217 protein-coding genes and 1 other annotated feature (1 of these 218 cut by a window edge) are annotated in these 230,686 nt (G+C 44.8%); of the genes, 127 read left to right on the top strand and 90 right to left on the bottom strand.

Annotated features, from left to right (window positions below; translation table 11 throughout):
* A protein-coding gene (gene nhaB, locus VIC_RS08505; RefSeq protein ID WP_006959088.1) for a Na(+)/H(+) antiporter NhaB crosses the window boundary here: on the bottom strand, window positions 1–1,274 show its 5' portion. 316 nt of this gene lie to the left of the window's left edge; only the first 1,274 of its 1,590 coding nucleotides appear in the window; its start codon is at window positions 1,272–1,274; its stop codon lies beyond the left edge, outside the window.
* Window positions 1,275–1,968: 694 nt separating this feature from the next.
* Between nhaB and fadR the strand changes: the two genes are divergently transcribed.
* Window positions 1,969–2,808 carry a fatty acid metabolism transcriptional regulator FadR gene (gene fadR, locus VIC_RS08500; protein ID WP_006959086.1) on the top strand — a complete coding sequence of 280 codons (840 nt, stop codon included), beginning with the start codon at window positions 1,969–1,971 and terminating at the stop codon, window positions 2,806–2,808.
* Window positions 2,809–2,875: 67 nt separating this feature from the next.
* Here the strand turns inward: fadR and VIC_RS08495 are convergent, their stop codons facing one another.
* A complete protein-coding gene (locus tag VIC_RS08495; RefSeq protein ID WP_006959084.1) occupies window positions 2,876–4,045 on the bottom strand; it encodes a DUF1887 family protein in 1,170 nt (389 codons plus the stop codon).
* 147 nt (window positions 4,046–4,192) lie between these two features.
* Window positions 4,193–6,184 carry a methyl-accepting chemotaxis protein gene (locus VIC_RS08490; RefSeq protein ID WP_006959082.1) on the bottom strand — a complete coding sequence of 664 codons (1,992 nt, stop codon included), beginning with the start codon at window positions 6,182–6,184 and terminating at the stop codon, window positions 4,193–4,195.
* Window positions 6,185–6,411: 227 nt separating this feature from the next.
* Between VIC_RS08490 and hinT the strand changes: the two genes are divergently transcribed.
* The 8 genes from hinT to tnpA all read left to right on the top strand — a co-directional run bounded on the left by hinT (window position 6,412) and on the right by tnpA (window position 13,139).
* Entirely contained in the window at window positions 6,412–6,762 is a 351-nt protein-coding gene (gene hinT, locus VIC_RS08485) for a purine nucleoside phosphoramidase (RefSeq protein ID WP_006959079.1), read from the top strand.
* A gap of 106 nt (window positions 6,763–6,868) precedes the next feature.
* Window positions 6,869–8,263 carry a COG3014 family protein gene (locus tag VIC_RS08480; RefSeq protein ID WP_006959076.1) on the top strand — a complete coding sequence of 465 codons (1,395 nt, stop codon included), beginning with the start codon at window positions 6,869–6,871 and terminating at the stop codon, window positions 8,261–8,263.
* Window positions 8,260–8,649 (top strand): YcfL family protein, encoded by a 390-nt coding sequence (locus VIC_RS08475; RefSeq protein WP_006959074.1) that lies wholly within the window; start codon window positions 8,260–8,262, stop codon window positions 8,647–8,649. The genes VIC_RS08480 and VIC_RS08475 overlap by 4 nt, the downstream gene beginning before the upstream one ends.
* A gap of 73 nt (window positions 8,650–8,722) precedes the next feature.
* Entirely contained in the window at window positions 8,723–9,313 is a 591-nt protein-coding gene (gene lpoB / locus VIC_RS08470; protein WP_006959073.1) for a penicillin-binding protein activator LpoB, read from the top strand.
* An 18-nt stretch (window positions 9,314–9,331) separates the two neighbouring features.
* Window positions 9,332–10,186, top strand: coding sequence for a phosphotransferase (locus VIC_RS08465; protein WP_006959072.1), 855 nt, complete (start codon window positions 9,332–9,334; stop codon window positions 10,184–10,186).
* Window positions 10,187–10,285: 99 nt separating this feature from the next.
* Window positions 10,286–10,828: an alpha/beta hydrolase YcfP gene (gene ycfP / locus VIC_RS08460; RefSeq protein ID WP_021455149.1), complete on the top strand. Its 543-nt coding sequence runs from the start codon at window positions 10,286–10,288 to the stop codon at window positions 10,826–10,828.
* A gap of 411 nt (window positions 10,829–11,239) precedes the next feature.
* Window positions 11,240–12,529, top strand: a complete 1,290-nt coding sequence (locus tag VIC_RS08455; protein WP_006959069.1) for an NAD(P)/FAD-dependent oxidoreductase — start codon at window positions 11,240–11,242, stop codon at window positions 12,527–12,529.
* Between the two features lie 163 nt (window positions 12,530–12,692).
* The gene (tnpA, locus tag VIC_RS08450) at window positions 12,693–13,139 is read left to right on the top strand and encodes an IS200/IS605 family transposase (RefSeq protein ID WP_039951144.1); all 447 of its coding nucleotides are present in this window, start codon (window positions 12,693–12,695) and stop codon (window positions 13,137–13,139) included.
* A 93-nt stretch (window positions 13,140–13,232) separates the two neighbouring features.
* Here the strand turns inward: tnpA and VIC_RS08445 are convergent, their stop codons facing one another.
* The 5 genes from VIC_RS08445 to VIC_RS08425 form a co-directional block, all read right to left on the bottom strand.
* The gene (locus VIC_RS08445) at window positions 13,233–13,550 is read right to left on the bottom strand and encodes a hypothetical protein (protein ID WP_006959068.1); all 318 of its coding nucleotides are present in this window, start codon (window positions 13,548–13,550) and stop codon (window positions 13,233–13,235) included.
* Between the two features lie 126 nt (window positions 13,551–13,676).
* The gene (locus VIC_RS08440) at window positions 13,677–14,225 is read right to left on the bottom strand and encodes a GNAT family N-acetyltransferase (protein WP_006959067.1); all 549 of its coding nucleotides are present in this window, start codon (window positions 14,223–14,225) and stop codon (window positions 13,677–13,679) included.
* 59 nt (window positions 14,226–14,284) lie between these two features.
* Entirely contained in the window at window positions 14,285–15,058 is a 774-nt protein-coding gene (locus tag VIC_RS08435; protein WP_006959066.1) for a peptidoglycan binding protein CsiV, read from the bottom strand.
* A gap of 54 nt (window positions 15,059–15,112) precedes the next feature.
* Window positions 15,113–18,574 (bottom strand): transcription-repair coupling factor, encoded by a 3,462-nt coding sequence (mfd, locus tag VIC_RS08430; RefSeq protein ID WP_006959065.1) that lies wholly within the window; start codon window positions 18,572–18,574, stop codon window positions 15,113–15,115.
* Between the two features lie 7 nt (window positions 18,575–18,581).
* A complete protein-coding gene (locus tag VIC_RS08425; protein WP_006959064.1) occupies window positions 18,582–19,151 on the bottom strand; it encodes a hypothetical protein in 570 nt (189 codons plus the stop codon).
* 165 nt (window positions 19,152–19,316) lie between these two features.
* Between VIC_RS08425 and lolC the strand changes: the two genes are divergently transcribed.
* From lolC to lolE, 3 genes are read left to right on the top strand one after another with little or no spacing between them, the layout of a single operon-like run.
* Window positions 19,317–20,522 carry a lipoprotein-releasing ABC transporter permease subunit LolC gene (gene lolC / locus VIC_RS08420; RefSeq protein WP_006959063.1) on the top strand — a complete coding sequence of 402 codons (1,206 nt, stop codon included), beginning with the start codon at window positions 19,317–19,319 and terminating at the stop codon, window positions 20,520–20,522.
* Complete coding sequence (gene lolD, locus VIC_RS08415) at window positions 20,515–21,201, top strand: lipoprotein-releasing ABC transporter ATP-binding protein LolD (RefSeq protein ID WP_006959062.1); 687 nt, start codon at window positions 20,515–20,517, stop codon at window positions 21,199–21,201. The genes lolC and lolD overlap by 8 nt, the downstream gene beginning before the upstream one ends.
* 1 nt (window position 21,202) lies before the next feature.
* Window positions 21,203–22,447, top strand: a complete 1,245-nt coding sequence (gene lolE, locus VIC_RS08410; protein ID WP_006959061.1) for a lipoprotein-releasing ABC transporter permease subunit LolE — start codon at window positions 21,203–21,205, stop codon at window positions 22,445–22,447.
* A 109-nt stretch (window positions 22,448–22,556) separates the two neighbouring features.
* Here the strand turns inward: lolE and VIC_RS08405 are convergent, their stop codons facing one another.
* Window positions 22,557–23,087 (bottom strand): DUF2062 domain-containing protein, encoded by a 531-nt coding sequence (locus tag VIC_RS08405; protein WP_006959060.1) that lies wholly within the window; start codon window positions 23,085–23,087, stop codon window positions 22,557–22,559.
* A gap of 8 nt (window positions 23,088–23,095) precedes the next feature.
* Here VIC_RS08405 and VIC_RS08400 point away from each other — a divergent pair, with 8 nt between their 5' ends.
* The 5 genes from VIC_RS08400 to kdsB are packed head-to-tail and all read left to right on the top strand — an operon-like array spanning window position 23,096 to window position 29,036.
* On the top strand, window positions 23,096–25,333 hold the full coding sequence (locus VIC_RS08400) for a DNA internalization-related competence protein ComEC/Rec2 (protein ID WP_006959059.1): 2,238 nt from the start codon (window positions 23,096–23,098) through the stop codon (window positions 25,331–25,333).
* A gap of 31 nt (window positions 25,334–25,364) precedes the next feature.
* Window positions 25,365–27,113, top strand: a complete 1,749-nt coding sequence (msbA, locus tag VIC_RS08395) for a lipid A ABC transporter ATP-binding protein/permease MsbA (protein ID WP_006959058.1) — start codon at window positions 25,365–25,367, stop codon at window positions 27,111–27,113.
* 3 nt (window positions 27,114–27,116) lie between these two features.
* Window positions 27,117–28,124, top strand: coding sequence for a tetraacyldisaccharide 4'-kinase (lpxK, locus tag VIC_RS08390; protein ID WP_006959057.1), 1,008 nt, complete (start codon window positions 27,117–27,119; stop codon window positions 28,122–28,124).
* Window positions 28,105–28,284, top strand: coding sequence for a Trm112 family protein (locus tag VIC_RS08385; RefSeq protein WP_006075338.1), 180 nt, complete (start codon window positions 28,105–28,107; stop codon window positions 28,282–28,284). Before lpxK ends, VIC_RS08385 begins: the two co-directional genes overlap by 20 nt.
* Entirely contained in the window at window positions 28,284–29,036 is a 753-nt protein-coding gene (gene kdsB, locus VIC_RS08380) for a 3-deoxy-manno-octulosonate cytidylyltransferase (RefSeq protein WP_006959056.1), read from the top strand. Before VIC_RS08385 ends, kdsB begins: the two co-directional genes overlap by 1 nt.
* 30 nt (window positions 29,037–29,066) lie before the next feature.
* Here kdsB and VIC_RS08375 read toward each other — a convergent pair whose 3' ends face one another.
* The 3 genes from VIC_RS08375 to VIC_RS08365 form a co-directional block, all read right to left on the bottom strand.
* Window positions 29,067–30,605, bottom strand: coding sequence for a SpoVR family protein (locus VIC_RS08375; protein ID WP_006959055.1), 1,539 nt, complete (start codon window positions 30,603–30,605; stop codon window positions 29,067–29,069).
* Window positions 30,606–30,615: 10 nt separating this feature from the next.
* The gene (locus VIC_RS08370) at window positions 30,616–31,887 is read right to left on the bottom strand and encodes a YeaH/YhbH family protein (RefSeq protein WP_006959054.1); all 1,272 of its coding nucleotides are present in this window, start codon (window positions 31,885–31,887) and stop codon (window positions 30,616–30,618) included.
* Window positions 31,888–32,023: 136 nt separating this feature from the next.
* A complete protein-coding gene (locus tag VIC_RS08365; protein ID WP_006959053.1) occupies window positions 32,024–33,958 on the bottom strand; it encodes a PrkA family serine protein kinase in 1,935 nt (644 codons plus the stop codon).
* Window positions 33,959–34,296: 338 nt separating this feature from the next.
* On the opposite strand from VIC_RS08365, the gene VIC_RS08360 reads away from it, so the two are divergent.
* Complete coding sequence (locus tag VIC_RS08360; protein ID WP_006959052.1) at window positions 34,297–35,064, top strand: MipA/OmpV family protein; 768 nt, start codon at window positions 34,297–34,299, stop codon at window positions 35,062–35,064.
* A gap of 64 nt (window positions 35,065–35,128) precedes the next feature.
* On the opposite strand, the gene VIC_RS08355 is transcribed toward VIC_RS08360, so the two are convergent.
* The 3 genes from VIC_RS08355 to pflA all read right to left on the bottom strand — a co-directional run bounded on the left by VIC_RS08355 (window position 35,129) and on the right by pflA (window position 37,230).
* The gene (locus VIC_RS08355; protein WP_006959051.1) at window positions 35,129–35,629 is read right to left on the bottom strand and encodes a YfbU family protein; all 501 of its coding nucleotides are present in this window, start codon (window positions 35,627–35,629) and stop codon (window positions 35,129–35,131) included.
* Window positions 35,630–35,754: 125 nt separating this feature from the next.
* Window positions 35,755–36,420 (bottom strand): energy-coupling factor ABC transporter permease, encoded by a 666-nt coding sequence (locus VIC_RS08350; protein WP_039951644.1) that lies wholly within the window; start codon window positions 36,418–36,420, stop codon window positions 35,755–35,757.
* A gap of 69 nt (window positions 36,421–36,489) precedes the next feature.
* On the bottom strand, window positions 36,490–37,230 hold the full coding sequence (pflA, locus tag VIC_RS08345; protein ID WP_029236135.1) for a pyruvate formate lyase 1-activating protein: 741 nt from the start codon (window positions 37,228–37,230) through the stop codon (window positions 36,490–36,492).
* 226 nt (window positions 37,231–37,456) lie between these two features.
* Between pflA and VIC_RS08340 the strand changes: the two genes are divergently transcribed.
* A complete protein-coding gene (locus VIC_RS08340; RefSeq protein WP_006959048.1) occupies window positions 37,457–39,337 on the top strand; it encodes a methyl-accepting chemotaxis protein in 1,881 nt (626 codons plus the stop codon).
* Here VIC_RS08340 and VIC_RS08335 read toward each other — a convergent pair.
* The 3 genes from VIC_RS08335 to VIC_RS08325 all read right to left on the bottom strand — a co-directional run bounded on the left by VIC_RS08335 (window position 39,334) and on the right by VIC_RS08325 (window position 44,629).
* On the bottom strand, window positions 39,334–40,335 hold the full coding sequence (locus tag VIC_RS08335) for a lipid A deacylase LpxR family protein (RefSeq protein ID WP_039951642.1): 1,002 nt from the start codon (window positions 40,333–40,335) through the stop codon (window positions 39,334–39,336). The two genes, VIC_RS08340 and VIC_RS08335, sit on opposite strands and share 4 nt — an antisense overlap.
* Before the next feature lie 170 nt (window positions 40,336–40,505).
* Complete coding sequence (gene pflB, locus VIC_RS08330; protein ID WP_006959046.1) at window positions 40,506–42,782, bottom strand: formate C-acetyltransferase; 2,277 nt, start codon at window positions 42,780–42,782, stop codon at window positions 40,506–40,508.
* Between the two features lie 299 nt (window positions 42,783–43,081).
* Entirely contained in the window at window positions 43,082–44,629 is a 1,548-nt protein-coding gene (locus VIC_RS08325; protein ID WP_006959045.1) for a DUF3360 family protein, read from the bottom strand.
* A 675-nt stretch (window positions 44,630–45,304) separates the two neighbouring features.
* Here VIC_RS08325 and VIC_RS08320 point away from each other — a divergent pair.
* From VIC_RS08320 to VIC_RS08305, 4 genes are all read left to right on the top strand, one after another.
* Complete coding sequence (locus tag VIC_RS08320; protein ID WP_006959044.1) at window positions 45,305–46,075, top strand: ABC transporter ATP-binding protein; 771 nt, start codon at window positions 45,305–45,307, stop codon at window positions 46,073–46,075.
* A 69-nt stretch (window positions 46,076–46,144) separates the two neighbouring features.
* Window positions 46,145–46,915, top strand: a complete 771-nt coding sequence (locus VIC_RS08315; protein WP_006959043.1) for an ABC transporter substrate-binding protein — start codon at window positions 46,145–46,147, stop codon at window positions 46,913–46,915.
* Between the two features lie 124 nt (window positions 46,916–47,039).
* Window positions 47,040–47,780, top strand: a complete 741-nt coding sequence (locus VIC_RS08310; RefSeq protein ID WP_006959042.1) for an ABC transporter permease — start codon at window positions 47,040–47,042, stop codon at window positions 47,778–47,780.
* A 3-nt stretch (window positions 47,781–47,783) separates the two neighbouring features.
* On the top strand, window positions 47,784–48,461 hold the full coding sequence (locus VIC_RS08305; protein WP_006959041.1) for an ABC transporter permease: 678 nt from the start codon (window positions 47,784–47,786) through the stop codon (window positions 48,459–48,461).
* 59 nt (window positions 48,462–48,520) lie between these two features.
* Here the strand turns inward: VIC_RS08305 and VIC_RS08300 are convergent, their stop codons facing one another.
* Together VIC_RS08300 and VIC_RS08295 are read right to left on the bottom strand one after the other, a co-directional pair.
* Window positions 48,521–50,203: an aspartate:alanine antiporter gene (locus VIC_RS08300; RefSeq protein WP_006959040.1), complete on the bottom strand. Its 1,683-nt coding sequence runs from the start codon at window positions 50,201–50,203 to the stop codon at window positions 48,521–48,523.
* Window positions 50,204–50,392: 189 nt separating this feature from the next.
* The gene (locus VIC_RS08295) at window positions 50,393–50,659 is read right to left on the bottom strand and encodes a GrxA family glutaredoxin (RefSeq protein WP_006959039.1); all 267 of its coding nucleotides are present in this window, start codon (window positions 50,657–50,659) and stop codon (window positions 50,393–50,395) included.
* Window positions 50,660–50,937: 278 nt separating this feature from the next.
* On the opposite strand from VIC_RS08295, the gene VIC_RS08290 reads away from it, so the two are divergent.
* On the top strand, window positions 50,938–52,185 hold the full coding sequence (locus tag VIC_RS08290) for an iron-containing alcohol dehydrogenase (RefSeq protein WP_006959038.1): 1,248 nt from the start codon (window positions 50,938–50,940) through the stop codon (window positions 52,183–52,185).
* Window positions 52,186–52,221: 36 nt separating this feature from the next.
* Here the strand turns inward: VIC_RS08290 and VIC_RS08285 are convergent, their stop codons facing one another.
* The 5 genes from VIC_RS08285 to VIC_RS08265 form a co-directional block, all read right to left on the bottom strand.
* Window positions 52,222–53,076: a MurR/RpiR family transcriptional regulator gene (locus VIC_RS08285; protein ID WP_019276064.1), complete on the bottom strand. Its 855-nt coding sequence runs from the start codon at window positions 53,074–53,076 to the stop codon at window positions 52,222–52,224.
* Between the two features lie 278 nt (window positions 53,077–53,354).
* Window positions 53,355–55,001, bottom strand: a complete 1,647-nt coding sequence (gene panP, locus VIC_RS08280) for a pyridoxal-dependent aspartate 1-decarboxylase PanP (protein WP_006959036.1) — start codon at window positions 54,999–55,001, stop codon at window positions 53,355–53,357.
* Between the two features lie 141 nt (window positions 55,002–55,142).
* Window positions 55,143–55,658, bottom strand: a complete 516-nt coding sequence (locus VIC_RS08275) for a hypothetical protein (RefSeq protein WP_006959035.1) — start codon at window positions 55,656–55,658, stop codon at window positions 55,143–55,145.
* A 111-nt stretch (window positions 55,659–55,769) separates the two neighbouring features.
* The gene (locus VIC_RS08270) at window positions 55,770–56,675 is read right to left on the bottom strand and encodes a LysO family transporter (protein WP_006959034.1); all 906 of its coding nucleotides are present in this window, start codon (window positions 56,673–56,675) and stop codon (window positions 55,770–55,772) included.
* A gap of 30 nt (window positions 56,676–56,705) precedes the next feature.
* Window positions 56,706–57,626 (bottom strand): HDOD domain-containing protein, encoded by a 921-nt coding sequence (locus tag VIC_RS08265; RefSeq protein WP_006959033.1) that lies wholly within the window; start codon window positions 57,624–57,626, stop codon window positions 56,706–56,708.
* Window positions 57,627–57,972: 346 nt separating this feature from the next.
* Between VIC_RS08265 and VIC_RS08260 the strand changes: the two genes are divergently transcribed.
* Window positions 57,973–58,560 carry a TfoX/Sxy family DNA transformation protein gene (locus VIC_RS08260; protein ID WP_029236136.1) on the top strand — a complete coding sequence of 196 codons (588 nt, stop codon included), beginning with the start codon at window positions 57,973–57,975 and terminating at the stop codon, window positions 58,558–58,560.
* A gap of 87 nt (window positions 58,561–58,647) precedes the next feature.
* Here the strand turns inward: VIC_RS08260 and VIC_RS08255 are convergent, their stop codons facing one another.
* The 3 genes from VIC_RS08255 to VIC_RS08245 form a co-directional block, all read right to left on the bottom strand.
* Window positions 58,648–59,202, bottom strand: coding sequence for a hypothetical protein (locus VIC_RS08255; RefSeq protein WP_006959030.1), 555 nt, complete (start codon window positions 59,200–59,202; stop codon window positions 58,648–58,650).
* A gap of 171 nt (window positions 59,203–59,373) precedes the next feature.
* On the bottom strand, window positions 59,374–59,871 hold the full coding sequence (locus tag VIC_RS08250) for a response regulator (RefSeq protein ID WP_006959028.1): 498 nt from the start codon (window positions 59,869–59,871) through the stop codon (window positions 59,374–59,376).
* Window positions 59,872–59,880: 9 nt separating this feature from the next.
* Window positions 59,881–61,821, bottom strand: a complete 1,941-nt coding sequence (locus VIC_RS08245) for an ATP-binding protein (protein ID WP_006959023.1) — start codon at window positions 61,819–61,821, stop codon at window positions 59,881–59,883.
* Window positions 61,822–61,999: 178 nt separating this feature from the next.
* On the opposite strand from VIC_RS08245, the gene VIC_RS08240 reads away from it, so the two are divergent.
* Complete coding sequence (locus VIC_RS08240) at window positions 62,000–63,268, top strand: DUF945 family protein (protein ID WP_006959021.1); 1,269 nt, start codon at window positions 62,000–62,002, stop codon at window positions 63,266–63,268.
* Window positions 63,269–63,393: 125 nt separating this feature from the next.
* Window positions 63,394–64,476, top strand: a complete 1,083-nt coding sequence (gene serC, locus VIC_RS08235) for a 3-phosphoserine/phosphohydroxythreonine transaminase (protein WP_006959019.1) — start codon at window positions 63,394–63,396, stop codon at window positions 64,474–64,476.
* Window positions 64,477–64,529: 53 nt separating this feature from the next.
* Here the strand turns inward: serC and VIC_RS08230 are convergent, their stop codons facing one another.
* Together VIC_RS08230 and VIC_RS08225 are read right to left on the bottom strand one after the other, a co-directional pair.
* Window positions 64,530–66,542 carry a methyl-accepting chemotaxis protein gene (locus tag VIC_RS08230; RefSeq protein WP_039951637.1) on the bottom strand — a complete coding sequence of 671 codons (2,013 nt, stop codon included), beginning with the start codon at window positions 66,540–66,542 and terminating at the stop codon, window positions 64,530–64,532.
* Window positions 66,543–66,710: 168 nt separating this feature from the next.
* Window positions 66,711–68,990 (bottom strand): YgiQ family radical SAM protein, encoded by a 2,280-nt coding sequence (locus tag VIC_RS08225; RefSeq protein WP_006959015.1) that lies wholly within the window; start codon window positions 68,988–68,990, stop codon window positions 66,711–66,713.
* A 212-nt stretch (window positions 68,991–69,202) separates the two neighbouring features.
* On the opposite strand from VIC_RS08225, the gene VIC_RS08220 reads away from it, so the two are divergent.
* The 3 genes from VIC_RS08220 to VIC_RS08210 all read left to right on the top strand — a co-directional run bounded on the left by VIC_RS08220 (window position 69,203) and on the right by VIC_RS08210 (window position 72,783).
* The gene (locus VIC_RS08220; protein WP_006959013.1) at window positions 69,203–71,692 is read left to right on the top strand and encodes an EAL domain-containing protein; all 2,490 of its coding nucleotides are present in this window, start codon (window positions 69,203–69,205) and stop codon (window positions 71,690–71,692) included.
* Window positions 71,693–71,831: 139 nt separating this feature from the next.
* Window positions 71,832–72,512, top strand: a complete 681-nt coding sequence (locus VIC_RS08215) for a hypothetical protein (protein ID WP_039951635.1) — start codon at window positions 71,832–71,834, stop codon at window positions 72,510–72,512.
* Between the two features lie 70 nt (window positions 72,513–72,582).
* Entirely contained in the window at window positions 72,583–72,783 is a 201-nt protein-coding gene (locus VIC_RS08210) for a DUF4250 domain-containing protein (RefSeq protein WP_006959008.1), read from the top strand.
* Window positions 72,784–72,814: 31 nt separating this feature from the next.
* On the opposite strand, the gene metR is transcribed toward VIC_RS08210, so the two are convergent.
* Window positions 72,815–73,726, bottom strand: a complete 912-nt coding sequence (gene metR, locus VIC_RS08205) for an HTH-type transcriptional regulator MetR (protein WP_006959006.1) — start codon at window positions 73,724–73,726, stop codon at window positions 72,815–72,817.
* A 276-nt stretch (window positions 73,727–74,002) separates the two neighbouring features.
* Here metR and metE point away from each other — a divergent pair, with 276 nt between their 5' ends.
* Window positions 74,003–76,282 (top strand): 5-methyltetrahydropteroyltriglutamate--homocysteine S-methyltransferase, encoded by a 2,280-nt coding sequence (metE, locus tag VIC_RS08200; RefSeq protein ID WP_006959004.1) that lies wholly within the window; start codon window positions 74,003–74,005, stop codon window positions 76,280–76,282.
* Window positions 76,283–76,346: 64 nt separating this feature from the next.
* On the opposite strand, the gene ohr is transcribed toward metE, so the two are convergent.
* Complete coding sequence (ohr, locus tag VIC_RS08195) at window positions 76,347–76,769, bottom strand: organic hydroperoxide reductase Ohr (RefSeq protein WP_006959002.1); 423 nt, start codon at window positions 76,767–76,769, stop codon at window positions 76,347–76,349.
* Between the two features lie 119 nt (window positions 76,770–76,888).
* Between ohr and ohrR the strand changes: the two genes are divergently transcribed.
* On the top strand, window positions 76,889–77,347 hold the full coding sequence (gene ohrR, locus VIC_RS08190; protein ID WP_006959001.1) for a transcriptional regulator OhrR: 459 nt from the start codon (window positions 76,889–76,891) through the stop codon (window positions 77,345–77,347).
* Between the two features lies 1 nt (window position 77,348).
* On the opposite strand, the gene VIC_RS08185 is transcribed toward ohrR, so the two are convergent.
* Together VIC_RS08185 and VIC_RS08180 are read right to left on the bottom strand one after the other, a co-directional pair.
* The gene (locus VIC_RS08185; protein WP_006958999.1) at window positions 77,349–78,035 is read right to left on the bottom strand and encodes a DNA-3-methyladenine glycosylase I; all 687 of its coding nucleotides are present in this window, start codon (window positions 78,033–78,035) and stop codon (window positions 77,349–77,351) included.
* Between the two features lie 46 nt (window positions 78,036–78,081).
* Window positions 78,082–78,972, bottom strand: a complete 891-nt coding sequence (locus tag VIC_RS08180; RefSeq protein WP_039951634.1) for a LysR family transcriptional regulator — start codon at window positions 78,970–78,972, stop codon at window positions 78,082–78,084.
* Window positions 78,973–79,071: 99 nt separating this feature from the next.
* Between VIC_RS08180 and VIC_RS08175 the strand changes: the two genes are divergently transcribed.
* Complete coding sequence (locus tag VIC_RS08175) at window positions 79,072–79,371, top strand: putative quinol monooxygenase (RefSeq protein ID WP_006958993.1); 300 nt, start codon at window positions 79,072–79,074, stop codon at window positions 79,369–79,371.
* On the top strand, window positions 79,368–80,345 hold the full coding sequence (locus tag VIC_RS08170; protein ID WP_006958991.1) for a Gfo/Idh/MocA family protein: 978 nt from the start codon (window positions 79,368–79,370) through the stop codon (window positions 80,343–80,345). The genes VIC_RS08175 and VIC_RS08170 overlap by 4 nt, the downstream gene beginning before the upstream one ends.
* A gap of 34 nt (window positions 80,346–80,379) precedes the next feature.
* Here VIC_RS08170 and VIC_RS08165 read toward each other — a convergent pair whose 3' ends face one another.
* Window positions 80,380–80,979, bottom strand: coding sequence for a thiol:disulfide interchange protein DsbA/DsbL (locus VIC_RS08165; RefSeq protein ID WP_038512417.1), 600 nt, complete (start codon window positions 80,977–80,979; stop codon window positions 80,380–80,382).
* Window positions 80,980–81,047: 68 nt separating this feature from the next.
* On the bottom strand, window positions 81,048–81,404 hold the full coding sequence (locus tag VIC_RS08160; RefSeq protein ID WP_006958988.1) for a hypothetical protein: 357 nt from the start codon (window positions 81,402–81,404) through the stop codon (window positions 81,048–81,050).
* Window positions 81,405–81,541: 137 nt separating this feature from the next.
* Between VIC_RS08160 and VIC_RS08155 the strand changes: the two genes are divergently transcribed.
* Entirely contained in the window at window positions 81,542–82,741 is a 1,200-nt protein-coding gene (locus VIC_RS08155) for a hypothetical protein (RefSeq protein ID WP_006958986.1), read from the top strand.
* Window positions 82,742–82,802: 61 nt separating this feature from the next.
* Here VIC_RS08155 and VIC_RS08150 read toward each other — a convergent pair whose 3' ends face one another.
* Both VIC_RS08150 and VIC_RS08145 read right to left on the bottom strand, forming a co-directional pair.
* Window positions 82,803–83,534 carry a substrate-binding periplasmic protein gene (locus VIC_RS08150; RefSeq protein ID WP_006958984.1) on the bottom strand — a complete coding sequence of 244 codons (732 nt, stop codon included), beginning with the start codon at window positions 83,532–83,534 and terminating at the stop codon, window positions 82,803–82,805.
* A 139-nt stretch (window positions 83,535–83,673) separates the two neighbouring features.
* Window positions 83,674–85,314, bottom strand: coding sequence for a methyl-accepting chemotaxis protein (locus VIC_RS08145; RefSeq protein WP_006958982.1), 1,641 nt, complete (start codon window positions 85,312–85,314; stop codon window positions 83,674–83,676).
* A gap of 275 nt (window positions 85,315–85,589) precedes the next feature.
* Between VIC_RS08145 and VIC_RS08140 the strand changes: the two genes are divergently transcribed.
* Both VIC_RS08140 and VIC_RS08135 read left to right on the top strand, forming a co-directional pair.
* Window positions 85,590–86,051, top strand: a complete 462-nt coding sequence (locus VIC_RS08140) for a carboxymuconolactone decarboxylase family protein (protein ID WP_006958977.1) — start codon at window positions 85,590–85,592, stop codon at window positions 86,049–86,051.
* 22 nt (window positions 86,052–86,073) lie between these two features.
* Window positions 86,074–86,820, top strand: a complete 747-nt coding sequence (locus VIC_RS08135) for a helix-turn-helix domain-containing protein (RefSeq protein ID WP_006958975.1) — start codon at window positions 86,074–86,076, stop codon at window positions 86,818–86,820.
* Window positions 86,821–86,834: 14 nt separating this feature from the next.
* Here the strand turns inward: VIC_RS08135 and VIC_RS08130 are convergent, their stop codons facing one another.
* Window positions 86,835–87,869 carry a helix-turn-helix domain-containing protein gene (locus VIC_RS08130; RefSeq protein WP_006958973.1) on the bottom strand — a complete coding sequence of 345 codons (1,035 nt, stop codon included), beginning with the start codon at window positions 87,867–87,869 and terminating at the stop codon, window positions 86,835–86,837.
* 187 nt (window positions 87,870–88,056) lie between these two features.
* Here VIC_RS08130 and VIC_RS08125 point away from each other — a divergent pair, with 187 nt between their 5' ends.
* Together VIC_RS08125 and VIC_RS08120 are read left to right on the top strand one after the other, a co-directional pair.
* Window positions 88,057–88,392 (top strand): DUF805 domain-containing protein, encoded by a 336-nt coding sequence (locus VIC_RS08125; RefSeq protein WP_039951631.1) that lies wholly within the window; start codon window positions 88,057–88,059, stop codon window positions 88,390–88,392.
* 11 nt (window positions 88,393–88,403) lie between these two features.
* Window positions 88,404–88,868, top strand: coding sequence for a hypothetical protein (locus VIC_RS08120; protein ID WP_006958971.1), 465 nt, complete (start codon window positions 88,404–88,406; stop codon window positions 88,866–88,868).
* 38 nt (window positions 88,869–88,906) lie between these two features.
* Here VIC_RS08120 and VIC_RS08115 read toward each other — a convergent pair whose 3' ends face one another.
* Window positions 88,907–89,755, bottom strand: a complete 849-nt coding sequence (locus tag VIC_RS08115; RefSeq protein ID WP_006958969.1) for a sterol desaturase family protein — start codon at window positions 89,753–89,755, stop codon at window positions 88,907–88,909.
* Between the two features lie 17 nt (window positions 89,756–89,772).
* Window positions 89,773–90,786, bottom strand: a complete 1,014-nt coding sequence (locus VIC_RS08110; RefSeq protein ID WP_039951768.1) for a DUF2804 domain-containing protein — start codon at window positions 90,784–90,786, stop codon at window positions 89,773–89,775.
* Between the two features lie 149 nt (window positions 90,787–90,935).
* On the opposite strand from VIC_RS08110, the gene VIC_RS08105 reads away from it, so the two are divergent.
* The 3 genes from VIC_RS08105 to VIC_RS08095 all read left to right on the top strand — a co-directional run bounded on the left by VIC_RS08105 (window position 90,936) and on the right by VIC_RS08095 (window position 93,213).
* Window positions 90,936–91,964: an AraC family transcriptional regulator gene (locus VIC_RS08105; protein ID WP_006958964.1), complete on the top strand. Its 1,029-nt coding sequence runs from the start codon at window positions 90,936–90,938 to the stop codon at window positions 91,962–91,964.
* Between the two features lie 92 nt (window positions 91,965–92,056).
* Entirely contained in the window at window positions 92,057–92,827 is a 771-nt protein-coding gene (locus VIC_RS08100) for a substrate-binding periplasmic protein (RefSeq protein WP_006958962.1), read from the top strand.
* Between the two features lie 77 nt (window positions 92,828–92,904).
* A complete protein-coding gene (locus tag VIC_RS08095; protein ID WP_038162375.1) occupies window positions 92,905–93,213 on the top strand; it encodes a hypothetical protein in 309 nt (102 codons plus the stop codon).
* 6 nt (window positions 93,214–93,219) lie between these two features.
* Here VIC_RS08095 and VIC_RS08090 read toward each other — a convergent pair whose 3' ends face one another.
* The 8 genes from VIC_RS08090 to VIC_RS08055 form a co-directional block, all read right to left on the bottom strand.
* A complete protein-coding gene (locus VIC_RS08090; RefSeq protein WP_006958961.1) occupies window positions 93,220–93,564 on the bottom strand; it encodes a hypothetical protein in 345 nt (114 codons plus the stop codon).
* A gap of 20 nt (window positions 93,565–93,584) precedes the next feature.
* The gene (locus tag VIC_RS08085; protein ID WP_039951628.1) at window positions 93,585–94,574 is read right to left on the bottom strand and encodes a hypothetical protein; all 990 of its coding nucleotides are present in this window, start codon (window positions 94,572–94,574) and stop codon (window positions 93,585–93,587) included.
* A 234-nt stretch (window positions 94,575–94,808) separates the two neighbouring features.
* Window positions 94,809–95,795, bottom strand: a complete 987-nt coding sequence (locus VIC_RS08080) for a cytochrome-c peroxidase (RefSeq protein WP_006958959.1) — start codon at window positions 95,793–95,795, stop codon at window positions 94,809–94,811.
* Window positions 95,796–96,151: 356 nt separating this feature from the next.
* A complete protein-coding gene (locus VIC_RS08075) occupies window positions 96,152–97,396 on the bottom strand; it encodes a styrene monooxygenase/indole monooxygenase family protein (protein WP_006958958.1) in 1,245 nt (414 codons plus the stop codon).
* A 259-nt stretch (window positions 97,397–97,655) separates the two neighbouring features.
* Window positions 97,656–98,204: a hypothetical protein gene (locus VIC_RS08070; RefSeq protein ID WP_039951626.1), complete on the bottom strand. Its 549-nt coding sequence runs from the start codon at window positions 98,202–98,204 to the stop codon at window positions 97,656–97,658.
* A 124-nt stretch (window positions 98,205–98,328) separates the two neighbouring features.
* Window positions 98,329–101,136 (bottom strand): Hsp70 family protein, encoded by a 2,808-nt coding sequence (locus VIC_RS08065; RefSeq protein ID WP_006958957.1) that lies wholly within the window; start codon window positions 101,134–101,136, stop codon window positions 98,329–98,331.
* A 55-nt stretch (window positions 101,137–101,191) separates the two neighbouring features.
* Window positions 101,192–103,111, bottom strand: a complete 1,920-nt coding sequence (locus VIC_RS08060; protein ID WP_006958956.1) for an Hsp70 family protein — start codon at window positions 103,109–103,111, stop codon at window positions 101,192–101,194.
* Entirely contained in the window at window positions 103,111–103,743 is a 633-nt protein-coding gene (locus tag VIC_RS08055) for a DUF2760 domain-containing protein (protein WP_006958955.1), read from the bottom strand. Before VIC_RS08055 ends, VIC_RS08060 begins: the two co-directional genes overlap by 1 nt.
* Before the next feature lie 309 nt (window positions 103,744–104,052).
* On the opposite strand from VIC_RS08055, the gene VIC_RS08050 reads away from it, so the two are divergent.
* Window positions 104,053–104,583, top strand: coding sequence for a 3'-5' exonuclease (locus VIC_RS08050; protein ID WP_006958954.1), 531 nt, complete (start codon window positions 104,053–104,055; stop codon window positions 104,581–104,583).
* A gap of 244 nt (window positions 104,584–104,827) precedes the next feature.
* Here the strand turns inward: VIC_RS08050 and VIC_RS08045 are convergent, their stop codons facing one another.
* The 3 genes from VIC_RS08045 to VIC_RS08035 form a co-directional block, all read right to left on the bottom strand.
* Complete coding sequence (locus VIC_RS08045; RefSeq protein WP_006958953.1) at window positions 104,828–105,283, bottom strand: tellurite resistance TerB family protein; 456 nt, start codon at window positions 105,281–105,283, stop codon at window positions 104,828–104,830.
* Between the two features lie 78 nt (window positions 105,284–105,361).
* On the bottom strand, window positions 105,362–107,269 hold the full coding sequence (locus tag VIC_RS08040) for a metallophosphoesterase family protein (RefSeq protein WP_006958952.1): 1,908 nt from the start codon (window positions 107,267–107,269) through the stop codon (window positions 105,362–105,364).
* Entirely contained in the window at window positions 107,266–107,637 is a 372-nt protein-coding gene (locus tag VIC_RS08035) for a VC1380 family protein (protein WP_006958951.1), read from the bottom strand. The genes VIC_RS08040 and VIC_RS08035 overlap by 4 nt, the downstream gene beginning before the upstream one ends.
* Window positions 107,638–107,788: 151 nt before the next feature.
* On the opposite strand from VIC_RS08035, the gene VIC_RS08030 reads away from it, so the two are divergent.
* A complete protein-coding gene (locus VIC_RS08030; protein ID WP_006958950.1) occupies window positions 107,789–109,081 on the top strand; it encodes a MipA/OmpV family protein in 1,293 nt (430 codons plus the stop codon).
* A gap of 54 nt (window positions 109,082–109,135) precedes the next feature.
* Here the strand turns inward: VIC_RS08030 and VIC_RS08025 are convergent, their stop codons facing one another.
* Window positions 109,136–109,615 (bottom strand): porin, encoded by a 480-nt coding sequence (locus VIC_RS08025; protein ID WP_006958949.1) that lies wholly within the window; start codon window positions 109,613–109,615, stop codon window positions 109,136–109,138.
* Window positions 109,616–109,662: 47 nt separating this feature from the next.
* Window positions 109,663–109,839 (bottom strand): hypothetical protein, encoded by a 177-nt coding sequence (locus tag VIC_RS26725; RefSeq protein WP_006958948.1) that lies wholly within the window; start codon window positions 109,837–109,839, stop codon window positions 109,663–109,665.
* Between the two features lie 361 nt (window positions 109,840–110,200).
* Here VIC_RS26725 and hrpA point away from each other — a divergent pair, with 361 nt between their 5' ends.
* Both hrpA and VIC_RS08015 read left to right on the top strand, forming a co-directional pair.
* Window positions 110,201–114,154, top strand: a complete 3,954-nt coding sequence (gene hrpA / locus VIC_RS08020; protein WP_006958946.1) for an ATP-dependent RNA helicase HrpA — start codon at window positions 110,201–110,203, stop codon at window positions 114,152–114,154.
* Window positions 114,155–114,231: 77 nt separating this feature from the next.
* The gene (locus tag VIC_RS08015) at window positions 114,232–114,726 is read left to right on the top strand and encodes an outer membrane beta-barrel protein (RefSeq protein ID WP_006958945.1); all 495 of its coding nucleotides are present in this window, start codon (window positions 114,232–114,234) and stop codon (window positions 114,724–114,726) included.
* A 65-nt stretch (window positions 114,727–114,791) separates the two neighbouring features.
* Here the strand turns inward: VIC_RS08015 and VIC_RS08010 are convergent, their stop codons facing one another.
* The 8 genes from VIC_RS08010 to VIC_RS07975 form a co-directional block, all read right to left on the bottom strand.
* The gene (locus VIC_RS08010) at window positions 114,792–116,051 is read right to left on the bottom strand and encodes a dicarboxylate/amino acid:cation symporter (protein WP_006958944.1); all 1,260 of its coding nucleotides are present in this window, start codon (window positions 116,049–116,051) and stop codon (window positions 114,792–114,794) included.
* Window positions 116,052–116,389: 338 nt separating this feature from the next.
* Complete coding sequence (trpA, locus tag VIC_RS08005; RefSeq protein WP_006958943.1) at window positions 116,390–117,196, bottom strand: tryptophan synthase subunit alpha; 807 nt, start codon at window positions 117,194–117,196, stop codon at window positions 116,390–116,392.
* Window positions 117,196–118,386, bottom strand: coding sequence for a tryptophan synthase subunit beta (gene trpB, locus VIC_RS08000; protein WP_006958942.1), 1,191 nt, complete (start codon window positions 118,384–118,386; stop codon window positions 117,196–117,198). The genes trpA and trpB overlap by 1 nt, the downstream gene beginning before the upstream one ends.
* Window positions 118,387–118,476: 90 nt before the next feature.
* Window positions 118,477–119,904 carry a bifunctional indole-3-glycerol-phosphate synthase TrpC/phosphoribosylanthranilate isomerase TrpF gene (gene trpCF / locus VIC_RS07995; RefSeq protein WP_006958941.1) on the bottom strand — a complete coding sequence of 476 codons (1,428 nt, stop codon included), beginning with the start codon at window positions 119,902–119,904 and terminating at the stop codon, window positions 118,477–118,479.
* A 23-nt stretch (window positions 119,905–119,927) separates the two neighbouring features.
* Window positions 119,928–120,926, bottom strand: a complete 999-nt coding sequence (gene trpD / locus VIC_RS07990) for an anthranilate phosphoribosyltransferase (protein ID WP_006958940.1) — start codon at window positions 120,924–120,926, stop codon at window positions 119,928–119,930.
* Between the two features lie 13 nt (window positions 120,927–120,939).
* Window positions 120,940–121,545: an aminodeoxychorismate/anthranilate synthase component II gene (locus VIC_RS07985; RefSeq protein ID WP_006958939.1), complete on the bottom strand. Its 606-nt coding sequence runs from the start codon at window positions 121,543–121,545 to the stop codon at window positions 120,940–120,942.
* Between the two features lie 2 nt (window positions 121,546–121,547).
* A complete protein-coding gene (locus tag VIC_RS07980) occupies window positions 121,548–123,113 on the bottom strand; it encodes an anthranilate synthase component 1 (RefSeq protein ID WP_006958938.1) in 1,566 nt (521 codons plus the stop codon).
* A gap of 131 nt (window positions 123,114–123,244) precedes the next feature.
* Window positions 123,245–123,347: a sequence feature (Trp leader region), on the bottom strand.
* Window positions 123,294–123,419: a tryptophan operon leader peptide gene (locus tag VIC_RS07975; RefSeq protein ID WP_039951621.1), complete on the bottom strand. Its 126-nt coding sequence runs from the start codon at window positions 123,417–123,419 to the stop codon at window positions 123,294–123,296. Its footprint overlaps the feature before it by 54 nt.
* Before the next feature lie 82 nt (window positions 123,420–123,501).
* On the opposite strand from VIC_RS07975, the gene rnm reads away from it, so the two are divergent.
* From rnm to rluB, 5 genes are all read left to right on the top strand, one after another.
* Window positions 123,502–124,353, top strand: a complete 852-nt coding sequence (gene rnm / locus VIC_RS07970) for an RNase RNM (RefSeq protein ID WP_006958937.1) — start codon at window positions 123,502–123,504, stop codon at window positions 124,351–124,353.
* Between the two features lie 90 nt (window positions 124,354–124,443).
* The gene (locus VIC_RS07965) at window positions 124,444–125,064 is read left to right on the top strand and encodes an L-threonylcarbamoyladenylate synthase (protein ID WP_006958936.1); all 621 of its coding nucleotides are present in this window, start codon (window positions 124,444–124,446) and stop codon (window positions 125,062–125,064) included.
* 127 nt (window positions 125,065–125,191) lie between these two features.
* A complete protein-coding gene (locus VIC_RS07960) occupies window positions 125,192–125,833 on the top strand; it encodes a cupredoxin domain-containing protein (protein WP_006958935.1) in 642 nt (213 codons plus the stop codon).
* The gene (locus tag VIC_RS07955; protein WP_006958934.1) at window positions 125,830–128,196 is read left to right on the top strand and encodes a putative bifunctional diguanylate cyclase/phosphodiesterase; all 2,367 of its coding nucleotides are present in this window, start codon (window positions 125,830–125,832) and stop codon (window positions 128,194–128,196) included. The genes VIC_RS07960 and VIC_RS07955 overlap by 4 nt, the downstream gene beginning before the upstream one ends.
* A 187-nt stretch (window positions 128,197–128,383) precedes the next feature.
* Window positions 128,384–129,328, top strand: a complete 945-nt coding sequence (rluB, locus tag VIC_RS07950; RefSeq protein ID WP_006958933.1) for a 23S rRNA pseudouridine(2605) synthase RluB — start codon at window positions 128,384–128,386, stop codon at window positions 129,326–129,328.
* A 49-nt stretch (window positions 129,329–129,377) separates the two neighbouring features.
* Here the strand turns inward: rluB and VIC_RS07945 are convergent, their stop codons facing one another.
* The 6 genes from VIC_RS07945 to trxB all read right to left on the bottom strand — a co-directional run bounded on the left by VIC_RS07945 (window position 129,378) and on the right by trxB (window position 137,067).
* Entirely contained in the window at window positions 129,378–130,178 is an 801-nt protein-coding gene (locus VIC_RS07945; RefSeq protein WP_039951618.1) for a PhzF family phenazine biosynthesis protein, read from the bottom strand.
* Window positions 130,179–130,197: 19 nt separating this feature from the next.
* Complete coding sequence (yidZ, locus tag VIC_RS07940; protein WP_039951616.1) at window positions 130,198–131,160, bottom strand: HTH-type transcriptional regulator YidZ; 963 nt, start codon at window positions 131,158–131,160, stop codon at window positions 130,198–130,200.
* Entirely contained in the window at window positions 131,135–132,328 is a 1,194-nt protein-coding gene (locus VIC_RS07935) for an MFS transporter (protein WP_006958930.1), read from the bottom strand. The genes yidZ and VIC_RS07935 overlap by 26 nt, the downstream gene beginning before the upstream one ends.
* Window positions 132,329–132,490: 162 nt before the next feature.
* Window positions 132,491–134,212, bottom strand: coding sequence for a heme ABC transporter ATP-binding protein/permease CydC (gene cydC / locus VIC_RS07930; protein ID WP_006958929.1), 1,722 nt, complete (start codon window positions 134,210–134,212; stop codon window positions 132,491–132,493).
* On the bottom strand, window positions 134,205–135,992 hold the full coding sequence (cydD, locus tag VIC_RS07925; RefSeq protein WP_006958928.1) for a heme ABC transporter permease/ATP-binding protein CydD: 1,788 nt from the start codon (window positions 135,990–135,992) through the stop codon (window positions 134,205–134,207). The genes cydC and cydD overlap by 8 nt, the downstream gene beginning before the upstream one ends.
* A 112-nt stretch (window positions 135,993–136,104) precedes the next feature.
* The gene (trxB, locus tag VIC_RS07920; RefSeq protein ID WP_006958927.1) at window positions 136,105–137,067 is read right to left on the bottom strand and encodes a thioredoxin-disulfide reductase; all 963 of its coding nucleotides are present in this window, start codon (window positions 137,065–137,067) and stop codon (window positions 136,105–136,107) included.
* Window positions 137,068–137,464: 397 nt separating this feature from the next.
* Between trxB and VIC_RS07915 the strand changes: the two genes are divergently transcribed.
* The 3 genes from VIC_RS07915 (at window position 137,465) to VIC_RS07905 (ending at window position 140,311) form a co-directional block, all read left to right on the top strand.
* A complete protein-coding gene (locus VIC_RS07915; RefSeq protein WP_031343163.1) occupies window positions 137,465–138,124 on the top strand; it encodes a 2OG-Fe dioxygenase family protein in 660 nt (219 codons plus the stop codon).
* Entirely contained in the window at window positions 138,108–139,343 is a 1,236-nt protein-coding gene (locus VIC_RS07910; RefSeq protein WP_006958925.1) for a cysteine desulfurase-like protein, read from the top strand. Before VIC_RS07915 ends, VIC_RS07910 begins: the two co-directional genes overlap by 17 nt.
* 134 nt (window positions 139,344–139,477) lie before the next feature.
* Window positions 139,478–140,311 carry a TauD/TfdA family dioxygenase gene (locus VIC_RS07905; RefSeq protein ID WP_006958924.1) on the top strand — a complete coding sequence of 278 codons (834 nt, stop codon included), beginning with the start codon at window positions 139,478–139,480 and terminating at the stop codon, window positions 140,309–140,311.
* Between the two features lie 22 nt (window positions 140,312–140,333).
* Here the strand turns inward: VIC_RS07905 and VIC_RS07900 are convergent, their stop codons facing one another.
* Window positions 140,334–141,359, bottom strand: coding sequence for a hypothetical protein (locus tag VIC_RS07900; RefSeq protein WP_006958923.1), 1,026 nt, complete (start codon window positions 141,357–141,359; stop codon window positions 140,334–140,336).
* A 66-nt stretch (window positions 141,360–141,425) separates the two neighbouring features.
* A complete protein-coding gene (locus VIC_RS07895; RefSeq protein WP_006958922.1) occupies window positions 141,426–142,169 on the bottom strand; it encodes an SGNH/GDSL hydrolase family protein in 744 nt (247 codons plus the stop codon).
* A gap of 285 nt (window positions 142,170–142,454) precedes the next feature.
* On the opposite strand from VIC_RS07895, the gene VIC_RS07890 reads away from it, so the two are divergent.
* Window positions 142,455–145,202 (top strand): M16 family metallopeptidase, encoded by a 2,748-nt coding sequence (locus tag VIC_RS07890; RefSeq protein WP_006958921.1) that lies wholly within the window; start codon window positions 142,455–142,457, stop codon window positions 145,200–145,202.
* 72 nt (window positions 145,203–145,274) lie between these two features.
* Here VIC_RS07890 and VIC_RS07885 read toward each other — a convergent pair whose 3' ends face one another.
* The 4 genes from VIC_RS07885 to VIC_RS07870 form a co-directional block, all read right to left on the bottom strand.
* Window positions 145,275–146,099: a DUF2797 domain-containing protein gene (locus tag VIC_RS07885; protein WP_006958920.1), complete on the bottom strand. Its 825-nt coding sequence runs from the start codon at window positions 146,097–146,099 to the stop codon at window positions 145,275–145,277.
* 325 nt (window positions 146,100–146,424) lie between these two features.
* Window positions 146,425–147,171: a SanA/YdcF family protein gene (locus tag VIC_RS07880; RefSeq protein ID WP_019276088.1), complete on the bottom strand. Its 747-nt coding sequence runs from the start codon at window positions 147,169–147,171 to the stop codon at window positions 146,425–146,427.
* A complete protein-coding gene (locus VIC_RS07875; RefSeq protein ID WP_019276089.1) occupies window positions 147,171–147,500 on the bottom strand; it encodes a DUF3392 domain-containing protein in 330 nt (109 codons plus the stop codon). The genes VIC_RS07880 and VIC_RS07875 overlap by 1 nt, the downstream gene beginning before the upstream one ends.
* Before the next feature lie 44 nt (window positions 147,501–147,544).
* Complete coding sequence (locus VIC_RS07870) at window positions 147,545–149,233, bottom strand: NAD-dependent malic enzyme (protein ID WP_006958916.1); 1,689 nt, start codon at window positions 149,231–149,233, stop codon at window positions 147,545–147,547.
* 144 nt (window positions 149,234–149,377) lie between these two features.
* Here VIC_RS07870 and VIC_RS07865 point away from each other — a divergent pair, with 144 nt between their 5' ends.
* From VIC_RS07865 to VIC_RS07855, 3 genes are all read left to right on the top strand, one after another.
* Window positions 149,378–151,726 (top strand): helicase-related protein, encoded by a 2,349-nt coding sequence (locus tag VIC_RS07865; RefSeq protein ID WP_039951766.1) that lies wholly within the window; start codon window positions 149,378–149,380, stop codon window positions 151,724–151,726.
* Window positions 151,727–151,950: 224 nt separating this feature from the next.
* Window positions 151,951–152,328 carry a hypothetical protein gene (locus VIC_RS07860; protein WP_006958914.1) on the top strand — a complete coding sequence of 126 codons (378 nt, stop codon included), beginning with the start codon at window positions 151,951–151,953 and terminating at the stop codon, window positions 152,326–152,328.
* A gap of 165 nt (window positions 152,329–152,493) precedes the next feature.
* Window positions 152,494–153,123 (top strand): hypothetical protein, encoded by a 630-nt coding sequence (locus VIC_RS07855; protein WP_006958913.1) that lies wholly within the window; start codon window positions 152,494–152,496, stop codon window positions 153,121–153,123.
* A 60-nt stretch (window positions 153,124–153,183) separates the two neighbouring features.
* On the opposite strand, the gene VIC_RS07850 is transcribed toward VIC_RS07855, so the two are convergent.
* From VIC_RS07850 to VIC_RS07840, 3 genes are all read right to left on the bottom strand, one after another.
* Window positions 153,184–154,374 (bottom strand): amino acid aminotransferase, encoded by a 1,191-nt coding sequence (locus tag VIC_RS07850; RefSeq protein ID WP_006958912.1) that lies wholly within the window; start codon window positions 154,372–154,374, stop codon window positions 153,184–153,186.
* Window positions 154,375–154,583: 209 nt separating this feature from the next.
* Entirely contained in the window at window positions 154,584–156,089 is a 1,506-nt protein-coding gene (locus VIC_RS07845) for an HD domain-containing phosphohydrolase (protein WP_006958911.1), read from the bottom strand.
* A 246-nt stretch (window positions 156,090–156,335) separates the two neighbouring features.
* Window positions 156,336–156,581, bottom strand: coding sequence for a hypothetical protein (locus VIC_RS07840; protein WP_006958910.1), 246 nt, complete (start codon window positions 156,579–156,581; stop codon window positions 156,336–156,338).
* A 195-nt stretch (window positions 156,582–156,776) separates the two neighbouring features.
* On the opposite strand from VIC_RS07840, the gene VIC_RS07835 reads away from it, so the two are divergent.
* Both VIC_RS07835 and VIC_RS07830 read left to right on the top strand, forming a co-directional pair.
* Window positions 156,777–158,168 (top strand): aminotransferase-like domain-containing protein, encoded by a 1,392-nt coding sequence (locus VIC_RS07835; protein WP_006958909.1) that lies wholly within the window; start codon window positions 156,777–156,779, stop codon window positions 158,166–158,168.
* 96 nt (window positions 158,169–158,264) lie between these two features.
* Window positions 158,265–158,474: a hypothetical protein gene (locus tag VIC_RS07830; protein ID WP_006958908.1), complete on the top strand. Its 210-nt coding sequence runs from the start codon at window positions 158,265–158,267 to the stop codon at window positions 158,472–158,474.
* Window positions 158,475–158,517: 43 nt separating this feature from the next.
* Here the strand turns inward: VIC_RS07830 and VIC_RS26720 are convergent, their stop codons facing one another.
* From VIC_RS26720 to VIC_RS07820, 3 genes are all read right to left on the bottom strand, one after another.
* Window positions 158,518–158,700, bottom strand: a complete 183-nt coding sequence (locus VIC_RS26720; RefSeq protein WP_152472135.1) for a hypothetical protein — start codon at window positions 158,698–158,700, stop codon at window positions 158,518–158,520.
* 116 nt (window positions 158,701–158,816) lie between these two features.
* Window positions 158,817–160,217 carry an asparagine--tRNA ligase gene (asnS, locus tag VIC_RS07825; protein WP_029236143.1) on the bottom strand — a complete coding sequence of 467 codons (1,401 nt, stop codon included), beginning with the start codon at window positions 160,215–160,217 and terminating at the stop codon, window positions 158,817–158,819.
* A 182-nt stretch (window positions 160,218–160,399) separates the two neighbouring features.
* Window positions 160,400–162,013, bottom strand: a complete 1,614-nt coding sequence (locus VIC_RS07820; protein ID WP_006958905.1) for a methyl-accepting chemotaxis protein — start codon at window positions 162,011–162,013, stop codon at window positions 160,400–160,402.
* 415 nt (window positions 162,014–162,428) lie between these two features.
* Between VIC_RS07820 and VIC_RS07815 the strand changes: the two genes are divergently transcribed.
* Window positions 162,429–163,070 (top strand): hypothetical protein, encoded by a 642-nt coding sequence (locus VIC_RS07815; RefSeq protein ID WP_006958904.1) that lies wholly within the window; start codon window positions 162,429–162,431, stop codon window positions 163,068–163,070.
* 405 nt (window positions 163,071–163,475) lie between these two features.
* A complete protein-coding gene (locus tag VIC_RS07810) occupies window positions 163,476–164,630 on the top strand; it encodes an amino acid permease (RefSeq protein ID WP_006958903.1) in 1,155 nt (384 codons plus the stop codon).
* A gap of 32 nt (window positions 164,631–164,662) precedes the next feature.
* On the opposite strand, the gene tpdA is transcribed toward VIC_RS07810, so the two are convergent.
* The 4 genes from tpdA to VIC_RS07790 form a co-directional block, all read right to left on the bottom strand.
* Complete coding sequence (gene tpdA / locus VIC_RS07805) at window positions 164,663–166,375, bottom strand: cyclic di-GMP phosphodiesterase TpdA (RefSeq protein ID WP_006958901.1); 1,713 nt, start codon at window positions 166,373–166,375, stop codon at window positions 164,663–164,665.
* Between the two features lie 238 nt (window positions 166,376–166,613).
* A complete protein-coding gene (locus VIC_RS07800; RefSeq protein ID WP_006958899.1) occupies window positions 166,614–167,975 on the bottom strand; it encodes an L-serine ammonia-lyase in 1,362 nt (453 codons plus the stop codon).
* Between the two features lie 99 nt (window positions 167,976–168,074).
* On the bottom strand, window positions 168,075–169,328 hold the full coding sequence (locus VIC_RS07795) for an aromatic amino acid transport family protein (protein WP_006958896.1): 1,254 nt from the start codon (window positions 169,326–169,328) through the stop codon (window positions 168,075–168,077).
* Between the two features lie 290 nt (window positions 169,329–169,618).
* On the bottom strand, window positions 169,619–170,227 hold the full coding sequence (locus tag VIC_RS07790; RefSeq protein WP_006958894.1) for a CoA pyrophosphatase: 609 nt from the start codon (window positions 170,225–170,227) through the stop codon (window positions 169,619–169,621).
* A gap of 83 nt (window positions 170,228–170,310) precedes the next feature.
* Here VIC_RS07790 and VIC_RS07785 point away from each other — a divergent pair, with 83 nt between their 5' ends.
* Both VIC_RS07785 and VIC_RS07780 read left to right on the top strand, forming a co-directional pair.
* The gene (locus tag VIC_RS07785) at window positions 170,311–170,853 is read left to right on the top strand and encodes a heme NO-binding domain-containing protein (RefSeq protein ID WP_006958892.1); all 543 of its coding nucleotides are present in this window, start codon (window positions 170,311–170,313) and stop codon (window positions 170,851–170,853) included.
* Window positions 170,854–170,858: 5 nt separating this feature from the next.
* Window positions 170,859–172,550: an ATP-binding protein gene (locus tag VIC_RS07780; RefSeq protein ID WP_006958891.1), complete on the top strand. Its 1,692-nt coding sequence runs from the start codon at window positions 170,859–170,861 to the stop codon at window positions 172,548–172,550.
* Here VIC_RS07780 and pabB read toward each other — a convergent pair.
* Window positions 172,547–173,932, bottom strand: a complete 1,386-nt coding sequence (gene pabB, locus VIC_RS07775) for an aminodeoxychorismate synthase component 1 (RefSeq protein ID WP_006958889.1) — start codon at window positions 173,930–173,932, stop codon at window positions 172,547–172,549. The genes VIC_RS07780 and pabB overlap by 4 nt on opposite strands.
* A 173-nt stretch (window positions 173,933–174,105) precedes the next feature.
* On the opposite strand from pabB, the gene VIC_RS07770 reads away from it, so the two are divergent.
* The 8 genes from VIC_RS07770 to VIC_RS07735 all read left to right on the top strand — a co-directional run bounded on the left by VIC_RS07770 (window position 174,106) and on the right by VIC_RS07735 (window position 181,790).
* On the top strand, window positions 174,106–175,629 hold the full coding sequence (locus tag VIC_RS07770) for a fumarate hydratase (protein ID WP_006958887.1): 1,524 nt from the start codon (window positions 174,106–174,108) through the stop codon (window positions 175,627–175,629).
* A gap of 110 nt (window positions 175,630–175,739) precedes the next feature.
* Window positions 175,740–175,925: a hypothetical protein gene (locus tag VIC_RS07765; protein ID WP_006958884.1), complete on the top strand. Its 186-nt coding sequence runs from the start codon at window positions 175,740–175,742 to the stop codon at window positions 175,923–175,925.
* Between the two features lie 129 nt (window positions 175,926–176,054).
* Window positions 176,055–177,431: a YcjX family GTP-binding protein gene (locus VIC_RS07760; RefSeq protein ID WP_006958882.1), complete on the top strand. Its 1,377-nt coding sequence runs from the start codon at window positions 176,055–176,057 to the stop codon at window positions 177,429–177,431.
* Window positions 177,428–178,477, top strand: coding sequence for a YcjF family protein (locus VIC_RS07755; RefSeq protein WP_006958881.1), 1,050 nt, complete (start codon window positions 177,428–177,430; stop codon window positions 178,475–178,477). Before VIC_RS07760 ends, VIC_RS07755 begins: the two co-directional genes overlap by 4 nt.
* 102 nt (window positions 178,478–178,579) lie before the next feature.
* Window positions 178,580–180,124, top strand: coding sequence for a transcriptional regulator TyrR (tyrR, locus tag VIC_RS07750; protein WP_006958879.1), 1,545 nt, complete (start codon window positions 178,580–178,582; stop codon window positions 180,122–180,124).
* Entirely contained in the window at window positions 180,125–180,703 is a 579-nt protein-coding gene (gene rimJ / locus VIC_RS07745; protein ID WP_006958877.1) for a ribosomal protein S5-alanine N-acetyltransferase, read from the top strand. It begins immediately after the preceding gene.
* Between the two features lie 2 nt (window positions 180,704–180,705).
* Window positions 180,706–181,293 (top strand): HD domain-containing protein, encoded by a 588-nt coding sequence (locus tag VIC_RS07740; RefSeq protein ID WP_006958875.1) that lies wholly within the window; start codon window positions 180,706–180,708, stop codon window positions 181,291–181,293.
* A 23-nt stretch (window positions 181,294–181,316) separates the two neighbouring features.
* The gene (locus VIC_RS07735) at window positions 181,317–181,790 is read left to right on the top strand and encodes a DUF2947 domain-containing protein (RefSeq protein ID WP_006958872.1); all 474 of its coding nucleotides are present in this window, start codon (window positions 181,317–181,319) and stop codon (window positions 181,788–181,790) included.
* 40 nt (window positions 181,791–181,830) lie between these two features.
* On the opposite strand, the gene VIC_RS07730 is transcribed toward VIC_RS07735, so the two are convergent.
* Window positions 181,831–182,250 carry a BLUF domain-containing protein gene (locus VIC_RS07730; protein ID WP_006958871.1) on the bottom strand — a complete coding sequence of 140 codons (420 nt, stop codon included), beginning with the start codon at window positions 182,248–182,250 and terminating at the stop codon, window positions 181,831–181,833.
* 122 nt (window positions 182,251–182,372) lie between these two features.
* On the opposite strand from VIC_RS07730, the gene VIC_RS07725 reads away from it, so the two are divergent.
* The 10 genes from VIC_RS07725 (at window position 182,373) to VIC_RS07680 (ending at window position 192,678) form a co-directional block, all read left to right on the top strand.
* Entirely contained in the window at window positions 182,373–183,344 is a 972-nt protein-coding gene (locus VIC_RS07725; RefSeq protein WP_006958869.1) for a GGDEF domain-containing protein, read from the top strand.
* A 184-nt stretch (window positions 183,345–183,528) separates the two neighbouring features.
* On the top strand, window positions 183,529–183,705 hold the full coding sequence (locus VIC_RS26850; RefSeq protein WP_006958866.1) for a hypothetical protein: 177 nt from the start codon (window positions 183,529–183,531) through the stop codon (window positions 183,703–183,705).
* 161 nt (window positions 183,706–183,866) lie between these two features.
* On the top strand, window positions 183,867–184,505 hold the full coding sequence (locus VIC_RS07715; RefSeq protein WP_006958865.1) for a GTP cyclohydrolase II: 639 nt from the start codon (window positions 183,867–183,869) through the stop codon (window positions 184,503–184,505).
* Window positions 184,506–184,671: 166 nt separating this feature from the next.
* The gene (locus VIC_RS07710; RefSeq protein WP_006958864.1) at window positions 184,672–185,934 is read left to right on the top strand and encodes an imelysin family protein; all 1,263 of its coding nucleotides are present in this window, start codon (window positions 184,672–184,674) and stop codon (window positions 185,932–185,934) included.
* Between the two features lie 115 nt (window positions 185,935–186,049).
* Complete coding sequence (locus VIC_RS07705; RefSeq protein WP_006958863.1) at window positions 186,050–187,438, top strand: di-heme oxidoreductase family protein; 1,389 nt, start codon at window positions 186,050–186,052, stop codon at window positions 187,436–187,438.
* A gap of 9 nt (window positions 187,439–187,447) precedes the next feature.
* Complete coding sequence (locus tag VIC_RS07700; protein ID WP_006958862.1) at window positions 187,448–188,479, top strand: imelysin family protein; 1,032 nt, start codon at window positions 187,448–187,450, stop codon at window positions 188,477–188,479.
* Window positions 188,469–189,551 (top strand): DUF1513 domain-containing protein, encoded by a 1,083-nt coding sequence (locus VIC_RS07695; protein WP_039951610.1) that lies wholly within the window; start codon window positions 188,469–188,471, stop codon window positions 189,549–189,551. Before VIC_RS07700 ends, VIC_RS07695 begins: the two co-directional genes overlap by 11 nt.
* A gap of 109 nt (window positions 189,552–189,660) precedes the next feature.
* Window positions 189,661–191,214 (top strand): L,D-transpeptidase family protein, encoded by a 1,554-nt coding sequence (locus VIC_RS07690; protein WP_006958860.1) that lies wholly within the window; start codon window positions 189,661–189,663, stop codon window positions 191,212–191,214.
* A 184-nt stretch (window positions 191,215–191,398) separates the two neighbouring features.
* Window positions 191,399–191,938 carry a YcbK family protein gene (locus VIC_RS07685; protein ID WP_006958859.1) on the top strand — a complete coding sequence of 180 codons (540 nt, stop codon included), beginning with the start codon at window positions 191,399–191,401 and terminating at the stop codon, window positions 191,936–191,938.
* 83 nt (window positions 191,939–192,021) lie between these two features.
* Window positions 192,022–192,678, top strand: a complete 657-nt coding sequence (locus VIC_RS07680; RefSeq protein ID WP_006958858.1) for an MBL fold metallo-hydrolase — start codon at window positions 192,022–192,024, stop codon at window positions 192,676–192,678.
* A 53-nt stretch (window positions 192,679–192,731) separates the two neighbouring features.
* Here the strand turns inward: VIC_RS07680 and VIC_RS07675 are convergent, their stop codons facing one another.
* Window positions 192,732–193,409: a DUF2982 domain-containing protein gene (locus VIC_RS07675; protein WP_006958857.1), complete on the bottom strand. Its 678-nt coding sequence runs from the start codon at window positions 193,407–193,409 to the stop codon at window positions 192,732–192,734.
* A 221-nt stretch (window positions 193,410–193,630) separates the two neighbouring features.
* On the opposite strand from VIC_RS07675, the gene VIC_RS07670 reads away from it, so the two are divergent.
* The 8 genes from VIC_RS07670 to VIC_RS07635 all read left to right on the top strand — a co-directional run bounded on the left by VIC_RS07670 (window position 193,631) and on the right by VIC_RS07635 (window position 202,168).
* Window positions 193,631–194,002: a hypothetical protein gene (locus VIC_RS07670; protein ID WP_006958856.1), complete on the top strand. Its 372-nt coding sequence runs from the start codon at window positions 193,631–193,633 to the stop codon at window positions 194,000–194,002.
* A 433-nt stretch (window positions 194,003–194,435) separates the two neighbouring features.
* Window positions 194,436–195,527: a TRAP transporter substrate-binding protein gene (locus VIC_RS07665; protein ID WP_006958855.1), complete on the top strand. Its 1,092-nt coding sequence runs from the start codon at window positions 194,436–194,438 to the stop codon at window positions 195,525–195,527.
* 138 nt (window positions 195,528–195,665) lie between these two features.
* On the top strand, window positions 195,666–196,205 hold the full coding sequence (locus VIC_RS07660) for a TRAP transporter small permease subunit (protein ID WP_006958854.1): 540 nt from the start codon (window positions 195,666–195,668) through the stop codon (window positions 196,203–196,205).
* A gap of 10 nt (window positions 196,206–196,215) precedes the next feature.
* Window positions 196,216–197,499, top strand: a complete 1,284-nt coding sequence (locus VIC_RS07655) for a TRAP transporter large permease (protein WP_006958853.1) — start codon at window positions 196,216–196,218, stop codon at window positions 197,497–197,499.
* A gap of 79 nt (window positions 197,500–197,578) precedes the next feature.
* Window positions 197,579–198,934: a cache domain-containing protein gene (locus VIC_RS07650; protein WP_006958852.1), complete on the top strand. Its 1,356-nt coding sequence runs from the start codon at window positions 197,579–197,581 to the stop codon at window positions 198,932–198,934.
* The gene (locus VIC_RS07645) at window positions 198,927–199,565 is read left to right on the top strand and encodes a response regulator (RefSeq protein ID WP_006958851.1); all 639 of its coding nucleotides are present in this window, start codon (window positions 198,927–198,929) and stop codon (window positions 199,563–199,565) included. Before VIC_RS07650 ends, VIC_RS07645 begins: the two co-directional genes overlap by 8 nt.
* A gap of 88 nt (window positions 199,566–199,653) precedes the next feature.
* The gene (locus VIC_RS07640) at window positions 199,654–199,992 is read left to right on the top strand and encodes a DOPA 4,5-dioxygenase family protein (protein WP_006958850.1); all 339 of its coding nucleotides are present in this window, start codon (window positions 199,654–199,656) and stop codon (window positions 199,990–199,992) included.
* Between the two features lie 301 nt (window positions 199,993–200,293).
* Window positions 200,294–202,168 carry a methyl-accepting chemotaxis protein gene (locus VIC_RS07635; RefSeq protein WP_006958849.1) on the top strand — a complete coding sequence of 625 codons (1,875 nt, stop codon included), beginning with the start codon at window positions 200,294–200,296 and terminating at the stop codon, window positions 202,166–202,168.
* 30 nt (window positions 202,169–202,198) lie between these two features.
* Here VIC_RS07635 and VIC_RS07630 read toward each other — a convergent pair whose 3' ends face one another.
* Window positions 202,199–203,065, bottom strand: a complete 867-nt coding sequence (locus VIC_RS07630; RefSeq protein ID WP_039951609.1) for a patatin-like phospholipase family protein — start codon at window positions 203,063–203,065, stop codon at window positions 202,199–202,201.
* 217 nt (window positions 203,066–203,282) lie between these two features.
* Here VIC_RS07630 and VIC_RS07625 point away from each other — a divergent pair, with 217 nt between their 5' ends.
* The 3 genes from VIC_RS07625 to VIC_RS07615 all read left to right on the top strand — a co-directional run bounded on the left by VIC_RS07625 (window position 203,283) and on the right by VIC_RS07615 (window position 205,831).
* On the top strand, window positions 203,283–203,759 hold the full coding sequence (locus VIC_RS07625) for a Dps family protein (protein WP_006958847.1): 477 nt from the start codon (window positions 203,283–203,285) through the stop codon (window positions 203,757–203,759).
* An 87-nt stretch (window positions 203,760–203,846) separates the two neighbouring features.
* Window positions 203,847–204,071 carry a hypothetical protein gene (locus tag VIC_RS07620; RefSeq protein WP_006958846.1) on the top strand — a complete coding sequence of 75 codons (225 nt, stop codon included), beginning with the start codon at window positions 203,847–203,849 and terminating at the stop codon, window positions 204,069–204,071.
* A gap of 341 nt (window positions 204,072–204,412) precedes the next feature.
* Complete coding sequence (locus VIC_RS07615) at window positions 204,413–205,831, top strand: basic amino acid/polyamine antiporter (protein ID WP_006958845.1); 1,419 nt, start codon at window positions 204,413–204,415, stop codon at window positions 205,829–205,831.
* Between the two features lie 25 nt (window positions 205,832–205,856).
* Here the strand turns inward: VIC_RS07615 and rarD are convergent, their stop codons facing one another.
* Window positions 205,857–206,747 (bottom strand): EamA family transporter RarD, encoded by an 891-nt coding sequence (rarD, locus tag VIC_RS07610; RefSeq protein WP_006958844.1) that lies wholly within the window; start codon window positions 206,745–206,747, stop codon window positions 205,857–205,859.
* Between the two features lie 300 nt (window positions 206,748–207,047).
* On the opposite strand from rarD, the gene VIC_RS07605 reads away from it, so the two are divergent.
* The 32 genes from VIC_RS07605 (at window position 207,048) to VIC_RS07440 (ending at window position 228,551) form a co-directional block, all read left to right on the top strand.
* Window positions 207,048–207,404, top strand: a complete 357-nt coding sequence (locus tag VIC_RS07605; protein WP_006958843.1) for a PilZ domain-containing protein — start codon at window positions 207,048–207,050, stop codon at window positions 207,402–207,404.
* An 896-nt stretch (window positions 207,405–208,300) separates the two neighbouring features.
* A complete protein-coding gene (locus VIC_RS07595) occupies window positions 208,301–208,858 on the top strand; it encodes a hypothetical protein (protein WP_039951606.1) in 558 nt (185 codons plus the stop codon).
* 136 nt (window positions 208,859–208,994) lie between these two features.
* Window positions 208,995–209,345, top strand: coding sequence for a hypothetical protein (locus VIC_RS07590; protein WP_039951605.1), 351 nt, complete (start codon window positions 208,995–208,997; stop codon window positions 209,343–209,345).
* Between the two features lie 625 nt (window positions 209,346–209,970).
* The gene (locus VIC_RS07585) at window positions 209,971–210,303 is read left to right on the top strand and encodes a hypothetical protein (RefSeq protein ID WP_006958841.1); all 333 of its coding nucleotides are present in this window, start codon (window positions 209,971–209,973) and stop codon (window positions 210,301–210,303) included.
* A gap of 701 nt (window positions 210,304–211,004) precedes the next feature.
* Window positions 211,005–211,163 (top strand): hypothetical protein, encoded by a 159-nt coding sequence (locus VIC_RS26715; RefSeq protein ID WP_006958839.1) that lies wholly within the window; start codon window positions 211,005–211,007, stop codon window positions 211,161–211,163.
* A gap of 222 nt (window positions 211,164–211,385) precedes the next feature.
* Window positions 211,386–211,799 (top strand): hypothetical protein, encoded by a 414-nt coding sequence (locus tag VIC_RS07580; protein ID WP_039951603.1) that lies wholly within the window; start codon window positions 211,386–211,388, stop codon window positions 211,797–211,799.
* Window positions 211,777–212,460: an AbiU2 domain-containing protein gene (locus tag VIC_RS07575; protein ID WP_006958838.1), complete on the top strand. Its 684-nt coding sequence runs from the start codon at window positions 211,777–211,779 to the stop codon at window positions 212,458–212,460. Before VIC_RS07580 ends, VIC_RS07575 begins: the two co-directional genes overlap by 23 nt.
* 153 nt (window positions 212,461–212,613) lie before the next feature.
* The gene (locus tag VIC_RS07570; RefSeq protein ID WP_006958837.1) at window positions 212,614–213,096 is read left to right on the top strand and encodes a YbaK/EbsC family protein; all 483 of its coding nucleotides are present in this window, start codon (window positions 212,614–212,616) and stop codon (window positions 213,094–213,096) included.
* A 162-nt stretch (window positions 213,097–213,258) separates the two neighbouring features.
* Window positions 213,259–213,933, top strand: coding sequence for a hypothetical protein (locus VIC_RS07565; RefSeq protein ID WP_006958836.1), 675 nt, complete (start codon window positions 213,259–213,261; stop codon window positions 213,931–213,933).
* Window positions 213,934–214,076: 143 nt separating this feature from the next.
* A complete protein-coding gene (locus tag VIC_RS07560) occupies window positions 214,077–214,502 on the top strand; it encodes a hypothetical protein (protein WP_006958835.1) in 426 nt (141 codons plus the stop codon).
* Window positions 214,503–214,641: 139 nt separating this feature from the next.
* On the top strand, window positions 214,642–214,992 hold the full coding sequence (locus VIC_RS07555) for a hypothetical protein (RefSeq protein ID WP_039951601.1): 351 nt from the start codon (window positions 214,642–214,644) through the stop codon (window positions 214,990–214,992).
* A gap of 144 nt (window positions 214,993–215,136) precedes the next feature.
* Entirely contained in the window at window positions 215,137–215,745 is a 609-nt protein-coding gene (locus tag VIC_RS07550) for a hypothetical protein (RefSeq protein ID WP_006958834.1), read from the top strand.
* Between the two features lie 128 nt (window positions 215,746–215,873).
* A complete protein-coding gene (locus VIC_RS07545) occupies window positions 215,874–216,233 on the top strand; it encodes a hypothetical protein (protein ID WP_039951600.1) in 360 nt (119 codons plus the stop codon).
* A gap of 143 nt (window positions 216,234–216,376) precedes the next feature.
* Window positions 216,377–216,769 carry a hypothetical protein gene (locus tag VIC_RS07540; RefSeq protein WP_039951599.1) on the top strand — a complete coding sequence of 131 codons (393 nt, stop codon included), beginning with the start codon at window positions 216,377–216,379 and terminating at the stop codon, window positions 216,767–216,769.
* A 675-nt stretch (window positions 216,770–217,444) separates the two neighbouring features.
* The gene (locus VIC_RS26575) at window positions 217,445–217,984 is read left to right on the top strand and encodes a lysozyme inhibitor LprI family protein (RefSeq protein WP_236612169.1); all 540 of its coding nucleotides are present in this window, start codon (window positions 217,445–217,447) and stop codon (window positions 217,982–217,984) included.
* 153 nt (window positions 217,985–218,137) lie between these two features.
* Window positions 218,138–218,599, top strand: coding sequence for a hypothetical protein (locus VIC_RS07525; RefSeq protein WP_157622134.1), 462 nt, complete (start codon window positions 218,138–218,140; stop codon window positions 218,597–218,599).
* Window positions 218,600–218,743: 144 nt separating this feature from the next.
* On the top strand, window positions 218,744–219,163 hold the full coding sequence (locus VIC_RS07520; protein WP_039951594.1) for an Imm50 family immunity protein: 420 nt from the start codon (window positions 218,744–218,746) through the stop codon (window positions 219,161–219,163).
* Between the two features lie 177 nt (window positions 219,164–219,340).
* Window positions 219,341–219,772 (top strand): hypothetical protein, encoded by a 432-nt coding sequence (locus tag VIC_RS07515; RefSeq protein ID WP_039951593.1) that lies wholly within the window; start codon window positions 219,341–219,343, stop codon window positions 219,770–219,772.
* 130 nt (window positions 219,773–219,902) lie between these two features.
* On the top strand, window positions 219,903–220,310 hold the full coding sequence (locus tag VIC_RS07510; RefSeq protein ID WP_039951591.1) for a hypothetical protein: 408 nt from the start codon (window positions 219,903–219,905) through the stop codon (window positions 220,308–220,310).
* A gap of 142 nt (window positions 220,311–220,452) precedes the next feature.
* Window positions 220,453–220,881, top strand: a complete 429-nt coding sequence (locus tag VIC_RS07505; protein WP_039951589.1) for a hypothetical protein — start codon at window positions 220,453–220,455, stop codon at window positions 220,879–220,881.
* Window positions 220,882–221,026: 145 nt separating this feature from the next.
* Window positions 221,027–221,431, top strand: a complete 405-nt coding sequence (locus tag VIC_RS07500; RefSeq protein ID WP_006958829.1) for a hypothetical protein — start codon at window positions 221,027–221,029, stop codon at window positions 221,429–221,431.
* Window positions 221,432–221,433: 2 nt separating this feature from the next.
* Window positions 221,434–221,667: a hypothetical protein gene (locus tag VIC_RS07495; protein WP_006958828.1), complete on the top strand. Its 234-nt coding sequence runs from the start codon at window positions 221,434–221,436 to the stop codon at window positions 221,665–221,667.
* Between the two features lie 130 nt (window positions 221,668–221,797).
* Window positions 221,798–222,118: a YrhB domain-containing protein gene (locus VIC_RS07490; protein ID WP_039951587.1), complete on the top strand. Its 321-nt coding sequence runs from the start codon at window positions 221,798–221,800 to the stop codon at window positions 222,116–222,118.
* A 670-nt stretch (window positions 222,119–222,788) separates the two neighbouring features.
* Entirely contained in the window at window positions 222,789–223,484 is a 696-nt protein-coding gene (locus VIC_RS07480; protein WP_006958826.1) for a hypothetical protein, read from the top strand.
* A gap of 146 nt (window positions 223,485–223,630) precedes the next feature.
* Window positions 223,631–224,437, top strand: coding sequence for a hypothetical protein (locus tag VIC_RS07475; RefSeq protein ID WP_006958825.1), 807 nt, complete (start codon window positions 223,631–223,633; stop codon window positions 224,435–224,437).
* Window positions 224,438–224,582: 145 nt separating this feature from the next.
* On the top strand, window positions 224,583–224,897 hold the full coding sequence (locus VIC_RS07470; protein WP_039951583.1) for a hypothetical protein: 315 nt from the start codon (window positions 224,583–224,585) through the stop codon (window positions 224,895–224,897).
* Window positions 224,898–225,060: 163 nt separating this feature from the next.
* The gene (locus VIC_RS07465) at window positions 225,061–225,522 is read left to right on the top strand and encodes a hypothetical protein (RefSeq protein WP_157622134.1); all 462 of its coding nucleotides are present in this window, start codon (window positions 225,061–225,063) and stop codon (window positions 225,520–225,522) included.
* Window positions 225,523–225,666: 144 nt separating this feature from the next.
* Window positions 225,667–226,065, top strand: a complete 399-nt coding sequence (gene fos / locus VIC_RS07460) for a FosG/FosC2-related fosfomycin resistance glutathione transferase (protein WP_006958824.1) — start codon at window positions 225,667–225,669, stop codon at window positions 226,063–226,065.
* Between the two features lie 148 nt (window positions 226,066–226,213).
* Window positions 226,214–226,837, top strand: coding sequence for a hypothetical protein (locus tag VIC_RS07455; RefSeq protein WP_006958823.1), 624 nt, complete (start codon window positions 226,214–226,216; stop codon window positions 226,835–226,837).
* A gap of 147 nt (window positions 226,838–226,984) precedes the next feature.
* Window positions 226,985–227,410, top strand: coding sequence for an SMI1/KNR4 family protein (locus VIC_RS07450; protein WP_080555921.1), 426 nt, complete (start codon window positions 226,985–226,987; stop codon window positions 227,408–227,410).
* 149 nt (window positions 227,411–227,559) lie between these two features.
* Window positions 227,560–227,985, top strand: a complete 426-nt coding sequence (locus tag VIC_RS07445; RefSeq protein ID WP_039951580.1) for a hypothetical protein — start codon at window positions 227,560–227,562, stop codon at window positions 227,983–227,985.
* A 134-nt stretch (window positions 227,986–228,119) separates the two neighbouring features.
* Window positions 228,120–228,551, top strand: coding sequence for a hypothetical protein (locus tag VIC_RS07440; protein WP_006958821.1), 432 nt, complete (start codon window positions 228,120–228,122; stop codon window positions 228,549–228,551).
* Between the two features lie 206 nt (window positions 228,552–228,757).
* Here VIC_RS07440 and VIC_RS27025 read toward each other — a convergent pair whose 3' ends face one another.
* Window positions 228,758–229,060: a hypothetical protein gene (locus VIC_RS27025; RefSeq protein ID WP_039951577.1), complete on the bottom strand. Its 303-nt coding sequence runs from the start codon at window positions 229,058–229,060 to the stop codon at window positions 228,758–228,760.
* A 263-nt stretch (window positions 229,061–229,323) separates the two neighbouring features.
* Here VIC_RS27025 and VIC_RS07430 point away from each other — a divergent pair, with 263 nt between their 5' ends.
* Window positions 229,324–229,671 carry a DUF5992 family protein gene (locus tag VIC_RS07430; RefSeq protein ID WP_050778615.1) on the top strand — a complete coding sequence of 116 codons (348 nt, stop codon included), beginning with the start codon at window positions 229,324–229,326 and terminating at the stop codon, window positions 229,669–229,671.
* A 138-nt stretch (window positions 229,672–229,809) separates the two neighbouring features.
* The gene (locus tag VIC_RS07425) at window positions 229,810–230,571 is read left to right on the top strand and encodes a hypothetical protein (protein ID WP_006958819.1); all 762 of its coding nucleotides are present in this window, start codon (window positions 229,810–229,812) and stop codon (window positions 230,569–230,571) included.
* Window positions 230,572–230,686 lie beyond the last annotated feature (115 nt).

Here is a 230,686-nt window from a genome sequence, read left to right as displayed (position 1 = left end):
ATCAGTGCAGTTTTCACCTCGTTGATGTAAACCGTACCGACGAATACGTTATCTGACACCATCGAAAGTATGCCGTTAGCAATATAGAAGAGTGCCAACTGAGCCCCTTTATCTTCGACGTGTAACACCGCATCGATAACAGGCTTAAATAGCTGTTGGTCGATGATCACTGCAACAACGGCAAAGAAGACGGCAAGTAAGGCAGTAAACGGCAACGCTTCTTCAAACGCTTTGCCCATTGAATGTTCTTCGATGACACCAGTAAATGCGGTAGCAAGAATGATGACAGACAGGCCAATCAAGCCAACAGCCGCAAGGTGAAGTGCTAGTCCGACGATAAGCCAGATAGCAATTGCACCTTGAATCCACAGCTTCGCGACATCTTGCTTAGTACGTGTTTTACGTTCTGCATTGTCAAAGTCGACTAGGATTTGACGAACGTTATCAGGTAAACGAGCACCGTATCCACAGATTTTAAGCTTTTCAACAAGTACACAAGTAATTAAGCCGCAGACAAAAACGGGTGCCGTAACCGGTAGCATACGAATAATAAATTCGCCGAACTGCCAGCCGGCCTGATCAGCAATGATCAAGTTTTGCGGCTCACCAACCATAGTCATTACACCACCCAGTGCCGTACCGACACCTGCATGCATCAATAAAGAACGCAAAAAGGCACGATAGTTTTCTAAATCATCGCGCGTTAGCTCTGAAAGATGGTCGTCTTGAGTATGGTCGTGTGACGCTGTTGAGCCTTTACCTGAAGCGACTTTGTGGTAGATCGCGTAGAAACCGACCGCCACGCTAATGACAACTGCAATAACGGTTAGTGCGTCAAGGAAAGCGGATAGAAAAGCTGCAGCAAAACAAAAGGCTACAGAGAGCAAGCTTTTTGAGCGAATGCCAAGTAGTATCTTTGTAAAGATAAACAGCAGTAGCTGTTTCATGAAGTAGATGCCCGCTACCATGAAGATCAGGAGCAATAACACTTCGATGTTGGCGACTAGCTCATGTTTGACTTGCTCTGGGCTGGTCATTCCAATCGCAATAGCCTCAATGGCTAATAAGCCTCCCGGCTGAAGAGGGTAACACTTGAGGGCCATCGCGAGAGTAAAAATAAACTCTGCGACCAGAAGCCAACCCGCTACGAATGGGTCGATAAGGAAAAAGACAATCGGGTTGATGATAAGAAATGAAATGATGGCAACTTTATACCAATCTGGGGCCTTTCCTAAGAAATTCTTAATGAAAGCATTCCCGAGTGACATCGGCATGATACTAATACTCTTAAATGTTGTTATGAATAGACACTGCGTGTGCTTGCATCTATATATCTGTGTCATTGTGGGCTTAGCTCATCACCAAATTAATCGTGGCGAATGACAAGAAAAAACGCTGAAACAGACCTGATTCAACAGTGACTTAGAAAAACAACATAAAGCAAAATGATATGTGGCCTTGCCAAGTCACTCCCTGAGAAAGACAAGCACTCCTTACTTTGGTCGCAACTGTACTCCTCAAGTTAATTTAGTCAATAATAAAGTTTATCTTGATAAATCGCTCAGTGGACTTTTGTTTAAAAACGCGATCAAAGTGGCGTTAAGGCGGGATGAGAGTTGTGAAAAAAAACAATTCATGGCAGCTCGGCCTCGAAAAGGTCGAATAAGATAGATTATGTCATTATATTGAATGGAAATGACAGTTTAATATTGCAAAATTAAAAACTTATGTTTTGCAAACTAAGTCAATACCCATAAGGGCTAGCAAGTGTGAAGTTTTTATTAAATTTATAATAAATTAGCTTTGACTCAAAGACATAATAACGCAATCCCTCAGTATAAATTAGAGCTACAACTCTATTGGTGTTTTGCGTCAAGTTTACTTTCGGTTTGTTTCCGATAACTAAGAACTAGTGGTATGATGAGTTCTATTCGACCCTATAAATAAAAATATTGGATAGTTAAATTAATGGTCATCAAGGCAAAGAGCCCTGCAGGTTTCGCAGAAAAATACATCATTGAGAGTATTTGGAAAGGGCGCTTCCCTCCAGGTTCTATTCTTCCCGCTGAACGCGAGCTCTCTGAATTAATAGGGGTTACCCGAACGACACTGCGTGAAGTGCTACAGCGCTTGGCGCGTGACGGCTGGTTAACCATCCAACACGGCAAACCGACCAAGGTTAACCAGTTCATGGAAACATCGGGGTTACATATCCTCGACACGCTAATGACCTTGGATGCGGATAACGCAACTTCGATTGTTGAAGATTTGCTTGCGGCACGAACAAACATCAGCCCTATTTTTATGCGCTACGCGTTTAAAGCGAATAAAGAAAGTGCAGAACGTACCATTAGTGGTGTTATAGAATCTTGTGAGAGCCTGCTTGCTGCAGACTCTTGGGATACGTTTATGGAGTCTTCGCCTTATGCGGAGAAAATCCAACAACATATCAAAGACGACGGTGAGAAGGACGAAGCTAAGCGTCAGGCAACTTTGATTGCTAAAACCTTTAACTTCTATGACTACATGCTGTTCCAACGTCTGGCGTTCCATTCAGGCAACCAGATTTACGGATTGATTTTCAACGGTCTTAAAAAGCTGTACGACCGCGTAGGAAGTTACTACTTCTCAAGCCCGGAAGCACGTAATCTAGCACTGCAATTTTACCGCGATCTACTGGAAGTTTGCGAAACAGGTGATCGTGACCGAATCATCGTTGTTGTTCGTCACTATGGTATTGAAAGTGGGCAGATTTGGAACGAGATGAAAACCTCGCTGCCAACAAGCTTCACTGAAGATGACAGCTAAGAATGGTAATCGAATAAAAGAAAACCCGCCGATTGGCGGGTTTCTTGTCTTTTAGATCCGAGTTTATCTAGCAGACATCGCAGTCGTCGTATCCGCCCGCCTCTTTAAACCAGTTAGTTAGGTGCGTTTTCAGGTCTTTTAATTCATCTGGACCAATTAGCGCTAATCCGAGATCTTCAGCTCGTGTAATATCGTTGTAGCGCAATGGTCGGAAGCTGACGAGCATGGCTCGCGCTTGAAGGCCACCCAACAGATCGCGCAAAGACTCGAGCTTGTATAAGGTGTCATCACCGTCATCGCGCATACCTTTAGTTTTACACTCAATGATATGAAGTTTGTTATTGGCGACCGAGGCAACATCAAGCTCATTACGCACTTCACGATCACCAAGCTGACGATAAACCTGCACATTGAGTGAATGATCCTGAATGGTTGGCATATCTTTTTGGATCTGACGCACTGTGCTGTGAACTAACGTCTCTAACCATTCACCATTTGAGAAGCGACGGGCGTCTTCATCTGCGAAGGTGAGAACACCATGCTCATAAGTTGCAATTTCGGCTTCGACCAAGTCACTGAGCAGCATATTGAGCTCGCGGTAACCTTGTTGTTTCTCGGATAGTGCGACATCGAGCTTTTGCTCTTTACGGCACGTAGTAGCGAGATAGTTAAGTGTCGCAAGACCAGGACCAAGTTCAAGTGCATTGCTTGCCCATCGTTCTCCAAGCTCATACAGTTTCTGATCAAGCTGTGGAGGAAGCTGTTGGTCATTAAACTCGCCCCTAGCGCCAAATACTGTTAGGTAGTCGTCAATCGTAATTCGATCTTCTACTTGAGTATCTTCTTTACCGTCTGGGTATAGCCAGCAAAGGCGGTCACTATTTGGTTCTACGACAAAAATCGGCCAATGAAAAGTACGAAACACCTCGTAAACAGACAGCAGACGATGACGCAGTCCACAACTGGCGTTTAACTTAACGTCTTCTCCACGTGCACTAAGGTCGTCAGCCAGAATGCCGACAGCACGTTTGATTCGTGAAGTATTCGCGACATTCGGAATCTCAAAAAACTCTGATGTAATGTCTCTTTTTGCCAGAACGCTATGTAATCGATGATACATATCTTTCTGGCTCTTAACGCCAATAAAAACAATGTGATCACTGACGGTCCGGTTATCCAATAATGGAGTGACTAATCGGATTGGGTCCTGATCAATGATGCCAACATGAACTGCCATAAACCTTCCTCATGCTTGGCTTGCGAAAAATGTGAAGTTAGAAGTGGGCAAGCCTTAATAACCATATAACGACAGCGCAAATAAAAAACAAGGGCGATTAATGAAATTAACCGCCCTTAGTGAATAATTTGCATTGTCTTTACAAAACTAGAGTTTAAAGCGATGCACCAGTTCACCTTGTTGGTTGGCCAGCTGGGTCAGATCCGTACTAGTTTGTGCGATTTGAGCCATGGCTTGGTAGCTGGTGTCGGCAATCTGATTGATTTCATCAATGTTGCGAGCAATTTCCCCTGTGGTTTCACTTTGTTCGGCAGCTGCTTGGGAGATGTGTCCACTCATTTGGCTTATTTCAATAATCAATGCCTGAATTTCCTCCATTGCGCTATTGGCATTGGAAGCTTGAGCAACTGACTGATCCATATCATCCATACAGCTTTGAATCACTTTATTGGCCGATGTAGAGCTGTTCTGTAGGTTACTTATCATGTTTTCAATTTCTGACGTTGATTCCGTCGTTCGTTGAGCCAACACCCTAACTTCATCTGCTACAACGGCAAACCCGCGTCCTTGTTCACCTGCTCGTGCAGCTTCAATTGCAGCATTGAGCGCTAGTAGGTTCGTTTGTTCTGCGATATTGCGGATCACATCCAAAATCGAGCCAATCTGACTGCTCATACTCTGGAGGTCTTTAACGGCGTCAACTGACTGGGTGAGGCGACTCTCAAGTTGGTTAATGGTGGTGATGTTGTCATTCATGATCTGACGACCTGATTCTGAGGCCGATTCAACCTGTTCAACCATCTGCTGCGAGCTTTGTGCACTTTGCGCGACTTCTTGAACCGAATGCGCCATTTCTGTCATAGCGGTTGCAACGTTAGCAGTTTGCTCACGCTGCTGGCTGAGCTGCGATTGCGCTTTGGAGGAAGTTTGCTGGTTAATGTTAGCGGTATCAGTAAGATTATCGGATGCGCTGTTGAGCTTCTTCAAAATGTCGTGAAGATTGTCTGCTAGCGAATTGATATGGCTACTTACACGGCTGAACTCGTTGTTGTGGCGATTTTCTATGCGCTGGGTCATGTCGCCTTGTGTCAGGCTTTCAAGTGTTGAAAGGATACGAGTGAGTGGCGTGCGCACACTATGGGCGATGTGGTAGCCAATACCGAGTGCTAAGGCAATGACAAGAATGCCCAATGTGATTGAATTGATTACCCCTTGGTCATAGACTTCACTCGCCTCTGCTAGGGAAGCGTGTAGGCCTTGTTGCGCGGCTTCACTAAAGGAGGTGAGCACCGCCATCGTGTTATCGACTTCCAGAGTAAGGTTAGCAATATTGGCATACAATGCAGCTTTGGCTTGTAAGTACGAAGCGTGCTGATCGAGTACGCCGCCTTTTTTACCAATATCTGTGGTGAACTGCTGTACTGACTCATCAAACACCTTTTTAATTTCAGGCATTTGTGTGGTTAGGCCGCGGTATGCGTAATTAAGGTGTGTGACGGCTTTTTTGTTTTTAGCGACCGCTTTATTTACCAGCTCTAAATCGCTGCTTGCGAGAGCGTCGGACGTAATCACCTCTGCGTCCTTCAGTTTAATAAAGTAGCTTTTAGCCATTACTTTGACGGAAATACTGCTCTGGTCATCCACATACTCTTTCATTCCAACTCCGAGCTCAGAATGAAGACGCTGGAAGCGGCGTGATGATTTCTGAACATCAGCTTGAGCTGCAAACATGTTGCGATAATTATTCATAGCTGCATCGGCTTCGGTAAAATAACGCAGCTCCATTTCTTTTAGCTGTTCGATGCTTGCCTGGAGTTCCGAGTTGCCGGTACTGGCCTTAGCCAAATCTTTCAGAGCTTGGTCGTAGCGACTTTTAGCGTCTTCGAACTGACCGCGAATTTCGTCCATTCGATCAGAGCTCTGCGTTGTTAAAAAGTCTTTAAAAAGTTTGTCGGCAGAGAGTAAGTAAACACTGGTTTGGTTAGACTGCGATACCAAAGGTAAAGCGGTGTTAGATACACTGCCAAAATTGGAGTGAATTTGTTGCATCCCTCGCATTGTCATAATGGTTGAAATAACAAACATTATGATGATCAATGCAAACCCAGCGTACATACGCTTGATCACTGAGCCCTTCATAGATCTCTCCCTAAATAATACGTAATGTCTTAAAAAATTAACAAAAAGAGAGTCATTGTATTGATAGCGAGACACGCATTTTATGACGCATAATACAAATTTAGCCATCTGCTACTATCAGTACGGTGTATATGTTAAGTGAACACTGTTTTTTATTGTGATTTGAGCGAGCTTAGCGCATACTCCTTTGCAACGTTCAACGAAAACAACACTTAATGGAGTGCTTCATGGCCGAAGAAACCATTTTCAGTAAAATTATTCGCAAAGAAATCCCTGCCGACGTGGTTTATCAAGATGATCTGGTCACGGCATTTCGTGATATTAATCCACGTGCTCCAAGTCACATTTTGATCATTCCTAATAAGTTGATTCCAACAACAAACGACATTGAAGAAGCAGACGAACTGACAATGGGGCGCATGTTTACTGTTGCTCGCAAGTTGGCGAAAGAAGAAGGGATCGATGAGGATGGATACCGATTGATTGTTAACTGCAACTCTCATGGTGGCCAAGAGGTATATCACATCCACATGCATTTGGTCGGTGGACGACCACTTGGCCCAATGTTGATGAGCTAAGGTTACACATTTTTATGAGGACGGCGGTATTCATGCAAACTTTTTATCAATACCGTTGTCCAACCGCGACGATGATGAAATTCTAATAAATAATTCGGAGTACGAAGTGCGTAAACACGTTCGACTCGCATTCGTGATATTCAGCTCTGCTGCTCTTTCTGCATGTGCCAATCTATCGGCTGGAAACTTATTTAGCCACTACAGCGCTCAAAACAACGAAGTCTATCAGGCGGTCAAAACAGGTCAGTATCAAAAGGCGGAAGAAGCCTTACCTGAAGAGGTGGCTGGTGACATTCTTGATAACTTCGAAAAAGGGCGAGTGTATCTGCTTAACCAGCAGTATGATGACAGTAAGTCAGCATTTGAAGCTAGCGATACCGCAGTTCGAGTTCAACAAGACAAAGCTACGATATCTGTGACAGAAACGGCGGCCAGTGTTGGTGCTTTAGCTGTTAACGACAATTTAGATATCTATAAACCTGCCGATTATGAGCTGGGCTTCTTACATCTCTATCTAGGGTTGAACTACCTTAAGAAAAACAGCCTCGAAGGTGCCTTGATTGAAATGCGCAGGGCTAATCAAGTTCAAGAACAAGCGCGTAAAGACCGCGAAAGAGAACTTGAGTCGGCACAAAATGACATGCAGGCGCAGGGGTTAAGTCCTAACCTGGGTAGTGTGCTGTCTAATTATCCTGATGCAGGTAAAACCTTGCAGGCGGTGCAAAATGGTTATCTTCTTTATTTATCAGCGCTTTTGTACGAAGCCGATAATGCACTGAATGATGCCTATGTTGACTATCGACGCGCGTTAGCTGTGATGCCTGATAATGCACAAGTGATTGATGGTGCGAAACGTGTCGCTAAACGCCTTGGTATGAACGAAGACCTGGTTCAGCTAGAGAAACGTTATGGTAAAGCAAGTTTCCTTAATAGCGACAAAGCAAGAGTCATAGTTTTAGAAGAGCAGGGCGTAGTAGATGCTTTGCAAGGTTGGAGGCAAACTCTGCCACTTTATGACAGTCGTGGGAACGGCGCTTTGTATACCATCGCGCTTCCTTATTACCCTAAACAAGTAAGCCAATCATTTTCGCCTATGCAGCTTAATGGTCAAAAGCTTCAAAGCGACTTACTGACGGATGTTAACTTAATGGCACAGCGCGACTTGTCAGAGCGAATGCCAACCATAATCATCCGTCAGGCGCTGCGTGTTTGGGCTAAAGACGAATTACGCAAAGGTGCCGCGAAAGATGATGAATTAGGCAATGCAATATTGAACATCTGGAACACATTGACCGAGCAACCAGATACGCGCAGTTGGTTAACATTACCGGGTGAAATTCGCAGCAGCAGTGCTGTAGTTGAGCCGGGTACTCAAACCATCGTTGTTGGTGAACAGCAACATCAATTTGACGTTGAGGCGGGACGAACCGCTATCGTTTGGATCTCTCGTCAGGGAGGCAATGCTACAATTTGGCATAAACAGTTAGGAAAAATTCGATGAAAAAATGGCTTATTGCAGCAGTGGCTGCGTTAATAATGGTGGGTTGTTCTAGCAACACCGCTGGATTACGTATCGATGGTGAGTCGCAAACCGTTTTGTTTGGAGACAACGTGTTAGCGGGTCGTCTACAAATTGAAGATATCTCTACTACTCAGGTTGATGGTCGTGCTCGAGGTATTGTTCGACTCGCTAGTCAATACAAAGGTGACCAGCATATTCAGTACAGATTTTACTGGTACGACGACAATGGTCTAGAAGTGAACAACAAGCTAGGTCCATGGCGTCAGGCGATCATTCGAGGTATGGAAACGATCGCTATTTCTGAAGTTTCAGTGAATCCGAATGGCACGCAGTTCCGCGTTCAGATTCGCGAAAATGATAACTAAATCGAACTAAAGTCCACTAACTTTAGTCATACACTCATAACACAAGATTCTATAAAGATTTGAGGAACCAAGAATGAAAAAAAGTGTTATCGCATTACTTGGCTTGGCTGTCATCCTGGGCGGTTGTTCGAACAAAGTCAGCTACGGTGATGCACAGGCGGTTGAGACGACAACGATTGATTTTGGCTCAACAGACCTGCAGAAAATTGCGGGCGAAATGGTTGACAGCATGATGATGTCAGGATCAGTGTCAGCCATTACACGTGACTCTCGTCCGATTGTTTTTGTTGAACGTATCAAGAATAAGACAAGTGAGCATATTGATACTGAGTCGATTACCGATACCATCAGTACTAAGATGTTGAACTCTGGTAAGTTCCGTTTTGTTGATATGGACCGCGTTGAATCAGTTCGCGAGCAACTTAACTTCCAAAACAATGATGAGCTTGTAAACCAAAGCACTGCGATTCAGTTTGGTAAAATGGTTGGTGCGCAGTACATGCTATACGGCAACCTATCGAGCATTGCTAAAGCTGGTGGTAGTGACAAAGACGTATACTACAAGATGACAATGCGTCTGATGGATTTGGAAACAGGCCTGATTGAATGGGCAGATGAAACTGAAATCCGCAAACAAGAGTCTAAGAGCTTCTTAGGTCTTTAATCTATAGAGGAGTGATTTATGGCAAGGATGTCGTGGCATGAGGCATGTCAGCTAGACGGTTCATTGAAGTCATTAGATCACTTCTTTTCTATCTCTCCGGATTATGCTCAGACGCTGACCGGAGGCCTGACTAATCGCTGCTGGAAGGTTGTTACCCAAAGCGGCGATTGCTTTGTCTGGCGTCCCAATACTTCGATAACCAAAGCCTTTTCTATTTCACGCTTTCAGGAATATCAAATCCTGACAGCGATAGAAGATTCCCACCTAGCACCTAAAGCTATTCACATCAACGAACAAGGGTTGTTGGTGGAATGGATTGAAGGTGAATCATTAACTGATGGATTGCCTTTTGATTCTCTGCTTAAAACAATGATCAAAATTCATAGTTTAGAGACGGCTCGAATCCCTGTGGCTCCATTTAACTTTACCGCTCGTGTCGATCATTATTGGATGTTGCTGCGAGAGGAGCTGAGGTCTGATGATTACCTGAGCATTTACCAGCAGTGGCGAAGTGCTCCGAGCCTAGCTGACATTGGTAGCACTTTATGTCACTTTGATTTGGCTGGTTATAATATGGTCAAGCAGTCGAAAGGCAATATGGTAATAGATTGGGAGTATGCCTCGATGGCTGACCCAAGGTTGGATCTTACTTTGAGTATTGGGGTGGTGGGGGAAAAGCCGCTTGAGTCGGTTTATCGATATTGCCAACTTAGGGAAATTGAGGGTGTTGATGACTGGGTTGAAGGTGTGATGGCTTGGCAACCTAGAGCAACTATGATGGCCATGTTGTGGTATTTACTTGCCTATCAGCTTTGGGGGGATGAGCAGTACCTTGTCCAAGCGCAAGCTTTGCGTGACACATTTTGTAGTTAAGATCACTGTTTGAATGCCTCATAGATATAATTCTATGTGCTGACTTTAAAACCTTAGTATTCGTGGTAGATTAAACCGATAGGAATTGAGGGTGATAGAATGATTATTTACTTACATGGTTTTGACTCCACCAGTCCGGGAAACCACGAAAAAGTGCTCCAGTTGCAGTTCATTGATGAAGACGTCCGTTTCATTAACTACAGCACTTTGCATCCCAAGCATGATATGCAGCATTTGTTAAAAGAAGTGCATAAAGCGATAGAACAATCTGGTGATCGTAACGCCATTATTTGTGGAGTTGGCTTAGGTGGTTATTGGTCTGAGCGAATCGGCTTCTTATGCGGTATTAAGCAGGTGATTTTTAACCCTAACTTGCACCCGGAAAATAACATGCAAGGACGCATAGATCGTCCTGAAGAGTATGAAGATATCGCCACAAAATGTGTTGAAGAATTTCGTAGTAAAAACAAAGACCAGTGTTTGGTGATCCTATCTAAAGATGATGAGGTTCATGACAACCGCCAAACGGCTCAGGCACTCGAGAAACATTACCAAATTATCTGGGATGAAAATGAGACTCATAAGTTTAAGAAAATCTCTCAACATCTGCAGACCATTAAAGCGTTTAAAGCAGACAGCTAAACGTCATTTCTAACCAAATTTCTTCAAAAGCGACGTCAATTGAGCACGTCGCTTTTTTCTTACTCATTCAAATTTAAATTAAGGAAAAATTAAGTGTGATTGACGTAATCTTTTGTTGCGCGGCACACTTTGCCCTATATAATGAATCCACCATAAAATTTTTGATAAATATCAAAAAAAATTGAGAGCAAACCAATAAGTTTGCCCACTATGAGCTAATGCCTGAGCACATTAGCCTTGAGTCTTCAGACTGTTATTCCAATTATCGCGTTGTATTTGACGAAAAAACCTCTAATGGCCCTTTGATCGTAAGACTGAAACTGATTCTGCAGATTGGCCAACATTACACAATTTCATCGGGGCGAATTCTTCGACTCGAAACATAGTTTTTATCTTTAGAGGAAAGTTGCTGTGACTCGAATTATCGTAGTAGGTGGCGGTGCAGGCGGATTGGAGCTTGTTACCAAACTAGGTCGTACATTAGGTCGAAAAAGACGGGCAAAAGTGACCCTAGTGGATCGCAAAGCCAGTCATTTATGGAAACCACTTTTACACGAAGTGGCAACAGGTTCTTTGGATGAGGGTGTTGATGCGTTAAGCTATCGCGCCCATGCGAAAAACCACCACTTTGATTTCCAGATGGGTAGCCTTGAGGACATCGACAGAGAGCGCAAAGTTATCACGCTGGGCGAGCTAAGAGATGAACATGATGAGCTTTTGATGCCAGGCCGTGAGCTTGAATATGACATCCTTATCATGGCGTTGGGCTCCACTTCTAATGACTTCAATACTCCAGGCGTAAGAGAGCACTGTATTTTCCTTGATAGTACAGAGCAAGCTTATAAATTCAGAACTGAGATGAACAATGAGTTCCTCAAATTACACGCCAAGCATGGTCATGGCACTGTTGATATTGCAATTGTAGGTGCGGGCGCAACAGGCGTTGAATTATCAGCAGAACTTCATAATGCCGTGAAAGAGCTTCGAACCTATGGCTTTGGTGATCTCGATTCCAGCAAGCTAAACGTCAATCTGATCGAAGCTGGTGAGCGTATCCTACCTGCATTGCCAGCCAGAATTTCCAGCGCTGCACACCACGAGTTAACTAAGCTAGGTGTTAATGTGCGCACAACAACCATGGTGACGGAAGCGAGTGCAGATGGCCTCACTACTAAAGATGGGGAAAAGATTCCTGCCCAGATTATGGTTTGGGCTGCAGGGATTAAAGCTCCTGACTTTGTGAAAAATATTGGTGGATTGGAAACTAACCGAATCAATCAACTCATAGTGAAAGACACACTACAAACGACTCTCGATGATGATATTTTCGTAATTGGTGATTTGGCTCAGTGCACTCAAGCTGATGGATCATTTGTACCACCTAGAGCTCAAGCGGCGCACCAAATGGCGAGCTGCGCATTTTCTAATATTGTTGCTAAGCTCAATGGACGCGAACTGAAAGCTTATGTTTATAAAGACAAAGGCTCTTTGGTTTCTTTGAGCCAGTTTTCTACCGTGGGGAGCTTAATGGGTAACTTAACCAAAGGTTCTATGATGGTAGAAGGTCGTATTGCTCGAGTGGTGTACATTTCCTTGTATCGCTTGCATCAGATGGCTTTACATGGCTTGTTCAAAACAGCTCTGATCATTTTGATGGGGCGGATAAACCGAGTACTTCGCCCTAATCTTAAACTGCACTAATCATATCCAAAAGAAAGAGCACCATAGGGTGCTCTTTTTTTCGTTTTCTGGCCCTAAACCACCTTCTTTAGAAGGTGGTGATCGTTCTTTTGGGCTTTGCCCGAAGAACGCTCATGTTCAAGATGTCCTCGTTTGCAACCAACAAATGAAGGAAATAACGAACATGAGCAGATATGAATCCGCTTCACACGTTTATCATCGGTGCCAATATCATATTGTTTGGACACCTAAATATCGACTAAAGATTCTGAAAGGAAATTTAGGCAAAGAGCTGTATCGAAGTATCTACGTTTACAGCAATATGAAGAAATGCAAGGTTGTCGAGCTTAACGTCCAAATTGATCATGTCCATTTAGTCGTGAGGCTTCCGCCGAGCATGAGTATCTCAAATTACATGGGGTTTGTTAAAGGTCGTACAGCGATTAGGTTGTTTAACAAATTTCCGTATTTGAGAAAGAAAAAGCTCTGGGGTAATAAGTTCTGGCAACGAGGTTACTTTGTTGATTCGGTAGGGATGAACGAGGAAATTATACGTAGATATGTCAGGCACCAAGATCGTGTGGGGAAAGAAGAAGAGGAGCGACAAATGCTTCTAGGGTTAGATAAATAGCAGTGAGCCCCCTTATAGGGGGCCAACCAAAGCCACCTGCTATGCAGGTGGATTTTTACTTTACTCATTCTAAGGCAGTGAATTAACGAATATTTAAAAATGGAACTCCGCTACATGTGCGATCGGGCTCTCCTCTTTATTTTTTGTATTGAGAGACAGATTCCCGACAATCTGGTACTCATTACCTAGGCGTTTGACCTTTAGTGATAGTCCGCCAATAAAGTGGAGTTGGTAACTGGTAACGATACTTTGCATACAGCCGTTTACGTCAAACAAATCGGTGACTTCATCAAAACAAGCCAATTTGTGGTTCTCCGAACCATCATTGAAGTAGTAGCTTTTTGATACTTTGGTATCGTCTAAGAGTAGTTTGAGCAGTGAGCCTACTGAGTCTGAGTTGAAGATGATCATATTGTTTTTCTTAGTTTTCTTTTAATTGGACGATCATACTATCTGACATCTTTGAAGAGCGGAGAGTTAAATAACTTTACTAAACGTTAAAATCTCTAAAGTTATTGTTATTCACTTTTTTTGAGATTATTTGTTGTTAGTTGGGATGATGGAATACACGAGCCCTTGCTTGGGCTGTCCATTGAATAGATAGCGGTTTGCGGCGCTTACTTCAAATACTGCACCACATGATTCGGCTAGTTTTTGGCTTGGAATATTGTCGGGATCGCAAACGACCTCAATACGCGTGATTTTAAGTTGCGCGAAGCAAAACTCGACTAATGCATTTAAGGCTTCTTTCGCATAGCCTTGTTTATGATACGAGTCGTTGAGCCAATAGCCTAAACTGGCCATATTAAAGGTGTGGTAAAGCTCATTGATTGCGACCATGCCAATCAGCGCACTATCACTGCGACGATAAAGACCAAAACCGTAGGCTTCTGATTTCACCCAGTTCAGTCGAGTGGCAAGAACAAAGCGTTCTGCCTCTTTAATCGTGAACTTATCATGGCACCAATCTATCCAGCGGTGAAGGCTGGGAGATTGAACGACACACTGAGCCAGCTTTTCAGCATCTTCTTGAGGAATCAGTTTCAAAACTAATCTGGGTGTGATGATGTGGTAATCCGGCCCCATAATGCTCCTTTATAGAAAAACAGCCCTTGAAAGGGCTGTGAAACGCTATTTAATTCAGGTTATTGTGCGACACGGCGGACCTGAATAATCATCCCTAGCAAAGGGTGATCTAAGAAGTGGGTTTCGGTGCTTCGCATACGGCGTTTTTGGTCCATGCGGTAGCTCTTTAGAAACTCTTCGGTATGCACTGTTGGCGTCACATCTTCCATCAAGCCGACTTGAACCGTGTCTTCGGCAACCATGTCGTCTGTGGGTGTGAACTCAAGAGGTTTTGCTTCGAATGTCACATCACGCACGCTTGGTGCTTTCAAGTCCAGTTTAACGTCCGCATAAAGGTAGTGCTCGACGTAAACTTGCAACTTGCCGTCCAACTCATAAAGTGGCTTTGCAATACTTTCTTCGGTGACTCCGTCAATGACCTCTGTACCAATATCTGAACCTTTCTGCGAACCGTCAGCATTGAATTGGCCAGAAAAATCTCGACCGGCCTGAATATGGAAGGTTGGCGCGACATAGCGGTTGCCGTCGCCTTGTCTCCATGCAGTATGCAAGAGCACCTTAAAGCCGGCGTGATTTTTTAGCTTCTGAGCTTGAGGGTTCAACTCATAGGATGAAGCGGGTAGCATTTCAACGCCTTTTTGCTGGCGGTAGCTAGCGTCATTGAAATTGCCGACTCGTTTCATTGAAATTTCAGGTACAGAGTTTGGCCAGGACTCAGCGGTTTGTTCTGGGTTTACCGCACGCTTAAAAATGATCACTTCTATATCAAATTGGCGCTGGGCCCATGAAGGCATCGCGACAACAAGAAGTAGTAGCGGGATCAGCTTTTTCATTACAACTCCATCATAAGGTGAGCGCACCTTGGAAAATAGTTAAGCCTGATCTAATCAGGCTTGTGGTAAAAGGTTCTGCTGGAACTCGCCCAACATATCACCAACAAATTGAATTCTCTTACGTCTGTCGACCAATGGTACCGTAAACTTGAACTTAGTTGGGCCTTCCATCGCGAATTTTTGTGGCTGAGATTGCAATAGTTTAACCAAATACATTGGATTAATGTCAGCGTCCGGATAGAACTCGATGAATCCACCTTTGTCGTGGGCTTCGATTTTCTTCACTTTTAGAGAACCAGCTTCAAGTTTCATTTCTGATACAGAAAGGAGATTCTTGGTTGCATCTGGCAATAGTCCAAAGCGGTCAATCAGTTCAATCTTAAGGTCGTCCAGTTCGGCTTTGTCTGATACGCTCGCAATCTGCTTATACATAGATAAGCGCGTGTTGATATCTGGAATATAGTCATCTGGCAGAAGGGCAGGTAGACGCATTTCTACCTCAGTCTGTTCTCTGAGTAACTCGTCTAAAGAAGGTTCTTTCCCTTCTTTCAGCGCTTCAACAGCCTGCTCCAGCATCTCCATATACAGCGTAAAACCGACAGATTGAATTTGCCCGCTTTGTTCATCCCCCAACAGCTCACCTGCACCACGGATTTCGAGATCGTGAGTGGCGAGTGTAAAACCTGCACCTAAATCTTCCAGTGATGCAATCGCATCTAGACGCTTAATGGCATCCTTAGTCATGGCTTTAGGGTGAGGTGTGAGTAAGTAGGCGTATGCCTGGTGGTGTGAACGACCAACGCGACCACGTAACTGGTGCAGCTGTGCCAGACCGAGGTTATCGGCTCTATCCATAATGATGGTGTTGGCAGTCGGGACGTCGATGCCAGTTTCAATGATGGTCGTACACACCAACAGATTAAATCGCTGATGGTAGAAGTCATTCATGATGCGCTCAAGCTCACGTTCGCGCATCTGACCGTGAGCCACGGTAATGCGCGCTTCAGGAATGAGCTTCTCTAAATCAGCAGCGACTTTTTCGATGGTTTCAACTTGGTTATGCAAGAAGTATATCTGCCCACCACGCATGATTTCACGCAGCACGGCTTCTCTTACAACGGCATCATCGCGTTGACGAACAAAAGTTTTAATCGCCAGTCGCCTTGCTGGTGGTGTTGCGATGATCGATAAATCGCGCATCCCACTCATAGCCATATTCAGCGTTCTTGGAATAGGCGTTGCTGTTAACGTCAGAATATCAACGTCTGCGCGCATCGCTTTCATTTTCTCTTTTTGTCGTACACCAAAGCGGTGTTCTTCGTCGACAATCAACAAGCCAAGGTCTTTGAATTTGATGTCGTTAGAAAGCAGCTTATGTGTACCAACCACCAAATCGACTTTGCCGTCTTCAATATCTTGCAGTACTTGCTTTTGCTCCTTCGCTGTTTTGAAACGTGACAGTACTTCGACTCGAATCGGCAAGTTAGCAAAGCGGTCTCTGAAGTTTTCAAAGTGTTGCTGGGCAAGCAGTGTGGTAGGAACTAAGACAGCCACTTGCTTACCGTTGTCCGTAGCAAGAAAGGCAGCACGCATCGCCACTTCGGTTTTACCAAAGCCTACATCACCGCATACTAGACGATCCATCGCTTTGGCTTGGCACATATCAGACATAACCGCGTTGATCGCCATGGACTGATCATCGGTTTCTTCGAAAGGGAACCCGGCTTTGAAAGTGGCGTACTGGTCACGGTCAAGGGCAAACTTATAACCCGGCTTAAGCTCTCGTTTCGCGTAAACATCAAGTAGCTCTGCTGCCACATCACGCACTTTTTCAGCGGCTCTGCGACGCGCTTTCGCCCAAGCTTCGCCACCCAGTTTATGCAGTGGAGCGGACTCTTCTGCGCCACCGGAGTAACGACTGATCAAGTTTAATGCCGCAACCGGTACGTAGAGCTTGGCGTCATTTTGGTATTCCAGTGTGACGTATTCGGTTGTCATTCCACCTGCTTCCAGCGTTTGCAGCCCGATGTAGCGGCCGATACCGTGGTCGATGTGAACGACAGGCTGACCGGGCTTAAGCTCGGCAAGGTTGCGTATGACGGCATCACTGTTTGTAGTTTTGCGATCTTTACGGCGACGCTGGATAACTCGGTCACCGAGTAAGTCACTTTCACATATCAAAGCAACCTGATTCTCTCCAAACAGGAATCCATGTTCAGAGGCGCCTAGTACTAAAGTGAATTTATCGTTGCTTTCTGTCGCGGCAGAGAAACTTTCGTGTTCGACCGGGCGAAGCTTTATGCGTTGCAACAGTTCAAGGAGTGCCTCGCGGCGGCCTTCAGATTCGACGGAGAAAACGATTTTACCAGTGAAGTTTTCACTAAACTGGCGTAGCGCCGACATCGGTTCCTTGTTTTGGTGCTGAACAGCCAATTCTGGTAATGGTTGAATAGTTGGGTTAGTACGCCCTTGTTTTTCCACAACCGCATCGGCAGAAAGTTGTATTTGAGGCAGCGTTTTAAAGCGACTAAAGAGCTCATCTTTCTTCAGCCACAACTCTTCTGGCGGCAACAGAGGTCTCAGTGGATCCACTTTGCGTTGGTCGTATCGGTAGTCGACATCACTGAGGAAGTGGTCGATGGCTGCTTCTAAATCACCGACCGTGATTAATTGGCTGTCATCGGCAATGTAGTCAAACAAGGTTTCGGTGTGCCCAAAAAACAGCGGTTGCCAGTACTCAATACCCGCAGGCCAAGTTCCTTTAGACACCTGCATGTAAACGGACTCGGGCTCACGTCTGGCTTCGAATCTCTGACGCCAGCGGATCCTGAAGTCTTCAATCGCACTCTCTGAAGTCGGGAATTCATGAGCTGGCAGCAGCCTGATCTCCTTTACATCGTTAATTGAACGTTGGTTTTCTGGGTCAAAAGTACGAATCGTATCAATTTCATCATCGAAGAAATCGATGCGGAATGGGTCACTGGCCCCCATAGGAAAGAGGTCTAAGATGGAACCGCGGCTGGCATATTCTCCAGGTCCAAAGACTTGATCTACGTGTCGGTATCCAGATTTCTCTAGCTGAATACGCAGTTTTTCCAGCGAGTAGAGGTCGCCAACTTTGACCATCAAGGTATGCTGCATTAGGAAGTCTCTAGGAGACTGTCTTTGGAGCAATGTGTTGATGGGAACGATGGTAATCCCACTGTTTTGTGTCGGGAGCTGGTACAAACGTGCGATACGATCCGAAATGATCTCCTGGTGAGGAGAAAAGTTATCGTACGGCAAGGTTTCCCAGTCAGGGAAAAGGGAAACTTCCTGCTGAGTAAACTGCTCGATTTCTTGCAACAGTTTTAAGGCTGTCTGTGGGTCAGCAACAGCGAGCAGAGTATGGCTAGAATGTTGATTAGCAAGTTCAGCAATCGCAAGGGCTAAACTTGCCCCTTGTAAATTGCCAACCTGTTTTTTGTCTCCGGCTCCGGATGGGTTAGCCAGATTAAAAAGCGATGTATTAGACATAATGGAATTATTGTTTGTCGCGATTTAGTGAACGCTGACGAAGTAATTTTTGTTGCTGGTAGAGAGCGGCTTTGATCAGGAGGTCTTCATCCTGATCGCGCAATAAATCGTATTTAACCGTAATAATGTATTGAGCATCTTGTTGTTCGCAGCTTTCAACATGGCCATAGCAATAAATAGCGGCTGATGGGTGCTCCATAAACATTTTGACTCGTGTTTTGGTATCGACTGCCAGTGCACTGTCAGCGGTATAGCTGAACTTGCTGGCACCAAATGACTGAGTGAGGTGTCGATACTGCTCATCATCTTGTTGAGACAGCATAAACGTCAGCAACAAGTTCAGCTTGGCATTTTGAGTATCAAGCAGTTCGATAACATGTCTGAAGTCGTTGTTTTTCAACTCAGTACGTGCATTGTCATTAAGAAGATCAAGATGGCTAAACTCGCTGGCCACCAAAAACGGTGCTGGAATTTCCCCTTCAAACTGATCAAAGCTTGGAAATGCCTGATCTTGAGTGAGAGGCTCAACATTCACGGTCATTTTGTGGTGTACAGTAAAGTATTCTTGATCAGACATGCGGAAATTCCTTTAAGTTATCCTTTGATTATCGCTATAAGAAGCAACTAATCAAGGTATGTCATTGTTTATCACACATTTTGACGCCTAATTAGCAATTAGGGGCTACAACCGCCTGCTATAAATCGTTACAGTAACGCCTATCAAACGTTATTGGTTTTATATATGTTCCATCCGGTTTCCACCTTTATCGGTCTGCGTTACTTGCGCGGGCGTTCCGGTGACAGGTTTAGTCGTTTTGTTTCCTATATGTCGACCGCAGGTATCACAATTGGTGTGATGTCTCTGGTGACGGTTCTTTCAGTGATGAACGGTTTTGAAGCTCAGCTCAAAGGTCGCATTTTGGGCGTACTGCCTCAGGCTATTGTGTCTGAAGCGGATAGCAAAACGCCTTATACCGCAATCCCTGACTTTGCCAAACAATTGTCTACTGCGGCGCATCCTGAGCCTATTGTTCAAAGTGAAGCGGTGATTCAAAGCTCAGACAACCTTTCTGCGGGTCTACTTATTGGCATCAAGCCTAGTGATCATGACCCGATTGAATCCCATTTAATTGCAGGCCGGTTGTCTTCTCTTCAGGCTGGCAAGTATCAGGTGTTCATTGGTCACACCCTCGCAAGAGCGATGGACGTGTCGCTTGGTGATAAAGTGCGTCTGATGGTGACCAGTGCGAGTCAGTTTACACCGCTGGGGCGTATTCCTAGTCAGCGTATCTTTACTGTGGCAGGCATTTACAACACAGGCTCAGATGTTGATGGTCAACTCATGCTAACTCATATTGATGACGCCGCGCGCTTATTGCGTTTCAAGAAGGACACCATCACTGGGTGGCGCTTGTTTTTCGATGACCCATTTGTGGTGGGCGAACTGAGTAAGCAGCCATTGCCCGAAGGTTGGCAATGGCAAGACTGGAGGGATCAGCGAGGCGAACTGTTTCAAGCCGTCCGTATGGAAAAAAATATGATGGGCTTAATGCTAGGTTTGATTGTGGGTGTTGCTGCATTCAACATTATTTCAGCTCTGATTATGGTCGTGATGGAAAAGCAGTCTGAAGTCGCGATTTTGAAAACGCAGGGAATGACAGATAGACAAGTTTTAGCGATTTTTATGGTTCAAGGTGCAAGCAGTGGAGTCATTGGTGCCATATTTGGTGGCACTTTAGGCGTGCTGCTAGCCAGTAATATTAATGCGCTACTTGAGAGCGCGGGCATTGCTTTGTTTGCCGTAGGAGGCGAACTACCGATTGTGATCAACCCTACTCAAATCAGTATCGTAGTTGCTTTGGCTATTGCACTAAGCCTATTAGCAACACTTTTCCCTTCTTACCGTGCATCTTCCGTTAAACCAGCTGAGGCTTTGAGATATGAGTAACCTGCTTCAATGTCACAATATATGTAAAACATACCGCGAGGGCTCTCTTGATACTCAAGTGCTAAAAGGCGTGAGCTTTGATTTAAAGAAGGGGGAGCTGGTGTCGATCATTGGCTCGTCGGGTTCAGGAAAAAGTACATTACTGCACATCTTGGGTGCCTTGGATGATACTACTCAGGGTGAAGTTACTTTTCTTGGCCAAAACCTTGCCCAGTTGAATTCGAATAAGCAAGCTAAGCTTCGCAACCAGCATCTTGGCTTTGTTTATCAGTTTCATCATCTCTTGGCGGACTTTAGTGCGCTGGAAAATGTTGCCATGCCACTGCTTATTGGCGGAACTAAAACAGCTAAGGCGAAAGAGGCGGCAAAAGCACTGCTGGATAAAGTCGGCTTGAGTCATCGCATGGATCACCGCCCGTCTGAGCTGTCTGGTGGTGAACGTCAACGTGTTGCTATCGCACGCGCATTGGTTAACAGCCCAGATTTGGTATTGGCCGATGAGCCGACCGGTAATTTGGATCATAAGACCGCGTTGGCAATCTACGATTTGATGCGTGAGCTTAATGAACAATCCGGGACCGCATTTTTAGTCGTCACACATGATGGAGAACTGGCGAGCAAGATGGATCGCCAACTGCATATGCAAGATGGCCTGTTGCTAAATGTTGAGGAGGCGTAATTTGTTCTCTTCACTTTCACTGTTTATTGGCGGCCGTTTTAGTCGTGCTAAGCAGCGTAATAAAATGGTGTCCTTCATCTCACTGTCTTCAACGATTGGTATCGCGGTGGGTGTAGCGGTGATCATCATCGGTTTGTCTGCGATGAATGGTTTTGAACGTGAACTCAAAGACCGAGTATTGTCCGTCATTGCTCATGGAGAGTTTGAGGGGGTTCGTGGCCCGATCGAGGAATGGCAGTCGGTTATTGAGCAAGCAGAGAAGCACCCTAAAGTTGAAGCCGCAGCACCTTACGTTAAGATCACTGCATTGGCTGAGAAAGGCCAACAACTTAAAGCGCTTGAAGTTCGAGGGATAGATCCAGATAAAGAATCTGCCGTTTCGAATATGAGCCAGTATATCGATAAAGCGGTCTGGTCTCAGTTTAAAGCGGGCGATAAGCAAGTGATACTAGGGCAAGGTGTGGCTGACTTGCTTGGGGTGTCGCGAGGTGACTACATCACCTTGATGATCCCAACTTCGGGTTCAGCAACTAAAGTTCAGGCTCCCAAGAGGGTGCGTGTGAGAGTCGCTGGGTTGCTAAAACTCAATGGTCAGATTGACCATAACCTCGCTTTAGTTCCTCTGCAAGATGCTCAGCAATACGCCAAATTGGGTGAGGCTGTTACAGGTGTGTCGTTGAAAGTGTCTGACGTTTTGAATGCGACGCAAATTGTGCGAGAGGCCGGAAACACGCTGAATGTGTATGTCTACTTACGCAGTTGGCAGCAAAACTATGGCTTCTTATATCGAGATATACAGCTCGTCAGAACAATTATGTATTTGGTGATGGTTCTGGTGATTGGTGTTGCTAGCTTCAATATTGTGTCGACGTTGATGATGGCGGTGAAAGATCGCGCCTCAGAGATTGCGATATTGAGGACCATGGGCGGTACCGATGGGCTAATTAAGCGGATCTTTGTTTGGCAAGGTGTGTTTTCTGGTGTTTTAGGCAGCGTTGTAGGTAGTATTCTTGGCGTAGCGGTTGCCATGAATCTAACCAAGCTGATTAAAGGGCTAGAAAGTTTAATTGGTCACCAGTTCTTGTCAGGTGATATTTACTTTGTCGACTTTCTTCCTTCTCAAGTCAACATATCAGACGTCTGCTTAGTGTCGGGGACGGCGATAGTGCTAAGTTTGCTTGCTACTTGGTACCCCGCATCGCGTGCTAGCAAACTCAATCCGGCGAGCGTGCTTAGTGCGAAATAACACTTCCGCTAAAAACAAAAAAAGGACCTTTATGGTCCTTTTTCATTTTTAAATAACATCACTATTGCAATTGTTTGATTGCCCCGTCGAACGCTAAACAATTCGATTTTTACTTTTTAAGTAGTCCACCTAATCTGATCTTTCTTTGCTGCCAGCTTCGAACAACGGAATAGCGCCACAGAGCTTTGATACCGAAGTAGCCTGCAATAGCCGATACGATACCGCAAATCATGCAACCAAGTAGGAAAGGAGGTCCAATGGTACTCATTTGGTGCATGATGAACTCCCAAGAAAGCTCAAAGTGAAATGGCTGAGGTGGGATATGCATCACCCAAGCGCCAACTTTATAAGCAAAGTAAAACAGTACAGGCATGGTAATGGGGTTGCTCACCCATACTAAGGCGACGGAGAGCGGAAGGTTTACGCCACAAAGAATGGCTAAACCCGCAGACATAATCATCTGGCTGGGTAGAGGAACGAAAGCCATGAACAGGCCTACGGCAAATGCCCCAGAAGCCGAACGGCGATTGAGACACCAAAGATTTGGGTTGTACAGCACGTTGCCAAAAATTTTGAGTGCTTTCTGACGCTTTATTACTTCGTGGTCAGGCATAAAGCGTTTGATGAATTTTCTTGGCATAGGGAAATATGACTCTCTACTTAAATTACTGGACGCTTATATCGTTCTCTTTCCTTATATCAACCGCTCAGTTCTGGTGGTATATGCCAGCATGGGAGTGGTTGTTTCCCTGTATCTTGACCCTGATACTCAGTATAAGGTCAAAATCGCTAAGGTGGTGTGTTGGTCCTGTGTTCGCATGCCTGATACTAGTGATACACAGTAACCTTTTACGCCATCAGCAAGCAATGCTTTTCCAAGCAGGTCAGGATATTACCATAAATGCGGAGGTTGACAGCTTTTTTAAGCAAATAAGTCACGGCTTTCAAGGGGAAGTAGTGGTGAGATCAATTAATGGTGAAGAATTAAACACGTTTGCTCAGCCGCGAATAAGGCTTGCTTCTCCAATGATGCTTTCTCCCGGTGATGAGATTGGGGCCAGAGTCAGGCTTAAGCCTATTGTAGGTCTACTCAATGATGTTGGCTTTGATGCAGAAAAATATGCATTACAGCAGCGAGTAGTGGGTAGAGCGAGTGTTGTAATCAAAACGCCTTACTGGACTCGTCATGCTGATTCTACGCGTTATGAACTGTATCAACAAGTGTTGAACTCGGTAGAGTTTCTGCCAAGTAAAGGTTTGATTTTAGCACTGACGTTTGGCGTACGAGAGAGTTTGTCTTTCGAGCTGAAAGAGCAGCTAAAAGCGAGCGGACTGAGTCACCTTATCGCGATATCCGGTTTGCATATTGGCATTGTGTTTTACCTTGGCTGGTGCTTTGGCAAATTACTCCTTAGGCTTTTTCCCACAGCATTAGCTGCTCCGTTTGTTATAGCATTAGTGTGTGCTTATTTTTATGCTTGGTTAGCTGGATTCTCTATCCCCACCCAACGAGCATTGTGGACGTGTTGTCTGGCAGTGTTGTTGCTCCGCTCATTTAAGCGCCTCCCAGCAAGTTATAAATGGCTAATTATCCTATCTTGGCTTTTACTGACTGACCCGTTTGCAGCGGCATCATCAGGTCTTTGGCTGTCTATGTGGGCAGTCGCGATAATTTTGGTGTTTGTTTCGTTGCAGAATAGATTGTGGTCACCTTGGGTAAATGCGCTCGTGCTGCAACTGACTTTGGTTATTGGAATGACACCAATAGTGGCAATATCGTTTCAAGGCCTGAGCTTAGCCAGTTTCGCATACAACCTTATCTTCGTCCCTTGGTTCAGCTTCGTTGTCGTGCCGCTAAGTCTCTTGGCACTACTGGCTGAAACCGTTTTTAATGTATCAGTGTTCTGGCAATGGGTTGATATCACTATTGAGCCCGTATTCTATGCACTTTCTTTCGCTGACAGCAGTTGGGTTCCATTAAGCCACTTTCTGACGGTTTTGTTCGTCGGGGCGCTGTTGCTGCTGTTGTTCTCTACTTTTCTTAGCATCCAAGGGAAAGCGCTATTTATATTGTGTGCGTTGGTTTGGGTTATCGACTGGAAAGAGAAGCCGGTATGGCAAGTCTTCGTTTTGGATGTTGGTCATGGCTTGGCTATTGTAGTGAAGCAAGGTTCACGAGCCATAGCCTACGATACCGGAATTGCTTGGGAGAGGAGCAGCATTGCTGCGCAGGTGATTACGCCTTTCCTTCATTATCACGGTGTCAGTAAACTGGATATGTTAATTATATCTCATACCGATGGTGACCATGCAGGTGGCCTAGAGGTGTTGCTACGCGACTGGCAGCCGGAACTTCTAATGGCTAGCCAGCAACTTACCCGAGCTCAAATGTGCCTAAAGGGGAATATACTCGCATGGGGCGAGTTAACATTGGAGTTTTTGTGGCCGGTTGAATCAGTGCAACGTGCCTATAATCCTCATTCGTGCGTGGTGAGAGTGTCCCACCCAGAATACAAACAATCAACTCTGTTGCCCGGAGACATCGACGCGATTGTCGAATGGCTTCTTGTCAGACAACCTGATGCGCTTCGTAGCGATGTTTTGGTTGTCCCACATCATGGCAGTAAAACGTCTTCCATACCGCGGTTTATTGAAGCGGTTAGCCCCAAGGTGGCCATCGCTTCATCTGCGTTGTATGGAAAGTGGCGACTCCCAGCTCCTAATGTGGTCAAACGTTATACAGACAGAGACGTACAATGGTTTGATACGGGGTCTTACGGTCAAGTTAGTGTCAATTTCTATTCAAACCATTGGAAAATTGACGCGATAAGAGAGTGGAAAGGGCTGGCTTGGTATAGGCAGATGCTACGTAAGGGAGTAGAATAGACCGAATATTGTAAGAAAAATAAGCAGTTCTATGTCTCTTAATCAAGATGAAACGACCCTGCAAACTTTTAAGCGTTTATGGACTTACATTCGCTTGTACAAAGCAGGTTTGGCTGTAGCGGTCGTTGCTCTCATTATCAATGCGGTAGCCGACACATATATGGTGTCACTCCTAAAACCTTTGTTAGATGAAGGTTTTGGCGATACCGAATCTAATTTTCTTCGCACTTTGCCTTTCATTGTCTTCGGTATGATGGTTATTAGAGGGCTGAGTGGTTTCGTCTCTTCTTATTGTTTGAGCTGGGTTTCAGGTAATGTTGTGATGTTGATGCGTCGACGAATTTTCAGCCAGTTCATGCACATGCCAGTGTCTTATTTCGATAAAGAATCGACTGGTGGATTGCTATCTCGCATTACCTATGACTCAGAGCAAGTTGCAGGGGCGACTAGCCGAGCTTTAGTGAGTATTGTACGTGAAGGCGCGAGTATCATAGGCTTACTGGTTCTAATGTTCTGGAACAGTTGGCAGCTTTCATTAGTGCTCTTCATTGTGGCGCCTGTCGTCGCTTGGGCTATTGGTATCGTGTCAAAACGTTTCCGTAAGATCTCTAAGAGTATGCAGGATACGATGGGGCATGTGACGGCCTCCGCTGAGCAAATGCTTAAAGGGCACAAAGTGGTGCTTAGCTATGGTGGACAGAACGTTGAACGCGAGCGCTTTGATACCGTGAGTAACCAGATGCGTCAGCAATCGATGAAGCTGGTCGCGGCTCAGGCGATTGCAAATCCGGTGATTCAGATAATCGCATCGATTGCTCTTGTTGTTGTTTTGTTTCTAGCGAGTGTTGATTCAATCAAAGAGCAACTGACTCCTGGTACGTTTACTGTGGTTTTCTCTGCGATGTTCGGTCTACTGCGCCCACTTAAAGCACTAACCAATGTTACGTCGGAGTTTCAGCGTGGTATGGCTGCAAGCCAGACCTTATTTGCGTTGATGGATCTGGAAACAGAGCAAGATAACGGTAAGTACGAAGCTAAGGCCGTGCGTGGTGAAGTTGCAGTTAAAAATGTCACATTTACCTACCAAGGCAAAGAAGCACCAGCGCTGCGTAATGTCAGCTTTGACATACCGAAAGGAAAAACGGTCGCACTTGTTGGTCGTTCAGGTTCCGGTAAGAGTACCATTGCGAATCTCTTTACTCGATTCTATGACGTAGATTCAGGCAACATTGAGCTCGACGGACATGACGTACGTGATTACAAACTGACTAACCTACGCAGCCATTTCGCTCTAGTGTCGCAAAATGTCCACTTATTCAACGATACCATTGCCAACAACATCGCTTATGCCGCGACGGATGAATACAGCCGAGAGCAGATTGAAGAAGCTGCTCGCTTAGCTTATGCAATGGACTTTATCGACAATATGGACGATGGGCTTGATACCGTTATTGGTGAAAATGGTACTAGTCTCTCAGGTGGCCAGCGCCAACGAATCGCTATCGCGCGTGCCTTGTTACGTGACGCGCCAGTTTTGATCTTGGATGAAGCAACCTCTGCACTTGATACTGAATCTGAAAAAGCGATTCAATCTGCGTTGGATGAGTTGCAGAAAAATAAAACGGTACTTGTTATCGCACACAGGCTGTCAACGATTGAAAGCGCTGACGAGATTTTGGTAGTTGATGAAGGTGAAATCGTTGAGCGCGGTGACCATAGCACTTTGATCGAAAAAGATGGCGCCTACGCACAGCTTCATCGGATACAGTTTGGTGCTTAAACCGTGATTGAAAAAATCTGGTTTGAAAACCATCCTTTACGCTATGTTTTGTGGCCATTGTTATGGCCACTCAGTTTAGTATTTGGAGTTATCAGTCGTTCGAGGCGCCAGGCATTTGTATCTGGGAGTAAATCCAGTTACAAAGCACCAGTTCCTGTTGTTGTGGTCGGTAATATTACCGCTGGTGGCAATGGCAAGACTCCTGTCGTTATTTGGCTGGTGGAGCAATTACAATCCATGGGTTACAACCCCGGGGTGGTGTCTCGTGGATATGGTGCTAAAGCGCCGAGCTATCCACTCATTGTTGAAGAACAAACACCGACCAAGCACTGTGGTGATGAGCCCAAGTTAATTTTCAAACGAACGGCAGCTCCTGTAGCGGTATCTCCGGTACGAAGTGATGCAGTCAAAGCTTTATTGCCTCTTGGCGTTGATATTGTCATTACAGATGACGGCTTACAGCACTATGCGTTACAAAGAGACATTGAAATCGCAGTGGTAGACGGTAATCGTCGCTTTGGCAGTGAGCAACTGATACCACTTGGGCCCTTACGTGAGACAACGAAACGGTTGAGCGAAGTCGATTTCATCATTACTAATGGTGGAAAAGCTCACGAGAACGAAGCCGCCATGGCTCTGACACCGAGTTTGGCAGTGAACTTAAAAACCCGAGAGAAAGCCCCTGTCAGTCAACTTGAACAGCTGGTGGCTATGGCCGGCATTGGTCATCCACCGAGGTTTTTTAACACATTAGAAAGTCTCGGTGCGAGCCCAGTCGTCACTCAAGGCTTTTCCGATCATAAAAATTTTGAACCATCAGAGTTGCAAACCTTGGCTAGCCGCGGACAACATCTGATCATGACAGAAAAAGATGCAGTAAAATGTGCCAGTTACGCAGAAGAAAACTGGTGGTATCTTCCAGTGACTGCTAGCTTTAGTCCCCAAGATGAGACGCGCATTTTAAGTAAGATTAAAGAGGTTAAAGAAAAGTATGGACCATCGACTGCTTGAGATTGTAGCTTGCCCTGTATGCAAAGGTAAGCTTACGTTCGACAAAGACAAACAAGAGCTGATCTGCAAGTTGGACCGCCTTGCTTACCCGATTAAAGAAGGTATCCCGGTCCTACTGGAGCCTGAAGCGCGCCAAATGAGCATGGAAGAGGGGCGATAATGTCATTTACCGTCGTTATACCTGCACGTTATGAATCAACACGTTTACCAGGTAAGCCATTAGCTGACATTGGTGGTAAACCAATGATTCAGTGGGTCTACGAGCAATCACTGCAGGCTGGTGCTGAGAAAGTTGTCGTTGCGACTGACGATGCGCGAGTGGAGAGTGCGGTACAAGCATTCGGTGGTGTGGTTTGCATGACATCCTCTGAACATGAATCGGGAACTGAGCGTTTAGCTGAAGTTGTGAAAGTCATGAACATTCCGGACGATCATGTGATCGTGAATGTACAGGGCGATGAGCCACTGATTCCGCCAGCAATTATCACGCAAGTTGCGAGTAATCTAGCGAGCAGCCAAGCTCCTATGGCAACGTTAGCAGTTGAAATTTCCCATGAAGACGAAGTCTTTAACCCGAATGCAGTGAAAGTTTTGACAGATAAAGATGGTTATGCGATGTACTTTAGTCGTGCGACTATCCCGTGGGATCGAGATAACTTTGCCAATGGTGGCAAGGTGATTGCTCAACCTCTGATGCGTCACATCGGTATCTATGCTTATCGCGCGGGGTTCATCAATACCTATATCAACTGGGAACCAACTGCTCTAGAGAAAATTGAGAGTTTAGAGCAGCTTCGAGTATTGTGGTATGGTGAGAAAATTCATGTCGAGGTGGCTAAGCAAGCGCCACCTGCTGGCGTTGATACTCCAGAAGATTTAGAAGTAGTGAGGAAGCTCATTGCTCATCAATAAAGAAAAGGCCCGTTAGGGCCTTTTTAGTTGCTATATCTTTCCATCATAGTCGTTACGTTTTGGGCATGTACCCAGAATTTCACGTCGCCCTGACTCTTTAACTTCTTCTAGTATGACGTCAAACCCCCATAGCCGATACATGTGCTTTAATACTTCGTCGTAGCTATCATCGAGTGGAATACGATCATGTGGGACATATTGAAGTGTCAGTGAGCGATCACCTCGTACATCAACGTTAAAGACCTGAATATTCGGTTCTAAACTGCTGAGGTTGTACTGGCCTGCCAGCTTCTCTCTGATTTCTCGGTAACCCAGATCATTGTGAATCGCGGTGACTTCGATGTAGTTCTTTCTGTCATCATCAGTAATAGCGAAGAGTTTAAAGTCGCGCATTAGCTTAGGAGATAGGTACTGGCTGATGAAGCTTTCATCTTTAAAGTTTTTCATTGCAAAATGAACTGCTTCTAACCAATCGGTCCCCGCCAGTTCTGGGAACCACTCTTTGTCCTCATCCGTAGGCTCTTCACAAATTCTACGAATATCACGGAACATCGCGAACCCAAGAGCATAAGGGTTGATACCGCTGAAATAAGGACTGTTGTACGCAGGTTGCGCGACAACACTCGTGTGGCTATGTAGGAACTCAAGAATGAAGCGTTCTGTCACCAATCCTTCATCGTACATATGGTTAAGAATGGTGTAATGCCAGAATGTAGCCCAACCCTCGTTCATTACCTGAGTTTGTTTCTGAGGGTAGAAGTATTGGCTGATTTTGCGAACGATACGTACGATCTCTCGTTGCCATGATTCTAGCAGCGGTGCGTGTTTTTCAATGAAGTATAAGATGTTTTCCTGAGGTTCAGAAGGGAAGCGAATCTTGGACTCTTCCTGTTCGACTTTACCTTTAGGGACGGTTCTCCATAGATCGTTCACTTGGGATTGAAGATACGCTTCGCGCTCCTCCTGACGCATTTTTTCTTCCGCAATAGAGATTTTCTCTGGGCGTTTATATCGGTCTACGCCGAAATTCATTAAGGCATGACAGGAATCTAAAAGCTCTTCTACTTCTTTTACGCCGTATTTTTGCTCACAATCCGCAATGTACTTTTTGGCGAACAATAGATAGTCGATGATAGAGCTAGCATCTGTCCAAGTTTGGAATAGGTAATTGCCTTTGAAAAATGAATTGTGTCCGTAACAAGCATGCGCCATCACCAAAGCTTGCATGGTGACGGTATTTTCTTCCATCAGATATGCGATACAAGGATCGGAATTGATCACGATCTCGTAGGCTAGGCCCATTTGGCCATGCTTATAACCCTGCTCGGTTTGGATAAATTTCTTGCCAAATGACCAGTGATTGTAATTGATTGGCATACCAATGCTTGAATAGGCATCCATCATCTGCTCAGAAGTAATGACTTCGATCTGATTAGGATAAGTATCTAATCGATAATGCTCTGCAACACGCTTTATCTCAACGTGATAGCGTTCGAGGAGATCAAATGTCCAATCTGGGCCATCTGGCAGTGTCTTTTTCTTGGTTGGCTTTTTGGTTTTTGTTGTCATAGTGGCCTCCCTAAGCAGTTTCTTTTCTGAAGAGCTCTCGGAATACTGGGAATATGTCTTCAACGCTGCGAATATTCTTCATTGCAAAGTTGTCGAAGGCACCTTCCAGTTTCTCGTACTCATGCCACAAGGTCTGGTGAGAGCGTCGTGTGATTTCGATGTAGGAGTAGTACTGACAATTTGGTAATAGATTTTTGGTAAGCAACTCACGACAACGTGGAGAGTCGTCGGCCCAGTTGTCGCCGTCAGATGCTTGTGCCGCATAAATGTTCCACTCACCGACAGGATAACGATCTTCAACGATTTCCTTCATCAGTTTTAGGGCGCTGGATACTATTGTGCCACCCGTTTCTTGAGAGTAGAAAAACTCATGCTCATCGACTTCTTTTGCTTGAGTGTGGTGGCGAATGAATACGACATCAACGTTTTCATAAGTACGGGTCAAGAATAAGTAGAGCAATACGTAGAAACGCTTGGCGATATCTTTGGTTGCTTGGTCCATTGAGCCTGATACATCCATCAGACAAAACATTACAGCTTGGCTGGATGGAATTGGGCGTCGTTCGTAGTTTTTAAATCTTAAGTCAAAGGTATCAATGAAAGGGACGGTGTCGATTTTTCGTCTGAGATCTTTAATTTCCTTCTTGAGTCTTTTTTCTTCCAGTAGTTGAGCAGGTTCGCTCATTTTCACTTGATCGAGTTCTTCTTCCAGCTCTCTCAACATACGCTTTTTACCCGCGGTCATTGCCGTCCGACGCGCAAGAGATTGCTGTAAGGATTTTACAATCGCGATGTTGGCTGGCACACCCGCGGTTTGATAACCCGCACGGTGAGTCTTCCACTCTGTAATCTTGTTGATTTGGTTTTTCTCTAGATTTGGCAGCTCCAAATCTTCGAACAGGATATCCAGATACTCATCTTTTGAAATCTGGAAAACGAATTCATCCTGACCTTCGCCATCTGGGCTGGCGTCGCCTTCACCGGAGCCACCGCCCTGACCGCCACCTTTAGGGCGTTCGATTTTATCGCCAGTAATGAACTGATCGTTACCAGGGTGGACACGTTCTTTTACACCACCTTTGCCTTGGTGAAAGATTGGTTCTTTGATGTCTTTGTGAGGAATCGCGACATCCTCGCCTGTCTCGGTATTCGTGATTGAACGGCGATTGACTGCGTCTGCGACAGATTCTTTGATTTGTTCTTTATGACGACGTAAGAAACGCTGGCGGTTTACCGCGCTCTTATTTTTTCCGTTCAGTCGTCGGTCAATAAATTGCGCCATGAGTCACCCCTCTTTTGGTACATGCACTTATCAAGCGCATGCATCTTGTTCGCATCCAATAACCTGCCAGAGAATATGCTCCGGCAGGTACTTCATTGGCTCTCCTCTCTCGTTCAGAGGAAGGTTGTCTCAGCTATTAAGATGATTTACGTACGCGTAAATACCATTCCGATAGCAAGCGGACTTGTTTCTCGGTATAGCCTTTCTCCATCATACGAGCGACAAAGTCGTCGTGTTTCTTCTGGTCTTCAGAAGAGGTTTTCGCATTGAAGGAGATAACGGGTAATAGTTCTTCCGTATTTGAGAACATTTTCTTCTCAATGACAGTGCGAAGTTTCTCATAGCTAGTCCAAACTGGGTTTTGTCCATTGTTGTTAGCACGAGCACGAAGAACAAAGTTCACAATCTCATTACGGAAATCTTTAGGGTTACTAATGCCTGCTGTTTTTTCGATTTTCTCAAGTTCGTTATTTAACGCAGAACGGTCGAATAGTTGGCCTGTTTCTGGGTCACGATATTCCTGATCTTGAATCCAGAAATCGGCATAAGTGACGTAACGGTCAAAGATGTTTTGTCCGTATTCAGAGTAAGACTCGAGGTAAGCGGTTTGAATTTCTTTTCCGATGAACTCGACGTAGCGCGGAACCAGATAGCCTTTCAAGAATTCCAAATATTTCTCAGCGGTTTCTTGAGGGAACTGCTCACGTTCGATTTGCTGCTCAATAACGTAGAACAGATGAACTGGGTTCGCTGCGACTTCGGTTTGATCGAAGTTGAAGACTCGAGACAGGATCTTAAACGCGAAACGTGTTGATAGGCCTGACATACCTTCATCGACACCAGCGAAATCTCGATACTCTTGGTAACTCTTCGCTTTAGGGTCAGTATCTTTCAGGGTTTCACCATCGTAAACACGCATCTTGGAGAAGATAGATGAGTTTTCAGGCTCTTTTAGTCGAGAAAGAATACTGAACTGCGACAACAACTCTAGCGTACTAGGTGAACACGGAGCTTTTGCTAGTTCAGAGTGATCCAACAGTTTCTGGTAGATCTTAACTTCTTCCGCAACACGCAGACAGTAAGGCACTTTGACGATGTAAACACGGTCAAGGAATGCTTCGTTGTTCTTGTTATTGCGGAAAGTTTGCCACTCAGATTCGTTTGAGTGGGCTAATATCATGCCATCGAAAGGCAAGGCTGATAGGCCTTCGGTACCATTGTAGTTACCTTCCTGAGTCGCAGTTAGTAGAGGGTGAAGCACTTTGATCGGTGCTTTGAACATCTCTACGAATTCCATCAAGCCTTGGTTTGCACGACACAGAGCACCTGAGTAGCTGTATGCATCTGGGTCATCCTGAGAATAATGCTCAAGCTGACGAATATCGACTTTACCGACTAGTGATGAAATATCTTGGTTGTTTTCATCACCCGGCTCTGTTTTCGCCACAGCGACCTGATCCAAAATAGAAGGACGCACTTTCACTACTTTAAACTTAGTGATATCGCCGCCAAATTCGTGGAGACGTTTTGCCGCCCATGGCGACATAATTGAACGCAAATAGCGTTTTTCGATGCCATACTCGCGTTTGAGCAGTTCGCCATCTTCACCGACGTCGAATAAGCAGAACGGATGGTCGTTTACTGGGCTTCGTTCGCCGTCTGCTGAAAGCACATAAATAGGCACTTGTTGCATCAGCGCTTTGAGCTTCTCTGCAAGGGAGGATTTACCGCCACCTACAGGGCCGAGCAAATAAAGAATCTGTTTACGTTCTTCTAAGCCTTGTGCGGCATGTTTTAGGTAAGAAACGATTTGTTCAATCGCTTCTTCCATGCCATAGAAGTCTTTGAAGGTTTCATATCGGGAAATGACCCGATTTGAAAAAATTCGGCTTAAGCATGGATCTTGCGCAGTATCGATTAGCTCTGGTTCGCCGATAGCCATCAGTAGACGCTCTGCGGCATTAGCGTAAGCACTTTTATCATCTTTACATAGCGTCAAGAATTCCTGTAAAGATAATTCTTCATCCTTGGCAGCTTCGTAGCGCGCTTGGTAATGGTCGAAAATACTCATAATGAATTCCCCTCTGAACCTGTCTTTATAGACAATCAACCCGCATAGAAAAAACAAATCCTTTCCTATTAAAGACTAGTTGGTTTTTAGAATTTTGCTTAAAAAATATGTGTTTATTTGCAAATTGTGATGTTTGACCACTTGTTGACGATAAGCGGAATTTGAGCCCTGTTAAATGCAAATAAGTTGATATCCTTGGTGTGAATGTATTTTCTTATTGGTATAGTTTTTGCTCATTAAAACAGGTGATTAATCACTCAAGAGGGTGTTGTTTTGGTGTATGCCGTTTCGTATAATGCCACCCAGATGTCCAATCCCATCATAAATTAGGTATTAAATTGAAAACTTCCTGGCTTAAACTAGCGACGGTCACTGCTCTTACGATCGCTCCGCTTGCCCATGCAAAAATTTCTCAATGGTCTTTAGGTGTTGCGGCTTCTTATTCCCCTGCGGTGTACAAAGACACGCCGTCCAATGAAACCGTGATCCCTCTAGTGGGTTATGAAGGTGAGCACTTATTCTTACGTGGGTTTAGTGCTGGTTATCGTCTTTTTCCTGCTGGTTCGCCTCAAAACATCATCTTTCGCGCAGCTTACGATCCACGAACGTTAAAACCGAGTGATTCTGATAATCGCGCTATCCAACAAATGGATGAACGTAAAGCGACTGTTTTAGGTGGAATTAGTTACCAGTTAATCACTTTGGCAGGTGTACTGGAGGCTACAGCTGGGACGGATTTAGGTGGTACTCATAATGGATTATACGCTGAAGCTGCTTGGCGGTTGCCGTTTCGCCAAAAAGGGTGGGGAATTACTCCATCAATCGGATATGCGTATAACAGTGACAAGATCAATGACCATTTATACGGTGTAAGCGCAGCAGAAGCGGCAAGAGCACAGGCATACGACCCAACTTTTAGTGCATTTGAAGCAGATTGGGATGGTCAGTATTTTATTAGTGCTTCTGCCTATTTGCATATTACGCCGAGTGTACGAGTAACAGGTGGGGTTCGTTATACCAACTTAGAAGGGTCGATTGAGAGCAGTCCTCTTATTGAAAGTGGAGTGACAACATCAGCCAACATTGGCATCGCTTACGTATTTTAGTGAGTTAATATGTGAATAATAAAAAGGGTTGCTCAAGAGCAACCCTTTTTTGTATGCGCTCTGATTAAGCATTGAATATCTGTTTTAACTCGTTGTTGCACAGATGGTATTGACGAGGGCAGTTACGCCAAGTGGTTAGCATGCGGCGGTACTTCTCCAGCATCGGCATCTGGGCATTAAAATGGTGGTCGCCTTTATCAAATTGTGAATATAGACCTTCAGAATCGACAAGAAATCGTACGTAATTTACATGCTGGGCTTCTGTTGCAATGTCAAAACCTAAGAACATTAGGCGGCGTTGATCTACGTCGGCTTGCTCCACCTCGGATAGCATCTTTGTAGATTCTTGCATTGCGTGGAACATCTCCATGATATCAATGATTTCGCGACATTCTGCCTCTTTCAGACAGCCAAATTCTTTGTCCAGTTCACGCATCTGAAGCCCGTAACCACGCTCAACGATGGTTTGTAAACGACTGTATTTTGCCGCGTTTTCTGGGTCCATTTGAGACATCAAGTAGTACTGGTTAGATAGGATCAAGCGCTGTGCGTTGGTCATTTCCATGGTGGCCTCACTAAAATAATCTAATACATCTTTAATGTGCTTAGGTTATCTTTTCATTACGCACTGAAACATGATCTCAACACATGTTTATTATGAAAAATGTAAAGAAATTTCAGTTTAAATGGTTACTTCTTGTGGTAGTGGTTGTAGATGTAATCGCGGTCGGAGAAAACACGTAACCACTCTGGTTTGAATACCGCAAACATTGCCATCGTCATTCCATTGAGTAGACCTTCTGGGAACGCTAGAAGAGGAACAAAAACCATATAATTGTCGAATATGGTTTCCCAGTCGTGAGTGCCTTGAACGACATGATAGACAGAGTTGATAATAAGGTGAGCACTACCTGTGAAGGCTCCATTGAAAAATCCAGCAACGAAGATGAACACAAAGATGTTTCTCGGTAAGTATTGATAACTTACCAGAAAAACTAAGTAGCTGATTGATATTGGGAGTAAGCAAGAAAGTAAGATGTATTCAGGTAACTCGCTAAATGCTAATTGTCCAAAGACGGCCAGCAGCAGCGCAACGACGATTGAGATGGCGTAAGCGCTTCGCCAACCATACATTAACGTTAAAGATGTCAGTGCCAGAAAATGGATTGATAAACCTTCCTTCACCCCTGCTTGTGCTGACCACAAAGCGAACAGTGCAAAGATTACGGCAAATGTCAGGTGCTGAAATCCTCTTTCAGCCGAGAGTTTCGGAAGTAATACGCGAAATACATCCTTCCAGATAAAATTCACTGAGAGCAGTATGAAAAACAATGCAAAGAGTTCGGGAAGTAGCAAAATGGCCTCTTAAAAAAATACCAACCGCGATCTGGTTGGTATTTTTTATGAAATGTTTAGTAGATGGTATCAATATTTTACGTTTGAGTGATACTGCTCAAGGATTGAAACGATATTGTCCATGGTTTCTTTGGACGGCGGGTTAACGCCTTCTAGTGGATAATCCAACCCTAGTGCTTCCCATTTGTGGGCTCCTAACTTGTGGTATGGCAAAAGTTCGAGCTTTTCAATGTTGTCCATGTCTTTGATGAACTCACCAAGCATATGTGCGGCTTCTTCATCATCGGTATAACCAGGTACTACGACGTAGCGAATCCATGTTTTTTGGCCGATACGGTGCAAGTAGCGGGCAAAGTCTAAGGTGCGTCGATTAGAAACGCCAATAAAGTCATGGTGCACTTCGTCTTTCATGTGCTTTAGATCCAGCATGACTAGATCTGTGGCTTCAAGTACTTCATCTATGACTTCAGTATGCTTACGAATATAGCCATTGGTATCGAGACAGGTGTGGATTCCTTCTGCTTTGGCGGAACGGAAAAAGTCGCGGACAAATTCAGGCTGTAACATCGCTTCACCACCTGAGCAAGTAACACCACCACCAGATGCATTCATAAAGTGACGATAGCTTTTCGCTTCGTTAATGATCTCTTCAACCGTGACTTCCTTACCACCATGAGTGTCCCATGTATCGCGATTGTGGCAATACATGCATCGCATTAAACATCCCTGCATAAAGACAATAAAACGAATTCCTGGGCCATCAACTGTTCCACAGGACTCGAAAGAATGGATACGACCGGTTGCTGACATGTGCTCATCTCTAATTAGTGATTTGTTCGTTATTTTATTACAAAAAGTAGGGTTTAAATAGCATTTCAGGTTTTTATCATCAAGATTTTACTGACTAATAAAAAAAGCGCACATAGACTAAAATGTATGTTATAAAAATGTTGCCAAATATGGTTTTTATAATAATTAATAAACAAACAGGCTAGGCAAGTTTTAATTGCATCCGATTGATGTTTAAGGATTTCTTATGGATATGCTTGCGCTATCGCAAAAACAGAAAGTCACACTGTTTTTAATTGTACTGACAATAGGATTTGTCATACTCGCAGTGTTTACCTCCTCTAGGCTTACTCAAATGAGTGAGCAGTATCATTCCAGTGGTGATATTTCTTCTGGCTCCATTTCAATCTATCAGACCCAAAGTAAAATTCTTACCTTAAGTAGTGAGCTGGATAATCTAGAGGGCGCTCAGGTCGCGAAAGCAAAACAAGATATTAGCGATATTGTTGAAGCCGTTAACAATGATGTCGCTTTCCTCAATGTACTGAACCTAAAGAGCTATGCCAACGAACTGGAACAAAGTATAGGAGACTTCCAAGCTGCAGCTAATCCTTGGTTAGAGCTCAAGCAAGAACTCGGTTTTAATATCGATGAAGGCAAGCTAGGGGAATTGAAAAAGCTTGCCAATATTATCGAGCAGAAAATTGCTGAAACTGGGATGGTAACGCTCAACTCAGATTTCCAAGCGATGGTTAAGTCACAACAAAACTACTTACTACAACCGAACGAAGAAAACCTAAAGCTGTTCAATCGTGCCATGGGTGCATTCGAAAGCATGTCCAATGTTTACGCCATGTTGGATTTGTATGAGAAAGAGATAGAGCAATACAAAGCGACATTCGTCCGAGTGAGTGAGCTTTCCAAACAATTAGGCAGTGTCGAGCAGCAGCTAATTTCAACCAAGATGCAATTGACTCAACTGATTGCAGCCGTCACAAGTGAATTAGGTGGTATCAGTTCACAGTACCAACTGTCTGCAGAAAAGTCTTCTGAGCAAACGTTATGGTCCATCTTAGTCGCTTGTATCATTCTTGCCGTCTTCACTATAGCTATTTTCATCATGCAGAGCACTTCCTTATCTCGATCTCTGACCAAGACTCGTGAGATTTTGCACAATGTCTCGGCAGGTGATTTGTCGAAACGGATGGCTTTGACTAAGAACCCCAATGATGAGTTTAACCAACTGGCAATCAGTATAAATGAAAGCTGTGAAAACTTGGGTGAGCTGGTCTCTGGTGTGCAATCCAGCGGGCAGGCGTTGTCTGGCAATGCAGTTGAACTTAACCAAGGCCTAGATATGCTGGCTCATCACCAGTCTGAAGTACTGGGGCAGACTCAGTTATTGGCATCTGCTACAGAAGAAGTAAGTGTGACGACACAAGAGGTGTCTAATTCACTGGAATTTGTATCAGAAATCAGTCGTTCTTCTACTGACTCAGCCGAGAAAGGGGCACAAATCATTGGAGCCGCGATTGGCTCGCTTGAAGAAGTTGGTTCGATACTTACATCCGCGGCTGGACATATTCAGCAGTTGGAAGAAGCGTCTTCCAAAGTCGATTCGGTCATGGACATTATCAACGGCATTGCAGAGCAAACCAACCTTCTGGCTTTGAATGCGGCAATAGAAGCGGCGCGAGCAGGTGAGCAGGGACGTGGGTTTGCCGTCGTGGCAGATGAAGTTCGTAGTTTGGCGGTAAGAACCGTTGATGCGGTTGCCGAAATTTCTGAAACCATAGACACGATGAAAAAAGAAAGTGCTGAAGTTATCCAGTACATTGGTCAATCTGAAACGTCGATGCGAACAGGGCAGGAAAAAGGCCATGAGGCGATGCAAGCACTGCGCACCATTACAGAAAAAGCCGATGAAGCTTCGCACCAGACAGACGTCATCTTTGCGTCCATTAAAGAATTAGCAACGACCAGTCAATCTATGGCAGACAGTATGACTCAGATTTCCAGTGCAATGAAAGAGTTAGAAGAAAACAATGAACAACTGCGCTCTGTCAGTCAGGTAGTGGAGCAGAGAGCTGGCAGCCTTAATAGTGACTGCCAGAGGTTTACGATTTAAAAGAAAGCATATAATGCGAGGCCACCTGTGCCGTACATTGAATCTTTTGCTTCTTTGTAGTCAGGAGTTTTCGCTGTAGCCGTAACGGTTGCACCAAAATGCTCGTTATACCAAGCAAAGCCAGCCACCGCGCTGGCTTGTTTCTCTTCTAGAGTTACATCATAGATACTTGGGTTATCACCGTTGCGATTAGCGTAGTCGACCACACCCGAGCGGTCGCCTTCAATTGTGATGTCGTTAAAGCGGTAGCGAGCTTCAATACCACCAAATATAAACCAACCACCTTGTGAAGCGCCTAGCATACCTGCGCGGAATGGGTTTTCATTATCAATGTTTGCCGCTCCCATGCTTCCCGCTAAGTCCGTTCCCCAACGGAACATGAAGCCTGTTGATACATCACTGCGGAAATTACCAGCGTTCACTTCGGAAACGTTTGAAATCTCCCAGTCTGTATTTGCGATGGCGCGTTCACGCCAAAGATTGAAGTGGCTAAGGTAACCAAGGCTACCAACAAACTCGTCATCAACCTGATATGCCCAACCGCGAGGTTCATCAGATCCTGTAATGCCGTGAACGATATCTTGTGCTTGATCCGCGAGTGAGCTTTCACCTGTCGTACCTAGTGTAAGATTGAAACGTTGCGCTTGCTGAGGATGAAGGCTGATGTAGTTAAATTCAGCATGGAGATAACCAGCATAAGGTCGGTCATTTACCATTGGTGTGGTGGCATTAATGTCTGACGGTGTATACATTTTGTGGCCAAGTGTAAATTCGTACTTGTCCAGAGAGGCGCCGCCCCAGAATGATAAGCTCATGGGGTTAGTCAACCAATTGGGTGTAACAGCGCCCGAGGTATAGGTGAGAAACAGTCCGTTGGTATAATCCTGATCGACACCAAATACGCCATCATTATCAATTGAAAACGATACGGTTGAGCGCTCGGAAGCTACAGCACTTGAGGCTAACAGTATCAAAGGAAGAGTGCGTAATAGGTTCATTTCAATACATCATTTCTGAATGGAGCCTAGATATTACTCCATATCGTATTCATCAGAGAGGAAAGAAAGAAAATTGAAATATAAATGTGGCTTGAGTCTAACTTTTGATTTGCTTCGCAATAAAAAAGCCCCGCTTAATTAAGCGGGGCTTTAAAGTCAATCAACCAAACTTATAGTGATTCGGTGAAAGTACGCGCGATAACGTCTTGTTGCTGTTCTGCAGTCAGAGAGTTAAAGCGTACAGCGTAACCAGAAACACGAATAGTTAGCTGTGGGTATTTTTCAGGGTGCTTAACAGCGTCTTCTAGAGTATCGCGGTTAAGTACGTTCACGTTTAGGTGCTGACCACCTTCGATACCTGCTTCGTGGTGGAAGTAACCGTCCATCAGGCCAGCAAGGTTAGCACGCTGTGACGTCTCTTCTTTACCCAGTGCGTTTGGCACGATAGAGAAGGTGTAAGAAATACCATCTTTCGCGTGAGCAAACGGCAGTTTACCAACAGACGTCAGAGAGGCTACCGCACCTTTTTCATCACGGCCATGCATTGGGTTTGCACCTGGAGCAAACGGAGCACCTGCGCGACGACCGTCTGGCGTGTTACCTGTTTTCTTACCGTATACAACGTTAGATGTAATAGTAAGGATAGACTGAGTAGGAACAGCATCGCGGTAAGTCTTAAGCTTACGGATCTTGTTCATGAACACTTCTACCAGTTCACAAGCAATGTCATCTACGCGAGCATCGTTGTTACCAAATTTAGGGTAATCGCCCTCGATTTCGAAGTCGACTGCAACACCATCTTCGTCACGGATTGGCTTCACTTTCGCATGTTTAATTGCAGATAGTGAGTCTGCTGCGATAGATAGACCTGCAATACCACAAGCCATAGTGCGGTAAACGTCGCGATCGTGTAGAGCCATAAGCGCAGACTCGTAAGAGTACTTGTCGTGCATGAAGTGGATGCTGTTTAGGGCAGCAACATACTGCTTCGCTAGCCAATCCATGAAGTGGTCTAGGTTGTTCCACACTTCGTCGAAGTCTAGTACTTCTGAAGTGATCTTAGGCATTTCTGGACCAACTTGCATCTTCAGCTTCTCATCAACACCACCGTTGATTGCATAAAGCATAGTTTTCGCAAGGTTAGCACGAGCACCGAAGAACTGCATTTGCTTACCAACAACCATTGGAGATACACAACAAGCGATTGCGTAGTCGTCTGACTCCATGTCTGGGCGCATTAGATCGTCATTTTCGTACTGGATTGAAGAAGTATCGATAGATACTTTCGCACAGAACTTCTTGAAGCCTTCAGGTAGTTGCTCAGACCATAGAACAGTGATGTTCGGCTCTGGAGAAGGACCCATAGTGTATAGAGAGTTTAGGAAACGGAAGTTAGTACGAGTAACTAGCGTACGACCGTCAAGACCCATACCACCCATAGATTCTGTTGCCCAAATTGGATCGCCAGAGAATAGGTCATCGTACTCAGGAGTACGTAGGAAACGAACCATACGTAGTTTCATTACGAAGTGGTCGATCATTTCCTGAGCTTGTTCTTCAGTGATCTTACCTGCAGCAATATCACGCTCGATGAAGATATCTAGGAACGTAGAAGTACGACCTAGAGACATAGCCGCGCCGTTTTGAGACTTAACAGCCGCTAGGTAGCCAAAGTAAGTCCACTGGATAGCTTCTTGTGCAGTTTCAGCTGGACGAGAGATGTCACAACCGTATTTCTCAGCCATCACTTTCATTTGGCCAAGTGCACGGTGCTGCTCTGCGATTTCTTCGCGAAGCTGCATAGTCATTTGAAGATCTTCGCCATTCTCAAATTTCTCTTGTAGAGAAGCGAATTGAGCTAGCTTGTCTTTAATTAGGAAGTCGATACCGTACAGAGCTACACGACGGTAGTCACCAATGATACGACCACGACCGTATGCATCTGGAAGACCAGTCAGAACACCAGATTTACGACATTTTAGGATGTCTGGAGTGTAGATATCGAAAACACCCGCGTTGTGTGTTTTACGGTAATCTGTGTAGATTTCTTTGATCTTAGGATCAAGCTCACGACCGTAAACCTTACAAGAACCTTCCACCATACGAATACCACCGTTAGGGATGATAGCGCGTTTTAGTGGGGCGTCAGTTTGAAGACCAACGATCGTTTCCAGATCTTTGTTGATGTAGCCTGCATCGTGAGCAGTGATGGTAGAGATAACTGAAGTATCAAAATCAACAGGTGCGTGAGTCGCGTTTTCCTGTTTAATACCTTCCATTACCTTTTCCCAAAGCTTATTTGTTGCTTCAGTACCTTCAGAAACAAGGAAAGATTCGTCGCCTTCATAAGGTGCATAGTTCTTTTGAATGAAATCACGAACGTTTACTTCGTTTTGCCAGTCACCTTCAGCAAAACCTTCCCAAGCTTTAGCAAATTGCTCTGCCATGACATACCTACCTTTTTAGTAGAAAAAACACGTACCTTTCTAACCATTGAGCTAGTTAGTTTTCCTTTACAGGAGCGGTACACTCTTTATGAATAACAATATGTATAGTCTCTAAAATCGATCATTGTGTGCGTTTTAAACTATAAATATTGTCACTAACTTTTACATGGTTTCTTATTAACTTGGTTTCAAGGTTAAACTAAAAAAAAATTGCAAACCTTAAACTAAATCAATAAATCCTCAAAAAAGTCGATAAAAAGAGGGTGGCATAGCTTGCCACCCACAAATTTTTTGAATTTCTATAGCCAGGCTTTAATGCCGTATTGGCCTTCAAGCATACCGACTGCCAGCATCGCAATCAGACAGATTACAAGCACGCCCACTGGAATGACGATTTTATCGACGAAAGACAAGCGAGCTGCACGTTCTTTATCACCAATCAAGCCATTGTTATCCAGAAGCATAGTCAATGCCCAAGCCAATACTGGGTTAACGACAGCAGAACCAAAGATACAGATACCTGCGGCTTGGGAGTCTTTCGAGTCTTTAACCATCTGCATACCTGCTTCAAGTAGAGGCAGCGATACACCAACAAGCAATGCTACACGCATCACAGGTGGCCATACAGCGATGTCCATCGGGAAGCCAAGAATTGCAATGATCATCACTAATAGGCCAAGAAGGATTGCACCGCCTGGGATAGGACGTTTCGCAATCGCAGCTGGGATCATGTAAGTGCCCCAAGATGACGTAATATTACCGCCACCCACGGCTGTACCAACCATCTGACGAACAGAACACATGGTCATAGTGTCGTCTACATCCATCAGTACTTTTTCTGTCTTTTTAGGGTAGTTCAGTTCTTGGAAGATACGATGACCTAAGAAATCAGGAGACCACATAGCGACAGCCAGAATGGCGAAAGGTAGTGACGCAATGAAGTGCTCCATGTTTGGTAGCCCAAGCATCCAACCTTCTTCGGTACTGCCCCACCAGTAAACTGGGTTTAGGTTCGGTAAGCCAGTTTCTGTGACGAACTTGATGTCAAAGCCTGCGCCAAGCACGAGTGCAATCGCTAAGCCTGTAAATGCACAAACGGGAATAGCAAGCCAACGTTTGTTTACTTTTGCCAAAAACGCATATAGAGCGATGGTTACGGCCAAGACAATCAGACCAACATAGCCCATGCTACCTGCGGCTACTGTGTCCGATTGAAGACCTACAGCCCAAGCTTGGATAGAGTTTATCTGGCTCATAGTGCCGGTGAGGCCTAGGAATATCAGTAATCCACCTGCAGTACCTTCTGACGTGAGGTTTACTAATTTGGAGCCGCCTTTCAGGAAGCTCAGCAGTAAACCGAAAACACCGATCAGGATAGCCAATGCAAGAGGGTGTGCGCCAGCTAAAGCGATGGTGCCGATAAGAGGGATCATTGGCCCGTGGTTACCTGCGAGGTTTGCTTTCGGGTTGATGAAACCAGACGCCAATACACAGAATAGAAGGGCAGGGATGAGCATTTCTACTCGTGCCACCTCAATAGCGAAGTCCTTGCCTAGGTTGATGTGATCCCAAGCAGCGGTCAGGCCTTCAGCCCAAGACATCATTACCGCTGAGTACATCGCGATAATACCGATAGTGCCGGCTAGCGCGGGTACTAAGTCTTCGAGCTCGAAACGGAAGTCACGACCAGGTAAGTTTAAACCGAAGCGACGAGGCTTCATGATCTGAAGTTCATGATCTAGATAATCTGAACGGCTCTCAAATTCGGAAGCTGGGCGGTGCAGCTCACGATAGCTCTTGTTTTCGATATCCGAATCAGAGTGCGGTTTATTGACTGCGTCTGACATAGATTCCTCATATTCTAAAAAGTTAATGATTCTTCAAAGAGTCGCCCGTAATTATTGTGGGTGGGCGATCTTATAAAAACCTGACTTAGCGTCCTGCATTTGGGTCCTTGAGCTATCGTCTGTGGAGCGCATTTTACGTGCTTAAGCATAGACGATAGAAAAGACAAAAATTCGCTTATTGAGGCTTTTATCTTTGACGCGAGTGTAACGCGCTACCCCTAAGGAGTGATTGATTTAGATCACTTTATGAAAGAATGTGAAAGAAAACTACACAGCTAAGGCCGTATAAGCGAGTCGTTGAATTGTAAAGTGAAAATTATTTTCACATTGTGAGTTTTATGACTTTCGATTGGAGGAAAAACAGCACTTCAATTTCCATTATTGAGAGAATTGTTGAGATAGATCTGGTTTTTATAAAAATGTTAATTTATCACTTCGGTAGATAATATGTTTATTAAAATGATTTATGCGTATTATGGAGCGAATTACTCTATAAAATGAATGTTTACTCATATAAAGTGGCTATATATCCCTAAAATGAAGGTTAATAATTTGTTGCATGTTGGTCTGGGGAGTGCTAGTTTGTAGCGAAATGTGGGTGGAACCCAGCAATTAGCCGGCGGAAAAGCCGTTTATCGAGTCGGCAATTATAATAAAGACAGGGAGTATTAGCGCATGAATGATGTACCAGCGCTGGACATAAAGGAACTGCACAAAACATTCGGGCAAAATGAAGTCCTTAAAGGTATCTCGCTTGAGGCACACAAAGGGGACGTTATCTCCATTATTGGTTCATCAGGTTCAGGTAAAAGTACCTTCCTAAGATGTATCAACCTTCTTGAAACGCCTACTGAAGGTGAAATTTGGGTTAACGGTGAGTTGATTCAAATGAAAAATAATCGCCAAGGTGAGGCTGTTCCTGCCAATGAAAAACAAGTACAGCGTATCCGTTCCAGACTTGCCATGGTATTCCAAGGTTTTAATCTCTGGTCACATATGACGGTGCTTGAAAATGTCATAGAAGCACCCGTGCATGTGCTAGGCGTACCAAAAGCTCAGGCTTTGGAAAATGCTGAACTTCTGCTCAAGAAAGTAGGTCTTTACGAGCGTAAAGATTACTACCCAGGCCATTTATCTGGCGGCCAGCAACAACGTGCAGCGATTGCGCGTGCATTGGCTGTCGATCCTGAAGTCATGCTATTCGACGAACCTACCTCAGCACTTGACCCAGAATTAGTCGGTGAGGTGCTAGGTGTAATGCGAGATCTGGCTGAAGAAGGTCGAACCATGCTGGTTGTAACGCACGAAATGGCGTTTGCACGCGATGTTTCTAACCATGTCATGTTCTTGCACCAAGGTCTAGTGGAAGAGCAGGGAGACCCTGCTAAGCTCTTCACTAACCCAGACTCAGAACGTCTACAGCAGTTCATCTCATCAATTTACTAAGCTTGCTCTTATAGCAGGCGAAAGACAGACACAATACAAGATAAAAATCACAATCACAGGAGTATGGAAATGAAAAAGTGGTTAGTAGTTGCAGCTTTGGCTGCTACGGCAGCAACAGGTGTAGCTCAAGCGAAAGATTGGAAGACAGTTCGTTTTGGTATTGAAGGTGCGTATCCTCCATTTAGCTGGACGGAGGCTGATGGTTCTCTTAAAGGCTTCGACGTAGACATGGCAAATGCTCTATGTAAGGAAATGCAGGTTAAATGTAAGATTGTTGCACAAGACTGGGATGGCATTATTCCTTCTCTATTAGCGCGTAAATACGACGCCATCATCGCAGCAATGTCTATCACTGAAGAGCGTAAGAAGAAAGTTGATTTCACGGGCAAATACGCTCTGATCCCTAACAAATTCATCGCGAAAAAAGGCGCCGGTCTAGATTTTGACAACCTAGATGGTCAAAAAATCGCGGTTCAACGTGCAACAACTCACGATAAGTACCTAACTGATAACTACGGTGACAAAGTTGAGATCGTACGTTACGGTTCTTTCGACGAAGCATACCTTGACCTAGCAAACGGTCGTGTTGCCGCTGTTCTTGGCGATGCATCTGCACTTGAAGAAGGCGTACTAAATAAAGCTGGTGGTGAAGCTTACGAATTTGTTGGCCCGTCACTAACGGATCCAAAATGGTTCGGTGAAGGTTTTGGTATCGCAGTACGTAAGCAAGATAAAGATCTTACTAAGAAGCTAGATGCTGCAATCCTGTCTCTACGTGAGAAAGGTGTTTACCAAGAGATTGCTGCTAAGTACTTCAACTACGACGTTTACGGTCAGTAATCATCGGAAAGCGACCGCTGGTTCTAGTTCCTAGAAGTAGCCAGCGGTCGAATTATATCTATGGCTTGTTGATTGCTCTTAAGTCAGTAAGCAAGCTTTGAGTCTAGGGATCAGGAACTCACCTATGCTGGATTTACAAGGATACGAAGCCTCTATATTTAAAGGGGCCATAGTGACCATAGAAGTAGCGCTGCTCTCGCTGCTACTTGCGATGGTTTTAGGCATGCTGGGCGCATTGGCAAAAATGGCGCCGTACCGCTGGGCACGCGCAATTGCAACGCTTTACACCACAGTGATTCGTGGTATTCCCGATTTAGTTTTAATGATGCTGATTTTCTTCGGCGGACAAATTCTTCTCAACAACGGCTTGTATGCCATTAATGAATCTTTGAATGAGTGGTTTGCTTCAAGCGACCCAAATCATGAATGGACGTCTTATCTACCAGATTACATTGATGTGAGCCCATTCGTTGCTGGTGTTTTGACCATTGGCTTCATTTTCGGTGCGTACATGGCGGAAACGTTCCGCGGTGCGATTATGGCAGTAGACAAGGGCGAGCTAGAAGCAGCGAAAGCTTATGGCATGAGTCCAGTACTGGCATTCCGACGCATTTTATTGCCGCAGATGATTCGCCACGCGCTGCCGGGTTTTGGTAACAACTGGTTGGTACTGCTTAAGACAACCGCACTGGTTTCCATTATCGGGCTGGAAGATATGGTGCGTATGAGTTCGCTTGCCGCAGGCTCAACGAAAATGCCATTCACTTTCTACATGGCTGTTGCAATCATTTTCCTTTTCTTCACCAGTGTCTCAACGGGCTTACTCAAGCTAGTCGAACGCAAATTCAGTATTCATGCGAGGTAAGAAATGGACTTTTCACTGATTATCGAAAGTTTGCCAATTTATCTTGATGGGTTATGGACGACGGCATGGCTGGTGGGCTTAGCTCTGATTATTGGCCTTTGCGTCGCGATTCCTCTTGGTGTGGCGCGTAATAGCACAAATTACTTAATTAATGGACCGAGCTGGGCATTTATCTACTTTTTCCGTGGTACACCGTTGCTGGTTCAGCTCTACCTGATCTACTACGGTATGGATCAGTTCTTCCCAGTTAAAGATACTTTGTGGGAGAACGCATGGTTCTGTGCGCTTGTGGCGTTTGTGCTTAACACATCAGCGTATACAGCAGAAATCATTCGAGGATCGATAAACGGCTTACCGAAAGGTGAGGTCGAAGCCGCTAAAGCGTATGGTATGGGAACATTTATGACTTACCGCCGTATCATTTTGCCGAGTGCATTACGCCGTGCATTACCAGCTTACAGTAATGAAGTCATTTTCATGCTTCACGGTAGTGCCGTTGCAGGTATTGTCACGATTGTTGACCTTACCGGTGCAGCACGCTTGGTAAACTCTCGCTATTATGCGCCGTTCGAATCTTTCCTCACTGCAGGACTGTTCTACATGGCACTGACGTTTATGATTCTCTGGTGCTTCAAGTTAGCTGAGAAGCGATTCCTAGCGTACTTGAGACCGCTGAGCTAATCGTGGTTCAAAACCTAAAAAGGCTTCCGATTGGAAGCCTTTTTTGTATCTGGAACTCATCAACTGAGGATAATCAACACTGTTCCCGCGAGTGTCATCAGAATATTTGCGATAGCGTAAGTTCCTGCATAACCCAGTGCTGGAATGGTCGATTTAGCATAATCGTTAACGATATCCATCGCTGGTGCGCAGGTTCTAGCACCGATAATGGCACCAAACAGCAGTGCTCGGTTCATTTTCAAAATATAAGCACCCACAAGGTAAGCAAGTGCGACAGGAACCACACTCACAAGGAATGATAGACCGATGACCTGTGGGCCAACCTGCGCTAAGTGCTCAAACATCTTACCGCCAGCACTTAGGCCAATACCGACCATAAAGAACATCAAGCCGAGATCTTTGACCATATTCAGCGCGCCCTGAGGAACATAGCCGAACGTAGGGTGGTTAGCTCTTAAGAAGCCTAGCGTAATACCAGAGAGTAGAAGGCCAACCGCGTTACCTAAGCCAAACGAAACTTGACCAAAGGTCATGGTGATAAGGCCAAACATGATACCAAGGATGAAGAAGCTGCAGAAAGCCAACAGATCTGCCATCTGACTGTGAATCGAGATGAAGCCGATTTTTTCTGCTAAGCCGTGAACGCGGCTCTTCTCGCCACTCACTTGCAGCACATCACCTTTAGCTAGGACGATGTCTAAATCCATCGGCATTTCTATCTGCGCGCGTACTACCCGGTTAAGAAAACAGCCATATTCGGACAGGTTCAGGTCTGACAGGCGTTTGCCCGCGATGGAATCACTTTTTACGACGATCTCTTCTTCGACAATCCGCAAATCCAGTAGATTACGGTCGAACACCTCTTTGCCGTTTCTAAAACTAGGGTCTAGTCGCGCATGACTATCTGGGAAGCCAACCAGTGCAATCTCATCACCTTCTTGGAGAATGGCGTCCCCATCTGGGTGGGCGAGAATGCCGTTTCGACGAATACGCTCAATATAACAGCCAGTTTGTCGGTAAATACCGAGCTCTCGTAGGTTCTTACCGTCAATCCAGTCGATCAATTCCTGACCGACGCGGTAAGCTCTAATGATTGGTAAGTAAACCTTTCGTTGCCCAGTACTGCCTAAACCACGCTCTTGAGCAATTTGCTGAGCAGAATCGGATAGATTTTGCTTTTGAAGTTTTGGTAGCAGCTTGGCGAATGTGATCATACTGATCAAGCCAATCAGATACGCCATAGCGTAACCAACGGACAAGTTTTCAATAACTTGTGAAAAATCCATACCACGCGGAGTGGTGGCTAAACCGGAGTTGAGCGCATCTTGCGCACCTACTAATACAGGGGTCGCTGTTAGCGCGCCTGCCATCATCCCTGCTGACAAGCCAAAATCTAATCCCATGCTGTGGCTAGCGAAATAAGTGATACATAACGCGGTCGTTAGCACCACCATGCTTAGGATGAAGTAGTGTTTACCATCCCTGAAGAAAATACCGAAGAAGTTTGGCCCTGCCTCGATACCGACACAGTAAATGAAGAGCATAAACCCAATGGTTAAAGCATCGGCATTAAACGTAAAGCCAAGGTGTCCCATGATGAGAGAGGTAAGTAAAACACCTATTGAGTTGCCAAGCTGCAGATTTCCAAAACGAATTTTTCCGATAGCTAAGCCAGTGGCGAGTACTACAAAGATGAGGAGGATGGGGTTTTGCTCAAGCAAATTTACAACGTCGATGTTCACGGGGCAGCTCTTATGTCAGTGCCAGAGGATAAGTTAAGTGTGCGAATTGTATCTGAATATTGCAAAATGATAAGTGAAAAATTTTATAATTTACTATTAGCTGACTTGGGCTACGAATTCACAACATTGATTTAATTTAAAGTAAAAAAAAGCCGCTTATTACAGCGGCTTTCTTTCAATTTGGAACGATTACTCGTCGAAAAGACCTAGGTGCTCTTTCGCATAAGCTTCGAAGTCATCGCAGCCACCGATGTGCTCTTGATCTACGAAGATTTGAGGAACAGTTTCAACTGGCTTACCTACTGTTTTTTCAAGGTCAGCTTTTGAGATACCTTCTGCGTGGATATCAACGTAACGGTAGTTGAAGTCGTCACGCTTTGCTTTTAGTGTTTCTGCGTGCTCTTTTGCGCGTACACAGTATGGGCAAGCTGGGCGACCAAAGATAACTACGAACATATTGTCTTTCTCCTTTATTTTGTTACGTGCAACTATGCCCGAATCAAAGTCGGAAATAAAGTCGCAATTACCTCTTGGTTTGATAGGTAAAATCTATTGATTGATTTTTGCCTGTAATCTATACAATTTTACCAAATAAGCGACATAATTAACTCGTGGAGTTGCTCGCGAAAGTCTGATTTTTTATGAGGTTAATCATCACAAATTGCACTGTGTCAATTTAATTCTTCCCGCTTCAAGGCACTCTATTGAAAGTCATTAGCAAGGAGTGTTCGGCTATGTTCCAGTTCATGACCTCCACCCGTATTGTCTTTGGTGAAGGTGCCTTACAGTCATCTCTTTCTATTCTTAATCAATATGGTTACAGCGTGTTGCTTGTCTCAGGCCAAAGTCTAGATAGAGTCGAGATGGTTGTCGACTACATCAAGTCGCAGGGGATGCGCTATCAGCACGTTTCCGTTTCTGGTGAACCTAACATCGTAATGATTGAAGAAACTGCTTTAGTGGGGCGGAAATTCAAACCAGATATGGTTGTTGCCATGGGAGGCGGAAGTGTTTTAGACATGGGGAAAGCCTTAGCGGCGATCATTCCCAACCAAGGCGACGTTTATGACTATGTGGAAGTCGTCGGGCGTAATGTGCCGTTAAAGGCTAAACCTATCCCTTTTATCGCTATCCCAACGACAGCAAGTACGGGCTCTGAGGTAACCCGTAATGCAGTGCTACGTTCAGGACAGGACAAAGTCAAAGTGAGTTTACGTAGTCCGGAGATGCTGGCGGATGTGGCCATCGTTGACCCGACATTGACCTATGGGACCGATTCTTACAAATCGGGCCGTGGAGCAATGGAGACTTTTACTCGCTTAATGGAAGCCTATGTTTGTGGTGACCCAAACCCACTAACCGATATGATATGTGAAGAAGGACTTCGCAGGCTGAGTACTTCGATTCTGTCCGGGTGCCTTGAAGACAAACCGCAAGCTCGCTCTGACCTCTCTTTTGTTGCTATGCTGGGGGGAATGGCTAGCACTAATGCCAAACTTGGCGCAGCGCATGGGCTGGCTTCCGCCTTGGGTGGCAAGCTCGAAGCACCTCATAGCGTGATTGCGGCGAGGCTTGCACCCCATGTGATGACGGAAAACATAAAAGCAGCACAGGATGCAGAAAGGCACGACGTTTTAGCTCGTTACAAGAAGATGGCGATTTTGCTGACGGGTAGAGTGAATGCTAAACGGGAAGATGGGGTACTATGGGCCAACATGATGCTTGATAAACTTTCCTTACCCACGTTGAGTCAGTTTGGCGTGTGTAGTACGTCTTTTGATGCTGTTGCGGAAGATGCACTTAAGTCTGTGGCGATCAAAGGAAATCCATTGCCACTTACTAAGCAGAGATTAACTTATATTCTTCAACAGGTATGCAATTGTAATGATGATTGTCTTTTAGCAGAGTCGAGTGAGCAGTCAAGCGCTCAGATTGTGAAGAGTGGCTTGGCTGACGTAGAAGTTCGATTACAGAACTCTTAAACATTGAAACAAAAAGGAGCGCTAATGCGCTCCTTTTTAAAATTGGGACAGCTTATCGTACCGAGAGTCTTTCAACGCATCTTTGACGCGTTTGAGGTTTTCTCTAAAGCCAGAGCCTCGGCGAAGGGTAAAGCCGGTTGCCAACACGTCAATCACAGTCATTTGTACAACACGACTCGCCATCGGCATGTAAACGTCTGTGTCTTCAGGTACGTCAAGTGAAATCGACAATGAGCTCGCTTTGTCCAAAGGTGAATCTTTTGCTGTGATCGCAATGACCGTTGCACCATTTTCGCGTGCTAAGTTGGCAATTTCGACCTGGCTTTTAGTTCGGCCAGTGTGAGAAATCAGTACAATCACGTCATTATCTGTACAGTTAATACAGCTCATGCGTTGCATGACAATATCTTCAAAACAGGTAATCGGGATATTAAAACGAATAAACTTGTTTTGCGCATCACGAGCAACGGCAGAAGAAGCACCAAGGCCAAAAAACGAAATGCGTTTTGCTTGAGTTAGCAGGTCAACGGCACGGTTGATTTGCATTGAATCGAGGCTATTCTTGGCTACATCGAGACAAGCCATGGTTGATTCGAAAATCTTATGTGTGTAGGCGTCTGGGCCATCATCTTCCTCAACGTTGCGGTTCACATAAGGTGTACCATTTGCGAGGCTCTGTGCCAGATGAAGTTTAAAGTCGGGGAAACCTTTGGTATCCAAACGGCGGCAAAAACGGTTAACAGTTGGCTCACTCACATCAGCCATTTTAGCCAGTGTAGCGATACTAGAGTGAATCGCAGTCTGAGGAGATGCCATGATGACTTCGGCAACCTTACGTTCAGACTTGCTGAAATTCTCTAGGTTTTTCTGAATTTTTTCTAATGTATTCATAGTGTTCACGAGGGTATAGAGAACAACTCACTGGATATGCCTGTTGGTAAAAGAGGTCACAAGTCGTCACCTAAAGGCAATAACTATCCAGCGCCATGCGTCCAGTATAAACCTAAGCAAAAGGTTTACAGTAATTTTTATACGGTTCAATTAGTGAGAATATGACAAGCCTCAAACTAAATTTTGCCAAAACTACATAAATGCGTGTTATATGCAAAGGTTTTCGCGGTTTGAGGCTGTCGATGTTCGGCAAGTTACAGCTTTTTCGAAAGAAATTTTCAGTTTTCTTTGATTTTTTGAGCGGCGGATTGGATCCTCGCCATCAATTTTGGTGCTTGTTTTGCAATCTCTCGCTGCTCTTCGAGAACCATGCTCAGGATGTCTCGTCCAGTAAGAGGATTAGCTAGTACAACTCGGAATACAATGGTATTCATTCTGTCCCATTGCTCGGGGTTGAGGCGAGTTCGAGAAACAAAAGACTTACCTGTTTCGCGTTGTCGTTTCTGAATGAACTTTGTCAGCTCATTGAGCAACTCATTTATTTCCGACTTCTGCTTAGGACCGGCTTTTTCAAGAGCACTGCGGATCTCAGCTGGAATGTATCGATAGGTCAGTAGACACAGTTCCGGCTCTGAGACGAGTTCGAAATCGATCTGCTGTTTGATCAACTCGGCGAAGTACTTGGCTTTTTCAATACTTTGATCGATCAGTAGCTCGTAACCAGGGCGACTGATGATATGCATCGCGGCATAAACCAGCATGGCCATACCAGAACGAGAGCCTTCTAGCGTGTGACTGCCTAGGTCTTTCGAGCCTTTACGCAAGATATATTGTGCGTGGTGCTCGATAGATTTCATGGCTTCTGGATCTTTAAACAGCACCATGCCCGCACCCATAGGAATGTAGAGCTGTTTGTGAGCATCAATGGTTATCGAGTCTGCTAACTCTACGCCGTCCAAGAGGTGACGATAGTTGTTAGACATCAGGGTCGCACCGCCCCATGCTGCATCAATATGGAAATGGCAACTTTCACGCTGACAAATAGCCGCGATATCGGCGATTGGGTCAATCGAGCCAGTCTCTGTTGTACCGGCAACACCAATCACTGCAAAGGGCTTAATGTTTTGCTGTTTTAGCTGAGTTATTTTTTCCTGCAGCGCTTGAGGACAAATACGGTTATTAGTATCTGTTTTAATGGCAACCAAACCTTCTTGTCCAATACCAAGAACGTCTGCCGCTTTTTTCAATGAATAGTGCCCGCGCTCAGAAACTAATACAGCAAGACCTTCATAGCCATAATGTTTCATGGCTTTGAATAGCCCTTCTTTTTCTACACCTTTGAAATCACCTGTAGCTTTTAAGGCGTTGTTTCTCGCAACCCAAAGTGCCGTAATGTTGGCGATAGTTCCACCAGAACAAAAAGCACCCAGAGAATGATTAGCACTGTGCATCCATTTAGCGTAAAACTCATCGTTCTGGTTGTATACCAGTCGGTGAAGCATACCAAGTACTTGGCGCTCTAAAGGTGTAAAAGCTTTGGATGTTTCGATTTTGACCAAGTTTTGATTGAGCGCGATCATGATCTTAGACAGTGGCATCAAAAAGTAGGGCAGTGCCGAAGTCATGTGGCCGATAAAGCTCGGTGCAGAAGTATGAACTGAATGTGATACTAAGGTATCAAGCAAATGTTGAGTATGCTCGGAAACGAATTCGGGTTGCTCTGGAAGTGACGCATTGGAGAAGTCTTTTTCGATTTCTCTAAGTGGCTTTTCTTCCGCGACGATATGTTCGCGCAAAAACTGGTTCAGGTTTTGCGATAACTTTTCTTCGATTTTTGTCAGTGTTGAGTCTGGCCCTTCAGGGACGGTAAAGATTCGGAGTAAACTCTCGAAACTCGCGTCAGCCGTTTTATGTTCCGATACCATACAGCTACATTGCTCTTATCTTTTTTGTTGCAGCGGGACAATCTAAACGAAAACGGGCGCAAAGTCCCGTCTTAATTGTTTGATCTTAGATACTGTGATTTGAACGTTGCCGCTGAAGAAAAGGTCCAGCGGCAATATCCATTATGTATCACATGAAATGGTTTCTAGGTCTTTAATCGCTTCATTGTAGCGCTTTAACGCATCATCAATTTTTGTTGGATGGCTCAACAAATCTGCGAAAGCCGAGCGAAGATCGTAGTTCTTCTCATGCGGCTTTGATTGACGATCACTGAAGGTGACCTGCGCCAGTCGACCGAGTTCATCGCTACGCGAGGACAAGGTTTTAATGTCCTTCTGCTCCAGCTGAAGCCAAGCTTCAACGGGCTGACTGGTAGCAATCTTAGATGGGTCGTTTTCAAGGTAGTAGTGAACAGCAGCGCGGTTCAACTCAAAATGGTTTTTTCGACCTTCCAGAAACCACTCACTGACTTCTTTTAAGTCAGGGTATTGTTCAGAAGTTAGCTTTGCGAGATCTTCGTACCAGTGTAGAGAAGCATCAACATAGGCGTCGTATTTCTTGGACAAACATGCATTGTCAGCTGCGGCAACCATAGTAGAGGTCGCGCCCAGCAGCAAAGCAATAAGTAGACGTGTCATAATGATTCCTTTTGAAGAATAGTTATTATAAACCCACTAAATTAGCAAGCGCTAAATTATAACGTGTGGTTGAGCCCTAATATAGTGAATCTGAACATAAAATCATGCGATCTAGCCTGCAAGAGAGACAAAGAAAAGCATCAATACGGGCACTAATAGGCTTAATATAAATCCACTCACTATCGCAATTGGTACACAACGTACCCCACCAGTGGTCTGTATAACGGGTAACGTAAAGTCCATCGCCGTTGCACCAGCATAGCCAATCGCTGTACAGGGCTTAGTGCGTATAGCGAGGGGAATCAATACTAAGGCAACCAGTTCTCGGAGGAGTTCAATCATAAATGAGGCTCCACCGTAGACAGGGCCAAAAGCATCACCCATCAGAATGCCAGCTAAAGAATACCAGCCAAATCCAGATGCCATTGCCAAGCCACGGTAAAGATCGATGTCTAAAATCATGGCTGCAATCGCACCGCCTATCATCGACGTGGCAATGATCACTAGGGCGATGATCATGCCATGCTTGTTTAGCAGTATTTGGCGAAGAGTCAGGCCACTGTTGCGCAACTGAATGCCAATGAAAAAGAGTAGGACAAACAAAATCCATTCGCTGGCAGTATCGACCCAACTCAAATCGATAGGAAGCATTAAGCCTGCGACTAACCCACCACCAACAACAACGATCAGCTTGGCCGATTCCATAGCCATACCGGACAAAGGGAGTTTGGTTTGCTTGGCATCTGTTTCAATTGGGAGAAGTTTGTCGATAAAGGGGAGTGCAGCTAAGTTACTCAAACTCAGGCAAACGAAGAAGACTGCTACATATTGAAGGATCAGTTGTAGATTTTGACCCAAATTATCGAGCGCCGCGAGGCTCAGCCCCATTAATGCCAAAATGACATAGATGAGGTTGGAGGTCGTGGCGTTGATTTTATCGAGAATTGATGGTTTGGAAATCGATATCAGATACCCCACAACGAGTGGGGCAAAGATGAATATCATCCCTGAAAACATGTGGCTTCCTGTGTACTGGTACGTTTAGCGCTAGAGTCCGCTAGCGCTAATTAACTCATTGATTTGTGTATTGAACTCAATATCACTTAAATTACTGAGTTTGTACAGTATATCTGCACCAGTCAGGTCAAATTCAACGGTGTGTTCATCGATCTTGTCATCTTGGCGACGAAACATCAGGATATGATTGGCGATACGGGCGATGTCTAGGTAACTGACATCCACACTTTGCCTTTGCGTGGTTTGATTGGTGGCGACTTCGAGGAAATCGCTATCAAAACCCCAATGTTCTAGAACAAGGCGACTTGCATTGGAGCACTGGTTATTAAATATCTGGAACGCAATGTCTTCTGCGAGGTAATTACCTTGTTCCAAGTACATATGGTATTCGTTCACGATGCAAAATAAGCCAATATCAGCTAATAAACCTGTCAATAAAGCCTTATCTGTTTCCAGATTGCTATATCTTGGGTCGTTTGACTCTTTGAAACCTTTCACCACCATCACCATGGTAGCTGCCAATTCTCTAGAGTTATGAGCACTGTTAATCAGAACTTCATTGCAGCTACGGCTTAAATTCACGGAGTGCTTAAGCTGTTCGATGGCTTGTGCGGTCACAATATCACGCACTCGTAAAATGCCGAGACGTGATACCGCCGTGACCAAGTCGGTACACGTAATATTGCGGCGGTTGAAGATGACCGAATTAGCGACTCGGATAACAATGGCCGCAAGGCCTGGGTCTTCGAGCAAGCTATCCGCAACGTCCAATACTGTAGTTGCGTCTTGGGTACATAATTTTTGTATTTTTAAAACAACATCTGATATCGGTGGCAGGGTAATCTTGCCCGAGTTGATGGCGTGTTCAACTAATGTTGAAAATTCAGACTCGATGCCTTTAACCAGAAGTTCATTGTTTTCAGGAAGCCAATAAAAAGATAGGTGGTTCATGCTTGATCAGCTAAAGATTCTACTAGTTACAGTTTAACTTCCCGGACCATTATTATGCAAATTATTGATAAGTTAATTGAGAGTTTTTGTCCGATGTATTTTTTGCAGTGAAGTATGGAAACGACACTAGTGTGATGTCAGTCCCGAATTTATATGAATTTAGTTTTATTGGTGTGAGCTGTGCACAGACTTATTTTGTAACGTTAACTATCATTTATAGTACTTGCAGTCGGTATGCTAATAAAAACATAAACCATAGCTTCGCTGGCTGATTTACATTTTTCGCTTAAAGCTGCTGCTATCTGGTGATCATAAATAATCGGGGTTTTCTAGATTAGAAGGATCAATGGATATGACAGAGCAACAATTTATTAATTACGTTAACAAGTTTGGTAGTTTCCAAAAACGTTCAATGTTTGGTGGAACGGGTTTATTCAAACAAGACGCAATGTTTGCCCTAATGAGTGCTGACAAAGTGTTTATTCGAGGTGGTGACTATTTAGATGACAAATTGACGGATTTGGGCTGTATCAAGTACCGTCATGTTAAAAAACAAACGACTGCGACGGTGAATTATTACGATATTACTCATCTATTTAATAATAAAAATGAGCTTTTAGATGAGATTGTTGAGAATTCGATTAAGTTTTCGGTGTCTCAGCGTCACTATAAGAAGTCGTCAGCAAGTCGTCGTTTAAGAGATTTGCCGAACATGCAGCTCACACTAGAGCGCATGGTGAAAAAAGCGGGTGTTGTTGATGTTGACACCTTCTTGGAGCTCGGTGCACCTGAAGTGTTCTCTAAAGTGAAAGCGACATACGGCAATGATGTCGATGTTAAGCTACTTTGGAAATTTGCTGGTGCCATTGATGGTGTACATTGGAAGCTTATCCAAGAACCGCGTAAACGTCAGCTTCTAGCGAGTTGTGCGTAATACACTTGCTGAGTAACAGACATAAAAAAGCCGAGGTCAATGACCTCGGCTTTTTAGTATTTGGTTATCTCATTCTGAAATGTGTTATCAGAACTTGAATCGCGTTGTGAACATTAGCTGGTCACCATAGAAATCATTGATGCGCGCTTCAGCACCAATTGAGAAAAGCTCTGTTGAGTGGAAGCGTACGTACGCTGAACCAATCCAGTCATCGTTATCTTCGATGGAGACGTAGCCTGCTTTACCGCCTACTTCTAGTTGCGGACCTAGCCATTGACGAACCCCTAGGTTCAATTCCATACCCGTGTCAGTGCCTTTACCTTCTTTGCCACCAAAATCGACAAGGCGGAATAGCATTTCACCAGTAAAATCAGCCCAGTTGTTGATTGGTGCGTGGAAGCCAAAGCCTGCTGCCGCGTCATAATCACCTTCAAACTCTGAATCAACACGGCCAATCACATGAGCGTTTGGGTGGATAGATTTACTTGCAGCCGCGCCGAACGTTACAGGACTTGCGCCAATGCGAGCTTCCAGGTAATCGTAGCTGAAGTTACTCATTACGGTTGGGCTGTTTGGGTCGGTCTCTGCAAAAGCTTGACCAGATGCTAGCACAAGGGCTGCAGCTAAGATTGTTTTACGCATACGAAAGAAAAACCTATTCTTGTTAATTTCCTTGGTTTGGTGCGACGGAGCGCTGCCATATCGAGACATCATAATGCATTGTTGTAGTCCTACACTACAAAAATGTCATTGTTTTGTCGTTATTTACATGTTGAAGCAATCAATATGCCAAAATACGCACAATTTGGTGATCTATTCTCCAAAATTGATTCGGTTTTTTGCGACAGCATCTAATATCTGTTCTGTATCGAGAATGGCAGCCCAAGGCATCAAGTCAGCATTGTTCTCTATCATATATTGGGTAAGTTGTTTTTTGATGACATCGCGTAAGTTGTCCCCTCGCCAAGGTTTGGCAATGTAAAAATGCAGGCTGGAGTGATTCACAGCTTCTACTGTGTCTTCCAATCCGGCTTGACCAGTTAGCAATACTTTGCGTGCCGTTTGAGTGGATGCATTGTCATTAAGTTCAATGAGAAAGCTAATGCCAGTTTGCTCAGGCATTATGTGGTCGCAAAGAATGAGCGCTAGCTTCCCTCCCTCCTGCTCAGTTTCTTCTATGATAGATTTCGCTTCCGCGACAGATTCTGCAGCTTCAAGGTCGAAGTGCTCTTCAAAGCAGTCGAGATCCTGAATCACACTGTCTAGCACTTCGCGCTCATCATCGACACATAAGATTAGGTATTTAGTCATGTTGAGTCCTCACATTGTGTCGTGTGTCTGCAAGGGGAGCCACACTGACATTTTGGTGAATCGATTAGGTTCAGACTGAACTTCAATCCGCCCCCCATGTTGATGCACAATTTGCTGGCAAACTGATAGGCCAATGCCTAATCCAAAGTTGCCTTCCTTTTTAGTGGTAAAGTTGAGGGCAAAAATTTGACGCTGTAGCTTTTTGGAAATACCACAACCATTGTCTTCAATTGAAATAACAGCCCATTGTTGGTCGTTATAGCTGCGAGTCTCAGATTGAATCAAAAGTGTCCCTCTTTCAGGAAGAGCGTCAATGGCGTTGGATATGAGGTTAGTCCAGACTTGCTGCAAAGCCATTGGCATACACTGCATTAGTGGTAAATCACCGTACACTTTTTCTACGCCGTGCATCTTGAGTTTATTTTCAAAGATGACCAGCGTATCTTCAATTCCTTCATGAATGTCAGATAATCGAAACGTCTCATCGTCTGGGCGAGCGTAGCCTTTAAGGCTCTTGACCATGTCGGCGATACGTTGAGCACAAACATTGATGGATCGTAAAGTTGCTCCTGTAATGTGATAACTCTCAAGAAGGTCGAGCTCATGCGCTACTTCAGCTTGGTTGCTTTGAGTACGCTTCAACCATTCTTGATTGTCTTCTAACCCGAGTTTGACCAGCTTTTTAGCGATTCGACGTTCACCCACCTGAGATTCTATATTTTTGGCTAGTTGCCGTTCATCAGAAGTTGACCTCGGTTTGGAATCGAGAGATTTAGCCAGAATATCCGCTCCTAGAGTTTTGAGTCTGGATTGACCATTATCATCACTGACTAATTTATGAATGTTAGCCGTTAGCGTTTCCGTACTGCGAAGAATTGCCGCTACAGGATTGTTTAGCTCATGGGCAACGCCCGCGACCAATTGGCCTAGCATTGCCATCTTTTCACGCTCAATGAGTTGTTGATGGGCAGACTCTAGGGATTCAAGCGTCTTTTGCAGTTCGAGCTTAGTATTAATACTGCGCTGCAGGCGACGATTGAAATGACGCAGAAGTAGGTTAGTAAACAAAGGAAGCAGGGTGGTGTTGGAATGCATGACTTTAGCGAAAATGTCTCGGTCGAGTTTTATTACCTCAGTTTGTTTTAAAGTCAGTGCTGTCGAGAATGAGGGCTCACCCGTGACAAACGACATCCCTCCGACAATATTACCTTTGTTGTGTCTGACCACCTCGCGCTGTATTCCTAGTTCGTCTTTTTTATATAGCGCAACTTCTCCTTTGGTAATGAACCAGAGAAATTGATTTTCTTCTCCTTCAATGGTGAGCAGATGTTCAGATGAATAGGTTCGGCAAGCGCGAGTGTCGTCCTGATCTGAGAAGAACTCATGCAAAGCTGAGATAACTTGCTCAGCGAGCTCTTGATCGGAGAGCGTGTGATGATCAGTGATAAAACCCTCGCGATAGCTGCGCATTTTGAGTTCGATGTGTGCTCTAAGAAGACGCTGTTGATCGAGTATTTGACTATATGCGAGAAGGTTTTCTTCGTCGTGCTTTAGAATGAAAGTCGTGAGTTCTTTTTTGACCGTTTTGTATACCAAGTTGTCCTGCAACGGTTTAGTCAGACAATGATCCAGTCTACCTTCATTGACGGCAGACAGTATCGCTTGTATGTCTTGTCCGCAGCTGATCAAAATCTTACGTGCGCTTTGTGTATGGTGGCTTTTGTCTAACTGAATCAGAAATTCAGCGCCATTAAAGTTTTCATGATGGCTAGCCAGTACCAGCGCGACAGGTTGCTGATTTTCCTGACAGTAAGCCAGCGAAGCGTGTGCGTCTTCGATTGTATCAGCCGTATGTATGTCGAACCTTGCCGCGAATTGACCCAGCTCTCGTCGCAGTTGCTCTACACTAATAGGATTGTTGTCTAAGCACAGTAAGGCATACTGATTCACTGTTGTCGCCTGTCTCTAATGAACTCCCTGATCTGAAATTACTCTAACAAGGATTACTCAGAGTGACTGAGACACAGGTTTTAGATTCGTCTTCGATTTGTGAAGAAAGCCAATACTCTGATTTAACTCAATGTTTTTTGGTGTAAACTGCAAGAAATACCTAAGTGAAGATAATTACATGCATCAGTTGAAAAAATACGGCGCTATTGGTGGCGCAATCGCTTTGGCTTTATGTTGGCCTCTGGCGGTAGGACAAATTGGACAAAATGTTATCCATGATGGCATTACGCATCTAAGCAATGATTCAGTGAAAGCTGAAGTTGTTTCCTACAACCGCGGCTACCTCTCTTCTGAAGTACAAACTCGTTACACGGTTGCGGATCCTGAGCTTGCCAGCCAACTGGAAATTGATGGCTTGCCGACGGAATTCGTCGTGAATAGCCATGTCACTCACGGTTTGTTTAGTTTGAAAGCAGAGTCCACGTTGGAAAATGCGGAGCAGTTTCCTTTAACGATGACAACGGTGACTCAACTTAACGGCAATACGGACTACTCGTTGGAGCTGGGTAACTGGCATCAAACAACCGAAGGTGACGGGGGCGCTATGGTATCAGTGACACCTTCGTCTCTGAAAGGCCATGTTACGGTGTTGGGAGAAGTCAGCTACGACCTTAACATTCCTTCCGTTGAAGTCGATTTCGATACAGGTGAAAAGATGCTGCTGTCGAACATCACAGGCTCGGGCCTTGGCAGAAAGCAAAACAGTTTTTGGCTGGGCGACCAGAAAATCAACATTGCGGAAGTGTCGGTTCTCGATTCCACACAAGCCCCTTTGTTCTCTCTGAAAAGTGGTCAGTATCAGTTTGCTTCTTCACTTGATGATGCCTCTCAACGTGTAAATAGCAAACATGTTGTGAGCGTTGATAAATTACTTATGTCTGAAGACGAGGTGGACAACTTGGTGCTGGATTTAGAATTCGGCGATTTAGACAGCAGCTCATTTGAGCATTTGGTTAGTATGTATCAGAATAATCCGGTGCTGACGGCTGACGATATCCAAGATGCGATTCCTTACGTGGAAACCCTATTTTCTAAAGGTTTCTACCTATCTATGAATAAGATGGCTCTGACCTTAGGTGACAATGGCGAGTTCGAAAGTACATGGAAAATTACCGTTCCAGAAGGAACCACCAATGTCACTCAAAACCCTGCCAACATTCTTCCTTCTTTAACGGGGAACTTAGACACGTTTTTCTCCAATGGCTTGGTTGAACAGTATCCTTTCATTAAACAGGGTGTCGATGAAGCGATGGTGATGGAGTTTGTTAGTCAGAACGATAAGGGCTACCAGATTCAGGCTGAGCTAAAAGATGGCAATCTTGTATTCGAAAACGGGCAGCAAATACCTTTGATGGCGATACTATTGCCAGCAATGATGCAGCCATAAGTTAGGATTTTTATCACTTACATGAAAAAGAGGTCTAAAGACCTCTTTTCTTGCTTTTTATACGTGAGAAAACGTGCTATTAATCCTGTCATTACTTATTGAAAGCATGAGCAAGGAATCTCGAAATGGACAATGTTTATAACTTTAGTGCCGGACCAGCGGGGCTGCCTAGAGCTGTAATGGAAAAAGCACAATCCGAATTCGTTGAGTGGAACGGATTGGGCACATCTGTGATGGAAATTAGCCACCGAAGCAAAGAGTTTATTAAGGTTGCTGAGGATGCAGAACAAGATCTTCGTGACCTACTGAATGTTCCTGACAACTACAAAGTCTTGTTCTGTCAGGGTGGTGCTCGTGCACAGTTTGCTGCTGTCCCATTAAACCTATTAGGTAGTGCTAAGAAAGCGACCTACGTTGATGCAGGATACTGGGCAGAAAGTGCAATCAAAGAAGCAGAAAAATACTGCGAAGTGGATGTATTTAATGCCAAAACCACAAAAGAAGGTAAATTGGCGGTCACTGATGCATCAGAATGGAAGATTGACCCTCAATCCGCTTATGTACATTTTTGTCCAAATGAGACTATCGATGGTATCGAGATTTCAGAACTGCCTAAGACGGATAAACCCATCGTTGCGGATATGTCATCCAACATACTTTCAAGAGAGATCGACGTCTCTCAATACGGGGTTATTTACGCTGGTGCTCAAAAGAATATTGGCCCTGCGGGGATCTGTATTGCCATCGTCCGTGATGACTTGCTGGATCTTGCTCATGAACTTTTACCGAGCTTCATCAGCTACAAGATGTTGGCAGAGAAAGACTCAATGTTTAATACGCCACCGACTTTCGCTTGGTACTTGTCTGGCTTGGTGTTTAAGTGGTTGAAAGAGCAGGGTGGTGTCGCGGCTATGGAGCAGATTAACCGCGAGAAAGCAGCGATTCTTTATGAATGTATTGATAGCTCTGATTTCTATAAAAACGAAGTTTGCGCTCAGAATCGTTCACGAATGAACGTACCCTTCCAGCTTGCTAAACCTGAACTGGATGGCCTATTCCTAGAACAGGCTGCAGCGAAAGGCCTTGTTTCGTTGAAGGGCCATCGTGCTGTCGGTGGTATGCGTGCTTCAATTTACAATGCAATGCCTGTAGAAGGTGTAAAAGCTCTGGTTGAATTCATGAAGGAATTTGAAGCAGCAAACGCGTAATCCGGAGAGATAAAGTAAAGGCTTAGCCATTGAGGCTAAGCCTTTTTTATTGATTAAAGTTTAAAACGAGCGACAACTTGTTCCAGTTCCTCGACTTTTCGGTAAAGCTGGCTGACCGCTTGAGCGCCATCTTGAGTGGTGCGAACCGAGTTGTCGGCAATTTGGCTGATGGTATTGATGTCACGCGACATCTCTTGTGCTGCTGTAGCTTGCTCATTTCCGGCAGTTGCGATCATATCGATCATTTGGTTCACATCCTGAGCACGGGACACGATCTGTGTTAGGGCATCCCCGGCAGAATTAGAGAGGGTTACACCTTCTGCAACTAAATGAGTCCCTTCGCTCATCCGCTCTACGGCCTGACGTGTTTCGTTCTGAATCGAGCTTATCAAACCGCCTACCTCTTCTGTCGCTTTTGAGGTTCTTTCAGCCAGACTTCGTACTTCGTCAGCGACCACGGCAAACCCTCGACCAAGTTCACCAGCTCGTGCGGCTTCAATGGCTGCATTGAGCGCGAGCAAGTTGGTTTGTTCGGCGATATCGTTAATGACTTTGATGACGTTACCGATCTCTTCTCCGCGTTTACCTAAACTGTCGACAGTTTCTGCGGTTTCATTGACGACTTCGGAGATCCGATTCATGCCATTGACGGTTTCTTGCATCAATTTACCGCCATTGGTTGCTTCCTCACCAGCCTGACGTGAACTTGCTGCAGCGTCAGTGCTTTGATCTGCAACCTGATTGACGGTAACAGTCATCTCTTCGACAGCACTGGCGATTAGTGTAGCTTTGTCTGCTTGTTCCTCAATACCAGAAGCAACCAATTTAGTTGTGTCCTCGACCATTTGCGTGTTGCTAGCAACTTCAGAAGCAACACTTGTGATATTGGATAACACACTTCTGAGAGACTGTTGCATTGCATCAATTGCACGAGCGAGTTCACCCAGTTCATCTTTGTTGGTTTCATTGATCGGCGGTTCTGACAAATCACCGTCAGCAATGGACTTGGCTTTTGCTGCAATCACATCTAGTCTCTGACGGATGATGTTTAGTAGGCCCCAAGCGACAGCAATGCCGACAACCAACACCACAATAACATTTATGGTCAGCCAGAAAATAATGGTCGACATATTGTTGTTGAGTTCTGCTAAGGCTTGGATAGAGTCGTTGGTTTCTTCTGTGGCCGAGTTATTGAGGATTTCTTCCAGCGGAAGAATAATAGATTGCTTCAATTCACCGACCAGCATGTTTGCTGATCTCTTACCCGAAGGGTCGTAGCCTTCAAAGACCTCCTGAGCAATACGAATAATGTCGTAGTAATACTGTTCAACCTCGTCGATTTGGCTTGAAGCTTGCGGATCTGGTTCTAGAGGACGGAGTTTATCGAGATATCCTGCAAAGGCGCCGGCATCATTGTTAAAGGTGTCTCGTGCTGCTGGGTCACCCATAATGTAGGCATTGAGCGTTGCAATCATATCGCCGGCTTCGTCGACCAACTCAAGATAATAACGAATACTCGGTAAGTCTTGATTCAAAGTCCTATCGAGCTCGGTGCTTTTATAGGCTTCGGTAAAACGCTTTTCTGCGAGTTGATCGAGTAAATCCTCCAACGGTGCCCCAATGTTTTTGGTCAGCTGATTGATTTTATCGATAGCTTGCTGTTCATCGGCGGGGTTGAATTTGGTGAAGATGCCTTGGTTAATGCGTTCAATGTATTGGTTCGCTAGGCTAATGATGCGATCCATTTTCTCGACGTCGGAGGCTTTAGCCGACTCTAGCGCACGTAATCGCAAGTATTGCTGCTGGAATTCATTGGCATTCTCTTCAAAAGCATTGCGTTGCCCTGCATCGCCATTGAGATATTCGAGGGCGTTAGTTTGTAGGCTTCCAATTGCATCCAATACGTTGAAGTAGGCCAACACTCCGGGTACATCATCAGACTCTATTTCCTGTGAAATGGTGGCAGATTTGTTGACGAGAGACCAGACGATGAAAGCTAAAATCAGGGTGGTAATTATTATTATTGAAAAGCCCATATAGAGGGCATGGGACAGACGAACGTTCATCTCTATCTCTCCATCGGGAGTTGGATTCCAATGAACTAAGTATGGAACCTATGAACCAAGGCGCAAATAATTAATAAATTTATCCGTAGTAGGCGAGTTAGAAGGGATTGATGACAATAAAAAATCGCAGCCTAAGCTGCGATTTTAAAATGTGTCAGAGTGGGTTGCTTATCGACGTTTAGGCTTGCGACCTGCCGAAGGTTTTCCGCCCGCTGGTGGCTTACTGTTACTATGACCGCCCGGCTTACCATTTCGACCACCTGTTGGTTTACCACCGTTACCTGAGTTGCGGCTATTGTTTGGTTTTTTCTGACCAGAGCCGTTCATCTTTTCAAACCCTGGCTGACTTTTTGTATGTTTAGTCGCGAAACGGTTTGAGCCATGACGACCAGATTTTCTTCGCTGTGCGGGAGTCAGGGCTCCATTGTCTTCTGCTGGTACCAGACAGCTCTGTTTGTCACCAATTAAGTGCTTTTTGCCCATGCTAATAAGCGCTTCGCGAATTAGCGGCCAGTTAGCCGGATCATGGTAACGCAGTAGGGCTTTGTGCAAGCGGCGCTGGCGCTCTCCTTTCGCTACTGGCACTTCTTCGCGTTGTTTGTACTTAACACGCTTAAGTGGATTGGTTTCCGAGTAGTACATCGATGTGGCGTTACACATCGGTGATGGATAGAAGTTTTGTACCTGATCACACTCGAAGTCGTTCTTCTTAAGCCACAGCGCTAAGTTCAGCATGTCTTCATCTTCGGTGCCCGGGTGCGCAGAGATGAAGTAAGGGATCAGATACTGCTTCTTGCCTGCTTCTGCACTGTACTTCTCAAACATTTCTTTGAAACGATCGTAAGTTCCCATGCCAGGCTTCATCATTAGGTTCAGTGGACCTTTTTCTGTGTGCTCAGGTGCGATCTTCAGATAACCGCCAACATGGTGAGTAACTAACTCTTTAACGTATTCAGGTGACTCGATGGCCAAATCGTAACGAACGCCAGAAGCTATCATCACTTTTTTGACACCTTCCACTTTACGTGCTGCGCGATACAGATCGATAGTGTGCTTGTGGTCGGTATTCAGCTTGTTACAGATCCCAGGGAAAACACACGATGGACGGCGACAGTTTGCTTCAGCTTTCGGATCGCTACAGCCGAGTCGATACATGTTTGCCGTTGGACCACCAAGGTCGGAAATGGTACCAGTGAAGCCTGGTACTTTGTCTCGGATTTCTTCAAGCTCGTTTATGATCGACTCTTGAGAACGGTTTTGGATGATACGACCTTCGTGCTCAGTAATAGAACAGAAAGAACAGCCACCAAAACAGCCACGCATGATGTTCACGGAGGTTTTGATCATGTCGTAGGCAGGAATCTTTGCTTTACCATATTTCGGGTGCGGTACACGTGCGTAAGGCAGGCCGAAAACGTAATCCATCTCCTCCGTTGAAAGAGGAATCGGAGCTTGGTTAACCCAAAGTTCACGATCACCGTGACGTTGAATTAATGCGCGACCAGAATATGGGTTAGTCTCAAGGTGCATAATACGGCTGGCATGAGCGTAGAGAATTCGGTCATTATTCAGCTTTTCAAAATGCGGGATACGTACCGCAGTTGTTGCTGCATCGTGACGAGAAGGACGAATAGCGATAGGCTTCGCTTCAGGCTCTTCAGTTTTCGCTTTGGTGTCACACTGTTCTTCTACCGTATATGGGTTCGGTGGGATGAAAGCTTCTTTACGCGGTTTTTCAATACGTGAAGAGTCAATGATCTTATAGCCTTCTGGCTCCGCTGGCAGGCTGACAACCGTACCGCGAATATTAGTCATCGTGCCAATCTCTTCACCATCAGCCAATCGGTGAGCAACTTCAACCAGTGCGCGCTCTGCGTTACCAAATAGTAAGATATCTGCTTTTGCGTCAAACAAAATGGAGCGACGAACTTTATCGGACCAGTAATCGTAGTGGGCTAAACGACGTAAGCTGGCTTCGATTCCCCCAAGAACAAGCGGCACACCTTTGTAAGCTTCACGACAGCGCTGAGAGTATACTAATGTCGCGCGATCAGGGCGTTTACCGCCTTCGTTGTTTGGTGTATAGGCGTCATCATGGCGTAGCTTACGGTCAGCTGTATAACGGTTGATCATTGAGTCCATGTTGCCAGCAGTGATGCCGAAGAACAGATTTGGTCGACCCAATTGAGTGAAAGCATCTTTATTGTGCCATTCAGGCTGTGCAATGATACCGACACGAAACCCTTGAGCTTCAAGCAGGCGACCGATAATTGCCATACCAAAGCTTGGGTGATCCACGTAAGCGTCGCCAGTCACGATTATAATGTCACAGCTGTCCCATCCTAGGGCATCCATTTCCTTACGACTTGTCGGTAGGAAAGGGGCATTACCGAAGCACTCTGCCCAGTATTTTTTGTGCTCATGAATAGGGGTGATATTGCTGTACATATTTTGTTCTCTGTTCCAGGGAGCGCGAATTATAGCGGCTTGAGAGACTACTATCTACCTCAACATGTCCCTAGATTCTTCATGCCTAATGCACGTCCTATTAGTTATGCATCAGGTTGTTGTTAGTTGTGTTAGCTATATAACGGATTACGCCTTCATATGGGACTAATATTATAGGGTGGTGATGAATATAAAATTTGAGGTGTGTGCTTATGCATGGCGTAGATTCCGAGATAGCTGTGGAAGAGAAAGCAGCCCCCCATCGTCAGCGCAAATACCAAACGTACACCTGGCAGCTAGATCTTGTTACTCAGGAGTTTAGTTGCGAGCCCGAGGCGATGAAACGGCTCTTTGGCTGTCATAAACCCACCATTTCAGCCAAGGAGCTACTCAAGCTGCTGCCGACGACTCAGCGTCGTATGGCTCGTACTATGTTTAAGTCCGCATTAGCTTCCGACAAAACTCATTCATTCCATTGCTGCTTACTTACACCCAATAGCTTGTTCACTTACGTAGAGTTCATCATCCAAGCGGAAAGTGAGTTTGTGCTAAAAGGCGTGGTTGCTCCGTGTTTGGTTATTCCATCGAGAATGGTCGCAGCGGATATTTTTTACTCTGTATTTGAGAACAGACACCATGGTGTCTTAGTGACGGACTCAGAAACCCGAATCCTTGCGTGTAACCGCCATTTTGAGCGAATTACAGGCCATCAGCTCGAAGATATTCTGGGCTTAAAAACGAATATTCTGAACGCAGAAAAACTTAGCGCAGATTATTACCGTGACCTGTGGCACAGCATCGAACGGCATGGTCACTGGAGTGGTCCTATGCTGACTAAAAAAGCGGACAACTCCGTCCTACCCCAAGAATTAACTATTCATAAGATTGAGCCGGGAAACGGTGAATCTTACTTTTTGGGGTTGTGTGCAGATTTATCTAATCAGCTTCACCGAATTGACGACCGAGAAACTGGCGGTGTTGATTTACTGACTCAATTACCGTCTCCAGAGCGGTTTTTAGAGCAGCTGGACAAAGAGTATGGTGATAACCAAGGTGAAGAGTTGCTGATAATGCTGGCGTTACAACCGCAGTTTCCGTTGGCGAATGAGCAAGAGGTTAAACGTCAGTTTGCTAGCTACATTGCTGAAAACTCCTTGGTTCCGTATGCAAGCTATATTGGTGATGGTCGGTTTGCGGTGACATTGAGTGTAGAAAACTCCCAGGGGACTGAAAATGTTCGCGCTATTAGGAAGATGATTAAAGCCTTTTTCCACAGCTTCAAGCATGCTCAGGGCACTGTCGCTCAATCGCTCAAGTTTGGTCTAACAGGGGTTTCCGTAATGCACTCAGATGCCAAGTCGCCCAGGCAGCTGTTGTCTCATGCATTGCAGTCTCTGCTTGAACTCCATTCTGGCGAAAGTAAGAGGATTGCGTTTTATGATCGCGAGATCCATGAACAAGTGGAGCGTAAAAAGCAGCTAGAGAGTTGGGTCGAGCAAGCCATCTTGGCGGAGACAATCGACGTTTTTTTCCAGCCAATTATCGATATTAAGAAGGGTAGAATCGACAAATTTGAGGCCCTATGTCGTTTTCCTGTCAACGAAACGACGAGTGCATCAACGCAGGAGCTTATCAATATTGTCGAAGACCTTGATTTAATTGTCAGTTTGGATGACGTCGTTAACCGAAAAGCTATGTCTGTGCTACCGGAGCTGCAGCAACTGTTTGGCGACCATGTTGGGCTATCTGTCAATCGTTCATTCAATACCAAGCAAGACATCGCGGAGATCCTTCGCCACAGCGCCCAGCTCATCGATCAAAGTGGCATCAAACCGGATATGTTGACGATTGAGTTTACGGAAAGTGCGTATTTTGATGGCGACAGTTACCAAGAGCAGTTGCTTGCAGCGATTCGAAAAGCTGGCGTATCCATTGCTGTTGACGATTTTGGTACAGGATGTGCGTCTTTCGATTATCTCAATAAGAGCTACTTTGATGTTTTGAAAATTGATCGAAGCTTTGTCCAAGGCATTCGCTTTGCTAGTCGGCAATATCATGTCGTCAATACCATTATTCAGTTGGCTCAGAAATTAAAACTTAAGGTCGTGGCTGAGGGCGTTGAAACAAGAGATGAATACCTAACGTTGCGTAGCTTGGGCGTGGATTGCATCCAGGGCTATTTTTTTTCCAAGCCATTGCCAATTGAAGCATTGAGAGTTGCTAAGAACTATTGTGAATTACCAACGAACAATGAGATGGAGAAAGGTCATGCAGGGACTATCGCAGAACTGATGACGGCGCAGCTTCCTCATATTGACCCAGGAGAGCCGCTATCCTTGATACACACTTATTTTAGCAATGTGGAAATTAATATTGTACCAGTGATCGAATCGCAACATTGTGTCGGTATCATTGATAGAGCTGCGCTGAATCTTCATATGACACCAAGTATGGGAACAGACCATGAGACCAGTAAAGAGCATACGATGTGGCACAAATCAGCACACCGCATGATGTCCGCACCAAAAACACTATTGGACTGGCACATATCGTTGAGTGAGGTTAAGGCGCTTATTGAGCGAGCACCTTTTCCATGGGTGTTGGTGGATGAAGAATCGAGATTCAAAGGTATTGTCGAGCAAGAAAGAATTGTTCAGTATCTTTTAAGCGGCCAGCCTGTGCATGAAGTACATGCTTTGTAGCTATAACGTTGGACAAATACCATTTGTACTTCAGCGATTACTCATTGTATCGATAGGGGTAAGGTAACGCTGGTGGCACTTATCTAAGCAAGTCTGCTATTATCCGCTTCCATTAAAAACAATAGTAATAGCTCACATCATGGTTCAACAATTGTTAGCAGTGTTTCCTCCTATGCTTTTAGGCGCTCAGTTAATTTTGACGCTTATTTTAGTCAAAGGAGATATTTGCCCAGGCCAGCGAGGTCGTATTCATAAAGTTCTCCCTGTTCTCGCCATTATGTGGCTAGCCGTCGCGTCGTTGAAAATCGAAGCCATGATGGTGGTGTTTGCGATTGCTTACTTTTACTCGCAGGTTCAGACCAAAAAAACTCGGGTACAAGGCCCATTGTGGGTGATGTATCTTGCCAATGGCCTGGCGCTGGCGTATGTCGCGATTGGTATTGGTGAGCAACCTGATTTAGCGGCTGGCCTAAACGTATTCGTTCAGATCATTCTTCTAGGCGCTCTGTTTGCTCACTTACTTCTTACTGTAGCCCGCACTAGGCTTCAGGCTTTTCATCGTATTTTACCAGTAACGGGTGTTATCTCGGCAATGCTGATGAGCCTAGCAATTCTTTTAAAAGCTTTTGGTCTAGAAGAAGCTGTCCTTACTCAGGCGACTCAGCCTTTGTTGATAGGTTTTGCTCTTCTTATTACGTCCGTCCTCACCTGGTGCTGGCACATCATTGTGTCGAAAACCGTCAACAAAATTCAGTTGGCAGTAGCATTGTTGACGTTGGTTTCGGCCACGACGTTTAATCAAGGCTTGTTCGTTCTTTAGAAGCGGCTCACTTTAAATTTGAGGATTTGAAGCTACGCTTGAGATAGGCGATCAGCACAGGAGTGTGGCTATGGATCTGAGTAACGTTGGAAGGTTAGATAGCATCATCTTGCTTGGTATCGTTAATGAAAAGCTGAGACTCGAATGTAACAGCTTTGAAGAGCTTGTGACCATGTATGAAATGGATGTCGAAACTGTGATTGGTAAGCTCGATGTCCTCGGCTATCAGTATGATCCTCTCACCAATCAGTTCAAATCTTATGACAGATAACACTTAAAAAGGAGGCTGATTGCCTCCTTTTTTATACCGTTTTTATCCCTTCCAAATGACTCTTCGATTGCTGTCTTGCAGTATTAAAAAACGCCTGAAGGTAACGTTTATCTTTGTCTGAATTGCGAGTCGCGGCGAAAAGGCGTCGCCATAAACCATCACCAAGCGAAATACTGGTTATCAACCCCTGACGAGAGAATTCGCTGATGGCCCAGTTTGGTAACGCGGCGACTCCCAAGCCTGCTGAGACCATTTGGACTAACATCAGAGTGTTATCAGCCTGTTTCCATTTTGCTGGTTCAATGCCTGCTGGGTGGAGAAAATGTTTCACCACATCCAGTCGGTTTTTTTGTACCGGATAAGACAACATGGTTTCGTTTTCCAAATCACTTGGTTCGACAGATGTGTTTGCCGCAAGCGGGTGATTGGTCGCGGTGACAAGGCGCATTTCAAAATCAAACAAGGGTTCATAATGGACTTCTGACCTAGGCTGGATATCCGAGGTAATGACTAAATCCAACTCGCCACTCATCAACGCAGGCAGAGGCTCGAAACCAAATCCCGATGAGAAGTCCAGAGTCACGCTTGGCCAAGCAACTTGGTACTCCCTCAAAGCTGGCATTAACCATTGGAAGCAAGAGTGACATTCAATTGCCATGTGCAGGCGTCCATTGACGTCTTCTTTCAGGCTGGCAAGTTCATTCTCTGCTCGGGCTAATCGTGGCAGCACTTGATCCGCCAAATTCAGAAGAATCTCGCCTTCAGATGTAAACCTTACCGGGCGTGTTTTTCGCAGAAATAACTGACCGCCAATTCTGGCTTCGAGATCTTTTATTTGATGAGACAAGGCTGACTGAGTGAGATGTAACGTCGTTGCGGTGGCGGTTAACGACCCCGTATCTCGCAACGTTGCTAATGTTTTCAGATGCTTAAGCTCAATCATGAAATCCCTTCAACCGTAATCACTGATGATGAATATAACTAACTTACCTGCATTTTTTAGGAGTGTAAACATCTAGACGTCTAAAAAGTCATATGACTTTGAATATGGAGATTTCACATGTAAGGCATAAGTAACATGAAATAATCTAATAAACAGGTTGAATAATTGGAACTTGTTCCGCCACTAGGTTGGCGAGATAGTTTAGCCATCCAGACGCCTTCTATGCCGTCTGAACAGAACATACATCTACGATTACAAACCAGAAGGATTAGGGCTATGACAACAACTCACATTTTGGGATACCCAAGAATTGGTGAAAAGCGTGAACTTAAGTTTGCGTTGGAGAAATACTGGCGTGGTGAAATTGAACAGGCTGAGTTAAAGGCCGTTGGCGCCGAGCTACGTAACAAGAACTGGCAGACGCAATCTGATGCAGATCTGAGTTTCGTTACTGCCGGTGATTTTGCTTGGTATGACCATGTACTTACCACGACTTTATTGTTGGGCCATGTGCCTAAACGCCATCGTGATGGCTTCCCGGATCTGGATACTTTGTTTAAAGTGGGGCGTGGGCAGTCGCAGGTGAATTGCGATTGTAATGGCTCTGCGGCATCAGACATGACCAAATGGTTTAACACCAATTACCATTATATTGTGCCAGAGTTCAGTGAAGACGATAGTTTTGACGTCAGTTGGCCGCAACTGTTTGAAGAGGTGAGTGAAGCAACGAAAGCTGGTCACAACGTGAAACCTGTTCTACTGGGGCCGATCAGCTATCTTTATCTTGGCAAAGAGGTGAATGAAGGGTTCGACCGCCTAACCTTGTTACCGCGTCTTCTTACGGCTTATCAGAACATCTTGTCAAAGCTGTCTAAGCAAGGGGTCGAATGGGTACAGATAGATGAACCCGTATTGTCGCTAGAACTCGAAAAACCTTGGTTAACTTCATTCAAACTCGCGTATCAGGTGATTCGCAGCGACATAAAAGTGCTGCTGACAACATATTTTGATTCCGTTGATGACACATTAGATAAGATTGTTGAACTCGATGTTGATGGTTTGCATATTGACCTAGCAGCCGCACCTCAGCAACTGAGCACCGTAGTATCTCGTTTGCCCAAAGAGTGGATACTGTCCGCAGGCGTGGTTAATGGACGCAACGTTTGGCGCGCTGATCTCAGCACACAGCTTGAGCTTTTGCAGCCTGTTAAGCAGCAATTAGGTGATAGGTTATGGGTCGCGAGTTCATGTTCATTACTGCATAGCCCAGTTGATTTAGAGCTTGAACCTGCGTTGTCGGAAGAAGTTCGCAGTTGGTTCGCCTTTGCCAAACAGAAGGTGCATGAAGTTGCTTTGTTAGGCAAAGCACTGGACGGCAACCAGCAAGCCATTCAAGAATGTGTTGTCTATAGTGCTCCAATTGAGGCTCGAAAAACAGCAACACACGTTAACAAACCTCAGGTGCAGGAGCGATTAAATCAAATCACCAAATCGCTGGCAGAGCGCAGCGCACCCTATGAGGAACGCGCAGAGTATCAAAGTGCTGTGCTAGGTTTACCGCTTTTCCCAACAACGACTATTGGCTCATTTCCTCAAACTCACGAAATACGAGTTCAGAGAAGTGCTTACCGTACTGGTCAAATGTCTGACTCTGAATATGTAGCAGCCCTAAAAGGGCATATCGAAGACGCCGTGAAGCGACAGGAAGCATTGGATCTCGACGTGCTGGTTCATGGTGAAGCTGAGCGAAATGATATGGTTGAGTACTTTGCAGAGAACTTGGCCGGTTTTCAAACAACAAAGTTTGGCTGGGTTCAGAGTTACGGGTCTCGCTGTGTGAAGCCTGCGATTGTCGTTGCAGACATTGAACGTGAGAAGCCTATTACCGTTGAGTGGTCGACCTATGCACAATCGCTGACGTCCAAACAAATGAAAGGTATGTTAACTGGGCCTGTAACCATCCTTTGCTGGACGTTTCCTCGTGAGGACATCAGTCGCAAGGAGATCACCAATCAACTAGCGCTTGCATTGCGTGATGAAGTGTCTGATCTGCAGGATGCGGGCATCAATATCATCCAGATTGATGAGCCGGCGATTCGTGAAGGTTTGCCACTTAAAAAACGTGACCATACAGAGTATTTAGAATGGGCGGTGGATGCTTTCAAAATTTCCGCAGCTAGTGCAAAACCAGAAACTCAGATACATACGCACATGTGTTACTCAGAGTTTAACGAGATCATCGACTCAGTCGCAGCACTGGATGCAGATGTGATTACGATTGAAACATCGCGCTCAAACATGGAGCTCCTTAAAGCGTTCGAAGAGTTTAATTACCCGAATGAGATTGGCCCAGGTGTCTACGATATTCACTCGCCTAACATCCCGAGTGAGGAGTGGATTGAAGGATTGATCAACAAAGCGGCTGAGAAGATCCCAGCGAAAAGGTTATGGGTGAATCCAGATTGTGGCTTGAAAACACGAAACTGGGCTGAAACAGAAGCGTCGCTAGCTAATATGGTGTCGGCGGCGAAAAAACTGCGTAAAGAGTTTGCGTAACGAAGGGACACCGTTGATGTGAAAATGCCGATCTATCGATCGGCATTTTTGTGTTTGGATAGAGTTAGAGAGATTCGCCATTCACAGTTACTTGAACATCAATATTACCGCGAACAGCGTTAGAGTAAGGGCACACCTGATGGGCAACGCGAGTCAATTCTAGAGCCTGTTCCTGAGGTAAATCCACTTCTGCAGCGAGGCTAATAGTCAGCGCAAATCCGCCATTATCATTTGGGCCAATCCCGACTTCTGCAGTGACTGGTGCTTGACTGATCGCCACTTTCGCTTCTCGAGCAACGTGCAAAATGGCATTAGAAAAACAGGCAGAGTAACCAGCCGCAAATAGTTGCTCTGGGTTGGTCGCTGCGCCACTGCCACCCATTTCTTTAGGGTAAGCAAGTTCTAGATCAAGTAAACCATCGTCAGTTTTCACTTGACCATTACGACCTGCAAGCGCTTTAGCTGAAGTTTTGTATAGAGTTGTCATGTCATCTTCCTTTTATTTGAGTTGTGTGCAATTTAATTGCCTGCAATATTAGATCGAAAATTATCTGGAATGCAACTATATTGTGCGCAATTTAAATGTTTTTATTTGATAGGTGTCGAATGAGTAAGTGTCAAAATGTAGAAAACATGACGGATGAAGAGAAGCTATTGCTGGATAATCAGGTTTGTTTCCCGCTTTACAGTGCGGCAAATGCAGTAATTCGCGCTTACCGACCTATGCTTGAACAGCTGGATCTTACCTACTCTCAATATTTGGTGATGATGTTGCTTTGGGAAAAAGATGGCGCCAGCGTAAAAGATTTGGGAACAAGGCTCCATCTTGATTCAGGCACATTGACCCCATTGCTGAAAAGGCTGGAAGTGAAAGGGTTTGTTGCCAGAGGCAGAAGCCAAGAGGATGAGCGTGTAAGAGTACTTAACCTGACCAATGCTGGTCAGGCGCTCAAGGATTCGGCGAAATCAGTGCCTAACGCGATGCGATGCAAAATTGATCTTGAGGTCGATGAACTGGTGACGCTTAAGCAACTATGCGAGAAGGTTCTGAACAATCTAGTTTAGGCTATACGCGATTATCCCCTGAACTAAAGGCAATCGTCTGGCTGATTTGGGTCAGGCTGCGCCCACTTTGTTGTTGCCATTCGGCGAACGCCTTATTGGCAGAATCCAGAGAGCGTTTGGTGTCTCTGCCACCTTCAATAATTTTGCAGTTTCTTAGGTAGGCTTCGACATCTCCAGACATAATGAAAGTGTCGACACCCATTTGGCGAAGGCTATATGGGCCGGTGTTACCTCCAAGTCGATTCCCTTTCTTCTTTAGGAAACTCCACAATTCAGTAATAGTTTCGCTTGGCCATTCGGCGATCATTTTGCCGAAAGAGCCATGTTCCAGAGACGCTTCATGAATCATTTGTGCGTTAGCGTGTATGGACTTCACTTTAGCGTGATGACGGATAATGCGTTCATCCGCGGCTTTGTTATCCCATTGCTCATCAGACAACATCAATAGTGGTTCGATCTTAAAACCGAAGAAGACCTCTTCAAAGTTAGGCCACTTGTTTCGAACCACACTCCATGAAATGCCACTTTGAAATACCTTCATACTGAATGCAGATAGCCAGCGATCGTTGGGAATGGCCGCAATTTCTTCTTTGCTCAGTGGGGTTGAAAGCAAGGCTTCCAGCTGGTCTTCGCCACCTTTGCGCTCTGCTGCTCGTTGATAGATATGTTCAAATTTTTCAACTGTCATGTGCTGTGTCCTTTTATTTTTCATTATCATAACAGCCTGTTATGCCTTATCTCAATTGACCTTGTCGGCAATTATTAAGGATGAAATCGGCAAAGGTCCTATTTTTCAAAGAGAGTCGTTTGCTCTTGTACAGCAAGTGAATAGGCTTGGGAGCAGGCACGTCTTGTTTGAGAATTTCCACTAGCCGACCATTGGCGAGATCGTCTTCAACCAAAATGGTAGGCTGCAGCATCACTCCAGCTCCTGATAGGGCAGCACTGCGCAACACTTCACCATTGTTTGAGGCAAGCCGGGTTTGGCCGCGTAGAAAGGCACTACTGGCAATTTGTGTCGTTATGCTTGCACTGCCTTCACTGTAACTAAAGCCGAGACATTGATGCTGAGTGAGGTCTGACACTGACTCGATTGGAGCATTTGCCGCAAGGTAAGCCGGAGAAGCGCAAAAAATAAGCGTGTAGTCGCCAAGGTAACGTGCGACCAGAGCTGAGTCTTCAAGGTTACCGATACGAATCATCATATCAGCATCGGTTAGGTGTGGGTCGATCAGTTCGTTACTGAGCTCCATCTCGACATTGATGTTTGGGTGTTGCGCGAGAAAGTCTGCAATGAGTGGAGCGAGTACCTTATTGCCGTAAGTGACCGGACAATTGATTTTCACCACTCCTTTTGGGCTGTTTTCTAAGGTTTGAATCAGATTCTCTGCATTGGCAAGATCTTCGAGAATTCGTTGGCACTCTTTGTAATAAAGCTGGCCTGACTCGGTCAATGTTTGTTTACGTGTAGTTCGATGGATCAGTTGAGTCGCCAGATGATTTTCCAAATGGCTAATGTGCTTGCTGATCATGGTCGGGGAAAGAGCAAAGTGGCTGGCGGCACTGCGAAAACTGCCATGTTCGACCACGTAAGCGAAGACCTTCATACTGGTGAATTTGTCCATTGAACACTCAGAGTTTACAAATAATCAACTAAAGCTAAGTTTATCAATTGAACGGAGATAATTACATTATGAAGTCTGAATAATGAATAGAATGCCGATATGATAGAGATGATTTACGTGACCGCTGAGCTGAAAATAAAGCCTGAAGTGGAAATACAACATGCGCAAGATGCCATTGAGCAATTTTGTCGCGACATGGAAAGTGAAGCGGGCTGCTTACAAGCAAAAGCAACGTACGATCTTAATGAGCCTAGCCGTGTCATTCTATGGGAAAGGTATCAGGATAGAGCGGCGATTGAAGCGCACTTTACCATGCCTCATACCCAAGCATTCATTGCCTTGGGCATAACGGATTTAGTGCAAGTATTTGAATCGCAAAGTGGAGAGCTAGCAGGATGAAATGGGGTGTACTCGGAACCAGTTTTATATCAGGCGTGATGGCGGAAGCGATCAATAATGATGAAGGCAGCGAGCTGTACGCAGTAGCAGGGCGCTCTCAACAGCCTCTAGATGACTTTGTGGCGAACTATCGCCCAGAGAAAGCGTATTCGAACTACGATGAACTTTTGAATGATGACGCAATTGATATCGTATACATTGCACTGCCTAACCATGTTCACCATGAGTACGTTGTCAAAGCGGCGCAAAAAGGCAAAGCGATACTGTGCGAGAAATCTCTGTCGGTGGATATGGATAAGACGCAACAGGCTCTAGATGCTGTTAAACAGAGTGGTGTCTTCTTTGCTGAAGGTTTGATGTACCTAAACCATCCGCTGGTCAACGCTATTCTCGAAGAGCTGAAAAAAGGCGCTATCGGCGAAATTCGCTCAATTCAGGCCTCGTATATCGCGGCGATCTCACAGTTTACCAATCCGGGCAGTAAAGGTGCGCTATACAATCTTGGCTGTTACCCAATGTCTCTGGTGCATTTGATTCTTCAATCGCAGTTTGGTGATCAAATATTCGATAACTACTCGATGCAGGCGTTAGGTCGCCTTGGTCAGGATGGCAATATTTGTGAATCTTCTGCGTTAATTCGCTTTAGCGATGCTCTCACAGTTCAAATTCACACAGCTGAAGATCATGGTTTGAAACATGGTTTCACGATTTTGGGAAGCAAAGGGGCGATCACACTTGATTCAAACCCTTGGTTGGCAACTCAAAGCAATCAGTTCAGTGTGGAAGAGTATGAAACGTTACAGCGACAAGTAGAGGTAGAGGCGGAAGGGGACGGATTCTTCTATCAAGTGGCTAACATACGCAAAGCCATTGGAGAGGGTCAGAAGCGCTTGAGCAGACCAAGTGCTACCCTTGAAGATTCATATCAGATAATGAAGTTGCTAACCGACTGGGAACAGGCAGCTTCAATATAGAAACAGGCCAGAGCAATAGCTCTGGCCTTTCTTGTTACAGAGTCAACAGGTAGTTGACCAGCTCATTATATTCTTCATATGAGCGAATCTTGTCGGCTTTAACAATGTATTTATCATTGACCAACACCCCTGGTACACCTGTCAGCGTACTTTGCTTAAATTGCTTGTCGAAGTTCTTTTGCATCGAATTCACCACAAAGCTGTTATAAGCCGAGTCAAATTTCTTAGCATCAACACCATTATCGATAAAAATTTGGCGAAGTGCCTTTTCATCTTTAGGTGCACTGCGACGTTCGTGAATCTGCTTAAACATAGCCGGAACCAAGTTCTTTTCTACATCCAGTGCCACCATGGTTGCGTAGGATTTGGCCATTGGAATCGCCATGTCGCTACCCATAAAGGCAACGTGCACTTTCTCGAATTTTGCGCCTTCTGGAAGCGATGTTTTGAGGCGGTCGATCACAGGTTCAAAGTTATAACAATGTGGGCAATAGAAAGAGAAGAACTCGGTGACCTTCGGAGTTTTCGACTTGTCCGTTTCGAGCACTTTGTAGTGGGTTCCTTCTTCGAACTTAGCGGCATTAGCGGCTAGTGCAAATACTAATGTGGCAAATAGGGCGAATAGTTTTTTCATTGAATAAATTCCTAATAGATACAGTTAGTTGCCGGAATATAACCGGAGTTGAACGTGAAAATTAAGAATTACGCAATCGGAGGGCGGAACAGAGTCTGAATTCGAGCCACTGCTTTTTCGGCCTTATCTTGATTGATAAGTGCCAGTGAAGTAGGGATGGCATCTGCTAATGTGAGTCCGGAGATATAAGGTACTTTCAGTAGGCAAACTGAGGCACAGCAGTGATGCGATGATTGAGCCTCACTGTGATTAGGCTTGGGGCATTCAATCGGGTGAACTTGAGAGAGGCGTTCTAGATTTAGAGTACTGTGGGTCAACTCAACTAATGCTTTTTCGCCAGCTTGTACGCCTACTGTTGCACTAGCGAAGAACAGTACGAAAGTGACAAGAAAAACAATAGGTAATGAACGATTCTTTAGCAACACAATGAACCCAAAAGCGAATTGAGCCTAGCTTAACTGATTTGCCAGCGATGATAAATATTCAGTTTTTCGTTTTGTTGGTCGAACTTTATTTATGCACTGGATGTCCTATCTAGCAAATTCTCCAACTCCACTCGTTTATGTTTAACTTCAAAGATGCTTTTTTCTTTTTGGCTTTGTTTGCGTCAACTGGGGTGTTCGCTGCACCGTCTCTGACGTATCAATTATCTGTTGATCCTGATGATTCTGATAAAGTCATCGTCACAGCAGACACGAGTGGTTTAGAGCAAGTAGAGATAATACCTGCTCGTGCTTTAGCCAGTGCGGTCCAGCCGTTGATATCGTGCCAATTGCCTTCGGGTAAGATCACGGCTTTAGACCAATCTAGTCCTCAGAAATGCCAGCAGATTCAATGGTCGTTGAAAATGGAACACACGTCTGAACAGGGTATGGATATCTCACAACAAATTGATAGCCGGAGTATTGATGAGGGGTGGTATTTCATTAGTGAGTGGAATTCGCTGCCGCGCGTGAAAGGGAGTAGCGAGATTCGCGTTTGTACCCCTGAGCGGAACTGCCAGACGATTCCTGAGTTATCAGAGCCACCATTGTTTGTTGTTTGGGGAATGGAAAGTACAGAACTAAACATTAATGATAAGAAAGTGACCGTTTTCAGCGATGCGCCTCAAGTGATGCTGCAAGTAGAGCAATGGAAACCGGTATTGGATACATCGCTACGTTACTTGAACAGCGTATTCTCTAATACACAGCGGCAAGACTGGCAGATGGCGTTCTTCAAAAAGGACCGCTCATCAGGGAGTTTAAGTGGAGCCGCTGGTCAGAACATGATTTTGATTAATGCCTGGCTAGAGCAAGGAAAACTCACACCAGTTTCACTGAAGATGCTTCTTAAGATTGCTGCGCATGAGTCGGTCCATGTTTTAGATTCTGCCAGCAGGCCGACTTGGGCTGCGGAAAGCCTTGCAGAGTACTACGCGATAAAATCACTACAAACAACGCCTTATTCTGCGGATGAGCCAACTCGTTTCTGGCTTAGCTTTGCTCAAAAGTTTCCTTTCTCAAAAACAGGCTTGGTTGAAGCAAACCGCCTCTACAATGAACAAGGTGCAGGTCAATATTACCCGTTGTTTTACTTTAAAGGCTCTGCGTTTTGGTATGAGTTGGATTCCGCTTTGAATCACACCGGCTCAAGTCTAGACAGTTTGATGAGTCAATTGAACTTTGAAACTGATGGACGCTTATCTCCAGATTTTGTTAACGCAGTAAGTGAGAAAATAGGTGATAGGGAATGGACAGCGATCAGTCGTCGTTATCTGTGATTCTGGTCGGTACACACGGCAAATGGGAGCAACGTTCCCATTTGCTTACGTCACACAAAGGTTATTTATTGAAGTAATCAGACATAATTTGATTGGCATCGATCTTTTTCAATCCTTGGTCAACGATCGATTTCCATTTCTTGCCAGTTTCGTCATTGCCAAATGCGATGAATAGTTGTTTTTCTTCCAATAGTTTGGCGTTCATCTGTAACTTGTCCTTCGCTCCTTTGAGGCTCTTATCACTGGCCAATAAATAGCTGAGAACATTACTGTCTATTACAGCGAGAGGGATACGTTGGCCTGAGACTTTTTTCAGGTTTTGACTGTCGCTGGTTACTGCTTCAGATTGAAGAACGCCACTGGCAATCATGCTGTCGAGTTCTTCGGTGTTGACATAACCACGAACCACGCCAATTTTGGTCGATTTTAAGTCCTGCAAGCTGCTCCATGATATCGGATTAGCTTTGTTTTCAACGAAGCCAAGAGGGCCTGTTCCTATCGGTTCTGAGAAGATTAGATCGGATGCCTCAAAATAGTACTCAGGAAAGTAACCAGCGTACTTGGCTTGATTCTTGGCAAGGTGAACGGCTCGTTCCCAAGGGTAAAATTCTACGGTCAGCTCATGCCCCATTGCTTCAACAGCCGCTTTGACAACGGCTACGGAAGCTCCTTGAGAATCGAGACTTCTTCCAGCGTATGGAGGCCATTCCAGAGAAGTGAGAGTGAGGACATCTCCACGGACTGGTAACGCTAATAACATCAGGCTAAAGAACATCAGTTTCAGATTGTGCATTGACTCTTCCTTATCTCAGTTGCTGCTTTAACAGCATAGACAATATTTACCTGAAGGCGGATGAAGGCTGAAATGAAAGGGTATACATAGAAAAAACCTCAGACTTGTGTCTGAGGTTCTCGGTTCGATAGGGGAAGGGTTAAATTTTGAAGAAGCCCACTTCCTGTTTGAGTTGGTTGGCGAGCTGATTGAGCTTTCTGCCAGCGTTTTCGTTACTCTCCATGGAGTTAACAGAGTCATCCGACATACTCGAAATTTGCTCCATAGCCGCTGCTATGTCTCTGACACCTTCTACCTGCTCATTGGTTGCTTGGACGACGTCACGGATATGGCTAAGCGTATCTTCGGCCTGATGTTCAATATCAACCAGTAATTGGCTGGCTTGAGAAGTTTTCTCTTTGCCTTTTTCTACTTGAGGCTGAGTATTTTCCATCGCGATTACGCTGGCAGCAGTTTGAGTTTGAACTTCGTTGATCATTGACTCAATTTGCGAGGTTGCATCATTGGTTCGTTGAGCCAGACTTCGGACCTCATCGGCGACAACCGCAAAGCCACGACCGGACTCTCCAGCACGCGCTGCTTCAATGGCGGCATTCAGCGCCAGTAGGTTGGTTTGCTCTGAAATCTCACTGATCACGTTAACGATGCCACCAATGTCTTTGGTGCGAGCTTCCAACTGCTTAACTTGCTCTACAGTCGCAAAGATCGTTGCAGAGATATTTTCCATTTCTGCTGCGACATCAAACACTAATTCGCGACCACTGCGAGCGTTGTCTGTTGTCATGACAGAGTTGTTTTCTGTCTGTGTTGTTACTTGGGCAATCTGGTCAATGCTGTGACGCATGTTGTCCAGTTTGTCTACTGTCTCTTGAGTCAAGCTGGCTTGCTGCTGCGCAGAGCGCAAAACACGGCTTGAGCCATCTGCCACTTCATCGACTTGTTCAACCAACTGACCTGAAGCAGACACGATGTTACTGACTATTTGAGTGAGCTTCGTCGACATACCAGAGAGAGAGTTAAGAATACTGCCACTGACGCGTTCGCCGTAATTGTGAGTCAAATCGCCATCTGCCATTAAGCGGATAGCACTTTGTGCTTCATAGGGCTCTCCGCCCAGAGACTTGCGGAAGCTACGTTCGATAGCAATACCGACAACGACAGAAATCGCTAGCGCAATAGCGGTCAGTAGAAGCATCAAGTCTTGGAAACCGCCAGCTTCGCCACGAGCTTCAGGAGTCAGGGTTTGGTTCAGGTTCTCTTGGTAATCAATAAACTGGTTGATGGTGTTAAGCCATTCAATAAAAGCGGGTCTTGCCTGATCGAGAACAACTTCTGTCATCACTTGATCGTTTTTCTTATCAGCGATGATCTGGCGTACAAGAGGGAGTGTTTTGGCTTGGATTTGATCTATGTGGGCGAGAATCTGGCGTTCTTCGGCGGTAAACATCACCCCTTTCGCTATCATGGCCTGCATGTTTTGCTCGGACTCACGATAAAAATCTTCCAGTTCTTTAATCTCTTGTTCTAATGCGGAAATTTCCTGAGGGTTGCGTGCGATGGCGATATCTCGAATCGCGATGGCTCTGTCGTGAACACTCCCACGGTAGTTGATGGCATAGCGTTGTTTTACCGAGTTAATGTCTGTCATTTCCGAAAGCACTATATCGATGAAATTTACTTTCTGAATACCCAGAACGGTTAGCGTCACCATCAAACTGACTAAGATGCCGAAGCCGATCCCTAGCCGTGTTTTCACTTTCAGTGTTGAGAGGTAATCCATTGCACTTTCTCCTGCTTGGATTTGATTAGATATGTTGAACTTGACCTAAGCCCAGGCTGTTATCTTATTGATTTTTTAAGGCTGTAAAGCCACTAAGATATCAGTTTAGAAGATTTGGACAATTCATTTCATGAATATGACCGGAAGAAGAGGAAACTCTATTCATGAAACTTCAGTTTGTGTGGGGGCTGTGGCTCATTGCAGATGTCGAAAATATTCAATATTTCACTTGGTGCAACAGATAGTCTATCGGTATCAAACAAGGAGATACCCATATGACACCAAGACTTAATTACTTCAACGCCGCACCTGAAGGCATCCAAATTCTGATGGAGCAGGAAAATTACCTTCGCACCCAGTTTGAGCAACAAAACACGCTTTCGATAGCAATATGGGAGTTGGTTAAGCTTCGCGTATCGCAGATTAACCAGTGTGCGTTTTGTATTGATATGCACAGCAAAGATGCATTAAAGCAAGGAGAGTCATACTCTCGTCTGATCGGGCTTAATGCTTGGCGGGATATGCCTGAATATAGCGATGAGGAAATAGTTGCGCTACATTGGGCTGAATGTATCACAAAAGGTGGCGATGTCGACGAAAGTGCGTATCAGGCAACACTGAACATGTTTGGTGAACAGGGATTGGTTATCCTCACGCTGGCTATAAATGCAATTAACAGCTGGAATCGCATTGCCAAAACGTTCAAGCCTGAAATAGGCAGTCTGTCGGCAGAATAACGACAGGAGCATTGCTCAACAAATGGATTTTGAAATAGTCAATCCAGACGGCCTGCTAGCCGACCATATTCAGGCAATATGGTCGGCTAAAGTGTCTTGTGGGCAAGCTGTCTCCAAACCTCTCTATTGCGATGGAGGCTCTGGGGTGATGTTTGTACTACAAGGGCAGGTGAGTTTAGAAGGCAAAACATATGGTGAAAGCGTGATGTATCAGCCATATAGCAGAGTCACTAAGAACATCACGATTTCCTGCGAGGCTCAGCTTTGTGGCGTCCGTTTTCATCCAGGTATGCAGTTTTCATTCTTGGAAGAGCTCGTTGAAGCAAATAGAGAAAGCCATCAAGACGTGTTTTGTTTTCAACCTCCAGAGGCTTTGGGCAAGCAACTATCCGAGTACCAGAGTCATACCAAGCGAATAGCGCTTCTGACGGATTGGTGCTCGGAAGCCGTATCTCAAATAGCTAAGGATGAAGAGAGAGCTAAACTGATTCATCTTGCGCAGGATGGCAAGATAGGCAAGAGCTTTGGAGAAAACCAAAGGCAGGTAGAACGTAAATTCAAACATTGGGTGGGTATGAGCCCAAAGCATTTCCAACGTCTTCGTCGAGTCCACGCCAGCATTCAAGAGCTGAGAGACAACCCAGAACTCTCATTAGCCGAACTGGCCGCCTATCAAGGCTTTTCCGATCAAGCGCATATGACGAGAGAGTTCAAAAATTTCGCCTTGATTACTCCGGGGCAATTTAGTCGCAGGTTAAAACAAAAATGACTCGAGCTCTTAGGTTATTCGCCATCTTTTTGTTTTAACTGCTTTCGATACTCGCTCGGGCTTGTTCCGGTAATGCGACTGAACTCTCGATTGAAATTGGATTTGGTCTGAAAACCGGAGTTCATCAAAATTTGTGTCACCGATTCATCGGTTTCAGCAAGGGCTTGTTGCGCATGATGTATGCGATATTCGTTGACCAGCTTTGATATGTTCTTTCCATGTACCTGATTGACGGCCGTCGATATCTGTTTAGCTGGGACACCTATAATGCGAGATAATCGTGAGAGCGTCAGTTCTGGGTCTAGATAGAGGGATTTTTCTAGGATCTTTTCATTCAACAATGCTGTAACTTCCCTTGCTCTATGCTCAGACATAACAGGTTGAGGCACTGGCGACTTTTGCTCAGGGTCAGTTTCATCAGGACTCGGTGTCGTGTTTATTCCTGTGATAACAACGGCCAAAGAGAGTACGGGTAACAAGATTAGATGCCCTAGCGTCAGTATATAAAGCGTTAAATTTCCACGGTTATAGGCAAAATCGAGCGAGATAGAAGCATCAATAAGGGCGGAAAAAATGAGCATCCACCCAGCTACAATTCTTGCCTTTTGAACGCCTTCCCAACGTCCCAGTGTTACGTTAACCAACAAATCCTGGTCTGACGCCCCCCTCATTAATGCAATACCGTAAAAAAGGTAGATAGCCGTTAGCAATTCATCGAGAGGTGGAAGCCATAATGTTTGGGTGAAGACAAAAAGCACCACAACTATGGATGCTAAGGCATGCTTGTATGTTGATTTCAAATGCCAGTCCCCTGTGCGTGCAAACGCGTACCACGCTGAGATGGGAATCAAAGCTGCGAATATTGGTTGAGCAATTAAGAATAGAGGGGATTGGAAGGTCCATCTCAATCCAACTATAGCTGTGGTTAAGGCACATAAAATTAAAAAGCCACAAGCAAATTTGGCTTGCTCTCGGTTACCCAAATACAAGGTCACTGCCAGCAGTCCTAAAAGCAGTGATACAACAAAAGGGACGGGAATCGCGAGCATAGTTGGTCCTGAGTTGGGTAAGAATATAGTTTCTGAATTCGTCATAGCATAGCGATATGAAACTGAATTAGAAGCCCACACTAGACCAAAACTGGTATCAGGACGTCCTAAAACCAGTTTCAGGACGTATTTATTACCCTTTCGAACTCAGAATAGAGACTCATTTTACGTGTTGGGGAGATTAACAATGTATTTCTATTGGCTGGCGTGGCAACGAGGTTTGGACTTTTCTGGCCATTCTTCAAGGCGAGAATTTTGGATGTTCGTAATCGTACACATGGCAGTAAGTATGGTGCTTATTGCTTTGGATGTAGGCTTTTCATTGCCTTGGTTTGATGTGCTTTATAGTGTCGCAAGTTTCATTCCGCTCGTCGCATTAATCGTGAGGCGTATGCATGATATTGGTAAATCTGGCTTATGGGGATTGGTGTTTTTTATTCCGGCTATTGGACCATTCTGGTTCACATATCTGCTCAGCCAACAAAGCAGCTTGCCAATAAATAATAGAGGGCTCTTGTTATGAGGTGGATACTTTTGAGCGCGCTTATATTTGCTTATCAAGTGATAGCGGATGAAGACCCCCATCTTTTTCCAGAAGATGCGATTGGTGTATTGGAAGTTAATGATATGACATCGGGTCAACTACTTTGGTTACGCGGTCGCGTGGGTGAGGGAAGTTACACTTGGGTGGACCAAACTGGCAACCACTGTACGATGAAAATCCCAGTTGCCATAGGTCGAATCGCTGATTCTGGTTTGAGTATCGGCAGTGCGAGCGGTATGACGATGATTGTCATGAGTAAAAAACTGAATGAGGCTCTTACCCAAGGGGAGCGAGTTAACAGCAAAGAGTGGAGGTTCACTGAGTTTGGCGAAGGCGAAGCGGATGGCTGGATTGTTGATGGCATCAGCCTTCATGAAGCTTTTGTCTTTAACTCAAGAAGGCGTTGGGTTTCTTGGCTAGTGGGTGATACACGCAGTGAGCTCTGCCAACAATAAAGAGCGAAGGTAGCGCTTTTATCAGGAGCAAGTGTTCTTTAGTCTTTGGGTGGGGAGAATATAAGGCGCAGTTTTTGCCGAAAAGATAATTTCTTCTGGCGTACATCGCGAAAGAGATCTCCCCATTCCTTAAATGTAACTACCAGCGGGTTGAAGCTCTCGACAGGTTTTGTGACACCGTAGCGTACAGTTTCAACTTCAGGTTCAAAGGTACCGAACATTTTGTCCCAGATAATCAGTACACCGGCGTAGTTTTTGTCGATGTACTGAGGGTTACGACCATGGTGCACTCGGTGATGAGAAGGGGTGTTAAACAGATATTCCAATGGTCCAAGAGTGCGAATCCATTGTGTGTGGACGAAGAACTGCAAACCTAAGTTTAATAATACGGCAAAAATGACCCATTTGGGCTCGAATCCGATGATCACAAGAGGAACCCAGAATAGCCACATCCCTGCAATGGGATACATTAAGCTTTGTCGAAAAGCAGTGCTGAAGTTCATGCGTTCAGAGCTGTGGTGAGCAACGTGCGCAGCCCACATCCAGCGAATGCGATGACTGGCGCGATGGAACCAGTAATAGAAGAAATCTTGCAGTATGAGCAGAACAATAAAGCTCGCAACACCCATTTCTATGTCCATCAGTCTCCAGCCAAACAACCACATGTAAAGTTGAATGATTAAAAGTCCAGTTAACAGGTCCGCTAGTTGATGCATGCCCGCGAGAGCAAAGTTACATAATACTTCCGGAATAAAATAGGCTGAGTTTTCTGGAAGATGGCCTCGCTTTTGCCCGATAAAGTACTCAGCCAACATCAAACCAATGAAAAGAGGCGCTAATAGCATCAGAAGCCATTCAGGGTTATCGATAAGAGTATTGAAATCCATATAAAGCTCCGAAAATGTTACCAGCGAGCGAAGTGATCTTCGGTTAAACCAAGTTGCTGTTCTAATGTATGAAGTACGCCGTTTTCATCTTTGATAAAGCCAGAAAAGTAGCCGATAAACTGGCGGAAGTTGCTCTGCAAAACCCACAAGTTAAGTTTTTCACTTCTGTTGTTGAGTGGAGTAAAAGTCAAGTCGACTCGACCATCATCAGAGAAAATACGCCATTTCTTTTGTGTTGCTTGGCGATCAAAATGGAAGTGGACAGCCCCTAGTAAGTGCCGCTCTTCATTAATCCACAAAGCATTCTCATGACTGCCCGTTTCGTTAACTCCAGCGGCCAAGTTGAGACCAAGTTTGCCTTTGTCACTGCATCCATTGATGCTTGCCCATCGCCAACTCGTCTCGCGTCGCATATAGCCCGCCGAAAAGTCATAGCCACCCAACGCGAGAGAAGTGTCGATCTGGTTTCCACCTACCGTAATGTTTCCCTTAACGGCCAGCGCGTTGTGCTTTTTGGTATAGGTCCAGCCGTTATAGCCAGTAGGCGTGCAAAGTGAGAGCGGCAAGCTGCTGCTTGGCGGTTGGAGCGAAACATCGAGTTGTAATAACTCGGTGTTGGCTTTGACCTGCCAATTGGGGTAAGTAATCTCAAACGCTAGTTTCTTGGCCGCGATATGGCTGTAGCCTTCATGTGGAGATAGGGACATTTGCTTGTCGATATTCAGAGGCCTTAACCAGTTTTGCTCTACCAAAGTATCTGTCTGGACGTCGTAAACATAACAAAATGCAGAACCGACATAGCGAATATCTGCTATGGCCAGGCCAATCACATAGCGTGGTGTAGTTATGCTGACAAATTGAAACTGCTTGTAGTGAAAGTACTTTTTTAGCTTACCGACTTTGCGATCCATGTTATTACGGTATTCGAAGCGGTGGATTCCCAATTGCTTTGGCACACCATCGAAATGACCAAAACACGGCTTTCCATTTGAATGGATAAGGTATTCAGGAGCAGTTTGGCTAAGTATCATGATAAGTTCACAATCCAATAACATTTCAATCAGTGTTACGTGTTTGAGTGTTATTAAACAGGTCATTTTCGGTCATAAAGTGAATCACTGTCACGATTGGAGAGGGTAAACTCCGTTATCCTGAATGTTGGATTACACGAGGAATAGACATGGAAGTCATCGCAGAATATCTGCCTGTTGATCATCGATATCAGTTGGGGATCTTAGATATCTCTTTACTGCTTAGTGTCGTAGAGGAATATGGGCTAGATGCGGATAGCTTACTAAACCATTCTGGCTTAAGTGATATAGACTGGCATAGCCAAGAAAGCCATATCAGTTATTCGGATAAGCTTTTGCTGTTCCACTATGTACAGAAGTATTTCCCCAATATTGGTCTAGGCTTGTTGCTTGGCGAGCGGGCGACATTGAGCCATTTTGGTATTCTCGGTTACGCGGTTTTGAGTAGTCGAACCGTCTTTGAGGCGATAAAAGCAGGGTTTAAATATCTTGATCTCAATGGCCCTGTTTTTTCTGTAAGAGTATCCCGCGACGATGAGACCGCATCAATCGAGATTGAAAATGACTTGGAGATTGGTGAGCTACTTCCTTTTTGTACAGAGTATTTTTTCAGTTCTATTACCTCTTTGTTTCTTGAACTGACCGGGCTGCAACTGGTGTTACAGAAGCTGGAGCTGCCATACTCAAAACCTGATTACGCAACGCACTACGCAGACCGCTTCCGTTGTAATGTAATATTCGAACAGCCTCGGTGCGTGCTAACTTTTAAAGCGAACGTTATGGATTGGCAGTTGGCTTCTCATAATTCAGATTTGCTCTGTGCCTACCTCCATTCTTGTGAATCCGTGATGGCGGTATTGCAATCACCTACACGATTAAGTAATCAGATCAAAGCCTTTCTCTATCAGAGTGTTGGTATGTTCCCTTCTATTGATGACATTGCCGTCCAGCATGGATGCTCGGTTAGGACTTTAAGAAGGTTGCTCACGCAGGAGCAAACCAGTTATCGAGAGCTTGTTGATGAAGTTCGCTTTGAGCTCTCTAAAGAATTTTTGGTAAGAACACATTTGACGATAGAAGAAATTGCTTTTCGGCTTGGATACAGTGACAGCGCCAATTTCAGGCGAAGTTTCAAGCGCTGGTCCGGAAAGGCACCGAGTTGCTTTAGAGCGCTGTGATCTAGGTGCTATTTAACTCAGAAGCCAGGAACCCCTTCAATCATTTAGATTGCAACTACACTTAATATTGTTTTATTGATAGTTGTGTTTTTATGAATTTGCTCGGGCTTATCTCTCTACTCATTTCACTGTGTGTATTCTCAGCGTTTGCCAGTGATAAGACGGTTCGGTTTGCGGTGGGAGACTGGGAACCATATACCAGCTCTCTCTCTGACCCAGAATTGAAGATCTCAGAAACTTTGGTGCGAAGAGCATTCGAAATTCGCGGATATGCTGTCGAGTTAGAGTACTACCCTTGGGTGCGGTCTTATCAATATGCGATTCGCGGTGAATTTGATGGCTCATTCCCTTGGATGAAAAACGAAGACAGAATCAAGGATTTTATCTATTCAGAGCCGTTTTTCAGCCAACGTGTACAGTTCTTTTATCATTCAGACATACTGTTTTCATGGCAAGAAGCCAAAGATCTAAATAAGTATCAAATTGGCGCTACGCAAGGGTATCACGCGACCTATTTTATGGAGCAGCTTGGTATCTACGTAAACATTAACAACTCAGAAGAAACCAATTTTCAAAAAATTGCTAAGGGGCGATTAGACGCTTATCCAACTGGCGTTGAAAGGGGCTTGTACCTCATTAAACACTATGTACCTGAAGAACTAAGGCCATACATAAAATTAGATTCCAAACCTTTACTTGAAGATGACATGTTTGTGATATTCAGTCGATTTGATAGTGAACGCAGTCAATTACTGGTTAGTGAATTCAATGCAGGTTTAAAGCAACTCATCGAAACGGGCGAGTACAAGGAAATCATGCAGTCAGAAGCCGAGTTTCTACAAACGATACAAAGCAACGACTAATTCGTCTGTTGGACATAGGTTAGGGGACTCAAAATGTTTAATTTACTTACGGCCTATAACCTAGCAAGGGCGTAGTTATGCACAAATACATCAAGACAATCCTAATCACTATGGCTGTTCCGACACATGCATTCGCCACCATTAATATGGCTGAAGTTAACGCTTATGCATATGAAGGGCTCGCGGAAATATGTGCTAACTCGAGGCACATTCTTGGGCCAGAACTAAAAGAAATAAAGGTTCTTTATCTTAATAAGAAACGTTTGAGACAGGCGATGTTTCCAGCGGACCCTAATTTTTCCCATTACGCAGCTAAGCAGCTATGGGACATCGGAACAGGTGACAACCCCTCTTTTGATGAATGCGTAACACTACTCAGTAAGTAGTTATTGCTAACTCATCAGTTTCGCTGCTTTTTTTGCCAGCTTATTTACCTTATCAAGGGCATCGGTTATCGAACCAAGAACTTCCGTCGTATTATCCAATGAATCAGCTTTGTCATTGCAGCGTTGCGCAAGCCGACTAAGACTCTGTAATGCCGCGTCAAACTCAGCAGAGGTACCACTTAGCTGGTTTTGAATGATATGAGCCAACCGCAGGTGAAGCTCAGCACTGGCATTGTTTAGGTTGAGCGCAAGCTGATCATTCATTTCCAACTCATAGCGCTTATCGAGTTCGAGAATGGTCGACAAGATATCGGCCTTCAAGCGGCGATTGGTTTCAGGAAGTTCTGCCATATTCGGTTCCTTTCAAAATATCAGGGTTTGCAGGCCACAACTTGAGAGCGAGGGTCATCCCCTGTTAGCTCGTAGCCCTTCTCACAACTGGTGACAACGTCTCGGAAGTCGTCGTATCGCTCCCACTGATTTTTCAGTTCGCCGACGATGGCGATAATGCCTTTGCTGTTAAACCTGTCCGCCTGAACTTCTTTGGTGATGCTATTGTGTGCTTTCTTGACGGCTTTGATAGCTTGTCGGGTCTGGTGTAGTGAGAGCTTGGTCTGGGACATGATGGTGTACAGCTCGTACAGTGCCTGAGTCTCGTTGTAGCTCTGTTCGAATGTCATCGGTTGTTTGGAAGATCGTTTACTATAGTCCCTAAGTGCGTGTTTTAGGTGGGTACTTCTGCTCGATACCAACAGCTCTTCCATGCCTGAATCCGCCAATTGGATGACTAACTCATCGGTAATGAGGTTCACTTTTTCATCGGCCTGAGTAATGACAGATTTCAAGGATTCCTGACGTTGTTTTTCAACGATGGAGGTACCCATTGCAGCAACAGCGCTTGCCACAATCGACATGTCTTTGGGTTGGAACAGATCGTCGTTGTTGGTGAGAAGAGTGTAGCTGGTATTCATCCCGTTCATTGCGCTGGCTAGCTCAGCGGCCGCAATATCGATATCAGCCTGAGTAACGGCACCGCTTAACGCTTGAAGTCCTTTAGCGTAGCGATTCAAAGCGTGATTGGCACGATAGATAGCCACTTGCTTTTGAGCTGACTGATCAAAGAGAGGAGTGACTGACTGCAATGTCTCTCTAGTCAATGGTTCTCGACCACTACCATGTTGCGTGGCGATATCCATGAGTTGTTTGTTGATATGACTTTGGTTAATTTCGACGATGACCTCATCGACTTGCAAGGTAATTTCTTGTGTTGCTTGAGCAAAAGCCCCGATTTCGTTGTGTGGTGTAGATTGACAAGCTGAGAGTAAAATTGCCGAAGCAATGATCAACCAAATCCTTATCATTTTATTCTCCTAAGACCAAGCAAGGTGGAGATCCTGAGATAAGCCAGACAACACAACAAGGTTTATACGTCAGAACTGAACATACGGTAGCGAAACTGATGTATAAGTTAGCATTAGATTCATCAATGAATTGTGACTTAAATTCCATCAATTTTATAAATTGGTGTTGTTATTGAGAAAAATGAAAAGGAGCCAGTGCGACTCCTTTGTTTTATTCTGAAATTCTTTATTTCTCTAGATATTCGGTCGTGTCGTTTCGTTGCTTGATGGTGGCAGGTACGGCAGCGTCACCTGTGGCTGTTCACCGGTGAGTGATTTCAGGAACTCAGTGATTTTTCCAGATTCGTCACTGGTGAGTTTTTGACCCAATTGAATGTCTGCCATGATTTCTACCGCTTGTTTTAAGTCCCAAACGGAACCGTCGTGGAAGTACGGGTAAGTCAGCTCAATGTTTCTCAGCGTAGGCACCTTGAATACGTACTTATCAAACTCTTTACCTGTAATGGCTTTGCGTCCGATGTCTGGATTGCTCGTTTCATAAGGCTTAACCAGCCCCATTTTTTGATACATCTGTCCACCAGCAAGCGGGCCACTATGGCAAGCGGTACAGCCTTTGGCTTTAAACAACGCATAGCCTTCAATCTGTGCCGCTGAGAGAGCGGAATCGTCACCTTTCAGCCATAAATCAAATGGGGCGTTAGGTGTTCTAAGCGTTTTTTCAAATGTGGCAATAGCATCCGTCACTTCGGTGATGGTTATGGTGTCGGCGTTGTAGGCTTGTTTAAACCAATCGCGATATTGCGGAATGGATTGTAGGGTGTCTACCGCGAGCTGGTGGCTAAACGCCATTTCCAGAGGGTTTTCAATAGGCCCGGCAGCCTGTTCCTGAAGATCTTTTGCACGTCCATTCCAAAACTGAACAAAATTCAAATCAGAGTTAAAAACCGTCGGTGAGTTTATCGGCCCAATGGACCATTTATGGCCGATTGAACTAGGCAAATTGTCTACGCCTCCTTTGGCTAAGTTGTGGCATGAGTTACATGAGATGGTATTAGAAGCGGATAAGCGAGGTTCAAACCATAGGGCTTTTCCGAGTTCCACTTTTTGACTGTCTAACCCTGTGGCGGGCTCAATGACTTTGATTGGTTCACTGTTCTGACGCTGAGCGTGTGCGTTGAAAGTTAAGACTGACAATATGCTCACTGCTAATAGTGTTTTCATTATGAATTCCTTTTGATGTGATGGTTTATTCTCACCAGATCGGCACGCTTCTAACGGGTCGTGCTCGGAACTCAACATAAAGAAATAACAGCTATCGATGAAACGCAAAATATCGATAGATTTTATGGTAAAAATCGATGTTAAAATGAACAATAATCTTAAGGGCTTTGATGCATAAGGCTTTGGCAAGGTGGCTATAACTTTTTATTTACAAATCAATAAATAAACTAAAGGCTCTATTGTTGATTTAGGTCAAAAAAGCGCCAATGCCAAACTAAGGGAAAAAGAGGAAGGAGCTTATTCATTCTTCGCCTCTGAATGCTCTTACTTCAAAGGCGAAGATGGGCATACTAGGTTTACGAATTTGCTCTGTTTTCGGATAACTCAGAGAGGTAAAGAGCCGCTTCCGTTTCATCAGCAAACCAAGGGAACAGGTCTTTAGGATCGTCAAACGCATTGGTAATACGGTCCGCCAGCGATTGATGCTGACTCGCTGCACCTAGAATATTGAGCACAAAAGGCGGTGGAGGTGACAGCATCATATTGGTCCACTGAGTGACCCATTGTGCCTCCTCCCAGTATTGCTCGAACGTTGCCGTCATCCACTCTTCATCAAACGGTTTATCTCCTTGCTCAATGATACTGTGCAGGTAGACTTGTGCCGCTTTTGCTGCGTTGTTAGAACCTTGGCCTGTGATAGGGTCATTGAGGCAAATAGCGTCAGCTAGACCTAATACCGTTGCCCCAGAAGGTAATGTAGCAACAGGGTTTCTGACTACAGGGGTAAAACGGCCAGTGAGTGCGGCTCTATCGTCGGTTAAGGTCACTTGGTCTATGCGTTCAAGTTCCCATGGAAGGTAGGTATGGAGTAGCTCTCTGGCTTTATTGAAGCGTTCTTGAGGGGAAGAATTAGGATCAAAGCAATCCATTGGCCCACCTGGAATCGCTTCAAATAGCATCGCTTCACAAGGGCCAGAGCTGCTGAGTACTGGCATCACAAAGTACTCACCAATGCCAGGAATCACGTTGAATTTGACTTTATCTAGCTGGCTTCCAGATTGCGGGTGAGAAATGTAGAACAGAGAAAGGTGTCTTTGTGGTTGTGTGAAGGCGGAGCGCTGTTCGTCTCGTGTGAACATCTCACCGATGTTGCCTTTTCCAGTAGCTGCGATGACCAGATCACTGGTTGATGCGTAGTGTTCGAGATCTTGCTCTGAAAGCGTTTTGAATTCCAGAGTTCCACCTAACTCCTCAAATTGCGTCATCCAAGCTGGAAATTTGATGCGCTGATCGACGGACTGGGCGTGATTGTCGAGTTGGCCTTGCCACTCGATAGCGATATGGCCCGGGTTATCTGGCGCTGTGATGCACAAGTTAATTGCTTCGATTTTAGGGCAATCATCTTGCCAGAAATCCAGACCGAGTTTGCGTTCTGACTCCAGCGCAGTATGGAACATGCACTGAGTCGACATTACGTAGCCATGCTTAATGTCTTGCGGTTGTCGGTCGGTGACAAGTCGGACTTGGTAGCCCTGTTGTTGTAGGCCAATCGCCAGCTGCAAGCCTGCCTGCCCAGCACCCAGAATAGTAATATTTCTCATGGCTATCCCTTGCTTAATAGTATTTGTTTTGATGATTTATTGTTCGATTTTTAAGGTTGAGAGCAGTATGTGATGAACATTCTTTATATGCAACTGGGTATGTCGGGTAGGTGCTGATTTTTCCGTATAGAGTGTGATTCTCTATTATGAAGAATCACCGCGAATAACTATTTTTGTGGGCTAAGAAGTAGAGCTTTAGGTTCGACTATGGCTCTACATGATTGTTAGGTTGAAGGGGTACTTAAGAAGGATATGTGAATTATGAGCTTGGTTCCTGAATATATGTATCCCAATCCTTCGTTAGTTCTTCGTCTAACAGAATTTGGAGCAAGGTGACGTTATCACTCGCTGAATTAAAACTGAATCTAAAGGAGTTGTCACTGTATTCTGCACCTGAAAAGCCGTAATCTGAAAGTGTCAGCTTGTTTGCTTTAATGACCTGTTTGATTTCAACATGATCTTCGAAATAGTTTAACCCTCCGTTGAAAACAGATTGATGTCCAGAGTTACATCTAACGTTCTTAATAGAATAAGTACCCGGAGGAATTTTATTAAACACTACGTAAGGTTCTTCTGTGTCAACATAGAAGCTAAGGACATGAGGTTTTGCTGTTTCGGAACTGGTGTCTTGCATCTCTAACGCGAGACTTTTACATGGGAAAGTTTGAGAAGATTTAACAAAGGTAGTGAGGAATACGATTGAGCCATCTCCGGATTTAGGGCCTAACTCGGTAACATTACTATTTGAAACTGATTGGCAGCCAAATAGAAACAGTGATACTGCGGAAGTAAGTATAGACTTGAGCATAAATGTACATTTATAAGTATTTGGTCTTAAAGTTCATTTATATCATATAATTGGTCAATAATTAGAGCGAGTTGTGGATCTAAAAAATCTGCCAGCAAATGGCTGGCAGATTGGTACTAACGTTTTAGTTATGAACGAGAGTGAGACCGCTTGGCAGTGCATCACCAAAGACGCGTTTCGATTCGCTTTCGGATAGCTCTTTGACGTCTTCAACCAGCGAGACCCAAGATTCTGGAACCTTGCTTTGTTTCAGCTTAGTTAGAACTTGTTCGCGGTAGTCATCAGAGATATCGAACAAACGGTCACCTGTCTTACGGCAAATCATCACGGCGGCAAACGCAATCATCGGCTCCTTGAGCCAGTTTTGTTCGAGCAATTTAGGCAGCCACTGTTCAGCTTGTTCACGAGGAATCACACTATGCTGGCTACCGTACAAAGGTGTGCGTGACGCTAGGCGGCCCAACGCCCACCAATGAGCTTGTTCAAATTGATTGTGGTTGATGGCTTTGCTTAAGAACCAGCTGGCTAACAGCACCTTATCTTCCACTTCAAGATGCTCAAGTGATGCAGAAAGTCTAACCATCGACTCGTAACCCATATCTTGTGCCGCTTTGGCTGACTGAGGATTCTTCATCGCACCGGGGTGTAAGTATTTGGCAATATCAGCCAACAGTGTTTCTTGTTGCTCCTGACTTAACCCGCCCGCGATGCGACGCCAGAACACCCACCAGTCTGTCCAGCCTTGGTGGTTTTTGAACTGAATTCCTTGTTGGTAAAGGCCCCACACTTGTTCGATTCGCCAAGAGTCGGTGGTATCGCCAAAGCCAGGTCGCAGTGAGAACCCTGCCAAGCGAAGCCAGTTTTTCTCATGAGCTTCTGAGCGGCGACGGCGTTTACGGCCTTGTGCAAAAGCATCGAACAGGTGACGTAAGGTCGTGAAATCCCAGTCGTCTCGTTTACCTAACTTTCTTTCTAAGTCTTTTGCAAGTGTCTTGATTTCTTTTGCGTCGGCGCTTTTCTTGTTGCCGCTGTAGAGGCGAGAGATGAGCTCTTTAGATTCTGTCAGGCGTGGGTGCAGTTGCTCTTGCTCTGTTTCGTCCGCTTTTTGATTGCGAACTTCGAATTCCAGCTCCCAGCGTTTGTTGTCATTTTCAACGCTGACACATTCCATTTTTAGCGTGCCAACTTCAGTTAGCTGGCAGGCCAGTTGTACTTCAACACGTTCTTTCTGGTTAGCTTGAAGATCAGTCCCTTCACTTTCCAGAGTTGAAATATAGGGAGGAAGAGGCGAGAAGATATCTGGGTCCACTTCGACCATCACACCGTTTTGAATTTCGGTGTTGTGAGTCAGAGTGTCGTGGGTTGACGTCAGCAGGTTAAAGCGAACTGGCTCACCCAGTGTTAAGGAGAATCGACGTCCACTTAAGCGAATCTCATGCCCTTCGTCCGTGCCTTTCGCCAGAAGGCAAAGTGCTTTGCCCATCTTATTTTTTTCCTGTAAATGCAGGAAGTAAGAACGTGCGGCACCGCCACCAATCTTGAGCTGAGCGCCACGGCGAGCCTTACCAAATGCGACGGCACCAAGAGCGACTGACCAATCAGGGTGTGGGTTATCGAGTACTGTCACGGGAGCGTCGCGCCAGTTGCCAAGTAGGGTTGTGACTCGCTCGGTAACCAGCTCGCTATTAAATACACCACCGTTTAGTAGCAGGCCGACCGGAACGGCAGGCGTTGATGTGTCTTCCTGTCCCAGTGCGGAATAAGAGACTTGTTGATGCTGATTAAGAAACTCTGCTACGTGCTTACTGACCGCTGGATCTGCAACATACGGTAATCCAAACTCGACCATCGCACTGCGGCGTTTGTCTGGCACTTCACTGAAATCAGAAAGTGGGAAAAAACCATCCAGAGCAATTTGATGTACTTCTTGCTTGCTGAGGCCAATACTCTTTGTCCCGCCAAGTAGCTTAGACCCACTGCCCAGCATGGTGATTTTTACTTCGTCAGGCGCGCTCACTGACAGCAAATCTTCTTTTGCTTTACGAGTTTGTTGAATCAGTTTAGTTAGGCTTGCTGCGGTGAGCTTCTTACTTTGATTGAAGCGGCTTTCCGCGAGGTGTGCTAATGCTAAGTCAAGGTTGTCACCACCAAGCATCAGGTGTTCGCCAACACCAATTCGATCCAATGCTAACTCATCGTTGTGATACTTCGCTTCTATCAAACTTAAGTCGGTAGTACCGCCACCGACATCGCAGACCAGAATTAGCGGCAACTCTTTGAGCTCGTCTGCAGCCGTTTGCTGGTGGCGTGCATACCAGTCGTAACACACCGCTTGAGGCTCTTCGAGTAAGACGATTTTCTTCAAACCCGCCAGTTCAGCGGCTTCCAGAGTGAGCTTACGCGCGGTCTCATCAAACGAAGCAGGAACAGTTACGACGACGTCTTGATCTTCTAGCTTGTTACTTGGGTGACGATAGTTCCACGCTTGGCGAATGTGGTTGAGGTAACTTGCGCTGGCAATGACAGGCGAGACTTTGTCGACGTCTTGTGCACCAGCCCATGGAAGGATATCTGAGCTACGATCTACTGCTTGGTGCGAGAGCCAGCTTTTGGCACTGGAAACTTGTCGGCCTTCTACTTTCGCGCCTAATTCACGCGCCCATTCACCAACGATGACATTACTTATGTCGCCAGAAACGGATTCGTTTTCCCAAGGAAGTGTCAGGTCAGAAGGGGAGATTTGACCAACGGCTGGGTGGTAGCGGAAAGAGGGCAGCAGTGGCTTACGAACCACTTCACCCGGACCAATCAATTGGTCGATATCAAATAGGGATACTTCGGATTGTTCAAGGTTGTCGGTGATTTCACAGTAGGCAACCACAGTGTTTGTGGTGCCAAGGTCAATACCAACAAGAAAACGAGGAGATGCCATACAAACCTTCGTGTATTTAAAAACGGCACCCGATTGGATGCCGTTTGATTTTTATTTATTCTTCTTCGTTTGAGTCGCTTTTCGCGTCTTCGCGTACATCAAACTCAACATGCCATTTTTGACCGTTATCTGCGGCAATCGCTTCTAAGTAAAGCGTACCAAGCTCTGTCACGCGAGAAGCTAGGGTAACTGGCACCACTTCACCTTCACGACGACCTTCAGAGACAGGTAGAGTAACTTGAATCTCTGGTAGCTCTTCCAACTCATCAGGGCCCCAGTGGTCAAGGTGTGTACCTGCTTCGTCTTCACGGCGAACCGTCGAGCCAAAGAACTGGAAGTTCACAGGCTGGCCGATGATGAGACCAAATTCCTGACTTGGTACTTCAACCGCAGAGCCTTCTTCCATACCAAATGGTGCCACACACAGAGCTTCCATTGGTGGAGCCATGCCCGGAATCGCTGGCATAGCACTCTCGATGCCCACATAGTAGCTCGATGCAATACCGCCGCGAATTCGCACACCTTGGCCGCGACGCACGGAGCCATAGTAAGAAGCGCCACTTGCAACCGCCAGATCCAAATCCACGCCAGTTAAACGTTGAGCCATCTCAGCATCAGCGTCGATCAACCACTCGTTGATGGTTTCTTCTAGGCGATTAGCCAGCAGGTCTGATTTTAAAACGCCACCGTTGAACAAAATGGCCGTTGGTTTGATAAAGTCGGCTGAAGGTGCTTCAGCGCCGCCCATACCTGGCATTCCAGCAAATGGATTGAACTCGGTTGAAGCGCTTTCTCCACCTTGAGCATTAGCCTGCTTTGAAAGGAAAGCCGCGATGTGTCGTGTAATCCCTGCATCTTGCGCATACGGAAGACCCATTTGAGTCAGGGCGCCGCGATTACGCTGAACTGGATGCTCAGTAACGGCAACTTTCGGGAAGAAACCGTCCACTAGTGTTTGCTGAACTTCTTCTTGCGTCAGTTCCGTCTTCAAGGTGGCGCCAAGCAGTTTAGAGCCGCGACTTGGTACTACGATTGGCACTGACTGAAGTTCGCTGTCGTTCAATAGTGCTTCTTTCGCGTCACGACAGGCGTGCGTCATCGCTTGAACTTGCCATGGTTGTAGCTCTTTACCATCTTGCGCTAGCTTCATCTTCAAGCGGTACGCAAGGGCAAGGTCCATGTTGTCACCGCCGAGTAGGATGTGTTCACCTACCGCGATACGGTTTAGCGTCAAGTTGCCTTCGTCTTCGGTGACTTCAACCAGAGAAAGGTCAGTGGTACCACCACCGATATCCACAACCAGCACGATGTCGCCAACTTCGACTTCATCACGCCATTTGTCATTGCTGTTGTCGATCCAGTTATATAGAGCCGCCTGAGGTTCTTCTAACAGCGTCAGGTGAGTTAAGCCAACATTGCGTGCTGCTTCAGCCGTTAAATCACGAGCCGCGGGATCAAAAGACGCCGGTACGGTAATCGTCACATCTTGCTCTGAAAGCGGGTCGCTAGGATGAGTGTGGTTCCATGCATCTTTGAGATGCTCAAGGTACAGCTCCGTTGCGCGAAGCGGAGATACTTTCTCTACTTCTTCTGGACTACCAGCAGGAAGGAACGCATCACGTCGGTTGACACCAGCGTGACAAAGCCAAGATTTTGCACTTGCTACAAGGCGAATCGGCGTTTTTGAACCAAGGTTACGAGCGATTGCACCCACTAGAGCTTTAGGCTCAGAGGACCAAGGCAATACACGAGCTGAAGGGGTCATCTCGTGCTCGTGTGGTTGATACAGGAACGAGCCCAGCTGATTGCGAGTTTCTACGGTGCCCGGTGCGGTCAGCTGAGAAATCGACATGACTTCAACACGCGCGTCTTCGCTCGATGTATCCACATAAGACAGTACGCAGTGAGTGGTACCTAAGTCGATACCAACGCTAAACTTTGGCGTTTCAGCCTGCATGGTGTTCAGGTTTTCCATTACAGCTCAACCTCAGCAGGAGCAATGACAGAAGCATCGTAGTTTTCAGCCAGTTTTGGAAGGTTCATTTCGCGTGCTTTCCAGCCTTTATGAACCAGAGTGCCGCTGAATGGTGCACTGCCAGTCACGTTACCCGTTAAGCGAACCTCTTGTGGGTTAAAACCTTCTTCAATAGTAACGCGCGTTTCTTCATCTTCATTACGGATGTGTTCAAGCGTCACGTAGTCGTTCAGTACTTTCTGGCCGCCAGTGTGAATAACACGCGCCGCAGCGCCGACATCTTCGTCTGAGAACGATGTCAGGTCTTCTTTCAGGAAGTCAATCAGGCGAGCTTCTTGCTGCATGATAGATAGTAGTTGCATGGCAGAGTCGGTAGAAGCTGTAGCAAGTTTTGATTCCACTTCCACGACTTTCTCAATCACTTTTTCAACTTCGACCACTTTTTCTACTTCAACGATCTTTTCGACAGGCTTTTCAACTTCGACGATTTTCTCAACTGGTTTCTCAACCACTTTTTCGACGACTTTAGATTTGCGCGAAACCGCAATCAGAAGTAAAAGGACGCTTGAAGCCGTCAGGCCAGCGTGCAGCATATCGAACGTTTGAGGGATCATTTGTAAATCGAACGTCATGACATTTCTCTTAATTGATGGAAGAAATAGGAGTCACACTTTGACTGCTATTGTCGTAATTATTGGGTTAAATTGGGGCAAATATTATCACATTCAAGTCTACAGGCCTTCAGAAAAGAGGCGGTAACAGGCCTGATTGATTTGTTTTTAGTCATTTTTAGTCACACTATAGGTAAGTTGACCAAAATGACTGGGCAGTTCGACAGAAGATTGCAGAAGATCTGCTCAATCAAATCGGTGGCATTCGAGTTTTGACCTCAACTGAGGTAGAATTCGGCGCTTTATCAGAATACTAAACATAGGCGAGCAATGAACCATAACCGTATAGTTTGTTTCGATCTGGAAATGTGCTGTTGGAATGAAAACGGTGTCGGTACTACGGGTGAAATCATCGAAGTCGGGCTGGCAGAAATCGATCTTGTGAAAGGCGAGATCGTTAAGCGTGCTCAGTACTATGTCAAACCCGAACAGGATGAAGTGTCCCTGTTTTGTTCGCAGCTCACCGGAATTACGCCACGCAAAATTGAAAAGCAGGGCCGCCCGCTTGAAGAAGTATTGAAGTCGATGATCAAGAACTTTGGCGGCGCGAATAAGATTTATGCGTCGTGGGGTCGTGATGATCGTATTTTGGCGCAAGAATGCCAAGACAAAGGCATTGAGATGCCGTTTAAAGAATTCATCAACTTAGCCACTTTGTATCGCGTTCAACACCGCCTCAAAGATAAACGCATTGGTCACAAAGCCGCTCAGGAAGCGCAAAATATTGAGTGGGAAGGGCGGCAGCATTCTGGGTACGTTGACGCGTACAACCTCGCCAAATTAGCATTGACGATGCTGTGATAAAAGAGAGATGTAAAGGGAGCCTAGGCTCCCTTTTTTGATTTTAGAGCCTTTCTGATAGCAGCGTATATCATCGAAGTTTTATGACTAAGCTCGGTGTAATGCTGGAGCGGCAATGTCCTAGAGAGTATGGAGTAAAGCCTATTGGATTCGGCTCATTAAACTAAAGGTGGCAGTCAACGTATCCTTTTTCGTTTTACAGGTAGAACTGGATAGCAAATAAATTCAACCTATGAAAAGAAAATTACTCACTATTACCTTCAACTATCTGTAATTTGGCGCGAATAAATTCACTATGATCGACATACAATAGTTCTGCGGTTTTGCGAATGACGGCATCTTCCAGTGGGTCAATCTCGCCGTCGGCATGGGCAACTTCCCACATCGCTTTGATCAAATCGAAGCGGGTTTCTTGACTGAGTTCTCTCAACTGAGATGTAAACTCATAAAGGGAGGCAGATTCTTTACTTTTTACTTCTGCACGGTCGAGTAGCGCTATGGCTTCTTCGTTGCTTAGATCCAGCAATCTTGTCAAAAGTTGAAGTTTGGCTTCGGTCTCTGTCTGATTGATTTGATGATCCGCCCCCGCGACTTCGCACAGTAAACAAGCGATAGCGAGATTTGGATCGGTACCTGCGTGGTTTCCTAGATCCTGACCATCGATGAGTTGTTTAAATAGGGTCGTGATTGAATTCAACATGTGATGCGCCTCAAAATTTGTTCCTATTTCTATAGATAGTGATTATATGAGGCGAGCACAAGTGTCTTTACAAAAAGATTACTTTTCTTTTATCGGTGGGAAATCAATTTCCTTGCCGTCACCCGTCAATATTGAAATGCGCAGAGGCTTTCCGTGGTCGTCAAGTTTCAGCTCACCAATGGCGCTGGTGTTGACCAAACGGCGAACGCCCTCGGTATTAGGATCGCGCTTTTTGATTTTTAATCTCTTTCGCTTGGTCAGAAAGTTCAGTAGCGAGCGAGGTGAGTAGAGTAGCCTGTCCATATGATCACACACCGCCAATAGCGGCTCAGGGAACTGGTTTTTAAATCCACTGGAAGTGATTTGGTAAATGTTAGGACTGGAGCGTCGAAAGCGCAGCTTAATGTCGTAAGCGAAAGAGTAGTGCACGTCGCCGGACAAGATAACAAAGTTGGTTGGTGTTTTGGTGTGGGTGAAAATACTCAGTAGCGTATTAGCGCTTCCTGGATGTGCCATCCAGTTCTCTGCGTCTATCACTAGTGGCTGACCGAGGGTCGTCATGCCTTTTTGCAGCGCTTCAATGAATTTCACACCGAACATAGGCGCTGCAGAAACAACGATCACCTTGTCCTGATGCATCAGCTCTTGTTGAAACTCGATCAGAGCTTCCCAATCCATCAGGCCAGATGGTTTGTTCATTCGAGATTCTGAGCGCCATCTTCGAGTTCGGGTATCCAACACCACGACCTTAGGGGAGGTGTGGATAGTAAAGTGCCACCTTTCGAAGCTGTAAAGATAACGAATGAAGTCGTCTTGGTGTTGTTCTGTGGGGCTTTTTAAATAGTTGAGAGCGACAGACAAAAACTCATGATTGAAGTTATCTGGCTCATTCCCCCAGCCTTGGCATAACCAGTAAGCGATTAACCCATTACCAATAATCCGGTTAGAGAACGGGTTGCTGTACGCCGCTTTTTCCCATCCCACCGTCAGATTCCAGTCATCTGTGACATCATGATCATCAAAAATCATGTAAGTCGGCACGTGGGCAAACAGCCTATGGACCTGAGGTAAGCCCTGAATGAAATCTTCCAGTATGTGCTTTTCTTCACGCCATTGCTGCTGCCATTTAGGCGACAGTGTTTTGCCATTGTGAGTGAATGCTTCGTCGAGCAAACGTGTCAGATTGAGGCACGGCCAAAGTGTCGGTGACCACACCAAGATGTACATGGCGAAAAACTCAGCGAAGGTGATCAGATGGTTTTCATTCTCTCGAGAACTGAAGATCGGCACATGCCGTTTAGGAAAAAACTTGGTTAGTAAGGAGCCATCATCCACATAGTGGGGCAGTATTTTATCCCGCCCGTAAAAACAGTCTGGATGCGCGTACAAAGCTTCTGTGGAATCAATCGGCGCGTCACTGAACGATTCAGAAGGTAAGCCAAGCATGTCAATGGTTTGCAGGATGACATCCAACATAGGCCCCGCAACATGATCGGCATAGATCTGGTCGCCACTCATGACCAACATGTCTGGTCGCTCGTCCAGTGATTGAGTGGCTAGTTTAGTATCGATGCTGACTAACGCATCTTTGCTTGGGTGGTGTGGATTGCGACAAGAGCCGTGCAGAACATAATCCGCTTTGGTTGAAATCTTAAACGTGAGTTTTTCTTCATCCTTGTACAGTAAATGCGGATTTAGCTCACTAAGCGGGCCTAGCTGAGTCTCAAATTCGTAACTAAGAGCGACATCGGTTGGAAAATGATGTTTGAAATGCGCCAAGGTGACAAAACAGCGAGTACCGACCTGAATTTGATGGCAGTGATGGAGGTTTTCCTGAAATACCACCCCATGATCCGGTTCATGATGAAGGACAAATTGGCCTTCAAGCGGGCGACTGGTGACCAGCCAGAAGACAAGCTCTTCTGCGGTGGATTTTCTTAATATCGGGCCGGCTAATAGGAAGGGTAATTCAGGCGTCGGTTTCATTGGTTCTCTGTTGGATCCTTAGGTACTTCAGGGTCTTCCATGATTTCGATGATCTCGGAGCTCGACATCTCATGACCCATAAGAAAGAGGGCCAGCATAGCATCTGCTTTGGTTTTTGTATCGGAGCTTTCGTCAAGAATTTGTTCAAATCGTTTACGAATCATGTCAACTTCATGTTCGACAAAGCCACGTCCTTCCTCCTCACCTTGAGCTTCTTCCGGCGCGTTATCAAATTCTAAGAACAGCATCTCATCGTCTAGGTGTGTATTGACCAAGCGTTCGGGCAGCCATTCTTCACCCGTGACAATGTTAGGGTCTTGGCCTTCAGGAAGGGAGTCGAGTAGTTTCTTTAAATCTGATGCTTTCACAATTATTGGATTTAGGCGAACATATACTCTTATATTAACGGTGAATTGAGCTTAAAGATAAGTATTAACTTTATCGATTGATGAGAATTTGAGTCGTTCAGTCAGTTTTGGACAAAAAATGATTAATATAAATAGACAGTTGGCACTGACGATGTTGGTCGCGAGTGCCATCAGTTTTTCTGCAACAGCCGAAGAAGAAACCAGCATCAGTGAACAGAATTGGGGTATTGCGGCTGTCTACCGTATGGCTTCTATCCCTTTTTATACTGGTAATAATGACCAGACGGTTGGTACGTTTGTACCTATGATGTATTTCGAGAACGAGCATGTGTTTGTCGAAGGCTTGCAGGGCGGAGCTTATCTTTACAAGCCAGAGGATGAAGCTTTTCAGTTAAGTGCATTGATGCGGCTGCGATTTGTTGATATTCCTTCTTCAGAGCAAAACTCGAACGGAGGAGACGCCGTCGATTTTGGTGGCCAGTTACGCTATTTCCTCGAAAATGATTGGTATCTTGATGCTGAATTGATGACGGATGATGAGTTTCGTTTTCACAGCAACTTGAGTATCTCAGGCGAGTTTGAATATGGGGACTGGGAACTTAAGCCACATGCGCGCCTGCGTTATAAAGACGCCGACTTTAATAGCCAGTATTACACCTTCTCAGATGTCACTAAAGAAAATGTCGGTGGTGGCGTGGATCTGAATGTGGGAATCGATGCTCGTTATCATGTTTATTCCAATCTATATTTGCTCGGTTCCACCAGCGTAACTCGCTTGGATAACAATGCGTATCACTCCAGTACGGTTGAAGACCGCTATCAAGGTGAGTTTTACATTGGTTTTGGTTTCTTCAACGACAAGTCAAAAGCACCGAAGTCTGAGCTCAAGAACAAACGCTATTTCCGAATTGCGCACGGTTGGGCAACGCCGTCTAACATCGGCGATATCATGAAGCTCAATACAGAGAAGGATCCTTACAACAACCAGATGACCTCTTTCTTCTATGGACACCCACTGACAGATGAATTGTTTGGTGTGCCGTTGGACATCTATTTTACGCCGGGTATTGTTCATCACTGGTCCTCAGATGTGCAATCTGCCAGTACTGAGTATGTTGCGGCGATTAAGGCTTACTATACCTTCAACTGGCCCACTCAGTGGCGATTTGGCGTTGCCGAGGGTATGTCGTTCATTGATAGCATTACCTACATTGAGCAGACTGAAATGGACTCCAAGGGATATAACGCGAGTAATTTGTTGAACTATTTAGATTTCTCTTTCGACGTGAATGTGGGTGATCTGATCAATAATCGAGATTTGGACAATATGTGGGTAGGGTATTCGCTCCATCACCGCAGCGCGATATTTGAGCAAGCATCTCAGTATGGCCGGATTAAAGGTGGCAGTAACTACAACAGCATCTATGTTCAGTTCGATTTTTAACCGAAAGATAGATAAAGCCGTTAGTGATGAATTCGCTAACGGCTTTTTTGCGTTTTAGAAGTGGAATTCAGCGCTCAATGCATAGCTGTTCTCAACCACTTTCGCTTCGTACTGTGTGTATTCAAGAGCAATACGTGCAGGGCCCAACTTTACACCGGCACCGACACCGTAATAGATGTCGTCGCTGTCTTTGATGTTGTTTTGGAAGTGACCCACACCTAAACGGCCGTAAATATCGAAAATAGTGATAGGTAGAGTCAACTTAGCGCTGGCTAGCCAAGCATTTGAGTAGATGTGCTCTAAGTCTTTGTTGGTATCAACAAAGTCAGCGTAACCCGCTTCCACAGAAAGCAGTGAGTTAATCGCGTAGCCTGCGTAAAGGTTGTAACCACTGTTTGTGTCGCTCAGATCCAGATCGTCGTTTTTAACTTGGTAATCTGAGTACAAAAAGCTCGCACCGATGTAAGGGTTTGCCATAACTTGACCGGCGAAAAGAAGCGCTGCGATAGGGAGGATGACGGTTTTCAATTTCATGATTAACTTTCTCTTAAGTGTATCTATATAAAGGTTTATTGGTGTAATTAGCTGAAGTTGTAAGGAAGCTCATTCCTTTCCAGACGATCCATGTTTAGCTGGAACTTCAGTTCTTCCAGCTGCTTGCGTTTATCAACGCTGATTGTATTGCGCTTTCTTCTGCGCCCCCTTGGCTGCAATGCCACAATACAGTCGAGTACATCTTGTGTTTCGTCGTTGAACATAAAATGCCTTTTTCGTAATCAGACAGACGTTATAAGCAAGGTCACGAGATGAACGTTCGTGACCTCATTTGGACGAGGCATAGAATGGAACAAGGCAGGGTATTAGACATAACAAGGCGATAAGCTTGTTATAAATCACGCTAAACTTATTATTTTCTGATTATATAAATTTCATAAAATACAGCGCATTAGCACCAATCCTGGGGTTAATAACTAAATCTGTTGGCAGTTTTGGGCTTTGATTACAGCAAAATCAGGCTTGGCTTTGACGGAAAATTTGCTTTGCGCATTGAGACATTTGCCATAGCGACTGTGATACAATCCGCGACAGTTTTATGTAGTGAAAAGAATAGGTAACGCTTTGACTTCGTCACAGCCAGAAAAAAATCCCGCTTCTGAAGACAAAGGGCAGGCTAATAACGCCGCCTCTCTTCGCAAGGCATTGAATCAGTGCATGCTTAAAGACAGATTTCGTCTGAGCAAGCGCATTTCAGGCGCGAGTAAAATAAAGAAAGAAGCGTCTCGTCATGCTGTGTTTGACGAAATTGCATTGGATATCGCCAAATCCATGATGGATGTAGAGCAAAGAGCCAGCTATAAGCCCACCATTGAATATCCAGAAATACTGCCTGTTAGTCAGAAAAGAGATGACATTGCAAAGGCGATAGAAAACAACCAAGTGGTTATCGTTGCCGGTGAAACAGGCTCAGGTAAAACCACTCAGTTGCCAAAGATTTGTGCTGAACTTGGACGTGGTCAGTATGGCTTGATTGGTCATACTCAGCCAAGACGTCTTGCAGCTCGTTCGGTGGCGAATCGTATTGCTGAAGAGATGGAAACCAAGCTGGGTGAGTTTGTAGGCTATAAGGTTCGATTTAACGATCAGATTTCAGACAATACTCAAATCAAATTGATGACTGATGGTATCTTGCTGGCAGAAATTCAGCACGATCGCTTCTTAAATCAGTACGACACCATCATTATCGATGAGGCGCACGAGCGAAGTCTCAACATCGATTTTATTCTCGGCTATCTCAAAGAGCTTTTGCCGCGTCGCCCGGATCTGAAAGTGATCATCACTTCGGCGACCATTGACCCTGAGCGATTCTCGAAACACTTTAGCGACGCGCCTATCATCGAAGTGTCTGGTCGTACTTATCCGGTTGAAACACGTTACCGTCCGCTACGTGGTGACGATGACGTCGATCGCGATCAGTTAGAAGGTATTTTTGACGCAGTTGATGAGCTGTGTGATGAAGGATTGGGCGACATCCTGATCTTCATGAACGGTGAACGAGAAATTCGCGATACTGCTGACGCGCTAGCAAAGCGCAATCTAAAAAGCACTGAAATTGTACCCTTGTATGCACGTCTCTCAGCGGGTGAACAGAACAAAATTTTCCAACCTCATGCAGGACGTCGAATCGTATTGGCGACCAACGTTGCTGAAACCTCTCTGACAGTACCGGGCATCAAGTATGTCATCGACCCGGGTACGGCGCGTATCAGTCGCTACAGCTATCGTACCAAGGTACAACGTCTGCCGATTGAACCAGTTTCTCAAGCGAGTGCGAACCAGCGTAAAGGTCGTTGTGGTCGTGTTGAGGAAGGTATCTGTATTCGTTTGTATTCGGAAGATGATTTTGAATCTCGTCCAGAGTTTACGGATCCAGAAATTCTTCGTACCAACCTAGCGTCGGTTATTCTCCAGATGACGGCATTAGGATTAGGTGATATTCAAGCGTTCCCGTTCGTTGAAGCACCTGATAAGCGCAATATTCAAGATGGTGTGCGACTTCTGGAAGAGCTGGGTGCCATTAATGAAAATGCGAAAGATCCTAAAAAGCGTCTGACCTCGATTGGTCGCCAGTTAGCCCGTTTGCCGATTGACCCTCGTTTGGCTCGTATGGTTCTTGAAGCGCCAAAATACGGTGCATTGAAAGAAGTAATGGTTATTGCTTCAGCGCTGTCGATTCAGGATCCAAGAGAAAGGCCGAGCGACAAACAGCAATCGTCGGATGATAAACACAAGCGCTTCTTCCATGAAGAATCGGATTTCCTGACGTTTGTTAATTTATGGGATTACGTTCAGAAGCAGCAGAAGGCATTGACCGGGAACCAGTTCCGCAAACAATGTAAGCAAGATTACCTAAACTACTTGCGAGTGCGTGAGTGGCAGGATGTCTATTTCCAGATTCACCAGTCTATGCGTGAAATGGATTTCAAGCTCAATGATGAACCTGCTAGTTATCAAGGTACTCACAGCGCGATTTTGGTCGGGTTGCTCTCCCATGTTGGTATGAAAGACCAAGAGAAAAATGAGTACCAAGGTGCGCGCAATGCGAGATTCCATATTTTCCCTGCATCAGGTTTGTTTAAGAAACAGCCGAAATGGATTGTGTCAGCGGAGCTGGTGGAAACCTCGAAGCTATGGGGGCGCATTATTGCCAAGATACAACCTGAATGGATTGAACCGCTGGCGAAGCACCTCATCAAACGCAGTTACAGTGAACCTCACTGGTCGAAAAAGCGCGCAGCTGTCATGGCGCACGAAAAAGTGATGCTATATGGCATTCCGATTGTGCCTAAGCGTCTGGTGAATTACGGCAGTATTGACGCGACGGTGAGTCGAGAAATCTTTATCCGCAGCGCCCTTGTTGAAGGTGAATGGGATACCAAGCACGCATTCTTCAGACAGAATCGTAAGCTGCTACAAGAAGTGGAAGAGCTGGAGCACAAGTCCCGTCGTCGTGACATTTTGGTCGATGATGATGAGTTGGCAGATTTTTATGATCAACGAGTTGGTACAGAAGTAGTCTCAGGTCGCCATTTTGATACGTGGTGGAAGAAAGCGTCTAAAGAGAACGGCGAACTACTGAACTTTGAAAAAGAGATGCTGTTTAAGGGTGACGCGAGCCACGTTACCGATCTGGATTACCCTAACTTCTGGCACCAAAATGGTCTCAAACTGAAACTGAGTTACCAGTTTGAACCGGGTGAAGACAATGACGGTGTGACAGTTCACTTACCTCTGCCTATATTGAATCAGGTTGAACAAGCGGGGTTTGACTGGCAAATTCCGGGGCTGCGTCATGAACTGGTCGTAAGCCTGATCAAATCGCTTCCTAAGACAATTCGTAAGAACTTCGTACCTGCACCGAACTACGCTGATGCGTTTTTAGCTCGTGCCACGCCAATGGAAGCACCTTTACTTGACGCTCTGGAAAAAGAGCTTCGTCGTATGACGGGTGTTGAAGTGCTGCGCGATGATTGGAACTTGGATCAGGTTCAAGATCACCTCAAGGTGACATTCCGCGCCGTGGACCATAGAAACCGGAAGCTGAAAGAAAATCGCGATCTTCATGAGCTAAAAGAAAGCCTGAAAGACAAGGTTCAGGAAACCCTGTCGAAAGTTGCAGATGACGATATCGAGCAGCAAGGCCTTCATACTTGGAGCTTTGGTGAGCTGCCGAAAGTGTATCAACAGAAACGTGGTGGTTACAATGTTAAAGCGTATCCAGCGATTGTAGATAGCAAAGACAGTGTTGAAATAAAGCTCTACGAGACAGAGCAAGAGCAGGTTTCAGCGATGAGAGCGGGTCAGCGTCGTCTGATTTTGCTTAACGTACCATCTCCGATTAAATATCTGCATAGCAATTTGCCGAACAAGTCTAAGTTGGGTCTTTACTTTAACCCTTATGGAAAAGTACTCGATCTGATTGATGACTGTATCGCGTGTGGTGTCGATAAGCTTATTGAAGAAAAGGGCGGCCTAGTTTGGCAGCCTGAGCAGTTCGAGCAGCTTAAAGAACACGTTCGAGCCGAGCTCGGTGATACTGTTGTTGAGATTGCGAAACAAGTTGAGACAATTTTGACGACCGCGTTCAGTATTAATAAGAAGCTAAAGGGTAGGATAGACTTCACAATGGCTTTTGCTTTGTCAGATATCAAAGCTCAGATTGAAGGACTTATCTTCAAAGGATTTGCAACGGAGTGTGGCTGGAAACGTCTTCCAGATATATTGCGTTACATGAAAGCGATTGAGCGTCGTATGGAGAAGTTGCCGATCGATCCTAACAAGGACCGTCTGCATATGCTGAAGATTGAATCAGTGGCCAACGACTATAAAGAATTGCTCAACAAAATTCCTAAGGGAATGGCGGTACCAGACAACGTCAAAGAAGTACGTTGGATGCTTGAGGAACTGCGCGTCAGCTATTTTGCTCAGCAGTTAGGTACGCCATATCCGGTATCGGACAAACGCGTGAAGAACGCGATGACGATTGTTAGGTATATAAATTGCATAAAAATTTAAACATAACAAAATTTTGACTGAGATTGGCAGAGGATTGCCGCGGCAGCTTCTGCTAAGGGAAAATAAAGAAGGTTAATATGAAAAAGACACTACTCGCACTAGCATTATTGGGTGCATCAGCAACAGCATCAGCAGACTCATGGATCTACGGCAGTGCAAGTGTAGGTCAAGCAGACTTAGGTGGTGAGTCAGCAACGTCATACAACGTTCATGTCGGTACTGGTATTTTGCCACTCATCGGTCTGGAAGCGGGCTATCAAAACCTAGGTGATTACGACCGTGTTGATTACTCTGGTATCAAAACTAACCTGACTGGTTCTTCAGTTTACTTTGCAGCTAAACCAAGTCTCGATTTTGGTCCACTGCATATTTACGCGAAAGGCGGTCTACACTCATATGATATTAAAGCCGATGGTGGTTTTAAAGAAGATGAGATCGACGTAATGTATGGTGTTGGTGCGGAATACTTCGTCATGGGCCCTATTTCTCTAGGCGCGAGCTACAGCGTATTCAACATGAAAGAAGACGATGTGAAAAACTTCTCGCTAAACGCGACATTCCACTTCTTGTAATAGACACATCACGAAAAAGCCCGGCTATGTTACTAGCCGGGCTTTTTATTACCTGAAATCAGCGCTTAAGCTTGCTGCTTATGTAGTTCAGCTTCTTTCGCTTCTTCTTCAATCAGTGAATCAACAATCACAGCACAAGCGGCGTCGCCTGTGATGTTCAATGCGGTACGGATCATGTCGAAGATACGATCAAGAGCGAACAGTAGAGGTAGACCTTCGATAGGGATACCTGCTGCCAGAAGAACGGCAACAACTAGGAACGAAGGACCAGGTACACCTGCTTGGCCAACTGCACCAAGCGTCGAGGTAATAATGATGGCAATGTACGCGCCCATACCAAGATCGATGTTGAATAGTTGCGCGAAGAAGATAGCGACCAAACCGTAGTAAATGGCGTTACCTGACATGTTGATCGTTGCGCCTAGCGGGAGAACGAAAGACGCTGTCGAGTTTTTTACACCTAGCTCATGCTCACAGGTATCCATCGTGACTGGCAGAGTTGCCATTGATGAAGCAGTAGATAAGGCCACGGCTTGAGGTTTCTTCATTGCTGTCAGGAATTTCTTCGCAGAGGTCTTAGTGAAGATGTGTACCATAAGAGGGTAGGCCACGAAACCAAAGATAAGAATTGCAGCGATGTAGACAACAAACAGTTTGAATACCACCATCAAGGCGCCAAAACCGAATGTTCCTACGGCTTCTGCCATCAGGCCAAATACACCTAGCGGAGCAATGATCATAACCTTGTTGATCATCCAAACCATCGCATCAACAATACAGTTTACACCGTTAATGATTGGGTCACGACGCTCTTTTGCTTGCTTAGAAATCGCAATACCAAAGAACATACAGAATACTAGGATTTGCAGTATATTTGCTTCGTTCAGTGACTGGAAAACGTTTGTTGGGATCATACCTGTGATGGTTGCCCAGAAAGAAGGTAGTTCACCTTTAGAAGCGTACTCAGAAGAGAACATGCCCTCGATACCTGAAACATCGATACCCATGCCTGGTTTGAATACTTCACCCATAAACAGTGCTAGGGCAACAGCAAGTGCTGACGTTAAGCCAAAGTAACCTAAGGTGACCAAGCCCACTTTACCAGCAGATTGGCTATTACCTAAACCCGCAGCACCTGAGATCAAGGCTACGGCGACCAAAGGGATAACCAGCATTTTTATTAAATTGATAAAAATCGCACCTAATGGAGCGAAGATGGTAGCGCTGTCTCCCATGAAGGCACCTACGGCAGTACCTACAATCATAGCGATGACAACCTGAACGCCAATGTTGCTTAGCAAATTCTTTTCTTTTAACACTTCCATAACCTCTGTGCTAACAAAATTTAAATTCCCAGAATTACCATCTAAGTTAAATATTTTAATTAGATAATAATTTCGCCTCGCTTTTTACACGTTATTTTTACATTTAGCAATAAGGTGCAAAGTCAATCGAGCCAATTAAAAGCACTTTTATTGATGAGTGATAATTTTTTAACCAATAGCAAACGTTTGCTATTGGTTTGTTGGATGGATTTTGGCTTTGTAATGCATTGTGTGATTAGGCGGTGGGGTGGAGGAGTTACACTGACATGTTAAAAAAAAGATCGGTTTCTCTAATGATTTAAGAAACCGATCTCATAGAAGTTTAGATGGCTAGCACTTTACTTTTGTGTTGCTGCCTTCATCGGTGAAACAAAACTAGCCAGCTGATTTAACATTTCTTGCGGAGACTCAACGTGTGATTCGATGATTTTGACGATAGCAGAGCCTGAAATCGCACCAGCAGCACCAGACTCAATGGCTTGCTTAACCTGTTCTGGCTGAGAGATGCCAAAGCCCAACAATGATGGTGGAGCATCGTATTTATTGAGTTTATCTAAAAGATCACTTACTGGCATGTTGGCCTTTGTTTCTGCACCGGTTACACCAGCACGCGAGAGTAGGTAGGTATAGCCGCCACCTAGTTCAGCAACTGATTTTAGTGTCTCTTCTGATGCCGTTGGCGGTGCAATGAAGATAGGCTCAATGCCGTGCTTCTTAGCCGCCTCAACAAACTCTTGGCTTTCATTGGTTGGTACATCAGCAATCAACACAGAATCGATGCCGGCATTCGCACAACGCTGGTAAAAACTATCGATACCGCGCGCGTAAACAAGGTTTGCGTACATCAGAAGGCCGATTGGGAGTTCTGGGTATTTGGCGCGGATTTTTCCAATCAAATCAAAGCAGATATCTGGAGTTGCTCCAGAATCCAGTGCGCGAATGTTCGCTCCTTGAATAGTAGGGCCATCCGCAAGTGGATCCGAAAACGGAATACCCAGTTCAAGTGCATCGGCACCCGCTTCAACCAGTGTCTCCATAATTTTGAGGGACTGCTCCGGGTTTGGATCGCACACGGTTACGAAAGGAACAAATGCACCTTGGTTTTTCTCGTTCAGGCGCTCAAACATAGACTCATAACGGCTCATTAGATAACTCCTTTTTCTTCTAGAATGGCGTGAACAGTAAAGATGTCTTTGTCACCACGACCTGATAGGTTTACGACGAGAAGTTGTTCTTTGTCTGGGTTCTCACGAGCCATACGTAGTGCATGAGCTAGTGCATGAGATGACTCTAGTGCAGGAATAATACCTTCACTGCGGGCAAGTTCTTGGAATGCTTCCAAAGCCTCATCATCGGTTACGTTGTCGTACTCCGCGCGGCCAATTGCATTTAAGTGAGCGTGCTGAGGTCCAACTGAAGGGAAATCAAGGCCTGCAGAAACAGAGTAAGATTCTTCAACTTGCCCGTTTACGTCTTGCATCAGTGGAGCTTTCATTCCAAAGAAGATGCCTGTTTTACCGTGCTTAAGAGGGGCGCCATGCTGGTCGGTATCGATACCCTTACCTGCAGGCTCAACACCGATCAGGCGAACCGTTTCCTCTTCAATAAAGTCAGCAAACATACCGATTGCATTTGAGCCACCACCCACACAAGCGATGACTGCATCAGGAAGGCGACCTTCACGAGCCAGAATCTGGTTTTTTGTTTCTTCGCCAATCATGCGTTGGAAATCACGCACGATGGTCGGGAATGGATGAGGACCAGCAGCGGTACCCAGCAAATAGTGAGCTTCTTCGTAGCTTGCTGACCAGTCGCGTAGTGCTTCATTACATGCATCTTTAAGAGTTGCGGAACCCGAGTGAACAGGAATGACTTCCGCGCCCATAAGTTTCATACGGAACACGTTCGGGCTTTGACGTTCTACGTCTTTTGCTCCCATGTACACGCGACATTTCAGACCAAGCAATGCACAAGCCAGTGCAGTTGCCACGCCGTGCTGACCTGCACCAGTTTCCGCAATGATCTCGTTTTTGCCCATACGCTTAGCTAACAGTGCCTGACCTAGCACTTGGTTAGTTTTGTGTGCGCCGCCGTGCAATAAATCTTCGCGCTTGAGGTACAGTTTGGTTTTAGTACCTTTGGTCAGGTTGCGAGTCAGTGTTAGCGCCGTTGGGCGACCTGCGTACTCTTGCAGCAGGGTCATAAACTCGCTGCGAAACTCTGGGTCTTCTTGCGCATCGATAAACGCTTGTTCTAGCTGTTCCAGTGCAGGAACGAGAATTTGTGGTACATACTGACCACCGTATTCGCCGAAGTAGGCATCAAGTTTTGCCATGGTTTTATTCCTTCAATTCAGTTTGGCATTGCTGTTTAGCACACCAAAAAATTTCTTTAATTATGAGTAATTGATCTTTAATAAATCTATTTAGTAGCTGCGAATCGCATCAAATGCCTGTTGCAACTTCTCTGCATCTTTCTTGCCGGGTGAAACTTCAACGCCTGAGTTTAAATCCAGACCTAGACAGCCTTGTTGGGCCGCTTTCTGAGCGTTGAAAGGTGAAATGCCACCCGCGAGCATCACTTTTGATCTATCACCAATCAATGACCAGTCGAAGACTAGGCCTGTACCACCCGTTTGAGAACCAACTTTGGTATCGAGTAAGTGGCGGCTGACTGGAGTGTCTAGCAGTTCTGGTGAGCTGTCAGTAACACCGTAAGCTTTCCAGATTTCAACTTGATCACCTAGCTGCTCATGGATCGCAGTGACAAAGTTCTGGTCTTCATCTCCATGCAGCTGAACAGCGCAGAGGCCAAGCTCTTGCGCAATACCAACCACGGTGTCGACATCATGGTTTTGGAATACGCCCACATATTTCAAAGGAGCACCGGACATGGTTAGGCGAGCGGTTTCTAAATCCACGCAACGCTTCGACTTAGAGACAAAAATCAGCCCGCCAAATACTGCACCTGCTTGGTAAGCTTTTGCAGCATCATCTGGGTGTGTCAGACCACAAACTTTATTTTCACCTAGTGTGACTTTGCGTACTGCCAGCTCTAAGTTTTCTTCTGCCATCAATGAGCTGCCGATCAGGAAGCCATCAGCAAAATCTGCAAGATCTCGTACTTGCTGGTGTGTGTAGATGCCTGACTCCGAAATGATGGTTGCTTCTGGTGCCAGCTCACGTATTGTTGGTGCCAGCTCTTTGGTGCGGTTCAAATCTGTTGTTAGGTCACGTAAGTTGCGGTTATTAATACCAATAACTTTAGCGCCAAGTTTTACTGCGCGGTGTAACTCTTCCTCATTACTGACTTCGGTCAGAATGCCCATGTTGAGTGAGTGAGCTACTTCTTCCAGTGCTTTATACTCGGCGTCATCAAGTACGGATAGCATCAGCAGAATTGCGTCAGCAGAATAATGGCGAGCTAGATAAACCTGATAAGTATCCACCATAAAGTCTTTACACAGAATCGGTTGAGATGTTTGCTTTCTCACTTGTGGCAGGAAATCGAAGTTTCCTTGAAAGTACTTTTCATCTGTGAGCACTGAAATCGCATCAGCGTGATTATTGTACACGGACGCAATGTAATCGAGATCAAAGTCGTCACGAATCAGTCCCTTGGACGGAGACGCCTTCTTACATTCTGTGATGAAGGCAGTTTTTTTACCGCTTACCGCGTCATAGAAGCTACGATCAGACGGAGTTAACGCCTCTTTAAACTGCTCCAAAGGTTGAGAGGCTTTACGTTCTTCCACCCAGATGTACTTATCACGAACGATTTTTGCCAATACTTCTGCCATTTGCGCTTCTTTTAGGGACACGTGCTCTGAAAGTTTATCTTGCGTCTGAGTCATCTTTTGTTTCTTCCTTAAGGTACTTAGGCGTGAGCTGCTAGCTGATTAACCAGCTCAAACGCTTTACCAGAGTTCATAGCCTCAATAGCTTGCTGAGTGTTGGCCTTGAGATCTTCATGACCAAATAAACGCATGAGAAGCGCTACGTTAACCGCTACCGCACCCAGCTGGGCATCGGTGCCTTTACCAGTGAGGATATTGGTAATAATGGCTTTGTTCTCTTCAGGATCACCGCCTTTAATTGCTTCAAGCGGATGCGCTGTTAGGCCAAAGTCTTCTGGAGTCAAAGTGTATTCAGTAATTTGCCCATCTTTGATTTCCGCCACTGTGGTGTCGCCATGAATTGCAACTTCATCTAGGCCGCTACCGTGCACTACTGCAGCGCGCTTCATGCCCATCTTAAGCATGGTTTCAGCGATAGGACGGACTAACTCTTCGCTGTACACACCCATGAGCTCAATATTTGGACGAGCAGGGTTAATCAGAGGGCCTAAGATGTTAAAAATTGTGCGGGTTTTCATGGTCTGACGAACAGGCATAGCGTGGCGAACACCACTGTGGTATTGCGGTGCAAACAAGAAAGCAACGCCGAGTTTATCTACCGCAGTGCGAGTATCTTCAGCGCTCATGGCTAGGTTGATGCCAAATGAATCAAGCAGGTCAGAAGAGCCAGATTTGCTTGAAACACTGCGGTTACCGTGTTTTGCTACTTTCAAACCACATGCCGCAGCAACAAAGGCAGCTGTGGTCGAAATGTTGATGGTATTGTGGCCATCACCACCAGTGCCCACGATATCCGCGAAATCATAGTCAGGGCGAGGGAATGGATTTGCATTGGCAAGCAGTGCTTTTGCTGCACCAGCGATCTCATCCGGTGTTTCACCTTTAATCTTGAGTGCTGTCAGCGCCGATGCCATAAGAATTGGATCAAGTTCACCGCGAATAATGATGTCAAAAAGCTGTTGGCTTTCTTCCTGAGTTAGCGGTTGTTGTTCATAGAGTTTGTTGATGATCGTTTCCATTCTTATTTGCTCCTTATTGCTGCACTGACGTTAGATTTGATTCTTGTAAAGCCCACTCAATCGCATTGGCTAACAGCGTTGCGCCGTGAGTAGTCATGATGGATTCCGGGTGGAATTGAAAGCCACAAATTTTATCTTGTTCATGGACCACAGACATGACGAGTCCATCGACCTCTGCAGTTACGGTAAGTGTTTCAGGTACCTGTGTAGCCACTAACGAATGGTAACGTGCAATGGCAAGTGGTGAAGGTAGGTCAGCATATGTCGGATGATTCTGGTGCTCCATCATCGACACTTTGCCATGGACAATTTCACCCGCGCCAGCAACGGTACCACCATAGGCTTCAACAATAGCTTGATGACCGAGACAGATACCGATCATCGGCACTTTACCTTTTAGGCGTTGGATGACTTCCGGCATGGAGCCAGCTTCAGATGGCGCCCCTGGGCCGGGAGACAATAACACAACCGGATTGTCTAGTTCGTTGACCGCGTTTTCAATCGCTTCCGCAGCAATGTGGTTGCGGTAGATTTTGACGTCGTGTCCGAGTGAGCGAAACTGATCCACTAAGTTATAAGTAAATGAGTCAAAGTTATCGATAAATACAATGTTAGCCATCTCTACGACTCCTTATGCGCTGACTGAATTGCAGAGATAACGGCTTGCGCCTTACCACGAGTTTCATCTGCTTCGGCTTGTGGTTCTGAATCAAACACAACGCCAGCGCCCGCTTGAACTTGAGCGATGCCATTCTCGACATAAGCAGAACGGATAACGATACAGGTGTCTAATGTACCTTCGCCAGTGAGGTAGCCAACGGCACCGCCATAGCTACCACGGCGTGCACCTTCGACATCCCTGATAAGTTGCATCGCACGAATTTTAGGTGCGCCTGTCAGCGTTCCCATGTTCATGCAAGCCTGATAGGCGTGTAGAGCGTCCAGGTCGTCACGAAGCTGACCAACCACTCGGGATACTAGGTGCATTACATGGCTGTAGCGGTCGACTTTAAGCAAATCTGCAACGTGGCGAGAACCCGCTTGGGAAATACGAGCAACGTCGTTACGCGCGAGATCCACCAACATCATGTGTTCAGCGTTCTCTTTCATATCAGTACGCAGTTCAAGTTCAATACGGCTATCTAGATCGAAATCGATAGCGCCGTCTGGGCGTTTGCCACGTCGACGCGTGCCTGCGATTGGGTAAATCTCGACTTGGTTAGTATGGGTTTCGTATTTAAGCGCGCTTTCAGGTGATGCGCCAAACAGAGTGAACAGCTCATCTTGCATGTAGAACATGTAAGGACTTGGGTTACTCAGCTTTAGTTCTTTATACGCAGCGAGTGGTGACGGACAAGGCAGGGTGAAGCGGCGTGATGGAACAACCTGAAAGATATCGCCTCGCACTACGTATTGCTTTAGATCTCGAACGATTTGGCAGAAATCTTCATCTGAAACGCTTGGCTGTGGAGAAACGTCAGTTAATTTGGTCGCTTGCGGTAAATGTTTCAGGTTAGCGCACTGTGACTGAATGCTATCAATGCGTGCTTCCAGCGTCGATTTTTCTTCGCTATTCGCAAACAATGTGGCTTGTAAATCACAAGACTCGCTCTGATGGTCAACGACGAGCAGAGTTTCTGCGACGTAAAAAACGTAGTCTGGGCATTGGTTTGATGCTTCTGCATCACCTAAAGGTTCAAAGTTCGCCACCATGTCGTATGCGAACAGACCACCAAGGAAAACCGCGTGTTGCTGATGTTCAGTAAGGTCAAAACTGTGCTGGACCAGACGCAAAGCATCAAAAGAAGACGCTTCTCGTAAGCGAGAATCTTCATCGAGTGTATCGCAAGGCGCTTCAAACTCTAGTGTCAGCGTTTTACCATCAAATGAATGAGCCACATTGCTATGAATGTTGTGGGCCAAATGAGAAAGCAGGTGTTTACCGTTATTGGTCAGTGCTTGCATGGTCACAATGTGGCCGTTGCAAACGATGCGAACAGCGGAATCAACGATCAGCAGGCTCTTCAGATCCTGTTTTGAATCGATCTCTGCGGACTCCAACAACAGGCTGTCGGTTTTGTTTTCACACAGAGTATGAAACAGACGAGTAGGATCCTGCGTGTAAGGTGCAGATGCTTGGATAACTTCAAGGTTTCCCAGCTTTTTGATTTCAATGGCCTTGTTCACAAGACCTCCTTTTCATTTGTAATCTTTTTTACTTCCTGCCGTACATAGTCGCACAAAGAAAACGTTCACCCAATGTGGAATTTGCTCTATTTGATGAATGTTTGACCAGTTGAGTGCTGAGTATCCGACAAAACAAAAAGCCCGCTTTAGTAGCGGGCTTGGTAACATTAATTTGGTAAATTAAAAGTATACGTTAGCCCACCAAGAACTTGTCCAAGTGCGCCACCAAGCAAGGTCTGCAGAACTGTCACGTAAAGAGTCAGCTGCAATATTCGCTTTCTGGTTTTGGTTAATTTCTTGTAACATAGTGAGCCTTAATTCAGGTACTTCGTATTTGTGTACTAGTTAACTAGTGCAGAGGTAAAAAGTCAACTAAAAAAACACATTTATGAGAATTGATTTACACAGCCATACCACGGCCTCTGACGGACGATTACCTGCTAACGAATTGATAGACAGAGCGCTCGGTTTTGATATCGATGTGCTGGCGATTACCGATCACGATACGGTAGATGGTTTAGAGATTGCGCATCAGTATGTTCAAGACAACCAGCTACCCATAACAATCATTAACGGTATTGAAATATCCACGGTGTGGCAAAACAAAGACATCCACATTGTTGGGTTGAATATAGACCCGCAGTCCGCCGAGTTGGCTCAGTTAATCGAACAGCAGAAAAAGCACCGTGAAGGGCGAGCAGAAATGATCGCTCATCGCCTGAGTAAAGCGACCCGAGAAGGGGTGCTCGAAGAGGTGCAAGCCATTGCTGGTGATGCACCTATCACGCGAGCGCATTTTGCGAAATGGCTGGTGGACAACGGCTACGCCAAAACCATGCAACAGGTATTTAAGAAATACCTGACTCGCAATAACCCAGGTTATGTACCACCGAGTTGGTGTTCGATGGCTGACGCTGTCAATGCCATTCACAGTGCGGGCGGACAAGCAGTACTTGCGCACCCTGGGCGCTATGATCTCACCGCAAAATGGATTAAGCGACTGCTCGCAGCATTTGTTGAAGCGGGTGGTGATGCGATGGAAGTAGCCCAACCACAACAGGGCCAACAAGAAAGGCGCAACTTGGCGGATTATGCTATACAATACAAACTATTAGCGTCTCAAGGCAGTGACTTCCATTATCCGTCTCCTTGGATGGAGCTGGGCAGGAATTTGTGGCTGCCATCAGGTGTAGAACCTGTATGGAAAGATTGGGGTATTGAGCCTTCGCAAGCTGATTGACCATAGGTTGTGGCGATTAGTGACTTAGATTGCTATTAAATCAATACGTTACAAATATAGAGTCGAGAGACTCGATGATGAGGAATTACAATGAGCCAGTTTTTTTACGTTCACCCAGAAAACCCCCAGGCTCGCTTGATCAATCAGGCTGTGGCAATCATTCGTAATGGCGGTGTGGTTATCTATCCGACAGACTCCGGTTATGCATTGGGCTGTCAGCTAGAAAATAAACAGGCTTTAGAGCGAATTTGTAAGATTCGTCGATTGGACGAAAAGCACAACTTTACATTGCTTTGTCGCGATCTTTCAGAGCTGTCTCTTTACGCTCGTGTCGACAACACCGCGTTTCGATTACTAAAGAACAATACGCCAGGGCCTTACACGTTTATCTTCAAAGGGACGAAAGAAGTACCGCGTCGTTTGATGAACTCTAAACGTAAGACGATTGGTATCCGTGTACCAGACAACCAGATTGCGCTGGATTTACTGGAAGCGCTTGGTGAACCTTTGATGTCGACGTCCTTAATTCTTCCGGGTAATGATGTTACTGAATCAGACCCAGAAGAGATTCGCGATAAACTTGAGCACGCGGTGGACTGTATCCTCAATGGTGGTTACCTTGGTGAGCAGCCAACGACTGTAGTCGATTTCAGTGATGATGAGCCTGTCATTGCCCGCGTTGGTTCGGGCGACCCTGCTGCATTCGAGTAGCAACTTCGCTTTCGCAAAAACTTCAATGAGCAGAGCATAGTGTGTTGATACCTATGCTCTTTTAACCCGCAAAAATCCCAAGTGACTGCTATGCTGATTGTTAAGTCTAATAAATCAGATATGCAATATGCGTCATTTGCTTCTTATTCTATTCTTGTTTCCCGCTATTTCTTCTGCTGCACCTCTCGAAGTGCGCGTTGTACAAAGTAATGGCAAACCAGTAAAAGATGCCGTGGTCTATGTTACCGCTTCCAACTTACCCGCTGAGGAAACGACAACTAACGAAACGTTAGTGACCGAAGTATCTCAAAACGGCCGTGCTTTTAAGCCTTATATTTCAGTAGTAAGAGTCAACCAGCCCGTTCTATTTACCAACAAAGACGACATCTCCCACCATATTTATTCCATTACGGGTCCACTCGATTTTTCTTTTGTGATTCGTGCTTCTGAACAGGGTGTTGAGAAATCTTTTCCTAGTGAAGGCGTGGTCGCCATGGGATGTAACATTCATGACTGGATGAGTGGTTACATCAAGGTTGTCGATACTCCTTATTACACCATTACCGGTAAGTCAGGGGTTGCCAGAATAACGCTACCAGACGGTTTGGAAAATGTGACGTTAACGGCTTGGCACCCACAGATGAACGAAACGCTGCAAACGGAAGTGGCGGGTGACCAAGAATTTGAACTGGCGTTAACCAAGAAAATGTCACCGATACCGAAGCAGAAAAATGCTCAGATGATTGATTTCTACGGGTCCTATAAATGAATCAATTTAAAAGTATCCAGACTCAAATACTGTTCTCTTTTCTCGCGGTGTTGATCGCTGTTCAATGCATTTTGTTTTACTCCATTTTCCAATCGAATGAAAAAGAAAGAGAAGAGCGAGCGCAAATACACCTCAGCACAGCAAAGGCGGTGTTTGAAAACCAGTTTGAACAACGTACGCGTAATTTAACCGGGTTTGCTCAGACCGTCGCAAAAGATTTTGGCCTTAAACAGGCTTTGAGAGAGGACGCGCGCAGTTTCTTAGTGGCGTTGAATAATCATCGCCAGCGGATTTCTGCCGACTTGGCGATTGCAGTTGATGAGAATGGTAATTTCATCGGCAAGCTGGTTTACGACAAAGGCACTAATCGAACCCGTGCCGATACAGAAAACAACATGCTGACCATGGAGGAAACCGCTGCTCCAGATGAGGACCGCCCAATACTCTATGACTATCAGGGAGCGGTGTTTCAATTAGTATTGGTTCCAGTCCAAAGTGGTGCTGAAACGGTCGCTTGGATAGGTTTTGGTTTTGCTATCGACCAGACTTTAGCGCAGCGACTCGCGCTACTGACAGGTATGAATGTCGATATCGGTTATCAGGAGAGCGGGCAATGGTCATTGCTTGCCAGCAGTGTAGAAGAGGCGGGCAATGGCTCTTCCGCGATAGAGCCTCAACAATCGGATGCACACACTATTGCGACTGAGGTGGCGATTGGCTTTAAAGACGAAAAAGATCTCATCGCATCCCTTTATCTCTCCAGAGCGGACTTATTCGCAACACTACAAAACCGATGGCTACAGATCATGTTGATCGTCTTGGTGACGTTTGGTTGTTCGATCGTCGCTGCCTTTTTACTATCAAAAAGCATCGCTAAGCCATTGCAGGGACTTGTTAGTAAAGCTAAGCAAATTGCTCAAGGGGAAAACAGTGACGCCTTGGTGGTGAATCGTAAAGATGAGCTTGGCGTATTAGCCCATGAATTTAACCTAATGAATCAGGCCGTTAACGACCGACAGGCTGAGTTAAACTACCGCGCTTATCACTCTGATCTAACAAAAATGCTGAATAAGAAAAAGTTGTTTGAAGATATTGCCGATCTCATCAATAAATCATGTGACGGATTTTTACTCATCCGTTTCAGAGTCTTGGAATTTGAAGAATTAAATTACAGTCTCGGGTTAGACACTGGCGAAGAGCTTCAGGTTGCGGCGGCAAGCCGATTAATGGCGTTGGAAGAGAAAGCACAATTTTATCAACTCGAGTCCTCAGAATTTGCTTTGCTCTCCCAATGTAATACCAAACAGTCGGATGAACACAGCGCCAATGTGGTTCTACAATGTTTGGCTGGAGCGTTCAGTTTACAACGTATTTCGGTGACGGTGCATACGGTGTCAGGGTACTGCCGCTATCCTAAGCATGGTGAAACCGCCCGTCAGTTGCTACACAACGCCGGTATTGCCTTACAACAAGCGATGAAGATGAGAGTTCCAAGCCTTGAATTTGCATCCAGTATGGCAGAAAGCGCTATCAATCGTGTTCGCTTAACCCATGAGCTAACGGAAGCCATTCAAGGTGACCAACTGATACTGCACTTCCAACCAAAACTGAACCTTAAGACTTCGCAGGTCGATAAAGTCGAAGCGTTAGTAAGATGGATTCATCCAGAACTGGGGATGATCCCACCGGATGAATTTATTGAAATTGCTGAAACCACTGGTCAGATAGATGCGTTGACTGACTGGGTCATGCGCAGTGCTTTGCAGCAACTACAAGTCTGGCGAGAGCTCGGATTCGAATTAGGTGTGGCGATCAACATCTCTGCGGTTAACCTCAAGCAGAAGAACTTTGACGACAAAATACTGACTTTCCTATCCCAGTCCGACTGCAGTGAAAACGAGGTTACAATTGAAGTCACAGAAAGTGCGCTGGCGGAAGACCCTGAATACGCTTTGTCGATACTCAGCCGACTGTCTGAGAGGGGGCTGTCTATTTCAATTGATGATTACGGCACGGGTTATTCGTCCTTGTCACAACTGAAACATTTACCCGCAACGGAACTGAAAATAGACAAATCTTTCATCCTCAATGTTGCCAGTGATCAGCAAGACCAGACGATTGCACAATCGACGATAAAGCTCGCCAAACGCTTTGGGCTTAAAACGGTCGCGGAAGGTGTCGAAGACCAAGCCTCGCTGGATTGGTTGGTCGCCAATGGCTGTGATCATGCGCAGGGGTATTTTATAAGTAGACCACAACCTGCTGACAAATTGACTAGCTGGCTGCAAATGCTGGAAGGTCAACAATGGGGGCAAGCTGAACCGGAAGCCAAAATAGTAGGATCGCCGCACTCAGGCCGCTAGTGGCGGCATTGACATGTATTTCATGGATATAAAACCTTACGATTATTCAATTTTTTGCCACCTTAGATTGGTGTCAAAAGTAAAAATAATGCATGCGTTTTTTTAGAGAATTTGCGATAATACGCGACCGCGATTTAGGGTCGCAAAATAGAATCGACGTCTGAGAAGACGACACAAAGGTAGATTGATGAACGAAAAATTACAGAAAGTATTAGCGCGAGCAGGCCATGGCTCACGACGCGAACTTGAAGCTTTGATCAAAGCGGGTCGCGTGAGTGTGAACGGCGTTGTTGCTAAGCTTGGTGAACGACTAGAAGACGAGAATGCGGTAGTTCGTATTGACGGCCACACTGTTTCTGCGAAGGCGCAGGAAGAAGTGGTTTGTCGTGTACTTGCGTACTACAAACCTGAGGGTGAGCTGTGTACTCGTCATGACCCAGAAGGTCGTCGAACTGTATTTGACCGTCTGCCAAAAATCCGTGGTTCTCGTTGGATTTCTGTTGGTCGTCTGGATGCGAACACATCTGGCCTACTACTATTCACAACCGATGGTGAGCTTGCTAACCGTTTGATGCACCCAAGTCGTCAGGTTGAGCGTGAATACCTTGTGCGTGTATTTGGTGACGTTGACGAGAAGAAAATCCGCAACCTAGTTGGTGGTGTAGAGCTTGAAGATGGCTTAGCGCGATTTGAAGACGTTGTTTACGCAGGCGGTGATGGTATGAACCACACTTTCTACGTTGTGATCAACGAAGGTCGTAACCGCGAAGTGCGTCGTTTGTGGGAATCTCAAGACTGTACGGTTAGCCGCCTGAAGCGTGTTCGTTACGGTGATATCTTCCTTGATAAGAAACTGCCTCGTGGCGGATGGATGGAGCTAGACCTTAAAGAGGTAAACTACCTACGTGAATTGGTAGAGCTGCGTCCTGAAAAAGAGACCATGCTTGACGAAAACAAAGCTAACACGTCACGTAAGCGAGAGCGTTCTCGTAGCCAGAAAATTCGTCGCGCAGTTAAGCGTCATGAAGAGCGAATGAACAACGGTGGTGGACGTAGCAACAATCCAGCTCGTCGTAAACCGCGTAAAGGTGCAGGCGAGCAAGGTGCTCGTAATAAACAGCGCCAGCGTTAGAAATATGAATAAAAAAGCAGCCACATAGGCTGCTTTTTTGTATCTAAAATCAGATAAATAGTGTGCCTTTGAGCGCAATCACTGCGCTACCAGAAAGCGTGACTCGCCCACTTTCCACTCGTTCGATATCCAGATAGCCGCCCCTTGAGGATGCTTGGTAGGCGGTGAGTACAGGCTTGTCGATTTTTCCTGCCCAGAACTCAGCCAGTGCACAGTGCGCTGAACCTGTCACCGGATCTTCATTGACGCCGACCCAAGGCGCAAAGTAGCGAGAGATGATATCGCTATTGGACTGAGTTGATTGAGCGGTGACGATGATCCCTCGCCCCGGTTGTCTAATCAATGAAGAAAAGTCCGGGCTTAGGTCATGCACCGCTTGTTCGTTGGTAAGCTCAAACAGCTCTTTAGAATCAAACTGACAGTAGGAGACAACCTGTTGTTCAGATAACCCGAGTGCATTGAGTCTCTCTTCAGAGCAATGTTGGTTGTATTCCAATTCGGGCGCTGGGAAGTCCAACTCATAAGTCGAACTTAACACCTTCACACTCAGCAAACCGGAAAGGGTATTAAAGGTAATGCTGTCGCCAGTTGCAATCTTTCCTTGTTGCTTTAGGACATGGGCAACAGCAAGCGTGCCGTGCCCGCACAGTTTGACTTCTACTTCAGGTGTGAACCAGCGCAATCGCATATCGCTCAAGGACAAAAACGCCGTTTCAGACACCGCCATTTCTGCGGCAATAGCAAACATCAATGACTCCTCAAGTGGCTGGTCCGTAATGCAGACACCCGCTGGATTGCCTTTGAAAGTTTCGGTGGTAAATGAGTCGACTTGATAGATGTCCAATTCCATGTCTTGTATTCCGCTTCGATTAAGTGTGATTGCGCATACTAAGTTGCTTAATGTTTTCTCGCAACCAAGTGATTTTCGGGTTGTATGCGTTGCGCTTATGCCAAATTAACGTAAATGGAATCATCAACTTTTGCTTAAACTCTTCTTCAACAGGGATAGGTAAACTGGTGAGGTTAGGGTGTAACTGTTTGACGTAATGCTTGCAGTAATTTGGGGCGGTAGTGATGTACTCATGGCCAGATTGCGCTGCCATAAACAGAGATTGCTCAAAGCTTGCCATGGTTAACGTACTGGATCGGCTCAGGCCTTGTTCCTCAAGGACGTCATCAAGTGCCCAAGTCTCACTCTTCTCCCACAGGATGTTAATGTGGGTATAACGAAGAAAGGTATCCAGATTCCATTCTTGCTTAAGCGCTGGGTGGTCATCACGTAAATAGACTTTAGGTAGATCGGTAAACAGGACTTCGTAATCCACAAAGTAGGGGAGAAGATCCAGTGACTCTTTAGAGCGGGGATGACTTTCCCGACCGGTAAAACCGATGTCTGCGTCGCCGCGGATGATGGTCTCAAGTGAGTCGTAATCCCAGTTGCTGGTTTTGATTTTGGCCTGTGGGTAGCGTTCATGTATCTGCTGAAGAAGCTCACCGAGTAAAGTCAGTAATAAAGGTGACTCTATCGCGAGATGAAACTGAATCCCTTTCGTAGACTCTTGAGTACGCTTTTCTGCAATCTGGGCACCGATTTGCAGCCAATCATTGAGGTCTTGCTCCATACTGAGGGTCAGCGGTGTGGGTGCCAGTCCGGTTGGAGTTTTGACAAACAAAGGATCATCAAACCAATCCCGCAGCTTCCCCAGTGATTTACTCACGGTCGAAGGCGTAACATTGAGCTTTTTCGCTGTTCTGGAAACACTCAGCTCCTGAAGCAGAAGCTGCAATGTAAACAGTAAATTGAGATCAAGCCGTGCCAGAGATTTCTTCATAACGATGTAGTGGTGTCGGTTTTGGTATCCATAGTATTAGAGCAAAGCTGATTAGGCTACCTGCCGCCAGTATTATTATCAGCATGTTTAGAGCACTTATGCCCAAAATACCCGCTAACCATATGTAGAAGGCTGAGCTGCACACTTGTGAAATTCCCAATAAAGAGCTGGCAACGCCGGCACGTTTAGAAAAAGGGCTGAGTGCCTGGCTCATGGCCACGCCAAAGCCGAGAGAAAAGCCAGCACACAACAGCCCAAAGCCTATGAAGTACCCGATGTGACTCAATTGAATAAAGTTAGTGATGATTAACGTAGTGGCGGAAGCCGCAAAAAACGTTTGGGATAACAGGCTCAAACTTCGCTGCTCAAATCGGGCCAGCAGGAGAGGCGCAGAGAAAGACGTGAGCATACTGATTAACGCAGTGAGCGCCATAACGGTCGAATAGCCGCCGCGATCGAAACCCATATCACTCATAATCAGCATTGGTGAAACATTAACGTATGTCAGGATCATGGTGACACTAAATGAAGTCACCATCAGACGACTCAAGAAGTAACTGTCTTTAAAAGATTCACTCTCTAAGTTAGCGGGCTCATTCAAAGGTTGCTTGGCGGTCTTAGGTCGGCTCTCTTTTAGAGCAAAGAGCGATAGAAGACAGACGATCACACCCATTCCGGACATGGTGGTGAAAAGCGCAGGCCAAGGGTATTGAAGCATGATCAAATGGCCGATGACGGGGGCAATGACTGGCACGATGCAAGTGATGCCGTTAATCATTGATAGAACCTTGGCTCTTCGCTGGTCGTCTAGCACATCGCGCAAAATCGCAAATGCAACGACGTAACACGAGCCAGCTCCGATACCCTGTGCAAATCTCGCGATGAGAAACTCAGTACTTTGGGTCGATGTACCGCCTAGAATGGACGCTGCGATAAATATGGCGGCCCCGATAATTGCTACTGGCTTTCTCCCCGATGAATCCGCAATTCGACCTGCGACTAGCATAGTGGTAGCCATGCCTGCCAGATAGATTGAAAAGGCAATGTGCAGCTCGGCTTCTGTTGCATTCAAATCCTGAGCGATTTGCGGTAAACCAACCAGATACAGGTCTATGGCCGTGGGATAGAGTAAAACAAGAGCAAAGCTACAAAGCAAAAATCGAATCATGGAAACCTCGCGAATTCAGAAGCCCTGATACTAAATTGCGCTTGAGGGAACCGCGAGTGGGAAATACGACAACGGGTATTTCCAATTACGACAAACCCTGTATGAATGAGAGCGATTGGGAGGCTGGGATAAAAAAGGGGCAATCGATATTGCCCCTTGTGTTTATAGCGTTTGGTTGAGCGCGAAATATCGCCCTTGTTTTTCAAGCAGCGCCTGATGGCTGCCATGCTCAACTATCTGACCTTGCTCAATCAGACAAATGGAATCCATCTTATCAAGGTCGACTAAACGGTGAGTGATGAAGACGACCGTTTTGTCTTCAAAATGCTGTTCAAACAGCTGCATAATTTGTTGCTCAGTTTGCTTATCTAAGCCTTCGGTCGGCTCGTCTAATAACAAAATAGGGCCATTATGAAGCAGCGCTCTAGCGATACCGATGCGGCGTTTCTCACCTCCGGACAATTGGCGACCACCATCACCTAACCAAGTATCCAAGCCCTGATCATCGAGTAGTTTTTCAAGTCCTACTTTAGTTAGAGATTCGCTTAGCGCTTCATCATTGGCATCAGGGGAGGCCATCAACACGTTGTCACGCAAAGTGCCATTCAAGATATCAACCCTTTGGCTGACCACGCTGATTGCCTGACGAAGCTGGCTTTCACTCCAATGACGAATGGATTGGCCAGCAATCTTAATGTCGCCTTGCTGGGTGTCCCAATAGCGATTCAGCAACTGCATTAATGTCGATTTACCGGAACCAGTCTGACCTACCACTGCGATGCGGTGCTTGGCAGGGATTTGCAGGCTAATGTCTTGCAGTGTATTTGAGTCGCCATCCGGATAACGGAAAGTGACATTCTCATACTCAATTGAATATGCGTTGTCGTGCTGCGTGTTCTGCTCTGGGAACTGAACGTCGGGCTCGGACAAGATGATGTCGTTTAATCGACGTGCTGAAGTCAGAGTTTGACCCAAATGCTGGAAAGCGCCGGCAATTGGCATAAGAAGCTCGACACTGGCCATTGTAGCGAATACCACCAAGGCAACCATAGGGTCAGGCATATTACCGCCGACCCCATCTGCCGCTAGCCATAGCATCAGAACGATCGTCCAACCATTGGCAAGCATCAACAATGCTTGTGCTAAACCTGCAAAGTGAGCATTAAAATGCTGATTCTTCAGCAAGCGTTCTTGCACATTTAAAATCGCATTGCGGTAACGCTCTTCGGCTCCAAACAGGGTTAGTTCGCTGTAGCCTTGTAACCAATCCAATGTCGTGATACGCAGATCGGCCTTGTTCTGTGTCAGCTCTGCGCCATTGGTTTTACCTAATTTGTAGAACAACACTGGCCAGATGAGCAGTAAAGCCATAAGAATGGCGCCAAGCGTTAAGCCGAGCTCCATGTCAAACCAGCAAATCAGCGCTGTTAAACCTAGGATGCCAAGTGTGCCGACGACCATAGGGCTGACAAGGCGAAGATAGACGTGATCCATCGCGTCGATGTCGGCAACTAGGCGATTGAGTAAGTCCGCATCACGCAGGTTTGAAACTCGACCCGGAATTAATGGTGCTAGCTTAGAGAAGAAGAAAATACGCAGGTCGGTCAGTAGCTTGAAGGTGGCGTTATGGCTGACTACGCGTTCCCCCCATCGACCAGCGGTGCGTCCCATAGCAAAGCCACGGACAAAAGCCCCTGGCAGCATGTAGTTGAAGGTTTCTCGGGCGATAGTTAGCCCGGCCACTGCAGCGGCAGATAGGAACCAACCTGACAAAGTAAGCAGGCCAATAGAAGCAAATAGAGTCAGGAAGGCCAGCAGCATTCCCAGCGATAGGCCGAACCAGTGCTTTTTATACAGTTTTAGGTAGGGAACTAAATCACGCATCGAGATTCCCCTTATTGGCTTGGTTCAGAGCGTAATTCGCCTGAAGCATATTTTGGAATAACCCCTCTTGATTAGAGAGTTCGTTGTAGTGACCACTTTGAACAATCTCGCCGTTTTCCATGACCAGAATCTGTTCAACGTTTTGTAGAGGACTGAGCTGGTGGGTGACCATCAGCGTTGTTTTACCTTCGACCTGACCAGCTAACCCTTGCATGACCAATCGCTCACTGCGTGCATCCAGACTTGCAGTTGGTTCATCAAGCAACCAGAACTGACCGTTTTGAACCATTGCCCTTGCCAAAGCAAGTCGTTGTGCCTGACCGACGGAAAGGCCACCAGAGCGGTCGGATACCGCGTAATCGAGCCCGTGTTGTTCAACGAATTCTGCTGAGAAAGACTCTTGCAATGCGTTTTGGATGGCGTGATCTGAAACGTTGTCTTTGCCCAACGTGATGTTGTCACGAATAGAACCATGTAACAGCAATGGGTTCTGGCCAACCCAGCTGATTTTTTCCCGCCAGTTTTCGAGATTCAGCTCTGTTCTCTCAATGCCATTGATGGTGAGTGACCCCTGATATGGGAGGAATCCGAGTATCGCATTGATTAAGCTGGTTTTGCCGGCGCCACTTGGGCCAACTAAAGCTGTTGTCTGAGCTGTCGATAGTTCAAAACTCACCGGACCAAGCAATTTAGTGCCTTCAGGTGAGAACACCTCTAAATCTTTTGCTTGGATGGAAATAGCGTCATTCGCGCTGAGCGTTTTGTCACCTGAACGAACAGCACTGACATCTGTATCAAGAAACTCAACAATGCTTTCAGCAGCCCCAACCGCTTGTTGCTTCGCGTGATAGAAAGTGCCTAAATCACGCAGCGGCTGATAAAACTCAGGAGCCAGCACCAGAATGAACAGACCAGCCATCAAGGTTACACCCGCGCCATAGTCGCCAAAGTTAAGCTCGCCGATAAAGGCAAAACCGAAATAAACGGCTGTCAGTGCAATGGAAATAGAGGTAAAGAATTCCAGAACGGCAGATGAAAGAAACGCAATCTTAAGTACATCCATTGTGCGAGTTCGGAATACTTCAGAAGCCCCGCGCATCACTTCAGTTTCTGCTTTGGTTCGATCAAACAGACGAATGGTGGTCATTGACTGTAAACGGTCATAAAAGTGACCGGATAAACGCTGTAATGCTTTGAAGTTCTTGCGGTTTGCGTCGGCCGCTTTCATCCCGACAAGGGCCATAAACATCGGTACCAATGGGGCGGTCAGCAAGAAGATTAGTCCAGCTGCCCAGTTCACTGGGAAGACAACAATAAGAATCACAAAAGGAACCAACACAGACAAGGACATCTGTGGCAGATAGCGAGCGAAGAAGTCATGCATATCTTCTACTTGTTCAAGCAACAATGTTGCCCACGAACCAGCAGGTTTACCTTTGATGTAAGCAGGTCCTAACTCTCGGAGTTTGTCGAGAATTAGCTGACGTATATAGATACGAATTTGCTCGCCGCAGCGATAGCCTGCTATCTCTCGGCCCCACGAGCACAGCGCTCGAACGCCAATGACGGCGGCTAAACCTAGAAAATAGGGAACAAGTTCATATTTGTCGACCTGTTCAATGATCAATTGATGAAGAATGGTGGCGAGCAAGGCTGCTTGAGCTAACAAGAACACGCTTGAAAGTACGCCGAGGCCAACAGCAATCATCAGCCAGCGTTTCGCTAACTTACTTTGCTGCTTGAGCCATTTATTCAAGCTGCGCTGTTTCTTTTTGTCCATCGTGAAGGCTTAATGATAATTATTATGACTAGTCGAAGCTCGCGATTATACAAAAGAAAGCCTCGTGGGAATACCACGAGGCTTTAAGGATTTGAGTCAAAAATGAAAAATATTATTTACTGTCTGTAATAGCGTCTAAATAACGTTCTGCATCCAGTGCGGCCATACAGCCTGTTCCAGCTGACGTGATCGCCTGACGGTAGTTGTGATCCATGACGTCACCAGCGGCGAAAATACCAGGAACACTAGTCTCAGTTGCATTGCCTTCAAGGCCCGACTGAACGATGATATAGCCGTCTTTCATCTCTAGCTGGCCTTCGAAAATGCCAGTATTAGGTTGGTGACCAATTGCGATGAAAGCACCCATCACTTCTAGCTCTTCAATAGAATCTGACTTGGTGTCTTTAATGCGAACGCCCGTCACACCCATATCGTCTCCGGTGACTTCTTCCAGAGTACGATCGGTATGCAGAATGATGTTGCCGTTTTCGACTTTGTCCATCAAGCGTTTAACCAGAATCTTTTCGGCTCTGAAGCTGTCACGACGGTGAATAAGGTGTACTTCTGAAGCAATGTTAGAGAGGTAAAGCGCTTCTTCAACAGCGGTGTTGCCGCCGCCCACAACCGCCACTTTTTGGTTACGGTAGAAGAAACCATCACAGGTTGCACATGCTGATACACCACGACCTTTGAACGCTTCCTCGGATTCAAGGCCAAGGTACTTGGCAGATGCACCAGTAGAGATGATCAACGCATCACACGTGTATTCGCCACTGTCGCCCTTCAATCGGAATGGACGCTGGCTGAAATCAACTTCGTTGACATGATCAAACACGATTTCTGTCTCAAAGCGCTCGGCATGCTCTTTCATGCGATCCATCAATGCTGGTCCTGTTAGACCTTCAGGATCACCTGGCCAGTTCTCAACTTCAGTTGTCGTAGTTAACTGACCACCTTGTTGCATGCCAGTTACGAGTACTGGATTAAGATTAGCGCGTGCAGCGTAAACCGCTGCTGTATAGCCTGCAGGACCAGAACCAAGAATAAGTAGCTTACTGTGTTTTACGTCGCTCATTTGTGCTCCATTAGCGGTGACGCTTATCAATTTCTTTCGATTGTATGGAATAGTGGGGGCTATTGAAAGCGTTAGCAAGTCGCGGAAATGTAATTAATGGTTATAGATTAGAACGCAAACGATAGCGCTTTCAAAGCCTAATTTTACTCTTAACCGATTGAGCTAAAAGATATATACCGCTGTTAATAGATAAGTCATCTGAATTTTGGAGTTGCGAAACTTGTAAACTGGTTCGTATAACTGAAATTTTATAAATTATTGGATTAAAGTTCTTAATTATTACTTTTGTTGGATGTAAGTGCTGATATTTGTTGATCTGGCGATATAAATGCGCAAATAATAATTGTGAATAAGATGTTAATCCTATATTTCAGTGTGAACATTCATTAAGGAGATGATGATGTTACATAACCGCGAAACAACTTTGCAGCTTACAAAGCTAAGTGACTCTGCTTTTGCACAGTTGGCGCCGTCTTTTACAAAGCTACCTAATACCGAGCATGCAGATGGAAAATTCCGTTTGCGTCGTTACTCTGTGATTCAGTTTAAAGATGGTCAGGTTATTGATCTTCAAAAAAATGAGTTCATGCAAACGGATGACATTAACCGTTTTCAGGGTAATGTCGTGCGTCAATTCGAGCCGATTGAAACACCGACTCTCCAAAGTGAAGGTATGCGTGAAATTTGTCAGCTTTTTGTAGATGCCAATAAGCTGGCGGACGGTCAGGAAATTGAAATTCACCAAATGCGAATCTCTGCGATTTTTGATGAGACGCAGGTAGCCCCTGAAGGCGTGCATCAGGATGGCTTTGAGCATATTGCTCTGATCGGGATGGGGCGCCACAACATCGAAGGCGGTGATGTGATGCTATACAGCAGTTTCAATGAGGCGCCTTTCTTCCGTAAAGTTCTGCAAAACGGTGAAGTCGCTATGCTGGCTGACAACAAGCTATGGCATAACGCGACGCCTATTCGCTCTGTTATTGAAGGCGAAGAAGGGTATATGGACGTATTTGTACTAACCGCGAAGGAAGCCGTGAATGAACTTCACTCCTAATTTGGTACGCGCACAGTTTCGTGCGCTACAGCAAAGTCACAATGATCTACCAGTGATGTTTCTTGATGGACCGGGTGGTTCACAGGTGCCAAATTGTGTGCTTGAAGCGATGACCGCGTATCTGGGCTTTTTTAATTCGAATCTTGGTGGTCACTATTTTTCCAGTGCTCATACCACCGATTTGATGAAACAAGCGAGAGAGTCTGCAAAGACGCTAGTGAATGCAGAGTCGAGCGACAACATTGTCTTTGGCGCCAACATGACGTCTCTCACTTTCCAGCTTAGCCGAGCGATCAGTCGTAACTGGCGAGCGGGTGACGAAATCATTGTTACGTCTCTCGATCATTATTCTAATGTCTCTAGCTGGCAGCAAGCGGCCGATGATAAGCAAGCGAAAGTCCTTCAGGCTCGAGTTAACGAGCAAGACTGCTCACTAGACATAGAACATTTGCTATCGCTGATCAGTCCCCGGACTAAACTTGTTGCGCTGACTTACGCATCGAATACCACAGGCTCGGTCGTGGATGTGAAACGTGTAGTTGAAGCAGCGCACAACGTCGGGGCGATGGTTTACGTTGATGCAGTGCATTACGCGCCGCACCATCTGGTCGATGTTCAACAACTGGGTTGTGATTTCCTTGCTTGTTCTGCTTATAAGTTCTTTGGCCCGCACGTTGGGATTGCCTATGTTGCACCTAAGTGGCTGCAGGCTTTACAGCCATATAAAGTCGAGCCCGGAACCAATATCGGTCCGGGGCGATTTGAAACCGGAACTCAGAGCTTTGAAGGATTAGCAGGTGTTATTGCTGCAGTGAAGTATCTGGCTCAATGGGGCAACGATGGTGATGACCTTCGCACTCGACTGATCGACTCTTTCCAGCAGTTCAATCAGCATGAATCGGCGATCAGCGAACGTTTTCTTGCTCGTTTAGCGGAACTGGAAGGTGTGACTTTATTAGGTCGTGATGAAGCCAACAGTGAAGTTAGAACACCAACTTTTGCTCTGACTTTTGACAACCATTCGCCTGAAGAGATCGCTAAGAAACTTGGTAAGCGCAACATCTGTGTCTGGAACGGACACTTCTATGCACTTGGCTTGGTTCGCCAACTTGGTCTTGAGGAATCAGGTGGTGTTGTTCGAATTGGTTTCATGCACTACAACACATTGGAAGAAGTCGATATCTTGTTTGATGAATTGAAACTTATCTTAGGGCAATAGAGCGGTCCGAGATTTTTTATCTGGCTTTTGAGCCGTTATAAAGACCCTCATGTAGGGTCTTTTTTGATCGTGCGAAAGGAATTATTCTATCTGACGGTCTGATTTCTCTAAGCAGGATGTAATAAGGATAAGCCGTGAATCTAACACCGCTCTCAGAGCACATTGGCGCTTTAGTTGAAGGCGTTGATCTTTCTAATCTGAGTGAGCAAGAATTTGATGCTCTGTACCAAGCGTACCTCAAACATAAGGTATTGTTCTTTCGAGATCAGGGAATGACACCGCAGCAACAGATTGGGCTGGCAAAACGTTTTGGTGACTTGGAGCCGGTACACCCGTTTTTTCCTCACCTAGATGACGAAGAGCAAGTGGTTGTGATTGAAACTTCTCCCGGTAATCCCCCCGGTGAAAGCTTCTGGCATACAGATTTAACCTGGCAGGCTACGCCGTGTCGTTGTTCTATCCTGCAAGCACAGCATTGTCCTCCGCATGGAGGAGACACCATTTGGACATCGATGGAAGCGGTATGGTCAAGCCTAACCAGCGATGATCAACATACTTTACGGGGACTAACGGCGACACATGGACTGCATGCGTTTGAAGGCAGCCGTTATGATTCCGTTAATGAACAAGGGGAGAGCCACGTAGCGACAGTATCTCAAGGCTATCCACCTGTTAAACACCCTCTTGTTGTCCGTCATCCGGAAACAGGCAATCTGACCGCGTACGTCAATGAGCAGTTTACCCATCGTATTAACGAGCTAGAAGAAAGAGAAAGTCGAAAACGGCTCGAGCAACTGTTTGCTTTAGCACGACAGCCTGAATATCAGGTACAGTTTTCATGGCAACCGGGCTCTGTTGCTATCTGGGATAATATCTGTACTCAGCATTTTGCTGTGACCGATTATGGCGATCAGCCGCGCCGACTTCATCGTGTGACGGTTCGTGGTTCTGATTTGCTGCCAGCCTAAACCATGCCGAAGTGAGCGCCGCCTAGTTTCTGCCGTATACGCGTGGGCGCTCAAATCGATAGAAACCTTGTTGCTCTTCTTTTTCGAGCGTGGACGCCTGATCGCCAAAGTAGTCGGTACGAAGTTGAGTTAGCTGATTGTCTAACTCTTCGCCGGATAGACTGGCTAACAGTGCCTGCCTTTCCCCCATATATTGGTAGCCAATTTGCCAGCGAAGCTCATTTTCTTCATCCTGCTTTGCCGCCTTTTCGATTTGTGATTCGCTATAGCCTAAATCTCTGCGGATGCTGGCTAGCTGCTGCGCTCGTTCGTAGGGAGACATGTTGCTCAAGTCATGTTGGACAGAATCAAGACTGAAGAAAGTGCTCGCCATCATTGCAGGGCTAAGGATTTTTCCTCCAGCTTGTTCTGCAAAGTTGGTTTCAATGGTGGCTTTGAGTGTAAAAAGACGCTGATTGATTTCCATATCATAAGCGCTGTTGAGCAATTCAATCGACTTTTGCGTATCAGCGATTCTTTGCTCCCGCTCGGCAAGCTCTGCTGACCAAATGATATCGGCGTCGTCGCCAAACAGTTCACGTCGTTTTGCCCACACCGCTATTTGTTTCTCTTCAAATGTCATTGCGAGTAGAGGCTTCATTTCAGAGAGTAGCCATTGTTCATAATCCTCCATCAAAGCGATTTTCTCAAAGATGATGTCTGCGTATTCCGGAAAAGCTTGTTTGATCACCTCATGAAAAAGGGAAGGGGATTGGTCTGGGTATTTTTCTGCCAGGTAGTCTCTAAAATCACGCAGTCCAACCTGAATTTCAATTTGGTTGATACGATCCTTAAGCTCATTTTGCAATTGAATCGCGAGGCTATTGACGATGTTGAATGCATTACGTTCTTCTTGGTCAGTGACTCGGTCAGACAACACTTCGGCGGAGTGAACCGTACTCTCATCCGCAGACAAGATGACAGGAACACTGTTGATTGCGATAGGCGCAAACCAAACTCCCCCCCCTACAATGGCACAAACGGCTGAAGCCCACACCCACTTACTCATTCTTTTCTCCTTATCAGTTTTCAACAGTTCACCGGTGGTTGCCCACCGGCGATTGAATTTAAGTCACTACAGTACGGCTTGTAGGTAAGGCCAGATTAGCTGCGCCAATTTTTGAGAGCCCGATGTGGTGGGATGAATATTGTCTGACAAGACATCTTCTGGTGCGATGTAGGGTCTAGGGTCGACAAACTGACAAGAAACTGTGGTGTTTGTACACGCATCAGCCAGACGGTTATCGCCAAAGTCGATAGCCTGATGAAGGTTTTCCTTATCACCAGTGGTGTAGTAATAGCCTAGGTAAATCACTTGCTGAACACCATTTTGGTCCATTTCGTTTAGCAGGTTCACGGTCTCGACATACACATCGTCAACCAAGCTTTTACATTTACTGCTTAATTCTGGGCGATACCAAGTGGTTTTACACTTATGAGGGTCAAAGACAGCTGCGGGCAACAAGATGTCGTTACCGCCGCCATCCATCACAATGACATTAATGTTCGGGTCATCACTCTGAGCATCTTGATATTGCTCAACAACAGGTTTGGCGACAACCCCTCCACTCAGCTTTGCGCCGCTTAAGGTGTAATCACGGAACGTGGTATTGGCCATTTCTGGCCCTTCAAGAAATTGCTGTAGTTCTCCTGAAAGATCAAAAATGGAATCGCCCAGTGTAATCACATCGTTGCGTTCAGCTTCGGTCACGTAAGGGTTCCCCACACACCCTGCAAGTAAAGCGAGCAGTGCCGTGGTTGTTGCCGCTTTAAGTAGAGGTGAAGAGCCAACGTTTCTGTTCTTTTGTGTTGTTTTCATTTTTCTTCTCACTAATAGATTGACGTTAAGCACCAAAATCGTGCTCCAATTGAATTTAGTTGGCATATTGAAATGTTTCAAAGTATTGAAATAAAACATATTTAATGACAAAAGACTCAGATATTTCGTGAGAGCTATGCACTGAACGCGTGTTCGTTTGAAAAGTATTCATCTAGGGGGAGAAGAGGGACGTTTGTAAGTAAATTCTCATTAAATTGACTATCGACATTAATACGTTAGAAGTTATATTTCGGGTAAATATAAAAACAAAGAAGTATGGCTATTATGAAGAAAGTCCTGATTTTGTTCGTCTTACTGCTGACTGGTTGTGCTCAGCAAAGTACGAGCATTCCTACTCAGCAAGATACTAACTGGACGTCTGGTCAGTTAGATAACGGGCTGCGATACCACATTTATCCTCTTGATACCGAAGCGATATCTCTTCGCTTGTTTGTTCATGCTGGCTCCTTGGAAGAAACGCCAGACCAACTTGGATACGCTCACTTTGTCGAGCATATGGTATTTAACGGCAGTGAAAACTTTACGCCAAATGAAGTCATTGAACTGATGGAGAAGACGGGAGCAAGTGGACACGATGTCAACGCTTATACCTCGTATGAGGAAACGGTCTACACACTGAGTTTGCCTAATCAAGATGAACTGGATAAGGCAATGCTTTGGTTAAGAGATGTTGCTAATCGTGTCACATTCGCGCCAGATGAAGTCGAGCGCGAGAAGGGCGTTGTGCTAGCGGAATATCGCCGTGGTGTTCCTGAACATCTGTCTTTCTACGATAAAGTATATGAAAACAGCGTGAAAGGGACGCCTTATGAAGGAAAAGACGCGATTGGTACGCCTGAGACTATCCAAAATGCGACATCTCAATCACTTAAAGCGTTTTATGATACTTGGTATCAGCCTCAATCAAGTGAACTGATTATCGTAGGGGATGTTAAGCGTAAAGATGCAAAAGCTTTAGTTGAGAAGATGTTTGCCGATTGGCAGCCGACCAATGACCTACCACCGCCGGTTCGATCAAAAGCGGAGATCAATAAAGGCGACTTTGTTGCTCAAGTGGGTATCGATGAACCGTCAGTGGCCGGACTGACATTCTACCTTGGTAATGATGTGCTTTTAACCAGAGAAGATCGTATCGAATACTGGAAGGATAACATTGTCGCGCGATTAATATCACACCGATTGGACGCTGTGTACTCAGAGCATGCGTTACCTTTGCGTGGCTTTGATTCCAGTATCTACACCAGTGTTAATGAACGGGTATACGATACGTCTATTGCATTTTCTTCTCAAGACAGAGATACCGTCCAGCCTCTGTTTTTGAAGACTTTGGCGTCAATAAGGGATCATGGTGTGAGTCAGGAGGAATTAGACGTAGTAATGGCAGAATATCGAAGCAGTCGTGAACATGCAGATGATGATTGGTTTCAGCGGGGAGCTGAAGATTTTGCTGAAGACCGAACGTTCCAATTGGCAGAAGGTGAACCTTCTCAGTCGTTAGCTGATTACAAACGCAGCCTCGATCAATTACTGCAGACAACGGATATTGAGGTCATCAATCAACATGCACAAAGTATGCTATCTTATTCATATGATATGTTCGTCGGTACTGATCGCACAGAATCGGTTGAGCAAGTGAAGCAAACTCTACCTGAGTGGAAAAGCATGTATGGAATGCCTGGTGTTGCCAGTAATCGTATTAGTACAGACGTAGATGGATTGATTGAAGTTGAGTCAATTAACCCTTTGCCTGACGCCACAAATGGGAAAAATGGAGAAGTAATCTGGTCTTTGGATAATGGCATTGATGTGCTATTTGACCCTGAAAATGACAGTGATTTTGCCCACATTGTATATATGTCGGCAGGGGGTAAAGCTGTATTAGACAGAGAACTGCTACCCGCATCTCAGTTGCTTCTTGCGACGATTATAAAGAGTGGCGTCGGTCAGTTTAATGGTACGCAGCTCAAGTCATATGTCCGTAAGAACAACATTGATGTGCAAAGTTACATTAATGGCACAGAACACGGCTTTGAAATTAGTGTTCCCAAAGAGCAGGCCAATGATGCTCTCAAGCTTCTGTACAACCTAATGGCGTATCCCAAGTTCAGTGAACAGCAGCTCGAAGTGTTAAAGAAGGAATACTCTGATGAACTTCTGTCTTACCTTAAATCTCCACTTGGTCAATGGTATGACGCGATTGAGACTAACACCTTCGCACCGCAAAGCGTCTATTTTCCTACCTACGCTCATGACTTTGAAAACGTAACGGTAGATCAAGTTCAACAAGCGTATGATGAGCTATTCAGAAAGTCTCGCAATAGCAAACTGGTGATTGTGGCAGGGTTGGAGTCATCGCAGGTTGTGCATGGCGTGAAAAATTATGTTTCGACGATTCCACTAGAAGCGGCAACAATGCCGTCTTATCAGGTGAATTATAATGAGCGCTCCGATAGCAAAGTTAATCTAGCGATTAACAATGAACAAAACAGCCGTTATACATTGCGTGCCATCAATAAATCGGCACGGCCTCAGGATGCAAAGCTGGCATTGGTTGATAAAGTTATTCAGCGTATTTTAGCCAGACGATTAGATGCCTACGTGCGTGAAGAGCTGAGCTTAGATTATGCACCCGACAACTTTTATTCTACCGACCACAATGAGCCGGCAACCGATTGGACGCTCGAAGCGCAAGTTGCAGCGGAAGACCTACCTAAAGTGGAGCAGGCTATAGACAAGGTCATTCAAGAACTTATCGCTGCAGTGACTCAGGAGGAGTTAACTATTGCTAAGGAGCAGTTGGATGTGTACCTCGAAGACACGATCAACTACCCCTCGGATGTCGCTTGGTTCCGTGCTTTAACCTTAGTGAATGGTTTTGGTGAGGAAGCCTTTGCTCAGGCAAGAGAGGTGGCAAAAACAATCACGTTAGATGACGTGAGAGTTCGTATTGTTGAATCATTTGGTCAAAGTGCAGATAAGTACAAATACATACTCAGCCCGCTAGACCAATAAGCCTCCGTATGACAAAAAGCCCTTTCATTTTTTAGTGAAAGGGCTTTTTAGTTATTTCAATGTATCTTTGAATTAAGCGCTGACTTCGACTTCGTAGGAAGTGAATTTGCGGATGTTGATAACACCAGTATCAAAAATCATATACTGACCTTTGATCCCCTGTAAGACGCCAGTCACGTCAGGGTTCTTATCAAAATTATGCGACGTGATTTTTGTTGGGTGCTGCAAAACTGGGTAGCTGATGGAGGTGATATCAGCGCTGAGTATCTCAATCGCATCATCACCGAATTGCTGTTTGATCTCAGCGATTTTGTCCTCAACCAAAGGCAATAGCTCTGCAAACTTCTCTTCAAGTGGCATTGGTTCGCCATCTTCTTTCAACAAAGTTCGCCAGTTAGTTTTATCTGCAATGTGCTTTGCCAACTCAACTTCTATCAGCCCTGAGATCTGACGAGTCTTTACTTTGAATATTGGTAGACCTTGGGTTGCCCCTTGATCAATCCAACGTGTCGGGATCTGTGTGTGGCGGGTAATTCCGACTTTGAGGCTAGATGTATTCGAAAGATAGACGAAATGATCAACCATGCAGTTATCTTCGCCCCACTGCGGCTCGCGACATGTGCCTTGATCATAGTGACACGTTTCCGGTTTCATAATGCACATATCGCAGCTGGCGAGTTTTTTCATGCATACAAAACAGTGACCTTGGGAATAGCTCTTCTTAGTCTTTTTCCCACAAGAGCTACAAAAAATGTTGCCCGTGTAAGTCAAGGTGATGCTCTGGCCGATGAAAGGTTTGAGGTCGACGAGTTCTTCGCCAACCGGAAGACGATAGTGAACCTCACCATCTAAGGAAGCACGCATTTTACTCAGCGTACCTTTTGCGATTAAAGACATGACATTGCTCTTTTTTATATTTTACAGCTCTTATATGGATTGGTGTTTTAGTCGAGCTGTTTTACTCAGAGCTAGTGTAGCAGAGAAAGCGATTCGGCAATAATGCTACCTTTGCTACCATACAAAAGTGCTAGTTTTTATAAAGAGAATTATGGAGTTGAGACGAAGCCAGAAGTTGGTGTTATCGGTACAACGGCAAGCACGGCAAAGCTTTATCTGGCATCTATTTAGATTTCGATTTTTTAAACAGAACAATGATAAAGCTGACGCGAGCAGATGAAGCTTTGTACCAAGCGAAAACTAATGGGTGCAACCGAATTAAAAATTAGTTAGTAATCGCTTCGTTTTCCATCACGCTTTCTTCAACCACGAGCTGCTCCGCTTCGTTTGTATTAATCGGCTCTTTAGGACCAAGGAACTTTGGTTTGGCTCGGGTGATATACAGGTCAAGCACGGCTTTAGCGCGGGCAAATACTTCTCTCAACCTTATTTGATAACCAGAGTGTGTTGATGGCCCCGGTACCGCGAAGCACTTAGCGTTGATATTGTGAAAATTGGCGATGAATAATGCTCGCTCGCAATGGAACTTTTGAGTGATGATCAAAAAGTTATCAGTGTCGAAAATCTCTTTTGCGCGGACAATAGAATCGAGGGTGCGGAATCCAGCGTAATCGAGATAGATATGATTTTCTGGCACTTCAGCCTTAAGCAAATCACGCTTCATCGTCCAAGGTTCGTTGTAGGAACGGTGAGCATTATCACCGCTTAACAGAAAGTTATCGACTTTGTCATTCTGGTATAAATCAATCGCGGCGTTAATACGATTGGTGTAGTAATCATTGAGGATCTTGCCGAGATATTTACTCGTTCCCAGCACAACGGCAACATCGAAATTGCCGATTTGTTCTGGGTTGGTATAGAGCTGATCTTTGGTCTGATAAGAGACCCAGCGGTCAATCAAGAACAGGGAAATAGCCGCGCAGATAAGCAGGAGTGGGATATAGCGAAGCCCCTTTAGCGCGTAGGCTAAATAATGGTCAGAGGGTTTAGGTCTGTGAAAGAGTCTTCGCACTAAATTTGTCGATTCCGTTGAGCCCATGAACCAATCAATATAAAGCTGACAATAATAATTGAGAACATGATGCCAGCGTCCATATCACGCAATGTCCGAGCGAGGTAAGGGGTTGCTTTAACAATGATTAAGCCGTAACCAAAGGCGTTAATCAAGACAAATACTACGGTTCTGAGTACAAAGTTGTGGTTTCGCAGCGTTCTTCTTAGCAAAGTGTTGATCTCGCCCCCTGCCATCACAAGGAAGCAAGCAATTAGAGCTGTTGATATTTCAGTTAAATATGGGAGTAAATATTTTCCCGCAGGGGAAAGGAATTCAAAAATCATCATAAACAAAAAAGCCCCTGTTACCAGGGGCTGAATCAATATAGAAATTAGAATGAAGTACGCTTGTAACGACGGTAAACCGGCTGCCAGAAGTGGTTTTCAATCGCTTCTTCTAGCGCTTCGTCAGTGATTTCAAGCGCGACACCTTGTTCAATGGCTTTCTTCGCTACTGCAAAGGCGATCTTCTTCGATACCGAGTGGATTGCTTCAAGAGGCGGCAATAGTGCACCTTGACCATTAATCGCTAAAGGTGAGCATGTCGCTAGTGCACGGCTTGATTCCATAAGCATTTCGTCAGTAACGCGCTTCGCCTGTACTGCAAGTACACCTAAACCAATGCCTGGGAAAATGTAGCTGTTGTTACATTGAGCGATTGGGAACGTCTTACCTTCGAATACAACCGGATCAAATGGGCTGCCTGTCGCGACCAAAGCTTCGCCATTTGTCCAACGCATAATATCATGCGGTGTAGCTTCGACGCGGCTGGTTGGGTTCGACAGTGGGAATACGATTGGGCGTGGGCAGTGTTTATGCATCTCCTTGATAACATCTTCACTGAACAAGCCAGGCGCGCCAGATACGCCGATAAGTACCGTTGGTTTTGCGTTGCGCATAACGTCAAGCAGTGAGTAACCATTACCTTCCGCTTCCCAGTCACCCGTGTTGCTGTGCTTTTGAACAAGGCGTTGTTGGAAGTCGAGTAGGTTAGGCATACCTTCCTGAAGTAGGCCCCAACGGTCAACCATGTATACCTGAGAGCGTGCTTGCTCATCAGAAATACCTTCAGATACCATTTGAGCGATGATCGCTTCTGCGATACCACAACCTGCAGAACCGGCACCAAGGAAAGTTACACGTTGTTCAGACAGTTGTGTGCCAGCCGCCTGACATGCTGCCAGTAGTGAGCCGACAGTAACAGCAGCTGTGCCCTGAATATCATCGTTAAAGCAACAAATACGATCTTTGTAGCGCTCTAGCAGAGGCATTGCATTTTTCTGTGCGAAGTCTTCGAACTGGATAAGGGCATCTGGCCAGCGGCGCTGAACAGCCTGAATAAACTCTTCAACGAATGCATCGTATTCAGAGCCAGTAATTCGTGGATGACGCCAGCCCATGTACATTGGATCTGCAAGACGCTGAGGGTTATTAGTACCGACATCCAATACGATTGGTAGTGTGTAAGCCGGGCTGATACCACCACACGCTGTATATAGAGCTAGCTTACCGATAGGAATACCCATACCACCAATGCCTTGGTCACCAAGACCAAGAATACGCTCACCATCCGTTACAACGATGACTTTTACATTGTGGTTGGATGCATTGTTAAGTAGGTCATCGATGCGGTCGCGGTTAGCGTAAGAGACAAAAAGACCACGGCCACGGCGATAGATGTTAGAGAAGTTTTCACATGCCGCACCTACAGTTGGTGTGTAGATGATAGGCATCATTTCAGAAACGTGGTTCTGCACTAAGCGGTAGAACAAGGTTTCGTTAGTATCCTGAATATTACGTAGGTAGATGTGTTTATCCATATCGCTTTCGAAGTTGCGATACTGCTGGTAAGCACGTTCCACTTGTTCCTGAATTGTTTCAGTTGTTTCTGGTAGCAAGCCTTCCAGATTAAAAGATGCTCTCTCTTCCGCTGAGAATGCACTGCCTTTATTGAGAAGAGGCGTACTAAGAAGCGCTGGACCAGCGAAAGGAATATATAAGGGGCGTTTGTCGTTATTCATCACTTGCCTATTGTCGTAGGGTCTTAAGGAACGGGAACCAGAAAATGATAGGGATTAGTGATCATATTGTAAACCGAATATTCATGCATTCTGGCACAGATTAAGTATATACTTTCCGCCTTTTCCATGATCTCAACGCAAACGATGTTCAGCTTACCTATAGATACCCTCAAAACCGACTTTCTGAACCTTCTTTCTGCTCACCATATGATAGTAGAAGCGGAAACTGGCTCGGGCAAATCAACCCGATTACCACTATGGGCGGCGGAACAGGGGAAAGTGTTAGTAATTGAACCTCGGCGTATCGCCTGCACTTCATTAGCGCAGTTTCTCGCAGAGCAGAAAAATGAGCCGCTTGGCCGTTCAGTGGGTTATTCGATTAAGCTGGAAAACCGCTGTGATGAGGAGACGCAGATTGTCTTCGTGACTCCGGGCGTCGCACTACGTTGGTACTCTGAAAATCAACTCAACAACTTTAACACCATTGTTGTTGATGAGTTTCATGAGCGCCGCTGGGACACCGACTTGCTGGTGGCATTATTGAATCAGCATAACCAACATCGCTTAGTGATTACCTCTGCGACCATTGAAGGTGAGAAGCTTGCACGTTATGTCGGTGCCGAGCGTCTGCAGGCAAAGGGACGTAATTTTGAGGTAGCCATTGCTCATCGTGCTGGGGATTCAAGGCAACTGCCGGATAGCCGAAATCTGGAGGAAAAAGTTCGGGCAGAAGTGGAAAGCTTACTTGATCTGGATGGTGACATTCTGGTCTTCTTGCCGGGGCGTAAAGAAATTACCCAATGTCAGAGCGCACTCGCGCATATTGAAGAGCTGATAGTAGCGCCGCTGCATGCCTCAGTCACCGATAAACAGCGAGAGATTGCTCTCAACCAGCAAGAGAAGCAGAAAGTGGTGCTCGCGACTAACATTGCTGAAACCTCGCTGACCATACCGAATGTGGTTGCCGTTGTTGATTCTGGTTTGGAGCGACGTACTGAGCAAAGAAACGGCAAAACTACTCTGAGCCTAAAACATATTTCTAAAGCGAGCGCGAGACAACGTAGCGGCCGCGCGGGTAGGGTGATGGATGGCATCTGTATTCGCTTGTATGGCGAACATGCGGCGTTAGCGGACGTTACGCCACCAGAGCTTCATCGGGAAACACTCACCGAAGCCATGTTAGCGTCTGCCAGTTGTGGGTATTCTCTTTCTGAGCTGAGCTTTTTGGAACCATTGCCAGAAAAGTCGTTTGCTCAGGCAACAAACATTTTGCGTGGAATGGGGGCTATCGATGAATCCGGTCTAGCGACTGCGCACGGGCAACGTATTTACCCGCTTCCGATTGATGCTTTGTATGCTGATTTGGTGACTCGTATGCCGCAGCGAAAGCTGCAAGAGGCCATGGTGGATCTAACCGCAGTGCTGGCGACGCCAGCGTCTCTGTATCGTTTGTCTTCAAATGAAGAAGCACTAGAGCAGCTTGGTAAAAAAGAAGAGCCTTTGGGGTGTGATGCAGAAATAGCTATTAAAGTAGTGCGTGGGGACGTGCTTTCTGGTGTGACCATTGATCAGGATGTGCTCAAAGAAGCACAGGCGCTTTGTCAGCAAATGCGGGCAGTATTCGAGCTACCTGAGCTTAGTGTTGCTTCTCGTTACTCTCACGATGAGTTGGTTGAAGCAATCGCATCTCTGCATCCTGAGCTGTTGTTTGTCAGAAGAGAGCGGCGCCGCGAAGCCCTAGGTAACGGTCAAATGGAAGTCACTTTGGGCCGTGCAAGTCGTTTGCCTGACAACATTGAGGCGGCACTGGTGCTGGATACCCACAGCTTACCGGGCCGTGGTGTTAAACAAACACTGACTCTTGCTACTGTGACGATGCCAGTCAGGCTTTCTCTTTTTGAAAAGTTAGAGATTGGTGATTGGGTGGAAGGCGATGTGGTCAGTGTGGACGACGTTCCTCATATAGAACTCCATATGATGTACGCTGGGCGAAAAGTGGCCTCGAAAAAAGCCCAAGCACAGGGCGAGCTTGCGATTAAACCACTACTTGAAGCCGTTAAGCGTGAAGAGCTGCTACCGGGATTTGCTAAACAGCGGCATCAACAGATCGAACACTGGAAATTGTATCAATCACTGGATAAATCCTCTGGCTCGCCGATTCAGGAATCGTTGACATTCGACTCTTGGTTTACTGAACAACTCGAAATGTTGGAATTAACAGATATTTCGGAGCTAGAGATGTTTAGCGCAGACGATTTTCCTTTTGAAGGCATTCCTTACTGGGAGTATGAAGATTTTGCTGCCATGTATCCGTTTGAACTCTACATTGGTGATCTGCAATTGAGCGTCGAATATCAACCGATGAAAAAGCTGGTGTACGTGGTGTATAAATCGGGTTTACGTAAAGGTGACCCGAAACGCTGGGAATTACCGAGATGGGCAGGTTGGCGTGTGCAATACAAAAAAGCGAGTCGAATAGTAGATATCCGCTAGCCAGAATAATTACCCATTGGCTTAGGATAAATTTTGACCCTGAAATATTACGCAACTGATTACCCATGTCTCTATCTTGTGCATCTTTTGTTATCGGGTTGGTTTTGATATAGCTTTTTGACCAAAAAAATGGGTATAAAAGATGATTGTTTTATATCCTATTGCTATATGGCTAATGATAGACGATATTGAGGACACTGTGTTGCCTACCAGAGGAGATTGATATGGAACATCAGGGCAAGACAAGTGTTGTATTCGACTATACTTCTTTTCTTGGCGCGTCGTGCAGTAAGAAATGGACTTTCTTAGAAGCAATGAGTACCTTCGCACCTATTTTCAGCCTGGCTTGGAAAAGTACGATTAAAGAAACGGTATCGGCGGAAGATCGCTTGTGGGATCAGGCAATGAAATCCTTGTCAGCAAGCCGCAGTGATGAGTCCAATATTCTGACACTAATGCAACTGGCAAGAAGTGAAGGCATTGAAGAGCTGAAACTGGTTATGCCTTATGAATTAGAGCTAGAGCAAATCGAAAAACTGAGGACCCGTTCTAATACTCACATTGAAAGCCATCAGCAAGATGAGTTGATCATTACCTTCTAAGGCCCGAGCTCGGGCCTTTCTCTTTTCTGATAATCCTATTTATCTCTCAATAACTTGCGTCAAACTGATCTATACTTTCAAATCCAGAACGGCAGTCATTTCTCATTATCGAGAATGCGTTCTCTCTCATACACTGGCTTTATTCGTCTGTATAAAGAGGTATTCATGGAAGTAAAACTGCCTTATCTCCTTGCTCCAATGCTTTTGGCGGCGTCATTGTCTGCTTACGGGCAAAGTACGACTAACAACCTCAATTACAACTTTCTATACGCGGACTTAAGTGCGGGCTCGCTTGGTGAGAATTTAGGGGTGAACAGCAATGTGACTTCTTTAGCGGTGGGCGGCAACGTGCTTATCGACAATCAATTTCTCGCTACATTGGATTACGAAGCGAGGTTCATCCATCCGCAAAACACCACCACAGAAATTTATACTTTACTGCCTGGTGCCGCATTTAGGTATCCAATAGAGGATAAGTGGGATTTGGTCGCAGGCGCGAAAGCTGGTTATATTTGGTCAACTCAAACCAATGATATTACAGATGCGAAGATTTCGAGTGACAACAAGTTCATGTGGGGCGGTGATTTAACGCTTAAATATGAATTCAACAAGTTCTGGGAGTTGTCAGTGACAGGTGGATTACGACGGAGCGATATTCTGGACGAGGATATCTTTAATATGCGTGGTGATTATCAGGTGTCGACGAAATTGGTCTTCGGCGGTTTCTATACGCATCGAAACAATGGTTCAACGACGACCAATGAAGGTGGCGTGAGCCTACGGTATTTGTTCTAGTTGTTATTAAACAAAAAAGAGCCAGCATCAGCTGGCTCTTTTTTATTGGATTTTGGTCGCTTATAGAACAGCTGCCAGTGCTTTACAAAGTGGTAGCATGTTCGAACGAGTCATACCTGCTACGCTGATGCGGCCTGAACCTACGATGTAGATGCCGAACTCATCTTTAAGGCGAGTCACCTGTTCTTTTGAAAGACCAGAGAATGAGAACATACCGTTTTGACGTTCAATGAAGCTAAAGTCAGCGTCAACGCCTTGCTCTTTCAGTGTCGTAACAAACAGCTCGCGCATGTCTTGAATACGGTCGCGCATTTCTTTTACTTCCGCTTCCCACTCATTGCGCAGTTCTGCATTGTTAAGAATGTGCGTCACAACTGCGCTACCGTGTGCTGGTGGGTTAGAGTAGATAGAACGGATGATCGCTTTCACTTGAGAGAATGCTGTGCCCGCTGTCTGCTCTGATTCCGCAACCAAGGTGAATGCACCTACACGCTCGTTGTAAAGGCCAAAGTTCTTAGAGAACGAGCTCGCGACTAAGATCTCTTTGTTGTATTTAGCAAAAATACGTAAACCTGCCGCATCTTCTTCAACGCCTTTCGCAAAACCTTGGTAAGCGAAGTCGAACAGAGGTAGTAGTTTTTTGTCTGCTATCAGTTTGGCTAGTGTTTCCCACTCTTCAAGCGTTGGGTCAATGCCCGTTGGGTTATGGCAGCAGCCATGAAGAAGTACAATATCGCCTTCTGATGCTTGTTCAAGATCCGCTACCATTGCCGCGAAATCTTTATCTTTTGTTTCAGCGTTGTAGTAGCTGTACTGAGCAGTTTCGATACCTGCTGCAGTGAAGACACCATTGTGGTTAGCCCAAGTAGGGTTGCTGATCCAGATCTTCACATCACCCAACTGACGCTTGATGAATTCGCCTGCAACGCGCAATGCACCAGTACCGCCAGGAGCTTGAGCAGTTTTTGCTAGCTTGTTAACAACGATGTCAGAATCTGCACCAAACAGTAGTTTCTGCACCGCTAGACCGTACTCAGCTGTCCCTTCGATAGTTAGGTATGACTTGGTCTTTTCGCTTTCAATCAGTGCTGCTTCCGCTTTTTTAACGGTTGCAAGAACAGGGGTTTCACCTTGTTCATTTTTGTAAATACCAACGCCAAGGTTAATTTTGTCTGCGCGAGAGTCTTTTTTGAACTCTTCTGTCAGTCCAAGGATAGGATCTGCAGGTGCAGCAACTACTTTTTCAAACATAATTGTCATCCATGTTAGTCGAAGGGAGGATATAAATATTTCGGTTATTTATACCTTATCTGCGCTTGCTGAGACAACATCAACCAGTAAGAAAATTACAAAATAGGCACATTTTGTTATCACTCAACGCATAACCTGCATTTTTCCAATAAAAAGCAGGTCAAAAGCGACTGAGTTAAGCAATTAGATGTGAAGTCGTTGGAAGGAACTTAGGCTGGCGCGTTGGCTTGAAGTTCTTCCAAAGCCATCGCATTTTCTTCGGCCTCTAAACTGCGATATTTGTCTGCAATATCGACAAATTCCTGTTCTATAGTCAGAAAGGCGTCAACCAGTTCAGGATCAAAATGACTGCCTTTGCCCTCAAGGATAATCGATTTGGCTTTTTCGTGGCTGAAGGCTTTTTTGTAAACACGCTCAGAGATTAGCGCGTCATACACATCAGCAAGCGCCATCAAACGGCCCGAGAGCGGTATCTCGTCTCCTTTTAGTCCCTTCGGGTAACCATTACCGTCCCACTTCTCATGGTGAGTCAGAGCGATCTCTTTCGCCAGTTGAAGGAAAGAATTACTGCCCAGATGCTTCTCTGCAATTGAGAGGGCTTTGGCGCCAATTTCAGGGTGACGCTTCATTGTCTTGAATTCTTCATCGGTGAGCTTACCGGGTTTGAGCAGGATATTGTCAGGAATACCCACTTTACCCACGTCGTGCAGTGGAGCAGATTTGTAAAGCAGTTCGATGTAGTTAGGTGTTAGAAGAGCTTTATGTTTATCAAATTTGCAAAGGTAGTTTGCCAATGCGCGAATGTACTCTTGGGTACGCAAGATATGCGCGCCAGTTTCGTTATCTCGAGATTCAGCAAGAGCTGAGAGGGAAACTATCGCGACATCACGTGTTGTTTTAACTTCGTCTTGAGTTGATTGCAGGCTATCGAGCATCTTGTTGGTCAGAGAGGCCATCGAGCCTAGCTCATTGTGCTCAAAGATAGGTAAACGCTTGGAAATATTTCCCTGAGCGACTTCCAGCAAAGAACACTCTTGAGATAACAAAACTTTGCGCATCAGTTTGGTCCATAGGACGAGAATGGTTACTACATACGCGCCGAGTACTATAGACAAGTAGATAAACTCTTTAATGACACTAATGGTGCCACTGCCATCAAGAACGCGCTCAGGATTGTGTTCCAACCAGAATATGTCTTTTACCGCAACCATGGTGAGCATGGTCGTCAAGGTGATCAGCAACATACAGATCATCATGATCATTTGTTTGACCATCGACTGACGTTCGCCACTGAGTTCAAAATGGTATTGTTCTGTCTGGGTCAGTTGATCAAATTTCTCAATCTTGGAGACTAATTGCAAAATTAAGCCGGAGAAGAAACCAAACAAGGTCATCCCAAATAAAACCTTGAGGTTACTGTCGAGCCCAAAATCGTATTGGACGTTATAGAAGATCGCGAGTGGAACGCTGCCCATAAAAAACAGGGTGGCATCGAGTCGGGCTTGACGCTGCTCTTCAAGTAAAGAATGGTTATTGAGCAAAAAATGTCGAACGAGAAACAGAGCGCCAAAGGTTACACCGACGTGGAATAAAATCTCTTGAGTTGTCAGTGTTTCTAGAAAGGGACAGACTCGCCCACCATAAGTACCAAAAACCACAGCCGCAATCGCATACAGTTTAAGTGTTAGAGGCGCGTCATAGTTGGAGTTAGCCATTTTCTAGCCCTTGTTCTTATAGCCGTACTCAGCTTCCGCCAAGCCAAGTTTCATATTCTTCATTTATAAAATGACCCGCGATATTATCGTTTAATTTCGAGTTTAGATACATTTTTGCAACTTTAGTAGTAGTGGTTGTACCAATTGAGAGAGATATCAATGGCCTGAAGGCTGCAAAAATAAAGTCACACACCGCGTCCGATGTGTGACTTAGTAGATGAAGTTATGGGATGGGCTCGAAAATAGTTACTTTAGCTTTTTCGCTGCCCAGTCATTTAAGTGTGAAAGAATTGCTTTTACCGCGTGTTTTTCGGTGGGTTTCTCGTTTTGGTCCACATCTATGTCTTTTTTAGGGTGTGAGCCAGTCGCGTCTTCAGCGATGTGTAGCCAGTCCGGATGCCAGTAATATGGCTGACCGTGTGGAGCAATCCAGCTATGAACACCGTTGCTTTCACCTTTGTATTCGATATGTGACTCATCGTATTTCTTCATTATTATCGGTCCTTACGTTAAGTTATTTGGATCACTAATACGTGATTAAATGTAACAGAGAAGTAAATATTTAATGTGATTAGTATCAACAAACAGAATGCGTTAAAAATTAACTAAATTGTTTTAGTTAGCTTAAGCCAGTGTGAATCAAATGTGTGATATCTTTTATCTCCTGAATGAAAAGGTGAGGGAAGTATGAATCGCTATCAACAATTGGCTGAGCAGCTTAAGTTACAAATTGAGAATGGTATTTGGCGTGCAGGAGAGAAAGTACCTTCTGTCAGAATGACCAGTCGTAACTGTTCAGTCAGCGCTTCAACTGTCCTTCAGGCGTATCAACTTCTTGAATCTCAAGGGTGGTTACTCGCCAAACCACAGTCAGGTTATTTTGTTACTTCGATCATGGAACGGGTTCCAACTCCTGAGCCAGAAAGCAAAGTCGTTGCACCTGAATTTAACGATAAGCTGTATGAGTTCTTACAAAGTAACAGTAAAGCCGATATTGCCCTCGGTTCGGCTTTTCCTGACCCTCAATTATTTCCTCTTCAATCACTAAACCGTCATTTGGCAAGTGCGGGGCGTAAAATGCCGCTTAACAGTGTGTTTGACAACATGCCGCCCGGCAACGAGGCACTGCGTCGCCAAATTGCGCAGCGTTATCTCAAGCAAGGTATAACGGTTTCTCATACTGATATCGTCATTACCTCAGGCGCAATGGAAGCGCTGAATTTAGGGCTCCAGGTGGTAACCCAGCCTGGTGATACCGTGATCGTTGAAGCCCCAGCATTCTATGGCGCCATTCAGGCGATTGAGCGATTGAACCTAAAAGCCATCGAAGTCCCAGTTCATCCTGAAACTGGGTTATGTTTGGAGAAGTTTGAGCGAGCGCTTAAAAAACATAAGGTGACGGCGTGCTGGCTGATGCCAAACTTCCACAACCCGACCGGAGCCAGCCTATCGTCGGCTAACAGGCAAAAGGTTATTGAATTGGCGAACCAACATCAGCTTGCCATTGTGGAAGATGATGTTTATTCCGAACTCTATTTTGGCGATCGTAAACCGATGCCGCTTAAATACTGGGATCAAGAAGACAGGGTTCTGCTGTGTGGTTCATTGTCTAAATCCTTATGCCCGGGCTATCGGGTCGGCTGGGTTGTGAATGGTCAGTTTAATGAGCGTTTACAGAAGCTCCAGCTTGTGTCGACCTTGTCTGGCAGCGTCCCCGTTCAGGAAGGGGTCGCACATTTTCTTCAGTACGAAAGCCTCGATAATCACTTGAGAAAACTACGTAAGGAATTGTCTGCCAGACAACAGGCTTTTGTTGAGGTCGTAAAGCGCCATTTTCCTCAAGGGACGAAAGTCAGTCAGCCTCAAGGAGGGTATTTTATCTGGCTAGAGTTGAGTAAGAATGTTGACACATACCTGCTGTATCAAACATTGCAAAAGCGCGGCATTACCATTGCTTATGGACGCCTTTTTAGTTCCCGCGAACAGTTCCAAAACTGCGTCCGTCTGAATGCGTCTTATCCGATGACTAGTGAGCTGGAACAGACCGTGATAGAAATTGCTAACGCGATCACTGATTAAATACTGTTTGGCTTTTTTTCGCTTCAACTGTACTGCGCTAACTGACGAGGTCTGTGATGAAATACTCCAGAAATGTAAACAGTTAGCGAGGAAAGTATGGAAAAACAACGCTATAAGCAGGAATTTCGTTTGATTGCCATCGCGATTTTCAGCGCATTCTTATTGATTTTTGGTCACCTGATTCTTGCTAAGTCTTTTGCTGATATGGTGTGGACTGAATACACCGCAGCAGCCATTCCGTTTGTCATGTTTGGGCTTTGCCTGTTCGGCATCAAATACGCCTCAAAAGCGGAAGATTCCCAATAGTGAAAATAAACCTCCCTGCGTAAGGGAGGTTTAATGCTGTGCACTACTCATCAGGATTTGCGGAGGTAGGGTGACTATTATCGGGATAGAGCCCCATCAAATCTTCCGCATTCTGCAGCCAATCTGGATGCCAGTAATAGGGATGTGAAGTGCTTGGATGATCCCATTCCATAGCATGCTCATGCCTTCCGTAGTACGACAAATCGTCCAATCTAAACACTCTCATTGTTTGACTCCTCACTACAAAGCCACTTAGTAATTATGAGCCATATTTGAGCGTTTTTCAGGGATCAAAAAAGCCTCCTGAAGGAGGCTTTGAAACACTATTGGTTTGCTTCTAGCTTAGAAGTTAGCTGAGCGCGGTGTACGTGGGAATGGAATAACATCACGTACGTTACCCATACCTGTTACGTAAGAAACCAGACGCTCAAAGCCTAGGCCGAAACCTGAGTGAGGTACTGTACCGTAGCGACGAAGGTCACGGTACCAATCCATGTGCTCTGGGTCGATGCCAATATCACGCATACGGGCATCAAGAACGTCCAGACGCTCTTCACGCTGAGAACCACCGATGATTTCACCAATGCCCGGTGCAAGTACATCCATTGCTGCTACTGTTTTGCCGTCTTCGTTGAGGCGCATGTAGAAGGCTTTGATGTCTTTCGGGTAGTTCTTAACGATTACCGGTGCTTTGAAGTGTTCTTCCGCTAGGTAACGCTCGTGCTCAGAAGACATATCGATACCCCATTCAACTGGGAATTCGAAGTCACGGCCAGAGTCTAGAAGAATCTGGATTGCATCAGTGTAATCAACCTGAGCGAAATCAGACTCAACGAATTTCTCTAGACGAGTAATGGCTTCTTTGTCGATGCGTTGTGCAAAGAACTCAAGGTCATCACGACGCTCTTCAAGTACTGCTTTAAATACGTACTTCAACATGTCTTCAGACAGTTTCGCGATATCTTCAAGATCAGCGAAAGCAACTTCAGGTTCAACCATCCAGAATTCCGCTAGGTGGCGGCTGGTGTTTGAGTTTTCTGCACGGAACGTAGGGCCGAACGTGTAAACTTTGCTTAGTGCACAAGCGTAAGCTTCGCCGTTAAGCTGGCCAGATACCGTTAGGAACGTCTCTTTACCGAAGAAGTCTTCGTTGTAGTCCACTTTGCCTTCTTCTGTGCGCGGTAGGTTTTCCATGTCTAGCGTAGAGACACGGAACATTTCACCTGCACCTTCTGCATCAGAAGCGGTAATAAGTGGCGCAGATACCCAGAAGTAACCTTGCTCGTGGTAGAAACGGTGAATTGCCTGAGACAAACAGTTACGTACACGTGCGACTGCACCAATCACGTTCGTACGTGGACGAAGGTGTGCCACTTCACGTAGGTATTCAATCGAGTGGCGAGTTTTAGCCATCGGGTAAGTATCAGCATCTTCAACCCAGCCAACGACTTTTACATCTGTCGCTGCAAGCTCAAAGTCCTGACCTTTCGCTGGAGATTCAACGATAGTACCTGTCACTTCAACAGAACAACCTGTTGTCAGTTTTAGAACTTCTTCGTTGTAATTATTTAGATTATTAGGGACCACGGCCTGAATCGGGTCGAAACAAGAGCCGTCGTAGATGGCAAGGAAAGAGATTCCAGCTTTGGAATCACGACGCGAGCGGATCCAGCCGCGGACAGTTACTTCACTGTCAACTGCTAGCTTACCGCTTAATACGTCTGATACAGGCGCGTAAGTCATGTTGTAAATATTCTCCATTGAGTAAAAAATCAACCCAATGTTTTTTGTGGGCTCACCGAATAAAAAGTGATCAAACATTGGGTTGGACTGAATTTCATCTATTCAATGGAACATATTACCTTTCAAATTTTAGGCTTCAACCTTTATTCGCTAATAGTGGCGCAAAAAATGTCCAAATCGACTTAATTCTTCCGCGAAAGCGTAAACTGGTTGATTAAAGACTCCAAATGTTCTGAAAGTTGCTCTAGATTCATGCTGATGTCGCGCGTTTTTGCGGCAGATTGAGAGGTGTCATCGGCATGCTGGGTGATGATTTCGACTTTATGTTGCACCTGCTGACTAATGTGAGTGGTATTGCTGGTTTGCTGCTGAATGCTTTGCGCATGAGAGAGCGCTTGTTGCATTTCGGTCACCACTTCAGACATTGCTACAGACAGCGCTTCTATCTCATTAGAGCGTTCATGAGCGGTTTCACACACGGTATCAACGGAGGCCAGTGAGGTCTCACTGTCTTTTTGGAATTGAGAAATGATGTTTTCGATGCTTCCTGTTGCCTGCGAGGTTCGACTTGCGAGCTGGCGTACTTCATCCGCGACCACTGCAAAGCCGCGACCTTGTTCACCTGCGCGCGCGGCTTCAATAGCGGCGTTTAGTGCCAATAGATTGGTTTGCTCCGCAATCCCTTTGATCACTTCTAAAATGGTCGAGACTTCCGCGGTTTGATCGTTGAGCTCAACAATATTGACTTTCACTTGCTCAATATCGGTTACCAGACTCTTGATTTCAGTGCTAGCGTTGTGCGCCTGACCAGCACTTTGTTCAGCGATGCTGGTGGTGTGTTTGATCAAGCTAGAGGCATCATCAGTGGCTTGTTCAACTTGGACTTGCTGAGACTGCATTTGCTCGATGTTGGTCTGGACATCTGAGGTTTCGTTTTGCTGGTTGTGAGCGGCTTGATCGGTAACCTGAGCAACATCAGTGAGCCCCGCAGCCGAACTGGTGAGGTGATGAGAGGTTTCCTGCACTTTTTCTAAGCTGTGGCTAACCGTATCCATAAACGAATTGATCGCTACAGATAGCTGACCAATCTCATCCTTGTTCTTATGCTGAATACGCTTCGAGAGATCTTTACTTTCGCTTACGCTCTGCATGTAACGCGATGTCTTTTGAATCGGGCGAACAATGAATTTACGGATCAGGAACAGAGTCAGCAAAAAGCCGATGAAGCCAAATGTTGCCATTATGGTCACGGCGATAATCGTGCGCTGACTGATCATGCTGTTGACGTGAGATAAGTTGTATTCCAATCGAATGGCGCCGAGCACTTCACCTTCTGGTGCCATGTGACAAGAGACACAGTTGGTTCCGCGATAGTTTTCGCTTGCCTTCATAGGTAATGCGACAACTAAGCCTTTACCCCACTCAGCGGAGATGGGCTCGATGACTAGTTCACCATTGAGCGCACGTTGATCAATCTCGTCTTCAGGCGCTTGGTTTGGTTGGCCAGGCCCGTACAACTTACTGACTGCATCAGCACGAAGTACTTTTACTTGCTCAATACCATCTTGAGCTAGAGCTTTTTGGCGGAGTGTTTCTTTTTGTGCCATGGTTCCAGTCAGCATCATCATATTGAGGCTGTCGAAGTAGTTACTGGCTTTGTCGTGTAGTTGCTCACTGAGGACGGAATTCATCAGCTCTTTTTGTTGCCAATACTGATACGCGGTGGAGGAGGCGAGTACCAGAGAGAAAACCGTGACTAGGGTTGCCAGCAATTTGGTAGTAATGGTTGAGCTCATTTGCAAATGCTTAATTGTTAGAATTGGAATAGACGTCAAATATAATGACGTATATGCACATTCACTCAATGGATGAGCATAGTTATTGTGACCCTACACAATGTGTGGATTATGTAAATGTGATGTGGGGCTTATGTAATCAAAAGTTTGACGTAGTGACGTAATATCGACGTGCTTCGAGTGTGACGTGAATAGTTATTTCAAGACTAGGTGATAGTGATGTTCAATCCGTTGATGAATACAGAAACTGAGATGACTAGTTTTCAAATGATCAACTAGGGGCAAGATAACCGCGAGCCACTATTGCGGTGGCTTTTTTTGTCCCAGAAAGAGGCTTATTATCTTTATAGATCAATAATCTCCCAATATGGGGCTTGTTGAGTGGATGAAACGTAATTCAGGTAAGGGTGACTCTATGGCAGCAAAGATTGGCTCGGCGATTCAATTGATATTGGCGCTCTCTATCTTCTATTTGGGATATACGATTCATAGTATGACCACCAAAGTGGGAGAGGTCATCGACACTTATCCTCGAATCATTGAGGACATCAGTACGCTTTCCGAAAACCTGCAAATCAAAGAATGGCTGGCGGTTGCCGATACGTTAGAGCAGTTGCTACCCGGAGCAATACAGAGTATTGAAGGCGTGACTGCGACGGTGAATGAAACTAACAAAACAGCAGCATCCATTGACGCAAAAATTCCGTCCATAGTCGAAGAAGTGGCACTATATCGCCAGTCGGTGATTCCTTTGGTGATTGGAGAGGCCAAACAGTATCGGACAACAGTGATACCAAAAGTATTGATTGAGAGTGAAGGTTACAGAAAAGAAACCATTCCTCTTGTCGTTAAAGAATCTCAAGCGTTGCGTGTTGAGATCCCGCCAATGTTGGCGAAGGCCGATGAGATTGTCGATCAAAGCCAGAAAATTGCTGAGCAGGCAACGTCTGGCGCGGTAAAAGGGGTGATTATGTCACCAATCAATCTGATCAAAGATGCTGGAACCGAGTTGAAAGGAAAAATTATTCTCGAAGAAGTGCCTCATCCGGAACAATAAGTGCACGGCTGGACGCGTCCACAGGTATGAAACTGGACATTTTCTTAGGTACGGACATTGCAATCCAACCATCAATGATTAAGATGGATCTCCTCTTCACGTTGAAGAGCAGGTAGCAGAGGATTTGCTATTTTTGTTCTAAAGGACTGTCTAGTTTTATCGGACGCCTAAAATGATTTTCAAAATTACAACACCTATCATTGAACCGACTGAAGGTTCTCCCCACGCTTTGCTCAATGCTTCAGCTTTTTCCCAAGTGTTTCGTCACATCTCTTTTCTACGTCACTCTTTTCTTAGCGTTTTCTTCTTTAAACATCGCTATTCGTATCGCTTCTGATTGTTAGCCATCGCGCTAGGTACGCGCACATCTCAATCTTTTTTATAATCAAATCAGATACGAAAATTATGAATACAAAACTACTGGGTAGCTCCCTGATCATCTCCGGCACAGCACTGGGTGCTGGTATGCTTGCAATTCCTATGGTTCTGGCACAATTTGGCTTGTGGTACGGAACATTATTAATGATTTTTATTTGCTTCGGCACAACATATGCTGCATTGCTATTGCTTGAAGCAACTTTGAAAGCGGGTGGAGGCTTAGGGCTTAACTCCATCGCGCGCCAAACGCTCGGCAAGGTTGGACAATTGGTTACCAACCTGCTGCTATACGCACTACTAATCTGCTTATTGATGGCGTATATCCTAGGTGCTGCCGATTTGGTAAGTCAGTTCACGGCTTCCATCGGTCTTGATTTAACGGCAAGTCAAAGCCAGATTCTCTTTACTCTCATTGCAGGCGCAGTGGTGGCTTGTGGTACAGGCGTTATTGACAAGCTAAATCGCAGTTTGTTCTTCATCATGATCGCGAGTTTATCTTTAAGTTTGTTCTTACTACTGCCAGATTTTCGACTGTCGAACCTGTCGCAAGTAATGAACCAAGACCAAGTTGAGTTGATTAAAACCAGTGCTGTGCTGTTTACCAGTTTTGGGTTTATGGTAGTGATTCCATCATTGGTTTCTTATAACCATGAAGCCAGCGATCAACAGCTACGAAACATGGTTATTCTTGGTTCGATCATTCCATTGATCTGTTATTTGTGTTGGTTGTTTGCGGTCGTTGGTAACCTCAGACCTGAACAGTTGGGCGAATTCTCTAATGTCTCCGAGTTGATAGTAGCTTTTGAGCATCACTCGCCTTGGATTGGCACCGTGTTGTCTGTATTTACGGGTTTGGCGTTGTTGACCTCGTTTTTTGGCGTGGCGATGTCTTTATTCAACCAAAATACCGACATGTTGAGGAAGAACAGGGTCATTACGTACTTTGTTACCTTCATTCTACCTTTGGCGGGCGCTCTCATGGCAGCAGACAAGTTCCTTGCGGTGCTTAGCTACGCGGGAATCATTTTGGTGTTCCTCGCGGTCTTCGTACCGTTGGCAATGGTCTACAAAATTCGATTGGCGAACGTTGAACCTACTCGGTACACCGCAGAAGGTGGCAGCTTAATGCTGATATTTTCCTTGTTTTTTGGCGGATTTTTGCTGATTTCTCAGGTTATCTAAACAAAAAGGCGGGCTATCCCGCCTTTTTATTTTCAGCTTAATGAGTAATAGAAACCCTGATGAATATGGGCGCCCAGTGTTGTTAAAAGGTGGGCGCAATCCGCACTTTCTACGCCTTCTACGATTACTTTACACTGGTTTGCTTTTCCCATGGCAATCAACTGCCTTAATGTTTCGATGCGCTTGTTGTCCTTCTTGAGGCCCATAACAAACTCTCTATCAATCTTAAGGTAATCGGGCTTAATCTTGCTAATAAGTTCAACGTTGTTATTTCCTGTCCCAAAATCATCGATACTGATAGAGCAGCCGAGTGTTTTCAGTCTTGTAATATTCTGATAAATCTCATTCGTATAATACATGGACGCATTTTCAGTAATCTCAACGGTCAAGTAGCTGCAATCATATTGTTTAAGCTCTTCATAAAGTACAGAGAAGCGTTTACCTCTTAGCAGGGAAGGGCAAACGTTGATACTTAAAGGAGCAATCAGAGCCTTGCTAGTGCTAAAGATAATGCGGATAACCAATAGAGTGTGTAGCAACAGCAATTTGTTTGCGATCAGTGTTTCAATGAACTTCTGAGTGTTCGAAACACTAAAGCGAGATAGGGTTTCGTAGTGAATATTCTGATGACTGGTTGTATCGTAAATGGGCTCCAGTTTGAGATTAAATCGGCGAATTGCCCAAAAATATTGAATTAACGCGAGTAAGCGTTTGTAGCGAATGATGACAATCAGCATCGCAGTGAAGAGTAAAATATTCTTAATTGGATTTGAAACGTAGAAAAACTCTTTGAACCCATCTCCTTGCTCTTTAGAAACAAACGCTTTCCCGTCAGTACTACCAATGTTAAACGAGTTTCCGGTGTTGGTGCATACTTTCATTCCTGCTAGAAACATGCTGGAAATATAGTTATCAATTGAGCGATATAGGTTAATGTTCCTCACCCGTACCGTCATTTTGGTGTTGTTCTTCTCCATTGAGTGCGTAGTGTAGCTGCTGTTTTTAAACCACTCATCGTACTGGACTCGGCTGACCGGCATAACAGAATCGGCAGTGATCAGGCAGTAGGTATTGAACTTGTCGATCATCATGCTTGATTCAATAAGCTCGGCATCATCGAAAAGTGACTTCAGTGTGTTCGGATCAGAAAAACAAGATTGCTCGGATAGTGCATCAGTAAAGTCTTCAACATCGCCAAAATACCCCTGATTCAAAATACTACTTATCGCGTAATAGCAAACGGCAAAAAAGATAAAGCTGGCGACAGCTAAAGTCAGCCCTAGGTCTGTATAGAGCTTTTTGTCCGTAAGACATAGGGTGATAGCGTAACGAATAGTGTGCTTAGATGTTTTGCTGATTTTTAGTTGCTGCTGAACGCCATTTTGCTGATTGTCATGACTTTTAAAAGGCACAAAATATCCAATTCGGTGGATGTTTTCGATGACATTTTGGCGCGAATCCAGATGCGATTTGGTCAGTTGCTTAAACTTTTTTCGTAACGAGGCGACGATGTTTTTAAATCCATTCTCAGGCAGCGTGACATTGTGATGTTGAGAGATTTTGCGTTCGATACAACGCTGGCTTATCGGGGCATTTAACGTTCCGTAGCAAGAGATGATACTTAAAATCAGATATTCATTTTGGCTGATTGAAAGAGAAGAATGTCGTGTGTTGTTTAATTCTAATGAGATGTCGCTGTCTGACAAACAAACGCAGATTTGGTTTCCTAATTCAAACCTAATCATTTGTGAAGGCGCTCCTGGGATTAAATGTAGCGGGAAGTTATCAATAATGAGACAAGTTGGATGTGATGTATTGCGAGCATATCCAAAGTAAGAGGATATAGTGTCTTATTTAGCTTTTTTTATATATTTAACTACGTGATTTTAAAAAGGATGCAAGCGTAACAGATAGGAGGGGGAGACAGGAAATAAAAAAGCCCGAGCGACTGCTCAGGCTTTCCAAACAAGATATCTTAAAGTGTTAGCAGATAACTTTTATTGCAAGGCCACCTTGAGAAGTTTCGCGGTATTTTGCGTTCATGTCTTTACCAGTTTCTAGCATGGTCTCGATAACCTTATCCAGAGACACAGTCGGAGCCGATGAACGACGCAGAGCCATACGAGAGGAGTTGATCGACTTCACGGCAGCAATACCGTTACGTTCGATACATGGAACCTGGACCTGACCCGCAACAGGATCGCACGTTAGACCTAGGTTGTGCTCCATCGCGATTTCCGCAGCCATACAGACTTGCTCTGGGCTACCACCCATAAGCTCAGCAAGACCAGCCGCTGCCATTGAACACGCTACGCCGACTTCACCCTGACAACCAACTTCCGCACCAGAGATTGACGCGTTACGCTTGTAAAGGCCACCGATCGCACCAGAAGCCGCGAAGTAGCGGATGTAATCTTTCTCAGTGACGGTTTGGATAAACTTGTCATAGTAGGCCAAAACCGCTGGGATAATGCCACACGCACCGTTTGTAGGTGCTGTAACTACACGGCCACCTGCTGCGTTTTCTTCATTAACGGCGAAAGCAAACATGTTGACCCAGTCTACAACAGCCATTGGATCGTTAGTCGTTTTCTCAGAAGTCATCAGTTGCTGGCGAAGAGCCGCAGCACGGCGAGGTACACGAAGTGGACCAGGCAGAATACCTTCTGTATTCATTCCGCGATCCATACACTCGCGCATGGTTTTCCAAATGTTAGCAAAGTAAGTGCGAGACTCTTCTTCAGAGTGCAGTGCGGCTTGGTTCTTCATCACTAGTGTACTGATGGAGAGGCCGCTTTCTTTACACTGGTTTACCAACTCTTCAGCGGTTGTGAATTCGTAAGGTGCTTTAATCGGGTTTTCTTCTTCTTTGCCGAAATTTTCTTCGTCAACGATGAAACCACCACCGATTGAGTAATAGGTTTTTGAGTACACTTTCTCGTTGTCGATCCAAGCGTGGATCTGCATACCATTTTCGTGCAACTCAAGGTTAGTAGTATGGAAGTTCATACCACCATCTTTCGGGAACGATACTGTGTGACAGTGCATGCCAACAGGTAGGCGCTCCGTTTCTTCTACACGAGCGATAAAGCCCGGAATAGAATCAATATCGACTTTCTCAGGGGTGTTGCCTGCAAGACCCATTATAATAGCGATATCTGTGTGGTGACCTTTCCCTGTCAGTGATAGCGATCCATAAACGTCAACGGTGATTTTAGTGATGTCGCGCAATTTTCCCATTGAGCGTAAATCATCAATAAACTCTTTGCCCGCCTTCATTGGGCCTACAGTGTGCGAACTTGAAGGACCAACACCGATTTTATAGATGTCAAAAACACTAATCATATCGATTTCCTCAAAACAAAGCCTCCCAACGGGGAGCGGGAGGCTTATTATTATCGTTATATTTTTTGTTTAACCACTTAATTCACTACACTAGTGTGATTAAAGTGCTCCGTAGATTACAGAACTAATTGCCGCAAGACCACAGATTGTTGTGAAAATCTGAACAGGCGCAGAAGTTTTGTACTTCGCCATTGCTGGTACTTTTTGCATCGCAAAAACAGGCATTAGGAATAGGATCGCTGCAATCATTGGCGCGCCCATGGTTTCAATCATGCCAAGGATGCTTGGGTTAACAATAGCCACAATCCAAGTGGTGATAACGATGAAAAGAAGAGAAGCTTTTTCAATCTTGCTCTTTGGTGTTTCAGAGCGAGATTTGATTAGACCCACAAGACCTTCATGTGCTCCTAGGAAGTGACCAAAGTAGCTAGACGTAATTGCTGCGAATGCTACAAGTGGACCCATGTAAGAGATAAGTGGAGACTCATGAACGTTTGCTAGGTAAGACAGTACAGAGATGTTCTGTTCTTGCGCCATTGCTAGCTGCTCTGGAGATAGAGACAGTACAACAGAGAATACGAAGAACATAACAAAGCCCATCAGCATCATTGCTGCGCCGCCAGTGATAGCATCTGTTTTCTGAACAGCATTTTCACCGTACACACGACGTTGCTCTTTAGAGAACTGAGAGATGATTGGGCTGTGGTTGAAAGAGAAAACGATGATTGGGATTGCTAGCCAAACGATAGAAGGCATTGCAGACCAGTCAGGTGCGACTTCAACCATTGAGCTGTTCCAGTCAGGAATCAGGTAGAAAGACAGAGCAAGAAGGATGAATACCAATGGGTATACCATCGCAGATGTAGCTTTCAACATCAGCTCTTTACCGAATACAACACCCGCAGTCATGGCTGCAATCAGTGCGCCAGATAGTAGCCAACGAGGGATAGATTCCATGCCCATTTGGTTGACTAGGAAAGAATCTACTGTGTTTGTGATACCAACACCATAGATAAGAACAATAGGGTAAATAGCGAAGAAATAAGCAAAAGTAATAAGGTTTGCGCCAGTTTTACCGAAATGTTCTTCCACTGTATCAGTGATATCAGCTTCAGGGTTTTTCGCAGAAAGAACGAAACGAGCCAGAGATTTGTGAGCGAACCAAGTCATTGGTGCTGCGATTAGTGCAAGGATAACTAATGGCCAAAAGCCGCCAGCACCCGCTTTGATTGGAAGAAATAGTACGCCAGCACCTACTGCAGTACCGAAAAGTGACAGACACCAAGTGAAGTCTTTGTAAGAAAACTTACTAGACGATTGTGCGGTCGAAACCGCTGAATTTGTAGCATTCATTTTGTGATACTCATTTTTGGGAACAGGAAATAAGTCGAGTGCAATTTTGCATAAAAATCTTGCACGAAAAATAGATCTAAATCATGAATTGATACGAGTTATAACATGATATGTCAAAAACAGGTTTTTGCTCACGAAAATGATGTGCTACTAGTGATTTATGCTAATCCTTTTCATTAGAAAAACTAATCTTGTTGCAAATTTGTTTTATGCATGTCGCGAGAAAACGTTTGCCTTATTGATGAATAGTTTAACTAATGTGATGAAACTTCGAACAATATTAAGATTTATTAATATTGATGCATAATATGTTTCTGCATGGCATGGATAATTTGCGCTGTCATTCCCCAAATGAAGTGCTTCTCGTAGGATAAGCCAAATACACGGTGTGAATGATTGCGGAACTGAAAGCGTTCACTGTGCAGGTGATGTTTATCAAGAACAATTTCTGCGGGTACTTCAAAAACCTCATCCACTTCGTTGGTGTCAATGGTTGTCTCATAGTCTGGTGAAACGAAAGCTAGGAAAGGTGTTACTGTAAATTTGCTGATCGTCACCAGTTCTGGCATCTGACCAAAAATGGAAATCTTACCTTGTTCAATGCCGATTTCCTCGTAAGTTTCTCTTAACGCTGTATCAGCCAGTGAACTGTCCCAATCTTCATATTTGCCTCCCGGAAAACTGACCTGCCCGGGATGATGTTTTAAGTGCTTTGCGCGCTTGGTGAAAATGATGTTCAGCCCATCGCCCCTCTCAACAAAACCGATAAGTACTGAGGCTTTACGTAAGGATGCATGATTGATATGTGCAACTCGTTTTATTGCTTCGTGGTGGTAGTCGACGGTTTGCTGTAACTGGAACTTCTGAATTAATTGATTTTTATTGAGTTCTGACAACACGTTAGCTCCATATGCGTATTTGAAAAACTATACTTTATGATTCATGCTTGAAAGACCATCATATACCAAGGATAGCTTAATATATGAAAGGAATTATCTTCACAGAATTTATGGACTTAGTCGAAGAGAAGTTTGGTCTTGATGCTCTTGATCAACTGCTTTCTGATGCGGGTGATGAAGGCATATACACATCAGTGGGCAGTTATGACCACAAAGCTTTGGTAAAACTTATCGTCCAGTTGAGTAAACAAACGGGTATTCCTGCTGAAGAGCTACAGCGCGTTTTTGGGCAATCTGTCTTCGAAAACCTTTACGAATCATTGCCTGAGCGTAGTAGCCTTCAAGGGTGTAAAAATTCTCTTCAGTTTATTCGTTTAGTTGAGGACTATATCCATATTGAAGTGAAAAAACTTTATCAAGAAGCTAACCCTCCACGCTTTGAATTCATTTCTGAAACGGAAACAGAAATGATCTTTGACTACAAAAGCGCCCGCTGTATGTCCCATGTTTGCTTAGGTTTGATTGAGGGATGTGCCCAGCATTTTGATGAATCACTTAATATTGCAATGGAAAACAACGACAAAAGTGGTAATGATGTTAGGTTCAAGGTTACGGTCGTCGGGTAAAATCAATGAGTAGTGAGTCTGCGCTAGAACGGAAACTTGCCAGAGAGATTGCTGCACGCAAGCAAGCTGAGTTGTTGCTGGAGCAGAAAAGCCTCGAACTTTACGAAGCGAATGAACACCTAAAACTGGTTCTTACGCAGCTTAAAAGGCAAACACACAAAGACTTGCATAAGCTAGCGTTCGAGGAGCAAATTAACGAAACTCTGATTCATTTTGGACGTGCTTTTCTCAGTCGCACCTTGGATGATGGTTTGCTTTCTAATCTTCTTGAACGACTCGATTCCTCATCTGCGTTGACCGAATCGGGTTTGTTTCTAGCGACCGATATTGTTTCAACGATTCACGATAGCCGCTTCGGGCACGCGCAAAGGGACAAGGTAGATGAGATCAAGCCCTATGCATTTTGGGAAGAAGACAGAGTATCTCTTCCGTTAGAGATTGATCATAAGGTGGTGGGAGAGTTATCGGTACTCACAGAAGATCAAGACATCGAGGAGGAATTTGTAGTTAGTCAGATGCGCTTGGTCGCGGATTTGCTTTGCAGCGCCATCAGCCGACAAATTATGTTAACGAATACCCAAGAAGCTAGAGCCAGAGCAGAAGAATCGGAAAGAGCGACAAAAGAGTTTGTCGCCATGATTAATCATGAGTTGAGAACACCGCTAAATGGCTTGCTTGGTAGCGCTGAATTGCTCGCCGATACCTCGCTAGACGAAGAGCAGCGTACTTTGCTAACAAATCTGTCTCATACGGGGGATTTTTTAAGACATATCATCAACGATATTCTTGATTTCAGTAAGATCAGTGCGGGCATGATGGAGCTTATTCCATCGACTTTTGCTTGGAAAGAATTAACGAACATGCTTCAGGGCGTGTTTGCGAATAAAGCTCAGGAAAAAGGGATTCAGTTTTCAATTCACTCGGCTCCGGAAGTCCCCAATTTTCTGATAGGAGATTTCGATCGTATTTGCCAAATTCTGATTAACCTAGTCGGAAATGCAATCAAGTTTACCTCTGCGGGCTCTGTACAGGTTGAAGTCTTCTGGCAAGAAAACAACCTTCATATCTCGGTCAAAGATACGGGAATAGGGATACCAGAAGGAGCGAAAGCGATTCTTTTCGATCCTTTTGTACAAGCAGACAGAACCGCTAAACGTAATTTTGAGGGAACAGGACTAGGGCTGGCTATTTGTAAAAATCTTATAGATTTGATGAAAGGCGAAATCAGCTTTACCAGCCAGACAGGTGTTGGTACCCAGTTTAAACTATCCATCCCACTTAAAGTTGCCACTCAAGAGTCGAAGATCGAGAAAACCGACAGTGGTGTCACCAAACCGCTAGAAAGCTTGTCTATTTTAGTGGTGGATGACATTCGGATGAACCAAGTCATTATTAATCAAATGCTGAAGAAGTTATCGATCACCCCTGATATTGCCAGTAATGGCTTAGAAGCCATAAAAGCGGCGTCGGGAAGCAGTTACGACTTAATCTTTATGGATTGCCGAATGCCAGAAATGGATGGTTTTGAGGCGACCAGTTATCTTAGAGAGCAAGAATTTAGCCAACCGATCATTGCCTTGACTGCAGGAACGACACTTGAAGAACGTGAAAAGTGTATCCAGTGCGGTATGGATGACATTTTAACCAAACCTTATACCGCAAAAGATCTCAGATTGATGCTTGAAAAGTGGGCTTAACTTTCGAGCACAGGCAGAATTCTACACAGCTTGTCTAACGTTTCCTGATACTCAGCGTCATTTTCACTGTCTGCGACTAAACCGCCTCCAGCCCAGACATAAATCTGATTATTTTCTGCGATGAGAGTGCGTATCGTAATGCTGGTATCCATTGCGCCATGGCGGCTGATATAACCAATACTACCGCAATAGGCGCTGCGTCTATGAGGCTCTAACTCTTCAATGATTTCCATAGCACGGATTTTGGGTGCACCAGTAATGGATCCTCCCGGAAAACTGGCTCGTAACAGATCAGCAGGAGAGTAGGGTGAATCCAGCTCTGCCCGAATGGTGCTCACTAAATGGTGAACGGCAGGGAAGCTCTCAATATCAAACAACTTAGGTACATGCACACTTCCTGGCTTCGCCACTCTGCCGACATCATTGCGCAGCAGATCGACGATCATCAAGTTCTCAGCCTGATCTTTATCTGCATGGGCGAGCTCATATGCTGAAGCTGCATCCTGAGTAGCATCCAGATGGCGTGGGCGAGTACCTTTGATTGGCTTAGTTTCAATCTGTCTATCATGAACTTGAAGGAAGCGTTCTGGTGAGACACTGAGGATTGCACTGTGTTCAGTGCGAACGAATGCTGAAAATGGCCCTTTATTGTAGGATTCCAGTTTTTGATAGGCTTGCCACTCGCTTCCTGAATACTTTGCCTGAAAGCGCTGGGCAAGGTTGATTTGGTAGCAATCTCCAGAGCGCAAATACTCTTGTACGCTGGCAAACTTTTCGCTGTAACTCCCTTTAGTCATGTTTGACTGCCAAGTACTTTGTAGAACAAACTCGGTTTGAGTTGGAAGAGACTGAGAAACCAACCAATCGTAGTGGCGCTCTACCTCTTCGCCTACGACAAATGCCTGCTGTCGCTTGTGATCAACGATCACTGCCCATTGATACAGACCAACAGCCATGTCAGGAGTTGTTAGGTCTTGTTGTGCAATTTGAGGTAATCGCTCGACACGTCGGCCAAGATCGTAAGCAAAGTAACCTAGCGCTCCTCCCACAAATGGAAGTTCGCCAGAATAGCTTTGCTCTGGTAACCACTGAGTTTGCTGCTGTTCGAGCAAGGTAAAAGGATCACTGTCAGAGTCAAAAGTCTCTTGTGGAGTGACAACTCGAGTGGTGTTGCCCGATGTGGTCAATGTTACCAATGGATTAGCAACCAAGATGTCAAATCGGCTGTCGACATGGCTCTCTGATGCGGAACGTAACAACATTGCCCAAGGCTTAGATTCTATGGGGCTAAAAAGCTGCTTGGATAGCTCTGGGTGATAGTTAATCGGCTTGATTTCTAAGCAATTTGGCGCGTTGTTATTCATTTGTTTAATTTGTGACAAAGAGTTCGTTCACTGCATGGCAAGAGAGGGAAACCAAGAGTATCATATTGCGAACTATCGCCGCTACATTGACGTTTTATAATAAAAAGGTGATGTCAGTCTTCTAAACTTGCTTATATAAGCAAACGTTTTGATAGCGGTATAAAGGAAGCATAACTATAACGAGGCATGCAATGACGGTAATTCGCAAGCAAGATGTGATCAGCAGTGTCGCTGATGCACTTCAGTACATTTCGTACTATCACCCTCTGGACTTTGTTCAAGCCCTGGAAAAAGCCTATCACAAAGAAGAAAGTCAGGCGGCTAAAGACGCTATGGCACAGATTCTGATTAACTCCCGTATGTCTGCAGAAGGTCACCGACCGATCTGTCAGGACACTGGTATCGTGACCTGTTTTGTTAACATCGGTATGCAAGTTCAATGGGACTCGACCGATATGACGGTACAACAGATGGTCGATGAAGGTGTACGTCAGGCATACACCAACCCTGACAACCCGCTACGTGCATCAGTACTTCTTGACCCTGCGGGCAAGCGTATTAACACGAAAGACAATACGCCGGCGGTTGTACACATCAATATGGTACCGGGCAATACGGTTGAAATCCAAATTGCAGCCAAAGGCGGTGGTTCGGAAAACAAAACTAAGATGGTAATGCTTAACCCATCAGATGATATTGCAGAGTGGGTAGAAAAAACCTTGCCAACGATGGGCGCAGGTTGGTGTCCACCGGGCATGCTGGGTATAGGTATTGGCGGTACTGCGGAAAAAGCAGCGGTACTGGCAAAAGAATCTCTAATGGAACACATTGATATTCAAGAGTTGATCGAACGTGGTCCAGAAAACGCTGAAGAAGAGTTACGTCTAGATATTTTCAACCGTGTCAATAAACTTGGTATCGGTGCACAGGGCCTTGGCGGTTTAACTACCGTGGTAGATGTGAAGATCAAAACAGCGCCAACACATGCTGCTTCTAAGCCAGTGTGCTTGATTCCAAACTGTGCGGCGACAAGACACGTTCACTTCACATTGGATGGCTCAGGTCCTGCGGATCTTACACCACCTAAACTTGAAGAGTGGCCAGATATCACTTGGGAAGCGGGAGCAAACACTCGTCGCGTGAACCTTGAAGAGGTGACTCAGGCAGATGTAGAACAGTGGAAGACCGGCGAAACCGTTCTGCTGTCTGGTAAAATCCTGACAGGTCGTGATGCTGCTCATAAACGTATTCAGGGCATGCTAGAAAGTGGTGAAGGGCTGCCTGAAGGTGTCGACTTTAAAGGGAAGTTTATCTATTACGTAGGCCCTGTTGATGCAGTTGGTGACGAAGCGGTTGGTCCGGCAGGCCCGACTACATCAACTCGTATGGACAAGTTCACCGATATGATGCTTGAAGAAACAGGCATTATGGGCATGATTGGTAAAGCAGAGCGCGGTCCTGCGACGGTAGAGTCGATCAAAAAGCATAAAGCGGTTTATCTGATGGCAGTTGGCGGTGCGGCTTACCTTGTGGCAAAAGCGATCAAGAAAGCACGCGTTGTGGCGTTTGAAGACCTAGGTATGGAAGCGATTTATGAGTTTGAAGTCGAAGACATGCCAGTGACCGTTGCTGTAGATTCAACTGGTGCTAATGCTCACCAGATTGGTCCTGATACTTGGAAAGTGAAAATTCAGGAAATGGAATCTCAAGCCTGATCTTTGTGAGAAACGGCTGAATTACATAGCAAATATTTGATGAAGGTGCGGCAGAGGCCGCGCCTTTTTTTATATACTGTTCTCTGCATTGAAGAACTTCAGGAGCATTCATGCCTCGATTTATTCAAATCTTACAGCTAATCATTGCCGTGGTTGTAGGTGTTTTCATCGGCTACGATATTGTCCTTCACGGCATCAGCATCTTTAATCAAAAGTACGTAATGATCACCTGTGCTTTGTTTGTATTGCTGGAGATTGCGTTGTTTGTCATCTACAAGCTGATTGAAGACGACTAGACACAATGCAATATGTGATACCCAAGTGACATACTAAGCCTCTGATTTATATCGGAGGCTTTTTTATTCATCTTTCATTAAGATTACAATGGTTAGGATAATCTCGTGTTCAAAACAAAGAGACAGTAAATGAAGAGTATTACTCAGGAAGTGAATGATTTTATTAACCGCAGCGTCGATTCTCATGTGCGTGTCGCGGTGACTGGTTTATCTCGTGCGGGGAAAACGGCGTTTATCAGCTCCTTGGTGAATCAGTTGTTGCACACTTCCACTCACGACAATCTTCCTTTACTGGTTTCAGCACGCGATAAGCGCCTAGTGGGTGCGAAGCGTGAACCCCAAGCCAATATGATGGTGCCACGTTTTGCCTACGATGAAGCGATGGAGCATGTGTTCACGCAGCCACCAAAATGGCCCGAGCCTACTCGCGATGTGAGTGAAATTCGTCTTGCAGTGAAATACAAGCCGACGAGAAAGTCCAAAAAGTTGTTTGGCAGCACATCAACGCTGCACATCGATATCATTGACTATCCCGGTGAATGGTTACTGGATCTCCCTTTATTGGATATGAGTTTTCATGAGTGGTCACAGACGCAATTCGCGGCTCTTAAAGGTCAGCGTGGAGAGTTGGCAAAAGAGTGGTTAGCCAAACTTGAACAACTAAACCTAGCAGATGACGTCAACGAAAGAGAGCTTGAGGCGATCGCGCAAAGCTACACCCAGTATTTACATGATTGTAAGGATACTGGGCTGCATTGGGTTCAGCCGGGCAGGTTTGTCTTACCTGGTGAGCTAGAAGGCGCGCCAGTCTTGCAGTTTTTTCCTTGCCGCTTTGATGAAGAGAGCAAAGCCAGCAAAGACTCCAATTTAGCCATGCTAAAAGCGCGGTATCAGGAGTATCAGCAAAAAGTCGTGAAAGCCTTCTACAAGCATCATTTTTCGACCTTTGACCGCCAGATCGTCTTAGTTGATTGTCTACAGCCCTTGAACGCCGGTTACGAGTCTTTTCATGATATGCGCCATGCGATTGAACAGATCATGCACAGCTTCCGCTATGGCAGAAGCAATATGTTAAAGAGATTGTTTGCCCCGAGAATCGATAAGATATTGTTTGCAGCGACTAAAGCCGATCATGTGACGCCAGAGCAGCATCCAAACCTAGTTTCTTTATTGCAGCAGATGGTGCATCCCGCTTGGCAGACAGCCTCTTATGAAAACATCGAAATGAGTTGTATCTCCATGGCGTCTATTCAGGCAACTAAAACAGGTTTCATCAATCGTGGTACCGAATCAGTTCCCGCTATTCAGGGTATAACCCTTGATGAACAACCAATGACAATCTTTCCTGGCGAAGTTCCAAAAAAACTGCCTCAGAAGAGTTTCTGGCAAAACGAAGGGTTCGAATTTACTGCTTTCCGGCCACTCCCTAGCTCGATAGATGATCCTCTGCCCCATATTCGTATTGATAAAGCGCTGGAATACCTGATTGGAGACAAGCTGAAATGACCGATTCTCAAGATGCAAAGCTAAAGCAAAAACAAGTCTTCACTCAAACATTGGAGCAAGAGCCTATGGGGAGCGACCCGGACTTGACCTCCCAAATGCAGTTTGAAGAACAAGAAACCTTTATACCAACGGCAATCAACTCAGAAGAAACGCAAAGCGAGGCTGAAGAAAAGCTGGAGCAGGTGATTCGACCTAAAACAGGGCGCCGATGGTTAGCGAGCGGGTTACTTACGGCGTTTTCTGGCTTGGTTGGTTGGCAAGCCATAGACAGTATTATTACGTCTGTTCAAAGTTCTGATTGGCTAGCGCTTGGCTGGGCTGGTTTTATGTCAACGTTGGCTGCGTTAGGAGTCGGGGCAATTGGAAAGGAGCTATGGAAGCTTAGAACGTTACGTCGTCACTTTTCTATTCAAGAGCAGAGTGAAGCCTTGATAGAAGCAAACAGCGTTGGGCAAGGTAAAGCGTTTTGCGAATCTATCGCGAAGCAAAGTGGCATTAAGACAGAATCACCAAGTTATGATCGTTGGACACACAGTGTGAATGCCTCTCACAGCGACGCCGAAGTGCTCGACATGTATGACGCGATGGTGGTGAGTGAACAGGACAAAAAAGCAACCAAAATCGTTACGCAGCATGCAACGGAATCAGCCGCTTTGGTGGCAATAAGCCCACTGGCTATTGCAGACATGCTGCTGGTGGCATGGCGCAATTTCAAAATGATCGACAGTCTTGCCGATGTTTACGGTGTAGAGCTTGGATACTGGTCTAGGTTGAAGCTGCTCAAAGCGACGTTGATCAATATGGCGGCTGCAGGTGCCAGTGAAATAGCGATAGATGCCAGCATGGATCTGATGTCTATGGATCTAGCAGGAAAAGTCTCCGCCAGAGCAGGGCAAGGGCTGGGTGTTGGCATACTGACCGCAAGGCTTGGGGTCAAAGCGATGGCATTGTTAAGACCAATACCTTGGCACCCAGATAGAAAGGTGAAATTGGGTGCGGTTCGAAAACAGATTGTAGAAAAAATCGCCTCTATAACAATCAAATAGTGCGAATGTGAAGCAAGTAATGTCGGTTTGCTTGACGAGGATCTAGGCTTAAGGGAAACTACTGTCAACTTTTCCTGACACCTCAGACTAGGGATTTAATCAGTGCGTTTAGAAGTGACATGTGAAGACAGATTGGGGCTTACTCGTGAGCTGCTCGATATTCTGGCTTCTAAAAATATTGATTTGCGAGGGATCGAAATCGACATTACGGGCATTATCTACCTGAATTGCCCAGATATTGACTTCGATACTTTCAGTGAACTCATGGCAGAGATACGTCGTATATCAGGTGTAAGAGACGTAAGAAAAATTCAATTTATGCCGATGGAAAGGCATAACACCGAACTCATCTCCCTGTTGAACAATCTTCCCGAGCCAGTATTGGCCATCGATCTGAAAGGTAATGTTGACATGGCTAACCATGCAGCGCTAAGCCTGTTCAGCTGCGAAGAAGAAGAGATGATTGGTCACCAGATAGGCACCTTGCTACCAAGCTTCAACTTCTCCAAATGGGTGGAAGGCAAAATTACCCGTCAGCGGGAAAATATCGTTATCAGTGGTCTCGATTACATCATGGAGATCATGCCGGTCTATATTACTGATGAATCCAACGAATCGATTCTCGCCAGTACGGTAATGATCATCCGCTCATCTCAAGAAAAGTCGGCGTTAGAAGATTCATTACCTTTACACAATAACCTTGGTTTTGAACACTTTGTCGGTGTGTCTAATCGACACAAGGCACTGATGAGCCAAGCTAAGAAGCTGTCGATGCTTGAGCAGCCACTGCTGATTCAGGGTGAAACAGGTACGGGTAAAGAAATGCTCGCCAGAGCGTGTCATAATCGTTCTCACCGAGCTGCCGCTCCGTTCTTAGTCTTGAGCTGTGCATCCATGCCAGATGATGTAGCGGAGACAGAACTGTTTGGTCATGCTCCCGGTTCATTCAATCATGAGCAAGGCCATAAAGGTATTTTTGAACAAGCAGATGGTGGTACCGTCTTTTTAGATGAAATTGGCGAAATGAGCCCGCACCTGCAAATCAAATTACTGCGCCTGTTACAAGATGGTACTTTCCGTCGCGTAGGTGCTGAGCAGGAGATCCATGTTGATGTACGCGTGATTGCTTCAACGCGCCATAATCTAGCCGATTTGGCAGAGTCGAAATCCTTCCGAGAAGATCTTTTCTACCGCCTCAACGTACTGACACTCAATATTCCGGCACTGCGCGAACGTTCTAACGATATAGGCCCGCTGCTGGATCTATTTGTTGTTAAATACGTTAAGCAGTTAGGCATCATGAAACCTGAGCTGGAAGAAACACTGGTTGATCAACTGGTGAATTACCAATGGCCGGGTAACATGCGTCAGCTAGAAAATATGGTGCTCCGCGCGTTGACTGAGCTGGATTCAGATACCTTAACGATCGACTTGTTCCACCTGCCTCAACTAGAAAGCCCAGCTTCGACAGGCCCGACAATTAACCTCGACGGTTCGTTGGATGAAATCATGAAAGACTATGAGTCGCAGGTTTTGGAGCGACTTTATCAGTCTTTCCCATCCAGCCGTAAGTTAGCAAAACGCCTTAATGTTTCTCATACCTCCGTGGCTAACAAGCTACGTGAATACGGAATAAGAAAAAACTAAATGGAACGACTCAGTACTCCTCAGCAAGTGTTTGAGCAGGATGGGGATATCATCCTGCGCACTGCAGAACCAACAGACGGCCAGCTCATCTCTGACTACTTCATTGCCAATCGTGCGCATCTGAAACAATGGGAGCCACGACGCGAAGACGCCTTCTTCTCTGAATCAGGTTGGACGCAGCGTTTGATCAAGCTCAATGAGTTGCATCGTATGGGTTTAGGTTACTACCTGATCATTATTGATAGAGAGTCGGGAGAGATGTTAGGGACCGTCTCCTTTAGCAACATTTCGAGATTTCCGTTTCATGCATGTAATCTTGGCTATTCGCTTGGTGAGAATGCGCAGGGAAGGGGCGTGATGACACGGGCATTGAAGATGGCCGTGAACTACATGTTTAGCATCCAGAATATTCATCGGATTATGGCGGGCTACATGCCACGCAATCAACGCAGTGAGGCGGTATTGAATCGTTTAGGGTTCAAGCAAGAAGGGTTTGCAGAGGACTATTTACTGATTGATGGCCGCTGGGAAGACCATAACCTGACATCACTGATTAACCCCAACTGGAAAGAGAGTTAAGCATGAGTAAATTAGAGCAACAACTGGCTTTATTGATGGAGCTGGATCAACTGAAATCTGTTTTGAGACGCACTCGAGTCAAAAGTGCTGATGGCCGTCTTGAAAACAGTGCAGAGCACAGTTGGCATGTTGCTCTAATGGCGATTCTCATGGAAGAACACGCCAATGAGCCGGTGGATATTGCTCGTGTCGTTAAGATGTTGTTACTGCATGATATTGTCGAAATCGACGCTGGCGACACCTTTGTTTACGATGTTGCCGCGTCAGCAGTACAAGAAGAAAAAGAGCTTGCTGCTGCTCAGCGATTATTCGCGATGTTGCCTGAAGAGCAGGGAAAAGAGCTGCTTGAGTTATGGCTAGAGTTTGAGCGAGCAGAATCGGCAGACGCCAAATTTGGTAAAGCACTTGATAGGATCATTCCTATGTTGCTTAATTATCACAACAACGGTCAGAGTTGGCAGGAGCACGGAGTGACTCGTGAGCAAGCTCTGACGGTGAATAGAAAAATAGAATATGGCTCACAAGCTTTGTGGGATAAGGCTCAACAAGTGATTGAAGAAGCAACCCAGAAAGGATGGCTAAAAGCCTGAAGATGCCATAACGAGGAAAATGAATGTCGTATCTCACTTTGGATGAATACCAAAGAAAATGGATTTTCACTCACCAGTCTATGCCTGTTCCTGAGCAGGATTTAGCACAGATAAAGCCAATGACTCAGGCCAGAGCGGCGCAGCTTTGGAAAGAGAACATCAGTGCTCAAAGCCCAGATGCAGAACGCTTGAGTTCAGGTGACTGGCCAATGAAAGACTCTAATTGGAAAGAGAGTTTGGATTGGATGGCTGCCTGGGAAGCTGATGAAGAGGCGTTGCCTGAGGGAGTAGCTGAGTTTATCGATTGGCAAGATGACGTAACTGTTTATTTTTGTTATGAAAAATACAATGTTATTGAAACCAAATGGAGTGTATTTAAGAAGCACTGGAAGAACTTTTTGTTTTACGATGATGGCCCAATTCTAATTGGTCGAAGACGAAAAGAAGCCTTGTGGTTCGACTCCGAAGGTAACGTTAAACTCGGACATCGAGATTAAAAAGAGCAGCCGTAAAGGCTGCTTTTTTTAATGTTTTTCATCAGACAATGGTGACTACATTACGCAAGTTGAGCAGAAGTTTATGTGCACTATGACCAGACATATTGTAAGGATCGAACTTTGAACTAGTGGAGTATTTGAGATTCACAGGCATAGTAGAGTTCATCTCGGGAATATAACCCATGCTCCAGTCACTAAATTCGCGTTCAGCAACTTCTGAATAATCTAGCAGCAATATGTTTTCATGCCTTGGGTCGTTTAGAATCTGGTGGTAAATTTTATTGACTTGAGCTCTCGAACCTTCGAGGCATTGCAAAAAGTAATTACGGTTAAATAGAAGCAAACCTGTTACGTCAACCAGAGAGTTGTTTTTTCTCGCCACATCAAGAATATTCTGAATATCGGAATCTGTAATCCCTTTTGTTATTGTGCTCGTGTAAACCAATCTGACTAGGAACATAGTTTTCTCCTTTTCGTGTTAGGTTATTGTCCCTCAGCTTTAAGTATATGCAATAAAACGCACGCCATAGTATTAACGTCTATAATGTGATTTAACGAACTAAGTCTATTTAGGATCGGTGGATGGAAGCTAAGATTCTGAACTCTGTTGTCGAAATCACTGAGCAAAGAAACTCGATCTCTCTTGGCCATTGTCTGGTTGCAACTCTACTTGAAATGATGCCCATTGAGTCCATTAGCCTGACCCATTACCTATCCAACACATCTATTGTTGTCGCCAAAGTATTCAGAAATAGCAAACAAGAAGAGTATCAATGGACATACGATCAGGCGCCAGAGCAGTGTTACATGCATGATCATAAAGAAAGCGCATTTAACGTTACAAAACCACAAACGTCGAGTTATATATGCCGTTATCCAATCCCGATTTCTGAAGAGAGCTCGGCATTGTTGCAAATTGAAACCGAGGCTGACCCTGTAAAGTTTGAGCTATTGATCGATGGCTTTGCCAAGATATATCGCAACTATTTGATGGTGTTGCATGAGAGTGAACGGGATAAGCTGACCGGGCTGCTCAATCGAAAAACACTCGAAGAACGCCTATCACATTGTTTTAATCTGTCCGTTAATCAAGATTCCGGTTTGTATGCCTGGGTCGCTATTATTGATCTCGACTTGTTCAAGAGCATCAATGATACCTATGGTCATATGATTGGCGATGAAGTGCTATTAATGTTTTCTCAGCAGCTACAGAATTTCTTTTCTGGTTCAGAGCAATTGTTTCGATTTGGTGGTGAGGAATTTGTCGTGCTACTGCCACCTCAGGAAAAGAAACAAGTGCTGAAAGAACTGGAGTTATTTCGCAGGCACATTGAGTCATTTCGTTTTCCACAAGTAAATAATATGACGTTTAGCTGCGGAGTCTGTGCTATCTCCAGACACGAGTATTTGCCGACAATTTTAGGTCATGCTGATGTGGCACTCTACAGTGCAAAAGAACACGGTAGGAATCGAATCGAGTGCTATGAAGATCTTATACTCGGAGCAACTGAACCTGGTGATAATGATCATTTGGATGACGTAGAACTGTTTTGAAAGATCAATTTTGATCAAGTAATTTGTTGAATTGTAAAGATTATACCGATGAATAAAATGTGATTTAATGCTCAAAAATGCTTCATATCTTTGCGCAATTTATGTAATTTGCTATCATTTTTGAGACAAATGGTTTGAGTCACCATTTTATATCGGTTTATAGATAGAGACTTAGGGAATAGTAGTGGATACAAATATATCTCAATTACGCAAAGATTTTTATGCTCAAATAAGCTCGCTGCAAGCTTATTCTTTGCCACAAACTAAACCAACGCTTTCTCTGTTAACTGAAGAAGAGCTTCAGGTGCTCGAAGCTCTTTGGATTGAGCTCTCTATGTGGAAGAAAAAGCAGAACCACTAAATTCTATTATCTGACCAGTTTCATAAAGAACCTCACGAAGTAAATTCGCTGAGGTTTTTTATTGTCTTAAATATAAATTGTTATATTATAACAAAAAGTGATCTGACCATTGATTTCTCGGATATCAATCCCCATAGTTAGATACATAAGAGATTTCTAAAATGATAGAAATAGAAGATAGCAAGATTCAAGTGAGTAGGGATATGGCGGAAGTTAGAGCCAGAGTAGATTTTAAAGTCGGTAAAAACAGTGATATAGAAGCGGAGCTTCTTTCTTTTAAAGGACTCAAGACCGACAAAGAGCATGTAGCCATCATTTTCAAACAAGCCGACAAGACTCAGTCCAGCCCTTTAGTTCGCTTGCACTCAGAATGCCTGACAGGTGATGTTTTCCATTCTTCTCGATGCGATTGTGGTGAACAGTTGGATGAGACGATTAATAAAATGGGTGAATCAGGCGGGATTATTCTTTACTTGCGCCAGGAAGGTCGTGGTATCGGCCTTTACAACAAGATTGACGCGTACAAATTACAAAGTGAAGGTCTGAATACCTATGAAGCGAACAACCATTTAGGCTTTGGTGATGACTTGCGTGATTTTACGGAAGCGGCGCAAATGCTTAAAGCGTTGGATGTTAATAAGATCCGTTTAATCACGAATAATCCGAAGAAGATCCGTGAACTGAAAGAACATGGCGTTGAAATCGAAGATACTGTCAACACCTCTGCGCATATTAAAGATGGTAACGAAGGATATCTTAAAGCTAAGGTATCACACGGAAAACACGATCTTAAGCTCTAGCCCAATAGCAGCCTATGTTGATAAAAGCCTCACTTTTGTGAGGCTTTTTTGTATAACCCTTGCAAAAAAAATGTAAGTTTGTATTATCTGCGCCTATAAGTGTAAATGAGAATAATTAGCACTTATTATGCAGAATAATTATTAAGCTCAACAAGGATGCTTTTCAATGAATGTAAAATCACTTTTAGCGCGCTCTGTTGCAACTTCTCTCGTTCTTGCTAGCAGTTCTGTTTTTGCAGCGAACGTGACAAAAGAGCAAGTAGTAGAACACTACGCAGATGTTGCTCACGCAGTATTTGCCGATGCACTAACAACTGCTAAGACACTAGACCAATCTATCGAATCTTTCCTTGCAGCTCCATCTGAAGCCAAGCTTGCTGAAGTAAAACAAGCTTGGCTTGACTCTCGCGTTCCGTACCAACAGTCTGAAGTATTTCGTTTTGGTAACGCGGTTGTTGATGATTGGGAAGGTCAACTAAACGCATGGCCTCTTGATGAAGGCCTAATTGATTACGTATCAACTGATTACCAGTATGAGCTAGGTAACGAAGGCGCAAGCGCAAATATCGTTGCAAATAAGCAGCTAACGATTGGTGCAACTAAACTTGACGTTGCTCAACTGACTCCAGAAGCGATTGCTGATCTGAACGAGGTGGGCGGTTCTGAAGCTAACGTTGCATCTGGTTACCACGCGATTGAATTCCTGCTATGGGGTCAAGACCTAAACGGTACTAACGCTGGTGCTGGTGAGCGTGCTTACACTGACTTCGTTGTTGGTAAAGGTTGTACTAACGGCAACTGCGACCGTCGTGGTGAGTATCTAAAAGCAGCGGCTGACCTATTGGTTCAAGATCTACAGTGGATGGAAAAACAGTGGTCTTCAGATGTAAAAGGTAACTACCGTGAAGAACTTCTGAACGACTCTGCGGACAACGGCCTTCGCAAAATGCTATTCGGCATGGGTTCTCTATCTCTAGGTGAGCTTGCTGGTGAGCGTATGAAAGTCGCTCTAGAAGCAAACTCTACTGAAGATGAGCACGATTGTTTCTCTGACAACACGCACAACTCTCACTACTACAACGAGCAGGGTATCTACAACGTATACACTGGTCTGTACAAACGTGAAGACGGTACGCTTCTATCTGGTCCTAGCATCGCAGATCTTGTAGCTCAGAAAGACAAAGCCGCAGCGAAAGAGATCCAGAAGCAATTCGACGTAACACGCTCTCAAGTTGGTCAACTTGTCACTTCTGCTGAAAAGAACGGTCAGTACTTTGACCAGCTAATTGCAGCAGGTAACGCGCAAGGTAACGCATTAGTAAACGAGACAATCATGTCTCTAGTTGCTCAGACTTCATCTATCGAACGTGCGGCGAAAATCGTTGGTATCAACAGCCTGAACCCAGATACAGCTGACCACGAATTCTAAAAACAATTAAATAATTTTAAGGGCTCTTAGTGAGCCCTTTTGCTGTTTCTATAACCACACTTTTAATGAGAATATTTCTTAACAAGGTGTTGGTCTTTACCCGAGAACTATTGGTATGAAGTTGTATAAAAAGTCCATATTAGCCTCTCTAATACTGGTGAGTGCTTCTGTTTCTGGTTATGAAATGAAATCTGGCGGCGGTACCGCGGTTAAGAAAGAGGGCGCAAATGCTTATTCTTTGCCTGCCGGAAACCTGCCAATGTCTAAGCGACTGGATTTTAGTGTTGGTAACAGTTTTTTCCGTAACCCATGGGTACAAGCGCCGGCTTCTACCGATGCCCGTGACGGCTTAGGGCCTCTTTTCAATACCAATGGTTGCCAAAACTGCCATATTAAAGATGGTCGTGGCCACCCACCAGAAGAAGGGGACATTCATGCCGTTTCCATGCTAGTGCGTTTGAGTATTCCTGCGATGACACCAGAGCAGAAAAAAGCTTTCATCAAAGATGGTGTGATCCCTGAACCAACGTATGGTGGTCAGCTACAAGACTTTTCACTTCAAGATCAAACTCCTGAAGGACAGATCAACATTACGTACACAGATGTACCAGTGACCTTTACCGACGGTACAAAAGTAGTACTACGTAAGCCCAACCTGAAAATTACCGATTTAGGTTACGGCGAGATGCACCCTGATACCCAATTTTCCGCCCGCGTTGCTCCGCCAATGATTGGCTTGGGGCTATTAGAAAGTATTTCTGACGAAACGCTGCAAACTTGGGCAGATGAAAATGATGCTAATGGCGATGGTATCTCAGGTAAGGTGAACAAAGTTTGGGATGTACAGAAGAATGATTTCGCCATTGGTCGCTTTGGCTGGAAGTCTGGGCAACCTACGCTGATGCAACAAAATGCTGCAGCATTTAACGGTGATGTTGGCCTGACCAGCAACCTTTTCCCGAATGAAAACTGCACGTCAAAGCAATCCATTTGTGCTGAATTGCCAAATGGTGGAGCTCCAGAAGTGAGCGACAACATTCTCGATTTCGTTGAATTCTATTCTCAGCACTTAGCCGTACCGATTCGTCGTAATATGGATGATCCGGAAGTTAAGCTTGGTCAGAACTTATTTGCCAAAGCAGGTTGTGATAGCTGTCATAAGAGCGAAGCGAGAACCATGAAACGAGAAGGCCTGCCAGCTTTGTCGAATCAGAAAATTCATCCTTACACCGATTTACTGCTTCATGATATGGGTGAAGGACTTGCAGATAACAGGCCTGAGTATCTGGCGAATGGACGCGAGTGGCGAACTGCGCCATTATGGGGTATCGGTTACACCGAAGAAGTAAACGGCCATACCTATTTCCTTCATGATGGCCGAGCTCGTAACCTGATGGAAGCGGTGTTGTGGCATGGCGGTGAAGCTGAGCCCGCGAAACAAACCGTTCTCAAGTTCAATCAAAAAGAGCGCGATGCATTGATCGCTTTCTTGAATTCATTGTAAGGAATCACGATGAAGATCTTTTCTTTATCAGCACTGGCTGCCTCGATGATGCTACTGGCTGGCTGTCAGTCAACCAGCAGCACAGTGCCTGTCGCTCAGAAAACCTCTCATCCTAGTCAGGGTGTTTATCAAGTAGAGTTTGCCGCAGCGCACACTTTCTCTAATCAAGCTGATAAGCTGGCCGCTCAAATGGCAGCTTATTGTGCGGACGCGACGGAATTGGAGTCACTGAAGTCACAATGGCATCAAACCATGGTTGCTTGGATGGCTCTACAAGGGCAGGAAAGGGGGCCTGAAAAGGCACTTGAGCAGAGCTGGAATATTCAGTTTTGGCCAGACAAGAAGAATACGACGGGTCGCAAGATGACTGCACTGACGGGCCAAAGCAAGACTTGGACGCAAGCACAAATTTCACAGCAGAGCGTGACGGTTCAAGGTTTAGGCTCGGTAGAATGGCTGTTGTATGACCAAGCCTCTTCTTTGAGTTCATCACAAGCTACCTGCCAAACCGGTATTGCAATCGCAGAGAACATTGCTGCGAATGCTGAGACCATTGCTACGGCATGGCAAACTAACCCTTGGGTTGAGCTGGATGAAAAAGCATGGACGTCTGAGTACATTTCTCTTCTTTCTAATCAGCTTGAATACAGCATGAAAAAGATGAGTCGTCCTTTGGCGAACTTCGGTAAACCAAGACCGTATTTCGCTGAGTCCTGGCGCTCGGAAACTTCCATGCAGAATCTCAAAGCTAACATTGAAGCGATGCAGGCGTTGTACTTAGCGGGTGGTAACGGGCTGGATAAACTGCTGCGTGAGCGTGGCAAAGTACAGCTTGCTGACAGCATCGCTCAACAGTTTGATACTGCATTGGAAACATGGCCAACCGATGAAAGCTTGTTTGACATGCTGCAGACAAAAGAGGGTTATCGCAAAGCCTACGCTCAATACAATAAGCTGGAGCAGTTGAAGTATCTTATCCACGAAGAAGTGGCGATTGAACTTGGTGTCGTAATAGGGTTTAACGCAACTGATGGTGACTGATAACACAAGAAGAAACCTTCTCAAGGCAGCGCTGTTCGGCGCTGCTATGCCTTTGCTGCCTTTCGGTTGTGCGAGCACGTCAGAGACATTGGGTCAGCCGTCACTGATCGGTTGCTCCTTATCTGGTCGAGACAAGTACTCTGCGGTAGTCGCGGATGAGTTTGGTCATCCGATAAGACAAGTTCCTCTTCCTGCAAGAGGGCATGGAGTCGCAACAAATGCGAAACTTAACCATGCGGTGGCGTTTGCTCGTCGTCCGGGTACGTTTTTCGTAGTTTTTGACTATGTGACTGGCGAAGTGATCAAATCCTCAGCCGCCCATTCCAATCGTCACTATTATGGTCATGGCGTGTATTCAAACGACGGTAAGTGGCTGTACGCAACAGAGGGTGAGCGTGGTACCAGCCGAGGCATTATTGGTGTTTACGATGTGTTGTCTGGTTATGACAAGGTAGCAGAGTTTACCAACTTTGGCCTCGGGCCTCATGAAGTGATTGCCATGCCAGATGGCTCTCTGGCAATTGGTGTTGGCGGCGTTCATACCAATGGCCGACAGCCGCTCAACATTGCAACTATGAAGCCTAGCTTGAGCTACCTTAACTCCAATGGTGAACTGACAGAGCAGGTGGCTTTGCCAGATAACCATTTGAGTATTCGTCATCTCGCACATGATGGTGACAAAACTGTCCTGTGCGGTCAGCAGTACCGTGGTGAGCCTGATGAGTACCCGTCTCTTTTGGCAATGCATACTCAAGGTGGTCAAATGATCCCGCTGGAAGGGGAACCTGAACAGTGGGCAAGATTTAATCATTACATCGCGAGTATTGCGGCAACGGATGAGTGGATTTTAGCCACATCACCTCGCGGAAACTGCTATGGAATCTGGTCTAAGCAAACCAGAAAAATGGTTGAACTAGCCTCATTGCCAGACGCTTCAGGTGTCGTCGTACAGAATGGCTTTTTCCGAGTTAGCTCGGGGGCTGGCGGCGTGATCACGCAATACTCACCTGAAGAGAAGAAAAAAATTCAGTCGGGAATTCAATGGGATAACCACTGGTCGATGATTTCTTAGCTTACTTCATTGTAAAGCTTGGGAAAATTAATATTCTCATCAACATTTCATCCTAGCCTCTTATTTCTCTGCCATACTTTGATCTCGGGCGATTAGATTGGAGAGTAAGATGGCTAGACTTAACCCCCTTCTATTACTGCTGATAATTATTCCTATTCCGACTTGGGCCAGTAGCTATTTTGAGCGTATTGGGTGGTTGGAGCCAGACAGTCATGTCCTTCGGGTCCTGCAATATTCCAAAGATGTCGAACACATTTATCAGAGCAATCACAACCAATTGATCTGGTTTGATCTTCAACAAAGCACTCGGCTTGAGTTCCAACTTGAAATCATCACCAGTGCGGGGTTCAGCCCTCTGTTTGCCCGTCAATTGAGATACCTTGAGTACTATCGTAAGAGTAATCGCTGGCATGAATATGACCTTCTTGCCACCGACACTTTGCTTCTCTACATTAGCTACGCTGAGCAAGCGAAACTGCTTGGTTATGACTGGTTCTTCGAATCCAAATTGTATAAACCTTTACCTAAACTGAGCCAAACCAATTTAATTGCCGTTGCTGTGGCGGTAGATCATCAGCAGCTCAGTGAGCTAATAGAAGTCTATACCCCAGACAGTGACGACTACCAAAAGCTGATCGACAGCTACTTACATGTTGTGAAGTTTGAAGAGCTGAACTTGCCTAAGTACACCCAAAGAGGGCTAAGGCAAGTCGGGGACAAACTGAAAAACCGAGAAGTTCTGTTGGTCAGAATGGAAATGGTAGATGTCGATTTGTCAGATGTACGACGGGATGTAAATTGGTATGACGTCACTTTAGAGACCGCTGTAAAACAGTTCCAACGCCTTCATGGTTTAACGGACGATGGCATTATTGGCCCCGATACGATTCGTTGGTTGAACATCAGTCCGAGTGAGAGGTTATCTATACTGGCGCTCAATGCCGAACGTGGCAGGTTATGGCCGATCGAACGAGACACCATCATTGTGGTGAATGTGCCCGGGTTTGAGATGAAGTATTGGTACTCAGGTCAAGAAGTGTTTGAGTCTAAGGTGGTTGTAGGGCGTAAGGGCAGGCCAACACCGATGATGACGACTAAGCTGGATTCATTGATTCTTAATCCTACTTGGAATGTGCCGTGGAAAATCATGGTTGAGGATATCATCCCCAAAGTGAAAGAAGACCCTGAGTATCTGGTTCGCCAGAATATTACGATTGTACCTAAGTGGGGATCGAAAGAGTTGATTAACCCAGAGGACATTGATTGGCAGAACATGCGCCCCAGCGCGTTTCCGTATCGAATGACGCAGCTTTCAGGAAACAACAATGCGCTCGGCCTATACAAGTTTAACACCCCTAATCGCCGTGCGATCTATCTGCATGATACACCAAGTAAAAATTTGTTTGATGAGGCCAGCAGGGCATTCAGCTCAGGTTGCATTAGGGTTGAGCATGCGGATCAATTTGCCACGCGTTTGCTAGAGAGCCAAGGCTTGGATATGTCGACGCTGGACGAAGAAGAGTTGGCGGCAAACAAATCGATTCCGCTCAAACAGCGTGTGCCGGTGCACATCATCTACCAAACAGCTTGGTCAGAGGGCGGCAAGATCCATTACAGGGACGATATATACCGCTGGGATCGTTTCAGTTACGGTAAAGGGTGAGCCTGACCAAAAAATAACATTTTCTCACAACAAAGTTTTTTATTAATAAGGTCAAGCAGTAAGCAAATTTCTATGCTCAGAATCTATCTATGAGCATGGTTTATGCATTTGCACTTCATATTAGAGTTAGGTAGTGTCGCCGTTCGACACGTTTCCATCAACGATTTTATGAAGGCTGTTCACCGTGGATTTTTCTCGTAGAGATTTTATTAAGTTAGCTGGTAGTGGTTTAGTTGTAGCTAGCTGCGCTCCTTCTCTTGCTTTCGCCGCTCACCCAGATCAACCTCGCGCATTGGCCTTTAATAACCTCCATACAGGGGAAGAGCTCGAATCTTGCTACTTCGATGGTCGGGACTATGTAGCAAACGAACTGAGTCGCATTGACAACATTTGCCGAGACTTCCGCCGCAATGAAGTCCATGAGATGGACAAATACTTGTTCGATCAGATTTCGCTGATTCAATCTGAGCTTGGTGTTGAAGCAGAAGTTCAGATCATTTCTGGTTACCGCTCTCCTGCCACCAATGCAGCGTTACGCTCAAAATCAAGTGGGGTGGCGAAGAAGAGCTACCACATGCTAGGGCAGGCGATTGATTTTCGTCTTGACGGTGTCAATCTGAAAAAAGTCCGCGACGCTGCGATTGAGCTTAAAGCGGGCGGTGTCGGCTATTACCCTAGAAGCAATTTTGTCCACATTGATACTGGGCCAGTCCGCCACTGGTAAGCGTCTTCATATAAGACAAGGTTGTCAAAAACCTTACCAAATGTCATAGTTTCGCCAGTTTAGATATTCAGTAAGGTTTCAATATGTCTCTGAAGTACCAAGTTGTTCCTGTCACTTCTTTTTCGCAAAACTGCTCGATTGTATGGTGTGATGAAACCATGGAAGGCGTAGTGGTTGATCCCGGCGGCGACGTAAAACAACTGGCGGCACTGATTAAAGAGTTGGGTGTTAAGGTCGTCAATTTGGTTCTGACACATGGTCACTTAGATCATGTTGGTGGCACAGAGTCTTTGTCCGCTGAGCTGGGCGGTATTGAAATTGTTGGCCCACACAAAGATGACAACTTCTGGCTTCAAGGCTTAGCTGGGCAGAGCCAGATGTTTGGTTTTCCATTAACTGAAGCATTCGAACCGCAAAAGTGGTTGAATGATGGCGATACCGTAGCGTTTGGTAATCAAATACTCAATGTTTACCATACTCCAGGCCATACACCAGGTCACGTGGTGCTATTCAGTGAAGAAGCTAAGCTTGCCTTTGTTGGTGATGTGTTGTTTAACGGTTCAGTCGGACGCACAGATTTTCCTAAAGGTGACTTCGATACTCTGATTAACTCGATCAAAACCAAACTTTGGCCTCTAGGTAATGACGTTCGATTCGTGCCGGGCCATGGTCCTGAATCTACCTTTGGTAGAGAGCGTGCATCCAACCCATTTGTGGCGGATGAAATGCCACTTTACTAATTACTGAAAAAGGTCGCCTCGCGCGACCTTTTCTTATATTGCCTGTCATTCCATTATTCGTATTCTTCTTCAGGCTCAGCAGCGGCAAGATAGCGTCTTGCAAGTCCGACAAATTCTTCTGCAGAACGGTCTAAGTCATGTGCGGAAATGAAAATGTCGTAATCAAAGTAACTTCTCTGATAGCGCATTCTATTGGCAAGCATGGCTTGTAGTCCTGAATACTGTTCGCCTTGCGTATTTTTATACGGCTTGGAATCCAAAACTATATCCTCAAATTGGGTACCTTGCTGGCTCTGTTTGGCCCCAAGATACAGCAAGGCTCTTTGGCTAAGCAGAATCTCCGTGGCGATTCGAGGGCAAATACTATCGAGGTATGGTGAATAGTGCTTGAGTTTAATTCCGATCCAAGGCAGAGGCTGCTGCCATCCTTCTTGATCATAATGGCAGATGCCAATCTTGCTGACATTACTCCATTTTACCACCCAACCGCCTTTGAACAGGTGCTGCTGAAAGTGGGTGGCTGTTAATGTGTAGGAGACGGTGCTTTTGAGAATCAACAGGTAGCCAAATCCGAGCATAGACAGGATAGCGACCAGCGTCAAAACTGCCTGCTGGAAATCTGGAGAAAACATTACAAGAGAAATCAATACAATAGAAGCTATAGTCGCAAGGATTTTGGCAATCGGTGAAGATAGCCGAATAGGTTGATTGGTAAGATGCAATGTCTGCATTTACGACTCCTTGGCGATAACTTAAACCTCTGTTTATATATTCAGTAGTTATGAAAAGGATCATAATTGGTACTGATTAAATTGTAGCCTGATGACAGCATATCACGCATTTTTGCTCGATAAAGCCCCTCATACCCTGTAAATGGCCGCATTTTTTTGGTATAAATCGCGCTTCAAATTTTCACCACTGCTCCGTATGCAGTGAAATGGAGAGAAACTCGATGAGACTTGCTCATAAGCGTAAAGTGCAGATGAAATTGCAAAAACGCGTTAAGGCGACTGTTGCCAATGTAGAAGCAACTAAGAAAGCTAAGCCTGTAGTTGAGAAGAAAGTAGCTGTAGCACCAGCAGCGGAGAAAGTTGTTGCGGCTAAAGAAGTTAGCGTTGCACTAACTCCAAAACAACAACAAGTACTAGACATTGTTGTTGCTAACGTTGAAGGCATCAACCCTAAGGGTATTGGCCTAGCGGCGGGTCAGGAAGAAGCGAAAGCGGCTTCTTGGGCAACTGGCGCACTGAAAAAACTACTAGAAGAAAACCTGGTAGCAAAAGAGCAGTTAGCAGGTAACAAAGTTATCTACAAAGCAGTTTAATTCATACTGTTAGCGACCTCTTTTGAAATAGCAGACACCTCTGCTTCTTCAGACGAATAGAAGAACCTCGATGCCTATCGGGGTTTTTCTCCATTCGGACCTTCCTTTTTATTGATTTATCATTATATCTATCAATATTTAACATTTGTCACATTTATAAAATCTTTTACTCTATATCTTCCACGCATCGTTCTCTACGTATTACTCCAAACTTATAGTGTCTCAATTTTTTATAAGTATTTGAATCTTAGTAAATTATAATTTTTATATCCTTTATCCTACGTAGTAATACGTAATTCTAAGGTTGAAGTATATTTGGGTTTGTTAATTTTTCTCCGTGTTCGCGCTGATTTCCTATTTCTCGTAGATAAACCACTCTGTAATGGAACAGAAGGTAACTGGAAAGTTGCTGAATCTAACAAAGGACGTGAACATGAGTCTAATCAGACAATCTTTGAAACGAGTACTGAAAGGTACGGCTATGGCAGCAGCACTAGCTGTTGCTGCGACATCAGTGAATGCTGCTGAAAAAGTGTACCGCTTGAAGCTGGCGGAAACTTGGGGCCCAAACTTCCCAATCTTTGGTGATGCAACCAAAAACATGGCGAAGATGGCGGAAGAAATGTCTAATGGCCGCCTTCAGATTCGAATCGACTCTGCAAATAAGCACAAAGCGCCACTGGGTGTGTTTGATATGGTGAAATCGGGCCAGTATGACATGGGGCACTCTGCGTCTTACTACTGGAAAGGTAAAGTGCCTAATACGCTTTATTTCACCTCAATGCCATTTGGTATGCTGCCGACAGAGCAATACGCCTGGTTCTACTACGGCGGTGGTATGGAGTTAATGGAGAAAGTCTATTCACCTCATAACCTGATGTCTTTCCCTGGAGGTAACACAGATACTCAGATGGGTGGTTGGTTCCAGAAAGAGATCAACTCTGTTGATGACCTAAAAGGTCTGAAAATGCGTATCCCTGGATTTGCCGGTGAGATTCTGGCGGAGCTGGGTGCAAAACCAACCAACATCGCACCGGGTGAGCTATATACCTCGCTTGAGCGCCGCACTATCGATGCACTTGAGTGGGTAGGGCCATCACTTGACCTACGTATGGGTTTCCACAAGATTGCACCTTACTACTACACAGGTTGGCATGAGCCAGGTACAGAGCTGCAATTCCTGATCAATAAGCGCACTTGGAACCGCCTGCCTGACGATCTGAAAGCGATTCTTCAGGTTGCCATGAAGACTGCGGCTTACGATATGTACACTCAGTCTAAACACGAAAGTGGTAAGAACTGGGCGTCAATCAAGTCTGAATATCCAAATGTGCAGGTGAAAAACTTCCCAGCGGAAGTCATGACAGCACTTCGTGAAGCTAACGAGCGTCTACTTAAAGAACATGCTGACAAAGATGAAATGGCAAAAGAGATCCAAGCGTCTCAGGCTGCTTACATCGAGCAAGTTCGTCCTTGGTCTGACATCTCGCACCGCGCATACCTAAACAGTCAGGCACAACAATAATCATAAAAATTCGTTGCCAGTTTGATTGAGCTGGCAACGAGAAGCCCAAGAAAACTCTCTTATAATTTGAAGAGTCTATAACAAAGCTCCGCAGGCTTCGGCCAAGCGGAGTTATTTCAAAGTTCCATGGAGTAGGGAATGAGAAATCTAATCTATATAGAGCGCATCTTTAATCGCTTCGGCGATTTCCTAGGATGGCTGTCGAGTATCCTGTTTATCTTATTGCTCGCAAATGTCGTTTACGATGTGGTGATGCGCTACGTGTTTAACGATGTTTCCATTGCATTTCAGGAAATGGAGTGGCACTTGTTCTCTGCCGTATTCCTTCTGGGTGTACCTTATGCCATTAAAGCGGGTGGCCATGTCAGGGTAGACCTTTTTTACGAGCGTTTGTCTCATCGAGCACAGGCGATCATTGATTTAATCGGTACCATCGTTTTTCTTTTTCCGTTTTGTCTGCTGGTGGCTTGGTACGGCGTTGATTTCGCTAAAGAGAGTTTCGCCCTAGGTGAAACGTCTGGTGACCCTGGTGGCTTACCCTATCGCTGGGTAATTAAAGCCATGATTCCATTGTCGTTTATGTTTATGGCAATAAGTGGTGTTGGATTACTGCTTCATTCTCTCAATAAGATTTTTAACCCGCATTTAATTTACGCCAACTCAACAGAGCAAAAGTAAGGAGACAAAAATGGTCGGTATTGTAATGTTTTTTGTTGCCTTGTTTGCTTTGCTGCTTGGCTTCCCAGTTGCGTTCACCTTTGGTGGTATTGCACTGATATTCGGCGTTTGGGCCGAAGGCATGGATATGTTTGCTTTCATGCCATATCGCATCCAATCCATCATGGAAAACACGGTATTGATGGCAGTGCCATTGTTCGTTTTCATGGGTTTGGTTCTTCAAAAAACACGTCTAGCGGAACAGCTGCTTGAATCCATGGGTAAGCTGTTTGGTGGTGTGCGCGGTGGTATCGCGATTTCTACCGTGTTAGTGGGTGCTTTACTGGCGGCGTCTACAGGCGTTGTTGGTGCGTCTGTTGTAGCGATGGGGCTTATCTCTCTGCCAGTTATGCTCAAGTACAACTACGACAAAGGGCTGGCGTGCGGAACGATTTGTGCCTCAGGTACGTTAGGCCAAATCATTCCACCCTCTATCGTCTTAATCCTTCTTGGTGATGTGTTAGGTGTACCCGTTGGGGATTTGTTTCAGGCAGCAGTTTGGCCGGGGCTCGTTTTAGTTGGCGCTTACGTTCTCTATATTCTGATTTACGCCAAACTGAATCCAGAAGCTGCGCAGCCAATTCCTCGTGATGAATCGGTAAGCCGTAAGCAGGAAGTCATCACTGCGCTTAAAGCTGTGATCCCGCCACTTGCGCTTATCGTAGTGGTACTTGGTTCCATCTTTGCTGGTGTTGCGACGCCAACAGAATCCGCTGCGCTTGGTGGGGCTGGTGCGATAGTTCTGTCTCTGCTTTACAAGCAATTCAGCTGGAACATGGTGTATGAAGCGTCGAAAGAGACGGTTAAAGTGACCGCTATGGTGTTTGCGATTCTACTTGGTGCTACAGCGTTCTCTATGGCATTTACTTACACGGGTGGTGACTACCTGGTTGAAGAGTGGATGCTACAAATACCGGGTGAGAAATGGGGCTTCCTGATCATCACTATGTTAGTGATTCTGGTTCTGGGCTTCTTCATCGACTTTGTGGAAATCTGTTTTATCATCGTTCCAATCATCGCACCCGTTGCCGAGATTATGGGCATCAACATGACTTGGTTTGCGATCTTGATTGCGATGAACCTGCAGACTTCCTTCCTGACCCCACCATTTGGTTTCAGCCTGTTTTATCTCAAAGGTGTAGCACCGAAAGGGGTGACAACTCGAGACATATACCGAGGCGTGATGCCATTCATCGGTATTCAGATCCTCGTGTTGGCATCACTGTTAGTCTTCCCTGGATTCTATGGAATGTGATCGCCCGATTACAGAAATGTAACAACTCTTGCTAAAGTAAAGCTGCTCGTATGGGCAGCTTTTTAGTATGGGAGAAGGAATGCCTCTAAAAGCTAAGTTGATTTTGTTGAGCTTGTTGCCGCTATTGTTAGTGATGGCGCTGACAAGTTGGATCGCTATCTACCAAACCAAAACGCTGGGTGACAAAGAAGTGAAAATCTTCCATTCCAGCCTCATTAAGTCAAAAGAATCGGCGCTCAAGGATCTGGTTGATTTGGCCTTTGATGCCATTGAGCACATCTATAACGATCCTAATATCGAAGAGCATCAGGCCAAGGAGCAGGTCAAAGCGATCATCAGTCGTCTGCAATATGGTACAGATGGCTACTTCTTTGTTTACGATAAGAACGGGACTAACTTAGTTCACCCTATTATGCCTGAGCTGGTGGGGCAAAACCTGCTGCACATTCAGGATGAAAACGGCAACCACTTAATTGAATCTTTATTGGCGCAGGCAAAATCCGGTGGCGGTTTTCATCAGTATTTGTGGCAAAAGCCATCCACAGGAGAAAGCGTTCCTAAACTGAGTTACGCGGCTTGGTTAAGCAAATGGAACTGGATGATCGGTACGGGTTTGTACATTGAAGATGTCACTGAAGAAGTGGCAAACCTCCAATTAGCGGTCAACGATAATATCGAGACGACCTTCTTTTCACTCATTGTGATTGTAGTGGTGACCGTTGCGGTGATTCTGGTTCTGACATTAGCCGTTAATTTACATGAGCATCGACTGGCGGATAAGAGCTTAAAAGAGCTGGCGCATAAAACCGTGATGTTTCAGGAAGACGAGAAAAAGCATTTAGCGAGGGAGCTTCACGATGGTATCAACCAGCTTCTGATCTCAAGCAAATGCCATTTGGAGTTGCTTGGCACTAAACTTGATGACGAAACTCAAAAGCAGCATCTGGCTAAATCGCAAAATTCTCTCATGACAGCGATTAATGAAGTTAGGCATATTTCTCATCAGTTAAGACCGAGTGCCCTTGATGATATCGGTCTTGAGGCTGCGATGACGACTTTGCTGACGGACTTTAAAGCGCATTCTGGCGTCGATGTTGAGGCGTCATTGTCAACCAGTCAGAGCAGGCTAAAATCAGAGGTAGCGACCACGCTTTACCGAGTGGCACAGGAGTCGCTGACCAATATAGAGAAGCACTCCCAAGCCAAGCAGGTGACGGTGATACTGCAGCAATTGGGTGACATGCTTCAACTGATCATACGTGATGATGGTGTCGGATTTGATGTAGGCTCGACGTTAAGGAAGTCGGGTATTGGTTTACGCAATATGCGTGAGCGAGTAGAGTTTTTGGGCGGCGATTTTGAGCTTGAAAGCGAACCAGGGTTTGGTACAGAGATTACCGTTCTGTTGAAATTAGATGGATTAATATATGGATAAACCGATCAAAGTGGTGATAGTGGACGATCACCAGGTCGTCTTAGATGGATTTATCGCTCGGCTCCAACTGGAACCAGAAATTGAGGTGATTGGCTCGGCCAGCAATGGCTTGGAGGCGATTGAAAAGGTTAAGGAGCTAACTCCAGACGTTGTGTTGATGGATGTGAGTATGCCATTAATGAACGGCATCGATGCCACGCGTCTTATCAAGGAAGAGCTGCCAGAGATTAAGGTGTTGATGCTGACCATGCATGATAACCGCGAATACATCATGAAGGTGATGCAGGCTGGTGCTGTTGGCTACATGCTGAAAGAGATTTGTGCCCGTCGGATGGTGCAGGCGATTAAAACGGTTTACCAAGGCTCCACCTATTTTTGCGAATCGGTTACACAAACCTTGTTTTCTCAAGAAGTGATTCCTGCTGCGCAAAAACCTAACCCTCTCAGTCGACGCGAGGAAGCCGTTCTTAAATTGGTTGCGGAAGGAAACAGCAGCAAAAAAATTGCAGCGCTGCTCAGTATTAGTTATCGAACCGTTGAAACCCATCGACAGAACATCAAGCAGAAACTGGATTTGCACAGTACGGCTGAACTCGCAAAGTACGCAGTGGAGCAGGGGCTGCTCGGCTAATCCCAAGTGTAATGAATGTAAGTGTTTGAGAGTTAATATCGGGAACGTGTTAGGATGAAGTATTCGAACACGTTCTTGTTTTATTGTTATGACCTATCCTAAGAATACCCATCAAGATTACCACGCACACGTCTATTTTGACGCTAACAGCAACGATTTTGCTTCTGAACTGAGGGAGCAAATCCGTCGCGAGTTTGACTTGTCTGTCGGGCGCTTCAACCAGAAACTCGTCGGCCCTCATACGATGTGGAGCTTTTCTGTGACGTTTACAGCGGGTGACTTCGATGCTCTTATCCCGTGGTTGGATAAATCCCGTGGCGAGTTGTCAGTTTTGGTCCATGCGCTAACAGATAATGACTTAGAAGATCATACGGAGTTTGCCTACTGGTTGGGTAAACCTGTTGAACTGAATCTATCTTCGTTTTAGATAACTTGCATTTATCACGCAAATTTATTGGTTTTATCTATCACTTGTGGAAATGATATTTTTAGAAGTTTTTATGTCTACCTTACTGATTAGACTTGGATAATTTACTATTTTAACGATAATGGCTATCACTGTTAATTATGATTAATCACTAATCATTAACTTTTTCAGCTTGGTTTATGTACTGTCTTGGCCCATACGGATGTTCGGGGAATGCCAGGAGGGCCAGTCATCATACTACTAGGCTGAAAAGTGCAGTTTGATTAAGCGCGCAGCCTAGGCTATTTGCCAAGAGGTATACGTGTTTAGTTTTAAAGCCAAGCTACTTATCAGCAAACTTTCGCTACTGGTTATTTCACTCGTTGCACTCGCTTATTTTCAGTATTCATTTTTGCATAGTGACAGAGAAAAAGAGATCCACAACACCATTGAATCAGTTCTGACTGGTGTAGAGAATACCGTGCAATCTGATATTGATGGGTGGAAAAACCTTGCGTTATCGACCACTCAGACCATTGAACACGAATACGCACCTAAAAGTATCGAACAGATCATTGAACAACCAAAATTAAAAGAGCTGTTTGTCGCGACGGGTATCGGCATAGAAGAAGATGGCGGTATTATTGAAAATGTACCAGGCTGGGTGCCAGACAGCACATGGGATTCTCGTGAACGCCCTTGGTATCAGGATGCAAAGACACATCGTTCTTTGATCATTACTGAGCCCTATATCGATGTTAATACTCAGCAGCAGATGATCTCCATCTCAGCGCCTGTCGTTGTAAAAGGGGAGTTTAAAGGGGTCACTTTCTTTGATGTTAGCCTTGCGGTATTGAGTGAGAAAATTAACCGAATTTCACCATTGAATGCGGGTTATCTGTTTTTGATGACCAAAGACGGCAACATCATTTCTCACCCAAACAAAGACTATAACGGTAAGCAGCTGTCTGAGGTGTACCCAGAGCTAAAACTGGGTGGTGATGACCAGGTACTGACCCTTGATGGTGAAAAGAACATCGTCCAGCAACTACCGTTGACAGGCCATGATTGGATCATCGGTTCTGTACTGAAAGAAGATATTGTTTTCCAATCACTGGATGACATGCGTGACCAGACGTTGATGTATCTTCTGGCCGTCATCATGATCTCAGTTGTTGTGTTGGGCTTCGTGGTCAACCTACTGATGAAGCCGCTATCGAACATGACGACTGGCATTAACAGTATCTCGGGCGAAGGTGATAAGAAAGATCTAACTTACCGCCTTGAAACTAAAGTTGATAAAGAGTTTGCACATATTGCGGGCGCGTTTAACGGCTTTGTTGAAATGCTACAAAACAATATTCAAACCTCTAAACTATTTGCCAATGACCTGACTTCGACAACCAGAACTGCTGTGGAGAACTCGGAGCGCTCTGAAGCTTCCATCCTTAAACAACAGCAAGAAGTTGAGCAGCTTGTGACGGCATTGAATGAAATGAGCAGCACCGCGCAGGAAATGGCGCGCAACACTCAAAGTGCGGCTCACGCCGCCAGTCAGGCACACGACGCATCGGTTGAAGGTGTTCAGACGGCGGTAAACGCCAGCTGCATCATCGGAGAGCTGTCAGCGCAGGTCGCTCAGTCTGAACAGGATGTCAAACAGCTCAATGTGTCTGCCGATAACATTAAGGGAATTCTGAGCGTCATTTCTGACATTTCAGATCAAACCAATTTGTTGGCACTGAATGCAGCGATTGAAGCAGCACGAGCAGGGGATTCAGGTCGAGGTTTTGCTGTTGTTGCCGATGAAGTTCGCCAGCTTGCACTGCGTACACAAAGCGCAACGGCGGATATTGGTAAAATTCTCGAAGAGCTGGAGACTGGTACTGAGCAAGTAGGGCAGTCTATGTCAGTCAGCCTGACCAAAGCGGATGAGGCGATTAGTGGAATGAAGCAGGTTGAGATGGGTCTTAATACTATTAATGAGTCTGTTCAATCGATCAACGATATGAACGTACAGATCGCGACTGCCGCTGAAGAACAAAGTTTAGTTGTCGAAGAGATCAGCACCAATGCGACAAACATCTATACCTTATCCAGCGAGGTGACGGATCTGGTGTCGAACACGCGAACAGCTGTTCAGAAACTGAAAGACCAAAACGAATCTGACAAATCCCTCGAAGCATTCGTTGTTTAAATAGGAAAGACCGCCATCGGCGGTCTTTTTTTACAGGCAGAAATGACAATTCTCCGCATCTAATCCATAAGCGCCTTTGCGGCTGGCTAGGTGCTTTCTCCCTTCTTCGAACCCCATGAAATAACCTTCATCTAAAGCCAGTTTTTTCATTGTTAATCGTTTCACGGTGAAATTCTCTGGTGGCGCGATGACACGCACTTTAACCCCTTCTGGTGGATTGCGAATAAAGGCTAACGCTTGGTTGTATCCTTCGGCTCTTCTAGTCAGTGCCTCGGCAATTTTCGGGTATTTACGTAGCAGCTTTTTGATTACCCAAGAGCTTTTCGGCTTAGGCATCTCGTAGCTGAGTGGGTGAGATAGGACAACCGTAATGTCCGTCGCACCGCGGCGATACGCCTCCATCACAGGAATGGAGTCTGCGACGCCGCCATCGGTGTAGCAGCCACCAGAGAAGCAGGGCGTTGTTTTATACGCTATAGGCAGTGCGCTGGTGGCTTCAATGATCTGGCTGAGATTGCTGTGATTGAGCTGGTAGTAGTCAGCTTGTCCCGTATTGATATTAGTGGCAACAGCCAGCATTGGGGCCGACTGGAACACTTGGTGTGTGTCTAGCGGATAGCGCTTCTCGGATTCTGACACCAACCAATGCACGTCAATAAGATCACCACCTTTTACAAACCGTTTAGGGTTGTAAAAATCTCGGTCAGTGGCCAGTTCAGTAATGACATGATAGCTACGGCCGATCTGCTTACCAAGATAGCCGAGTAGATTGGACGCACCCGCCGAAACGCCAATGACAAAGTCATAAGGGTAGTAATCATCGTCAATAAATGTATCGAGCACACCCGCAGCAAAAATGCCGCGCATTGCGCCTCCTTCAACAACAAGAGCCTTCACTATCTTGTCCTCAACCAATTGTTTTATCCAGAATAACGCCAGCGAACGACATCGGATAATCGGATCTAGGCATCATTGAAATAGGCAAAAACTATAGATAGGAAACTCCTATTGAAAGTATAGAAATGAACGTTTTTAACTATCTTATCGTGATGGATATAGTGAAGTCATTGAAGGGCAACAGCCTAAGAATATTGAAATTAATGAGGAATGCATGATGACAAACCAAATTAACTTAATCGGCCTAAACAACGAAAAATCACAAGCACTGGCGGCCGAGTTGAATGCGTTGTTAGCGCACTACCAAGTGCTTTACATGAACACCCGCGGTTATCACTGGAACATCAAAGGTCAGCAGTTTTTCGAATTGCATGTGAAATTTGAAGAGATCTACACAGATCTTCAAACCAAAATTGATGAGTTGGCGGAACGTATTCTGACGATTGGATCAACGCCAGACCACAGCTTTAGCCAATACTTGGCCAAGAGTGATATTGAAGAACACCAGAATGCGACAACAGGTAAAGAATGTGTGAGAGGCCTTGTTCATGGTTTCAGCACGTTACTGACTCAGCAACGCGCTATTTTGGCTCAAGCTGAGGATGCAGAAGATGAAGGTACAGCTGCCTTGATGGGTGACTACATTCGAGAGCAAGAAAAGCTAATGTGGATGCTTAATGCATATATGCAATAAAGATACTGTTTAAATAAACAGTCTTTTTCTTGAACTATTGGTGAGGATATCTATACTGTATATAAATACAGTTTCTGGAGGTGAGTTATGTTGTGGGAAACCCTTGAACGTGTTAATCGCCTGCGTCAGGAGGCGCTTAACGACCCAGAATTTATTCGCTCGGCAAAAGCGCATGAGAAAGCGTTAGAATCTCAAGAGGTTCACTATATAGGGACTTCAAAGCGTTCAGCTAAGTCGAAAAAAACAAAAGCGCTATCGGACATTTACCAGCAGTCAGAATTCGGGTATGACCCTTCTGGCTCTCACCATTAATCTACAATAAAGTGGGGCGACAGTGCCCCGCTTTTTTTCGTTCTCTCGTTTGGGTATTCACAGTCAACCAACCCCTCTTGATGGTTTCATACATTCTTTGGTTTGATTTCTTGATAATTTATTGATTTGCCAATTTGTTTCGTGGTGGTTTTAAATTCTAATATATATTGCATATGTGGAATTAAATATTACCATGGCGACTTGGTTTGATCAGTAACAATGAAGTGTTTGATTATGAACCTATCTTTGCGACAGCAATCACAACTGCTCTGCCGCTTATTGATATTTCTTCGTAATATGACCACTTCCATAGCGTTCGAATTTATAATCCGGAAACAACAATGAACAACAAACTCGGGCTCAGTTCTCTTACTGCGATCGTCATTGGCTCAATGATAGGCGCAGGTGTATTTAGCTTGCCACAAAACATGGCTGCTGTTGCGAGCCCCGCTGCCGTGATGATCGGTTGGTCGATCACGGGGATCGGCATGGTTTTTCTCGCTCTCTCATTTCAAAAGTTAGCTTTCCACAAGCCTCATATCGAGAGTGGTGTATTCGGCTACGCCAAAGAAGGGTTTGGCGATTTCGTCGGCTTTTGCTCTGCGTGGGGGTATTGGCTCAGTGCGATGTTAGCCAATGTCTCTTATTTGGTGATTGTGTTTAGCACGTTGGGTATGCTGTTTGACACACCAGACAATATTATTTTTGGTCAGGGTAATACTTGGGTGTCGATCTTAGGCGCTTCTGCCTTGTTGTGGATGGTGCATGCTCTGGTTTTACGCGGCGTCCAGACTGCGGCTTTGATTAACATGGTCACGACTTACGCCAAGTTGGTGCCGCTATTTGTTTTCATACTATGTGCTCTGTTTGCTTTTAGCTGGGACACATTTACGCTCGATTTTAGTGGCCTTCATTTCGGTGAAGGACATGGGTTATTGGAGCAAGTAAAAAGTACCATGCTGGTGACCGTTTGGGTCTTCATCGGTATTGAAGGCGCGGTGGTCGTATCAAGTCGAGCTCGAAACCGGAAAGACATTGGCCGCGCAACGATATTAGGCCTGCTTACCGCGTTATCTATCTATGTGTTAGTGACGTTACTGTCGATGGGCGTTATTAAACCAACGGAACTCGCCCACTATCAGAACCCTTCAATGGCAAAAGTGCTGACTCATATCCTTGGGCCTTGGGGGCAATACGTTATAAGTATTGGTTTATTGGTGTCTGTTTGTGGTGCATTTTTGAGCTGGACGGTTTTGGCGTCAGAAGCTCCGTATCTATGTGCCAAAGAGAAAATGTTCCCAGCCAAGTACGCTAAGTTAAACAAGGCGGGCAGTCCGGTAAGACCGTTAACCCTGACCAATGTTTGGGTTCAAATCTCTCTCATCTTTGTGATGTTCGCGGGTAGCACGTACGATACCTTACTGATTATTGCCTCCGAAATGATCCTAGTGCCTTACTTTTTGGTGGGCGCATTTGTACTAAAACTGGCGCTAGAGCAGAAAAATAAAGGCAGCCTGCTAGCCATTGGTATCGGTGCAACCTTGTATGGGCTTTGGTTGCTGTACGCTTCCGGGCTCAATTATTTACTGCTTTCTGCCATTCTTTATCTGCCGGGTTTGTACTTTTACATTCAGGCTAAAAAAGAGCAGGGTATTAACCCATTCGAAGGTAAAGAGAAGGTAGGGGCTGGACTATTGAGTGTGGTCGCCGTGTTGGCTGTTGGCCTGTTGTGGCAAGGCATGATTAGCCTTTCATTTTAAAAAAATCCCCCAACTGGGGGATTTTTTATGAGCGTTTTAGTACAACTCGGTTTTTGGCGCTTTCTGCAATGGTGAACAGCAAGCCTGCCCATATTAGGCTGAAACTCACTAGTTTGACTTCATCGAAGACTTCGCCAAATAAATAGATCGCCAACAAAAACTGGATAGACGGCTCAATATATTGCATTAGGCCGACGGTCGACATACTGGTTAAACGAATCGCGAGAGAATAGAAAAGCAGTGGAATCAAAGTCGCCGGAGCTGCGCCAACGTAGAGGGCAAAAGTCTCCCAGCCAGAGTTAAGAGATTCCGTTCCAACCGTCGCTTCTTTGAAAATAAGGTAGCCCAGTGCAAATGGCGTCAGTGCTAGAGCTTCAACAAACAGACAGGTGCTCCACTCGTATCGGATCTTTTTCTTGCACCAACCATACAGCGTAAAGAAGATCGCCATCGTGAGTGCGATAACGGGTACCTGTCCATATTGCATCACTTGATAGCTTAAACCAGCGCTGGCCAGCACCAGCGCGACCTTCTTGCCAAGTGAAAGCTTTTCTCCCAACACAAATACGCCCAGTGCCGTCATCGTCAATGGGCTGATAAAAAAGCCTAAGCTGGCATCGATAACGCGATCATTGGTGATTGCCCATGTGAAAGCGCACCAGGAGATAGACATCAAGGTACTACCAAGGAATGTAATGGCAAGAGAGCGGCGATCCGCGAAAATAGCTGAAAAGTCAGGCATTCGCTTGGTGACAAATAACACAATCAGTATGCCAAAGGGCACAGACGCGACCAATCGAACGGTAAGTAGCTCGTCTAAAGCCGCGTTAGGCAAATATTGATAATAGAGTGGCAGTAAACCCCATAGAAGGAATGAAAGCGCTGCCATCCAGTTACCGGTACGTTCTTGTGACATCGAATAAACCTAGCGATTAATATGCGTGCAATGTATGCGCAAAACTGCGTATTGTAAAGAAGTTTGTTGTGTCGTTGTTTTCTGGTTTTTATTCATTTAAAAACAATGAGGTACAATGATTTGATTAAGTGATTATACAGTGTATCAAGATCACAGGCTCAAAACTAAGCGCTAAAGATTTTCTTTTAATAGTCGACAGTTATACTATCTGGAAATTTAATTGATATTGGTGACGAAAAACCACCAGTACAAGGTAAGGATCTTCGGGACGCTATCACTCGAAGTAATAGGAGATTGTTGATGAGTGATTTTGAACAAAAACGTAAATTCTATCGCTTGAAATACCCAAGAAGAGCACGGCCTTCTGTGCGTATTTCTAACGAGCTGTTTCACGTGACCGAAGTTTCTGAAGGTGGTATTCGAGTTGTAAAGAATACATTTACCGACTGGTACAAAGGGCTGGCTATGTCAGGTACCCTCAATTTACACAACAACAAGCAAGTGACTTTTGAAGGCGCAGTGCTTCGTTTTGATCAGAATGAAGTGATTGTGAAGCTAAAGAAAGGACCAACGTTTAAGAATATGGTCGAAGAGCAACGCCATATTCGCCAGAAGTACCCAACGTATTTCTCCCGACCAATTACCGAAGTCGCATAAATACAATCTTAACTGTTACATCAATGTAATTTTTAAACCGCTGGCACTCATGCCCAGCGGTTTTTTCTAATTAGAATCGAAGATGCCAAGCAGATGGTGATCATCACCACGCCTGTGCTCACTTATGTTTGTGATAAAAACACAGTAAATTTAAAATCAACGGGTTAGGTGAGTTGGTGAAGAGATACTACGCAACCAAAGTGCGCATGCGCGTTTTGTTCAGGCGTTATTTCAATCTTTCTGTAGAGGAATCAGGGAGATTTGTTGAAAATCGGGCATTTAGAAATGAGCATGCGTAGTATACAAATGTTATGTGTAAAAGAGGATTATTATGTACTACCTTCCCAAGTTGTTGGCTGAGAAGTTTGCTTACTTTAACAAGTTTTCAATATTGAGTATTTGGGCAATATCCTTCATTTCGATGGTTTTATTTGCATTTATCGCGTCGGTGATAGCTTCATTGAACGAACTATTAGTTGCTCCGGCATTTAGCATTTACTTGTTGTTTGTCTTGGGTATGATTTCGGCGAAGTTTTTCTCAAGAAAGAAAGTCATCTTAACCGGCCCAATTGCAGTAAAAATTGCTGCAACGGACGCAGGTGAGTCGGTCGCCAAAGTTGGAAAAACTCTTTCAGAAATAGTTTTCCTGTTATTCTTTTACTTTTTTCTGTTTGGGTGCGTATTTTTTGTATTGTCACCTTTACTATTTTTGGCAAACACATAACAAAGCATTTAAGAGTGATTCCCAACGCTCGGCATTTTGGGCGCCATCGTTGGGTTTCGTATTTACGGTGGTATGGTTAGGTTTGTGGTAGCGTTGCTCACACCTTAATGCGGCGTTAAGTGCTTATCAAAAACAATAGGTTAAAAGATATAAAGTGGATCTAAGAGTAAAAATGAATGTCGATGAACCGACATTATACGAATTAAGCTTTTTTTCACTCGATCTTCTTAGGTTGAGTGTTGTCGCTAGTCTAATCGAAGAGTCTCAAGATGTGAGCAAGGACTCCAAGCTAAAGACTGCAAAAAATATAGACAAATCTTATCTGAATAGAAACTCACTTGGTTCCTATTATAAAAAGCACAACAAGGACATTAAAGTAAAGGAGTTTAAAGAGGGTAGTATAGAACTGGTTATATCGGACATATTGCCTGTTGCCGGAGTTATAGTACCAATCATCCTTTACTACCTAAACAAACGTGATAATGCAGGTAACCAAGTTATTAATTTTACTATAGACTCCAACGATGCAGAAATGGTTAGGTTTCTCAACGATGTTAGCAATCGTTACTTTGGTAGTTTCGATGAATGTTACGACTATATTAGGCAGACCCTAGAAGATCGCGGTTATAATTTTGAAGCAATATCAGACAACACTTATCGAGCCTTAAAAGCCAACACTTCTCGCTTGGAGGATGTTGTATTGACTACCAGAAGAATAAGTCGAAATTAGCACTTAACAAACTGTTCAAGAGGGATTCGCAACGCGTGGCATTTTCACTATGCGTTGGTTTTAGTGATTAAGGTGGTTTTCAGAGGCATCAGTATTGCGTTGCTCACCCCTTAACAGAGCGTTATGTGGAGAAAGTATGAGTAAAATATGGCGAGAGTTAGCGGACCCTAAAGTGCACTCTGATTTCATGAGCTCATATAATGAAGGTGGTGTACCTGTAAAGAAAAGTAGGGATAACCTTTTGGAGCAATGGGTTTACTTTGTCAACGTATGTGGTTTTACATTTCAATTTGTCAGTATTGAGCAGATCATTGAATGCAAAGCGTATTTTGTGCAGAAAGTTCATCCCTCAACGCGTGACTCTCACCCACCATCTGAACATTTTTGGCATCCTTGGTATTGTAAATTACCAAAAGGCTTAAACAAAACATCCAATCGTAAAAGAGTTCTAAAGGCATTAGATTGTGCGTTGCAAAAGTGGAGCTAGTCTCCACATAACCAAGCGTTCAATTGGACAGTTAACGCTTGACAGTTTTGGCTCACAGTTTAGCTTTAGTGTTTATGCCACAATGATTTAAATTTGTGGTAGCGTTGCCTGCCCATTAACGCGGCGTTATGGTGCAGCAAAGTTTATTCTTGTTTGGCTTGTTGGTTTATCGCTCGCTGCGTGTTTCAAAGCAGTTTTTGCTCAATCACTTGATTCCAAATTTTGCTCTCTGGTGAAAAGCCGCTTTGAGTAAGTTGTTAAGGCTAATCTGCCGTTTGAAATTGGCTCCCAAGTGGGTTTGGAATTGCGGCAATTAGCTGAATCTTGGCTTTAGTGGGGCGGCCCTTCTTAGTTTTAGTTGGCCGTATCTCTGTTGTAGGTTTCTTCTTCGGGCTTTAATTGGTTGCTGCATAGCGGTTTGTTTGGTTTCGTGGCCGCAAAGAAGCTCATGCTTTGCTGTGAGTGTAGTGGCTGCCTTAACCTTCCATAACCAAGCGTTCAATTGGACATCCAACGCTTGGCAGTTTTGGTTCACAGTTTGGCATTAGTGTTTATGCCACAATGGGTTAAGTATGTGGTAGCGTTGTCTGCCCATTAACGCGGCGTTATGTGTCAGGAGGCAAACATGCAAAAAAAGGTGATGTTTGCAGATTTCGCAAACACAGATTTAGTTGAGTTTAAATATAATATTGACCCTTGGGAGCCTTTGAATAGTTCTATCGAACTGACAACTCATGATAGGGCTGGCGGTTTCCGAAAATTTAAGTTTATGAATGTATCCAATCTAACCATTGAAGAAGGTTTCGATGGTTATCTTGGAGGTATGGCTATTGTGGATATAAGTTGTCGTCAGTGGTCACATGCTCAGATTGAAGTCCAAAATTTTGAGTCGGGTCCGGGAATTCGTTTTTTAGCAATGAGTTTAGAAAGCTCAACTGCTGAAGAGTTTGACACATAACAAAGCAATCAAGGTGATGCTTTTTACTCGGCGGTTTTGGTTCGGAGTTCAGTGTGCTTGGTGAGTTTATCGTGGCACACCTTATTGCAAGCGTTATGGTGCAGCAAGATTTAGTTGTTATTTGTCTTGGTGGTTTGGCGTTAGAGGTGAGTTTCATAGCCATTCTCACATGTCCACTAGGTTCCAAATTTTATCTCTGGTGAAAAGCCGCTTTGAGTTTTTCATTAAGGCTAATCTGCCGTTTGCGTTCTGCTTCCAAGTGATATCGGTATTGCGGCAATTACCTGAAACTTGGCTTCAGCGGGGCGGCCCTTCTTTGTTTTAGTTCGCTGTATCGTTGTTGTTAGGTTTCTTCTTTGGACTCATTGGGTTGCTGCATACAAGTTTGTTGTGTTTTGTGGTTGCAAAGCGCTCGTATTGTACGGTGAGTGTAGTGGTTGTCTCAGGTTTCCATAACCAAGCGTTTAATCGGACAACCAACGCTTGGCAGTTTTGGCTCACAGTTTAGTTTTTGTGTTTATGGCACAATGGCTTAAGTTGGTGGCAGCGTTGTTTGCCCATTAACGCGGCGTTATGGTGCAGCAAGATTTAGTTCTTGTTTGGTTTGTTGGTTCAGCATTCGCTGCGAGTTTCATTGCCACCCTTACATGTCCACTAGGTTCAAAGTTATATCTCTGGTGAAAAGCCGCTTTGAGTGTTCCATGAATGCTAATCTGCCGTTTGCATCTATTTACCAAGTGAAATTAGTACAGCGGCAATTAGCTGAATCTTGGCTCCAGTGGGGCGGCCCTTCTTTGTATCAATTGGCCGTATCGTTGCTGTTAGGTTTCTTCTTTGGGCTTCATGTGGTTGCTGCATAGTGGTTTATGGGGTTTCGTGGCCGCAATGAGCTTACGCTTTGCGGTGAGTACATTGATTGTCTTAGGTTTCCATAACCAAGCGTTTAATCGGACAACCAACGCTTGGCAGTTTTGGTTCACAGTTTGGCATTAGTGTTTATGTCACAATGGTTTAAGTTTGTGGTAGCGTTGTCTGCCCATTAACGCGGCGTTAGTTGGTTCAGTACAGGGAACGAAAAAGTAATGTATAAACAAACGGAAGTTAACAAGATACTGATAGTCATCCTTTCTATTCTCAGTGCAATTATAGTTTTAACATCGAATCACATTGGCAGTATGCTCATAGCGTTGACAGTTAATCTTGTAATCGGTGCATTGTTTTACTCGATGTCTGTTGAGGTAAGTGGTAATAAAGTGTGCTGGTATTTTGGTTTTGGCTTTCTTCGAAAGGAAGTCGAAGTTTCAAGTATTGTAGATATTTCGTCTTATGAAACGAAATGGTATCAAGGCATTGGAGTTCGTTTGCTAAAAGATGGTTGGTTATACAATGTCTCAATAGGTAAGGCTTTGAAATTAAAGATGTCTAATGGCAAAAATATTTACCTAGGGTGCAAAGGCGCTGAATGTCTTCAGCATGCGTTGGAGTCCACCAACTAACAAAGCATTTAAGAGTGATTCGCAACGCTTGGCAGTTTCGCTTCGCTCAAGTATAGCCAAGCGTCGCTCACACCTTAATGCGGCGTTATGTGTTTGGAGACATATGAACGAGTTTTATCGATTAGAAAAAATGATCGCAGAGATACAGACAAAAGTAGAGTTGTATCAAGAATTGTTTGGCTCTGAGGAATCGGTCAAAGCATTGAATCACAGCTTTCCTGAGTGTTTTTCGAATATTCAAGAATCGTTGTTCTTCGAGATTGTCTGTAGAACAAGTGCATTATTTGACCCGGCAGCAACAAGAAGTGATAACAATCTAACCCTTGATTATCTGGTTACGTTAAGTGGGGGGAGTTATTCGAAAGATCTTCACCTGACTCTAGAAAGTATTAAGCTTGATTTTAAAACGACAGGCCTTAAGAAAATTCGAAATAAACTATATGCCCATAACGATTTAAAGTCTTACATGGGTAAAAGGACATTTGTGAATGAAATAAGCTACGAAGGCATGCTTACCTTGTTAAGTCGTTGTTTTTCTTTTGTGCGTACATTAGGCGTTGAAGCCGATAAAATAGATAAAGACCAAATTATTGTTCGTTCTACAACGTTACCAAGCTCTCGTAATGGTAAAATCTTAGTGAGTCGGTTGATAAACACATAACAAAGCATTTAAGAGTGATTCGCAACGCGTAGCATTTTTGCTATGCGTTGCGTTTAGTGTTTAAGGTGGTATGCGGAAGCTTCGGTATTGCGTTGCTCACACCTTAATGCGGCGTTATGTTTATCGTCGAATAAGCAAGATTAAGGAGGATATATGTCAAAGGAATTGAAGTCTTCGTCATTGAAAGTACAGGAGTTTTTGTCTCGAAACGGCCAAGATTTTGTCGTTCAGGAAATGCCAAGTTCTACTCGTACAGCGCTCGATGCCGCTGAATCTATCGGATGTACCGTTTCCCAAATAGCGAAGTCGTTAATCTTTAAGCATGGAGAAACCGGTGAGCCGGTGCTAGTTGTTGTCTCTGGCTCTAACATGGTGTGTGCTAACAAAGTCAGAGAAGCTACAGGAATTGTTCTCACCAAAGCAGACGCTTCTTTTGTTCGTGACAAAGTTGGTTACGCTATAGGCGGTGTACCACCAGTTGCTCACAATTCATCAGTCCACACCATTTTGGACAAAGATCTAAATCAGTATTCTGAAATTTGGGCAGCAGCGGGAACACCTAATTCAGTGTTTAAGCTGAATCCGCAGAAATTAGGTGAACTAACACAGGGACAGTGGATAGATATAGCAAAATAAACATAACAAGCAATTTAAGAGGGATTCACAACGCTTGGCATTTTTGCTTTTACATCAAATTTAGTGTTTATGGCACAATGCTTTAGGTTTGGGCGAAGGCGTTGTTCACCCCTTAATTGGGCGTTATATTTCTAGTCAAATTTACAACGAAAGTGGTGTTTTGTGTTTTCTGAGAACAATAAAAAATCTATAGCGAAAGCTATAGAGTCATTTAAGTCCGTTTTTGCTATGGGCGGAGTATTAGCAGCAACAATCGCAGTTGTAAACTTTATATCTGCTTTTGTATCGTTCGATTTTGCGTACATGTTCCAAGTTCTTCTCGACATGTATAAAGCATTCGTACATCAACCCATGGATTGGTTCTTTTCATTGCTTGGTATTACAGTTCCATCTTCGGTAAAAGATGTCATTTTCTTTTATTTGTTACTGGGCGGCTGCTTTATGAGAGCAAGGAAAGGAGAGCAAATTTATAACAATGACTCAAATGCCACAATTAAAACGGCCTTTGAAGCTTTGGTTCATCGTAAGTCAATTGGTGGGGGTATTTCCATGAGTACAGGGCTTTCAGCTATGTATCAAAACTCGCCAAGATATTTGCAACAATTAATGGACTTTGGACTCTGGCCTAGAGTTGCTATGCAATATTACAGATCGCCAATGGTACATAAAAACCTTTACTTAGGTACATTTCCTACATTTGCAGCAGGTTATAAGGTTGGTGAAATGAAGCCGTTTCAATATGACCGTCGAGTAGTATTTATGACCCAGTTGCTTTTTATTTCGTTTGGTGTTGTATGTGTTTTTATCGTTAATGGTTTTCTGACAATGGCGAAATAGAAATATAACAAACTGTTTAAGAGGGATTCGCAACGCGTGGCATTTTCACTATGCGTTGGTTTAAGTGTTTAAGGTGGTTTGCGGCGGCTTCGGTATTGCGTTGCTCACCCCTTAACAGGGCGTTATGTGTTTTTAGGACAAAAATGGAAATTTTCGAAATTCAACTAGGAAACTCAATCGGTCCAGTCAAGCTTGGTATGACAGAAACTGAAGTGAGCAATGTTATCGGAGCTTCTGATTACATCTATGGTCATCGCCATCATTTTTTAGATGGTCTCATGGTAGATTTTAATAATGAAGGAAGAGTTGAGTTCATTGAAGCTGCTGCGTCTGAGTTGTTTTCAACGACATTGTTTGGCTTTGACGTACATAGGACTTTAGCGGCTAATGTGCTCGAACGAGTTCAGCTAGAAGGTAACTATGATCATGCTGATCCAGAGTTAGGCTATAGCTACGTGTTTAAAGAGCTTCAGTTATCTTTCTGGCGTCCAACTCTTCCTGACCTAGAAGAAGGTGAAGGGTTGTACTTTCAATCGGTTGCAATTGCTTCCAAGGGTTACTTTGAGTAAACACATAACAAGCAATTTAAGAGGGATTCACAACGCTTGGCATTTTTGCTTCTACTTCAAATTTAGTGTTTATGGCACAATGCTTTAGGTTCGGGGGAGGCGTTGTTCACCCCTTAATTGGGCGTTATGTGGAGAAAATATGAGTAAAATATGGCGTGAGTTAGCAGACCCCAAAGTGCACTCTGATTTCATGAGCTCATATAATGAAGGTGGTGTACCTGTAAAGAAAAGTAGGGATAACCTTTTGAAGCAATGGGTGTACTTTGTCAACGTATGTGGTTTTACATTTCAATTTGTCAGTATTGAGCAGATTATTGAATGCAAAGCGTATTTTGTGCAGAAAGTTCACCCCTCAACGCGTGACTCTCACCCTCCATCTGAACACTATTGGCATCCTTGGTATTGTAAATTGCCAAAAAGCTTAAACAAAGCATCCAATCGTAAACGAGTTTTAAAGGCATTAGATTGTGCGTTGCAAAAGTGGGGCTAGTCTCCACATAACCAAGCGTTCAATTGGACAGTCAACGCTTGGCAGTTTTGTCTCACAGTTTGGTATTAGTGTTTATGCCACAATGGCTTAGGTTTGCGGTAGCGTTGTCTGCCCATTAACGCGGCGTTATGCACTTAGGGTTATATGAAAGAACTATTGGAAAGAATTCAAACAGAGTTTGATGAAGCAGAAGGTAATATTCGCATCGTTGATGCTGATTGGTATGCGGACGATCTTAGGATTAGCCTTTCAGTCTTGATGCATAATGAGGCTGCTCCTGAACTTTGGGAAGTGCAGTGTATTGGTGTCGTTGAAGAGTCTATATGCTCTGTTGAAGAAGAGTTACTCTCTATATCTAAGAACTCTCCTCTTTTAATTCCGTACCAAGAAGTAGAAATTGACCTGTTTTTTTCGGGGAACTCATGCAGCCCAGAGTCACTTCTTGGTGTTCTTTTCAGCGCCTGTGTGGAGATAATGGGAAAAGCGGAATACTTAGTCCGGTTCTTGAATCAAAAGCCAACAGTAAATGGGATCGTGAAAGCTAAATTTGGTACTTTAGGTCGCTTCCCCAAACCATTGGCTGACAAAATTACTCAAGAGCTAAGTGCACTGCCAATAAATATCAAGCCCATTGAGGTAGGCGCTCCAAAACATTGGACAGGTTCAGAATTCATAAGTTACCCAAGCTTGTCTGTCTTTGAGTTAGGTAATTCTTACGTTATAGCAGAAAGCTTTGGTGCAGTACGTGCATAACAAAGCATTTAAGAGTGATTCCCAACGCTTGGCATTTTTCATTCTATCGTTGGGGTTAGTGTTTAAGGTGGTATGCAGGAGCTTTTGTATTGCGTTGCTCACACCTTAACAGGGCGTTAGGTGAATTAATGGAATATCACTACACAAAGAATGATAGATTGATGCAGCTAAATGACTTAAAAGGACGTTTGACGCTTTTAATTGCTCATCTTCAACTAAACCATAACGATGCCAAGATAATTTCAATATACGAGCGTGCTTTGTTTGACCTAGATGAGCTGATTTTCAATGGTTTTAACCAAAATCAATTGTCGAATGTTAGTGGTTCAATCCCAGATCTTTTTAATCGGCACAAAGATTGGGTACCTCCCTTAGAAGTTGGCTCTGATGGTAAGTTGTCTGAGCCGCAATGGTTTTTAGCGTTAGAGAACTATCTTCAACCTGTTCTAAAAAGTGCAAGGGAACTAAAGGAGTTGGGTGCGCGATAATTCACCTAACAAATTGTTCAAGAGGGATTCGCAACGCGTGACATTTTTACTATGCGTTGGTTTTGGTGATTAAGGTGGCATGCGGCGGCTTTGGTATTGCGTTGCTCATCCCTTAACAAGGCGTTAGGTTTAAAGGAGAGATAGTGAAGTTCGGCAAGCATAAGAAAGAGTGGTTATTGCTCGTTATAAGCATTGTATTTTCAATGGCTTCGATGTTTTTTGATATTCAAACGGTAGACGATACTATTTGGTTCCAGAGGTCAGGAGCAGTTTTGGTATTGTTTGCAGCAATTGTCGAATATCGCCTTGCGAGTTACTCACATGACGAAGTTTTCGATGCTATAAAGGTTACAGCTAAGAAAAGAGCGGTTATGCCTAACATATCAGACAACGATCTGGTCAACGGGTTAGTAAAGTCCAATATAGCGAGTAAACCTGAAACGCCAAAAGACAGAAAGGTTTTAAAGCTTTTTGCTCATGTGTTTGTTGTTTTAGGTACGGCTATCTGGGGTTATGGTGACTTGCTAGTTGTCTAAACCTAACAAGCAATTTAAGAGGGATTCACAACGCTTGGCGCCCTCACTTCAAGTCAATTAAGTGCTTATGGCACAATGCTTTAGGTTTGGGTGGAGGCGTTGTTCACCCCTTAATTGGGCGTTATGGTGCAGCAAAATTTAGTTCTTATTTGGTTATTGGTTCTCCTTTTGTAGCGAGTTTCCTGTGAGCTCTTATTTCCTCACTTGGTACCAAATTTTTATCTCTGGTGAAAAGCCGCTTTGGGTATTTCTCTATGGCTAATCTGCCGTTTGCGTTTTATCCCAAGTTACATGGTACAGCGGCAATTAGCTGAATCTTGGCTCCAGTGGGGCGGCCCTTCTTTGTATCAATTGGCCATATCGTTGTTGTTAGGTTTCTTCTTTGGACTTCATCGGGTTGCTGCATGCTGGCTTGTGGGGTTTTCGTGGTTGCAAAGAGCTCATGTAGTGTGGTGAGTGTATGGGTTGTCTTAGGTTTCCATAACCAAGCGTTTAATCGGACAACCAACGCTTGCTGGTTTTGTCTCACAGTTTGGTTTTTGTGTTTATGGCACAATGGTTTAAGTTTGTGGCAGCGTTGCTTGCCCATTAACGCGGCGTTAGGGCTCATAGGATGATTCGGTGTAAATGAATGAAATGATAGAAAAGTTGGGCTTCGTTTTACTAGGAGCTCTCATGACGGGCATTGGTTATCTTATAAAGCGAAGAATCGAATCAAAGCCTGAATTAGAAATTTTGGATAAGCATCAAAAAGTTCTAGATATACATAAAAAAATGAGTGAGCAAGGTTTAGATATCTCAGGCTTAAACCAGTTTGCTTCTATGCTCACAGAAAAAAGTAGTGCGGTGCAGAGTCATGTTTTAGATTTAAACACTAAATCGGTTTCTCATATGCAGACGAGTAGCACTGAGCATATTACTCAAACTGAAATGAACCAAATGGCTTCGGATAGTTATAATCGTTCATTAGTTAAAATGAACGAAGTTTACGCTCAATTAATGAGTAAGCTAGATAGTGACCGCACCGAAGCGTACGGGTCTGCACAGGTAAAGTGGAACGAGTATATCGAAGCCCATGCGAGATCAGTAGCTGATATGTACAAAGGGGGCTCCATATACCCATTGATATATTACTCGGAACTCGAAACTTTAGTTTTTGAACGAACTGCTCGCTTGCAGAGTGAGCTAGACGAACTAGTATCGCTGGGTAACTGAGCCCTAACAAACTGTTTAAGAGTGATTCGCAACGCGTGGCATTTTTACTATGCGTTGGTTTTAGTGTTTAAGGTGGTATGCGGAAGCATCGGTATTGCGTTGCTCACACCTTAACAGGGCGTTAGGGCTATTGAGGGAAAAATGGCGAGAATTATGGTGAAATTTTTAGTGTTGGTGTCTTCAGTTGTTTCATTTGCATCTGTTTGCAATGAAATTGATGATTTCCAAGCTCACGCTTTGAGTGAAATTAGTCATTTTTACGGAAAAGTTGAAGCTAGTAACCTAAAGCTAGTCAGCACTATAAGGGTGAATAACGTGGTTCATAACCCGAATGAATTAGATCGTTACATTCAGTTGTCTTTTTACGACATAGTTGATCTAGTTGATAGTAAAGACTCCGAAATTGCGCATATAGAGAAAGCTCTTGGGAAACCTTTTTGGGCTATCAATAATTATACAGCTACATACAGAATGACTGACACAGAGAGTTTACTCGCTCCAGAACACAGTTTTTATAGTGTGGGCTACGGTCAGGTCATGCTGTCTGGGCAGTTAAAAACGCAGTTAAAGCCATTGATGCCCTCAATTAATGTTGATGGCCCCAGTCGAGATTAGCCCTAACAAAGCGTTTAAGACGGATTCACAACGCTTGGCACTTTAAGTTCAAGTTAGCTTAAGTGTTTAAGGTACAATGGGTTAGGTTTGGTGGTTGGCGTTGTTCACCACTTAACGCGGCGTTAGGTATTTTTGGAGTATAACATGGCATGGGACTTTATTGAGAATTCTGCATTATTGCTTGAAGAGTTTGATGAACCACCTTCATTTCATGATGCTTATATAAATATGCTGAACTTGAATTCAGGGAACTTAAACTCTGGTGGCAAAAATGCTCCCAGTGTCACTGTTGTTTTTGACTTCCCTTGTTACACAGGCTCGGAACAAGAATATCAAATATCCCATTACTCAGAGGTTACAATCGAGTTTTTGGGAGTTTCATCCGTAGATATTAGCGGTTTTACCTATGACAATTGCTTGTATTATCTAAATGTTAAAAAGGATGAAATGTCAGGGTTGTTGTCTGTTGTAATGAGCTCTTCGACGAATGTTGAATCCTTCGAATGCAATATGATTTGTACGTCGATCGTGGTTCAAAAGTGTTTGAGAAAAACAAATACCTAACAAGGCGTTCAAGACGGATTCACAACGTTTGGCGATTTCAGTTCCAGTCAGGTTAAGTGTTTAAGGTACAATGGTTTAGGTTTGGTGGTTGGCGTTGTTCACCACTTAACACGGCGTTAGGTGCTTATGAGAAGAATAATAACCTTAGTAATTGGTGTCTTAATTACAGGAACATGTATGGCTGAAGGCATTTTTATACATTCACACAGTGCTGCTTCTAATCGGTTCGCGATATTAGACGAAACTGACAAAGTAGCATTTCTCTACCTCACAAAGCCAGGAGAGCAGTCACCATCAAAAGATGCGATCGCATATATGCGAGTAAAACCACCGGTTAACTTTGACTGGAAAGCGGATGCTTCTAAGGGAGAACCACCATTATTACCTGCAAAGTTGGCCTCTGAAAAAGCAGTAATAACAGGTACCAGTGAAGCGGATTTTTCCTTCAAATGGTCATCTGATGGTAATGCAGTGGCTTTGAGTTATAAAAATGAGCCAATTGCTTTTGTTGTAGCTAGTGAACCTACCGGATTTTCTAAGGCGGTATCGATTGATAATGCTTTAACAAATGCGTGGAATCAGGTGTTGTATACAAAGCACTTTGAGTAACACGCACCTAACAAAGGCATCAAGGGTGACGCGTTACACTCGGCGGTTTTGGTGTGGAGTTCAGTGGGCTTGGTGAGTTAGTCGTGGCGCACCTTATGCCCGGCGTTAGGCATCAACAGGGAGAGTATATATGTCTAAAATTGAAATCGGAGTGGTAATTACATTGATTATATCTGTTGTCTCAGGTGCATTATTTCTAGGACAGTTAGACGGTAGGCTATCAGCAATTGAAGATGACAAGGATTATGCATCTTTGAAAGAAGATAAGAAAGATGCTATCCAACTAATAGAACTAGCTAAGACTCAAGCCATGGCAGAGATAGAAAAGTCTAAGGGCACTTTGGAAGAAGATGTGTCAAGTCTCAAGGTCAATGTTGGTAATTTATCTACAAAGATAGAAAATGTAGATAATCGCAAGCTATGCTATTGCTTAGAAGCGAGACACAATGGAAGTTCATGTAGTTCAAATGGTGGTTGGACTGCATATAAAGGTGATGGAAAAACTCCAGATAAAATAAAAGTTTACTATTGTGAATAAATGCCTAACAAGCAATTTAAGAGGGATTCACAACGCTCGGCATTTTGGCTTCTACTTCAAATTTAGTGTTTATGGCACAATGCCTTAGGTTTGGGTGGAGGCGTTGTTCACCCCTTAATTGGGCGTTATGTTTAGGAGTCATATGGACTGGAATCTTATCATTAGCACTACAAGTACATGTGTCATTATGTTCATTGTTTTGCAGCCAATTTATCATCATAAAAAAGCGCTTCAAGTGGTTGCAGGCTTACTATTTCTGTACTTCGGTTTAGGCGTCTACAATTTCAATTATGGTTATACCCGTGGTGACATTACGTCTTTCGCTATGTTTTCAGCTGCGCAGTTGAGTTTTTTAGCTCAACTACGCTATAGCCATCAAATCAAAGCTACACATGGCTTTTATCCACGATTGTACTACAGGCGCTTTCCCATAAAGGGAATCTACATAAAGCATCCAGATATCGACAGAGCTCATTCAGAACCAGATACAATAATGACAATGCTTGCCTTTCTAGGATTCGTTTTAGGCTTTTTAGTCGTACTGTTTATGGAAATAGCATCGAGGTCGTAAAAACATAACAAGCAATTTAAGAGGGATTCACAACGCTTGGCACTTTTGCTTCTACTTCAGCTTTAGTGTTTATGGCAAAATAATTTAGGTTTGGGTGGAGGCGTTGTTCACCCCTTAATTGGGCGTTATGTTTAGCGGAGGAACGATGCCTGAATATGCTTTATTAAATAATGTTGTCGACTATATGGAAGAGCATGGTCATACATATAAAACCGTTCATCTCGATATAGACGAAAAATTGGTTCAAGAGATTAACGCGGTTAACAAAGGTAAGTTCACTCTTGAACAACTAGAAAAAGCGGCGGACAAGTGCTTAGCGCATGAATGGCTTAAGCATGCGTTTTTAGGTGGTGGTAAGTACAACGGATTACAAATAACACCTAAAGGAATTGGTGTTGCTCGTTCTAAAAAGCGTTCGGATGAACTTAAGGCAAACAGGTCGTTTTTGAAGAAAACCTCAGATTACATAGAGGAACACAAGGGGCTTTTTGTTGTTCTAGGCTTTCTTCTAGCGCTAGCGACGCTTGGTCTTAAAGTGATGGAGTTTTAATAATGGATGACAGCAACTTTACTGTTGAACTTAAATGTCTGTTTTGTGACTGCCCATTAGAGGGGGAACCCGATCAGGAATTTTCTTCAGGGGACTTAATAAAATGTCAAAACTGTAACGAATTAAATGATTACGATGCGTTGTTAGACGTAGCGGCAGAAGAGGGACTGACAATAGTTCAAGCACACTTAGATGACCATTTAAAAAAGACATTTGGTAAGCTCTTTAAAAAATAAACATAACAAATTGTTCAAGAGGGATTCGCAACGCGTGGCATTTTTACTATGCGTTGGCTTTAGTGATTAGGGTGGCATGCGGTAGCATCGGTATTGCGTTGCTCACCCCTTAACAAGGCGTTAGGTGATTATGGAATATACAGAAGCAGTCAAGAAAGTAGAAAGTTATCTGAAGTGTGAAGAGACTAAAATGAACAGTTTTGGTTCAGCTTTACCCAACTATGTAAATCCTAATATTAGGTTAAAAATTCAAGACAATGAGACCGAAGAGTATGATTTTGGTTGGGTATTCTATTACAACACCGAAGAATTCATAAAAGCTGGCGACTTTAGAGAAGCACTTAGTGGAAATACTCCTCTAATTGTTAATAGATATACAGAGGAGCTAGTTATCACAGGCAATCATGAGGAAGTTGATTGTTACATTAAGAACCATGTAAAAACAAGGTAGGCACATTAATGAGGTGTAGAACTCACCTAACCAGGCGTTCAACAGGACAGCCAACGCTTGGCGGCTTAGACTCACAGTTTGGTTTTTGTGTTTATGCCACAATGGTCTAAGTTTTTGGCGGCGTTGCCTGCCCATTAACGCTGCGTTATGGTGCAGCAAGATTTAGTTCTTATTTGGCTTGTTGGTTCAGCGTTCGTTACGAGTTTCATGGTCATTCTCAAATCCCTGCTAGGTTCCAAACCTTTATCTCTGATGAAAAGCCGCTTTGAGTTTCTCAAGATGGCTAATCTGCCGTTTGCATCTGGTTCCCAAGTGAAACTGGTAAAGCGGCAATTAGCTGTTACTTGGCTTCAGTGGGGCGGCCCTTCTTTGTTCTAGCTGGCTGTATCGTTGTTGTTGGTTTTTTTCTTTGGACTTCATTGGGTTGCTGTATTCTGGTTTGTTGTGTTTATTGGTCCCAATGAGCCGATGCTTTGCTGTGAGTGTGTTGGTTGTCTTAGGTTTCCATAACCAAGCGTTTAATCGGACAACCAACGCTTGGCAGTTTTGGCTCACAGTTTAGTTTTTGTGTTTATGGCACAATGGCTTAAGTTGGTGGAAGCGTTGCTTGCCCATTAACGCGGCGTTATGACGATCAGCACGATAGGTTTCTTAGGAATTTAACTAATATATGAGTATTAAAATCAGCGACAATTTATTTACTGGCGTAGGGCTATCAACGGCAGTGGTAACTGCAATCATAGCGTTTTCCGCCACATTATATACGGATTCTCAAGTTAAGGAAGATAGAGTAAAATTTGAACTAGTTAATGATGGTCAGCAATATAGTGAACTAGCGGGCGATTTAAGCAAATTAACTGATGACTTTGTCGATTTTAAAGCGCAAGTTGACTCTACAATTAATCAATCAGAAAAGCAGCTTGCCAGTTTATCAGAGCAACAGCAAAATACACTTTTATTGTTCACTAGTCAGAAGTTAAATAGTGAATCAAAAACAGATTTAATAGAAGTTGTACAGGAGCGAGTCGAAGAAAGCATAGCCGAAAACCTTGAGCTAGATATAATGGACAACCGTATAGAGTTAATAGAAACGGCACTAGTTGCAACACCAGAAAAGGTCTTGAAGTTGCCATTACTTGCTAAGGATCTTGGTGTATTGAGTAAAGAGGTCAACAAGCTAGAGCAAAGTATCAGCGAGCTCGATGGGAAAGTTGAGAAAGTCAAAGAGTACGAGCTTCATATAAAAGTTCTAGAGTCCCAGTTATCTGATATGAAAACATGGGGTGTAAGTATGCTCGGTGGCTTATTTATTTCTATTGTTAGTATTGGTCTCGGCAATATTATGAATGCGAGAAAATCGTCATAACAAGCAATTTAAGAGGGATTCACAACGCTTGGCACTTTTGCTTTTACTTCAAATTTAGTGTTTATGACGCAATCTTTTAGGTTGGGTGGTAGCGTTGTTCACCCCTTAATTGGGCGTTAAATTCTTTTACGGACGGGGAGAGTTAAATGAATCCTTGGAATCTTGATCCTGTATTTAAAAATTATTGTTCGATGTATAGAGAGGCTACTGAGAGTGACAGGGCTCCTCATGAAGAAAGTATGCTTCACCATGTGACATCTGCTGTGTATTTTTCAATTGCGTGTATTGAAGCTTTCCTCAATCACTTGAAAACAGAAGAGTTGCGTGAGTCACATACAGAGGATAGCGAAATATTACGCTTGATAAAGAGTACGAAATTTAGCCAAAAGCTACAAAATTGGCCTAAAGATTCTTTAGGAAGTGATAGTAGTTTGAAGTATTCGCCGGGAGTCATGAAGCACATCAACCTCTTTTATGATGTTCGCTGTGGCTTAATACATCCTAAGTTAACTCAAACAGATGAATATGAAACACTTGAAGCATTAACTGGCTCAAAGATCATTGAAGTGACGGCTAGTTTCTTATCTGAAGTTTGGTCGAAAAAAGATAAACCGTTTCCTTATTGGCTGCTAGGGTGGAATTTTGTTAACCCCAGAAGTAATTCGCAAGAAATTATAAAGTTACCAAATGATCAGTTTTTATACTCTCTATGCGCGTTAGATATACAAGTTCCAGTTATATCGCCTCGTTCGGATAAATGGATGCAGACCAATATGAAAGGCTCAAAGTGTTGGAAAGAACTTCATAAAACTCTGAAAAATAAAACATACTGCGAAAAACAAGTAATACCAGTCGATGGTGACTACTTTTTTTCATTGAAACCGCGTCTTTGTAAAGAATGGTGGGTACCAAAGCATGTTGAAGTCTGTGGGACTCCATCAGAACGAATTTAACAAAGCGTTTAAGACGGATTCCCAACGCTTGGTATTTTCGGTTTGATTCAGCTTTAGTGTTTACGGCACAATGGTTTAGGTCAGGTGGTAGCGTTGCTCACCACTTAACGCGGCGTTAGGTGTTTTTACATAAGGGGCCAATACAATGGAAGTCAAAGTTTGGACGAGTGGTAAGCCCAATTATGAGACAGGTGCAGGTTTAGGAGTTCGTATTGCTCGGGTGGATCGAGATTCCAACTTTTCTCAATCGCAGCCAAACATAAGGTTGCTAATAGATGATGAATTAGTTGAGATAGAGCTTACTCCTAGCTTTTGGAGAAAGTGCCATGAAATTAGGCATCGAGAGATAGGCAAGTGGATCGTATATCATGGTCTTCACAAAGCACCCAAAGGTCATCCTAATAAACTTTTACTAGAACGCACAATGCCTAACGAGTACAAGCTTTGCCAGCGTAAATAAAGGCTCCACACCTAACCAAGCATTTAAGAGGGATTCTCAACGCTTGGCATTTCAGCTTCTACTTCAATTTAAGTGTTTATGGCACAATATGTTAAGTCGGGTGGCTGCGTTGTTCACCCCTTAATGCGGCGTTAGGGCTATTGAGGGAAAAATGGCGAGAATTATGGTGAAATTTTTAGTGTTGGTGTCTTCAGTTGTTTCATTTGCATCTGTTTGCAATGAAATTGATGATTTTCAAGCTCACGCTTTGAGTGAAATTAGTCACTTTTACGGAAAAGTTGAAGCTAGTAACCTAAAGCTAGTCAGCACTATAAGGGTGAATAACGTGGTTCATAACCCGAATGAACTAGATCGTTATATTCAATTGTCTTTTTATGACATAGTTGATCTAGTTGATAGTAAAGACTCCGAAATTGCGCACATAGAGAAAGCTCTTGGGAAACCTTTTTGGGCTATCAATAATTATACAGCTACATACAGAATGACTGACACAGAGAGTTTACTCGCTCCAGAACACAGTTTTTATAGTGTGGGCTACGGTCAGGTCATGCTGTCTGGGCAGTTAAAAACGCAGTTAAAGCCATTGATGCCCTCAATTAATGTTGATGGCCCCAGTCGAGATTAGCCCTAACAAAGCGTTTAAGACGGATTCACAACGCTTGGCACTTTAAGTTCAAGTCAGCTTAAGTGTTTAAGGTACAAATGGCTTAGGTTTGGTGGTTGGCGTTGTTCACCACTTAACGCGGCGTTATGTTTAATGGAGGACACGGTGATTTTAGGGCTAAATCATATCACTATTGCAGTTAGTGACTTGGAATCCTCTCTTCAGTTTTATAGAGATATTTTGGGGTTCACTGCTCATGCGAAGTGGGATAATGGAGCTTACTTATCTGTAGGTGAACTTTGGTTTTGTCTTTCACTCGATGAGCCTTGCCCAAAAGCCGACTATACCCACATCGCTTTTGATATTGCATCTGAAGAATTTGAAGCCTTTGCGAAGTGTGTCGTTTCATTGGGTGTAGAAGTTTGGAAAGAGAACAAAAGTGAAGGGCAGTCACTCTACATTTTAGACCCTGATGGCCACAAGTTAGAGGTACATTCAGGTTCGCTGGAAAGCAGGTTAGAATCTCTAAGAACAAAACCATACAGTGGGCTTGTTTGGCTTTAAACATAACAAACTGCTCAAGACGGACTATCAACGCTTGGCGATTTTACCTCTAATCAGGCATAGTGATTACGGTGGCTAGTTTCAGTATCGTGTTATGCGTTGCTAGCCACTTAGCAGGGCGTTAGAGCTCTTTCGTGGAATTTTCGATATGAATAAGTTATTAAATTTGTGCGGTTTCGCATTGTTAGTTGTTTCCGTTTTTCTGTTTGGTCTAAATGCTCAAAGTGTAGAAATGGGGATCGCAGTCGCTGCAAGTGGTATATTTTTAGCGTTTGCGAATCTCGATAAATTTACAAGGTTTAAGGGGGCGGGGTTTGAAGCTGAATTAAAATCTGTCGTTCAGGAAGCAAATGCGTCGATTGAACAACTAAAATCAGTCGCAACTCCATTAGCAATCTCGAGCTTGCAAGCAATGACTAAAGGAAATCGTTGGTCAGACGGAGCTCGTATTACACGAGAAGAAAATGATTCATTTTCAATTAATCATGACCTGTTTGACGATTTATGCCAATTAATTGAAACGAATAAATTATCAAATGAAAAGCTTGAACTGCTAAAGAAGCAGTATGTAAATATACATGCTTGGGATATGGTTGAGGATATTATTTATAGTTGCAGTGGGAATATGAAAGACATCGTCGGAATTTTTTCATTTGAACATGCACCAAATTTGGAAGCTCTCAATGAATACATTAAGACACAGAGCTTATCAGAAGAGATGTCAGAGAAAGTATCTATCCTTAGGTCGTACTACAAAAAATACGAGCTCTAACAAGCAATTTAAGAGGGATTCACAACGCTTGGCACTTTTGCTTCTACTTCAGTTTTAGTGTTTATGGCACAATGCTTTAGGTTTGGGTGGAGGCGTTGTTCACCCCTTAATTGGGCGTTATGTTTTTAGTCGGAAATTGGAGTAATAATGGCTAGGTATACAGATTTATCCCCTTTCTTGAAAGACTTGAGTAATTTTGAATTAGATTACCGGGAGCCTTTGTCTGAGCAAAACATAGAAAAAATTCGCAATAAGTATCAAGGCATTCCGGAGAGTTATCTAGATTTCTTAAAAGAACTTGGTGCTGGCTTGTATTTTGATGGTTGCATTGATATGCATTGTTCACCGTCTTTTGCTGAAGATGTGTGCAGTGAGGTTTCTGAAATGGCGTCGGAACTAAAAGGTACGGATGCCATAGTATTTGGGCTTTTCGGTGATAGTTATTACTATTTTGTGCCTTCAAAAAATTGGGCAATCTATGGGGAAGATCATGATTTTTCAGATTCATATCATGTTTCAAATGACTCATTTGAAGTCTTCATCCGCAGAACAATAGAAGCTCATAAACAGTAACTCGAACAAACATAACAAAGCATTTAAGAGTGACTCGCAACGTTTGGCATTCTTTATTCTATCGTTGGGTTGTGTGTTTACGGTGGTATGGTTAGGTTTCGCGGTAGCGTTGCTCACACCTTAATGCGGCGTTATATGTTGGGTAAAGTATGACTGTTAATATTAAAAGTATCGGTAAATCAGTTGGTGATAAATACCTATGCCAGCTAGAACATCAACGAAATTTGCTTACATGCTTGATTGATGTCAGCGCAAGCTTGAGGTCAAATATACCGTCTGAAGTTCTGCAAGTGGAATTCGATTTCGCGGAAGTTTTAGACGCTAAAATTATAGCTAACTTACCCGACTCAAAAACCGGAATTAAGCAAGGTGACGGGCTTCTCATTCATCAAATTTTTGGTCATGTGCATAACGTGGTTTATATTTCGGAAGACTCCACGATATATGATGTTTATCTGAGAAATGGTCCTGAATTCCTCTGTGTATCATCAGAAGATTGGGCGATTGAGCCAAAAGTTGGTGACGGTATTTACATAAAAACTAGCGGGTTATGTATTTATCCCTCCAACATATAACAAAGCGTTTAAGGCAGATTCGCAACGCTTGGCATTCTAGGTTTGAATCAGCTTTAGTGTTTACGGCACAATAGGTTAGAGTCAGTGGTGGCGTTGCTCACTACTTAACGCGGCGTTATGCATCAGGAGATAAAATGAAGAAAGAGCAAGAGTTTTACCGCGAAAGAACGGTTGGGCTGTTAACGAATTTTCAGCTCCTAGAGCTTTCGTTGAAAATGTATATTGGAAAGTCATATGACTTTATTCATGCTCTTGTTGGTGACCGAATCCACTTTGGTTTTTCGATTGACGATGTAGAAAATTATCCGTTAGAAAGACTACTCAACACATTCGTTAAGTTAAACGACAACAAAGAATTACATAAACGTCTCAATAAACTCAGAAAGCAGCGAAATTATATAGCCCATGAAGCTCTACTTGTTACTATTGGCAACAATCCGAATATGGATACACTCCATGAGAAATCACATGAATTCTTTGAGTTAGAGGATGAGTTAAGTGATTGCCTAAAGGTTCTGGTTGCTGAGTTTGAAAAGCTTCATGTGAAATACGTGGCAAATGCATAACAAACTGTTCAAGAGGGATTCGCAACGCGTGGCATTTTCACTATGCGTTGGTTTTAGTGATTAAGGTGGTTTTCAGAGGCATCAGTATTGCGTTGCTCACCCCTTAACAGAGCGTTAGTCGCCAGAAAAAGCTAGCAATCAAAATCATGTTTCTGAGCTTAGAATTTAGCAGCTGTTTGCTTGGTACACCGATTAATCGTAGGTCATCAGAGCTTAGTTCTAGCTGTTTTAAGTCCAAAGTTTTGTACCTGTCCTAGCGGTTGTTTTGTTCTTTGGTGCTTACAGGGTAGGGCAATCGAGAGTCTATTTTTGGTTGCAACTCCGCTCGGTGAGTTTGTCGGTACAAACGTCGATTTACTCGCTGAAATGACGTTTTCTCTGGTGTTGTAAATTCCACGTGGTTTCAGTGACTTCGTTGAAAGTCCGCACTGTGAGATTAGCTTTTCAAAAGCGCCTTTTGGTATTGTCAGTTCGTTTTCTGCGGCGTTGTTTGTTCCAAGTGGTTTCATTGAGTAGCCGCTTTGAGACTACGCCTGACTTAAATGCATCAAAGCACATAAAGTTTGTTGTTCGCAAAATTTAGTTCGGCTTAAAATTGTCGCTCGGTGCCTCGCGACTAACAAACTGTTTAAGAGTGATTCGCAACGCGTGGCATTTTTACTATGCGTTGGTTTTAGTGTTTAAGGTGGTATGCGGGAGCATCGGTATTGCGTTGCTCACACCTTAACAGGGCGTTATATTGCCGATACGATCTTGTATGGAGACTAATTTAATGAATTTTGGAAAATTGATTTTAGCTACTGCGATTATTTCTATATCGAGTTTAGGTGTTGCCGGTCAATTGGTAAAAGATGTGCAGTTGTTAGAAGTAGCATCAAATGCAACTAATGGAGGTAAAAGCTTTGCAGTATTAATCGATGGTGGTAATGGAGTATGTGCTGGAACTCCTACAGCCAAGCAATGGATATATTTTCCAGAAGCGAAATTTAATTCTATTGCGTCATATAATCAGTCATTTTCCTTAGCTCTAACCGCCTTAACAACAGGGAAAAGCGTGAGAATTCACAATTACGCTGACAACTCATGTACGGGTGCAGACTTCATATCAATCAGTAAATAATATAACCAAGCGTTCAATTGGACAACCAACGCTTGGAAGTTTTGCTCACAGTTTGGCATTAGCGTTTATGGCACAATGGTTTAAGTTGGTGGCAGCGTTGTCTGCCCATTAACGCGGCGTTATATTCAACGAGGTAGTATGAAGATTTACGTTAGCGAAAGAGTGTTCGATTGGGACGTGAAAAAGTTCACAATCAAACCTCAAGGAAGTGAGTGGGAAAAGAGCTACATATACGTAAATCACGCTCAGTCTTTGTTAGCTATTGCCGATAATGGCAACTTTTATATTGATATCATATCCAACTTAAAACGCTCAATAGATCATCGTCTAAAGTTGTTATCTAAGTGCTACGACATTAAACACATATCAAGGCTATTTGGCGTTAAAGGTTCATTTGATACTTTGTCAAAGTTGTCACTTGTCCGCAGGTTGATGGTGAACAAGCTTATCGAATTAAGGAACAATATAGAGCATCAGTTCAGTGACGCGCCGTCACATGAACGGTGTGAAGAGTATATTGAGTTCACGTGGTATTTCTTACGCTCAACGGATAGTTGGGTTAAAGAGGTGCATAGTGATATCTACTTTGAACATCCTAGTATTTCTCATTATTTCATTGAACTTGATTTGAATATTGAAAATGGATGGAACATTGAGTTTTCGGCTTGGCTACCGATAGAATTATACTCAGAAGTTAAAAAAGATAAGTTCTATGAACTCGAAGTGGAAAAGCTGGAGTTTGGGCGTGAGTTTAGCGAAAGGCTGAAAAATAATCCGGCTCTAAATTCTGATGGGCACTGGGATGCCTTAAAACAGGGTGACTTGCATCTTAGGAGTGTATTAATCCAATCTCCTGAGCTTAAAAGGCGCATTATCACAGAGTATTTTGCGAAAATATGAATATAACAAACTGTTTAAGAGTGATTCGCAACGCTTGGCATTTTTGCTATGCGTTGTGTTTAGTGTTTAAGGTGGTATGCGGCGGCATCGGTATTGCGTTACTCACACCTTAACA

The organism is Vibrio coralliilyticus ATCC BAA-450, from assembly GCF_000176135.1.
Taxonomy (GTDB): Bacteria; Pseudomonadota; Gammaproteobacteria; order Enterobacterales; family Vibrionaceae; genus Vibrio; species Vibrio coralliilyticus.
The sequence above is the reverse complement of the archived record's forward strand: the minus strand, read 5'-3'. Positions and strand labels throughout refer to the sequence as shown.

What these genes read in the sequence shown, in the direction of transcription:
- fadR (WP_006959086.1), top strand. Translation starts at nt 1,969, where the DNA reads ATGGTCATCAAGGCAAAGAGCCCTGCAGGTTTCGCAGAAAAATACATC.
- VIC_RS08495 (WP_006959084.1), bottom strand. Translation starts at nt 4,045, where the DNA reads ATGGCAGTTCATGTTGGCATCATTGATCAGGACCCAATCCGATTAGTC.
- VIC_RS08490 (WP_006959082.1), bottom strand. Translation starts at nt 6,184, where the DNA reads ATGAAGGGCTCAGTGATCAAGCGTATGTACGCTGGGTTTGCATTGATC.
- hinT (WP_006959079.1), top strand. Translation starts at nt 6,412, where the DNA reads ATGGCCGAAGAAACCATTTTCAGTAAAATTATTCGCAAAGAAATCCCT.
- VIC_RS08475 (WP_006959074.1), top strand. Translation starts at nt 8,260, where the DNA reads ATGAAAAAATGGCTTATTGCAGCAGTGGCTGCGTTAATAATGGTGGGT.
- lpoB (WP_006959073.1), top strand. Translation starts at nt 8,723, where the DNA reads ATGAAAAAAAGTGTTATCGCATTACTTGGCTTGGCTGTCATCCTGGGC.
- VIC_RS08465 (WP_006959072.1), top strand. Translation starts at nt 9,332, where the DNA reads ATGGCAAGGATGTCGTGGCATGAGGCATGTCAGCTAGACGGTTCATTG.
- ycfP (WP_021455149.1), top strand. Translation starts at nt 10,286, where the DNA reads ATGATTATTTACTTACATGGTTTTGACTCCACCAGTCCGGGAAACCAC.
- tnpA (WP_039951144.1), top strand. Translation starts at nt 12,693, where the DNA reads ATGAGCAGATATGAATCCGCTTCACACGTTTATCATCGGTGCCAATAT.
- VIC_RS08445 (WP_006959068.1), bottom strand. Translation starts at nt 13,550, where the DNA reads ATGATCATCTTCAACTCAGACTCAGTAGGCTCACTGCTCAAACTACTC.
- VIC_RS08440 (WP_006959067.1), bottom strand. Translation starts at nt 14,225, where the DNA reads ATGGGGCCGGATTACCACATCATCACACCCAGATTAGTTTTGAAACTG.
- VIC_RS08435 (WP_006959066.1), bottom strand. Translation starts at nt 15,058, where the DNA reads ATGAAAAAGCTGATCCCGCTACTACTTCTTGTTGTCGCGATGCCTTCA.
- mfd (WP_006959065.1), bottom strand. Translation starts at nt 18,574, where the DNA reads ATGTCTAATACATCGCTTTTTAATCTGGCTAACCCATCCGGAGCCGGA.
- VIC_RS08425 (WP_006959064.1), bottom strand. Translation starts at nt 19,151, where the DNA reads ATGTCTGATCAAGAATACTTTACTGTACACCACAAAATGACCGTGAAT.
- lolC (WP_006959063.1), top strand. Translation starts at nt 19,317, where the DNA reads ATGTTCCATCCGGTTTCCACCTTTATCGGTCTGCGTTACTTGCGCGGG.
- lolD (WP_006959062.1), top strand. Translation starts at nt 20,515, where the DNA reads ATGAGTAACCTGCTTCAATGTCACAATATATGTAAAACATACCGCGAG.
- VIC_RS08405 (WP_006959060.1), bottom strand. Translation starts at nt 23,087, where the DNA reads ATGCCAAGAAAATTCATCAAACGCTTTATGCCTGACCACGAAGTAATA.
- VIC_RS08400 (WP_006959059.1), top strand. Translation starts at nt 23,096, where the DNA reads ATGACTCTCTACTTAAATTACTGGACGCTTATATCGTTCTCTTTCCTT.
- msbA (WP_006959058.1), top strand. Translation starts at nt 25,365, where the DNA reads ATGTCTCTTAATCAAGATGAAACGACCCTGCAAACTTTTAAGCGTTTA.
- VIC_RS08385 (WP_006075338.1), top strand. Translation starts at nt 28,105, where the DNA reads ATGGACCATCGACTGCTTGAGATTGTAGCTTGCCCTGTATGCAAAGGT.
- kdsB (WP_006959056.1), top strand. Translation starts at nt 28,284, where the DNA reads ATGTCATTTACCGTCGTTATACCTGCACGTTATGAATCAACACGTTTA.
- VIC_RS08375 (WP_006959055.1), bottom strand. Translation starts at nt 30,605, where the DNA reads ATGACAACAAAAACCAAAAAGCCAACCAAGAAAAAGACACTGCCAGAT.
- VIC_RS08370 (WP_006959054.1), bottom strand. Translation starts at nt 31,887, where the DNA reads ATGGCGCAATTTATTGACCGACGACTGAACGGAAAAAATAAGAGCGCG.
- VIC_RS08365 (WP_006959053.1), bottom strand. Translation starts at nt 33,958, where the DNA reads ATGAGTATTTTCGACCATTACCAAGCGCGCTACGAAGCTGCCAAGGAT.
- VIC_RS08355 (WP_006959051.1), bottom strand. Translation starts at nt 35,629, where the DNA reads ATGGAAATGACCAACGCACAGCGCTTGATCCTATCTAACCAGTACTAC.
- pflA (WP_029236135.1), bottom strand. Translation starts at nt 37,230, where the DNA reads ATGTCAGCAACCGGTCGTATCCATTCTTTCGAGTCCTGTGGAACAGTT.
- VIC_RS08340 (WP_006959048.1), top strand. Translation starts at nt 37,457, where the DNA reads ATGGATATGCTTGCGCTATCGCAAAAACAGAAAGTCACACTGTTTTTA.
- VIC_RS08335 (WP_039951642.1), bottom strand. Translation starts at nt 40,335, where the DNA reads ATGAACCTATTACGCACTCTTCCTTTGATACTGTTAGCCTCAAGTGCT.
- pflB (WP_006959046.1), bottom strand. Translation starts at nt 42,782, where the DNA reads ATGGCAGAGCAATTTGCTAAAGCTTGGGAAGGTTTTGCTGAAGGTGAC.
- VIC_RS08325 (WP_006959045.1), bottom strand. Translation starts at nt 44,629, where the DNA reads ATGTCAGACGCAGTCAATAAACCGCACTCTGATTCGGATATCGAAAAC.
- VIC_RS08320 (WP_006959044.1), top strand. Translation starts at nt 45,305, where the DNA reads ATGAATGATGTACCAGCGCTGGACATAAAGGAACTGCACAAAACATTC.
- VIC_RS08315 (WP_006959043.1), top strand. Translation starts at nt 46,145, where the DNA reads ATGAAAAAGTGGTTAGTAGTTGCAGCTTTGGCTGCTACGGCAGCAACA.
- VIC_RS08310 (WP_006959042.1), top strand. Translation starts at nt 47,040, where the DNA reads ATGCTGGATTTACAAGGATACGAAGCCTCTATATTTAAAGGGGCCATA.
- VIC_RS08305 (WP_006959041.1), top strand. Translation starts at nt 47,784, where the DNA reads ATGGACTTTTCACTGATTATCGAAAGTTTGCCAATTTATCTTGATGGG.
- VIC_RS08295 (WP_006959039.1), bottom strand. Translation starts at nt 50,659, where the DNA reads ATGTTCGTAGTTATCTTTGGTCGCCCAGCTTGCCCATACTGTGTACGC.
- VIC_RS08290 (WP_006959038.1), top strand. Translation starts at nt 50,938, where the DNA reads ATGTTCCAGTTCATGACCTCCACCCGTATTGTCTTTGGTGAAGGTGCC.
- VIC_RS08285 (WP_019276064.1), bottom strand. Translation starts at nt 53,076, where the DNA reads ATGAATACATTAGAAAAAATTCAGAAAAACCTAGAGAATTTCAGCAAG.
- panP (WP_006959036.1), bottom strand. Translation starts at nt 55,001, where the DNA reads ATGGTATCGGAACATAAAACGGCTGACGCGAGTTTCGAGAGTTTACTC.
- VIC_RS08275 (WP_006959035.1), bottom strand. Translation starts at nt 55,658, where the DNA reads ATGACACGTCTACTTATTGCTTTGCTGCTGGGCGCGACCTCTACTATG.
- VIC_RS08270 (WP_006959034.1), bottom strand. Translation starts at nt 56,675, where the DNA reads ATGTTTTCAGGGATGATATTCATCTTTGCCCCACTCGTTGTGGGGTAT.
- VIC_RS08265 (WP_006959033.1), bottom strand. Translation starts at nt 57,626, where the DNA reads ATGAACCACCTATCTTTTTATTGGCTTCCTGAAAACAATGAACTTCTG.
- VIC_RS08260 (WP_029236136.1), top strand. Translation starts at nt 57,973, where the DNA reads ATGGATATGACAGAGCAACAATTTATTAATTACGTTAACAAGTTTGGT.
- VIC_RS08255 (WP_006959030.1), bottom strand. Translation starts at nt 59,202, where the DNA reads ATGCGTAAAACAATCTTAGCTGCAGCCCTTGTGCTAGCATCTGGTCAA.
- VIC_RS08250 (WP_006959028.1), bottom strand. Translation starts at nt 59,871, where the DNA reads ATGACTAAATACCTAATCTTATGTGTCGATGATGAGCGCGAAGTGCTA.
- VIC_RS08240 (WP_006959021.1), top strand. Translation starts at nt 62,000, where the DNA reads ATGCATCAGTTGAAAAAATACGGCGCTATTGGTGGCGCAATCGCTTTG.
- serC (WP_006959019.1), top strand. Translation starts at nt 63,394, where the DNA reads ATGGACAATGTTTATAACTTTAGTGCCGGACCAGCGGGGCTGCCTAGA.
- VIC_RS08230 (WP_039951637.1), bottom strand. Translation starts at nt 66,542, where the DNA reads ATGAACGTTCGTCTGTCCCATGCCCTCTATATGGGCTTTTCAATAATA.
- VIC_RS08225 (WP_006959015.1), bottom strand. Translation starts at nt 68,990, where the DNA reads ATGTACAGCAATATCACCCCTATTCATGAGCACAAAAAATACTGGGCA.
- VIC_RS08220 (WP_006959013.1), top strand. Translation starts at nt 69,203, where the DNA reads ATGCATGGCGTAGATTCCGAGATAGCTGTGGAAGAGAAAGCAGCCCCC.
- VIC_RS08215 (WP_039951635.1), top strand. Translation starts at nt 71,832, where the DNA reads ATGGTTCAACAATTGTTAGCAGTGTTTCCTCCTATGCTTTTAGGCGCT.
- VIC_RS08210 (WP_006959008.1), top strand. Translation starts at nt 72,583, where the DNA reads ATGGATCTGAGTAACGTTGGAAGGTTAGATAGCATCATCTTGCTTGGT.
- metR (WP_006959006.1), bottom strand. Translation starts at nt 73,726, where the DNA reads ATGATTGAGCTTAAGCATCTGAAAACATTAGCAACGTTGCGAGATACG.
- metE (WP_006959004.1), top strand. Translation starts at nt 74,003, where the DNA reads ATGACAACAACTCACATTTTGGGATACCCAAGAATTGGTGAAAAGCGT.
- ohr (WP_006959002.1), bottom strand. Translation starts at nt 76,769, where the DNA reads ATGACAACTCTATACAAAACTTCAGCTAAAGCGCTTGCAGGTCGTAAT.
- ohrR (WP_006959001.1), top strand. Translation starts at nt 76,889, where the DNA reads ATGAGTAAGTGTCAAAATGTAGAAAACATGACGGATGAAGAGAAGCTA.
- VIC_RS08185 (WP_006958999.1), bottom strand. Translation starts at nt 78,035, where the DNA reads ATGACAGTTGAAAAATTTGAACATATCTATCAACGAGCAGCAGAGCGC.
- VIC_RS08180 (WP_039951634.1), bottom strand. Translation starts at nt 78,972, where the DNA reads ATGGACAAATTCACCAGTATGAAGGTCTTCGCTTACGTGGTCGAACAT.
- VIC_RS08175 (WP_006958993.1), top strand. Translation starts at nt 79,072, where the DNA reads ATGATAGAGATGATTTACGTGACCGCTGAGCTGAAAATAAAGCCTGAA.
- VIC_RS08170 (WP_006958991.1), top strand. Translation starts at nt 79,368, where the DNA reads ATGAAATGGGGTGTACTCGGAACCAGTTTTATATCAGGCGTGATGGCG.
- VIC_RS08165 (WP_038512417.1), bottom strand. Translation starts at nt 80,979, where the DNA reads ATGAAAAAACTATTCGCCCTATTTGCCACATTAGTATTTGCACTAGCC.
- VIC_RS08155 (WP_006958986.1), top strand. Translation starts at nt 81,542, where the DNA reads ATGTTTAACTTCAAAGATGCTTTTTTCTTTTTGGCTTTGTTTGCGTCA.
- VIC_RS08150 (WP_006958984.1), bottom strand. Translation starts at nt 83,534, where the DNA reads ATGCACAATCTGAAACTGATGTTCTTTAGCCTGATGTTATTAGCGTTA.
- VIC_RS08145 (WP_006958982.1), bottom strand. Translation starts at nt 85,314, where the DNA reads ATGGATTACCTCTCAACACTGAAAGTGAAAACACGGCTAGGGATCGGC.
- VIC_RS08140 (WP_006958977.1), top strand. Translation starts at nt 85,590, where the DNA reads ATGACACCAAGACTTAATTACTTCAACGCCGCACCTGAAGGCATCCAA.
- VIC_RS08135 (WP_006958975.1), top strand. Translation starts at nt 86,074, where the DNA reads ATGGATTTTGAAATAGTCAATCCAGACGGCCTGCTAGCCGACCATATT.
- VIC_RS08130 (WP_006958973.1), bottom strand. Translation starts at nt 87,869, where the DNA reads ATGCTCGCGATTCCCGTCCCTTTTGTTGTATCACTGCTTTTAGGACTG.
- VIC_RS08125 (WP_039951631.1), top strand. Translation starts at nt 88,057, where the DNA reads ATGTATTTCTATTGGCTGGCGTGGCAACGAGGTTTGGACTTTTCTGGC.
- VIC_RS08115 (WP_006958969.1), bottom strand. Translation starts at nt 89,755, where the DNA reads ATGGATTTCAATACTCTTATCGATAACCCTGAATGGCTTCTGATGCTA.
- VIC_RS08110 (WP_039951768.1), bottom strand. Translation starts at nt 90,786, where the DNA reads ATGATACTTAGCCAAACTGCTCCTGAATACCTTATCCATTCAAATGGA.
- VIC_RS08105 (WP_006958964.1), top strand. Translation starts at nt 90,936, where the DNA reads ATGGAAGTCATCGCAGAATATCTGCCTGTTGATCATCGATATCAGTTG.
- VIC_RS08100 (WP_006958962.1), top strand. Translation starts at nt 92,057, where the DNA reads ATGAATTTGCTCGGGCTTATCTCTCTACTCATTTCACTGTGTGTATTC.
- VIC_RS08095 (WP_038162375.1), top strand. Translation starts at nt 92,905, where the DNA reads ATGCACAAATACATCAAGACAATCCTAATCACTATGGCTGTTCCGACA.
- VIC_RS08090 (WP_006958961.1), bottom strand. Translation starts at nt 93,564, where the DNA reads ATGGCAGAACTTCCTGAAACCAATCGCCGCTTGAAGGCCGATATCTTG.
- VIC_RS08085 (WP_039951628.1), bottom strand. Translation starts at nt 94,574, where the DNA reads ATGATAAGGATTTGGTTGATCATTGCTTCGGCAATTTTACTCTCAGCT.
- VIC_RS08080 (WP_006958959.1), bottom strand. Translation starts at nt 95,795, where the DNA reads ATGAAAACACTATTAGCAGTGAGCATATTGTCAGTCTTAACTTTCAAC.
- VIC_RS08075 (WP_006958958.1), bottom strand. Translation starts at nt 97,396, where the DNA reads ATGAGAAATATTACTATTCTGGGTGCTGGGCAGGCAGGCTTGCAGCTG.
- VIC_RS08070 (WP_039951626.1), bottom strand. Translation starts at nt 98,204, where the DNA reads ATGCTCAAGTCTATACTTACTTCCGCAGTATCACTGTTTCTATTTGGC.
- VIC_RS08065 (WP_006958957.1), bottom strand. Translation starts at nt 101,136, where the DNA reads ATGGCATCTCCTCGTTTTCTTGTTGGTATTGACCTTGGCACCACAAAC.
- VIC_RS08060 (WP_006958956.1), bottom strand. Translation starts at nt 103,111, where the DNA reads ATGGAAAACCTGAACACCATGCAGGCTGAAACGCCAAAGTTTAGCGTT.
- VIC_RS08055 (WP_006958955.1), bottom strand. Translation starts at nt 103,743, where the DNA reads ATGACGTTCGATTTACAAATGATCCCTCAAACGTTCGATATGCTGCAC.
- VIC_RS08050 (WP_006958954.1), top strand. Translation starts at nt 104,053, where the DNA reads ATGAACCATAACCGTATAGTTTGTTTCGATCTGGAAATGTGCTGTTGG.
- VIC_RS08045 (WP_006958953.1), bottom strand. Translation starts at nt 105,283, where the DNA reads ATGTTGAATTCAATCACGACCCTATTTAAACAACTCATCGATGGTCAG.
- VIC_RS08040 (WP_006958952.1), bottom strand. Translation starts at nt 107,269, where the DNA reads ATGAAACCGACGCCTGAATTACCCTTCCTATTAGCCGGCCCGATATTA.
- VIC_RS08030 (WP_006958950.1), top strand. Translation starts at nt 107,789, where the DNA reads ATGTTGGTCGCGAGTGCCATCAGTTTTTCTGCAACAGCCGAAGAAGAA.
- VIC_RS08025 (WP_006958949.1), bottom strand. Translation starts at nt 109,615, where the DNA reads ATGAAATTGAAAACCGTCATCCTCCCTATCGCAGCGCTTCTTTTCGCC.
- VIC_RS26725 (WP_006958948.1), bottom strand. Translation starts at nt 109,839, where the DNA reads ATGTTCAACGACGAAACACAAGATGTACTCGACTGTATTGTGGCATTG.
- VIC_RS08015 (WP_006958945.1), top strand. Translation starts at nt 114,232, where the DNA reads ATGAAAAAGACACTACTCGCACTAGCATTATTGGGTGCATCAGCAACA.
- VIC_RS08010 (WP_006958944.1), bottom strand. Translation starts at nt 116,051, where the DNA reads ATGGAAGTGTTAAAAGAAAAGAATTTGCTAAGCAACATTGGCGTTCAG.
- trpA (WP_006958943.1), bottom strand. Translation starts at nt 117,196, where the DNA reads ATGAGCCGTTATGAGTCTATGTTTGAGCGCCTGAACGAGAAAAACCAA.
- trpB (WP_006958942.1), bottom strand. Translation starts at nt 118,386, where the DNA reads ATGGCAAAACTTGATGCCTACTTCGGCGAATACGGTGGTCAGTATGTA.
- trpCF (WP_006958941.1), bottom strand. Translation starts at nt 119,904, where the DNA reads ATGACTCAGACGCAAGATAAACTTTCAGAGCACGTGTCCCTAAAAGAA.
- trpD (WP_006958940.1), bottom strand. Translation starts at nt 120,926, where the DNA reads ATGGAAACGATCATCAACAAACTCTATGAACAACAACCGCTAACTCAG.
- VIC_RS07985 (WP_006958939.1), bottom strand. Translation starts at nt 121,545, where the DNA reads ATGGCTAACATTGTATTTATCGATAACTTTGACTCATTTACTTATAAC.
- VIC_RS07975 (WP_039951621.1), bottom strand. Translation starts at nt 123,419, where the DNA reads ATGTTACAAGAAATTAACCAAAACCAGAAAGCGAATATTGCAGCTGAC.
- rnm (WP_006958937.1), top strand. Translation starts at nt 123,502, where the DNA reads ATGAGAATTGATTTACACAGCCATACCACGGCCTCTGACGGACGATTA.
- VIC_RS07965 (WP_006958936.1), top strand. Translation starts at nt 124,444, where the DNA reads ATGAGCCAGTTTTTTTACGTTCACCCAGAAAACCCCCAGGCTCGCTTG.
- VIC_RS07960 (WP_006958935.1), top strand. Translation starts at nt 125,192, where the DNA reads ATGCGTCATTTGCTTCTTATTCTATTCTTGTTTCCCGCTATTTCTTCT.
- VIC_RS07955 (WP_006958934.1), top strand. Translation starts at nt 125,830, where the DNA reads ATGAATCAATTTAAAAGTATCCAGACTCAAATACTGTTCTCTTTTCTC.
- rluB (WP_006958933.1), top strand. Translation starts at nt 128,384, where the DNA reads ATGAACGAAAAATTACAGAAAGTATTAGCGCGAGCAGGCCATGGCTCA.
- VIC_RS07945 (WP_039951618.1), bottom strand. Translation starts at nt 130,178, where the DNA reads ATGGAATTGGACATCTATCAAGTCGACTCATTTACCACCGAAACTTTC.
- yidZ (WP_039951616.1), bottom strand. Translation starts at nt 131,160, where the DNA reads ATGAAGAAATCTCTGGCACGGCTTGATCTCAATTTACTGTTTACATTG.
- VIC_RS07935 (WP_006958930.1), bottom strand. Translation starts at nt 132,328, where the DNA reads ATGATTCGATTTTTGCTTTGTAGCTTTGCTCTTGTTTTACTCTATCCC.
- cydC (WP_006958929.1), bottom strand. Translation starts at nt 134,212, where the DNA reads ATGCGTGATTTAGTTCCCTACCTAAAACTGTATAAAAAGCACTGGTTC.
- cydD (WP_006958928.1), bottom strand. Translation starts at nt 135,992, where the DNA reads ATGGACAAAAAGAAACAGCGCAGCTTGAATAAATGGCTCAAGCAGCAA.
- trxB (WP_006958927.1), bottom strand. Translation starts at nt 137,067, where the DNA reads ATGAGCGACGTAAAACACAGTAAGCTACTTATTCTTGGTTCTGGTCCT.
- VIC_RS07915 (WP_031343163.1), top strand. Translation starts at nt 137,465, where the DNA reads ATGATGTTACATAACCGCGAAACAACTTTGCAGCTTACAAAGCTAAGT.
- VIC_RS07910 (WP_006958925.1), top strand. Translation starts at nt 138,108, where the DNA reads ATGAACTTCACTCCTAATTTGGTACGCGCACAGTTTCGTGCGCTACAG.
- VIC_RS07900 (WP_006958923.1), bottom strand. Translation starts at nt 141,359, where the DNA reads ATGAGTAAGTGGGTGTGGGCTTCAGCCGTTTGTGCCATTGTAGGGGGG.
- VIC_RS07895 (WP_006958922.1), bottom strand. Translation starts at nt 142,169, where the DNA reads ATGAAAACAACACAAAAGAACAGAAACGTTGGCTCTTCACCTCTACTT.
- VIC_RS07890 (WP_006958921.1), top strand. Translation starts at nt 142,455, where the DNA reads ATGAAGAAAGTCCTGATTTTGTTCGTCTTACTGCTGACTGGTTGTGCT.
- VIC_RS07885 (WP_006958920.1), bottom strand. Translation starts at nt 146,099, where the DNA reads ATGTCTTTAATCGCAAAAGGTACGCTGAGTAAAATGCGTGCTTCCTTA.
- VIC_RS07875 (WP_019276089.1), bottom strand. Translation starts at nt 147,500, where the DNA reads ATGATGATTTTTGAATTCCTTTCCCCTGCGGGAAAATATTTACTCCCA.
- VIC_RS07870 (WP_006958916.1), bottom strand. Translation starts at nt 149,233, where the DNA reads ATGAATAACGACAAACGCCCCTTATATATTCCTTTCGCTGGTCCAGCG.
- VIC_RS07865 (WP_039951766.1), top strand. Translation starts at nt 149,378, where the DNA reads ATGTTCAGCTTACCTATAGATACCCTCAAAACCGACTTTCTGAACCTT.
- VIC_RS07860 (WP_006958914.1), top strand. Translation starts at nt 151,951, where the DNA reads ATGGAACATCAGGGCAAGACAAGTGTTGTATTCGACTATACTTCTTTT.
- VIC_RS07855 (WP_006958913.1), top strand. Translation starts at nt 152,494, where the DNA reads ATGGAAGTAAAACTGCCTTATCTCCTTGCTCCAATGCTTTTGGCGGCG.
- VIC_RS07850 (WP_006958912.1), bottom strand. Translation starts at nt 154,374, where the DNA reads ATGTTTGAAAAAGTAGTTGCTGCACCTGCAGATCCTATCCTTGGACTG.
- VIC_RS07845 (WP_006958911.1), bottom strand. Translation starts at nt 156,089, where the DNA reads ATGGCTAACTCCAACTATGACGCGCCTCTAACACTTAAACTGTATGCG.
- VIC_RS07840 (WP_006958910.1), bottom strand. Translation starts at nt 156,581, where the DNA reads ATGAAGAAATACGATGAGTCACATATCGAATACAAAGGTGAAAGCAAC.
- VIC_RS07835 (WP_006958909.1), top strand. Translation starts at nt 156,777, where the DNA reads ATGAATCGCTATCAACAATTGGCTGAGCAGCTTAAGTTACAAATTGAG.
- VIC_RS07830 (WP_006958908.1), top strand. Translation starts at nt 158,265, where the DNA reads ATGGAAAAACAACGCTATAAGCAGGAATTTCGTTTGATTGCCATCGCG.
- VIC_RS26720 (WP_152472135.1), bottom strand. Translation starts at nt 158,700, where the DNA reads ATGAGAGTGTTTAGATTGGACGATTTGTCGTACTACGGAAGGCATGAG.
- asnS (WP_029236143.1), bottom strand. Translation starts at nt 160,217, where the DNA reads ATGACTTACGCGCCTGTATCAGACGTATTAAGCGGTAAGCTAGCAGTT.
- VIC_RS07820 (WP_006958905.1), bottom strand. Translation starts at nt 162,013, where the DNA reads ATGAGCTCAACCATTACTACCAAATTGCTGGCAACCCTAGTCACGGTT.
- VIC_RS07815 (WP_006958904.1), top strand. Translation starts at nt 162,429, where the DNA reads ATGGCAGCAAAGATTGGCTCGGCGATTCAATTGATATTGGCGCTCTCT.
- VIC_RS07810 (WP_006958903.1), top strand. Translation starts at nt 163,476, where the DNA reads ATGAATACAAAACTACTGGGTAGCTCCCTGATCATCTCCGGCACAGCA.
- tpdA (WP_006958901.1), bottom strand. Translation starts at nt 166,375, where the DNA reads ATGATTAGGTTTGAATTAGGAAACCAAATCTGCGTTTGTTTGTCAGAC.
- VIC_RS07800 (WP_006958899.1), bottom strand. Translation starts at nt 167,975, where the DNA reads ATGATTAGTGTTTTTGACATCTATAAAATCGGTGTTGGTCCTTCAAGT.
- VIC_RS07795 (WP_006958896.1), bottom strand. Translation starts at nt 169,328, where the DNA reads ATGAATGCTACAAATTCAGCGGTTTCGACCGCACAATCGTCTAGTAAG.
- VIC_RS07785 (WP_006958892.1), top strand. Translation starts at nt 170,311, where the DNA reads ATGAAAGGAATTATCTTCACAGAATTTATGGACTTAGTCGAAGAGAAG.
- VIC_RS07780 (WP_006958891.1), top strand. Translation starts at nt 170,859, where the DNA reads ATGAGTAGTGAGTCTGCGCTAGAACGGAAACTTGCCAGAGAGATTGCT.
- VIC_RS07770 (WP_006958887.1), top strand. Translation starts at nt 174,106, where the DNA reads ATGACGGTAATTCGCAAGCAAGATGTGATCAGCAGTGTCGCTGATGCA.
- VIC_RS07765 (WP_006958884.1), top strand. Translation starts at nt 175,740, where the DNA reads ATGCCTCGATTTATTCAAATCTTACAGCTAATCATTGCCGTGGTTGTA.
- VIC_RS07760 (WP_006958882.1), top strand. Translation starts at nt 176,055, where the DNA reads ATGAAGAGTATTACTCAGGAAGTGAATGATTTTATTAACCGCAGCGTC.
- VIC_RS07755 (WP_006958881.1), top strand. Translation starts at nt 177,428, where the DNA reads ATGACCGATTCTCAAGATGCAAAGCTAAAGCAAAAACAAGTCTTCACT.
- rimJ (WP_006958877.1), top strand. Translation starts at nt 180,125, where the DNA reads ATGGAACGACTCAGTACTCCTCAGCAAGTGTTTGAGCAGGATGGGGAT.
- VIC_RS07740 (WP_006958875.1), top strand. Translation starts at nt 180,706, where the DNA reads ATGAGTAAATTAGAGCAACAACTGGCTTTATTGATGGAGCTGGATCAA.
- VIC_RS07735 (WP_006958872.1), top strand. Translation starts at nt 181,317, where the DNA reads ATGTCGTATCTCACTTTGGATGAATACCAAAGAAAATGGATTTTCACT.
- VIC_RS07730 (WP_006958871.1), bottom strand. Translation starts at nt 182,250, where the DNA reads ATGTTCCTAGTCAGATTGGTTTACACGAGCACAATAACAAAAGGGATT.
- VIC_RS07725 (WP_006958869.1), top strand. Translation starts at nt 182,373, where the DNA reads ATGGAAGCTAAGATTCTGAACTCTGTTGTCGAAATCACTGAGCAAAGA.
- VIC_RS07715 (WP_006958865.1), top strand. Translation starts at nt 183,867, where the DNA reads ATGATAGAAATAGAAGATAGCAAGATTCAAGTGAGTAGGGATATGGCG.
- VIC_RS07710 (WP_006958864.1), top strand. Translation starts at nt 184,672, where the DNA reads ATGAATGTAAAATCACTTTTAGCGCGCTCTGTTGCAACTTCTCTCGTT.
- VIC_RS07705 (WP_006958863.1), top strand. Translation starts at nt 186,050, where the DNA reads ATGAAGTTGTATAAAAAGTCCATATTAGCCTCTCTAATACTGGTGAGT.
- VIC_RS07700 (WP_006958862.1), top strand. Translation starts at nt 187,448, where the DNA reads ATGAAGATCTTTTCTTTATCAGCACTGGCTGCCTCGATGATGCTACTG.
- VIC_RS07695 (WP_039951610.1), top strand. Translation starts at nt 188,469, where the DNA reads ATGGTGACTGATAACACAAGAAGAAACCTTCTCAAGGCAGCGCTGTTC.
- VIC_RS07690 (WP_006958860.1), top strand. Translation starts at nt 189,661, where the DNA reads ATGGCTAGACTTAACCCCCTTCTATTACTGCTGATAATTATTCCTATT.
- VIC_RS07680 (WP_006958858.1), top strand. Translation starts at nt 192,022, where the DNA reads ATGTCTCTGAAGTACCAAGTTGTTCCTGTCACTTCTTTTTCGCAAAAC.
- VIC_RS07675 (WP_006958857.1), bottom strand. Translation starts at nt 193,409, where the DNA reads ATGCAGACATTGCATCTTACCAATCAACCTATTCGGCTATCTTCACCG.
- VIC_RS07670 (WP_006958856.1), top strand. Translation starts at nt 193,631, where the DNA reads ATGAGACTTGCTCATAAGCGTAAAGTGCAGATGAAATTGCAAAAACGC.
- VIC_RS07665 (WP_006958855.1), top strand. Translation starts at nt 194,436, where the DNA reads ATGAGTCTAATCAGACAATCTTTGAAACGAGTACTGAAAGGTACGGCT.
- VIC_RS07660 (WP_006958854.1), top strand. Translation starts at nt 195,666, where the DNA reads ATGAGAAATCTAATCTATATAGAGCGCATCTTTAATCGCTTCGGCGAT.
- VIC_RS07655 (WP_006958853.1), top strand. Translation starts at nt 196,216, where the DNA reads ATGGTCGGTATTGTAATGTTTTTTGTTGCCTTGTTTGCTTTGCTGCTT.
- VIC_RS07650 (WP_006958852.1), top strand. Translation starts at nt 197,579, where the DNA reads ATGCCTCTAAAAGCTAAGTTGATTTTGTTGAGCTTGTTGCCGCTATTG.
- VIC_RS07645 (WP_006958851.1), top strand. Translation starts at nt 198,927, where the DNA reads ATGGATAAACCGATCAAAGTGGTGATAGTGGACGATCACCAGGTCGTC.
- VIC_RS07640 (WP_006958850.1), top strand. Translation starts at nt 199,654, where the DNA reads ATGACCTATCCTAAGAATACCCATCAAGATTACCACGCACACGTCTAT.
- VIC_RS07625 (WP_006958847.1), top strand. Translation starts at nt 203,283, where the DNA reads ATGACAAACCAAATTAACTTAATCGGCCTAAACAACGAAAAATCACAA.
- VIC_RS07620 (WP_006958846.1), top strand. Translation starts at nt 203,847, where the DNA reads ATGTTGTGGGAAACCCTTGAACGTGTTAATCGCCTGCGTCAGGAGGCG.
- VIC_RS07615 (WP_006958845.1), top strand. Translation starts at nt 204,413, where the DNA reads ATGAACAACAAACTCGGGCTCAGTTCTCTTACTGCGATCGTCATTGGC.
- rarD (WP_006958844.1), bottom strand. Translation starts at nt 206,747, where the DNA reads ATGTCACAAGAACGTACCGGTAACTGGATGGCAGCGCTTTCATTCCTT.
- VIC_RS07605 (WP_006958843.1), top strand. Translation starts at nt 207,048, where the DNA reads ATGAGTGATTTTGAACAAAAACGTAAATTCTATCGCTTGAAATACCCA.
- VIC_RS07595 (WP_039951606.1), top strand. Translation starts at nt 208,301, where the DNA reads ATGAATGTCGATGAACCGACATTATACGAATTAAGCTTTTTTTCACTC.
- VIC_RS07590 (WP_039951605.1), top strand. Translation starts at nt 208,995, where the DNA reads ATGAGTAAAATATGGCGAGAGTTAGCGGACCCTAAAGTGCACTCTGAT.
- VIC_RS07585 (WP_006958841.1), top strand. Translation starts at nt 209,971, where the DNA reads ATGCAAAAAAAGGTGATGTTTGCAGATTTCGCAAACACAGATTTAGTT.
- VIC_RS26715 (WP_006958839.1), top strand. Translation starts at nt 211,005, where the DNA reads ATGAATGCTAATCTGCCGTTTGCATCTATTTACCAAGTGAAATTAGTA.
- VIC_RS07580 (WP_039951603.1), top strand. Translation starts at nt 211,386, where the DNA reads ATGTATAAACAAACGGAAGTTAACAAGATACTGATAGTCATCCTTTCT.
- VIC_RS07575 (WP_006958838.1), top strand. Translation starts at nt 211,777, where the DNA reads ATGCGTTGGAGTCCACCAACTAACAAAGCATTTAAGAGTGATTCGCAA.
- VIC_RS07570 (WP_006958837.1), top strand. Translation starts at nt 212,614, where the DNA reads ATGTCAAAGGAATTGAAGTCTTCGTCATTGAAAGTACAGGAGTTTTTG.
- VIC_RS07560 (WP_006958835.1), top strand. Translation starts at nt 214,077, where the DNA reads ATGGAAATTTTCGAAATTCAACTAGGAAACTCAATCGGTCCAGTCAAG.
- VIC_RS07555 (WP_039951601.1), top strand. Translation starts at nt 214,642, where the DNA reads ATGAGTAAAATATGGCGTGAGTTAGCAGACCCCAAAGTGCACTCTGAT.
- VIC_RS07550 (WP_006958834.1), top strand. Translation starts at nt 215,137, where the DNA reads ATGAAAGAACTATTGGAAAGAATTCAAACAGAGTTTGATGAAGCAGAA.
- VIC_RS07545 (WP_039951600.1), top strand. Translation starts at nt 215,874, where the DNA reads ATGGAATATCACTACACAAAGAATGATAGATTGATGCAGCTAAATGAC.
- VIC_RS26575 (WP_236612169.1), top strand. Translation starts at nt 217,445, where the DNA reads ATGACGGGCATTGGTTATCTTATAAAGCGAAGAATCGAATCAAAGCCT.
- VIC_RS07525 (WP_157622134.1), top strand. Translation starts at nt 218,138, where the DNA reads ATGGTGAAATTTTTAGTGTTGGTGTCTTCAGTTGTTTCATTTGCATCT.
- VIC_RS07520 (WP_039951594.1), top strand. Translation starts at nt 218,744, where the DNA reads ATGGCATGGGACTTTATTGAGAATTCTGCATTATTGCTTGAAGAGTTT.
- VIC_RS07515 (WP_039951593.1), top strand. Translation starts at nt 219,341, where the DNA reads ATGGCTGAAGGCATTTTTATACATTCACACAGTGCTGCTTCTAATCGG.
- VIC_RS07510 (WP_039951591.1), top strand. Translation starts at nt 219,903, where the DNA reads ATGTCTAAAATTGAAATCGGAGTGGTAATTACATTGATTATATCTGTT.
- VIC_RS07505 (WP_039951589.1), top strand. Translation starts at nt 220,453, where the DNA reads ATGGACTGGAATCTTATCATTAGCACTACAAGTACATGTGTCATTATG.
- VIC_RS07500 (WP_006958829.1), top strand. Translation starts at nt 221,027, where the DNA reads ATGCCTGAATATGCTTTATTAAATAATGTTGTCGACTATATGGAAGAG.
- VIC_RS07495 (WP_006958828.1), top strand. Translation starts at nt 221,434, where the DNA reads ATGGATGACAGCAACTTTACTGTTGAACTTAAATGTCTGTTTTGTGAC.
- VIC_RS07490 (WP_039951587.1), top strand. Translation starts at nt 221,798, where the DNA reads ATGGAATATACAGAAGCAGTCAAGAAAGTAGAAAGTTATCTGAAGTGT.
- VIC_RS07480 (WP_006958826.1), top strand. Translation starts at nt 222,789, where the DNA reads ATGAGTATTAAAATCAGCGACAATTTATTTACTGGCGTAGGGCTATCA.
- VIC_RS07475 (WP_006958825.1), top strand. Translation starts at nt 223,631, where the DNA reads ATGAATCCTTGGAATCTTGATCCTGTATTTAAAAATTATTGTTCGATG.
- VIC_RS07470 (WP_039951583.1), top strand. Translation starts at nt 224,583, where the DNA reads ATGGAAGTCAAAGTTTGGACGAGTGGTAAGCCCAATTATGAGACAGGT.
- VIC_RS07465 (WP_157622134.1), top strand. Translation starts at nt 225,061, where the DNA reads ATGGTGAAATTTTTAGTGTTGGTGTCTTCAGTTGTTTCATTTGCATCT.
- VIC_RS07455 (WP_006958823.1), top strand. Translation starts at nt 226,214, where the DNA reads ATGAATAAGTTATTAAATTTGTGCGGTTTCGCATTGTTAGTTGTTTCC.
- VIC_RS07450 (WP_080555921.1), top strand. Translation starts at nt 226,985, where the DNA reads ATGGCTAGGTATACAGATTTATCCCCTTTCTTGAAAGACTTGAGTAAT.
- VIC_RS07445 (WP_039951580.1), top strand. Translation starts at nt 227,560, where the DNA reads ATGACTGTTAATATTAAAAGTATCGGTAAATCAGTTGGTGATAAATAC.
- VIC_RS07440 (WP_006958821.1), top strand. Translation starts at nt 228,120, where the DNA reads ATGAAGAAAGAGCAAGAGTTTTACCGCGAAAGAACGGTTGGGCTGTTA.
- VIC_RS27025 (WP_039951577.1), bottom strand. Translation starts at nt 229,060, where the DNA reads ATGAAACCACTTGGAACAAACAACGCCGCAGAAAACGAACTGACAATA.
- VIC_RS07430 (WP_050778615.1), top strand. Translation starts at nt 229,324, where the DNA reads ATGAATTTTGGAAAATTGATTTTAGCTACTGCGATTATTTCTATATCG.
- VIC_RS07425 (WP_006958819.1), top strand. Translation starts at nt 229,810, where the DNA reads ATGAAGATTTACGTTAGCGAAAGAGTGTTCGATTGGGACGTGAAAAAG.